Here is a 230,686-nt window from a genome sequence, read left to right on the forward strand (position 1 = left end):
TCGGTGTGACGCCACAACCGGCCGCCAGCATCAGGAACTTATCATCGGCTTTATCTTCGCAGGTGAAATCACCCATCGCATCGGAGAGCCAGAGATAGTCGCCGCGCTTCACGTCGCGGGTTAACCACTGTGAGCCTGCACCGTCATCAATCCGGCGAACGGTCAGCGTAATGTACTCGCTGACGCCCGGCGTTGAAGAGAGGGTGTAAGCGCGCAGCGTGTCCGCTGAATGACGCACGCTCACCAGTGCATACTGCCCGGCGCGATACGGATAATAGTCGTGGCACAGCAACGAAATTGTCCATACATCCGGCGTTTCCTGATGGATGTGGTGAACCTGCATCCGCCATGGGCACTGATTCGTTGGCATTGTCATGTCTTAACTCCTTACGCGCTCAGCAACTGCTTCATGTCTTCTTCAACGGTGGTCACAGAACGCAGACCAAATTTCTCGTTGAGTACCGCCAGCAGATCCGGCGTGAAGAAGCCTGGCGCGGTCGGACCGGTCACGATGTTTTTCACGCCCAGAGAGAGCAGGGTTAGCAGAATGACAATCGCTTTTTGTTCGAACCATGAGAGCACCAGAGACAGCGGCAGGTCATTGACGCCACAGCCCAGTTTCTCTGCCAGCGTCACCGCCAGAATGATGGCGGAGTAAGCATCGTTACATTGACCGGCATCGACCAGACGCGGCAGACCTTCGATATCGCCGAACTCCAGCTTGTTGAAACGGTATTTACCGCAGGCCAGGGTCAGGATCAGGCAGTCGTCCGGTACGCTGGTGGCGAAATCGGTGAAGTAGTTACGTTCACCGCGTGCGCCGTCGCAACCGCCAACCAGGAAGATGTGACGCAGTTTTTCACGGCTCACCAGATCGATGAGCGTATCAGCCGCGCCCAGCAGGGTCTGACGACCGAAACCGACGGTGATCAGATGCGGAATTTCGCTGTACGGGAAGCCCGCCATTTGCTGCGCCTGCGCGATAACCGGGCCGAAGTCGTCGCCTTCCAGGTGGCTCACACCCGGCCAACCGACGATGCTGCGGGTCCAGATACGGTCGTCGTAACTGCCCACGGTCGGATCGATGATGCAGTTTGAGGTCATCACGATAGGCCCCGGGAAGCGGGCAAATTCAACCTGCTGGTTCTGCCAGCCGCTGCCGTAGTTGCCAATCAGATGTTTGAACTTGCGCAGTTCCGGGTAACCGTGCGCGGGCAGCATTTCACCGTGGGTATAGACGTTAACGCCGGTGCCTTCGGTTTGTTCCAGCAGGTTATACAGATCTTTCAGGTCGTGACCGGAGATCAGGATGCATTTGCCTTCAGTCGCTTTGACATTGACCTGTGTTGGCGTCGGATGACCGTATTTGGTGGTTTCACCCGCATCCAGAATGCTCATCACTTTGAAGTTCATCTGACCGATTTCCATTGAGCACTCCAGCAGAGCGTTCATATCGGAAGGCCAGGTGCCCAGCCACGCCATAATTTTATGGTACTGCGCGTAGATATCGTTGTCGTATTGACCGAGAACGTGCGCGTGCTCCATATAGGCCGCTGCGCCTTTCAGGCCGTACAGACACAGCAGACGCAGGCCGAGAATATTCTCGCCAATGGCGGCTTTGTCTTTATTCGGGGTAAATTCGGCAGCCTGACGTTGCAGGTCGCCCAGATCGTCGCTGACCAGTTGCAGGTCAGCCATTGGGTTGTCGCAGTGCGCACTGGCGTCAACGCTCAGGCACTGGGCTTTCAGCGCTTCACGCATCGCGATAGCGTCGCGGGCATAGCCGACGATACGCGGGGAGTCGAAGTTAACGTTGGTCAGCGTGGAGAAGAACGCACGCGGCGCGAAGTTATCAACGTCATGATTAATGATGCCATATTCACGCGCTTTAGCCGCCCATGCGGAAAGACCTTGTAGGGAGGCAATCAGCAGATCTTGCAGGTCAGAGGTTTCAGCCGTTTTACCGCACATACCCTGCGCGTAAGAGCAGCCGTTTCCTGCCGGAGTACGGATGGTTTGTTCACATTGCACACAAAACATGGTCACACCTTTTAAAGTTATATTTGATATACATGTTTAAGATTATGCCTGTACACAGAGGGAGAAAAGGTATTTCTGATACAACTTACAGGGAGATTGATTTAGCGCAATTTTGGCGGCAGAAGCCTACCGCCAAAGGGGGCGTCAAGCGGAGAAAAAGGCCATCAAAATGGGCACCAGCAAACTGAGAATAAAGCCGTGGACAATTGCCGCCGGAACCATCTCCAGCCCACCGGTACGCTGTAACACCGGCAGGGTAAAGTCCATCGATGTGGCGCCACACAGTCCCAGCGCGGTAGAGCGACTGCGGCGTACCAGTCCTGGGATCAACATAATCGCGAGCAGTTCGCGCGCCAGATCGTTAAAGAACGCGGCGCTGCCGATCACCGGACCGTAGGATTCGGTGAGCAAAATTCCAGAAAGGGAGTACCAGCCAAAACCCGACGCCATCGCCAGCGCGGTTTTCATTGGCAGGTCAAGAATTAGCGCGTTGATCAGGCCGCCAATCATGGAGCTGGCGACGACCACGACCGCCACAATCATGCCGCGCCGGTTCAGGACTATCTGCTTTAATGTCATACCGCTATTGCGTAACTGGATCCCGACCAGCAGCAGTAGCAGGATCAGCGTATATTCACTCGCTTCTGTTGCATGCTGCAAAATGGGCAGACCGCTCAATCCCAGCAGAAAGCCGACCACTACCACGCCGCACAACTTCAGCGACTCAAGCGCCATCGCGATACGGGAAGGCAGTTTCTCCTGCTGGTGATGGTGTCGCCACGGTAAAGAGCGTTCCAGCCACAATAATGCGGCAATATTACACAGCAAAATAACGGTAATACTGACGGCGGAATAGTGAAATATCGCCAGCAGGTTGCTCGCCAGATTATCTAAAAATGCCAGGCTTATCCCCATGAAAAAGAGAATCAGATAAACCATCCAGCTTAAGAGACGGTTGATCAGTTTTAATGCCGCGGTGTGCCGAAGCGCAATGAGATAACCTGCTATCAGCGGGAGCAGAATGATGAGAAGTCCTGAAAACATGAACAGCCGGGTCCTTTGAATTAGCGAGACAGCGCCATGACACTACCCAATAACGCGGGTTCAGTAAAGATGCAAAATAAAAGCCGGACAGGGACGATGCCTAATCCGGCTGACGCGCATTTGGCCCGGCGGACGTGTGCCGTCGGGCGTTTTGACATTAATCGCGTTTTTCGAGCAGCGTACGGTAAATAAGGCCACCGAGAATACCGCCAATAATCGGCATCACCCAGAACAACCACAGTTGCTCTACTGCCCAACCGCCCTGGAAAATGGCGACGGCGGTGCTACGTGCCGGGTTAACAGAGGTATTGGTCACCGGAATGCTGATCAGGTGAATCAGGGTCAATGCCAGACCGATAGCGATCGGCGCAAAGCCTGCCGGTGCATGTTTGTCAGTTGCACCGTGAATCACCAGCAGGAAACCGGCGGTCAGCACGATTTCGATAACGATCGCGGACAGCATGGAGTAACCGCCCGGCGAATGCTCGCCATAACCGTTGGAGGCGAAACCGCTGGCCGCCGCATCAAAGCCTGCTTTACCGCTGGCAATCAGATACAGCACCGCTGCGGCAATAATACCGCCCACGACCTGGGCAATAATGTAGCCAATGACGTCTTTTGCCGGGAAACGGCCGCCGGCCCATAAGCCTAATGTCACCGCCGGGTTAAAATGCCCGCCGGAAATATGACCCACGGCAAAGGCCATGGTTAATACGGTCAGGCCGAATGCCAGTGCGACACCCGCGAAACCAATGCCTAATTGCGGAAACGCTGCTGCCAGTACGGCGCTGCCACAGCCACCAAAAACAAGCCAGAATGTACCAAAACATTCGGCTGCTAATTTTCTGAACATATCCACCTCAATGTAAAAAATAACCACAAAAGGGTTGCAGTAATTGATATTTACTGTCTGCCTGAATGACGACAAAATAAATAGCTCGCTATTTTAAAAACGATCGCCATCCGTTCTCTAGTCAAATAAAGCCTGTTAGTTTGATTTAGGGCAATGCGGCGTCATTCCTTCCATAGATTTCTCTTAAGGGAAAGTGTAGCGCATAGTCATATGAAGGAGGATTGACACAATCTGATTTATTTTCGTCCTGCAAAACGTGCCTGCGATGTATTCCGAATGAAAGAGAAAAGAATAAATCGTTCACCCTTCGCACAATTAGCCTGCGCAATAATGTCCATATCACGTCCCGCGCCGGGTTTTGCAGTTATACTGCGAGGAGCTTAAAGGGAAAGTGAAGGTTTTCTGGAGGAAACATGATTCTCGAACGCGTTGAGATAGTGGGATTTCGCGGTATCAATCGACTGTCGTTGATGCTCGAGCAGAACAACGTTCTGATTGGTGAGAACGCCTGGGGTAAATCAAGTTTACTGGACGCGTTAACGCTGCTGCTGTCACCCGAATCAGAGCTGTATCATTTTGACCGTGACGATTTCTGGTTTCCTCCTGGCGATATGAAAGGCCGCGAACATCACCTGCATATCGTGCTGACGTTTCGTGAATCGCAACCTGGGCGCTACCGGGTTCGCCGCTACCGGTCGCTGGAGGCGTGCTGGACGCCGTGCCACGATGGCTTTCAGCGTATCTTCTATCGCCTTGAAGGCGAATGCGGCGAAGACGGCAGCGTGATGACGCTGCGCAGTTTTCTCGACGGCGACGGGCATCCGCTGACGGTGGACGATATCAACGAACAGGCGCGACATCTGGTGCGCCTGATGCCGGTGCTGCGCTTACGCGATGCGCGGTTTATGCGTCGCATCCGTAACGGTACAGTGCCGGAGGTTGACGATGTCGAAGTCACTGCCCGTCAACTGGATTTTCTCGCACGCGAACTGGCGACACGCCCACAGAATCTCACCGACGGACAGATTCGCCAGGGGCTCTCGGCGATGGTGCAACTGCTGGAACACTATTTTACCGAACAGGGCACGTCACAGTCCCGCCACCGTTTAATGCGCCGACGCTCCACCAACGAACAGCGAAGCTGGCGCTATCTCGATATCATCAACCGAATGATTGATAAACCCGGCGGGCGTACTCACCGGGTGATTCTGCTGGGGTTGTTCTCCACGCTGTTGCAGGCGAAGGGGACGGTCAGACTGCATAAAGACGCCAGGCCGTTGCTGCTGGTGGAAGACCCGGAAACGCGCCTGCATCCTATTATGCTGTCAGTGGCGTGGCAGTTGCTGAATCTGCTGCCGCTTCAGCGTATCACCACCACTAATTCGGGCGAATTACTCTCGTTGACCCCCGTGGAGCATGTCTGTCGTCTGGTGCGTGAATCTTCGCGCGTAGCGGCCTGGCGCCTGGGGCCGGGCGGGCTGAGCGCTGAGGATGGCCGACGCATTGCGTTTCACATTCGCTTTAACCGCGCCTCCTCGCTGTTTGCCCGCTGCTGGCTGCTGGTGGAAGGCGAAACAGAAACCTGGGTGATAAACGAACTGGCCCGCCAGTGCGGCCATCATTTTGACGCCGAAGGGATTAAGGTTATCGAATTTGCGCAGTCCGGTCTCAAGCCGCTGGTGAAATTCGCCAGGCGGATGGGCATTGAGTGGCACGTGCTGGTGGATGGCGATGAAGCCGGGAAAAAATATGCCGCCACGGTGCGAGGCCTGCTGAATAACGACCGGGAAGAGGAGCGCGAACACCTGACCACGCTGCCTGCGCTGGATATGGAGCACTTTATGTACCGGCAGGGTTTTGCCGATGTTTTTCACCGGGTGGCGCAAATCCCGGAAAACGTGCCGATGAATATGCGTAAAATCATTTCGAAAGCTATCCATCGCTCATCGAAGCCCGACTTAGCCATCGAAGTGGCGATGGAAGCCGGGCGGCGGGGTGTGGATGCGGTGCCGACACTGCTGAGAAAAATGTTCTCCCGGGTGCTGTGGCTGGCGCGCGGCAGAGCGGATTAATTCTGTAAGCGCTGCGGAACCTGCGTGACAACGCTGTCGAGCAGCGCGTAGCGACGACGGTATTCCGCCCGTTTTTTGCTGGCGATATCCGCCTCGCTTTTCCGTGTAATGGTCAGTGGCAAAGAGAAGTATTCCCCCTCGGTCTTTTCACCGCCCAGGGACGCCCAGAAGGCGTCGTAGTCGGCATGCATTTGCGTTTTTTTATCCATATAGCGCCAACTGCGATAAACGTGTACCGCGTTGCTGACCGCCAGAATCTGCTCAGCCCTGGCGAGGTGCGCGAACTGACACAGCGCCTCCATCACCACTCTTTTCGGGAACAGGCCGTAACAGGCTTTGGTAGCCTGCTGAATCACCTCATGCGGGACATCATTGGCCGCGCCCTGCAAGCCCCCAATAAACAGGGTGCGTTTTCCGTTTAACATGCAGAATGTGAACGTAATTTCTGCCAGTATACGCATCTGGTCGTCGCGGATCACAACGGTACTTTCCCCTTCTTTGTCCAGTGAGACCAGACTGACTAAATCAAGCTGGAAGGGCGTACCGTCTTTAGCCTCAATTTTTGCCAGGTTGAGACCACCCTGGCTCAAATAACAGGCCAACTGTTCGCGGCTGAACAACTGACGAAGCAGGTCGTAATGGCTACAGAGCGCGGTCAGCGCGGTATCGCGCTTAATATTGACGGCCATATACGGGCGGTGCAGACGGATAGGCAACCGGGGCTGTCGTGTCAGTAGCGTATTCAGCTCAGGCCATTGGGTCAGGTTTTCCAGCAGTTGGCGGGTGGCTCTTGGCATCAGCAGCGAGCGAATTAAAAACTTACGGCGAAAGCTGGCCTTCCGCCAGAATTTACCCGGCAGTAATTGACCCCGCGTCAGGCGCATAAATAATTGTAAAGGGGACGCAACGTCTGAAGTGTAAAAGGTATTATCAGTAATCTGTGACATGATCATAATCCGCAATGCGATGATTGCGAAAATTGAAACACGCTGAATCTTAACCAATCGTCAATGCCCTGAGCGCTGTCCTTTCCGCTTGCGGTTTGTTTAGATACTGTTGAATTTCAGCTGAAAACTTACCATCAGGATCGCTATGGGTATTAAGGGAAATAAAATTAAAAAGCGCTATCTGTTGCTTATATTCATTCTTATCCTGGGGGCATTCGCCCTTTGGCGGACGCTGAATGCGCCAGTGCCAAATTATCAGACGCTGATTGTGCGTCCGGGAGATCTGCAGCAAAGCGTACTGGCAACCGGCAAACTTGACGCGCTGCGTAAAGTTGACGTCGGGGCGCAGGTGAGCGGTCAGCTCAAAACGCTGTCGGTGGCGATTGGCGACAAGGTGAAGAAAGACCAGTTGCTGGGCGTTATCGACCCTGAACAGGCACAAAACCAGATCAAAGAGGTGGAAGCGACGCTGATGGAGCTGCGCGCCCAGCGCCAGCAGGCTGAAGCGGAGTGGAAACTGGCGCGGGTGACGCTCTCTCGCCAGCAGCAACTGGCAAAAACCCAGGCCGTGTCGCAACAGGATCTGGACACCGCCGCGACCGAGATGGCGGTGAAACAGGCGCAAATTGGCACCATCGATGCGCAGATCAAGCGTAATCAGGCGTCTCTGGATACCGCGAAAACCAACCTCGACTACACCCGCATCGTCGCGCCGATGGCCGGTGAAGTCACGCAGATTACCACCCTGCAAGGGCAGACGGTGATCGCCGCGCAGCAGGCGCCGAACATTCTGACGCTGGCGGACATGGGCACGATGCTGGTGAAAGCGCAGGTCTCTGAAGCCGATGTGATTCACCTTAAGCCGGGGCAAAAGGCCTGGTTTACCGTGCTGGGCGATCCGCAAACCCGCTACGAAGGAACGCTGAAAGACGTGCTGCCGACGCCAGAAAAGGTCAATGATGCCATTTTCTATTACGCCCGTTTTGAAGTACCCAATCCGAAAGGCATTCTGCGACTGGAGATGACCGCACAGGTCCATATTCAGTTAACCGATGTAAAAAACGTTCTGACGATCCCGCTTTCCGCGCTGGGCGACCCGGTCGGAGACAATCGCTACAAGGTGACCCTGCTGCGTAACGGCGAAACCCGTGAGCGCGAAGTGTCCATTGGCGCGCGCAATGACACCGACGTAGAGATCGTGAAAGGGCTGGAAGCCGGGGATGAAGTGGTGACGGGTGAGGGTAAACCGGGAGCCGCGCAATGACGGCATTGCTTGAGCTGAGCAATATTCGCCGCAGTTATCCTTCCGGAGAGGAACAGGTGGAGGTGCTGAAAGGCATCACGCTACAGATCAATGCCGGCGAGATGGTGGCGATCGTGGGGGCGTCTGGCTCCGGCAAATCCACGCTGATGAATATTCTGGGATGCCTTGATAAACCCACCAGCGGCACCTACCGGGTGGCAGGACGCGATGTATCAACGCTGGACCGCGACGCGCTGGCGCAGCTGCGTCGGGAGCATTTCGGCTTTATTTTCCAGCGCTACCATCTGCTGTCTCACCTGACGGCGGCGCAAAACGTCGAAGTCCCCGCCGTTTATGCCGGAACGGAACGAAAACAGCGTCTGGCGCGCGCGCAGGAACTGCTCCAGCGGCTTGGTCTGGGCGATCGCGTCGATTACCAACCCTCGCAGCTTTCTGGCGGTCAACAGCAGCGCGTCAGTATTGCCCGCGCGCTGATGAACGGCGGACAGGTGATCCTCGCCGACGAACCCACGGGCGCGCTCGACAGCCGTTCCGGTGAAGAAGTGATGGCGATTCTGCACCAGCTGCGCGATCGCGGGCACACGGTGATTATCGTCACCCACGATCCCCTGGTCGCGGCCCAGGCGGAGCGGGTGATTGAGATCCATGACGGCGAAATTGTGCGTAATCCGCCCGCGAAGCGTGCCGCTCAGGGACAGGGGATTCAGGAGCCGACGGTGAAAACGGCGTCCGGCTGGAGTCAGTTTATCAGCGGATTCCGTGAAGCGCTCACGATGGCGTGGCTGGCGATGGCGGCCAACAAAATGCGCACGCTGTTGACGATGCTCGGGATCATTATCGGCATCGCGTCGGTAGTGTCGATTGTGGTGGTCGGTGATGCGGCGAAACAACTGGTGCTGGCGGACATCCGCGCCATCGGGACCAACACCATTGATATCTACCCCGGCAAAGATTTTGGCGACGACGACCCGCAGTATCAGCAGGCGCTGAAATACGACGATCTTGCGGCGATTCAGAAACAACCCTGGGTAACCTCCGCCACGCCCGCCGTGTCGCAGAACCTGCGCTTGCGTTATGGCAACACCGATGTTGCCGCCAGCGCGAATGGGGTGAGCGGCGACTATTTTAACGTCTACGGCATGACCTTCAGCGAAGGAACCACCTTTAACCGCGAACAGCTCAATGGCCGCGCGCAGGTCGTGGTGCTCGACAGCAATACCCGACGTCAGTTGTTCCCGCATAAGGCGAACGTGGTGGGCGAGGTGATCCTCGTGGGCAACATGCCCGCGACGGTGATTGGCGTGGCGCAAGAGAAGCAGTCGATGTTTGGCAGCAGCAAAATCCTGCGCGTCTGGTTGCCCTACAGCACGATGTCCGGGCGCATTATGGGGCAGTCGTGGCTGAACTCGATCACCGTGCGGGTGAAAGAGGGCTTCGACAGCGCGCAGGCCGAACAGCAACTCACCCGACTGCTGACGCTGCGCCATGGCAAAAAAGATTTCTTCACCTGGAATATGGACGGTGTCTTGAAAACCGCCGAAAAGACCACACGTACACTTCAATTGTTCCTGACGCTGGTGGCGGTCATTTCACTGGTGGTCGGCGGGATCGGCGTGATGAACATTATGCTGGTGTCGGTTACGGAGCGTACGCGGGAGATAGGCATTCGGATGGCGGTTGGCGCGCGAGCCAGCGATGTGCTGCAGCAATTTTTGATCGAAGCGGTGCTGGTCTGTCTGGTGGGTGGTGCGCTGGGTATCAGCCTGTCGATGCTGATCGCCTTCACGCTGCAACTGTTCCTGCCCGGTTGGGAGATTGGCTTCTCGCCGGTCGCGCTGCTGACGGCATTTTTGTGCTCTACGTTTACCGGCATTCTGTTTGGCTGGCTACCGGCGCGCAACGCGGCGCGACTGGATCCGGTCGATGCGTTAGCGCGAGAGTAACGTTGCGGGAAATAAAAATGCCAGCCGATCGGGCTGGCATTTTATCTGCGGGATGTACACAATGAGACAGAAGAGCTATGCAACAGCTTCTGCTTCGATAGGCACGATGACACTGGCGTGATTGCCTTTTGGCCCCTGGTGAACATCAAACTGGACAGACTGTCCGGCTTTTAGCGTTCTGTAACCATCCATCTGAATGGTGGAATAGTGAGCGAAAATATCTTCGCCGCCGCCTTCAGGGCAGATGAAACCAAACCCTTTGGCATTATTGAACCACTTAACAGTACCCGTTTCCATGCTTCGACATCCTTCGTAAATCTTATATAAGTAAGATGGAATGAACCGGTGGTGGAGTGGGGGTTGTTCAAAACCTCGCCAACTCTCGAAACTACAATTTAGAGAAATCAGGCGGGGCGTCAAGCATCTGACGGGGGGCAGTGGGTAAAAATGAATCAAAAATTTGAAGCAGTTAACGCTATTGGCGGGAATGTGACAGATGTCGCGGATGCCAGTGATAGATGATAGTTATCTATCAATTGAGGTAGATTGAGTGTGCACATCCGCTCTTGTCAGCGGCAGACTGTTCTGCCGGTAACCGTAACTGAAGATGACGACTGACAATGGGTAAGACGAACGACTGGCTGGATTTTGACCAGCTGGCGGCTGACAAAGTGCGAGACGCGCTAAAACCGCCATCTATGTATAAAGTGATATTAGTCAATGATGATTATACTCCGATGGAGTTTGTTATTGACGTGTTACAAAAATTCTTTTCTTATGATGTAGAACGTGCAACGCAACTGATGCTTGCGGTTCACTATCACGGTAAAGCCATCTGCGGCGTTTTCACCGCAGAGGTCGCGGAGACCAAAGTGGCGATGGTGAACACGTATGCGAGGGAGAACGAGCATCCGTTGCTGTGTACGCTAGAAAAAGCCTGAATGCAGGCATAAAAATTGGGGGAGGTGCCTATGCTCAATCAAGAACTGGAACTCAGTTTAAACATGGCTTTCGCCAGAGCGCGCGAGCACCGTCATGAGTTTATGACCGTCGAGCACTTGTTACTGGCGCTGCTCAGTAACCCATCGGCCCGCGAAGCGCTGGAAGCGTGTTCCGTGGACCTCGTGGCGCTCCGTCAGGAACTCGAAGCCTTCATTGAACAAACCACACCCGTTCTGCCTGCCAGTGAAGAAGAACGCGACACGCAGCCGACGCTGAGCTTTCAGCGCGTTCTGCAACGTGCGGTCTTCCACGTTCAGTCCTCCGGGCGCAGTGAAGTGACTGGCGCAAACGTGCTGGTTGCCATCTTTAGCGAACAGGAGTCTCAGGCGGCCTACCTGTTGCGTAAGCATGAGGTCAGCCGTCTCGATGTGGTCAACTTTATTTCTCACGGTACGCGCAAAGATGAGCCGAGTCAGTCGTCCGATCCCGGCAGTCAGCCCAATACCGAAGAACAAGCTGGCGGGGAGGAACGTATGGAGAACTTCACGACTAACCTTAACCAGCTTGCCCGCGTTGGCGGCATTGACCCGCTGATCGGTCGTGACAAAGAACTGGAACGTGCCATTCAGGTGCTGTGCCGTCGGCGTAAAAATAACCCGCTGTTGGTGGGGGAATCTGGCGTCGGGAAAACGGCGATTGCCGAAGGGCTGGCCTGGCGTATCGTGCAGGGCGACGTGCCGGAAGTGATGGCCGATTGCACCATCTATTCGCTGGATATTGGTTCATTGCTGGCGGGCACCAAATACCGCGGTGACTTTGAAAAACGCTTCAAAGCGCTGCTGAAACAACTGGAGCAGGATACCAACAGCATCCTGTTCATTGACGAGATCCACACCATCATTGGTGCCGGTGCGGCATCGGGCGGTCAGGTGGATGCGGCAAACCTGATTAAACCGCTGCTTTCCGGCGGTAAGATCCGCGTGATTGGCTCCACAACCTATCAGGAGTTCAGCAATATTTTCGAGAAAGACCGTGCGTTAGCGCGTCGCTTCCAGAAAATTGATATTACTGAACCGACGGTGGAAGAGACGGTCCAGATCATTAACGGCCTGAAGCCGAAGTACGAAGCGCACCACGACGTGCGTTATACCGCGAAAGCAGTGCGTGCGGCGGTTGAGCTGGCGGTGAAATACATCAACGATCGTCATCTGCCGGATAAAGCGATCGACGTCATTGACGAAGCTGGTGCGCGTGCGCGTCTGATGCCGGTCAGCAAGCGCAAGAAAACCGTTAACGTGGCGGATATCGAATCTGTGGTCGCGCGTATTGCGCGTATCCCGGAAAAGAGCGTGTCACAAAGCGATCGCGATACGCTGAAAAACCTCGGCGACCGTCTGAAAATGCTGGTCTTTGGGCAGGATAAAGCCATTGAGGCGCTGACCGAAGCCATCAAGATGAGCCGCGCAGGTCTGGGACACGAGCATAAGCCGGTAGGCTCCTTCCTGTTTGCCGGTCCGACCGGGGTCGGGAAAACCGAGGTGACGGTACAGCTTTCTAAAGCGCTGGGAATCGAACTGCTGCGTTTTGACATGTCCGAGTATATGGAACGTCATACCGTCAGCCGCCTGATTGGCGCGCCTCCGGGATACGTCGGTTTCGATCAGGGTGGTCTGTTGACGGATGCGGTCATCAAGCATCCCCATGCGGTACTGCTGCTGGATGAAATCGAAAAAGCGCACCCGGATGTCTTTAACCTGCTGCTGCAGGTGATGGACAACGGCACGCTGACGGACAATAACGGGCGTAAAGCCGATTTCCGCAACGTGGTGCTGGTGATGACGACCAACGCCGGCGTACGTGAAACGGAACGTAAATCGATTGGCCTGATTCATCAGGACAACAGCACTGACGCGATGAGTGAAATCAAGAAAGTGTTTACGCCGGAGTTCCGTAACCGTCTCGACAATATTATCTGGTTCGAACACCTGTCTACTGAGGTGATCCACCAGGTTGTCGATAAGTTCATCGTCGAACTGCAGGTTCAGTTGGATCAGAAAGGTGTCTCTCTGGAAGTTAGTCAGGAAGCGCGTAACTGGTTGGCTGAGAAGGGCTACGATCGGGCAATGGGCGCACGTCCAATGGCGCGTGTGATTCAGGATAACCTGAAAAAACCATTGGCGAACGAACTGCTGTTTGGCTCGCTGGTGGACGGTGGGCAAGTGACCGTAGCACTGGATAAAGAGAAAAATGAACTGACCTATGGCTTCCAGAGTGCGCAGAAGCACAAGCCGGAAGCCGCGCATTAATCTCTGCTCTCTCTTTAGCTGACTGACGAACCGGGCCACGTGCCCGGTTCTCTATTGTCTCAGGCCAGCAAACATCTGCTTCAGACGTCAACACGCGTGCGCAGGATCCTTTGTCTTATTCCTTTCAGATTATTCTTCGCCAGAAAAGGGAATGATGAGATGGGTATTAGTAATTATTTAACAATAAATTCCAGAATCTATTCCATCAAATTACATCTCGTACATAACTAATATTATGATCCTGAAATCATTATCACGCTATTCACAGAAAATTCTTACCTTCAATTCTTTCGCAATAGAATAGTAGCCAGACTAATAAATCAGTATTTACATTTTGAAATAGATAATATATGTTGTTCTTGCAGTCTTCTTCATATTTTATTTATTAAGGATAGCCAAATGAAAGTAATTCTGGGGTTCGATAGTCTTCTGACACCTAAAATCATGGTGTTTTTATACTGGATTTTTATGGTCTTAGTGGTTGTTGGTGGCGTAATTTCTATATTTAACGGTCAAATCATTGCAGGATTACTTGGCACAGTTTTCAGTCTGGTTGGCTGTCGCGTCATGTTTGAACTTATTATGATTGCGTTTAAAAACAATGAGTACCTGCGCCTGATTGCACAGAATGCCAATAAATCAGAATAATGGATATTCTCAGGTATTAATCCTGGTTTTCCGCAATCTGATATTTTCTTTTACACTGAGATAACATCCTGACGCTCTGTTTATACATGCAGAGTGTCAGGATGATTCAGTTTAGCTAATGAACAAACGGTTGCTCTCCAGGGCCTTAAAACGCTGCGGCAGGGCAGGCAACACAGGTAAATGCTGTAGACTTTACTTTTTTGTCGGATCGTAAAAGACAAAAGCAATTTTGTTATTGTCAGGATCGCGGACATAAGCACTATAAAAATCATCACCATAGTGTGGGCGGTAACCAGGAGGACCCTCATCCTCGCCACCGTTTTCTAACGCTAAGGCATAGAGCTTATTAATTATATCAACGGAGGGAGCATTAAGCGCCACCATCACGCCATTGCCAAATGTCGCCGGACACTGATTAAAAGGACGGCCAACACATAGCCCTGTGGAATTATTATTCTTGAACGTGCCCCAGGCTGCGCCGTTCTCACTTCGACCATCCAGGGGATAGCCCAGCACGTCCATTAGCGGCGCATAAAATTGATAAGAAATTTCCGGGTTATTGGTACCCAACATGATATAAGAAAACATGACAACTCCTGTTGTGAATAAACATCCTCACTGGTTACTATGCCTGCTCGGGTATCTGAACGGAAGTATTTATATCGTGCTTTCGTTTTCAATCACAAATCCAGAATGAATGTGGGTGACATAGACAGATGAAACCTATATCCAGTACGCCAGACTGATGAATGACTCGCGGTCGAATCTGAGCACAGCATCCCCCTGAAACGGGTTAATCTCAACAATGACTGTAGTAAAATAAAGCCCGACATTCTCTTGATTCCCCCATCACTCGCAAACAGAGACGCTGAGTTCAAAAGCGTTTTATGTCCGTCTGCATGGCAGCAGGCCAGATCTGAGATATGGCATTAGTGAGCGTAATAATGAGTCGTTCAACGTCACCCTGCGCGGTTTCGTGTAACGCTTCGGTGACAATCAGCACCCCGGACGTACTTTGCTTAACGGCCGACCAACCACTTTGCCGATGTGACCAGCGTCGGGCATGGGCTCGTCCTGCGTCATCGGCAAAGATAACTTCACCGGGCTCAGGGTGTTCAGTCTCCCCGGAAAAAGTCTCATAGAACTCATTCCCAATGGCAGGGCGCACTGTTAACGCACCGCTGATCTGGTCGATATCGAACACGGCAACCGGTATGGCAAAGGCGAGAGATGCCGCATTACACAGATCAATCAGCGGATGCAGCGTCGGTAACTCTCCGCTCTTACGATACCGTCTTAGCAGGGATTCTGACGCGCAGCGATATTGCGTTGGCTTAAGGCCCAACTCGGAAAAAGCACGACGCCAGGCTTTAATTTCCGCAAACTCGCCTTCGCGGGTCGCCGCCAGTCGTTTATCTGCGACCGCGAGTAGCTGAGCAACTTGCGCACCCGAACTGGCATCCGCATTGATACCATTAACGCCGATCGCTGCGGAACGAAGTTGCCTGAATCGCGAATAAATTTCAGCGGCATAACATAACGGCATGACATTCTCTCCTTTGCACCAATGTCGGACAGAATACGGGTCATTGCTTTGTGCTGTATTGAATAAAATTGCAGATAAACTCATTCTCTGGAGAGAAAACTCCGGTGACATACCGTAAGCACTGACAAATCTACTCTGTTGTCAGGAACTGGCTATGTCGACAAAACAGGTTAACATTTTCTTGTCTGCCCATGAGCAGAGCGCCACTCACATCATTCATCGCTCTAATGACATGATAACCAGCGCAATCACTGGTCACCATTATTTTCTGATAGACACTACGCTTATAATAACTGACACGTTTGACATCAATATTCAAGAATGTCTGTATGTATGATTTTCTTGGCCATCTAAAATAATTGAAAACAACATCATTTTCCCTGGTAGATAAGGCAATATTTCCCGGATTTACTCCATGAAAAATGCCGTCAATGGTATCAAGCAGTAACTTAAGTTGCATATTACGACTGATAAAAATTACATCACAAAAAGAAAATAACATGGTTTTTTGTTGGAAATGCCTTAGCGAAAAGACTATCCTGTAGTTCCAGAATCCTGGTATCAAATAAATAATCTTAAAATCATCCACCGCTATAAATATGATGGTCTCTTCAGGATTGTATCGTTTTACCAGAGCAGTGACGAGTTCATCAGAATTCTTCTCACTTATATTAAGGTATTCAACATGTAAAGGATAATTATCATGCAATAAATGGCGCAAGCCCTGAATAAAATAGCTATCATTAGATATAATAATCGCGTGCTTTTTTTTATCCATCTTTCCATTCCCTAATTAGAGTGAAAACTTATCAATTTGTTTTCTGAACGCGGATGCCTTTGCCGTCCCTGGGTATAACTCACCCTGCATCATATCTATACCCATATTAAGAAGCGCTACCTTCTGACTTTCTGTATCTACACCCTCCGCAATCACCATGAGTTCCCATGTTCTGGCCGCACTCACCGCTATTTCAATGAGATCACGATGAATCAGTAGACCCTCTTTTTCTTTTGTCACTGCGCGATCCAGTCTGATGGCTTTGACATGATTAACTCTGCTATCGTCAATCATCAGTCTGATGCCTGAAATGCCCAAATGAGAAAAATAGCCAGATATCTTGTCCTTCTGTACGGTGGTATTTTGTTCCTCAACCTCAAACAGTATTAGTGTGTGGATACCTAGCACCTTTCTGAAATCAATCAGTGCATCCTTAACTAAATCGGATGACAACTGCTGACGAGTTACATAAAGAGAAAAAATGAAATCGTCACTTATGAGCATATTGTGTGCGCTTATACTCTCAGCGGTCTTAAGAAGCAACTGAGTGATATAAAAATCATCGAATTCAGAATTAGCACACTCATTGTTGTGAAGTCGATTGACGACATATTCCTGATCCCCTTTTACCTGATAAAAAATATCCGCACCGGCTATGCTGTGATCCCGGGCATTGATAATAGGTTTCAGAAATGGCGTGACCATCATGATTTCCTGGGGTGTGGCATCTAATGCTGGAACAGCATAAATGCACTCTTTCTTCGCTGACTTATCTGTTATTAGCATTTTTCCAACTCCTGAAACCTGTTTATCCTCTATTCAGTCTATGTGCAGCTAAAGATACGGGTAAAGGACACAGAATCTGCATGAACATATAATAGTTCCCGTAAGCAAGATACGGAATAAAAATGATTTTAAATGGGATCATGAAGATTATTATTCTGGAAAATGACAATAAATAAGATTAATTTTCTAATTCATTGCAAAAAACATTATTGATGAAGATATAACCACTTAATGTTTACTCTATCTCAAAGAAAAGTCATCCTCAAAATCGCAACAGCCATTCCTATTTAAAAAGATATAAGAAATTTAGTATGCCAATTTAAACACAATTCGGTAATCTGCGTATTCGCTTTTCAGACATGTGACAGATCAGAGATAGACAGCAGAAAATAAATATTGAGTAAATGCTAATATCCAATTTAATTAATGTGATTCATCATGCAGAACAATGAAAATTACAAGAAAATGCATACATCCGGAATGATACTCTATGTTATATCTGATTAACCAGACTATACTCTTCGATGAAGGGGAATGCTCCATTGCCAACGAAGCTACGGCTGAGGTTATTTTCTTGCCTTCCACGACAGCAAGACTGCTTTCCTTTTTTTTAACTCACTCAAACACTGTTCTTACGCGCCATGAAATTTTAACCAGCGTCTGGGATAGTTATGGTTACCAGGCAACCAACAATACTCTGACTCAGCACGTCTCCATCTTACGCAAAAATTTCTCACTTATTGGGGAAGTATCTGAGATCATTATTACTGTACCCAAAAAGGGTCTGCAACTCTCATCACATACCGATGTACAATTGATAAATAACGAAACAAAAAGTAGCGATGACGCATCAATATATAATAATTCAGAAAGCAATGATTATGCTGCTATAGGCAACCAAAGCAACGTTCCTGATGAAAATAGAGATCAAGACCTGTTACGTTCACCGGTTGCAGAGATGAAAAGGGAATGTCAAAAAATGACTGTCTTTTCAAATAAAATTTCATTACTGCTGCTTTCAGGCGTTATATGCCTGGTACTACTGATTTCCTTGTATTATTTTACATTAAGGACTATGGGCAGTGCGGGAGAGATTGACGCATATGAAGCAGGCAAGATAGGGTCATGCACTCTTCTTTTCTTCCGTAAGGAGGATCTGAAAACTATTGAGCTCAGCAGCCCGGTGATAGAAAAAGTGGCTCAACAATATCTACCTTGTTTACCCGGCAGTATTTATTATGCGGATGCTGAAGATAGCCTGACCTTTGATGGGGAAGGCCGCCTCTCACTCAGTCGCTGTTACCGCTTTAAAGATGAGCCAGAACATATTTTATATTGCAGGAGCTTATACTTTTATGTATCAAATGCTGGACCTTCTTAAAATTATCTTCATTGTCTCACTGGCTTTAATTGTCATAAAAGCGGCGGATGCAATGAGGCCAACAGAGATAAATTGTAGCAGCGCAATTTCGGTCAACTCTCCGGTCAATGATGATTATCTCTTTGAAGGGACGGTGTATGTCAGAATTTTAACGAATGGTGACGGTATGATCAGTTTATCTGGCGTTTCTTTTTCGAAGGTGAAACCCGAGTCTAACAGGAAGCATATGCTGATAAACTACAGCTTTCAGGTCAGTTCCAGACAAAACAACACGTTTGAAATCGATGACGTGCGGCTTTCCAGGCGTCAGCGGGATAAGATGGATGACAATGAAGCCAGCAGCATAGTGCAGGATTTGTTTGATTTTAAAGCCAATCGAGTGAATGTGGAAAAACTCTCAAATTCATACATCTTTGGCGGAATAGCAGGGGCGACATTTATCTGCGTAGAGAAATAATTCATGGTTTATTTCTCGCTTGCATCAATGATCTCTGAATCGCTACGGATAATCTAAACGCTTCTGATTTGTCGATAATATTGGTTTGTATATTCCGCAGGCGGCATCTGTTCGCTCATCCCCCCACGACGTGTGCAATATGCGAAAAAAAAGCCCGTACTTGCGTACGAGCTCTTTCTTAAATATGGCGGTGAGGGGGGGATTGACTCGCTTCGCTCGCCCTGACGGGCAGCCCGCTCACGGTGTTCGCGGTCTGTCCAACGGGCTTTGCCCGTTGTCGAACCCCGGTCGGGGATTCTCATCCCCCCCCCACGGCGTGTGCAATATGCGAAAAAAAAAGCCCGTACTTGCGTACGAGCTCTTTCTTAAATATGGCGGTGAGGGGGGGATTCGAACCCCCGATACGTTGCCGTATACACACTTTCCAGGCGTGCTCCTTCAGCCACTCGGACACCTCACCATATTGTCTTGCTGCCTGACCGCTTGGGGGGCAACGGGGCGCTACTATAGGGAGTTGCGCTAAAACGGTCAAGCAGTATTTACGCTTTGCTTCTCGTTTGGTTACGCATTGTACATCTTCCCCGAAGGAAGCTGTCGGGGAAGTTTTTTTAGCGTTGTGAATCCTCTGTTTTGCCATTCTTCACAACTTCCTCCCGGTCGGTTCATTCATGGGTTCTCCCGACAGACAACACGCTGGCGTCACTGCTGGCTTAATACCATCAGTTGCGGCGCATTTGCCGTCGTCGACCCATTTACCCTGATTGGACCTTTCAGGGCGAGTCACACACAACAAAAAAGGCCGGATAGACCGACCTTTTATTATTTGTACGCCATTCGGGCGTGAAAACAATCAGCGACTACGGAAGACAATGCGGCCTTTGCTCAGGTCGTACGGGGTCAGCTCAACAGTCACTTTGTCGCCCGTCAGGATGCGGATGTAGTTTTTACGCATTTTACCGGAGATGTGTGCAGTAACCACGTGACCGTTTTCTAACTCTACGCGGAACATGGTATTAGGTAACGTTTCGAGAACGGTACCCTGCATTTCAATATTGTCTTCTTTGGCCATCTAATCCTCTGGGGTATCACTACCGTAATTTGAACCGGCAAGATAATGCCGAAGTTCTTTTAATAAGTAAAGATTTGCACGTTCAAAACGCAGCAAACAAAATTTGGCGCATTACTCCGGATTGCTTAAAAAGCACACGGCAAAGCCGCACGTGAAGCGCAACGTATAAGGGAGCGATGAGATAAACGATGGCGTTACCTGACGCGAACGGATCCTTAACGGCAGCGGGGTAATGGGCTAAACCAACTCTGCGTCGCAATTATAACACCCTGACAAAAAATGTGCCGAAAACATTCACCCCTGGGGCAAAAATAACGTCCGGGGGACCCAAAAATCGCGAGGTAAACGTTGCTGGCGCAACGCATCGAGGTGCTCCAGATACACCCGGCGCGAAATTTCGACCGCCCCCAGCGATTCGGTATGATTATTGAGCACCTGACAATCCATTAACTTGCCGCCATGGCGGACAAACTCTGCGCAAAAAACCAGCAGCGCGGTTTTTGACGAGTTTTCCTGCCGACTGAACATCGATTCGCCGCAAAACAGGGAGCCCTGGGAAACGCCATACATCCCCCCGACCAGCTCATTATCGCGCCACACCTCAATGGAATGGGCGTGTCCCAGTTCGTGCAGTCGATGATAGGCCTCCACCACGCCCTGGGTTATCCATGTTCCCTCATCGCGATCGTTGGCGCAGCCGTCGATGACCTGACCAAACGCATAGTTCAGGGTGACACGATACGGAGAACGCTTATGGAAGCGCTTCATGCTGCGGCTGATATGAAACGTGTCAGGCCACAGAATGGCCCGAGGGTCCGGCGACCACCAGAGAATAGGGTCGCCAGGCGAAAACCACGGGAAGATACCACGCTGATAGGCCATCAGCAGGCGCGCAGGGCTCAGATCGCCTCCAAGCGCCAGCAGGCCGTTTGGCTCGCGTAAAGCGCCCTCCGGCGAAGGGAAGGCGATAGAGTGTCGGGAAAGCTGAACCAGGCGCATGACAGCAGAACTCCAGTACGCGAGTCGGATCGTTCAATAATAGCTTACAGACCTTGCTTAAACTGGTAATAACGCCCCTGCTGCGCTAACAGATCTGCGTGATTACCTTGCTCAATAATTTGGCCATTGTCCATCACTATTATTTGATCAAAACGCGCGAGTCCACGCAGGCGATGCGTCACCATCAGTAACGTTTTTCCGCGCATCACATCCGCCAGCAATTCAAGCATTTGGCTTTCGGTGGTCGCATCCAGTCCTTCCGTCGGTTCATCAAGCAGCATCAGCGGCGCATCGTGCAGCAGCGCACGGGCGATCGCCAGACGACGTAGTTCACCGCCGGACAACTGACGACCGCCTTCTCCCAGCCAGCTATTGAGACCGGTATCGTCAAGCAGTTTCTCCAGCCCGACACGGCGCAGCGTGTCTGCCAGTCGCTCGTCACTGGCGTCGGGTGCGGCAAGCAGCAGGTTGTCGCGCAGGGTGGCGCTGAACAAGTGCACGCGCTGCGGCACGACGCTGATGGTCTTGCGCAACGTCTTTTCATTCAATGCCGCAATCGGACGATCGTTAAGCAGGATCTCGCCCTGCTGCGGATCCCACGCGCGCGTGAGCAGTTGCAGCAATGTCGATTTACCGCACCCCGTGCGACCAAGAATGGCGATGTGTTCGCCAGGATTCACCTGAAGAGAGAGCGAATCCAGCGCCTTTTGCGCCTGCCCGGGATAGCTGAATACAACGTCACGCAGCGTCAGGGTAACCTGTTCCGGAACGCCTGACTCGTCGGTCGGGAAAATGACTTCCGGCTTCTGTTCGGTCAACTCGGTGATCCGCACGGCGGAGGCGATGACCTGTCCCAGATGCTGAAATGCGCCGGTAACCGGCGCCAGGGCTTCAAACGCCGCCAGCGCACAAAAGACAAACAGGGCAATCAGCGCCCCCGGCTGAGCGTTACCATCCACGCCGCCTGCCGCCATCCACAGCATCAGCAATATGGCAACGGCGCCGATCAGCAACATCAGCGCCTGTGACAGCGCCGTCAGTTCAGACTGTCGGCGTTGTGCTTCGTGCCACTGTAACTCTGTGGCTTCCATCTGCGCGCGATAACGGTCGCTGGCACCAAAAATAGTCAGTTCGGCCTGGCCCTGTAACCACGCGGTCAGTTGCTGACGATACTGTCCACGCAGATGCGTCAGGTTTTGCCCGGTGGTTTTCCCGGCGCGATAAAATACCGGCGGCATAATAAACAGCGTCAGCAGCATCACACCGCCGAGGGTGCAGGCGAGGGTGACGTCAAGCACGCTCAGCCCGATCGTCACAACCATAATCACCACAAAGGCACCCACCAGCGGCGAGATGACGCGCAGGTAGAGGTGATCCAGCGTATCCACATCTGCCACAATGCGGTTCAACAATTCACCCTGACGATAACGGGCCAGCCCGGCAGGGGAGAGCGGTAACAATTTGCTGAAGGTGTGAACGCGCAAATGCTGCAGCACGCGGAAGGTCGCATCATGGCTGACCAGTCGCTCGAAATAGCGTCCTGCAGTTCGGGTGATGGCTGCGCCGCGCACGCCCGCAGCAGGGAGCATGTAGTTAAAACTGTAGATACCGGCAAAACCCGCCACGGCTGACGCTGAGAGGAACCAGCCGGACAGCGTCAGCAGGCCAATACTGGCGAGCAGGGTGACGATCGCCAGCACGATGCCCAGCGTTAACATCCATTTGTGACGTTTATAGAGCGTCAGATAAGGTAGCAGCGCGCGCATTTAGATCTCCTCCTGACGATGGGCCAACAGCGTCGCAAATGCGCCATTAGCGGTACTCAACTCGGCCCAGGAGCCCTGTTCGATAATCTGTCCGTCCTGCATCACCCAAATCGTGTCCCAGTCGGCAAGATCTTCAAGCTGGTGCGTGACCATCAGCGTTGTCTGGCGCTTTGAGGCAGCTTTCAGCGCCTGCATGACCCGCTGTTCACTATGAGCGTCCAGGCTGGCCGCGGGTTCATCCAGCAGCAGCAACTTGCAGGGATTGAGGAGTGCACGTGCTACCGCTACGCGTTGTGCCTGGCCTACGGACAGGCGTCCGGCCTGATCGCCAACGGGAGTATCAACGCCCTGTGGCAACAGCGGCAGAAATTCGCTGACCCAGGCGCTGTCGAGCGCTGCGCGCAGTTCTTGCTCGCTGGCATTGGGGCGGGCCAACAGAACGTTTTCCCGTATTGTCGCCGCAGGTAACTGTGGGTTTTGCCCCACCCAGGAGAGATGTCTGCGCCAGGACTCCACCGACAAATCGCGCAGTTCCACGCCGTTAATGCGCAGCGAGCCCTGATAGGAAAGGAAGCCGGAAAGTGCATTCAGCAATGAACTCTTGCCTGAACCGCTACGACCGACCAGCACGGTACGCTGCCCGGCGGGAAGCGAGAAATTCAGCGGTCCCGCCAGCGTTTTACCTTCCGGGGAGGTGATAATGAGGTCTTCAGCGTCAATGGAAACAGGGTCTTGCGTGGATAATTCAACATCGCCGCCTTCCGGATGGGCGAGCGGCGTTTCCATAAAGGTTTTCAGACTGTCAGCCGCGCCCACCGCCTGCGCTTTGGCGTGATAGAACGTACCCAAATCGCGCAGCGGCTGGAAAAACTCAGGAGCCAGAATGAGGGCCAGGAATCCCGCCGCCAGCGTAACACCCGTACCATAATGGCCGAAGTTAAGTTCGCCGAGGTAGGAAAAGCCAAAGTAAACCGCGACCAGCGCGATGGAAAGCGAGGTGAAAAATTCCAGTACGCCCGATGATAAAAAGGCGAGGCGCAGCACTTCCATCGTGCGCTGGCGGAAATCTTGCGACGCGACGCGAATGCTTTCTGTTTCCGCGTCACCACGGCCAAAAATGCGCAGGGTATCCATTCCGCGTAAGCGATCGAGAAAATGCCCGCTCAGGCGGGCCAGCGCGAGGAAGTTACGACGGTTAGCATCGGCAGCGCCCATACCGACCATCGCCATGAACAGCGGGATCAGCGGCGCAGTGCCGAGCAGGATCAGCGCGGCGGCCCAGTTCGATGGGAAAATAGCCGCCACGATCAGGATGGGCACACACACGGCCAGCGCCATCTGCGGCAGATAACGTGCATAGTAATCGTGCATATCGTCAATTTGTTCCAGCACCAGCGTGGCCCAACTTCCCGCCGGTCGCCCCTGAATCCACGCCGGACCGGCCTGTTGCAGGCGATTGAGAACCTGGCGGCGGATCTCAAATCGGATATGTTGCCCCGCATGGAATCCCACGCGTTCGCGTAGCCATACCACCCAGGCACGCAGGATAAAGATCAACACCAGTATGACGAATGGCATCAGCAGCGCCTCGCGCGGGATGTTATCCATGATCATATGTTGCAGAATGCGAGCCATAATCCAGGCCTGAGCGACAATCAGTACACCACTCACGAACCCCAGCAGACGGGAAATCATAAGCCAGCGTTGGGAAATGACACTTTGCTGTTTTAACCAGAGGGTTAGCTCTTTTTGACGAGTTTTATTCATTGCGCGCTTAGCAGGTGAGTTATCAGAATTTTTTGGCAGGGCAATGTTACAACGAGGCAAAAATAAAGGCGACTTATAGTCGCCTTATTTACTTTTGTTACTGATTTGTAAAAACTATTTGCACGCGTCGGCTAAACCGTCGAGGTAACGTTCGGCATCCAGCGCAGCCATACAACCGGTGCCTGCGGAGGTAATAGCCTGACGATAAATGTGGTCCATCACGTCGCCAGCGGCGAAGACGCCCGGGATGCTGGTCTGAGTCGCGTTACCGTGACTGCCGGACTGCACTTTGATGTAGCCGTTTTCGAGCTCAAGCTGCCCTTCGAAAATTGCGGTGTTCGGGCTGTGGCCGATGGCAACAAACAGACCCGCGACTTCCAGCGACTCAATGTTGTCGGCATTCTGCGTATCGCGCAGGCGCAGACCCGTAACGCCCATCTGATCGCCGGTCACTTCTTCCAGCGTGCGGTGAGTGTGCAGCACGATGTTGCCGTTCTCCACTTTGTCCATCAGACGTTTAATCAGAATTTTTTCCGCGCGAAAACCATCACGACGGTGAATCAGGTGAACTTCAGAGGCGATGTTCGCCAGATACAGCGCTTCTTCGACGGCCGTGTTACCGCCACCGATGACCGCCACTTTCTGGTTGCGATAGAAAAAGCCGTCGCAGGTTGCGCAGGCTGAAACGCCACGGCCTTTGAACGCTTCTTCAGACGGCAGACCGAGATAACGGGCGGACGCGCCGGTTGCGATAATCAGCGCATCACAGGTGTACTCTGCACTGTCACCAATCAGACGGAACGGACGGTTTTGCAGGTCCACTTTATTGATGTGATCGAAGATTACCTCGGTTTCAAACTTAGTCGCATGCTCGTGCATACGTTCCATCAGCAGGGGACCGGTCAGATCGTTCGGATCGCCAGGCCAGTTTTCCACTTCCGTCGTGGTGGTCAGTTGACCGCCTTTTTCCATACCGGTAATCAACACCGGCTGCAGGTTTGCGCGCGCAGCATAGACCGCCGCGGTGTATCCCGCCGGGCCGGAACCCAGGATAAGCAGTTTACTGTGTTTGGTCGTGCCCATGAGATCCTCATTGTTGTTGGCAGGCAATGGGCTGGATTGTAGGGAATTTAGTGGCGTAAAAAAAGAGTATAGCGATTTTGTTAACAATTTGTGCAATAGACCAGGCCAATGAGTGAACAAATCTGCAGCCGCGCCATAAAAAATTCTACTTAAAATCGGTCAGTTATAAGGTGATAAAATGACGAAATGTCTTAACGCATAATGAATAACTGGCATGTTGTACTAAAAATCGATGTTTTACTTTGACAATCACCTGCCGTTTTGCGAAAACATTCGAGGAAGAAAAAAACAGTGTTGTGTGTGTGCCGCATAATCATGCATATAAATACCATGTTTACCGGGCTAGCGAAATCTACGCATGGCGTGGACAGACGCCATTCGTGATGTCGATAGCTGCCGTCAGGCAACGGTCTTCTCACTATAGACCCAGGCATTGCGCGCCGTTAATCCTCTGGGTTTCGGTCTATTGTGATGGGCATCGACTCTCGACAATGATGTTTGATGAGTCAGGCAGGAGTAGGGAAGGAATACAGAGAGACAATAATAATGGTAGATAGCAAAAAGCGCCCTGGCAAAGATCTCGACCGTATCGATCGTAACATTCTTAATGAGTTACAAAAGGATGGGCGTATTTCTAACGTCGAGCTTTCTAAACGAGTGGGACTTTCCCCGACGCCCTGCCTTGAGCGTGTGCGTCGTCTGGAAAGACAGGGTTTCATTCAGGGCTATACCGCTCTGTTAAACCCGCATTATCTGGATGCATCACTTCTGGTATTTGTTGAGATTACTCTGAATCGTGGCGCTCCGGATGTGTTTGAACAATTCAATGCTGCCGTACAGAAACTTGAAGAAATTCAAGAGTGTCATTTGGTGTCCGGTGATTTCGACTACCTGTTGAAAACACGTGTGCCGGACATGTCAGCGTACCGTAAGCTGCTAGGGGAAACCCTGCTGCGTCTGCCTGGCGTGAATGACACACGGACTTACGTGGTTATGGAAGAAGTCAAACAGAGTAATCGTCTGGTTATTAAGACGCGCTAATACGGAACAGGTGCAAAATCGGCGTATTTTGATTACACTCCTGTTAATCCATACAGCAACAGTGCCGGGGTAACCCGGTGCTGTTGTCCGTTTTAGCATCGGGCAGGAAAAGCCTGAAACCTGGAGAGCCTTTTTTGAGCCAGGAATACACTGAAGACAAAGAAGTCACATTGACAAAGTTAAGTAGCGGGCGCCGACTTCTGGAGGCGTTGCTGATTCTTATTGCCCTTTTTGCCGTCTGGCTGATGGCAGCCTTACTCAGCTTTAACCCTTCAGATCCCAGTTGGTCGCAAACGGCCTGGCATGAGCCTATCCATAATCTGGGTGGGGCTCCGGGTGCCTGGCTGGCAGATACCCTGTTCTTTATCTTTGGGGTTATGGCGTACACCATTCCCGTCATCATTGTGGGAGGGTGCTGGTTTGCCTGGCGTCATCAGGCGACCGATGACTACATCGACTATTTTGCCGTCTCGCTGCGCATCATTGGCGTGCTGGCGCTCATCCTCACCTCCTGTGGCCTTGCCGCAATCAATGCCGACGATATCTGGTACTTCGCGTCCGGCGGGGTAATTGGCAGTCTGTTGAGTACCACGCTGCAACCGCTGCTGCACAGCAGTGGCGGCACCATTACGCTTTTGTGCGTGTGGGCCGCGGGGCTGACGCTCTTCACCGGTTGGTCATGGGTCAGCATCGCCGAAAAACTTGGCGGCTGGCTGCTCAATATTCTGACCTTTGCCAGCAACCGTACTCGTCGTGATGATACCTGGGTTGAAGACGACGAATACGAAGACGATGACGAGTACGAAGATGAAGCGGCGGGCGGGAAACATGAATCTCGTCGGGCGCGTATTCTTCGCGGTGCGCTGGCGCGCCGTAAACGTCTGGCTGAAAAATTTATCAATCCGCATGGTCGTCAGACGGATGCGGCGCTGTTCTCCGGCAGGCGCATGGATGACGATGATGAGGTCGCATACAGCGCGCGCGGCGTTGAGGCCGATCCTGGCGATGTCCTGTTCTCCGGACATCGTGCGACGCAGCCCGAGTATGATGAATACGATCCACTTTTAAACGGTCATTCGGTGACCGAACCGGTCGCTGCGGCGGCAGCAGCAACGGCGGCGACGCAGGCCTGGGCTGCCCCGGCCGATCCGATTATGCCAACGCCGCCTGTGCAGGGCGCGGAAACGGTTCCTGTACAACCTGCCGTTGAATGGCAACCTGTTCCGGGTCCGCAAACCGGTGAGCCGGTGATAGCCCCTGCGCCGGAAGGCTATCCGCCACACACGCAGTATGCGCAACCGCAACACGCGCAGTATGAGTCGTGGCAACAGCCGGTTCCGACTGAACCGCAATACACAGCACCTGTGGACCCTGAAACCGGTTATTTACAGCCAGGTGTACCGCAGCAACCGTGGCAGCCTGAGCCGGCTTATCAGCCTGAGCCGGCTTATCAGCCTGCGCCGCAGGAACCGGTGGTTCAGCAAATGCCTGTTGCAGAGCCTGAACCCATGGTGGAAGAGACGAAACCTGCGCGTCCGCCTCTGTACTATTTTGAAGAAGTGGAAGAGAAGCGCGCGCGTGAACGCGAGCAGCTGGCGGCATGGTATCAGCCGATTCCAGAGCCTGTTAACGCGCCTGAACCGGTGGCTTCTGCGCCATCAGCCGCGCCTTCCATACCGCCAGTTGACGCCGCAGCGGCTATGGCACCGATCGCCGCAGGCGTGAAGGATGCGACGTTATCAGCGGGTGCGACTGCGGCAGCAGCAGCGCCGATCTTCAGCCTTGCGAACGACGGAGCGCCGCGTCCACAGGTGAAAGAAGGAATTGGCCCGCAGTTGCCTCGTCCGAATCGCGTGCGCGTACCGACGCGCCGTGAACTGGCGTCGTATGGCATTAAATTACCGTCTCAGCGCATGGCTGAGGAGAGAGTACGTGAAGCCGGGCAGCACGATCCGCAATATAGTGGTGATGAAATCGAGGCCATGCAGCAGGATGAACTGGCTCGCCAGTTTGCCCAGTCGCAGCAAAGTCGCTATGGCAATGAGTATCCGGGCGATGTGACGCCAGCCGACGATGAAGATGCCGCTGCAGAAGCCGAACTGGCGCGCCAGTTTGCCTCTTCGCAGCAGCAACGCTACGCCGGTGAGCAACCTGCGGGAGCAAATCCGTTCTCGCTGGATGACTTTGAGTTCTCACCGATGAAAACGCTGGTGGATAATGGTCCGCATGAACCGTTGTTTACGCCGGGCGTGATGCCGGAATCTGCGCCTGTTCAGTCGCCGCAGTATCAGCAACCGCAACAGCCAGTGGTTCCGCAACCGCAGTATCAGCAGCCGCAACAGCCGGTGGTTCCGCAACCGCAGTATCAGCAGCCACAACAGCCGGTAGCGCCGCAAACGCACTATCAACAGCCGCAACACCAGGTGGCCCCGCAACAACCCGCAGCACCGCAGCCGCAGGAAAGTCTGATTCATCCGCTGCTGATGCGTAACGGTGACAGTCGTCCATTGCAAAGACCGACGACGCCGTTGCCTTCACTGGATCTGCTGACGCAGCCACCGAGTGAAGTCGAGCCGGTTGATACTTTTGCGCTGGAGCAAATGGCGCGCCTGGTTGAAGCCCGTCTGGCTGACTTCCGCATCAAAGCTGATGTCGTGAACTACTCGCCAGGTCCGGTGATTACGCGTTTTGAGCTGAATCTGGCACCGGGCGTGAAGGCTGCCCGTATTTCCAACCTCTCTCGTGACCTGGCGCGTTCGCTTTCGACCGTCGCGGTGCGTGTGGTGGAAGTGATTCCGGGTAAACCGTACGTGGGCCTGGAATTGCCGAATAAAAAACGCCAGACCGTGTATCTGCGTGAAGTGCTGGATAACGCGAAGTTCCGTGACAATCCGTCGCCGCTGACCGTGGTGCTGGGTAAAGATATTGCCGGCGATCCGGTGGTGGCTGACCTGGCAAAAATGCCGCACCTGCTGGTGGCGGGTACAACCGGTTCGGGTAAATCGGTTGGGGTGAATGCCATGATCCTCAGCATGCTTTACAAGGCGCAACCGGAAGACGTTCGCTTCATTATGATCGACCCGAAAATGCTGGAACTGTCGGTTTACGAAGGCATTCCGCATCTGCTAACGGAAGTCGTCACCGATATGAAAGACGCCGCCAACGCCCTGCGCTGGAGCGTTAACGAGATGGAGCGCCGTTACAAGCTGATGTCTGCGCTGGGCGTGCGTAATCTGGCGGGTTACAACGAGAAGATTGCCGAAGCCGCGCGGATGGGACGTCCGATTCCGGATCCGTACTGGAAGCCCGGAGACAGTATGGATGCGCAGCATCCGGTACTGGAAAAACTGCCGTATATCGTTGTGCTGGTGGATGAATTTGCCGACCTGATGATGACCGTCGGTAAGAAAGTTGAAGAGTTGATTGCCCGTCTGGCGCAAAAAGCCCGTGCGGCAGGGATCCACCTGGTGCTGGCGACGCAGCGTCCGTCGGTTGACGTGATTACGGGTCTGATCAAAGCCAACATTCCGACCCGTATTGCGTTCACCGTGTCCAGTAAGATTGACTCGCGTACCATCCTCGATCAGAGCGGTGCAGAATCGCTGCTGGGGATGGGCGACATGCTCTACTCCGGGCCGAACTCCACCATGCCGGTGCGTGTTCACGGCGCATTTGTCCGTGACCAGGAAGTGCATGCGGTGGTTCAGGACTGGAAGGCGCGTGGACGTCCGCAATATGTTGACGGCATCACCTCCGACAGCGAAAGCGAAGGCGGCGGCGGTGGTTTTGACGGCGGTGAAGAGCTGGATCCGTTATTTGATCAGGCGGTCAACTTTGTGACGGAGAAACGTAAAGCGTCCATCTCCGGCGTACAGCGCCAGTTCCGCATCGGCTACAACCGCGCGGCGCGCATCATCGAACAGATGGAAGCGCAGGGGATCGTCAGCGAACAGGGCCATAACGGCAATCGCGAAGTGCTGGCTCCACCGCCGTTTGACTAAGTGCAAAGTTACGTAATTCAGTATTGTCTTCTTTCCTCACGCTGATTTTTGGCCTGGAATGGATAGCAGAGGGATCTCCCGGTCGGGAGTGACGTATTTTGAGGAATAACAATGAAAAAAATCGCAATCACCTGTGCATTACTCTCAGGATTCGTGGTAAGCAGCGTTTGGGCGGATGCCGCCAGCGATCTGAAAAGTCGTCTGGATAAAGTGAGTAGCTTCCACGCCAGCTTCACGCAGAAAGTGACCGATGGCAGTGGTGCCGCTGTCCAGGAAGGTCAGGGTGATTTGTGGGTGAAGCGTCCGAACCTGTTCAACTGGCACATGACGCAGCCAGACGAAAGCATTCTGGTTTCTGATGGTAAAACGCTGTGGTTCTTTAACCCGTTTGTTGAGCAAGCCACCGCGACCTGGCTGAAAGACGCCACCGGCAACACGCCGTTTATGCTGATTGCCCGCAACCAGTCCAGCGACTGGCAGCAGTACAATATCAAGCAGAATGGTGACGACTTCGTTCTGACGCCGAAAACCAGCAACGGCAACCTGAAACAGTTCACCATCAACGTGAGCCGTGACGGGACCATTCATCAGTTCAGCGCCGTGGAGCAGGATGACCAGCGCAGCAGCTACCAGCTGAAATCGCAGCAGAATGGCAGCGTTGACGCATCGAAATTCACCTTTACTCCGCCGCAAGGTGTAACGGTAGACGACCAACGTAAGTAGAGGCATGCGTGGGCAACCTGTCGCTCGATTTTTCTGATAATACCTTTCAGCCACTGGCCGCGCGGATGCGGCCAGAAAATTTAGCGCAGTATATTGGTCAGCAGCACCTGTTGGCTGCGGGTAAACCGTTGCCGCGCGCGATTGAAGCCGGACATCTGCACTCCATGATTTTGTGGGGGCCGCCAGGCACCGGAAAAACCACGCTGGCTGAAGTGATTGCTCGTTACGCTGATGCCGACGTTGAGCGGATTTCAGCGGTCACCTCCGGTGTGAAAGAGATCCGTGAAGCCATCGAACGCGCCCGGCAGAATCGTAATGCCGGACGCCGTACCATCCTGTTTGTTGACGAAGTCCATCGCTTCAACAAAAGCCAGCAGGATGCGTTCCTGCCGCACATTGAAGATGGCACCATCACCTTTATTGGGGCAACCACCGAGAATCCCTCGTTTGAGCTAAATTCCGCGTTGTTGTCGCGTGCGCGCGTCTATTTGCTCAAGTCGCTGACGACGGACGATATTGAGCAGGTTCTGAGTCAGGCGATGGAAGACAAGGCACGGGGTTACGGTGGACAGGATATCGTTCTGCCGGATGACACCCGCAAAGCCATCGCGGAACTGGTCAACGGCGATGCGCGTCGGGCACTGAACACGCTGGAAATGATGGCCGATATGGCGGAAGTGGATGACAGCGGCAAGCGGGTACTGCTGCCCGCGCTGTTGACCGAAATCGCCGGCGAGCGCAGCGCGCGTTTCGATAACAAAGGTGACCGCTTCTACGATCTCATTTCCGCATTGCATAAATCGGTTCGCGGCAGTGCGCCGGATGCGGCGCTTTACTGGTATGCGCGCATCATTACGGCGGGGGGCGATCCGCTGTACGTGGCGCGTCGTTGCCTGGCGATTGCTTCCGAAGATGTGGGCAATGCCGATCCGCGCGCGATGCAGGTGGCGATCTCCGCCTGGGACTGCTTTACGCGTGTGGGGCCTGCTGAAGGCGAGCGCGCCATCGCGCAGGCGATTGTCTATCTGGCCTGCGCACCGAAAAGCAATGCAGTGTATACCGCATTCAAAGCGGCGATGTCTGATGCCCGTGAACGTCCAGACTATGACGTACCTGTCCATCTGCGCAATGCGCCGACGAAGCTGATGAAAGAGATGGGCTACGGTCAGGAATATCGTTATGCGCATGATGAACCGAATGCCTATGCCGCCGGTGAGGACTATTTCCCTCCGGAGATGGCACAAACGCGCTATTATCACCCCACAAACAGAGGTCTTGAGGGCAAGATTGGCGAAAAGCTCGCCTGGCTCGCCGGACAGGATCAAAATAGCCCTATAAAACGCTACCGTTAGCGCAGGCGTTGCGGTAATGTTGGCACTGTATCCCTGTGACCGCAGGCTGTGGTCACATTTTCCTCTTTCAATTCGATAAGCACAGGATAAGCATGCTCGATCCCAATCTGCTGCGTAATGAGCCAGACGCAGTCGCTGAAAAACTGGCACGCCGGGGCTTTAAGCTGGATGTAGATAAGCTGCGCGCTCTTGAAGAGCGTCGTAAAGTTTTGCAGGTCAATACCGAAAACCTGCAGGCAGAGCGTAACTCTCGATCGAAATCCATCGGCCAGGCGAAAGCGCGCGGGGAAGATATCGAGCCTTTACGTCTGGAAGTGAACAAACTGGGCGAAGAGCTGGATGCAGCAAAAGCGGAGCTGGATGTTTTACAGGCTGAGATCCGCGATATCGCGTTGACCATTCCGAACCTGCCTGCTGACGATGTTCCGGTCGGTAAAGATGAGAACGATAACGTTGAAGTCAGCCGCTGGGGGACCCCGCGCGAGTTCGATTTTGAGGTTCGCGATCACGTTACGCTGGGCGAAATGCATACCGGGCTGGACTTTGCTGCCGCCGTTAAGCTGACGGGCTCCCGTTTTGTGGTGATGAAAGGGCAGATTGCGCGTATGCATCGTGCGCTCTCGCAGTTCATGCTCGATCTGCACACTGAGCAGCATGGCTACAGCGAAAACTATGTGCCGTATCTGGTCAACCATGACACCCTGTACGGTACCGGTCAGTTACCGAAATTTGCCGGCGATCTGTTCCATACTCGTCCGCTGGAAGAAGAGGCTGACAGCAGTAACTACGCGCTGATCCCGACAGCGGAAGTCCCGCTGACCAACCTGGTGCGTGATGAGATCATCGACGAGGATCAGTTGCCGATCAAAATGACGGCGCATACGCCATGCTTCCGTTCGGAAGCGGGTTCTTACGGTCGCGATACCCGTGGTCTGATCCGTATGCACCAGTTCGACAAAGTTGAAATGGTACAGATCGTTCGCCCGGAAGATTCAATGGCGGCGCTGGAAGAGATGACCGGGCATGCTGAGAAAGTTCTGCAACTGCTTGGCCTGCCGTATCGCAAAATCATTCTTTGCACCGGCGACATGGGCTTTGGCGCATGCAAAACCTACGATCTGGAAGTGTGGGTTCCGGCGCAGAATACCTACCGCGAGATCTCTTCCTGCTCTAACGTCTGGGATTTCCAGGCACGCCGTATGCAGGCACGTTGCCGCAGCAAGTCCGACAAAAAGACCCGTCTGGTTCATACCCTGAATGGTTCAGGTCTGGCTGTGGGTCGTACGCTGGTGGCCGTGATGGAAAACTACCAGCAGGCTGATGGCCGTATTGAAGTGCCGGAAGTGCTGCGTCCGTACATGAACGGACTGGAATATATTGGTTAATCCTCGCTTCATCTCTTTCTTAAAAGCGCCTTTGGGCGCTTTTTTTATGCCTGTTTGACGCCGGACAATAATCCTTACTCCCTTGTAGGTAATATTGTCTGTGAATGGAACTCAGCATTTTACGCTACTATCCTATAAATTCGTTGTATATAACTCTATATAACGTTACTTAACTACTCTAAAAATAACATCAATTTCTGTTTTATTACTGTAAGCAAGCAGAGTGAGCCTTTATGAAAACTAAGATCCCTGATGCCGTGATGGCAGCGGAGGTGAGTCGTCGTGGTTTAGTCAAAACGACGGCGATAGGCGGACTGGCGATGGCCAGCAGCGCGTTTACCCTGCCATTTACCCGAATCGCCAATGCCGCCGAAGCCCTGAGCCCGGCGCAGGCCAGTGAAAAAGTCATCTGGAGCGCGTGTACCGTGAACTGCGGGAGTCGTTGCCCGTTGCGCATGCATGTTGTGGATGGCGAAATCAAATACGTTGAAACCGACAATACGGGTGATGACAACTATGACGGCTTGCATCAGGTGCGTGCCTGTTTGCGTGGGCGCTCCATGCGCCGTCGCGTCTATAACCCGGATCGTCTGAAATACCCGATGAAACGCGTGGGCAAGCGCGGAGAAGGTAAATTCGAGCGCATCAGTTGGGATGAGGCGTACGACCTCATTGCCAGCAATATGCAGCGTCTGATTAAAGACTACGGTAACGAGTCTATCTACCTGAACTACGGTACCGGTACGCTGGGTGGTACGATGACCCGCTCATGGCCGCCGGGAGATACTCTGGTGGCGCGTCTGATGAACTGCTGCGGCGGTTATCTGAACCACTATGGTGACTACTCCTCCGCGCAAATTGCGGCGGGGCTGAACTATACCTACGGCGGCTGGGCAGATGGTAACAGCCCGTCTGACATCGAAAACAGTAAGCTGGTTGTGCTGTTCGGTAACAACCCTGGCGAAACCCGCATGAGCGGCGGTGGGGTCACCTACTATCTGGAGCAGGCGCGACAGAAATCGAATGCCCGGATGATCATTATCGACCCGCGCTATACCGACACCGGGGCGGGTCGTGAAGATGAGTGGATCCCGATTCGTCCGGGTACCGATGCGGCGCTGGTGAATGCGCTGGCTTACGTGCTGATCACTGAGAATATGGTCGACCAGCCATTCCTCGATAAGTACTGTGTGGGCTACGACGAGAAAACCTTACCGGCCAGCGCACCGAAGAATGGTCACTATAAGGCCTATATTCTGGGGCAGGGGAACGACGGTACGCCAAAAACGCCTGAGTGGGCGGCGCAAATTACCGGCATTCCGGCAGACCGCATTATCAAACTGGCGCGTGAAATCGGCAGTGCAAAACCGGCCTACATCAGCCAGGGGTGGGGACCGCAGCGTCACGCGAACGGTGAAATCGCCACCCGGGCTATTTCTATGTTGGCCATTCTGACCGGTAACGTCGGGATTAACGGCGGCAACAGCGGCGCACGTGAAGGCTCTTACGATCTGCCGTTTGTACGGATGCCCACGCTGGAAAACCCGGTAGAAACCAGTATCTCCATGTTTATGTGGACCGATGCAATTGAACGTGGTCCGGAAATGACCGCGCTGCGTGATGGGGTGCGCGGCAAAGACAAGCTCGACGTGCCGATTAAGATGATCTGGAACTACGCCGGTAACTGTCTGATCAACCAGCACTCAGAGATCAACCGCACGCACGACATCCTGCAGGATGACAAGAAGTGCGAAATGATTGTCGTCATCGATTGCCACATGACGTCGTCGGCGAAGTATGCCGACATCCTGCTGCCGGACTGTACGGCTTCTGAGCAGATGGACTTCGCGCTGGACGCCTCCTGCGGGAATATGTCTTACGTGATTTTCGCCGATCAGGCCATCAAGCCGCGTTTCGAATGCAAAACTATCTATGAAATGACCAGCGAGTTGGCGAAGCGCCTGGGCGTCGAATCGCAGTTTACCGAAGGGCGCACTCAGGAAGAGTGGATGCGTCATCTGTACGAGCAGTCGCGTCAAGCCATTCCGGAACTGCCGACCTTTGAGGAATTCCGTAAACAGGGTCTGTTTAAGCAGCGCGATCCGCAAGGGCATCACGTGGCCTATAAGGCGTTCCGCGACGATCCGCAGGCTAATCCGTTGACGACACCGTCGGGTAAAATCGAGATCTACTCGCAGGAGTTGGCGGAGATTGCCGCCACCTGGGAACTGCCAGAAGGCGATGTCATCGATCCATTGCCGATCTACACGCCGGGTTTTGAGAACTACAACGATCCGTTGACCAAAGATTATCCGCTACAGCTAACGGGCTTCCACTATAAATCCCGGGTTCACTCTACCTATGGCAACGTTGATGTCCTGAAAGCGGCGTGCCGCCAGGAGATGTGGATCAATCCACTGGACGCGCAAAAACGGGGTATCCGCAACGGTGATAAGGTCCGTATCTTCAACGGCCGCGGGGAGCTGCATATTGAGGCGAAAGTGACGCCGCGTATGATGCCTGGCGTGGTCGCGTTAGGTGAGGGGGCCTGGTATGACCCGGATACGAAACGCATTGACCAGGGCGGTTGTATCAACGTGTTGACCACGCAGCGCCCGTCTCCTCTGGCGAAGGGGAACCCGTCACATACGAACCTTGTTCAGGTTGAGAAGGTGTAAGGAGTAACCGATGACAACCCAGTATGGATTTTTTATTGATTCCAGCCGTTGCACCGGTTGTAAAACCTGCGAACTGGCCTGTAAAGATTACAAAGACTTAACCCCGGATGTTAGCTTTCGCCGCATTTATGAATACGCGGGCGGAGACTGGCAGGAAGACAACGGCGTCTGGCATCAGAACGTATTTGCTTACTATCTGTCCATTGCCTGCAACCACTGTGAAGATCCGGCCTGTACCAAGGTCTGCCCGAGCGGCGCGATGCACAAACGGGAAGACGGCTTTGTGGTGGTGGATGAAGATATCTGCATCGGCTGTCGCTACTGTCATATGGCCTGCCCGTACGGCGCGCCGCAGTATAATGCTGCCAAAGGTCACATGACCAAGTGCGATGGCTGTCATGACCGCGTGGCCGATGGCAAGAAACCCATCTGCGTGGAATCTTGTCCGCTGCGCGCGCTGGATTTCGGTCCTATCGACGAACTGCGCAAGCAACACGGTGAACTGGCTGCCGTTGCCCCACTGCCGGGCGCGCACTTCACGAAACCGAGTATTGTGATCAAACCGAATGCCAACAGCCGTCCGACCGGGGATACCACCGGTTATCTGGCGAATCCGAAGGAGGTGTAAGATGGGAAGTGGATGGCATGAGTGGCCGCTGATGATCTTCACGGTCTTCGGACAATGTGTGGTTGGCGGCTTCATTGTTCTGGCGCTGGCGCTGATGAAAGACGATCTGCGTGCAGAAACGCAACAGCACGTGATTACCTGCATGTTCGCGCTGTGGGTGCTGATGGGAATAGGTTTTATCGCTTCCATGCTGCACCTCGGCTCGCCAGTGCGGGCCTTTAACTCGCTTAACCGCGTAGGATCGTCGGCACTGAGTAATGAAATTGCCAGCGGTTCGATTTTCTTTGCGGTTGGCGGGATTGGCTGGCTGCTGGCCGTGCTGAAAAAGCTCACTCCGGCTCTGCGTAACTTGTGGCTGCTGCTCACGATGGTACTGGGCGTGCTGTTCGTCTGGATGATGGTGCGCGTCTATAACAGCATCGATACCGTACCGACCTGGTACAGCGTCTGGACGCCGCTGGGCTTCTTCCTGACGCTGCTGATGGGCGGTCCGCTGTTGGGCTATCTGCTGCTGCGCGTCGCGGGTGTTGACGGCTGGGCGATGCGTCTGCTGCCTGCGGTTTCACTGCTGGCGCTGGTGGTCAGTGCCATCATGTCGGTGATGCAGGGAGCGGAACTGGCGACTATTCACAGCTCCGTTCAGCAGGCTTCCGCGCTGGTACCGGACTACGGTTCGCTGATGGCCTGGCGTATTGGGGTACTGGCGGTGGCATTGTGCTGCTGGATTGTCCCACAGTTGAAAGGTTATCAGCCTGCGGTTCCGCTGCTGTCAGTGGCCTTTATTCTGCTGCTGGTGGGAGAACTGATTGGTCGCGGCGTATTCTATGGTCTGCATATGACCGTCGGTATGGCGGTTGCCAGCTAAGTGAAGAACCGGGGCTTTTGCCCCGGTTCTTTTATTTCTGCTTAGTCAACGTATCGTAACTGGTCATCAGGTTGCGGTAATCCGGAATATGGTTGGAGAACAGTGTCGCCAGCCCCTCAATGTCATTGCGCCAGTCGCGGTGCAATTCACACGCCACGCCAAACCACGTCATGAGCTGAGCGCCAGCCTGCGACATCCTGTCCCATGCCGAATGACGGGTAATTTCATTAAACGTCCCGGAAGCATCGGTCACGACAAAGACATCAAAACCTTCTTCAATCGCCGACAGCGCCGGGAAGGCCACACAAACTTCCGTCACTACACCAGCAATAATCAGCTGTTTTTTCCCCGTGGCTTTGACCGCTTTTACGAAGTCTTCATTGTCCCAGGCGTTGATATTCCCTGGCCGCGCAATGTACGGGGCATCAGGGAACTGGGCTTTTAATTCAGGGACCAGCGGGCCGTTTGGTCCGGTTTCGAAACTGGTGGTGAGGATGGTTGGCAGATTGAAGTATTTGGCTAAATCGCCCAGTGCGAGCACGTTATTCTTAAATTTATCAGGGTCAATATCCCTGACCAGTGAGAGTAGTCCGGCCTGGTGATCTACCAGAAGAACCGCAGCGTCGTTTTTATCGAGACGAACATAAGGCTTGGTCATTCTCTTCTCCTTGCTTGGGTCAACTATGCGCCCAGATTCATTCAGGTGCATAAGGTTCACTCAAAGCATAGAACGGAAAAAAAATGCTGCCGGAACTATGAGATTTTTCGACTAAGCGAAACGGAGTTCTCTTGCGTTAAATCAATAAAAACAGCAACCTGAAGCGTGCTGGTCATCAATAATTCATAATCTTAATCAATAAATTCAATCGAAGAGTGAAAAGGGCCGCCACGCCACGGTTTATGCCGATTGACAATGTTTTTGTTGGTGGCATGATGCGCGTGAAATTTGAACTTCCTCACGGTTTATACTCATGTCCACCTATACCCGACCCGTCTTGCTTTTGCTGGCTGGTCTACTTCTGTTGACCCTGGCGATCGCGGTGCTGAACACGCTCGTCCCGCTTTGGCTCGCCCAGGAAAACCTGCCGACGTGGCAGGTGGGTATGGTCAGTTCATCCTACTTTACCGGGAACCTGGTTGGGACGCTGTTGACCGGAGTGTTAATCAAACGCCTCGGGTTTAACCGTAGCTATTACCTTGCTTCGCTGATCTTTGCTGCTGGCTGTGTGGGGCTCGGCGTGATGGTGGGTTTCTGGAGTTGGCTGGCATGGCGTTTTGTCGCGGGTGTTGGCTGCGCCATGATTTGGGTTGTCGTCGAGAGTGCACTGATGTGCAGCGGGACATCACGCAACCGTGGGCGCCTGCTGGCAGCCTACATGATGGTCTACTATGTGGGGACGTTCCTCGGGCAGTTGCTGGTCAGCAAAGTCTCTACGGAGTTGATGAACGTGCTGCCGTGGGCGACAGGACTGATTCTGGCAGGGATTTTACCGCTGCTCTTTACCCGTATCTTTAACCAGCAGTCTGAAGAACACAACGCCACGCCGATCACCGCGATGCTGAAACTGCGCCAGGCACGGCTGGGCGTTAATGGCTGCATCATTTCCGGGATTGTCCTCGGCTCGTTGTACGGCCTGATGCCGCTGTATCTCAATCATCAGGGGATGAGTAACGCCAGTATCGGTTTCTGGATGGCGGTACTGGTCAGCGCGGGGATCCTTGGTCAGTGGCCAATCGGGCGACTGGCGGATAAGTTTGGTCGACTACTGGTGCTGCGCGTACAGGTGTTCGTGGTGATTCTGGGGAGCATGGCGATGTTGACCCAGGCGGCAATGGCACCTGCTCTCTTTATTTTGGGGGCCGCGGGCTTCACGCTCTATCCGGTTGCGATGGCATGGGCTTGTGAGAAAGTGGAACATCATCAACTGGTGGCGATGAACCAGGCGTTATTGCTGAGCTACACTGTCGGCAGCCTGTTAGGCCCTTCCTTCACCGCCATGTTGATGCAGAATTATTCCGATAATCTTCTGTTTATTATGATTGCCAGCGTGTCGTTTATTTATTTACTGATGCTGCTGCGCAATGCCGGGCACACCCCGAATCCGGTTGCCCACGTTTAATTCTGCGTAAACAGTCTGCAATGTTGTATGCATCCTTTCTTCTGTTTTCCCTGACTGATACTAAAAAGGCTACCTGAAAGGCAGCCTTTTTACTCGACTCAATTAGTACATCACTTTATGACCGTACTGCTCGAGAATGCCTTTGACGCGTTCCATCGTCTCTTTCTTCGGTGGGTGCACACCATCCAGTTTGTACTCTTCACCCATCGCCACCCATTTGTGTTTACCCAGCTCGTGATAGGGCAGGAGCTCGATTTTCTCAACGTTGCCCATATCGCGGGTAAATTCACCGAGTCGGTGCGCTGAGTCATCATCGTCAGACCAGCCAGGTACCACGACATAACGGATCCACACGTTGATATCTTTGTTGGCCAGATAGCGGGCGAACTCCAGCGTACGATGGTTGGAAACGCCGACAAGGTTCTGGTGGATCTCATCATTCATCTGCTTAAGATCGAGCATCACCAGATCGGTGACCTCCAGCAGTTCATCAATCACCGGGTCGTAGCGGCGGACAAAACCGTTGGTATCCAGACAGGTATGGATACCTTCTTTCTTACAAGCACGAAACCAGTCACGAACAAATTCCGCTTGCAGGATGGCTTCACCGCCCGATGCCGTTACGCCGCCGCCGGATGCGTTCATAAAGTGGCGATAGGTCACGACCTCTTTCATCAGTTCGTCAACGGTGACTTCTTTACCGCCGTGCGTGTCCCACGTATCGCGATTATGGCAATACAGGCAGCGCATCAGGCAGCCCTGGAAGAAAGTAATAAAGCGGATGCCCGGGCCGTCAACGGTACCACAGGATTCAAAGGAGTGAATGCGACCAATAACTGACATTGCGGTGTTTCTCCAGATGTGGCCCATCCGGGGCCGTGTTGGTGCACAGCTCATTGGCTGTGTCGAGTCTGTTTTGGCGGTTATCCATAGAGTATAGATAGCTGACAAAACAGGCTGCGGTAGGGAAACGACCTGTTAAAAAGGCCCCACTTCCGTGGAGCCTTTATTGTACGCCTTTTAACGCGTGATTTCAGTCAAAACACATTACATGGTCTGAGTGAAGGTACGAGTAATAACGTCCTGCTGCTGTTCTTTCGTCAGGGAGTTAAAACGTACTGCGTAACCAGATACACGGATGGTCAACTGCGGATATTTTTCCGGATGTTCCATCGCGTCCAGCAGCATTTCACGGTTCATCACGTTCACGTTCAGGTGCTGACCACCTTCGATGGACGCTTCATGGTGGAAGTAACCATCCATCAGACCGGCCAGGTTAGTCTTACGAACTTCGTCGTCTTTACCCAGTGCGTTCGGAACGATAGAGAAGGTATAAGAGATACCATCTTTCGCGTAAGCAAACGGCAGTTTAGCGACGGAGGTCAGAGAGGCAACCGCACCTTTCTGGTCACGACCGTGCATCGGGTTAGCACCTGGTCCGAACGGCGCGCCAGCACGACGACCATCTGGGGTGTTACCGGTTTTCTTACCATACACAACGTTAGAAGTGATGGTCAGAACAGACTGAGTCGGGATAGCATCACGGTAGGTTTTCAGTTTCTGAATTTTCTTCATGAAACGTTCAACCAGGTCAACCGCCATGTCATCAACGCGCGCGTCGTTGTTACCAAACTGCGGGTATTCGCCTTCGATTTCGAAGTCGATAGCCAGACCGTCTTCGTCACGAATCGGTTTAACTTTCGCATATTTGATAGCAGACAGGGAGTCAGCCGCAACGGACAGACCTGCGATACCACACGCCATGGTGCGGATAACGTCACGGTCGTGCAGCGCCATCAGAGAGGCTTCGTAGCTGTACTTGTCGTGCATATAGTGGATAACGTTCAGCGCGGTGACATACTGCTTAGCCAGCCAGTCCATGAAGTGATCCATGCGTTCCATCACTTCGTCGAACTTCAGAACGTCGCCTTTGATCGGTTCAGATTTCGGACCCACCTGCATTTTCAGTTTTTCATCAACGCCGCCGTTGATAGCGTACAGCATGGTTTTCGCCAGGTTTGCACGCGCACCGAAGAACTGCATTTGTTTACCAACGATCATCGGGCTTACGCAGCAAGCGATAGCATAGTCGTCGTTGTTGAAGTCCGGACGCATCAGGTCATCGTTCTCATACTGCAGAGAAGAGGTATCGATGGACACTTTAGCGGCGAATTTCTTGAAGTTCAGAGGCAGTTTTTCAGACCACAGAACAGTGATGTTCGGCTCCGGAGACGGCCCCATGGTGTACAGGGTGTTCAGGAAGCGGAAGCTGTTTTTGGTGACCAGAGTACGGCCATCAACACCCATACCACCGATAGATTCTGTTGCCCAAATCGGGTCACCGGAGAACAGTTCATCATATTCAGGTGTACGCAGGAAACGAACCATACGCAGTTTCATGACCAGGTGGTCAATCATTTCCTGAGCGTCTTGTTCTGTGATTTTACCTGCTTTCAGGTCACGTTCGATGTATGCATCCAGGAAAGTGGATACACGACCGAAGGACATTGCCGCGCCGTTCTGAGACTTAACCGCAGCCAGGTAGCCGAAGTAAGTCCACTGGATAGCTTCCTGAGCATTGGTTGCCGGAGCGGAGATATCACAGCCATATTTAGCCGCCATCTCTTTGATCTGGCCCAGTGCACGGTGCTGTTCAGCAATTTCTTCACGCAGACGGATAGTCGCTTCCAGGTTTACGCCGTTTTCCAGATCGGACTGCAGGGAAAGGAACTGAGCGTATTTGTCTTTCATCAGGAAGTCGATACCGTACAGCGCAATGCGACGGTAGTCACCGATGATACGGCCACGGCCATATGCATCCGGCAGACCAGTCAGAACACCGGATTTACGGCAGTTCAGAATGTCTTTGGTGTAAACATCGAAAACACCCTGGTTGTGGGTTTTACGATATTCAGTGAAGATTTTTTTCAGCATCGGATCCAGCTCGCGATTGTACGCTTTGCAGGAACCTTCAACCATTTTGATACCACCGAACGGGATGATCGCACGTTTCAGCGGAGCTTCAGTTTGCAGACCAACGATTTTCTCAAGCGATTTATTGATGTAGCCAGCGTCGTGAGAAGTGATGGTGGAAGCAACAGAGGTGTCAAAGTCAACAGGCGCGTGAGTGCGGTTTTCCTGTTTAACGCCTTCCATTACGCTGTCCCACAGTGCAGTGGTCGCATCAGTTGCGCCCGCCAGGAAGGACTCGTCACCCTCGTACGGAGTGTAGTTTTTCTGAATGAAGTCACGGACGTTTACTTCATTCTGCCAGTCACCTTTGGTAAAACCTTCCCAGGCTGTGGCTAACTTTTCATTAAGCTCGGACATGTAACACCTACCTTCTTAAGTGGATTTTTTATTTACTGCGTATATACACTTCATCCTTCAAGCTGCCTCTTTGTTGGCTACGCTCATTCGCCCCAGTCACGTACTGTGTGTACGCTCCTGGGAACTCATTCACTTGCCGCCTCAATGCAACTTGAATGATTTCGTGTATCGCGACATCAATTAATGATGATCGTTGTCACGCAGATAAATGACCCAGTATGTCAACCCAACCAACAAACCCCCGCCGATAATGTTGCCGATCGTAACCGGAATCAGGTTATCAGTGATGAAGTTCATCGCGGTCAGGTGAGAAAAATTTTCCGGGGCTGAGCCAACTGCGCTCCAGAACTCCGGCGTTGCGAGATCACGGATTACAATACCCATCGGGATCATAAACATGTTTGCGATACTGTGCTCAAAACCGCTGGCAACAAACATCGCAACGGGTAAAACCATGATAAACGCTTTATCCATCAGGCTACGGCCTGAGTAGCTCATCCAGACGGCCAGGCATACCATCAGGTTTGCGAGGATACCGAGACTGACGGCTTCAATAAAAGTATGGTGCATTTTGTGGTCGGCGGTTTGCAGGACGTTAAATCCCCACTGGCCGTTGGCGACCATATATTCGCCAGAAAGCCACATCAACAGCACAAAGAGCAAGCAACCAATCAGGTTACCAAAATAGACGTTGAGCCAGTTTTTCGCCAATTGACCCCAGGTGATACGACCACTGGCTTTGGCGACGACAATCAACACGGTTGATGTAAAGAGGTCTGCACCGCAGATGACGCAAAGAATCAACCCCAGAGAGAAGCAGATACCGCCAATCAGTTTCGCCATACCAAAAGGCATCGTACCTGTACCGGTCGTTGCAGTGATATAGAAAACAAAGGCGATGGAGATGAACACACCGGCAGTAATTGCCAGGAAGAAAGTCTTAAGCGGATGTTTCGTTGCTTTATAGACGCCTGCTTCTTCGGCCACTTTGGCCATTGCTGCAGGGAGTAAAAGATCAAAAGGGTTGTCAGCTTTCACACTAACTCTCTCTTTATTAAGTCGGCGACGAGATACTAACAAAGCATTATAGATGAGAAATTGATATAGATCATATCTCGCCTGGCTTATAGGCCCGTAATACGCATGGTTTTTATGCAATTACGGAGTAATTAATTGATTAATATGATAAAAATAAATTTTAAAATTTAGCAAATGAGTTGAAAATTTTCCTTCCTGGGTCTGTTGGCCAGTTAATTAATATGGAGTAATTGACAGGCAAAGTAACAACTAACCGTTAAGTTGTTTAATATCAACTACCAATATTTAACCTTGTTATTACATTTATTTTTGGGCAGCCAAAAATAAGTAAAACGGGGCGCAAAGTGCGCCCCGTAATATAGCTCAGACGATTATTTAAACCTACTCAGTGTAGGTTAATTGCCTTTATTTTGACCAAAACGAAGATTTTGCACGCTGCAACTTCTCATAGGCCTTCAGCAACGACTGGTGTGACGCGAAAGCATGCAGATCGCTGTCAACCGGCTGCAGACCATAAAAGGCCGCTTCGCCGCTCAATGCTGCGCTGGCGGCTTCCACGGCATTTGCGCCATACATGCGGATAAACGCGTTCAGATATTGCAGTGGTTCACGCTCTTCTTCCTGCGACAGAAGCAGCAGCGTTTGCAGGCAACGGTAATAATTCGCCCGTTCAGCGCTAAAGATTGACGCATTAAATTCCATCGTCCATTCGGTCCAGATCAGAGCCTGTTCCAGATCGCCGCCTGCCAGCGCCAGCATCGCTTTCAGCTCGCCAATGCGCAGAGTGTACCAGCCGTTATCCTGACCGGTTGCCAGACCTAACAGTTCACGAACGCGGGTGAAATCATCAAACCCTTCTTCGTCTAACTGATCAATCAGATTGAGGTAGTCTTCTTTATCCCAGGCGCTGTCCGGCAATGCGAGGAGGGTTTCACGCAGATGGCTACCCATGCTGTTATTGGCGAGCCACAAATCTTCAGCAGGATAAATATCAGACATCCCCGGCACGATGATCCGGCAGGCGTAGACGCCAAGATGCTCGTAATCGGCGATGTACACTTCTTTATCTTCCGCACTGAAGATAGCCATCAGGGTAGTGAACTCTTCTTCGGTCGTACCGGAGAAGCTCCAGTCAACGAACGGGTAGTCGGCATCTTGTTTGAACAGATCCCAGGAGATCAGACCGCTGGAATCAATGAAGTGCGTTTCCAGGTTGGTATGCTCAGCCACTTCTTCATCGTCGAAGGTCGGCGGCGTGAAGACATCGAGATCTTTCAGGCCGCGGCCCTGCAACAGCTCCGTCACCGTACGTTCCAGCGCAACGCCAAAGTCAGGGTGCGCGCCGAAGGAGGCAAAGCAGGTGCCGTTAGCCGGATTGAACAGGACGACGCAGATAACCGGATACTGACCACCCAGAGAACCGTCGTAGGCAAAGATCGGGAAACCTTCAGCTTCCAGCGTCGCAATAGATTCCACCACCGCCGGGTAGCGTGCCAGTACGTCGGCCGGGATTTCCGGCAGGCTGATACTTTCGGCAATAATGCGATTCTTCACGTAACGTTCAAAGACTTCAGAAAGCCCTTGCACGCGCGCTTCATTACGGGTGTTACCGGCAGACATCCCGTTCGAGACGTACAGGTTGCCGATAATGTTCATCGGAATATAGACGGTCTGGTTATCAGACTGGCGGGTGAACGGCAGTCCGCAGATGCCACGCTCTTCGTTGCCAGACTGCAGGTCGATCAACATGCTGCCTGTCAGTTCGTTCTCGGGATCGTAGAAAGCACGCAGGCGCGCATCCAGCAGACCTTCCGGCACGTCGTCATTTTCGGTCAGCGGGAACCATTTCTCGTTCGGATAATGCACGAACGGACCATTGGCGATGGTTTCACCCAGCCAGAAATCAGCAAAGAAATAGTTGGTCGACAGACGCTCAAAATATTCGCCCAACGCCGACGCCAGCGCGGCTTTTTTTGTCGCCCCTTTGCCGTTGGTAAAGCACAGCGCACACTCTTTATCGCGAATGTGTACAGACCAGACGTTCGGCACCGGATTCAGCCACGAGGCCTCTTCAATATGAAAACCGAGGTCGAGGAGTTTCTGCTGGAAGCGAGCGATGGAGTCTTCCAGAGCGGCGTCTTTGCCGGGGATAAATGTTTGCGTCATGAAAATCACTTTTGTCGTACGGAAAGCGCGCAATGATACGGGTTTTATGCGACAGGCGCTATCGCTGCCACGGACGCGGCGCAAATAAAAGTTTTGGCTATGCTTTTATCCAGTACCCGCGTTAAGGGCATAAAAATGAAAGCATTTGATTTACAACGAATGGCGCTCGATAAAGTGCCACTGGAGTTCCTCTGGGAAGTCGCGCTGCGCAGTCTCTACACCTTTATTCTGGTGTTCCTGTTTCTCAAGCTGACGGGCAGGCGCGGCGTAAGACAGATGTCGTTATTCGAAGTGCTGATCATTCTGACGCTGGGGTCGGCGGCAGGAGATGTGGCTTTTTATGACGATGTGCCCCTGCTGCCGGTGCTGGTGGTCTTTATTACGCTGGCGGTGCTGTACCGGCTGGTGATGTGGCTGATGGCGCGTAGCGAAACGCTGGAGGATCTGCTGGAAGGCAAACCCGTCGTTATCATCGAAGACGGCGAGTTAGCCTGGTCGAGGCTGGGCAACGCCAACATGACCGAATTTGAGTTCTTTATGGAACTGCGACTGAACGGTGTTGAGCAACTGGGGCAGGTCAGACTGGCGATCCTCGAAACGAACGGGCAAATCAGCGTCTATTTCTTTGCCGACGAAAAGGTGAAGCCAGGGCTCAGCATTCTGCCTGAATATTGTACACAGCGTTTCAGGGTTATGCCGGACGCAGGGGATTACGCCTGCGTACGTTGCAGTGAAGTTGTCAGCATGAGTGCCGGGGATAGCCAATTTTGTCCACGGTGCAAAAATCCAGAATGGTCGAAGGCCAGCCGGGCAAAACGGGTCGTCTGACAGCAAAAATATCGGTCTTTCATCGTCAATCCCGAAGATTCTGTTGTGTGAGCGACCACTCATTTTTACGCTGCTCGGTTTTAGCCATTGCGGCGCGTGTCACTGAATGATAAAACCGATATCCACAGGAATAACTTATACCCGATGTCTGTTCATGTACGAAAAGAGGTTGGGTTAATAACAACACAACGTGGTGAGGGGAAATGGCTCAGGTCTTCAATTTTAGTTCAGGTCCGGCAATGTTACCGGCAGACGTGCTCAAACTGGCTCAACAGGATCTTTGTGACTGGAACGGTCTTGGTACGTCCGTCATGGAAGTGAGTCACCGCGGAAAAGAATTTATCCAGGTCGCGCAAGAAGCGGAGCAGGATTTTCGCGATCTGTTGAATATCCCCTCTAACTACAAAGTGCTGTTTTGTCACGGCGGCGGTCGCGGTCAGTTTTCCGCTATTCCGCTGAACATTCTGGGCGACAAAACTACGGCTGACTACGTTGATGCCGGTTACTGGGCTGCCAGCGCCGTCAAAGAAGCGAAAAAATACTGCACGCCGAATGTGATTGATGCCAAAGTCTCTGTCGATGGCCTGCGCGGCGTGAAGCCGATGAGCGAGTGGCAGCTTTCTGCTGACGCGGCTTATCTGCATTATTGCCCTAATGAAACCATCGACGGCATCGCGATTAACGAAACGCCCAATTTTGGTTCTGATGTGGTGGTGACCGCCGATTTCTCCTCAACCATTCTTTCCGGGCCGCTGGATGTTTCCCGCTACGGCATTATCTACGCGGGCGCGCAGAAAAACATTGGTCCGGCGGGTCTGACGCTCGTCATCGTACGCGAAGATTTACTGGGTAAAGCGAATGTGGCCTGCCCGTCGATCCTCGATTACGCGGTCCTGAACGACAATGACTCCATGTTCAATACGCCGCCGACCTTCGCCTGGTACCTTTCTGGCCTGGTGTTCAAATGGCTGAAAGCCAATGGCGGCGTGGCCGCGATGGATAAAATCAATCAGCAAAAAGCCGAACTGTTGTATGGCGTGATTGATAACAGCGACTTCTATCGTAACGATGTGGCGAAAGCGAACCGTTCACGTATGAACGTGCCGTTCCAGTTGGCTGACAGCGCGCTGGATAAAATCTTCCTGGAAGAATCGTTTGCCGCAGGTCTGCATGCACTGAAAGGCCATCGCGTCGTCGGCGGTATGCGCGCGTCTATCTATAACGCGATGCCGCTGGAAGGGGTAAAAGCGCTTGCCGATTTCATGACTGATTTCGAGCGTCGCCGCGGCTAATCTGTTGTCTCTTTTCATCCCCACAGCCTTGTCTGTGGGGTTTTTATTTCTGTCTTTTGAGAGTTGAGTTTCATGGAATCCCTGACGTTACAACCCATCGCACGGGTCGATGGCACGATTAATCTGCCAGGCTCGAAGAGTGTATCTAACCGCGCGTTGTTACTGGCGGCGTTAGCACATGGCACCACCGTACTGACCAACCTGTTAGACAGCGATGATGTTCGCCATATGCTCAATGCCCTGAGTGCGTTGGGGATTAATTACACCCTTTCTGCCGATCGTACCCGCTGCGAAATTACTGGTAACGCCGGCCCTCTGCATGCCGATGGCGCGTTAGAACTGTTTCTGGGCAATGCCGGAACGGCGATGCGACCGCTGGCCGCCGCGCTGTGCCTTGGCGCAAACGACATTGTACTGACCGGCGAACCGCGCATGAAAGAGCGTCCGATTGGTCATCTGGTGGATGCACTGCGTCAGGGCGGGGCGAACATCGAATATCTGGAACAGGAAAATTATCCGCCGCTTCGACTGCGTGGCGGGTTTAGCGGTGGACAGGTCGAGGTTGACGGTAGCGTCTCCAGCCAGTTCCTCACCGCGCTGCTGATGACCGCGCCTCTGGCGCCGCAGGATACGGTGATTGGCATTAAAGGTGAGCTGGTGTCGAAACCGTATATTGATATCACGTTGAACCTGATGAAAACCTTTGGCGTTGAGATAGAGAACCAGAGCTATCAGCGCTTTGTGGTCAAAGGCGGTCAGCAGTATCAGTCTCCGGGCCACTATCTGGTTGAAGGTGATGCTTCATCGGCCTCCTATTTCCTTGCGGCAGGCGCGATTAAAGGCGGAACGGTGAAAGTAACCGGGATTGGCCGCAACAGCATGCAGGGCGATATCCGCTTTGCCGATGTGCTGGAGAAAATGGGCGCGACGGTGACGTGGGGTGACGACTTTATCGCCTGTACTCGCGGAGAGCTCAACGCTATCGACATGGACATGAACCACATTCCGGATGCGGCGATGACCATTGCCACCGCGGCGCTGTTTGCCAAAGGCACGACGACGCTTCGCAACATCTATAACTGGCGTGTCAAAGAGACTGACCGTCTGTTTGCGATGGCGACCGAACTGCGCAAGGTTGGTGCGGAAGTGGAAGAGGGGCAGGATTTTATTCGCATCACGCCGCCGGCGCAGCTGAAGTTTGCCGAAATTGGCACCTATAACGATCATCGTATGGCGATGTGTTTCTCGCTGGTGGCGCTATCTGACACACCGGTCACGATCCTTGACCCGAAATGTACGGCCAAAACCTTCCCTGACTACTTCGGACAACTGGCGCGGCTCAGTACGCTTGCGTAATCATGAATGATGAGCGATGAACGCCGACCTTGAGTCGGCGTTTTTTTCCGGACTTTTTGGCCGCCAGTGGTAATGCTAGTCTTTCTGTGATCTCGTAACTTATTGTTATCTGTATTAATTATATATAATCAATGGATGATTCACATGAAGAATGCAAAATTACTGCTGGCACTGGCCGTATCCGCCACGCTGCTGAGCGGTTGTCAGAATACGCACGGCATTGATACCAATTTGGCCGTCAGTTCCGGGCTATCCGCATACAAAGCGGCAACACTGACGGACGCTGATGCCAAAGCGATCGCGAATCAGGGATGTCAGGAACTGGATAGCCAAAATCAAATGGCCAGTTCATCCAGCAAATACAGTAAGCGCTTAGCTAAAATCGCTAAAGCGCTGGGTAATAACATCGACGGCACACCGGTTAACTATAAGGTTTATATGACCAGTGATGTTAACGCATGGGCGATGGCAAACGGCTGCGTACGTGTCTATAGCGGCCTGATGGATATGATGAACGACAACGAAGTGGAAGGCGTTCTGGGTCATGAACTGGGACACGTCGCGCTGGGGCACTCGCTGGCAGAAATGAAAGCCTCTTATGCCGTCGTTGCCGCACGCGACGCTATTTCCGCCACCAGCGGTGTAGCGGCTCAGCTTTCCCAATCTCAGCTTGGTGATATCGCAGAAGGGGCTATCAATGCCAAATACTCGCGTGATAAAGAGTCTGAAGCGGATGATTTCTCCTACGATCTGTTGAAAAAACGGGGTATCAGCACCCAGGGCTTAGTCGGCAGCTTCGATAAGCTGGCAGCCATGGATGCCAGCCATGCCAAATCGATGTTCGACTCTCACCCGCCATCAGCTGAACGTGCTCAGCATATCCGCGAACGCATCACTTCTGACAAAAAGTAAAACATTGTCATCTTTCGGGCTGGTTTCTTTCCAGCCCGCTATAATTGCGCAATTATTCTTCATCTGATTACAGACAAAACTGGTTTTTACACACAACGTTAACGATTGTGGGCGTTGACGCGTATAATGCGCGGCGTTTACGTTAACAGTACGCCTGTTTAAGGAGATAAAGATGACGGCAATTGCCCCGGTAATTACCATTGACGGCCCAAGCGGTGCAGGAAAAGGCACCTTGTGCAAAGCGATGGCGGAAGCATTGCAGTGGCATCTGTTGGATTCGGGTGCAATCTATCGCGTACTGGCGCTGGCGGCATTACATCATCATGTTGATGTCGCCTCAGAAGACGCGCTGGTTCCGTTGGCCACTCATCTCGATGTGCGCTTTGTCTCAACGAACGGAAGTCTGGAAGTAATCCTGGAAGGGGAAGACGTCAGCGGTGAAATCCGTACGCAGGATGTCGCCAGCGCCGCCTCTCAGGTTGCCGCGTTTCCTCGCGTGCGTGAAGCGCTGCTGCGTCGCCAGCGGGCTTTCCGCGAAGCGCCGGGATTGATCGCCGATGGACGCGATATGGGGACGGTGGTTTTCCCGGATGCGCCGGTTAAAATTTTCCTTGACGCCTCCTCGGAAGAACGTGCGCATCGCCGTATGCTACAGTTGCAGGAGAAAGGCTTTAGTGTTAACTTTGAACGCCTTTTGGCCGAGATCAAAGAACGTGACGATCGCGACCGGAACCGTGCTGTAGCGCCGCTGGTACCCGCTGCTGATGCTTTAGTTTTAGATTCCACACGATTAAGCATTGAGCAAGTGATTGAAAAAGCGCTACAATACGCGCGCCAAAAACTGGCACTCGCTTAAGAGCGACCGAATTTGCAGTACCCCCGTTGCAATGGAATGACAGCGGGTATGTTAAACAACCCCATCCGACATGGTGTCAGGTGGACGTTAAATCTAACTTCGAAGATTAAACATGACTGAATCTTTTGCTCAACTATTTGAAGAATCCTTAAAAACAATCGAAACCCGTCCGGGTTCCATCGTTCGTGGCGTTGTTGTTGCTATCGACAAAGACGTCGTTCTGGTTGATGCGGGCCTGAAATCTGAATCTGCAATCCCTGCAGAGCAGTTCAAAAACGCAGCCGGCGAACTGGAAATCCAGGTCGGTGACGAAGTTGACGTTGCGCTGGACGCAGTAGAAGACGGCTTCGGCGAAACCCTGCTGTCCCGTGAGAAAGCTAAGCGTCACGAAGCTTGGATCACGCTGGAAAAAGCATACGAAGACGCTGAAACTGTTGTTGGTGTTATCAACGGCAAAGTTAAGGGCGGCTTCACTGTTGAGCTGAACGGTATTCGTGCGTTCCTGCCAGGTTCACTGGTAGACGTTCGTCCAGTGCGCGATACGCTGCACCTGGAAGGCAAAGAGCTTGAATTCAAAGTTATCAAGCTGGATCAGAAACGCAACAACGTTGTTGTTTCTCGTCGTGCCGTGATCGAATCCGAAAACAGCGCAGAGCGCGATCAACTGCTGGAAAACCTGCAGGAAGGCATGGAAGTTAAAGGTATCGTTAAGAACCTCACTGACTACGGTGCATTCGTTGATCTGGGTGGCGTTGACGGCCTGCTGCACATCACCGATATGGCATGGAAACGCGTTAAGCATCCGAGCGAAATCGTAAACGTTGGCGACGAAATCACTGTTAAAGTGCTGAAGTTCGACCGCGAACGTACCCGTGTATCCCTGGGCCTGAAACAGCTGGGCGAAGATCCGTGGGTTGCTATTGCTAAGCGTTATCCGGAAGGTACCAAACTGACTGGTCGCGTGACCAACCTGACCGACTACGGCTGCTTCGTTGAAATCGAAGAAGGCGTTGAAGGCCTGGTTCACGTTTCCGAAATGGACTGGACCAACAAAAACATCCACCCGTCCAAAGTTGTTAACGTTGGCGACGTAGTGGAAGTGATGGTTCTGGATATCGACGAAGAACGTCGTCGTATCTCCCTGGGCCTGAAGCAGTGCAAATCTAACCCATGGCAGCAGTTCGCGGAAACCCACAACAAGGGTGACCGTGTTGAAGGTAAAATCAAGTCTATCACTGACTTCGGTATCTTCATCGGCCTGGACGGCGGCATCGATGGCTTGGTTCACCTGTCTGACATCTCCTGGAACGTTGCAGGCGAAGAAGCAGTTCGTGAATACAAGAAAGGCGACGAAATCGCAGCAGTTGTTCTGCAGGTTGACGCAGAGCGTGAGCGTATCTCTCTGGGCGTTAAACAGCTGGCAGAAGATCCGTTCAACAACTGGGTTGCACTGAACAAGAAAGGCGCAATCGTAAACGGTAAAGTGACTGCAGTTGACGCGAAAGGCGCAACCGTAGAACTGGCTGACGGCGTTGAAGGTTACCTGCGCGCTTCTGAAGCTTCCCGTGACCGCGTTGAAGATGCTACCCTGGTTCTGAGCGTGGGTGACGACGTTGAAGCTAAATTCACCGGCGTTGACCGTAAGAACCGTGCAATCAGCCTGTCTGTTCGTGCTAAAGACGAAGCTGATGAGAAAGATGCCATCGCAACTGTTAACAAACAGGAAGATGCAAACTTCTCTAACAACGCAATGGCTGAAGCTTTCAAAGCAGCTAAAGGCGAGTAATTCTTTGATACTTCGGGATGTTTCGTCCCGAAGTCAGATGAGAATACTTGACAGATTATAGAATTCGTTCTGTAATCAATGACAAAGGGCGGCTACGGCCGCCCTTAATCAATGCCACACCAGCAGCTTATTGGAACCGGAGGAATCATGACCAAGTCAGAATTGATTGAAAGACTTGCCACTCAGCAATCTCATATTCCCGCGAAAGCGGTTGAAGATGCAGTAAAAGAGATGCTGGAGCATATGGCCTCGACTCTTGCACAGGGCGAGCGTATTGAAATCCGCGGTTTCGGCAGCTTTTCTTTGCACTACCGTGCTCCACGTACCGGGCGTAACCCGAAAACTGGCGATAAAGTGGATCTGGAAGGAAAATATGTTCCACACTTCAAGCCGGGTAAAGAACTGCGCGATCGCGCCAATATTTACGGTTAAGTTTTTCGCAAAACATAGCCTAAGAAAAGCACCTTTACGGTGCTTTTTTCTTGCCTGCTGCCTCGTCCTGGAATACCGCTCGCATTTCACGTTGCACATTGCCGGGCGGCGATGAAAATCGCGGAATCATGGCCGTAAATCCCTCATTCTCCCCCTGACAACCGCTGTTCAGATCTGCACACTTTCGCCAACACGGAGGTGTCTATGAAAATAACGACGGTCAGTCTGTGCGCATTAGGGGGAATTTTTCCCTTATTCTTGCTGCCCGTACTTCCGGGTTCATTGGCTGTTAGCATCCTGTTTGTGCTGGCCTGTCTGCTCGGTCTGTTTCACTGGAAAGTGGCGCAGTGTATCGGGCTTCTCCTGCTGTTTTTTCTTTGGGGCGTCATGGCGGCGAAGCAGTCGCTGTGGGCGGTAAATACATTGCCAGCCGCCACGCAGGAGGCGGTCGTGGAACTTACGGCCACGGACAACATGACAACACACGCCGGGCGGATCACGCATCTTAATGGGCATCGTCTTTTCCCTACTGTAGGTATTGTGCTCTATGACCAGTACTTGCCGATAGCACCGTGTGCGGGGCAGCGTTGGGCGATGACGCTGAAGGTTCGCGCTATTCACGCTGAGCTGAATGACGGTGGATTTGATAGCCAGCGTTATGCCTTAGCACAGCATCAGCCACTCACTGGTCGATTTTTGCAGGCAAAGGCTGTCGACAGCAGATGCAGCTGGCGAGCCCGTTATCTCGCCTCGTTGACCCGTTCTCTGGATAGCTATCCCTGGCAGCAGGTGATATTAGGGTTGGGGATGGGGGAACGCCTGCTGGTTCCGCAAGAGGTTAAAGCGATCATGCTTGATACCGGTACGGCGCACTTGATGGCGATTTCCGGCCTGCATATCGCTTTTGCGGCTTTACTGGCTGCCGCGCTGATTCGCTGCGTGCAGTTCCTGCTGCCGGTCGGAGCGATCCACTGGCAGCACCCACTGATTGGCGGGCTTATTTGCGCCGCGTTTTATGCTTGGTTGACCGGATTACAGCCACCAGCGCTACGCACGGTGGTGGCGCTGGTGGTGTGGGGGGCGCTGAAATTAAGCGGGCGGCAATGGAGCGGTTGGTCGGTCTGGTGCTGTTGTCTGGCGGCCATTCTGATTGTCGATCCTGTCGCCGTGATCTCGCAAAGCCTGTGGCTTTCAGCTTTTGCCGTTGCGGCATTGCTGTTCTGGTACCAATGGTTTCCTTGTCCCGCCTGGCCTTTACCGCGCGTCGGGCGCTTACTGGTTGAACTGGCACATCTGCAACTGGGCATTACTTTGTTGATCCTGCCGCTACAAATTGCGCTGTTTCACGGTATCAGCCTGACCTCTTTTGTCGCAAATTTGTTTGCTGTTCCTCTGGTCACGTTTGTTAGCGTTCCGCTGATCCTCGCTGGAATGGTGGTCCACCTCACTGGCCCACTGTTTCTCGAAGACGGATTCTGGTATCTGGCCGATCGCTCACTGGCCGCGTTATTCTGGGCGCTCAGGCACTTGCCTGCGGGATGGATCAATGTTGATGCCCGCTGGCAGTGGCTGGTCTTTGCGCCCTGGCTGATACTACCCGGCTGGCGATTCGTTGCATGGCGACTCTTTCCCGGTCTCTGTCTGGCGACGCTGGCGATATTGAGCTGGCCGTTCTGGAGTCCGATACGTACCGACACCTGGCAGGTGCACATGCTGGATGTCGGACAAGGGTTGGCGATGGTCATTGCCCGCAATGGCAAAGCGTTACTCTATGATACCGGGCTGGGCTGGCCTGGAGGTGACAGCGCACAGCAGATGATCATTCCGTGGCTACGCTGGCATCACTTGCAGCCAGAGGGCATTATTCTCAGCCATGAGCATCTCGACCATCGAGGTGGACTACACTCTTTGCAGACAACCTGGCCAACGCTTTGGGTGCGCAGCCCGCTAGGCTGGCAGGGCCATTTGCCGTGTTATCGCGGTGAGACGTGGCAATGGCAGGGATTGCGTTTTAGCGCGCACTGGCCGTTGAAGGGGGACCTGACGCAGGGAAATAACCATTCCTGTGTCATAAAGATTGATGATGGCAGGCACAGTATTCTGCTGACGGGTGATATAGAGTCCCCGGCGGAACAGAAGATGTTAAGTCATTACTGGCAGCATCTTTCAGCGACGGTTGTCCAGGTACCGCATCATGGCAGCAACAGTTCTTCTTCACTGTCATTCATTCAACGCGTCAATGGTAGGGCGGCGCTGGCCTCGGCATCACGCTACAACGCCTGGAGACTGCCGTCCCGGAAGGTGAAGCAGCGCTATCAGCAACAGGGTTACCGGTGGTGTGATACCCCTCATCAGGGGCAAATTTCGCTGGATTTTTCAACACAAGGCTGGCAGGTCATCAGCCTGCGGGAGCAAATTTTACCTCGTTGGTATCATCAGTGGTTTGGCGTGTCAGACGATAACGGGTAGAATATGCGGCTATTTCAACAGATGCTGGTTTCTTGAATGCATAACGATAAAGATCTCTCTACGTGGCAGACGTTTCGCCGACTGTGGCCAACCATTGCGCCTTTCAAATCGGGTCTGATCGTGGCGGGTGTTGCGTTAATCCTCAACGCGGCCAGCGATACCTTCATGTTATCGCTCCTCAAACCATTACTGGACGATGGTTTTGGTAAAACAGATCGCTCAGTGTTGCTTTGGATGCCGCTGGTGGTTATTGGGCTGATGATTTTACGTGGTATCACCAGCTATATCTCCAGCTACTGTATTTCCTGGGTATCAGGCAAAGTGGTCATGACCATGCGTCGTCGCCTGTTTGGCCATATGATGGGAATGCCGGTTTCCTTCTTTGACAAGCAGTCCACCGGGACGCTGCTTTCTCGTATTACTTACGATTCTGAACAGGTTGCCTCTTCGTCTTCCGGCGCGCTGATTACTGTTGTGCGTGAAGGCGCATCAATAATCGGCCTGTTCATCATGATGTTCTATTACAGCTGGCAGTTGTCGATCATCCTCGTTGTGCTGGCGCCTATTGTGTCGATTGCAATTCGCGTGGTCTCCAAACGTTTTCGTGCTATCAGTAAGAATATGCAGAATACGATGGGGCAGGTGACGACCAGCGCGGAGCAGATGTTGAAAGGCCACAAAGAGGTACTGATCTTTGGTGGTCAGGGGGTGGAAACGAAGCGCTTTGACAAAGTCAGTAACAAGATGCGTTTGCAGGGGATGAAGATGGTTTCTGCCTCTTCCATTTCCGATCCTATCATCCAGTTGATTGCTTCTCTGGCGCTGGCGTTTGTTCTGTATGCAGCCAGCTTCCCAAGCGTTATGGACAGCCTGACGGCAGGGACGATCACCGTGGTCTTCTCGTCAATGATTGCCCTGATGCGCCCGCTGAAATCGCTGACTAACGTCAACGCCCAGTTCCAGCGTGGTATGGCTGCATGTCAGACTCTGTTTGCTATCCTGGATAGCGAGCAGGAAAAAGACGAAGGTAAACGCGTGATTGAACGTGCGACCGGCGATCTGGAATTCCGTAATGTGACCTTTACCTATCCGGGCCGCGAAGTGCCGGCACTGCGCAATATCAACCTGAAAATCCCGGCAGGTAAAACCGTCGCGTTAGTGGGACGTTCAGGTTCCGGTAAATCAACCATTGCCAGTCTGATCACGCGTTTCTATGACATCAATGAAGGCGAAATCCTGATGGATGGTCACGATCTGCGTGAGTACACCCTGGCCTCGTTGCGTAATCAGGTGGCGCTGGTTTCGCAAAACGTGCATCTGTTCAACGACACGGTGGCGAACAACATCGCCTATGCGCGAACTGAGCAATATAGCCGCGAGCAGATTGAGGAAGCGGCCCGTATGGCCTATGCCATGGACTTTATCAATAAGATGGATGAAGGCCTTGATACGGTGATCGGCGAAAATGGCGTGCTGCTTTCCGGCGGTCAACGTCAGCGTATCGCCATTGCACGTGCTTTGCTGCGTGACAGTCCGATTCTGATCCTCGATGAAGCCACGTCTGCTCTGGATACCGAATCAGAGCGCGCCATTCAGGCGGCGCTGGACGAACTGCAGAAAAACCGCACCTCGCTGGTTATTGCGCACCGTCTCTCAACCATCGAACAGGCTGACGAAATTGTGGTCGTGGAAGATGGTCTGATTGTGGAACGTGGTACGCACAGCGAACTGCTGGAACATCGCGGCGTCTATGCGCAACTGCACAAAATGCAATTTGGTCAATGATCGCACGCATCTGGTCCGGTGAGTCGCCCTTGTGGCGACTGTTACTCCCTCTCTCCTGGCTGTACGGCCTGGTGAGCGGGGGGATTCGTCTGTGCTATACGCTCGGGATCAAGCGCGCCTGGCGCGCACCGGTGCCAGTGGTGGTGGTCGGTAACCTGACGGCGGGTGGTAACGGTAAAACGCCGGTGGTGATTTGGCTGGTGGAACAACTCCAGCAGCGTGGTCTTCGTGTTGGGGTAGTTTCCCGTGGTTACGGTGGCAAAGCGGCATCTTATCCCTTGCTGCTGAATGCCGAAACCACGACAACGGAAGCGGGTGATGAACCGGTGTTGATTTATCAGCGCACCGGCGCGCCGGTCGCCGTGTCACCCAACCGGGCTGATGCGGTCAACGCGATTCTGGCGCATCACGATGTACAGATTATTGTCACCGATGATGGTCTTCAGCACTACCGTCTGGCCCGCGATGTCGAGATTGTGGTGGTCGATGGCGTTCGTCGCTTCGGCAACGGCTGGTGGCTACCGGCAGGTCCGATGCGTGAGCGCGCAGGCCGCCTGAAAACGGTGGATGCAGTCATCGTCAACGGTGGCATCCCGCAGGCGGGGGAGATCCCGATGCGTCTGGCGGCAGGACTGGCCGTGAACCTGCGTACCGGTGAGCGTCGCGATGTCGCGCAACTGCAAAATGTCGTGGCGATGGCCGGTATTGGTCATCCGCCGCGCTTTTTTGCCACGTTAGAGGCCTGTGGCGTACAGCCGCAGAAGTGTGTTCCGCTGGCAGATCATCAGGCGTTGACTTCGCGTGATGTCAACGGCTTACTGAATACATCGCAAACGCTGGTCATGACGGAGAAGGACGCCGTTAAGTGCCGTGCTTTTGCGGAAGATAACTGGTGGTATCTCCCTGTCGACGCACACCTGTCGGGGACAGAACCAGAGACATTACTCGAAAAATTGATCTCGCTGGTACGTTAGCACCACCATGACGGCGGCGAATGAATGAGGGAATCATGAATGTCGTTGCCGTACCTCTCTCTTACGGATGCCCGTAACCTTCATCTCGCCGCCCAGGGGCTGTTAAAAAAACCGCGCCGCCGCGCGCTGGCAAGCGACATCCTGCCGACGATTACCCGTATGTCGCTGCTGCAAATCGATACCATCAATATTGTTGCCCGCAGCCCCTACCTTGTGCTGTTCAGCCGACTGGGGAATTACACAACGCAGTGGCTGGATGATGCCCTGACACAGGGAGAGTTGATGGAGTACTGGGCTCATGAAGCCTGTTTCCTGCCGCGCAGTGATTTCACACTGATACGCCACCGGATGCTGGCACCTGAAAAAATGGGCTGGAAGTATCAGGCGGCGTGGATGAAAGAGCATGCTGGCGAAATTGAACAACTGTTGCAGCATATTCATCAAAACGGACCGGTACGCTCAGCGGACTTTGAGCACCAGCGTAAAGGCAACAGCGGCTGGTGGGACTGGAAGCCGCACAAGCTACATCTGGAAGGGCTGTTCACGGCAGGAAAGGTGATGGTGATCGAGCGGCGTAATTTCCAGCGCGTCTACGATCTCACGCATCGCGTCATGCCACACTGGGATGATGAACGCGATCTGCTCCCCCGGGCGCAAGCGGAGTCTGTCATGCTGGACAACAGCGCGCGCAGCCTGGGGATTTTCCGCGAACAGTGGCTGGCAGATTATTACCGTCTGAAACGTCCCGAATTACAAAACTGGCGCGACGTGCGGGCTGAACAGCAGCAGATCGTTCCGATCGAGGTCGAAAACCTTGGTCGCCTTTGGTTGCACGCGGATTTACTGCCAATGCTGGAACAGGCACAGGCAGGAAAGCTGAGCGCGACGCATAGCGCGGTGCTGTCGCCGTTTGATCCGGTGGTCTGGGATCGCAAACGTGCGGAGCAACTGTTTGATTTCAGCTATCGGCTGGAATGTTACACGCCGGCGCCAAAGCGCCAGTATGGATACTTTGTCCTGCCTTTGCTCCACCGGGGGCAACTGGTGGGGCGGATGGACGCCAAAATGCACCGTAGAACGGGCGTGCTGGAGGTGATTTCTCTCTATCTGCAGGAGGGGGTAAAGCCAGGAGTGACGCTGCAAAACGGCATACAGCAGGCGATAAACGACTTCGCCCGCTGGCAGAATGCCACTCGCGTGACGCTTGGCCACTGTCCGGAAGGGATATTTGCGCAATGTCGGCAGGGGTGGGAAATAGACGCAGTCGCATGAGCGAATATGATAAGATCGCCGCATTCATTACCCGGTCCATCTGGAGGAACTATGGATCATCGTCTGCTTGAAATCGTTGCCTGCCCGGTCTGTAACGGAAAACTCTGGTACAACCAGGAAAAACAAGAACTGATCTGCAAACTGGATAACCTCGCTTTTCCGCTGCGTGATGGCATTCCCGTTTTGCTGGAAACCGAGGCCCGCGTGTTAGCGGCTGATGAGCGTAAATCATGAGTTTTGTCGTCATTATTCCTGCCCGCTACGCCTCCACGCGTCTGCCGGGTAAGCCGTTACAGGATATCAACGGTAAGCCGATGATTGTGCATGTGCTGGAGCGCGCCCGTGAATCCGGCGCTGAGCGCATTATCGTCGCGACCGACCATGAAGACGTCGCACGTGCCGTTGAAGCGGCGGGTGGGGAAGTGTGCATGACCCGCGTCGATCACCAGTCGGGGACAGAACGTCTGGCAGAAGTGGTCGAGAAGTGTGGCTTCAGTGATGACACCGTGATTGTCAACGTGCAGGGCGATGAACCGATGATCCCGGCCGTCATCATTCGTCAGGTGGCGGAAAATCTGGCGCAGCGTCAGGTTGGAATGGCCACGCTCGCGGCACCGATTCACAGCGCAGAAGAAGCGTTCAATCCTAATGCGGTGAAGGTTGTACTGGATGCCGAAGGCTATGCGCTGTATTTCTCGCGTGCAACGATCCCCTGGGATCGCGACCGTTTTGCGAAAAGTCGCGAGACTGTTGGCGACACCTTCCTGCGCCACCTTGGCATTTACGGCTACCGCGCCGGATTTATCCGCCGTTATGTGAGCTGGCAGCCCAGTCCGCTGGAAAATATTGAGATGCTGGAGCAACTCCGTGTGCTGTGGTACGGCGAAAAAATCCACGTAGCCGTGGCAAAAGAGGTGCCTGGCACCGGCGTTGATACCGCAGAAGACCTCGAGCGCGTTCGCGCTGAAATGCGTTAATTCTCTTTACGACACTCCGCTCATTAGTGAGAGGAGTGTCGTACCGTTACGATTTTCCACGTTTTTTCTTTTCAACAATTGATCTCATCCGGGTGACATCCGACGGTGTGGCGCTCATTATAAAAGCAGTAGCTTTTATGAGGGCAATCTGAATGGAACAGCTGCGCGCCGAATTAAGTCATTTACTGGGCGAAAAACTGAGCCGCATTGAATGCGTGAATGAAAAAGTCGACACGGCACTGTGGGCGCTTTATGACAGTCAGGGCAACCCGATGCCGTTGATGGCCCAAAGTTTCACCACGCCGGGTGTCGCACAGCAACTGGCCTGGAAAACCACTATGTTAGCGCGTAGCGGCACCGTGCGAATGCCGGTCATTTACGGGGTGATGACCCACGACGAGCATCCCGGTCCGGATGTCTTACTGTTGGAACGCCTGCGTGGCGTCCCGGTCGAAGCGCCAGCCCGGACGCCGGAGCGCTGGGAACAGCTCAAAGATCAGATTGTCGAAGGGCTACTGGCCTGGCACCGCCAGGATAGCCGGGGCTGCGTCGGTGCGGTGGACAATACGCAGGAGAACATCTGGCCCTCATGGTACCGCCAGCGTGTTGAGGTGCTCTGGAGTACGCTCAACCAGTTCAACAACACCGGGCTGACGATGCAGGACAGACGCATTCTGTTCCGTACCCGTGAATGCCTGCCGGCGCTGTTTGAAGGATTTAATGACAACTGTGTGCTGGTGCATGGCAATTTCAGTCTGCGCAGCATGCTGAAAGATGCCCGGAGCGACCAGCTTCTGGCAATGGTGGGACCTGGTATCATGCTCTGGGCGCCACGGGAGTACGAACTGTTCCGGCTGATGGATAATACGCTGGCGGAAGGGTTACTCTGGCACTACCTGCAACGCGCGCCAGTGGCGGAATCGTTCATCTGGCGGCGTTGGCTATATGTGTTATGGGATGAAGTTGCGCAACTGGTTAATACCGGGCGTTTCAACCGATCTCACTTTGATCTTGCCGCTAAATCACTCCTGCCCTGGCTCGCCTGACGACCTTTTCAGCCACTGCCAGGCTCTCCCCAGCGTCTCGTAGCTTGCCCGATCGCTATGCATCAACCAGACGGGTGAGGGGATCGCTCGTTCCCACGGATTCAATGGCGAATCGATGGCCAGTTGATTCGCCGGAGCCGGCAGCGGGTTCAATCCGGCCTGCTGAAAGAAAATCATCGCTCGCGGCAGATGGGAGGCGGACGTGACCAACAGGAATGGCGCGTCGCCGATGGCCTGCTTCACGGCGGCGGCTTCTTCCTCGGTATCCCTGGGCCTGTCCAGTCTAATAATATCCTCTTCCGGCACACCCAGCGATTGCGCCACCCGCGCGCCGACCTCAGCCGTACTCACTGGATTGGTTATGGCATTCGCGCCGGTAAAGATCAATTTCGAACCCGGGTTGGCCCGCCACAGTCGTATTCCCTCATTAAGACGCGGCAGACTGTTATTGATCAGGTTGGAACTGGGCGCCCACTGTGGGTTCCAGGTATAGCCGCCGCCCAGTACGACGATGTATTTTACTTTCTGCGTATCCTGCCAGGTCGGGTAGCTCGTTTCTATCGGGCGCAGCAGATGATCGGCAACGGGTTGCAGGCTAAGCAGGAACAGCGTCAGCCAACTGAGGCTGATGAACACCTTTCCCGTTTTCTGAAAACGGCTAAACCACAACAACGCCAGGCCGAACCCCATCATCAGGAGCAGAAAAGGGAGGGGTAGCAGCATGCCGCCAATCACTTTCTTCAGTGTAAAAAGCATCCTTTTTGGTTCCTTTTTTGACCATATAGCAGAAGAATAATCAGGATATTACACCAGAGAGGTTCATTCTCCGCGCGGGTGTGACAAAATAGCGGTTTTATCAGAGAACAGCTAAGCCAGCCTGTGGAGAACCCGATGCGGGATCGCAATTTTGATGACATTGCTGAGAAGTTTTCCCGTAATATTTACGGCACCACAAAAGGGCAGCTAAGACAGGCGATCCTGTGGCAGGATCTCGACCGTGTGCTGGCGGACTACGGCTCGCAGAAACTGCGGGTACTGGACGCCGGTGGCGGTGAAGGGCAGACGGCCATTAAACTGGCAGAGCGCGGTCATCACGTGACGCTGTGCGATCTGTCCGGTGAGATGATCGCCCGTGCGCAACGGGCGGCAGAAGATAAAGATGTGAGCCACAACATGCATTTTATACAATGCGCCGCTCAGGACGTTGCTTCGCATTTGGAAAGCCCTGTTGATCTGATATTGTTTCACGCTGTGCTGGAATGGGTCGCCGATCCGGTCAGTGTGTTAGAGACCCTTTGGTCCGTATTGCGTCCCGGTGGCGTACTGTCGTTAATGTTCTACAATGCCAACGGTCTATTGATGCATAACATGGTGGCGGGGAACTTTGACTACGTGCAGATAGGGATGCCAAAGCGTAAGAAGCGTACCCTTTCGCCAGACTATCCGCGTGAACCAGAACAGGTTTACCAGTGGCTGGAACAGATTGGCTGGCAGATCACCGGGAAGACCGGGGTGCGCGTGTTTCATGATTATCTGCGTGAGAAGCATCAGCAGCGTGACTGTTATGAGATATTGCTTGAATTAGAAACGCGTTATTGTCGCCAGGAACCGTATGTCAGCCTGGGTCGTTACATTCACGTCACCGCGCGTAAACCGCAGATGCAAGGATAACTTATGAGTGAATTTTCCCAGACAGTCCCCGAACTGGTTGCCTGGGCCAGAAAAAATGACTTCACTATCTCGCTGCCGGTAGACCGACTCTCGTTCCTGCTGGCGGTAGCCACACTGAACGGCGAGCGCCTGGACGGTGAGATGAGTGAAGGCGAACTGGTGGATGCGTTCCGCCATGTAAGTGATGCGTTTGAGCAAACCAGCGAAACCATTGGCGTGCGCGCGAACAATGCGATCAACGATATGGTGCGTCAACGTCTGCTGAACCGCTTTACCAGTGAGCAGGCAGAAGGGAACGCGATCTATCGCCTGACGCCGCTCGGCATTGGCATTACGGATTACTATATTCGCCAGCGTGAATTTTCCACACTGCGTCTGTCGATGCAGTTGTCGATCGTGGCGGGTGAACTCAAGCGCGCGGCGGATGCCGCCGATGAGGGCGGTGATGAATTTCACTGGCACCGCAACGTCTATGCGCCGCTCAAGTATTCGGTGGCCGAGATTTTCGACAGTATCGATCTGACTCAGCGCATCATGGATGAACAGCAGCAGCAGGTGAAAGATGATATCGCGCAGTTATTGAATAAAGACTGGCGCGCGGCGATTTCAAGCTGTGAACTGTTGTTGTCAGAAACGTCCGGAACCCTGCGCGAGTTGCAGGATACGCTGGAAGCGGCAGGCGATAAATTACAGGCCAATCTGCTGCGTATTCAGGATGCGACGCTGGCCCATGACGATCTGCATTTTGTCGACAGGCTGGTGTTTGACCTGCAAAGCAAGCTGGATCGTATTATCAGTTGGGGCCAGCAGTCGATCGACCTGTGGATAGGCTATGACCGCCACGTGCATAAATTTATCCGTACCGCCATCGACATGGATAAAAACCGCGTCTTTGCCCAGCGCTTACGTCAGTCGGTACAGAGCTACTTTGACGAACCGTGGGCGCTGACCTATGCCAACGCCGATCGTCTGCTGGATATGCGCGACGAAGAGATGGCGCTGCGTGATGAAGAGGTGACCGGGGAACTTCCGCCGGATTTAGAGTACGAAGAGTTTAACGAGATCCGCGAACAGCTGGCGGCGATTATCGAAGGCCAACTGGCTATCTATAAATCGAAAGAGACGCCGCTGGATCTCGGCCTGGTAGTGCGCGAGTATCTTGCGCAATACCCGCGTGCGCGTCATTTCGACGTTGCGCGCATTGTTATCGATCAGGCGGTACGTCTTGGCGTAGCGCAAGCAGACTTCACCGGACTGCCAGCCAAATGGCAGCCGATTAATGATTACGGAGCCAAGGTACAGGCGCATGTCATTGACAAATATTGAACAAGTGATGCCGGTTAAGCTGGCGCAGGCGTTGGCGAATCCGTTATTTCCGGCGCTGGATAGCGCATTACGTTCAGGCCGCCACATTGGTCTGGATGAACTGGATAATCATGCCTTTCTGATGGACTTTCAGGATTACCTGGAAGAGTTTTACAGCCGTTACAACGTGGAATTAATCCGCGCGCCGGAAGGGTTTTTCTACCTGCGTCCGCGTTCAACGACCATTATCCCGCGTTCCGTGTTGTCTGAACTGGACATGATGGTCGGTAAAATTCTCTGCTACCTCTATCTCAGCCCGGAGCGGCTGGCCAATGAGGGGATTTTCACTCAGCAGGAGTTGTACGACGAGCTGTTGACGCTGGCTGACGAAGCCAAACTGTTGAAGCTGGTGAATAACCGTTCAACCGGCTCCGACGTCGACCGCCAGAAATTACAGGAAAAAATGCGATCGTCGTTAAACCGTCTGCGCCGTTTAGGCATGGTCTGGTTTATGGGACATGACAGCAGCAAATTCCGGATTACGGAATCGGTGTTCCGCTTTGGCGCGGATGTGCGCAGTGGCGATGATCCACGGGAAGCGCAGCGCCGCCTGATTCGCGATGGCGAAGCGATGCCGGTTGAAAACCACCTGCTGCTCAATGATGAGACCGAAGAGAATCAGCCGGACAGTGACAGTGGAGAAGAAGAATAATGATTGAACGCGGTAAATTTCGCTCACTAACGCTGATTAACTGGAACGGTTTCTTTGCCCGCACCTTTGACCTGGATGAACTGGTTACTACGCTTTCCGGAGGGAACGGCGCGGGGAAATCCACCACCATGGCGGCGTTCGTCACGGCGCTTATCCCGGATTTAACCTTGCTGCACTTCCGTAACACCACCGAAGCCGGGGCGACCAGCGGCTCACGCGACAAAGGGCTGCACGGTAAGCTGAAAGCGGGCGTCTGCTATTCAATGCTGGATACTGTCAACTCGCGTCATCAGCGCGTGGTGGTTGGCGTACGTTTGCAGCAGGTTGCCGGGCGTGACCGTAAAGTCGACATCAAACCGTTTGCCATTCAGGGTCTGCCGATGTCAGTGCAGCCCACGCAACTGGTGACGGAGACGCTGAATGAACGTCAGGCGCGCGTCCTGCCGTTGACGGAGCTTAAAGAGAAGCTCGACGAGATGGAAGGCGTGCAGTTTAAGCAGTTCAACTCGATAACCGACTACCATTCGCTGATGTTCGATCTGGGCCTCATCGCCCGTCGTCTGCGCTCTGCCTCCGATCGTAGTAAATTCTATCGCCTGATTGAAGCCTCGCTGTACGGCGGGATTTCCAGCGCGATTACCCGCTCTCTGCGCGACTACCTGCTGCCGGAAAACAGTGGGGTGCGTAAGGCGTTCCAGGATATGGAAGCCGCGCTGCGGGAAAACCGTCTGACGCTGGAGGCCATTCGCGTCACCCAGTCCGATCGCGATCTGTTTAAACATCTGATCAGCGAAGCCACCAACTACGTGGCGGCGGACTATATGCGTCATGCCAATGAGCGGCGGATCCACCTTGATAAAGCGCTGGAATTTCGTCGCGAACTGTACACCTCGCGTAAACAGCTGGCGGCGGAGCAATATAAGCACGTCGACATGGCGCGTGAGTTGGGCGAGCACAACGGCGCGGAAGGCGATCTCGAAGCCGATTATCAGGCGGCGAGCGATCACCTGAACCTGGTGCAAACGGCGCTGCGTCAGCAGGAAAAAATTGAACGTTACGAAGCGGATCTTGACGAGTTGCAGATCCGTCTCGAAGAGCAAAACGAAGTGGTAGCGGAAGCGGTCGATCGTCAGGAAGAGAACGAAGCGCGCGCCGAGGCTGCCGAGCTGGAAGTGGATGAGCTGAAAAACCAACTGGCGGATTACCAGCAGGCGTTGGACGTTCAGCAGACCCGCGCCATCCAGTACAATCAGGCGATTTCCGCGCTGGAGCGCGCCAGAGCGGTATGTCATTTGCCGGATCTGACGGCCGATAGCGCCGCCCAGTGGCTGGAGACCTTCCAGGCGAAAGAGCAGGAAGCGACCGAAAAAATGCTCTCGCTGGAGCAGAAAATAAGCATGTCGCAAACCGCGCACAGTCAGTTCGAGCAGGCGTATCAGCTGGTGGTGGCGATCAATGGCCCGCTGGCGCGAAATGAGGCCTGGGATGTGGCGCGTGAATTGTTGCGTGAAGGCGTTGACCAGCGTCACCTGGCGGAACAGGTGCAGCCGTTGCGTATGCGACTGAGCGAACTGGAACAGCGTCTGCGTGAGCAGCAGGAAGCCGAACGTCTGTTGGCGGAATTCTGTAAGCGTCAGGGCAAGAATTTCGATATTGATGAACTGGAAGCCCTGCACCAGGAGCTGGAAGCGCGAATCGCCTCGCTGTCTGACAACGTCTCCAGCGCGCACGAACAGCGCATGGCGCTGCGCCAGGAGCAGGAACAGCTACAGTCCCGCATTCAGCACTTAATGCAGCGCGCGCCTGTCTGGCTTGCGGCACAAAACAGTCTGAGCCAGCTCAGCGAGCAGTGTGGTGAAGAGTTTACCTCCAGCCAGGACGTGACCGAATATTTACAGCAATTGCTTGAGCGTGAACGTGAAGCGATTGTGGAACGCGACGAAGTCGGCGCGCGCAAGAATGCCGTCGATGAAGAGATCGAACGCTTAAGTCAGCCGGGCGGTTCGGAAGATCAGCGCCTGAACGCGCTGGCTGAACGCTTCGGCGGCGTGCTGCTGTCAGAAATTTATGACGACGTCAGCCTTGAAGATGCCCCGTACTTCTCCGCGCTGTATGGCCCATCACGCCATGCCATCGTGGTGCCGGATCTGTCGCTGATCGCCGAGCAACTGGAAGGCCTGACGGATTGTCCGGAAGATTTGTATCTGATCGAAGGGGATCCGCAGTCGTTCGATGACAGCGTCTTCAGCGTCGACGAACTGGAAAAAGCGGTGGTGGTGAAAATCGCCGATCGCCAGTGGCGTTACTCGCGCTTCCCGTCCGTACCGCTGTTTGGCCGCGCGGCGCGGGAAAACCGCATCGAAACTCTGCATGCCGAGCGTGAAGGGTTGTCCGAGCGTTTTGCCACGCTCTCCTTTGACGTGCAGAAAACGCAGCGTCTGCATCAGGCGTTCAGCCGTTTTATCGGCAGCCACTTAAGCGTTGCCTTTGACGCCGACCCGGAAGCGGAAATCCGCCAGCTCAACAGCCGTCGCGTTGAACTGGAACGTGCGCTGACTACCCACGAAAATGACAACCAGCAGCAGCGTTTGCAGTACGAGCAGGCTAAAGAGGGCGTTGCCGCACTGAACCGCCTGCTGCCGCGTCTGAATCTGCTGGCTGACGACAGCCTGGCGGACCGCGTCGAGGAGATTCGCGAGCGTCTGGATGAAGCGCAGGAAGCCGCGCGCTTTGTGCAGCAGCACGGTAACCAACTGGCGAAACTGGAACCGATGGTTTCGGTGTTGCAGAGCGATCCGGAACAGTTTGAACAGCTAAAAGAAGATTACGCGTACTCCCAGCAGACGCAGCGTGATGCGCGTCAGCAGGCGTTTGCGCTGAGCGAAGTGGTTCAGCGCCGTGCGCACTTTGGCTATTCCGACTCCGCGGAAATGCTCAGCGGCAACAGCGATCTGAACGAAAAACTGCGTGAGCGACTGGAACATGCGGAAGCCGAACGTACCCGCGCCCGTGAAGCTCTGCGAGGTCATGCGGCGCAACTGAGCCAGTACAATCAGGTTCTGGCCTCGCTGAGAAGCTCTTACGACACCAAGAAAGAGCTGCTCAACGATCTGCAGCGTGAATTGCAGGATATTGGCGTGCGTGCCGACAGCGGGGCGGAAGAGCGCGCGCGTATTCGTCGCGATGAACTGCACTCGCAGCTCAGCAATAACCGTGCGCGGCGTAACCAGCTCGAAAAAGCGCTCACCTTCTGTGAAGCGGAGATGGATAACCTGACCCGCAAACTGCGCAAACTGGAGCGCGATTACCATGAAATGCGTGAGCAGGTGGTGACCGCGAAAGCCGGCTGGTGTGCGGTGATGCGACTGGTGAAAGACAGCGGCGTCGAGCGTCGTCTGCATCGTCGTGAGCTGGCCTATCTCTCGGGGGACGAACTGCGTTCCATGTCGGATAAGGCGCTGGGTGCGCTGCGTCTGGCGGTCGCTGATAACGAACATCTGCGTGACGTTCTGCGTCTGTCGGAAGATCCGAAGCGTCCGGAACGTAAGATCCAGTTCTTTGTCGCGGTGTATCAGCATCTGCGCGAGCGTATCCGCCAGGATATCATTCGTACCGATGATCCGGTGGAAGCCATCGAACAGATGGAAATTGAGCTGGGCCGTCTGACCGAAGAGCTGACCTCCCGCGAACAGAAACTGGCGATAAGCTCTCGCAGCGTGGCGAACATTATTCGCAAGACCATCCAGCGTGAACAGAACCGTATCCGTCAGCTCAACCAGGGGTTGCAGAGCGTGTCGTTCGGCCAGGTTCACAGCGTGCGCCTGAACGTGAATGTGCGTGAAACCCATGCCACGCTGCTGGAAGTGTTGTCTGAACAGCATGAGCAGCATCAGGATCTGTTCAACAGCAATCGCCTGACCTTCTCGGAAGCGCTGGCGAAGCTCTATCAGCGCCTGAATCCGCAGATCGACATGGGCCAGCGTACGCCGCAAACCATTGGCGAGGAGTTGCTGGACTACCGTAACTATCTCGAAATGGAAGTGGAAGTAAACCGTGGTTCCGACGGCTGGCTGCGTGCGGAGTCCGGGGCGCTGTCGACCGGTGAAGCGATCGGGACCGGGATGTCGATTCTGGTGATGGTGGTTCAGAGCTGGGAAGATGAAGCACGTCGTCTGCGCGGAAAAGACATCTCCCCATGCCGTCTGCTGTTCCTCGATGAAGCCGCCCGTCTGGATGCGCGCTCCATCGCGACCCTGTTCGAACTGTGCGAGCGTCTGCAAATGCAGTTGATCATCGCAGCACCGGAAAACATCAGTCCGGAGAAGGGCACCACCTATAAGCTGGTCCGTAAAGTCTTCCAGAATACGGAACACGTCCATGTGGTTGGGCTGCGCGGGTTTGCGCCGCAGTTGCCTGATCCTCTCCCCGGCGAGGCTGATGCTCCGTCAGAGGCCAGCTAAAATCATAAAGACGGCTGAAAAGCCGTCTTTTTCATTTCTTAATCAGCGGATTTCAGGTGCATTTTCTTTAAACTTCTTTACATTAGGTTAGGTAATCGCGTATCAGCCTTTCTATAATGAAGGAAAGCTCCGGTAGATGTGAGCGTGTCGTAATGTAACCAGAGGGCAAGGGATGTTGCTTAATAAAATTGGTGGTCGTCGGCTCTCGGCAATGAGTTTATGCCTGGTCGTAGCATTCGCTCCACTGTTCAGTGTTCAGGCTGATGAGCCTGAAGTTATACCTGGTGACAGCCCGGTTGTTGCCAGTGAGCAGAGCCTCGCCCAGCCGCAGGCGCAATCTGGCGCAACGGCCGTGATGGCGGGTCTGCAGCCTCTTCCTGAAGGGGCGGCGGAAAAGGCGCGGGCTGAACTGCAGTCGCAACTTCCCTCGGGCTATACGCCTGTCTATATGAATCAGCTTGAACTGCTCTATGCGGCGCGCGATATGAAGCCCATGTGGGAAAATCGTGAAGCCGTTAAAGCGTTCCAGCAGCAACTGGCTGAGGTCGCCATTGCTGGCTTCCAGCCCCAGTTCACCACCTGGGTGGCGTTACTGACCGATCCATCCGTTAACGGCATTACGCGCGATCTGGTGTTGTCTGATGCGATGATGGGGTATCTCCATTTGATCGCCAATATTCCGGTCAAAGGCAACCGCTGGCTTTACAGCAGTAAGCCGTATGCGCTGGCGACGCCGCCGCTGTCGGTGATTAATCAGTGGCAGGTCGCGCTGGATAATGGGCAACTCCCGACGTTTATTGCCGGGCTGGCGCCTCAGCACCCTCAGTATGCGTCGATGCACGCGTCGCTATTGTCGCTGGTGGGCGATTCGCGTCCGTGGCCGCAACTAACCGGCAAAGCCACGCTGCGACCGGGTCAGTGGAGCAACGACGTGCCCGCGTTGCGGGAAATACTGCAACGTACCGGAATGCTGGAAGGGGGACCGAAAATTGCGCTGCCGGGTGATGAGACCCTGTCAGAATCGGTGGTCAGCCCGTCTGCTGTTGCCGTTGAAACCCCGAGCGTTGAGGTGGAGAAACAGACCGCGCCGCGCAGTAAGCCGGCACTGGCTGTTCGTGCCGCGTATGATAAAGAGTTGGTTGAGGCGGTAAAACGCTTTCAGACCTGGCAAGGGCTGGGTGCGGATGGGGCAATTGGCCCTGCTACTCGTGACTGGCTGAACATGACGCCCGCGCAGCGTGCGGGTGTACTGGCGCTCAATATCCAGCGTCTGCGTTTACTCCCGTCCGAGCTTTCGACGGGAATCATGGTGAATATTCCGGCGTATTCGCTGGTTTATTATCAGAACGGCAATCAGGTGCTGGCGTCCCGGGTGATTGTCGGTCGTCCCGATCGTAAAACGCCGATGATGAGCAGCGCGCTGAATAACGTGGTGGTCAATCCACCGTGGAACGTCCCGCCGACGCTGGCTCGTAAAGACATTCTGCCCAAACTGTGGAACGATCCGGGCTACCTTGAACGTCACGGCTATACCGTGATGCGAGGCTGGAACAGCAGAGAGGCGATTGATCCGTGGCAGGTTGACTGGTCAACCATCACACCATCAAATTTACCGTTCCGTTTCCAGCAGGCGCCTGGCGCGCGTAACTCGCTGGGCCGCTATAAGTTTAATATGCCAAGTTCCGATGCTATCTATCTGCACGATACGCCGAATCACAATCTGTTCCAGAAGGATACCCGGGCGCTTAGTTCCGGCTGCGTACGCGTGAACAAGGCGTCAGAACTGGCAAATATGCTGTTGCAGGATGCGGGCTGGAACGATACGCGCATTTCCGATGCGCTGAAGCAGGGCGACACGCGCTATGTGAATATTCGCCAGACGATTCCGGTCAACCTTTACTATCTGACGGCGTTTGTTGGCGCAGACGGGCGCACCCAGTATCGTACAGATATTTACAATTATGATCTGACTGCGCGATCCAGCGCACAAATTGTGGCAAAAGCAGAACAATTAATCAGGTAAATGAAGAGGTTCTGGTTAATCTGTTGTCGTAATATTTGACAGTGACAGGGGTATCGGTCCAGAAGCCCCGTCATTGCTGGGGTTGGGCTAACTTGACGGCGGCTTTGTTGCCAGTTAAGGTGCCTATCGTGCGCTAAAGCATATAAACGATAACATTGACCTGTAGACCTTAAACCATGGACAAATTTGACGCTAATCGCCGCAAACTGCTGGCGTTAGGTGGTGCTGCCCTCGGCGCTGCCATCTTGCCTGTGCCTGCGTTTGCCACACTCTCTACCCCGCGTCCGCGTATTTTGACTCTGAGTAACCTCAACACCGGAGAGTCAATCAAAGCGGAATTTTTTGATGGCAGAGCTTATATTCAGGATGAATTAGCCAAACTTAACCATTTTTTCCGCGACTATCGCGCGAATAAGGTGAAGTCCATCGATCCCGGACTCTTCGATCAGCTTTTCCGCCTGCAAGGGCTGCTGGGAACGCGTAAACCCGTTCAGCTGATTTCCGGTTATCGTTCGCTGGATACCAACAATGAACTGCGTGCGCACAGCCGTGGGGTAGCGAAACAAAGCTATCACACCAAAGGCCAGGCAATGGATTTTCATATTGAAGGGATTTCGTTAAGTAATGTTCGCAAAGCCGCGTTATCTCTGCGCGCAGGTGGTGTAGGATACTACCCACGCAGTAACTTTGTGCACATTGACACCGGGCCGGCGCGGCACTGGTGATTAACGAAACAGGAGCAGTATGAACTATCGTATTATTCCGGTCACCGCGTTTTCCCAGAACTGTTCTTTGATCTGGTGTGAGCAAACGCGTCTGGCAGCGCTTGTTGATCCCGGCGGCGATGCGGAGAAAATCAAACAGGAAGTGGACGCCAGCGGCATTACGCTGACGCAAATCCTGCTCACTCACGGACACCTCGATCATGTGGGTGCCGCGGCGGAACTGGCGCAGCACTTTGGCGTACCGGTTATCGGTCCGGAAAAAGAAGATGAGTTCTGGTTGCAGGGTCTGCCTGCTCAGAGTCGCATGTTTGGCCTCGGCGAATGTCAGCCACTGACACCCGACCGTTGGCTTAACGAAGGAGATCGTGTCAGCGTAGGGAATGTGACTTTACAGGTGTTGCATTGCCCGGGCCATACGCCTGGACACGTTGTTTTCTTTGACGAGCAGTCGCAACTTCTCATCTCAGGCGACGTGATTTTTAAAGGCGGAGTAGGGCGTAGTGATTTCCCGCGCGGCGATCACAGCCAGTTGATTGATTCGATAAAACGTAAGCTGTTGCCGTTAGGTGATGACGTAACGTTTATTCCGGGTCATGGCCCGCTGTCGACGCTGGGTTATGAACGGTTGCACAATCCGTTCCTGCAGGATGAAATGCCTGTCTGGTAATCCCCATTAAAAAGCCCGCTAAAAAGCGGGCTTTGCTTTTATCGCACGTCTTACAGCACGGCGACAATGGCTTCGCACAGCGGCGCCATGTTATCCGGCGTCATCCCGGCGACGTTCACGCGACCCGAAGCTACCGCGTAGACGCCAAACTCTTCACGCAGACGCAGAACCTGCTCTTTGGTCAGGCCGCTGAAAGAGAACATGCCGTTTTGTTTGATGATAAAGCTGAAATCGCGATCCGCCCCTTTCTCTTGCAGGGTATTCACAAACAGCAGACGCATACGCTGAATGCGCTGACGCATGTCGGTCAGTTCCTGTTCCCAGATTGCACGCAGCGCATCGTTGCTGAGAATGGTGGCAACCACGGATGCGCCGTGGGCTGGCGGGTTAGAGTAGTTCGCACGAATTACGGATTTCATCTGGCTGAAGGCGCGGTCAACGGTTTCGGTATCTGCCGCCACCAGCGTACAAGCACCGACGCGTTCGTTGTACAGGCCAAAGTTCTTGGAGTAGGAGCTCGCGACGATCAGTTCTTTGTGCAGCGCGGCGAATGCGCGCAGCCCTTCCGCATCTTCTTCCAGACCGCGGGCGAAGCCCTGATACGCGAAGTCAAACAGCGGTAACCAGCCTTTCTCGACGGAAAGCTTAGCCAGGGTTTGCCACTGCTCAAGCGTTGGGTCGATACCGGTTGGGTTATGACAGCAACCGTGGAACAGAACCACGTCGCCCGCCTGCGCTTCGCTCAGGCTGTTTTGCAGCGCGTCGAAGTCGAGGGAATGGTTTTCTGCGTCGTAATAAGCGTACTCGCGTACTTCCAGCCCGGCAGAGTTAAACACGCTCTTATGGTTTGGCCAGCTCGGGTTACTCACCCATACGCGTTTTACTGCCGTATTTTTTGCCAGGAAGTCGGCTGCAACGCGCAGCGCGCCGGTGCCGCCCGGCGTTTGCGCCGTACGTGCGCGTTTGTCATTGATAAGCGCGCTACCTTTGCCGAACAGCAGTTCCTGCGTGCAACGGCCAAATTCCGGAATACCGTCAATGCCGAGGTAGTTTTTTGTTGTTTCATTTTCGAGTAGATATTGCTCGGCTTTCTTAACGCTGGTCAGCACTGGCGTTTTGCCAGTTTCATCTTTATAGACACCGATCCCAAGGTTAATTTTCGAAGGACGGTCATCAGCACGAAACAGATCGGCCAGACCCAGAATGGGGTCGGCAGGGGCGGCAGTAATGTTCTCAAACATGACGAGGTTCCATTGTGGTTACAGAAGGGAAATCCGTTATCAGGTTAACGGTAGATTTACAAAATGCCAACCGTTAGTGATGAAAACCCTGAAGGTTTTTTGAAGTCGCAAGATTTGGCTGACAGGCATAAAAAAACAGGACCGAAGTCCTGTTTTTTAGGCATTTAGCAAAGGGGTCTGCTATTAGAACTGGTATACGATACCCAGAGCAACGGTGTCGTCAGAGTTCACGCCCAGTTTGTTGTCAGAATCAATCTGGTTGATCTGGTAGTCAACATAAGTGGACATGTTTTTATTGAAGTAGTAGGTTGCGCCCACTTCAATGTAGTTCACCAGATCTTCGCTACCTACGTCTTCAACGTTTTTCGCTTTAGATTTGTTGTAGGAGATAGACGGACGCAGACCGAAGTCGAACTGGTACTGAGCTACAACGAAGAAGTCCTGAGTTTTGTTTGCAAAACCGTCTTCGATGCGGGTAGCGTTACGGGTTTCACCGTAGTTGGCTGCCAGGTAGATGTTGTTCGCATCGTATTTCAGACCCGTCGCCCACTGCTCAGCTTTCTCACCGTGACCACGAATAGAATTGACCTGAGCGTCGGTACGGTCAGCTGCGCCGTATGCACCAACAATGCCGAAGCCATTCATTTCGTAGCTAACAGAACCGCCGACGCCGTCACCGTTAGAGCGACCAACGTTACCGTCACGCTCGTTTTTACCCAGGTACTGAACACCGAAGTTCAGGCCATCAACCAGACCGAAGAAGTTAGCGTTACGGTAGGTTGCTACGCCACCAACACGGCCAACGAAGAAGTTATCGCTGTACGCAGTATCACCGCCGAATTCTGGCAGCATATCGGTGTAACCCAGTGCATCGTAAACGATACCGTAGTTACGACCGTAGTCGAAGGAGCCCGCGTCGCCGAATTTCAGACCAGCGAATGCCAGACGGGTTTTGTTGTTGTTCTGCGCGTCATCACCGCCTTCAGAGTTGTTACCGGCGAAGTTATATTCCCACTGGCCGTAACCGGTCAGTTGGTCATTGATCTGAGTTTCCCCTTTGAAACCAAGACGGGCATAAGTCTGGTCGCCGTCATTGCCTTTGTTATCAGAAAAATAGTGCAGACCTACCGCTTTACCGTACAGGTCCAGTTTGTTGCCGTCTTTGTTGTAGATTTCTGCAGCGTTAGCTGCACCGGCTACCAGCAGAGCAGGGATAACCACTGCCAGAATATTGCGCTTCATCATTATTTATTACCCTCATTGGTTTTTTTATGACACCTGCCACTGCCGTCAATAAATTTCGTCAATAAAAATTTACGGAACTATTGATGAGAGTTTGGTGTCTTTATGTGTCTGACAGGCATCTTTCCATTCAAACTATCGTTTCGCTACCGTGAAAGTGCTACAAAGATAAAGAATTGGTTTCAGAAAGAAAAAATGTGTAACTGGATATTACATTTCTGGAACTTTGTGAACGACATCATATTTCGAAACGATTTCAGCTCCAGATCACACCACTTATATCTATTTATATGATTTTCTTATCTTTAATTCGGCTAAAAGAAAAATAGCGTACAGAAAGTAGACGTTTCCAGTTTGACTTATGCCTGTATCTGGACGTCTGGAATGCTGTGAAATTGTCTATAAAACGTGCTAATAGATGAGGAAAAACTAATCCGCAAGAAAATTGTGGTTTATTTTTTGTGCAGAAATATTACGACGCAATATCCGGTAACAGGATCTGGCGGGGTGGGGAGGTGATCTCAGGATTGCTTACGAATTACTCAAAAACCTGACATTTCAGCCAATAAAAAAGGCCAGCAAGGCTGGCCTTTTACGAACTTTTTTAGAACGTCGCGTTACGCGGTGTGCGCGGGAAGGCGATTACGTCACGAACGTTCTGTACGCCGGTAACGTAAGCGATCAAACGCTCGAAGCCGAGACCGAAGCCGGAGTGCGGCACGGTACCGTAGCGGCGCAGGTCGCGATACCACCAGTAGTCTTCTTTGTTCAGACCCATTTCCAGCATGCGCGCATCCAGCACATCCAGACGCTCTTCACGCTGAGAACCACCGATGATTTCACCGATACCCGGAGCCAGAACGTCCATCGCGGCAACGGTTTTACCGTCTTCGTTCAGGCGCATATAGAACGCTTTAATCTCTTTCGGATAGTTTTTCACCACTACCGGCGCTTTAAAGTGTTCTTCTGCCAGATAACGTTCGTGTTCGGAGGAGAGATCGACACCCCAGTAAACCGGGTTCTCGAACTTTCTGCCTTTCTTAATGCACTCTTCCAGAATGGCGACCGCATCGGTGTAATCCACCTGGGCGAAATCCGCCTCGATGAAGCGTTCCAGACGACTAATCGCCTCTTTATCCACGCGCTCGGCAAAGAACTTCATGTCGTCAGCTCGCTCGGTCAGTACGGTTTTGAAGGCATATTTCAGCATGCCTTCCGCCAGACCGGCAATGTCGCTCAGGTTGGCGAAGGCCACTTCCGGTTCCAGCATCCAGAACTCCGCCAGGTGACGGGTGGTGTTGGAATTTTCCGCACGGAAGGTCGGACCGAAGGTATAGATCTTCGACAACGCGCAGGCGTAAGTTTCGCCGTTCAACTGGCCGGATACGGTCAGGAAGGACTCTTTACCAAAGAAGTCTTTGTCGAAATCCACTTTGCCCTGATCGTTACGCGGCAGGTTTTCCAGGTCCAGCGTCGACACGCGGAACATTTCACCCGCACCTTCGGTATCAGACGCGGTGATAAGCGGAGTGGAAACCCAGAAGAAGCCCTGCTCATCGAAGAAACGGTGCAGCGCCTGCGCCAGCGTGTGGCGAACACGTGCGACGGCACCAATCATGTTGGTACGCGGACGCAGGTGCGCAACTTCACGCAGGTACTCGATGCTGTGACGTTTCGCCGCCATCGGGTAGGTGTCAGGATCTTCAACCCAGCCGCTGACTTCAACCTCAGTCGCCTGGATCTCAAAACTCTGTCCTTGTCCCGGAGAGGCCACGACCTTGCCGGTGACGATAACGGAACAGCCGGTGGTCAGACGCAGCACTTCTTCATTGTAATTGGGCAGAGAATTATTGATGACGGCCTGTACAGGATCAAAGCAGGAACCGTCATAAACGGCGAGGAAGGAGATGCCAGCTTTTGAATCTCGGCGGGTGCGTACCCATCCGCGCACGGTGACTTCGCTGTCAACGGCTACGCGGCCCTGGAGTACGTCGGCTACAGGCACAACGCTCATAATATTCTCTCTGTTAATAGTCCGATATATAAACACATGTCCCCGGAATGGGGATTTCCTATGTTACCTGGCATCTGCAATCAGACAAGCAGAATTCACAGGCAAAGAGAAAGATTTCAGAAATAAGTACAAAAAGGGAGCCGAAGCGGCTCCCTGGAAGGATTAACTGGCTTTTTTGATATGCGGTAAATCAAACGCTTTACGCAATGCGCGAACAAAGGCTTTGTCGTGACAAATGGTTTTGCCCGGACTGTCAGACAGTTTGGCAACCGGTTTACCGTTGCACTCGACCAGTTTGATCACAATGTTCAGCGGTTTAACTTGCGGAATATCGCAGGTCAGACGCGTACCAATGCCAAAACTCAACTGCACGCGGGAGGAGAAGTGACGGTAAAGATCCACTGCTTTATTCAGATCCAGATTGTCGGAAAAGACCAACGTTTTGCTGTGTGGATCGATACCCAACTTTTCATAATGGGCGATGGCCTTTTCGCCCCACTCGACAGGATCGCCAGAGTCATGGCGCAGTCCCTGATAACGGGTCGCAAATTCGCTGCCAAAGTCGCGTAAGAACGCATCCATCGTGATGCAGTCGGTCAGCGCGATGCCAAGTTGATCCGGATATTCAGTTAACCACGCGGCCAGGGCGGCACGCTGGCTGGTCGCCAGTTCAGGACTTATCTGTTGATGCGCCTGGAACCACTCGTGCGCCTGTGTGCCCATTGGCGTCAGCGACAGACGGCGGGCCAGATCGTAGTTACTGGTGCCAACGAACCACGACTCCTGCTGCAAACGCTTCACGATAGCCTGTTGCACTTCGCGAGAAAAACGGCGACGGGTGCCGAAATCCATCAGGTGGAAGCGGGACATATCGAGACTGGACGTTAAAGCAGTGAAATCGACTAATTTCGTCTCCAGCGTATCGAGGGCCTGCGCGACGCCCATTTCTGGTGAGCGATAGCGATGAACCAGTTCGCTGATCACTGCCAGCAGCGGGACTTCCCACATGATGACTTCACGCCACGGACCGCTTAAGCGGATATTCAGCTTTCCGTTGTCGTTGCTGACGGAAACCTGCTGCGGGTCATAGCGAAAATCGCGCAGCCAGTTGAGGTAATCCGCTTTGAAGAAGGGCAGGCCGGAGAGCCACTGATACTCTTCTTCCTCCAGGCGCAGATGCTGCATAGCATTGACCTGCTCGCGAATGGTGTCGGCATAAATACCCAGCAGGTCGTCGCCTCGGCAACGAAATTCAGCCGCTACCTGCACATCATAGTAGTGGTGAAATACGGCTTGCTGCATATGCAACTTATAAGCATCTGTATCCAGCAACGAGTGCAGAACAGGAGAAGCGAATTGTGTCATAGGTGCGCAGTAGCATCCTCTCACGGGAGCGTTTAGTACAATAAACAACTAAGAAAACCGCTGGAGTATACCTTGTTTAGCGATTTATTGAACCCCGATCACACCATAAGCTGACGTCAGGGTCGAGTGCATTTCGTGCCGCGTGTTATAAAAATGTAGCAAAAAGAGTGTTTGTGCCTGAAAAGATAAACATTCTGCGTAGCGTGTTTTGCGCAACAGGAATAGACTGAACTCGAGACTCTTCAAAAGATGCTAAAGGTTTTTTTATGACACAACAGCCACAAGCCAAATACCGTCACGACTACCGTGCGCCGGATTACCAGATTACTGATATTGACTTGACCTTTGACCTGGATGCTGAAAAAACCGTGGTCACGGCAGTGAGCCAGGCTGTTCGTCATGGCGCATCGGATGCCCCGCTGAAACTGGATGGAGAAGATCTGACGCTGGTCTCTCTCCACGTCAACGATGAACCGTGGACAGCTTATAAAGAAGAAGCAGGCACGCTGGTGATTAGCAATCTGCCCGAGCGTTTTACGCTGCGTATTGTTAATGAAATCAGCCCGGCCCGGAACACCGCGCTGGAAGGCCTGTATCAGTCGGGCGAGGCGTTATGTACCCAGTGTGAAGCGGAAGGCTTCCGCCATATCACCTGGTATCTCGACCGTCCGGACGTACTGGCGCGTTTTACCACCAAAATTATTGCCGATAAAAGCAAATATCCGTTCCTGCTCTCCAACGGTAACCGTACCGGCGAGGGGGAACTGGAAAACGGTCGTCACTGGGTTCAGTGGCAGGATCCGTTCCCGAAACCGTGCTACCTGTTTGCGCTGGTCGCCGGTGACTTCGACGTGCTGCGCGATACCTTTACCACCCGTTCCGGGCGCGAAGTGGCGCTGGAGCTGTATGTGGATCGCGGTAATCTCGACCGTGCGCCGTGGGCGATGACGTCGTTACAAAACTCGATGAAGTGGGACGAGGAGCGCTTCGGCCTGGAGTACGATCTCGACATCTATATGATCGTCGCCGTCGACTTCTTTAATATGGGCGCGATGGAGAATAAAGGTCTTAATATCTTTAACTCCAAATACGTGCTGGCGCGAACTGACACCGCCACCGACAAAGATTATCTCGATATTGAACGCGTGATCGGCCATGAATATTTCCACAACTGGACAGGCAACCGCGTCACCTGTCGCGACTGGTTCCAGTTGAGTCTGAAAGAGGGGTTAACCGTTTTCCGCGATCAGGAGTTCAGTTCGGATCTTGGTTCCCGCGCGGTTAACCGGATCAGCAACGTGCGCACCATGCGCGGCCTGCAGTTTGCTGAAGATGCCAGCCCGATGGCACATCCGATCCGCCCGGATAAGGTCATCGAAATGAACAACTTCTACACCCTGACCGTGTATGAAAAGGGCGCAGAAGTCATTCGCATGATCCATACCCTGCTGGGCGAGACGAATTTCCAGAAAGGGATGCAACTGTACTTTGAGCGCCACGACGGCAGCGCGGCGACCTGTGATGACTTCGTCCAGGCAATGGAAGATGCATCCAACGTCGATCTTTCCCATTTCCGCCGTTGGTACAGCCAGTCCGGCACACCAATTGTCACCGTTAAAGATGACTATAACCCGGAAACCGAGCAGTACACGCTGACCCTCAGCCAGCGCACGCCGGCAACGCCGGATCAGGCCGAGAAACAGCCGCTGCATATTCCGTTTGCCATCGAACTGTATGACAACGAAGGCAACGTGATCCCGCTACAGAAAGGCGGTCATCCGGTTAACGCCGTGCTGAATGTGACGCAGGCGGAGCAGACGTTTGTGTTCGACAACGTTTATTTCCAGCCGGTACCGGCGCTGCTGTGCGAGTTCTCTGCCCCGGTGAAACTGGAATATAAGTGGAGCGATCAGCAACTGACGTTCCTGATGCGCCATGCGCGCAACGACTTCTCCCGTTGGGACGCGGCGCAAAGCCTGCTGGCAACGTACATCAAGCTGAACGTGGCGCGTCATCAGCAGGGACAACCACTCTCTCTGCCGGCTCATGTGGCGGATGCTTTCCGCGCCGTGCTGCTGGATGAGAAGATCGACCCGGCGCTGGCGGCGGAAATTCTGACGCTGCCTTCGGCAAACGAAATTGCCGAGCTGTTTGAGATAATCGATCCGCTGGCGATTGCGGACGTTCGCGACGCGTTAACGCGGACGCTGGCCGTTGAACTGGCGGATGAGTTCCTGGCAATCTATAACGCCAACCGCCTGGAAGAGTACCGCGTTGAGCATGCGGACATCGGCAAACGTACGCTGCGTAACGCCTGCCTGCGCTTCCTGGCCTTCGGTGATACGACGCTGGCAGACGCGCTGGTGAGCAAACAGTATCGTGAAGCGAACAACATGACCGATGCCCTGGCGGCGCTGTCTGCGGCGGTGGCTGCACAGTTGCCGTGCCGTGACACGCTGATGCAGGAGTATGACGACAAGTGGCATCAGGACGGTCTGGTGATGGACAAATGGTTTATTCTGCAGTCTACCAGTCCGGCGGATAACGTGCTGGAGACGGTGCGCGGCCTGTTGAAGCACCGTTCGTTCAGCATGAGCAACCCGAACCGTATTCGTTCGCTGATTGGTGCGTTTGCGGGCAGTAACCCGGCGGCTTTCCATGCGGAAGATGGCAGCGGCTATCAGTTCCTGGTCGAGATGTTGACCGAGCTTAACAGCCGTAACCCGCAGGTGGCGTCGCGTCTGATCGAGCCGTTGATCCGTCTGAAGCGGTATGATGCGAAGCGTCAGCAAAAAATGCGTGCCGCGCTGGAGCAGTTGAAAGGGCTGGATAATCTTTCAGGCGATCTGTTCGAGAAGGTCACCAAAGCGTTAGCCTGATACATTGAACTGTCGTTTTATCGGCCGGATAAGGCGGTAATGCCGCCATCCGGCAAAATGCCCGGTGGCGCTCGCCTACCGGGCCTGGAACGTCCTGAATGCTTATCCATGCCGACGGGCTGGCTGTTCTGTTACCCCACGCTGCATAACCCGACTCAACACGTCAGCTTCCAGTTCCGCTAAACGCACCGATCCCAGGCGGCGCGGTCGCGCAATGTCGACCGTCAGATCCAGGCCAATCTTGCCATCCTCAATCAATAACACCCGATCAGCCATCGCCACGGCTTCGCTGACGTCATGCGTTACCAGCAGCACGGTGAAACCATGCTCTTGCCACAGCGAAACAATAAGATCCTGCATCTCCAGCCGCGTTAGCGCATCCAGCGCGCCAAGCGGTTCGTCGAGCAACAGCAGGCCTGGTCGGTGGATCAGCGCTCGCGCAAGGGCGACACGCTGCTTTTGTCCGCCGGAAAGCGCGGCTGGCCATTCCGTCGCCCGATTTTCCAGCCCAACCGCCGCCAGCGCCTGACGCGCAGCGTCCCGCCAGTGGCCCTTCAACCCCAGTCCCACATTGTCGATCACCGACTTCCACGGCAAAAGCCGGGCATCCTGAAACATCATACGGGTATCGTCCTGAATATCGCGAAGCGGCGTAGTACCGGCCAACAGTTCACCCGCATTCGGTGATTCCAGCCCCGCCAGCAGGCGTAGCAGGGTGCTTTTACCCCCACCGCTGCGCCCGACGACGGCAACAAACTGACCTGCCGGAATATGCAGATCCAACTGATTCAATACGGTGTTCGCCGCATACTTTTTCGTCACCGCATTCAGCAGAAGCGGTGTACCCTGGTTCAGACGGGCGGTGTTCATACGGTTGCCTCCTTCACATGATAAGCCGGGTTCCAGCGCAGCCAGACGCGTTCCAGCAGTTGAGCGCTGACGTCGGCGAGTTTACCGAGCAGGGCGTAGAGAATAATGGCGACAACCACGATATCCGTTTGCAGAAACTCCCTTGCGTTCATCGCCAGATAACCGATCCCGGAATTGGCCGAGATGGTTTCGGCGACGATCAGCGTCAGCCACATCAGCCCCAGCGCAAAGCGCACGCCGACCATAATCGAGGGCAGGGCGCCGGGCAGGATCACATGGAGAAACAGCGAAAAGCCGGACAACCCGTAGCTGCGCGCCATTTCCACCAGACCGCTGTCGATATTGCGGATCCCGTGCCAGGTGTTGATGTAGATGGGAAAGAGCGTCCCCAGCGCCACCAGGAAGATCTTCGCGGTTTCATCAATGCCAAACCACAAGATCACTAACGGGATCAGTGCCAGATGCGGAACGTTACGCAGCATCTGAATTGACGTGTCCAGCAGACGTTCGCCCCAGCGCGATAAGCCGCTGATCAGCCCCAGCGTCAGGCCAATCGAGCCGCCGATCGAAAAGCCGATCAGCGCACGCCAGGAGCTGATGGCCAGATGCTGCCAGAGTTCGCCGCTGGCGGAGAGCGTCCAGAAGGCGGTTACCACCCCTTCCGGTGAGGGTAAAATACGCCCGGAGAGCCAGCCCACGGAGGAGGCCAGTTGCCAGACGGCGACGATGCCCACCGGTAAAAACCAGGGGGCAACGCGTAGCAACCACTTTTTCGTTGGCGTTGCCATCACGGTTCTCCTCAGCTCTGCGCGACTTTGCGCGGAATAAAGTCATTCGCCACCGCTTCGCCCTGCTGATGCAGGCGTTGCGGCTGCGGGACTTCCGGGATCGCGACGTCCAGATGCGGGAACAACAGTTCACCGACTCTGTATGCCTCTTCCAGATGCGGATAACCTGAAAGCACAAAGCTGTCGATGCCCAGCGCGGCATATTCATTGATGCGCGCCGCCACCGTCGGACCGTCACCGACCAGCGCGGTTCCGGCGCCACCACGCACCAGGCCCACACCCGCCCACAGATTTGGGCTTACCTCCAGTTGGTCGCGCTTGCCGTTATGCAGCGCCGCCATTCGGTGCTGACCGACGGAATCCGTCCGGGCGAAAGCCGCCTGCGCTTTCGCGATGGTCTCGTCATCAAGGTGGGCAATCAGCCGATCCGCTGCCCGCCATGCTTCCTCGTTGGTTTCACGGACGATGACGTGCAGGCGGATGCCAAAACGAATGTTGCGCCCGCGCGCTGCGGCTTTGGCGCGTACCTGGGCTATTTTCTCTTTCACCAGCTCAGGCGGCTCGCCCCAGGTGAGGTAAAGATCGACCTGCTCAGCGGCCAGATCCTGAGCGACGTCGGAAGAACCGCCAAAGTAGAGTGGGGGATAGGGCTGTTGGATCGGCGGGAAGAACAGCTTCGCCCCGCGAACGTGGATGTGCTTGCCGTTGAAGTCGACGGTTTCGCCCTGTAATAAACGACGCCAGACCTGGGTGAACTCCGAGGAGGCCTCGTAACGTTCGCTGTGATCGAGAAATACACCGTCGCCCGCCAGTTCCTGCGGATCGCTGCCGGTGACCAGGTTAAACAGCGCGCGGCCGTTGGAGAGTCGGTCGAGCGTGGCGGCCTGACGAGCGGCGACGGTCGGTGAGGTGACGCTCGGGCGCAATGCCACCAGGAACTTGAGTCGCTGGGTCACCGGGATCATCGATGCCGCGACCAGCCACGCGTCTTCGCAGGATCGTCCGGTCGGGATCAACACGCCAGTGAACCCCAGACGATCCGCCGCCTGAGCAATCTGCTGTAAGTAGCCTTGATCCACCGGACGAGAGCCTTCTTCGGTTCCCAGATAGTGACCGTCACCGTGCGTCGGTAAAAACCAGAACATATTCAGGCTCATAATTGTTTTCCTTCCTGTTGAGTGGGCTGCCAGATGCGCTGGCGAATATCGATTTTTTTCGGTACCAGTCGGTTTTCGTAAAACAGGTCCGCAGTTTGTTGCTGCAGGGCGGCCACAGAGGCGCTAACCGGAGAAATGGTGGTTGGTGGACGATGATCGAGATACGAGGCAATCACCGCTTCCGGCAAACCCATCGTTTTTGCCAGCAGGGCAATACTCTCCTGACGCTGACTGAGGGTTAACGCATCGGCCTGACTGAAGGTTTCCAGCACGCCCTGAATGAATGCGCCGTTCTTCTCGGCGTATGGTCGTGCGGCGAGATAGAACGATCCCGTCTGTTTCAGATCGCTGCCGTCTTTCAGCACGCGCACACCGCCCTGCAATAATGCCGCGGAATAGTAGGGATCCCAGATGGCCCACGCATCGACGTTACCCTGCTGGAACGCCGCGCGGGCATCGGCAGGGGTCAGGTACGTAGGCTGGATATCGGTAAATTTCAGCCCGGCCTGTTGCAGCGCACGCAGCAGCAGGTTGTGCGAACTGGAGCCTTTCTGGAATGCCACTTTGTGACCTTTCAGTTCCGCCACCGTCTTGATCGGGCTGTTTTCCGGCACCAGAATCACTTCTGCTTTCGGTTTTGCCGGTTCAACGCCGACGTAAACTAAATCCGCCCCGGCGGCCTGGGCAAAAATGGGGGGAATATCACCGGTGCTGCCCAGATCGATACTGCCGACGTTCAGGGCTTCCAGCATCTGCGGCCCGGCGGGAAATTCAATCCAGGATATTTTTGTTCCGGGATAGCGCGTTTCCAGAAACTGGTGGCTTTTCGCCAGAACCATACTGATGCTGCCTTTCTGATAGCCAATACGTAAGGCATCAGGGGAGGGTTCCGCCGCCTGTGTCAGCCCGGAAAAAGCCAGCAGCCCAGCGAATGCCAGCCACGCCGTACGGGGGGTAAGAAGATTACGCATGGGCCGCACCTCGCACGGTTTCAAAAGCGGGAACCCTGACATCACGGCGATGCAGGGCGTGCCAGAACGTTTCCAGCGCCTTATCCAGACGCAGTTGTAAATTGGGCGTGAAATGCGGTTTATGTTGATAGTCGATCACCTGGGAGTCATCGGCAAAAACGCCGTGCAAAATCTCCTGGGCTTTCAGAGCGCTGAGCACCGGTTTCAGTGCGTAATCAACGGCGAGCAGGTGAGCGACGGTGCCGCCCGTTGCCAGCGGCAGGACCACTTTGCCTTCCAGCGCTCGCTCAGGGAGCAGATCGAGCAGCGTTTTTAGCGCGCCGGAGTAGGCGGCTTTATAGACCGGCGTGGCAACGATCAGGCCGTCCGCTTCTTTCAATTGCTCAACGAGTGTTTTCAACGCCGGGCTGTCGAAACGGGCATACAGCAGATCTTCAGGCTCGAAGTTGTGCAGATTCCAGTGGTAAACCTCGACGTCCTGACCGTTCAGTTTTTCCCGGGCATATTCCAGTAACGCACTGGATCGGGAGGGAAAGCGTGGGCTTCCCGCCAGAGTGATGACGCGCATAGATGCATTCTCCCCTTATAACTAATTGTTCGCTTTTATTTAACATTGATAACAATTTTTGCAGTCTGACAGAGGGGGATCGGGAATCGAAATGATTTATGCGGAATAGAAAATCTGAAAATTGCATAAAAAGAACGTCGCAGGGGAAACGTTTGCTTTTTATTGCCACAGGTCAATTCCCTTTTTGACCGACATCGCCCATAATACGCCCCCGGTTTGCACACCGGGAATCCAGGAGAGTTCATGTACTACCCCTTCGTTCGTAAAGCCCTTTTCCAGCTCGATCCTGAGCGCGCTCATGAATTAACATTTCAGCAATTACGTCGTGTGACGGGAACGCCGCTAGAAGCGCTGATCCGCCAGAAAGTGCCGACAAAACCGGTCAGTTGTATGGGATTAACCTTTAAAAATCCGCTCGGTCTGGCTGCCGGTCTGGACAAGGACGGGGAGTGTATTGATGCCCTGGGCGCGATGGGATTTGGCTCGATCGAGATAGGCACCGTGACCCCGCGTCCGCAACCCGGCAACGACAAGCCACGACTGTTTCGCCTGGTCGATGCTGAAGGTTTGATCAACCGCATGGGTTTTAATAACCACGGCGTTGATAACCTGGTGGAGAACGTTAAAAAGGCCCATTATGATGGGGTGCTCGGGATTAATATCGGCAAAAATAAAGATACGCCGGTCGAGCAGGGTAAAGATGACTATCTGATTTGTATGGAAAAAATCTATGCCTATGCCGGTTATATTGCCATTAATATCTCCTCGCCAAATACACCTGGATTACGTTCGCTGCAATACGGCGACGCGCTGGATGATTTGCTGACCGCGATTAAAAATAAACAAAACGATCTGCAAACGATCCACCAGAAATATGTTCCGATCGCCGTAAAGATCGCGCCGGATCTTTCTGAGGAAGAACTGATCCAGGTTGCCGATAGTTTAGTGCGGCATAATATTGATGGCGTTATTGCCACTAATACTACACTCGATCGTTCTCTGGTTCAGGGAATGAAAAATTGCGATCAAATGGGTGGCTTAAGCGGTCGTCCGCTGCAATTAAAAAGCACAGAAATTATCCGCCGTCTGTCTGTGGAATTAAAAGGCCAGTTGCCTGTTATTGGCGTCGGCGGTATCGACTCTGTGATTGCCGCGCGTGAGAAGATGGCGGCCGGGGCATCGCTGGTTCAGATTTATTCTGGTTTTATTTTTAAAGGTCCGCAGCTGATTAAAGAAATCGTTACCCATATTTGATTTTTTCTCTCTCTTTATCAGAATATCAGACAACCAGGGGTTTATTTCCTCCCCTGGTTGTTTTATATTCTTTCACTGTTGCTTATTTAAACATTTTAAGCTTTGCTTATTAAGGTAATAAACGAAGCGGCAAAAAAGGACAATTTTGCAACGGGTGATGGAGAGGGGAGAGAAAACAATGCGAATTAAACCTGACGATAACTGGCGTTGGTATTATGACGAAGAGCATGACCGAATGATGCTCGATTTAGCCAATGGCATGTTATTTCGCTCGCGTTTTGCCCGTAAGATGCTCACCCCGGATGCATTCTCACCGTCCGGTTTTTGCGTCGATGACGCCGCGCTGTATTTCTCCTTTGAAGAAAAGTGCCGCGACCTTGAACTCTCTAAAGACCAGAAAGCAGAGCTGGTGCTTAATGCGCTGGTGGCCATCCGCTACCTGAAACCACAGATGCCGAAAAGCTGGCACTTTGTGGCGCACGGCGAAAACTGGTCGCCCGGAACCGGCGATGCGGCCTGCGTCTGGCTGAGCGATAGTCAGGAACAAATCAATCTGTTAGTGGTGGAGCCTGGCGAGAATGCGGCCCTGTGTTTGCTGGCGCAACCGGGCGTTGTTGTGGCTGGACGCACCATGCAGCTTGGCGATGCGATTAAAATCATGAATGACCGGCTGAAGCCGCAGTTCCGTCCACACAGCTTCAGCCTGGAGCAGGCGGTTTAGAGCGCCAGCTTCAGCGCGGTTTTTGGCACACAGCTACAACTGAGGATGGTGCCATCATCACCAAGTGCTGATTTTTTCAGCGGGTTCACTTCGCCGTCCAGCAGTTTGATACGGCAGCAACCGCAAATCCCCGCCCGACACGAATAGGGAACCCGGATCCCCTGGTTTTCCAGTTGCTCAAGCAGTACCTGCTGATTGTTCCCCTGAAACGCCTGTCCTTGCCAGTCGATGGTGACGCTGGTGTCTGGCAGCTGCACGGCATCAACGGCGTCATCCTGAGCGGCAGCGCCGTACACCCGGGCCGGGCCGGTAGATAAAATTTCAACGTCATCGCCAACGCGCATCACCCCGCTGTTACGGGCTATCAGGTTCAGCCCGAAATCGACATCGCCATTGTCTGGTGCGGTTCGGAAAGTTTGCAGCGTCGCCAGCGGTTCGCCGGAGGGATGCTTTTGCCCTTTTTCCGGACTGACCGTGGTAAAAATACAGCGACTGCACGGCTTCGCCACATCAAAAATGACCTCGCCAATGCGGATCGCTTTCCAGCTGTCTTCTTCCCATGCGGTTGCCCCGGATACTACGATGTTCGGGCGGAACTGTTCAACCTGTACACCCGCCGGACAGCGCTGCTGCAGGTCGCGCAGGGAGGAGTCATTCACCAGCAGGTAGGGAAAACCGTCGGCAAAGGAGAGCGGTACGCCTGCGTGGCGTTTAACCCGGCGGGTCAGTTGCGGCCCGACCCAACGCAGTTGCACGCTGCGGGAAAAGAAGCCGCTTAGCCACTGGTTGATAGCATCGGGGGCGATTCGTGCGGTGAAATGGTTACCCCAGACTTCCGTTGGCGCATCCTGGGTGGCGAAATCGGCAAACCGTACCTGCGCGCTGCTGCCGTCAGGCGCGGTTAAATGCAGGCCGTCATGTACGGGAGAGGGGGTAAAGCGCACCATTTGCGGAAACTGACGAGCGGTAATGAAGGTGCCATCAGCTTCGGTTAGCATAAAGATACGATCGAAAGCCAGACCGCTGACGTCTGCCAGAGCGTGGGTCAACCCAATGCCGCGCATTGATTTGACGGGGTGGATGAAAAGTCTGGATAACGTCAACACGGTACGGTCCCTCAAAAGAAATAAGCCCTCAACTTTATGACATAGCGCCCATATTAGCTATAATGCGCAGCAATTTTCTTCGAGTATAAGTGACGCTATGAATTCTTTGTTTGCCAGTACGGCCCGTGGGCTGGAAGAGCTGTTAAAAACTGAACTGGAAAGCCTCGGCGCCGTGGCGTGCCAGGTGGTTCAGGGTGGGGTCCATTTCCAGGGCGACACCCGGCTTGTCTACCAGAGCCTGATGTGGAGTCGCCTGGCCTCGCGCATTATTTTACCGTTGGGTGAGTGCAAAGTTTACAGTGACTTAGACCTTTACCTTGGCGTGCAGGCGATCGACTGGACGGCGATGTTCAATCCGGGGGCGACCTTTGCCGTCCATTTCAGCGGGCTGAACGACACCATTCGTAACAGCCAGTACGGCGCGATGAAAGTCAAAGATGCGATTGTCGATGCCTTCACGCGTAAAAATCTGCCGCGTCCGAATGTCGATCGCGAATCGCCAGACATTCGCGTGAACGTCTGGCTGAATAAAGACACGGCCAGCATTGCGCTGGATTTAAGCGGTGATGGTCTGCATCTGCGCGGCTATCGCGATCGCACCGGTCTGGCGCCGATCAAAGAAACACTGGCAGCGGCGATTGTGATGCGCTCTGGCTGGCAGCCGGGGACGCCGCTGCTCGACCCGATGTGTGGGTCGGGGACGCTGCTGATTGAAGCGGCCATGTGGGCGACCGATCGCGCACCGGGCTTACACCGTGGTCGCTGGGGTTTTAGCGGCTGGGCGCAGCATGACGACGCTATCTGGCAGGAGGTCAAGGCGCAAGCGCAAACCCGTGCCCGCAAAGGTCTGGCTGAATACACTTCGCATTTTTATGGTTCTGACAGCGATGCCCGCGTGATTGAACGCGCGCGTAGCAACGCCCGCCGTGCGGGTATTGGCGAGCTGATCACCTTCGAAGTGAAAGACGTGGCGAAGCTGAGCAATCCGCTGCCGAAGGGGCCTTACGGGACGGTGATCAGCAACCCGCCTTATGGCGAGCGTCTGGACAGCGAGCCGGCGCTGATTGCGCTGCACAGTCTGCTGGGCCGCACCATGAAGAACCAGTTCGGCGGCTGGAACCTCTCCCTGTTCAGCGCCTCACCGGATCTGCTGAGCAGTCTGCAACTGCGTGCTGATAAGCAATTCAAAGCGAAAAACGGTCCGCTGGACTGCGTGCAGAAAAACTACCATGTGGCGGAAAGCACGCCGGACAGCAAACCGGCGACGGTGGCGGAAGACTACGCTAACCGCCTGCGCAAGAACATCAAGAAGCTGGAAAAATGGGCGCGTCAGGAAGGGATTGAATGCTACCGCCTGTACGATGCCGATCTGCCGGAATACAACGTCGCGGTGGATCGCTACGCTGACTGGGTAGTGATTCAGGAGTACGCCCCGCCGAAAACCATCGATGCGCAGAAAGCGCGCCAGCGTCTGTTTGATATCATTGCGGCCACGCTGTCAGTGCTGGAAATTGCGCCGAACAAACTGGTGCTGAAAACCCGTGAACGGCAGAAAGGGAAAAACCAGTATCAGAAGATGAACGAGAAGGGGGAATTCATTGAGGTGGGCGAATACAACGCGCGCCTGTGGGTGAACCTCACCGATTATCTGGATACCGGTCTGTTCCTCGATCACCGTATCGCACGACGGATGCTGGGACAGATGAGCAACGGGAAAGACTTCCTCAACCTGTTCTCCTACACCGGCAGCGCCAGCGTGCACGCAGGTTTAGGCGGCGCGCGCAGCACCACGACGGTCGATATGTCGCGTACTTATCTGGAGTGGGCGGAGCGTAACCTGCGTCTGAACGGCCTCAGCGGCCGCGCGCATCGGCTGATTCAGGCCGACTGCCTGGCCTGGCTGCGTGAAGCCAATGAACAGTTTGATCTGATTTTTATCGATCCCCCGACGTTCTCCAACTCGAAACGGATGGAGGACGCCTTTGACGTCCAGCGCGATCATCTGGCGCTGATGAAAGATCTGAAACGTCTGCTGCGTAAAGGCGGCACGATCATGTTCTCCAACAATAAACGCGGATTCCGTATGGATCTGGACGGTCTGGCGGCGCTGGGACTGAAAGCACAAGAAATCACCCAAAAAACGCTTTCCCAGGACTTTGCCCGTAACCGTCAAATCCACAACTGCTGGCTGATTACCGCCGCCTGAAAGGATAAATAAATGTCATTAATCAGTATGCATGGCGCATGGCTGTCGTTCAGCGACGCGCCGCTTCTCGATAATGCAGAACTGCATATCGAAGATAACGAACGTGTCTGTCTGGTAGGCCGTAACGGCGCCGGAAAATCCACGCTGATGAAGATCCTCAACCGTGAACAGGGTCTGGACGATGGGCGTATTATTTATGAGCAGGATCTGATCGTTGCCCGTTTGCAGCAGGATCCACCGCGTAACGTGGAAGGCACCGTTTATGATTTTGTGGCGGAAGGGATTGAAGAACAGGCGGAATACCTCAAGCGTTATCACGACATTTCACGTCTGGTGATGACCGACCCGAGCGACAAGAACCTGAATGATCTGGCGAAGGTGCAGGAGCAGCTCGATCACCACAATCTGTGGCAACTGGAAAATCGAATCAACGAAGTGCTGGCGCAGTTAGGATTGGATCCTAATGCGGCGTTGTCGTCGCTGTCCGGCGGTTGGCTGCGTAAAGCGGCGCTGGGTCGCGCGCTGGTCAGTAATCCGCGCGTTCTGCTGCTGGATGAACCGACCAACCACCTCGATATTGAAACCATTGACTGGCTGGAAGGATTCCTGAAATCGTTCAACGGGACGATCATTTTTATCTCCCACGACCGTTCTTTTATTCGCAATATGGCGACCCGCATTGTCGATCTCGATCGTGGCAAGCTGGTGACCTATCCGGGGAATTACGATCAGTACCTGGTCGAGAAAGAAGAAGCGCTGCGTGTGGAAGACCTTCAGAATGCCGAGTTTGATCGCAAGCTGGCGCAAGAAGAAGTGTGGATCCGCCAGGGCATCAAAGCCCGCCGTACCCGTAATGAAGGTCGCGTGCGGGCGCTGAAAGCGATGCGCCGCGAACGCAGCGAACGCCGCGAAGTGATGGGGACGGCGAAGATGCAGGTCGAAGAGGCCTCCCGCTCCGGTAAGATAGTCTTCGAAATGGAGAACGTGGATTATCAGGTCGATGGCAAACAGTTAGTGAAAGACTTCTCTGCTCAGGTACAACGCAGCGATAAAATTGCGCTGATCGGTCCTAACGGCTGCGGTAAAACCACGCTGCTGAAGCTGATGTTAGGCCAGTTGCCGCCGGACAGCGGTCGCATCCACGTCGGTACGAAACTGGAAGTGGCCTATTTCGATCAGCACCGTGCCGAACTGGATCCGGACAAGACGGTAATGGACAACCTCGCGGAAGGCAAGCAGGAGGTGATGGTTAACGGTAAACCGCGCCATGTGCTCGGCTATTTGCAGGACTTTCTGTTCCATCCGAAGCGGGCGATGACCCCGGTGCGCGCACTGTCGGGCGGTGAGCGAAATCGTCTGCTGCTGGCGCGTCTTTTTCTGAAACCCAGCAATCTGTTGATTCTCGATGAACCAACCAACGATCTCGACGTCGAAACGCTGGAGTTGCTGGAAGAGCTGATTGATGGTTATCAGGGCACGGTGTTACTGGTGAGCCACGATCGTCAGTTTGTCGACAATACGGTGACCGAGTGCTGGATTTTTGAAGGCAACGGGAAGATTGGTCGTTATGTCGGCGGTTATCACGATGCGCGTGGCCAACAGGAACAGCATCTGGCGTTTAAACAGCCCGCGGCGAAAAAAACTGAGGAAGTAGTTGCCCCGAAAGCAGAAATTGTAAAACGCGGCAGTAGCAAACTAAGCTATAAACTGCAGCGCGAACTGGAACAGTTACCGCAGTTGCTGGAAACGCTGGAAGCGAAACTGGACGCGTTGCAGGCACAGGTTGCTGACGCCGCCTTTTTCAGCCAGCCGCATGAGAAGACACAGCAGGTTTTGGCCGATCTGGCAAAAGCGGAACAAGAACTTGAGCAGGCCTTTGAGCGCTGGGAGTATCTTGAAGCCTTAAAGAATGGCGCATAATTAAGGAGCACACCATGTGCGAACATCACCATGCCGCAAAGCACATTTTGTGCTCGCAGTGTGACATGCTGGTGGCATTGCCCCACCTTGAGCATGGACAGAAAGCGGCATGTCCGAGATGTGGCACAACATTGACGATTATGTGGGACGCACCGAGACAGCGTCCCACCGCGTATGCGTTAGTCGCGCTGTTCATGTTGCTTTTATCGAATCTGTTCCCCTTTGTGAATATGAATGTCGCAGGGGTGAGCAGTGAAGTGACTCTGATGGAAATCCCCGGCGTTCTCTTTTCGGAAGATTACGCCAGTCTCGGCACCTTCTTTTTACTTTTCGTCCAACTGGTTCCGGCTTTTTGCCTGCTAACCATTCTGCTGTTGGTGAATCGGGTACAAATGCCCGATCGGCTCAAAGCCCAGCTGGCGCGAATTTTATTTCAGTTGAAGAGCTGGGGAATGGCGGAGATTTTCCTCGCTGGCGTGCTGGTGAGTTTCGTCAAACTGATGGCGTACGGCGATATCGGCGTCGGCAGTAGCTTTATTCCCTGGTGCTTCTTCTGCATTCTGCAACTGCGCGCGTTTCAGTGTGTTGACCGCCGCTGGCTGTGGGATGACATTGCTCCCATGCCAGCGATTAAGCAAAGTTTAACGCCCGGCGTTCCCGGCATTCGTCAGGGATTGCGCTCCTGCTCCTGCTGCACGGCTATCCTTGCGGCGGATGAGCACCTTTGCCCGCGCTGTGAGACGAAAGGCTATGTGCGGCGCAGAAACAGCCTGCAATGGACGCTGGCATTACTGTTCACGTCTATCATGCTGTATCTGCCGGCCAATATTCTGCCGATCATGATAACCGACTTACTGGGGTCAAAGCTGCCTTCCACCATTATTGAGGGGGTGGTTTTAATCTGGAGCGAAGGCTCATACCCGGTGGCGGCGGTGATTTTCATCGCCAGTATCATGGTGCCGACGCTAAAAATGATCGCGATTGCCTGGTTATGTTGGGACGCCAAAGGACACGGCAAGCGTGACAGTGAACGGATGCATTTGATTTACGAAGTGGTGGAGTTTGTTGGTCGCTGGTCAATGATTGATGTGTTTGTTATCGCCGTGCTCTCTGCGCTGGTGCGCATGGGAGGTTTGATGAATATTTATCCAGCAATGGGTGCATTGATGTTTGCTTTAGTCGTCATTATGACAATGTTTTCTGCGATGACATTTGATCCGCGTCTGTCGTGGGATCGTGAACCAGAACCAGACCATGAGGAGTCCTGACAACATGGAATCTAAAAGTGGGGAAGCCAAAATCCAGAAGGTAAAAAACTGGTCTCCCGTGTGGATTTTTCCCATCGTCACTGCGCTCATTGGGGCATGGGTTCTGTTCTATCACTACAGCCATCAGGGACCAGAAGTAACCCTGATTACCACCAATGCCGAGGGCATTGAGGGCGGAAAAACCACCATTAAAAGCCGCAGTGTTGACGTGGGCGTGGTCGAAAGCGCCACGTTGACCGACGATCTGACGCACGTTGAAATTAAAGCGCGGCTGAACGCCGGTATGGAAAAACTGCTGCACAAAGACTCCGTATTCTGGGTGGTGAAACCGCAGGTTGGGCGCGAAGGGATCAGCGGCTTAGGCACGCTGCTTTCTGGTGCCTATATCGAATTACAGCCGGGTAATAAAGGCAGCAAACTGGAGAAGTATGATCTGCTGGATTCACCTCCACTGGCACCGCCAGATGCCAAAGGGATCCGCGTGGTGCTTGACAGCAAAAAAGCCGGGCAACTGAGTCCGGGCGATCCGGTTCTGTTTCGTGGCTATCGCGTCGGATCGGTAGAAACCAGCACCTTTGATCCGCAAAAACGCAGCATCAGCTATCAACTGTTCATCAATGCGCCAAACGATCGTCTGGTCACCAGCAACGTCCGTTTCTGGAAAGACAGCGGGATTGCGGTTGATCTGACATCAGCCGGGATGCGGGTGGAAATGGGATCGCTGACGACGTTGTTTGGCGGAGGCGTCAGCTTTGATGTGCCTGAAGGGCTTGAACAGGGACAGCCGGTTGCCGAGAAGGCCGCCTTCAGCCTGTATGACGATCAGAAAAGTATTCAGGATTCGTTGTTCACCGAACACATCGATTACCTGATGTTCTTCAAAGATTCGATTCGGGGTCTGCAACCGGGCGCGCCGCTGGAGTTCCGTGGTATTCGCCTGGGGACCGTGAGTAAAGTGCCGTTCTTCGCGCCGAATATGCGCCAGGCGTTTAACAACGATTACCGCATTCCGGTGCTGGTGCGCATTGAACCCGAGCGGCTGAAAGCACAACTGGGTGAGGAAACGGACGTGGGGGCTCACCTGGCCGACCTGCTGAAACGGGGCTTACGCGGTTCGTTGAAAACGGGGAACCTGGTAACCGGGGCGCTGTATGTCGATCTGGACTTCTACCCGAAAGAGCCGCCGATTACCGGCATCCGCGAGTTTGGCGGCTATCAGATCATTCCGACGGTGAGCGGCGGTCTGGCGCAAATTCAGCAGCGGTTGATGGAAGCGCTGGATAAGATCAACAATCTGCCGTTGAATCCGATGATTGAGCAGGCCACCAATACGCTTACGGAAAGCCAGCGCACGATGAAACATCTGCAAACGACGCTGGATAACATGAACAAGATTACCTCCAGTCAGTCGATGCAGCAGCTGCCGGCGGATATGCAGAACACGTTGCGTGAACTGAACCGTAGCATGCAGGGCTTCCAGCCTGGCTCCGCCGCCTACAACAAGATGGTGGCCGATATGCAACGTCTTGATCAGGTGCTCCGCGAGCTACAGCCGGTGCTGAAAACGCTGAATGATAAGAGCAACGCGCTGGTGTTTGAAGCGAAGGACAAGAAAGATCCAGAGCCGAAGAGGGCGAAACAATGAAAAAGTGGCTAGTGGTGGCGATGGCATTCTGGCTGACGTCGTGCAGTTCCAGTGGCGATAACAAAAGCTATTACCAGCTTCCTGTCGCGCAGGGTGGCGTGCAAAGTACCGCAAGCCAGGGTAACCGTCTGCTGTGGGTCGAGCAGGTTGCGGTGCCAGATTATCTGGCCGGAAATGGCGTGGTCTATCAGACCAGCGATGTGCAGTACGCGATCGCCAATAACAATCTGTGGGCCAGCCCGCTGGATCAGCAATTGCGTAACACGCTGGTTGCCAATCTGAGTTCGCAACTGCCGGGCTGGGTGGTGGCGTCTCAACCGTTGGGCAGCGTGCAGGACACGCTCAATGTAACGGTAACCGGCTTCCACGGTCGCTATGATGGTAAGGTGGTGGTCAGCGGTGAGTGGCTGCTTAACCATCAGGGACGTCTCATTAAGCGTCCGTTCCACATTGAAGCCGTTCAGACGCAGGATGGCTACGATGAGATGGTGAAAGTGCTGGCCACCGTCTGGAGCCAGGAAGCTGCGGCGATCGCCCAGGAGCTGAAGAGCATTCCATAGTTTAAATTTTTGTAAATAAAACCGTCTCAGACAGCGCGTTTGGGGCGGTTTTTTTTTACCGATGGGATGACCCAGGAACTTGTTCCGGCTCACATTTTTTGTACAACTGGGTTTTTCGCTAGCTCACAAATATGACACCCGTGTGAATTTTGTACATTGACGGAACTGGGGATTCGCGGTATTCGTTTAGTGTGATTGCACACTTCGTAATCACTGTTATCTTTTCCACCAGATATAAGTATGAGGGAAACGAGGCATGAAGAGACAAAAACGAGATCGCCTGGAACGGGCACATCAACGTGGTTATCAAGCCGGTATTGCCGGACGTTCGAAAGAAATGTGTCCCTATCAGACGCTGAATCAGAGATCGTATTGGCTGGGAGGCTGGCGAGAAGCCATGGCTGACAGGGTGGTAATGGCCTGATTCTGTCTCTTTAAAAAAGAAACCTCCGCTGTGCGGAGGTTTCGCCTTTTATAACCAGTGATAAACGGCGCAGTCTGGCCATTTACCGGGTCAGTCATCAGAATGCAGAGGTGTCCTGGAACAGACCGACTTTCAGATCGTTCGCAGTATAGATCAGACGGCCATCCACCAGCACTTCACCATCCGCCAGGCCCATGATCAGGCGGCGATTTACGATACGCTTGAAGTGGATACGATAGGTCACTTTCTTCGCGGTAGGCAGTACCTGACCGGTGAACTTCACTTCGCCTACGCCCAGGGCGCGGCCTTTGCCTTCGCCACCAAGCCAGCCGAGATAGAATCCCACCAACTGCCACATTGCGTCCAGTCCCAGACAACCTGGCATGACCGGATCGCCGATGAAGTGGCATCCGAAGAACCAAAGATCTGGATTGATATCCAGCTCTGCCTCAACATAACCTTTGTCGAAGTTACCGCCCGTTTCGGTCATCTTGACGACACGGTCCATCATCAGCATGCTCGGTGCAGGCAACTGCGGGCCCTTCGCACCAAACAGCTCACCGCGACCAGAGGCAAGAAGGTCTTCTTTTGTATAGGATTCGCGTTTATCTACCATGTTCTCTGTAAGCCTTATTTTATTGAAGCACGCAGGATAGCTAACACGTGTACGCTGAACAAGTCCGATCAGTTAGGAAAAATCCCGTTCAGCCAGCGCAGCGGCCACGGAAAACGGTGACGTCCGTCCTGTTGCGTCGCCTGGGCGATACGCTCCTGGATAGTTTGCATCAACGTTGTCTGGCCTTCACCATCCCACACCAGATTTAACAGCAGCGGCAGTGCGTCGGTAACGTCATCCACCGCCCAGATAGTGAATTTTCCTTCTTCAACGGCCTGTAGCAGCGCGGGTTGCAGGCTAAGATGCCTGACGTTGGAAGAGGGGATGATGACCCCTTGCTTACCCGTCAGTTCGCGCTGCTGGCAAATCGTGAAGAAGCCTTCAATTTTTTCATTTAAACCGCCAACTGGCTGGGCGCGACCGAACTGATCGACCGAACCGGTAATGGCGATGCTCTGATTGACGGGCACATCGGACAGTGCGCTAATCAGCGCGCACAGTTCCGCCATAGACGCGCTGTCGCCGTCGACTTCACTGTAGGACTGTTCAAACGTCAGCGAGGCCGAGAAGGGAAGTTGTTGCTCGAGCTGGAGTTCCGACATCAGGAACGCCTGCATGATCATCATTCCCTTAGCATGAATGTTACCGCCAAGTTCAGCTTTCCGCTCAATATCCGTGAATTCACCATCGCCGATGTGCACGACACAGCTGATACGTGAAGGTTCACCGAAGGCGCGCGGGTGGCCTGGAAATTCAACCACCGACAGGGCGTTGATCTGACCAATGCGCTCACCCTCGGTTTCGATCAGAATCTGTTCCTGGAGGATCTCATCCTGCATGCGTTCGGCCAGGAATCCTTCACGCCACTCTCTCTGGGCAAGCATCAGGCTGAGCTGTTCACCAGTGCAGGTTTCGCCTTCGCACAGCGGCGCGACTTCCGTGAACTGCCGGATGATCCACAGCGGGTTGAGCGGCAACGTATCCTGTTCGCCGGTATAACGCACCGCTTCGCGAACCAGGACTTCCCAGGCGTCGGGTGCCGGGTACGGTAACTGGTTACGTTTCGCAGTCCATGTTATCCACTGGCACCACTGCGTCATGGATTCGGCATCCACAATCTGTAGGTTATCTTCGAATTCGCTATAGATAGCCTGCTCGGCCAGTTCAGGTTCCATTTCCTGGAAATCCGCCAGCGACTCGCGCTCACCGACTAACAGCACCTTCAGTTTAAGCGGCATAGACGGGACGGAGACCGGCAGCGGACGGGACTCATCAAAGGCTACCCAGTCAAAGCGTTCGCGGCTGACAATGGCCTTCAGGCGCATCCACAGCAGCGGCTGCGCAAGCAGGGTGCGCAGGGAGATAACCAGCACGCCGCCATTGGCCTGGTGAACCAGTCCAGGCTGCAACGTGATATCGCCATTGAATTGACGCAGGCAGCCAAACAGCTGTTCTGCCTCAACCCAGTCGGCAATCACCACCTGCGATAAGGTGGCAAAATTGTCTTCAGCCCGCTCAGCGTCACGATAGTGAATTGTGTGACCAGAGACCTCGTAGTGGCCTCCTGTCAGGCGACCGGCATCGTGCTGTAAGGCACGTGCGGCATCGGCAAGAAGATTAAGATACTCAAGCTCTTCTGGCGCTTTGGCCAGCATGAAAGGGGATGAGGCTCTGGGCTGTAACAATTGCTCCAGGGCAAATTGTAAGCGTGGTTGAGTATCACTCAGTAATGTGTCGTTTTCTTCAGTGACATGTGGCTGTGCAAAAATCTCCTGAAAACTTTCGGTATCAGGGACAAGGTCACGCCATGCAAGTTTCGTAATGGTCAAAGTTGATGTTTTTTAGTCTGTTGTAAAAGACGCGATTATAGCGTAACCGACCGCGCTTCACACGCGGAAAGCGATAGCAACCGCACAGGAGGGTGCAGAGTGGCTCACAGCCTGAAGATTCTTTTCTTCAGATGTTGAAAAAGCTGATATTCTGATAAGAGTGACACGGTAACATTGAGATCGCCATGAAATATCAACAACTTGAGAATCTTGAAAGCGGTTGGAAGTGGAAGTACCTGGTGAAGAAGCACCGCGAAGGGGAATTAATTACCCGCTACGTGGAGGCCAGTGCTGCCCAGGAAGCCGTGGATTTGTTGCTTACGCTGGAAAATGAGCCGGTGCGAGTCAACCTCTGGATTGATGAACATCTGAATCCTGCGTTGCAAAACCGCATGAAGCAGACGATACGCGCGCGGCGTAAGCGTCATTTCAATGCCGAGCATCAACACACGCGAAAGAAATCGATCGATCTGGAATTTATTGTCTGGCAGCGACTGGCCGGACTGGCGCAGCGGCGCGGCAAGACGTTATCAGAAACCGTGGTGCAGCTCATTGAAGATGCAGAGAATAAAGAGAAGTATGCCAGCAAGATGTCTTCACTGAAGCAGGACCTGCAGGCGTTGTTGGGCAAAGAGTAACCCGCTGCATTAACACCATTTTGTTGATGACAGATGAAAAAAAACCCCGCAGAGCGGGGTTTTTTATAAGACGGAAATTAAGCCTGAGGCTGAGTTACAACGTCTTTGATGCCTTTAACTTCGATCTCAACGCGACGATCCGGGGCCAGGCAGTCGATCAGTGCAGCGCGAGCTTTCACGTTGTCACAGGTGTTGCCAGTAACCGGGTTGGATTCGCCCATACCACGTGCGGAGATTTTGTCAGCCGGGATACCTTTAGAGATCAGGTAATCAACAACAGACTGAGCACGTTTCTCAGACAGACCCTGGTTGTAAGCGTCAGAACCGATGCGGTCAGTGAAGCCCAGAACCACGACGGAACCGTCTTTCGGATCCAGGTTGCTCAGCTGGCTGTACATCTGATCCAGAGCCTGCTGGCCTTCTGGTTTCAGAGTGGCTTTGTTGAAGTTGAACAGAACGTCAGACTTCAGAGTGAAGTGTTTGGTCTGTACTTCTGGAGCCGGAGCCGGTGCCGGTGCAACGATCGGAGCAGCTTGTTCCTGCTGACCGAAACGGTAAGAAACACCTACGCTCAGCAGACCGTTGTCTGGACGAGTACCGATGGTGTTAGCGTCACCGATGTTGTTGGTCCACTGGTATTCCAGACGGGTAGCGATTTCAGGAGTAATTGCGTACTCAACACCACCTGCGAATACTGGGGATACGCCAGTGTCGTGATCTTTGGTCGATGCGCCACCAGGTACGTTAGACTTGGTGTCTGCACGCCATACCATACCACCCAGACGAGTGTAGATGTCCAGATCGTCAGTGATTGGGTAACCCAGTTTAGCGGTCAGTTGAACGCCCTGAGCTTTGTAAGCGCCGTTGATGTTGTCACCTTTGTACGGCATACGACCTAACCAGTCGTAACCCATTTCAAAGCCAACATACGGGTTAACCTGGTAACCACCGAACGCACCAGCACCCAGTTGACTTTCGTGGGTCGGACCGTTGTTGTCGATGAAACCAGTGTCATGGTACTGGGACCAGCCCAGTTTAGCACCAGTGTACCAGGTGTTATCTTTCGGAGCGGCCTGCGCCACGGTAGCGAAACCAGCCAGTGCCACTGCAATCGCGATAGCTGTCTTTTTCATTTTTTGCGCCTCGTTATCATCCAAAATACGCCATGAATATCTCCAACGAGATAACACGGTTAAATCCTTCACCGGGGGACTAGCTCAATAGTTACTCTACCGATATCTGCGGCTTATGCCGAGCACCCCTGGCGATGTAAAGTCTACAACGTAGTTGAAAACTTACAAGTGTGAACTCTGTCAGGCATATGAAAAAAAAAAAGCTTGTATACATAATATTTAACATTTTGCACATCAGAATATTTCCCCCGATTTCGCGGGAACCGCGTCCGCCAAGCGTTCACAGAAAAAAAACGTTAGTCCTCAATACGAAGGTCTCGGGGGAAAAAAAATTCCAGGATAAATCCTAATTTTGCTCAATGATACAGATTTGAGTGAATTTTTAGCCCGGTTTGCTGTCTCGTGGCATGAGTGTGTGCATTCACGGGACGCATGATAAATCCCATCGCATTTCCCTCATCCGCAGCCTTGACCAGTTCAGCATGTTCTTCTTCTGTTAACTCTTCTGTCAGCCAGCCGATCACCACGCTGTAGTTGCCTGTGCGCAATGCACGAATCATCGACTCCAGCGTATGGCAGGGAGACAGCTGGTTAATTTGCATCACTTTGGTGAGCGGAAGGCCAGCAGACTGAACCCATTCACGGCTCAGCTTTTGCTGTGGTGTCAGCCAGAGCTGCCAGCGCGATTGCTGACCTAACTGCTGAAGAAGCGGTAACAGCAGTAACTGCGTCATCATGGGCTGGTCTTCACGATAGACCACTTCGCTGATAAGCCCGGTGGACACTTTCTCCGAAGAGACGCGCGCCATCGTGTTCGATGTGGAAGAGAATGACGGAGAACGATTTGCGTAGCCTGAAGTGTACATAATCAATCCAGCCCTGTGAGTTACTGTATGGATGTACAGTAACCCTGATGTCGTGAAAGATCAACTTTATTTTCGGAAACAGTCTCGCATTTTTTATTCATGGTAGCGGTAAAAGCGAAATACAACTTGCCCCCTGAGAATAAGTTGCCTATTTTCGTCATTAACGGATCCGCGACAACAAATTATTATTTTACTTTATGATTTAAAAGGGAATTTTATGAAAGTACACTCCTATGGCAGGATCTATAAATCACAGGAATATTTATCTTCTCTGGGGACGATTCATTTCCGTTCACTGTTCGGTAGCTACAGTCTGACTATCAAGAATACCGTCTTTGCGATGGTCGCGAATGGTGAGCTTTATCTGCGTGCCTGTGAGCAAAGCGTACAGTATTGCGTGCAACATTCCCCTGTCTGGCTGACTTTTCTCAAACGCGGACGCCCGGTGATGCTCAACTATTATCAGGTCGATGACAGTCTGTGGCGCGACCAGCAGCAGTTGATCCAGTTATCGAAGTTTTCACTGGATGCCGCGTTGCAGGAGAAGTTGACCCGCAGTTCACAGCAGCGGCTTAAGGATCTCCCAAATATGACCTTTCATCTGGAGAGTTTACTGAATGAAGCGGGGATCTACGACGTCGCCACCTTGCGAATGCTGGGGGCCAAAATGTGCTGGCTGCGGCTTCGACAGATTAACAAGTCCATCACCGACAAGGTTTTGTTTAATCTTGAAGGCGCCATTTATGGCATTCATGAAGCCGCGCTCCCGGCGACACGCCGCCAGGAGCTTGCTTTGTGGGTTAAGTCGCTTTCGCCTGCGCCGATGTCAGTGGAGAAGATTGAGTGATTTGTCGCTGCAGTCGACCCATTTCCGGCAGCAGGGCTACCAGCAAACCAACTTGCTGAATCACCAGGGGTTCTTTGCTGTCCGGGCGCGGCTCAAGATGCTGGATGCGCTGTTTCAGTTCAGCCAGCGCTTGCTGCACACGCTCTTCGTCGGTCGGGAGATGATGTAGCGCATCATCAACATAACAGACCGCATCGTCCAGTAATGCCAGCACGTCGGGGTTAGTGAGCTGCTCACGATGCGCCCCTAATGCAGAAATATAACTTGTGAATGTATGGTTGAGACAGAGCAAACGGAACGCCGCTTCACGCGTTTGTGGCGTCACATCGGGTTCACTGGACATGTTCGACACCACAGAGGCCAGTTCCGCATCGCGATTATGGGCATCGCGGCGAGCAATCCGATATGCCAGTCGATTGTCGCGTCCCTGATGGTACTGTTCCAGGATGGCATCCAGATAGCGGCAGTTGGCCTCGGTCGCTCTTTCCATCACCCGCGGGAGGTTACGGAAACGCCAGTCCGGCCAGATGAAGCTGACCGCCGCCCAGGCAATGGCGCAGCCGATGAGCGTATCAATCACACGGGGAAGGGCGACTTCAAACCCTTCGCCGAGCAAGTTGAAACACAGCAGGACCAGCAGCGTAATAAACATGGTCGCGTGCGCATACTGGACGTTGCGAAAGGCAAAGAACAGGACGCCGGTGATCACCAGTAAAATGAGCTGGCCTTCCAGTGACGGAACGAACCATAAAATCGGGATCCCAATCGCCACCCCGACCAGCGTCCCGATGATCCTCAGCGCAAGGCGGTGTCGCGTGGCATTGTAGTTAGGCTGGCAAACAAACAGGCTGGTCAGCAGGATCCAGTAACCGTGATGCATGCCGGTTATCTGAATGATCGCATAGCCGACGCACAGGACCAGAGACATCCTGACCGCATGACGAAACAGCGCGGATTCCGGGGTGAAGTTGCGGCTCAACCGTAGCCAGATATCGCTGAGCCCGTGCGGACTGTCATCGGCAAGCTGGCTTTCTGATTCATTGCGCGGCATGGCCTGCGCCTGCTCAGATTCAATCGTCGCCAGTTGCGCGTCAATAGCGCGCAAATTAGCCAGTAAAAATCCCAGCGTTTTCAGCAGATCGGCACTGGCGCCACTGGCCCGCATCCGCTCAAGCGCTGCATCGAGATGCGTGAAGGCGCGTTCAAAATGCGGATCGTGCTGGTAAGGGACGCGTAGCAAAATAGAGCGCGACAGTTGCTGACAGGCCTGGCCTTGCATCGACATCAGACGTTGAAAGCGGAACATCACGTCGCTGTGACGAAAATGGTCGCGCAGGGTCTGGTATTGAATATGCGAGGAGCTGGCGCGTTCGTGAATATCCTGCGCCACAAAATAATAATGCAGAGTACGCCGCGTGCCGCGTTGGCCCCGGTCGCCACGCAACCGAGTCAGCAAGGACACTTTCGTCTGATTCAGCGTCGCCATCAGCTGGCCGTTGGCCAGCGCTAAGTCATAAAGCGGCGCCTGGCTTTCATCTTCAATATCCGGGTCAAAAAGACGTGATTTTAGCTCCAGATAGTGCGCTAGTTGTTCGTAGCTGCGCGCCAGATTGTCTTGCAGAGGACGAATGGGGAACAGCAGATGACCGGTAAGCGTCAGCCCGTTGTACCAGATAGCACCCGCCAGCAACAGAAGCGGTTGCTGATACCACTGGGCGTACAGAGACGCGCCGAGCATGGTGTATATCGCTATCAGCAGTGCGCCGAAGGCAATCGTCGCGTAGCGCTGCCCTAAACCGCCGAGCAGGATGAAGCCGCTGGTGGAGAGCGTCAGTCCGATGGCGAACAGCCACGGGTAAGGAAACAGCAACTCGACCGAGGCGGAGGCGATAAAAAAGCAGATGAGCGTGATGATAAGGTTTCGCAGGCGGCCCGCGAGCCGATCGTCCAGATCGGTCAACGCTGCCGCTACCATTCCCAGCGTCAGCGGGATGGTTAGTTTGACATCGCCCAGCCACCAGGGCAGCGCGGTGGTTCCGCAGAGGGCGATAAAAATACGCACGTAATACAGCCAGGTGCTGTTCCAGGTATAGCGGCGAAGCAGGGGACTTAACATACTGACTTAGCGTCCTGATGATTCAAAACGGTGGCGGGCGTTCGCTTCACGTGCCGCACGTGCGACTTCCACGGAGACGACGCGACGTCCCACTGGCCACAGTGCAATCGCAGCAATTTTAAAGTTTGCAATGCCAACCGGAATACCAATGATCGTGATGCACAGGGCGATACCCGTGGCAATGTGCATCAGGCACAGCCACCAGCCGAAGAAGATCAGCCAGAATATATTCAGCAACGTCCCGCCGGTATTCATCAGCACGTTTCTTCCGGCCGGATCCAGTTCATCGACATGGACCGCTTCATTTCCGTAAGGCAGCAGCGACAGTTTGGTGATTTCCCAGCACGAACGGGTAAGCGGCAGGGTGAAGATCAGCACAATGCTGACCAGCGTCGCCAGGAACCAGGACAGTGTGGTGGCAAATCCGCCCAGCACAAAATTCAAAATATTCAGAACGGTACGCATAGACCCTCGGTTGATTCTGGTTTTCTATGATTTCTGGCAATTGTAACGTTTTTTTGGGCTGGAGCACCTATTCTCTGGCGGTTACACTGAGAAGAAATACGCTTTGTCTGGATCGGCTGAGTCATGGAACTGAAAGCAACCTCTATTGGAAAACGTCTGGCGCAACACCCTTACGATCGGGCGGTGATCCTGAATGCCGGCATTAAAGTGTCGGGCGATCGCCATGAGTATCTTATTCCCTTCAATCAGTTACTGGCGATTCACTGTAAGCGTGGGCTGGTGTGGGGGGAACTTGAATTTGTACTGCCGGATGAAAAAGTCGTACGACTGCACGGCACCGAGTGGGCTGAAACCCAGCGTTTCCATCACCATCTGAATACCCGCTGGCAGCAGTGGAGTCAGGAAATGAGTGACGTCGCGGCCGGCGTACTGCAGGAACAACTGAATTTAATTGCCGTGCGAACCGGGCAGAATGCCTGGCTGACGCGCGAGCAGACGACGGGGTTACAGCAGCAGATCCTGCGGGCGTTTGCCGCGCTGCCGCTGCCGGTTAATCGGCTGGAAGAGTTTGATAACTGCCGTGATGCGCTGCGGCAGTGTCAGGCGTGGCTGAACGATATTGAAGCGTGTCGCCTGCAGCATAACCAGGCATACACCGAAACGATGTTGACGGAATACGCTGATTTCTTCCAGCAGGTGGAATCGTCGCCGCTCAATCCGGCTCAGGCCAGAGCAGTAGTCAACGGCGAACATGCTTTGCTGGTGCTGGCTGGGGCAGGGAGTGGCAAAACATCGGTGCTGGTGGCGCGTGCGGGCTGGCTGTTGGCGCGGGGCGAAGCGGCGGCTGAACAGATCCTGCTGCTGGCCTTTGGTCGTAAAGCGGCGCAGGAGATGGACGAGCGTATCCGCGAGCGGCTGCATACCGAGGAGATAACGGCGCGGACGTTCCATGCCCTGGCGCTGCATATCATCCAGCAGGGTAGCAAAAAAGTCCCGACCATCAGTAAGCTTGAAAACGACACCGCCGCGCGACATAAACTGTTTATCAGTACCTGGCGTCAGCAATGCAGTGAGAAAAAAGCGCAGGCGAAGGGGTGGCGGCAGTGGCTGGAAGAGGAGATGCAGTGGACGGTGCCGGAAGGCAATTTCTGGGACGATGAAAAACTTCAGCGCCGTCTGGCCTCGCGGCTGGATCGCTGGGTGAGTCTGATGTGCATGCATGGCGGTGCCCAGGCGGAGATGATCGCCAGCGCACCGGAAGAGATTCGGGATCTGTTCAGCAAGCGCGTGAAGCTGATGGCACCTTTGTTGAAAGCCTGGAAAAGCGCGTTGAAAGCGGAAAACGCCGTCGATTTTTCCGGTCTGATCCATCAGGCCATTGTGATTCTGGAAAAAGGGCGTTTTATCAGTCCGTGGAAGCATATTCTGGTGGATGAATTTCAGGATATCTCCCCGCAGCGTGCGGCGCTGCTGGCCGCGCTGCGTAAGCAAAACAGTCATACCACGCTGTTTGCCGTCGGGGACGACTGGCAGGCCATTTATCGTTTTAGCGGCGCACAGCTTTCACTGACGACCGCGTTCCATCAGACCTTCGGGGACGGTGACCGCTGTGACCTCGACACCACCTATCGTTTCAACAATCGAATTGGTGAAATCGCTAACCGCTTTATTCAACAGAACCCGCATCAACTGAAGAAACCGCTCAATAGTCTGACGACGGGAGACAAGAAGGCCGTCACGCTGCTGGACGACACGCAACTGGATGCGCTGCTGGATAAGCTTTCCGGTTACGCGAAAGCTGATGAACGAATTCTGGTACTGGCCCGTTACCACCATCTGAAACCGGCCAGCCTCGAAAAGGCGACAACCCGCTGGCCGAAGTTGCAGCTTGATTTCATGACCATCCACGCCAGCAAGGGACAACAGGCGGATTACGTCATCATTGTCGGGTTACAGGAAGGGAGCGATGGTTTCCCGGCGCCGGCGCGTGAATCCATCATGGAAGAGGCGTTGCTGCCCGTCGTGGAAGATTTCCCGGATGCAGAAGAACGGCGGCTGCTTTATGTCGCCCTGACTCGCGCCCGCCATCGGGTCTGGTTGCTGTATAACAAAGCGAATCCGTCGCGCTTTGTCGAGGATCTCAAAGACCTGGATGTTCCGGTCGCGAGGAAAGCGTAAGCAGCAGGCGACGAATGTCGCCTGCGAGAGATTACTTGAGACGTTCAGCCAGATAACGCGGGTAGTCCGGGATGAGCACGTCGACATCATCGTTGAAGTGTGGCGACTGGATGATGAAATCCGCCGTGGCAACGTTGGTGGCGACGGGGATATTCCAGACGGTTGCCAGACGGAGCAGCGCTTTCACATCCGGGTCGTGCGGAACGGCGTTAAGCGGATCCCAGAAGAAAATCAGCACATCAATTTTGCCTTCAGAAATCAACGCGCCAACCTGCTGATCGCCGCCCATCGGACCGCTCAGCATGGCGTTAACGTCCATATTCGTTGCGCGTTGAATGAGATTTCCGGTTGTCCCGGTCGCGTAGAGCACATGCTTTTCCAGCAACGGCTGGTGGCGTTCAACCCAGCTCATCAACATTTTTTTGCAGTGATCGTGTGCAACCAGCGCAATATGCTTACGCGCCGGCAAAGTGCGAGTCGTCAGTTCCATCATTCAGTTCCATTGTGGGTTTTGCTACAGAGTACTGAATGTGCCTGACGCTGCAAGAGAAAGACGAAAAAAAAGCCGGATGCGTCGAAGACATCATGAAGAGGGTTGTTTCTCCGCCCACTGCAGAAAGCTGTTGCGGGTTTGCGGATCTGCCTGGCGAAACCAGTATTTCAGGCGCTGTTCTGTGAGTGTCTGAGATTGCGGCGGAATGGTATCCAGTTCTGAGACCCCCGAAAGCAGGGTACTGTCGTCGGCCATCATCGTGGCAAACTGGGGTAAGGAGGCGCGTTGTGCCGATTTATTGTAGCGCTCCGTTTCTGCTTCAAAATCAATGATTTTTGTTTTTGAGGTAATGGAGAGGATATCCAGTTGTACCGGGATTGGCATCGCGTTGCCATCCAACAGTTCCAGACGCGGCGCGGCATCGAAATGGCTGGCTTCGCGGTCGCTTTCCAGGCGCGGGAGATGGAAATTGACCTGGCCCACACGTTGAGTGTCAAAACTTACCACCAGCGGTGGGGAAATGTAGAGCTGTTCCTCATGGCTGGAGAGACTGATGGTCTTCTCAACCCGAAAAACGAGTTGATGCGGACCGTTGTCGAGTTCAATGCTGTCCGCGCCGCGCAGGAGTGAGCTGGAAACCTTTTTGCCGTCCAGTACCAGCAGGTCAATATCGGTTGAAAGACGAAGAGTGGTAGCGAAAACCGTGACCGGCAAACAGAGGGCAATCATCAGGGTCACAGTGCCGGTTTTCATAGGGTTCTCCTGTCCAAAGACCGCCGGGTAAGAATGTATCAAAATTTTTCGACAATCATGTTTACTAACATATAGACATATTTTGGCGTTTTGCTCTCATACTTACGGGTGGGACGCATGGTTGGGTTGTCAGGATTGTCGTACACTTTGCAAAACAGCCTGGAGAATGATGATGAAAGAGACCGACATTGCTGGCATTTTGACCTCGACCCGTACCATTGCCCTGGTTGGCGCAAGCGATAAACCCGATCGCCCAAGTTACCGTGTGATGAAGTATTTGCTCGATCAGGGCTATCACGTGATTCCGGTTTCTCCGAAGGTCGCCGGGAAAACGCTGCTGGGCCAGCAGGGATATGCGACGCTGGCGGATGTGCCGGAAAAAGTGGACATGGTCGATGTGTTCCGCAATTCAGAAGCGGCATGGGGTGTTGCTCAGGAGGCGATTGCGATTGGCGCGAAAACGCTGTGGATGCAACTGGGCGTGATCAATGAGCAGGCGGCGGTGCTGGCGCGCGAAGCGGGTCTGATGGTGGTGATGGATCGCTGCCCGGCAATTGAGATCCCACGGCTGGGGTTGACGAAGTAAGTTAACAGGCCCGATAGCAATGCGCCATCGGGCTTTAATCAGAATCAGTTACGTAGGCGAGGCGCCTGCAACTGTTTGCGAATGGTCTGAGCAAGCTCATCCATCGAGGGCTGTTCAGGATGTTCGTCCTGCGTTTCGCTGCTTAGCTGCGCTTCGGCAAGATAGGTATGTACCGGACGACCATCATCATCTTCCATCACCACGTGATACCACGGAGCGGCGCGAAGCTCGTCGTTGACCGCCAACTCATCAGGTGACGGTTCCGCAAGCGAATAGACCGGGTCGATATCCACGACCACTCCGAGATATCCTAACAGGGAATGGCGGACCTGCTGGCCGATACCGAATTTGCTGGCAATCATAGTCACCTCCCGGGAAATCATTACCTTCGATATGAGGGTAAAATTCCACTTTTCAAGTTACATGACGCGACAGGCAAACCCTTTGAGATACAGCCCTTCCGGGTAGGTAGCGATCACAGGATGATCGGCGGCCTGACGGAACTGCTCTATAAATTGTACATCACGACCCGCATCAATTGCGGCATCGGCGATGATTTTCTGAAATAAATCTGTCGTCATCAGACCGGAGCAGGAGAACGTCAGCAGCACGCCGCCCGGATTCAGCAACTGGATAGCCAGCATGTTGATATCCTTGTAACCCCGGCACGCCCCCATCAACTGGCTTTTGTTTTCGACAAACTTCGGCGGATCCATCACGATGACATCAAATTTCTCGCCGTGGTCGCGATAGGTCCGTAACAGTTTGAAGACGTCGTCACGGACAAATTCAGCTTTGCTGAGATCGAGTTTGTTCAGTTCGACGTTCTGTTTCGCAATATCCAGCGCTTCCTGGGAAGTATCGACGCTGATCACCTGGCGGCAACCGCCCATCAGCGCGGAAACGGCAAAACCCCCGGTGTAGGAGAAACAGTTGAGCACCCGTTGATTGTCGACATAGCGGCGCGTTGCCAGACGACTGTCGCGCTGATCGAGGTAATAGCCGGTTTTGTGACCGCCCTGAATATCGACCAGCAGCTTCATACCGTGTTCTTCGATTGGCAGCAGTGCAGGGGGAAGCTCACCGGTAACCGGGCCCTGCGTCAGCGCCATCCCCTCTTTTTTACGCACCGCGACATCGCTACGATCGTAAATCGCACATTCCGGGTAGAGCGTTTGCAGCGCGCTAATCAACGCAGCACGCTGGTATTCCGCCCCGGCGCTGAGCAGTTGCAGCACCAGGAAATGACCAAAGCGATCGATGGTCACGCCCGGCAAGCCGTCGGACTCTCCGGCTATCAGACGGTAGCTGTCCAGCCCATCTTTTTTCGCCAGCCAGTCGCGCCATTGCTGCGCCTGTTGCAGACGACGGGTGAAGAAGGCGATATCGACAGACTCGGATTTGTCGAAGGTCCAGACGCGTGCGCGGATTTGTGACGCCGGGGAAAAGGCGCCACGGGCTATCCATTTACCCTGATGGTCAACGATGTCGATGGTTTCACCGAGGTTGGCTTTACCTTCCATGCGGGCAACGGCACCGGAAAAGACCCACGGATGGCGACGAAGTAACGATTTTTCGCGCCCTTTGGCTAACACAAGGCGGGGATATTGAGGAAATGAAGATTCAGTCATACGAGCAACCTCACACAAACAGTGATGCGAGCCGGGTGTCTATTCCAGCCTGATACCGTTAAAACAAAATGGCGCGTAGGGTAGCACAGATGTGGGATGCAATCATTAGCGCAGACGGTGAGCATTTCGGCACAAACTGAAAGCGGAGAGGCACAATTTCCCGGGGGCGCGCCTGATAGATTGTCATTTTCTAATCTGAATAAGGAAATACAATGAAAATGTCATCTTGTCTGACGGCGACTGTGCTGGCGACGCTCAGTTTTGGTACATCTGCCTCTTCGGCGTTCAGCCTTGGCAGTACAGATATTCCCGAGAATCTCGTGTTAACGCAAAAACAGACCTTTAATGGATTTGGCTGTGAAGGCGGAAATATCTCCCCGCAGCTGCACTGGCAAAATGCGCCTGAGGGAACCAAAAGCTACGCCATCACTGTGTTTGATCCTGATGCGCCTACGGGAAGTGGGTGGTGGCACTGGACGGTCGTGAATATTCCGGCAAGTATTCATGCTCTCCCATCGGGTGTGAAAATGGAAACCGTGGCGGCGGGGATTGTTCAGGGGCGTAATGATTTTGGTTATGCTGGGTTTGGTGGCGCCTGCCCACCCGTCGGGGATAAGCCGCACCGTTATCAGTTCACCCTATGGGCACTCAATACCGATGCCTTACCCATCGACCACAATGCGAGCGGTGCGCTGGTGGGATTTATGCTTAACAGTCATGTCATCGCCAAAGCGGAATTGACTGCCACGTACGGAAGATAAACAGAGGATAACACGGTGCAGGACGTTCATTTTCAACATAATGTTCTAACGACAGCAGAGGTGCGTTCCAGCCAACGTCATCGCTTGCATCGTGTTAAGCTTTTCTCGGCTGCAATCTGCCATATCACACAGGGCAGTAAAGTCATTATGCAAGAGGGGAATCGCCTTGTTGCAAAACCGGGCGAGTTAATCATCATTCCGGCAAACACGTCGCTGGAGATTATTAATCAACCCGGGCAGGGCGGCTTTCGTTCAGATCTCCTGTTGCTTTCGCCAGACATGATTTCCGCATTTAAAAAAACCTATGTTAAGGATTTTCCGCCCGCCACGCTGACCTCTTTATGTACGCCGATGAACTCCAGTCTGGCGTTTATGTGGACGAATTTACTTTCCGCTGTGCGTCAGGAATTGCCGGTTGAGTTGCAGGCACATCAGGCAATGGGACTATTACTTGCACTGTTGCATGAAGGGGCAATCGGTCCACTTCTTATCGAGCGCGGTTACACGCTAACAGAACAGGTGCGCCAACTCATTATGTTGGCACCTGCTAAGCTTTGGAGAGCACAGGATATTGCCCAGCGTTTAGCCGTGGGAACCTCTACGTTGCGCAGACGACTCCAGCAAGAATCGCAGAGCTACCGACAGATTGTTGAAGAGGTCCGTATGTCTTATGCGTTGTCTCAATTGCAGTCGACGACGTTACCAATAGGAGAGGTCGCAGTGCGCTGCGGCTATCTTTCAGGCTCGCGATTTACGGCGAGATTTAGCCAATATTACGGATGCTTGCCGAAACAGGTACGTTAATGTTATTCACATAACCATGTGAGGTTACGCTCATCGTTTTCGATAAGAAGGAGAACAGCCATGGCGAGAGTCTGCATTATCGCGTGGGTTTACGGCCGAGTTCAGGGCGTGGGATTTCGCTATACCACGCAGCATGAGGCGCGGCGACTGAGTTTAACCGGCTATGCGAGGAACAGGGATGATGGCAGCGTAGAGGTTGTCGCCAGCGGCGAAGCGGAGCAGGTCGATACATTACTGAAGTGGCTCAAAGACGGCGGCCCGAGTTCAGCCCGGGTAGACAGAGTGCTGAGTGAGCCGCACCGTCCTCGTGAGGAATTCACCGGTTTTAGTATTCGCTATTAAATACACTTCACCGGTTTTGGCAGGCCAGCAATTTTGGTGGCCTGTTTCGCCGGACCTTTCGGGAACAGGCGATACAGATAACGGCTGTTGCCTTTCTCCTCGCCAAACTTATTCGCCATCGCCTTGACCAGCATGCGAATCGCAGGCGAGGTATTAAACTCCAGATAGAAGTCACGAACAAAACGCACCACTTCCCAATGTTCCGGGGAGAGGGTGATTCCCTCGTTTTCAGCAATGACTACCGCCATCGGTTCGCTCCACTGCGCACTCTCTTTCAGATAACCGTCGGAGTCGGTAGCGATTTCTTTACCTTCAAAGATCAACATAATTCTTCACTGCGTTAGACAACCTGGCGGCAGTTTACCAAAAAACAAAGCCCCGCATAAGCGGGGCCGGGTGTCATGCGTTGTTGCCGTTAATCGCGGCTGGCGAAGCCCAGAATGCTGAGCAGGCTGATAAAGATGTTGTACAGCGAAACGTAGAGGCTAACCGTTGCGCGGATGTAGTTAGTCTCACCGCCACGGATGATGTTGCTGGTTTCAAACAGGATTGCGCCTGAAGAAATAAGGATAAACACCGCGCTGATAGCCAGATGCAGCGCTGGCAGTTGCAGGAAGATGTTCGCTACCATGCCAATCAGTACCACCACGATACCGGCCATCAGCATACCGCCGAGGAAGGACATGTCTTTACGGGTAGTCAGCACGTAGGCAGAGCAGCAGAAGAACACCAGCGCGGTACCGCCCAGCGCCATACCGATCACGTCGCCCATCCCTGCGGACAGGTAAGCGTTCAGAATCGGCCCGAGGATGTAACCGAGGAAGCCGGTGAAGGCAAACGCGGAAATAATACCGGTTGGCTTGTTCGCCGTTTTATAGGTCAGGAACATCAGCCCGTACATCCCCACCAGCGTCAGAATCAGACCCGGAGAAGGCAGCATCAGCACGGTGCTGGCGGTAGCGGTGATCGCCGAAAACGCCAGCGTCAGGCTCAGTAGAAAATAGGTATTGCGCAGCACTTTGTGCGTGCTGAGTAGCGATGTACGGTCATGTGATGAACTAACAATACGATCCATGAGTCACTCTCTTATGACAGATGTAATTAATGATGGAGCATAATGAAAACACAGGCGCGCACACAGCGCTTTTACCCATCTTTACTCATTTGATCTAAATCAGGTTTCATCGTGGATTATGGCGAATGGCTGATAAAGCGTGAGTGTTGTGCTGAATAAATGGTCAATCTGTTGTTATTTCAGGCTATTAACAGCATTTTGACTGTTTTTCAGGCAAACGAACACATTCGGGCTTTACACGGCGCATTGGGATGTTTATAGTGCGCCTCATTCCGGAAGTGTGGCCGAGCGGTTGAAGGCACCGGTCTTGAAAACCGGCGACCCGAAAGGGTTCCAGAGTTCGAATCTCTGCGCTTCCGCCAGATTAAACAAGGGGTTACCGAAAGGTAGCCCCTTTGTTTTTTTGGCTGTTGATATTATGAATATCGCAAGCCCGGGTCTTAACGACCTACACGAGCCTGATGCTCAGGCGAATAACGCTCACCAACGATTTTTATCGTTTCAAGCGCCTGTGTGACCTGAAGCAAATCATCCTGAGAGAGAATAATGTCAGCGGCGCCCAGGTTTTCCTCGAGCCGGTGCAATTTGGTGGTCCCGGGAATAGGAACAATCCACGGCTTTTGCGCCAGCAGCCATGCCAACGCGATTTGCGCAGACGTCACACCTTTCTCTGCCGCCAGTTCACCCAGCAATGAGACCAGCTTTTCATTGGCTTCAATCGCCTGCTCGGCGAAACGCGGCACGGTACTGCGGTAATCATCCTTCCCAAAAGTGGTTCCTGGCTTAATCGATCCCGTCAGGAAGCCTTTGCCTAACGGGCTGAAGGGAACGAAACCAATACCCAGTTCCTCCAGCAGCGGCAGGATCGCCTGCTCAGGCTCGCGCCACCACATCGAGTATTCGCTTTGCAGGGCGCTGACAGGTTGTACCGCATGCGCACGACGAATAGTCTGCACACCCGCTTCGGAAAGACCGAAATGTTTAACTTTGCCTTCAGCTATCAGGTCTTTTACGGTACCCGCAACATCTTCAATGGGCACGTCCGGATCGACACGGTGTTGATAAAGCAGGTCAATGACGTCGGTTTTAAGGCGGCGTAACGATCCTTCAACGGCCACGCGGATATGCTCGGGACGGCTATTTAAAATCTGCTGTTTGTTGTCATCGCCAAAGGTAAAGCCAAATTTTGTGGCGATGACCACGCGGTCGCGAAAGGGTTTTAGCGCTTCGCCGACAACCTCTTCATTCAAAAACGGGCCATACACTTCGGCGGTGTCGAAGAACGTGACGCCACGTTCAACCGCTGCCCGTATGAGTTCAATCGCCTGGCGGGTATCTGTCGCCGGGCCGTAGCCGTGGCTTAAGCCCATACAACCGAGTCCAAGGGCTGACACTTCAAGCCCGGATTTCCCCAGATAACGTTTTTGCATTGTGTGAATACCTCTTTTATTGCGGCTTAAACGTCGAGTTTGCGGCCAGCGAGCCACTCCACTCTCGCCGGATCGCGATGAGAAAAGAATGCGCTGGTGGCAGTATCAAGCGCGGTAATCTGCAGCATGTCTTCAGAACTGAGTTCAAAATCGAGAATGTTGATGTTCTCTTCCATGCGTGCTTTTCGCACTGATTTCGCCAGCGAAATGATGCCTCGCTGGAAGATCCACCGCAGGACAACCTGACCCACACTTTTTCCGTACTTCAGGCCTATCGCAGCTAATTCAGGATGCTGGAACAGCCCATTTTTTCCTTCAGCAAACGGCGCCCACGCTTCCGGTTGGATGCCACGGCTTTGCATCCATGGCACGGCGTGCAGTTGCTGGTTGAAGGGGTTAACTTCAATCTGGTTTACCGCTGGGGCAACGCGGTTGAAGGCAATAAGATCGGCCAGTCTGTCCGGATGGAAGTTGCTCACGCCAATGGCGCGAATTTTGCCTGCCTGCTGCAGTTCTTCCATGGCACGCCAGGCACCGTGGACATCACCGTAAGGCTGGTGAATCAGGTACAGGTCAACATAGTCCAACTGAAGTCGGTTCAGTGAACGTTCAAACTGTGCTTTGGCACCTTCGTAATTCGTATCCTGTAGCCAAAGTTTGGTGGTGATAAAGAGTTCGTTGCGGGCGATACCACTTTGCTTCAGGGCGTTCCCGACCTGGGTTTCATTCTGGTAGGACGCCGCGGTATCGATCAGGCGATATCCCGTTTCAATGGCATCAATAACGGCTTTCTCGCATTCAGCGGCATCCGTCATCTGGAACACACCAAAACCCAGCAGGGGCATTTCAATCCCGTTGTTCAGTTTTACCGTTTGCATGACATAGTCCTTCAACTTTTGGTCAGAAAAAGCATAACGCAAACTGATTTATTCGATTAGATGGGGTAATTAGCTAGGGTTTATTAGATGGGTTCATTAATTGAGTAGGGATGGCAGTCAGCTTTGTGCCAGGAGTGGACGTTTCCAACATGTGCACGCACTTATCCCTGCAGAACAGATCTCACTGCATAGCCATGCAGACGCGTCGAAATCATCAGGGGCGTTTTTCAGGGGCCGGACAGGGAAAGGTGCTGGAACCGCAGGATCGCGCTGAGGGCCCCTGCGGCGGTGCGGCAAAGGAGTACGTTATGGTAAATGCAGCTACTGAGCTGACCTCGTCTTCGCAAAACTGCGAATGGCCACTTCAGCCAAACTTGATGCTGTATCAACAATCGACAGATGCTGCTGAGGATGGCTTTCAAGTAAGGGGCTGATGTCCGTACAGGCAATAATCAGCGCCTGGGCGCCAGCTTCCTGCGCCAGAGAAATCAGGTTTCGCCACTGCGTTATCACTTCAGGATAGGTAAATCCGTTTTGCTTAATCAGCGCTATCAAGCGTGTAGTGATAGCGCGCAATGGGTCAGAAGAGACACAGCGCTTTCCCATTAGATGTAGACGCTGCTGATAAAAACCCGCATCAAGCGTAGCCTCAGTAGCAATCACGGCGATATTCTCCGTTTCGGATGGCAGACGTTCAAGCGCGCAGTCGGCAATGTGCAGGACAGGAATGCCAGCGCTAGCCTCCTGCATTTCATTAAAGTAGCAGTGTGCCACATTGCAGGGAACCACGATCAGATTGACCCCGGCTTTTACCAGATTGCTAATGCCATCGCGCAATGCCGCGGACATTGCAGCATCGTCAACTACCCGGTCAGGGAAAAAAGGAGTCGGCAAGGAAATAATATGCATTTTGGGATAGTCGATATCGAATCTTGCCCCGTATTGCTTTTGGCACTCATCCACCAACATATCGATAAAAGGCGCGGTGGAACGAGGCCCCATACCGGCTAACACCCCAAGACTGTAAGACATTACGCACTCTCTGTGATAACGGAAAAAATACATCATACATACATCAGGCATCGGGTTCACAACAGGGATTTTATGTTTAATGTGGCAGAACTTCCCTGTCGCTCTCATTTTGACGTCCGCTTTTCGCTCATAGCGGACCTTGGGAACTTGCTTTCTGTCCGTTCCGTGTCAGGAGCGGACCTCCGCTACTCTTCTGAAGAGGAAACGCAGAAATATGTAGATCTGTTGGGTAATAATTACGATATATAATAAAAACGTCTCTATCTCAGAGTCCAAGAGTATCTACATACGCAAGGCAGCAATTATGAACCCCAAGAGTGCGTTAGTTTTAGAAGAACTCAGATCCAAATTACGTCCTGCATCTGTGGCGCAAGTCGGTGGTTTTCGCCCCATTGCAGACCCCATTACATCCTGGTTTTTGAAAGGAGTCTCTCTACCAGGTGAAGGGTTGCCAGTTTGGCAGGGGCAGCCCATGTTTCCGCTGCTTCAGATTCGTATAGATGAGCTTCCCGTGATTCCTGAGCAACTGAAGGGGGGCGCGCTCTTAGTGCTTTATTACAATATGGAAAGCCATCCATTTGATAAACCTCATGGTGAGGGGTGGCTAATACGAGAATATGCCACCCTTGATGGGCTTGAGTTATTGCCTGCAATTGACACTCAATATCGCGCATTTCCGGTTCGTTGGGTGAGTGTCAATGATGATGCTCCGGGATGGGAGGATGCCTGGGATATTATTGACCTGTCTGACGTAAACGATGATGAGGATGCAAGTGATAGATTCTATGATGGTTTTAACCGATACAGGGGAACCAAGGTCGGAGGATATCCGATGGAGATACAACATGGTGCGGGGATTCAAGATTTTGTCTTTCAGGTGGGATCAGAAGAAAAAGTAAACTGGATGTGGGCGGATAATGGTATCGGCTACTTTCACAAGTCACCAGAGGGGGGCTGGACGTTTTCATGTCAGTTTTACTAGAGATTCAACGGTCGCTCCTCGCTCACAACTGACCTTCATTCAGCGTTCATGTCAGCTTTCTGCAAAGGGACATTACGATTAATTATTTTCTGCCTCTGGCGATCTTAATCAGCTCATAATGTGAGCCGGTTAAGAGACATGATTACACCGTCGGGATGGTGCCACCATCAATGACATATTCGGTGCCGGTGATGGCGGCTGCATGAGATGACGCAAGGAAGGAAATGAGTCTCGCAACCTCAATGGGCTTTGACGGACGACCAAGAGGAATACCACCGAGAGCATTCATGATTATCTGCTTACCGCCTTCGTAATCCGTTCCCGCCTGCTTCGCCAGTCGCTGCGCCATCGCCACTGACGCTTCGGTTTCGATCCAGCCGGGAGCAACACGCACTACACGAACCCCTTTCGGTGATACCTCTTTCGACAGGCTTTTGCTGTACGCCGACAGCGCCGCTTTGGCCGCTGCATAAGCGGTGGTGGATTCCGGTAACGGCAATTCACGCTGGATAGAGGTAACGTGAATGATAACCCCGCTACCCTGCGCCAGCATCCCAGGCAACAGCGCTCGATCTAAGCGTACCGCGGGTAACAGATTCAGATTGAGTTCCTGCTGCCACTCTGTTTCGCCCAGCGCGGCAAAGCCACCCGCAGGGGAGGTTGAACCGCCAACAACATGGATGATGGCGTCGACACCCCCCAGATGCATCTGAACGGCGTCCACTACGACGGCACATCCGTTGATCGTGGTCAGGTCCGCCGCGACGAAGGCGTCTGCGAGGCATTCTGTGGGCGCATGACGCGCGGTGGTTAACACTCTGGCACCCAGTTGCTTTAATAACTCAACGACCGCTTTGCCGACGCCTTTGGTACCGGCAGTCACCAGTATGCGTTTGCCCTGAAAATCAAGATCTAACGACATCAGAGTATTTCCAGTGTGTTGATCTTGTCGCCGACCAGGCTGAAGGCATGTTTAAGCGTGACCGGGCTGCCAGGAAAATTACCGACGACGTTTGAGGTGACCGTCACCCGGTTACCTTCGGTGATAAACTGAACCGGCTCAACGCTGTAGTCAAACGCGGCCTGTGCGGCACGTTGCCATGCCTCAATAGCTGCGAGTTCCTTGTATGTTTTACCTTCGTCCGTCACGACAGCATCGGCAGTAAAACAGTGCTTAACGTTGGCAATATCGGCACCGTTACTGATCGAGAAATAGTCTGCAATAGCATGTGGTAGGGATGATGACATGGCTCTTGACTCCTGTTATTTACAGTCCGGGCATTTTCAACATAGACTGTGAAATTAACAAGTACGCACTAAAAAGTGAGCCACTGAATTATGAGTAAGTTATATACTCCAGAATCTGCCGCAAGCGGTGTGGAGCATGTGCTGCGACTGTTGGAAGGTCGCTGGAAATTAATCATTATTTTTCATCTGTTCGATGGAAAAGTACAACGCTATTCTGATTTTGAAAAACTGATCCCCGCTATTTCACAGAAGATGCTGGCGCAGCAACTGCGACAACTGGAAGCTGACGGCATCGTATCACGCATGGTGTACCCTCAAGTGCCGCCGAAAGTGGAATATCGCCTGACCGAGTGGGGGCAGGCGCTGTGCCCGGCCCTTGATGCAATGCTGAAATGGGCGGAAAAACGCGAGGCTTAGTTATCGCCGGAGCCTTTTGGCAGTGAGTGAAAATCACTGATGTTTGATTTTGCTCAACGTTAATAATCGCTTTTTGCCTGGATTATCACTTTTGTTTCTCTTGTCTTATGTATTATTGCTGTGGTTCAGTTATTAAGAATAAAAAGAACCAGAAAGAAATTAGGAAATAGTTTATCCATAATGTTAACTATTGATAAAATAAAGTAACATTTCGTAAGGTCGGGATGTTTCTCTTTCTCATAGACGAGAATTTACATATCATGATATAATATGGCAGAAAAATATGCAGGTTATTAACCTGCCAGTAATGTGAATAAATTTTCGAGGAGACCATTCCAGTGGGACGTAAATGGGCCAACATTGTTGCTAAAAAAACGGCTAAAGACGGTGCAACGTCTAAAGTCTATGCAAAATTCGGTGTGGAAATCTACGCTGCGGCTAAACAAGGTGAACCAGATCCAGAATTAAACTCATCTTTAAAATTTGTTATTGAACGCGCGAAGCAAGCACAAGTTCCCAAACACGTTATTGATAAAGCCATTGATAAAGCCAAAGGTGGCGGAGATGAAACGTTCGTTCAAGGGCGTTATGAAGGCTTCGGACCAAGTGGTTCAATGATTATCGCTGAAACGTTGACGTCAAATGTTAACCGTACGATTGCTAATGTTCGCTCAATTTTCAATAAAAAAGGCGGGAATATTGGCGCGGCAGGTGCTGTCAGCTATATGTTTGACAATACTGGCGTGATTGTATTTAAAGGAACGGACCCTGACCATATTTTTGAAATTTTGCTTGATGCAGAAGTTAATGTTCGTGATGTCACCGAAGAAGAAGGAAACATCGTTGTTTATACTGAATCGACAGACCTTCACAAAGGCATTGCCGCGTTAAAAGCCGCTGGGATTACTGAATTCTCAACAACAGAATTAGAAATGATTGCTCAATCAGAAATTGAACTTTCACCAGAGGATTTAGAAATCTTTGAAGGACTGGTTGATGCCCTTGAAGATGACGATGATGTTCAAAAAGTATATCATAACGTTGCCAATCTCTAATTATGAATTAAAAAAATCTGCCATTGCGGCAGATTTTTTAATCTTATAATGCAGTCTCTATGTCCCCTAAAACGACTGTGCCACAAACTATGAATCTCAATCGCTTTTGTTATTTGCTCCTGATCTTCTCGGCGATCGGCAGCATTTTTACCTCACATCCTGTTATCCTCTGGTTCCTGCTTGCCAACGTACTGACGCTGGTGATTTATGGCGTGGATAAAATGGCGGCGCGTAAGGACTGGCGCAGAGTGCCGGAATCCACTCTGCTGGTGTTTGGTGTCGTGGGAGGCTGGCCGAGTGCGATTGTGGGTCAACAACTCTTTCGGCATAAAACACAAAAGCAGCCCTTCAAAACCTACTTCATCCTCAGCGTGATATTGAGTGTCTCAGTGATGGTGGCGGTGTATCAGCTCTATCCTTTTTCTTCTTCCTGAGCGTCTGCTTTTTGCTCCTCGCGTAGGGTGGCCTGATAACCCTTCAATCAGGCCACTGCGACATTACTTAGCTAGAGATTACCCACGCCACCATCGACCAATAGTTCAGTACCAACGACGAATGACGATTCATCAGACGCAAGGAAAACGGCTGCCTTAGCCAGTTCATAGGGAGTTCCTAAACGTCCGATGGGGACCAGAGCGCGAATTTCTTCCCGAAGCCTATCTTCGTCCACGCCGCCCCCAACCTTGTTCAATGCCGGCGTTTCCGTCGGGCCGGGACTTAAGCCATTTACACGAACCCCACGCGGATGAAGCTCTGCGGAAAGTGTTCGTGCCAGAGAGAGTATTGCGGCTTTACTTGCAGCGTAAGCGCTACTTTGCGGAAAACCAATCCGTGCGCTGACTGAGCCACAAACAATGACCGAGGACGGACTGGAAAGCATCGGAAGCAGGGCTTTGATCAGGAAGAATGGGCCCTTAAGATTGGTATTCATCAGCGCATCGTAAGCCTGCTCATCCCAGGCTTCGAGTGGCTTATGCGTCACATCACCTGCATTGATGTATAAAATATCCAGTTTCGGCCATAGCGCCTGTAACGCGGCGGCTAATTGCGCTTGTTGAGGGATGTCGCCTGCCTCAATGCGAAAAATAGCCACATCAGTTAACTCTTTTTTGGCCTCCAGTAGTTTTTCTTCACTACGACCTGTGATGGCAACCTTTGCCCCTTCTGCCAGAAACTGACGTGCCGTCTCTAAACCAATCCCGCTCGTACCACCGGTAATCAGTGCGTATTTACCCTCAAGTCTGCCCATTTTCCCACCCCATGTTTTATTCGTGGCGCCAGTATTTATCCTTTAGTATCCTTTGGGAAGTAGGCACCATATGGATACTAAGGAACCCTATGGGATGCAATGAAGTGAAACGGGGAACCCTATGACACAGAATATTTCGACGGTAGCTGAGAGCGACACAGGATGTCCGATGGTCAGTTTTGTGAATCTGATAGCCGGTAAGTGGGCGATCCCCATCCTTTATCGTTTGATTGTATTAGGCGAACCTGTTCGCTTCAGTGAGTTACAACGGGCGGTCAGGCCTATCACTCAGAAAGAACTGACTCGTCAGTTGCGACAGTTCGAGGCGCGTGGGTTAGTTAACAGAAAAGTGTTTGCTGAAGTTCCACCGAGAGTGGAGTATCAAATAACCGAGCTGGGTAAATCACTGCGCCCGACACTTGATTCTCTTGCCGAGTGGATGACTGCCAACGCGAGCTCAATGAATAAAAACGAACCACGCACGTCTGTGGCTCGCTCTTAAGGGATAGCCATACTCAACGCTCCCGCATGGCAGGGGGGTTGAGTATGAACATGTGACCGTGGAGCACATCAGTCAACATAATGTCGGCCAGTCCACAATGACGCGATGCGTAAAAACTACTTCACTTGCGCCAGTGCGCTTTTGTCTACGTAGGGTTTCATCAGCGTATCGGCTTCCTGTTGGGCTGCCTTAACCGCCGCTTCCGGCGTCACTTTTGGGTCGTTGACTACGGCTGCCAGCTGGTTTTCCATCGCTTTACGTACGGCGACCGTTTCATAGGTGGAGTACCAGGGATGGGCATATTTCAACTGCTCAAGGGCGATGGCCGCACGGGGATCCTGCTGCATGTACGCCTTCATTTCGGGGGTGTCATACGCGGCTTTACGCGGCGAGAAGTAGCCGGTAAAGCGACTCCATTCTCCGTTCACCTGTGGGCTGACCAGCCAGCTCAGAAACTGATACGCCGCTTTTTTCTGCGCGTCTGAAATACCTTTGAAACTCACCAGACTGGCTCCGCCGATCGGCACCGCGCGTTGCTCTTTTGCCGGCAGCATGGCGACGCCAAGCTCAAAGTCTTTGGTATTTTCACGCATAAAGCCCAGTGCACCGGTGCTCAGCATTGCCATCCCGACTTTCCCCGAAAAGAAGGCGGCGCTGATCTGTTTTGAGTTCAGTACGCCCGATGGCATCACCTTGTCCTGATAGATCAAATCCTGCCAGAAACGCAGGGCGCCGATGGTGGAGGGGGCGTTGTAATACACTTCGCCGGGATAATCTTCGTTAAAATATTTGCCGCCATTGGCTCGAACCAGCGCAGAGAAGATCCAGCCGCCGTAATCGTCATTGGTCGATGGCAACATTACCCCCCACTGACCTTTGCTTTCGTCGGTTAATTTTTTTGCGTCAGCCTGCAGTTCAGCCCAGGTTTGCGGCGGTTGCGTGATACCCGCCTGGTCAAACAACGCTTTGTTGTAATACAGAATTGGCGTGGAGTTATGGAACGGAATCGCATAAGTCACACCCATCACCTGAGCGTTCTTATGCATGGCGGGCCAGAACTCGTTAAGCAAAAATGGCCCCGCTTTTTGATTACCAAACCTGAACAACTCGTCCATCGGCAGGATTTCATCTTTTAACGCCAGGTCTGTGGTGAAGTTGGCGGACATGATGACCAGCGCGGGCGGTTGCCCGGCCTTTTGCGCGGATTCGGCTTTGATCTTGGTGGTGTCATAGTTGCCGGTAAAAATGCCCCGCACTTCGACATCCTGCTGTGATTCATTGAATACGTTGATGACCCGGGTCATCTCCATGGTCAGTTTGCCGTCGACGGGCGCGGGAAACATAAAATCGATTTTCTCTTTCGCCAACGCAGAACCGCTAAAGGCCAGTGCGCAGCTAAGGGTGAGCGCCTGCAACCTCGTATTCAGGGGCTTAAACATGATCAATCTCCTGGAGTAAGTTGTGCTGTTTCTCAGCATGAAAAAGATGAAGATCCGACGGTGAAAAACCGAGGGTAAGCGTGTCGCCTTTTTCGGGGACGGTGCCGCGATGGCGACGGCTGTAGCGCAGTGTGCCGACAGGCGTGCTGACGTGGAGCAGGTAATCTGCACCCATCAGTTCTCGTTGCGTTACCGTGGCAGGCAGGGTGTACTGCTCGTGGGTCGGTCGGTCAGTGATGTGTTCAGGGCGTATTCCCAGCCAGACCTGCGTTTCGTCACGCGACAGCGGTGGCAGCGGATGTCTGAGGTCACCGAGTTGGACCTGACCGTTCAGGCAAGGCAGAAGGAGGAGGTTCATGGCGGGTGAACCGATGAAACCGGCGACGAACAGGTTTGCCGGGCTGGCGTAGAGATGTTCGGGGCGACCGACCTGCTGCACGTAACCATCGTTCATCACGACAATACGGTCAGCCATCGACATGGCTTCGGTCTGATCGTGCGTAACGTAGATAGTGCTGGTCTTAAGCTGTTGATGCAGCGCCATAATGCTGTCGCGAACTTCGCTTCGCAGGCGCGCGTCAAGGTTGGAGAGCGGTTCGTCCATGAGAAAGAGTCGCGGGTTGCGCACAATCGCACGCGCCATCGCCACGCGTTGCCGTTGGCCGCCAGAGAGTTTGGCCGGTTTGCGATCGAGCAGCGGCTCCAGTTGCAGCATCCGGGAGACCTGCTCCAGGCGAGGTTGCCAACTGGCTTTATCCTCTTTGCGAATTTTCATCCCGAAGGTAATGTTGTCGCGCACCGACAGATGTGGAAACAGCGCATAGTTCTGGAAAATCATCGCAAAGTTGCGTTCGCGAGGTGAGAGAAACGTGATGTTCTCTTCCTGCAGCCAGATGTCGCCTTCGCTGACGCTTTCCAGTCCGGAAAGCAGACGCAGCAGGGTGCTTTTACCGCAGCCGGAGGGGCCGACCAGCACCACGAATTCCCCTTCGGCGATATCCAGAGACAGCGAATTGAGCGCCGGTTTGCCGTCAAAGGTTTTGCTGACATTATTCAGTCTTAACATGGCGATGAGTACTCGTCCGTTGGGCAACTGGTATTTTCGTCATACAGCCACGGCCCGGCGTAGTGCGCCAGCGAGTGTTGGTAGCTCACCCAGCGTTCTCCCACCTGACGATGCATCAGGCAGGACGGTGGCGACATGTCGTAATAAGGACGCGTGTCTTCGTGGCAGAAGGGCACCTGATGCACCGTCGCGGGGAGCGTGGCGATGGTCGCCTGGCGATACTGCGTCATGGTCAGATTATGGTTATGACCGCAGAAGATGCGGATAAGCGACGGGAAGCGTTCCACCAGCGCCAGCAGACGATGACCATTCTCACAGGCGATCGGATCCATCTGGGCATTTCCCAGCGGCAGCGGCGGGTGGTGCATAAAGACGGCAGTCGGCTTATCGCCAGCGCTGATTAGCTGGGCTTCCAGCCATTCGAGCGTCTCTTCGGTTAACCAGCCTTTTGAATGCCCCGCAAGGCTGGAGTCAATGAACAGCAGGCGAGTCGCGAAATCATCGACGGCATAACGCATATTTTGCGGGTCGGTGCCCAGTTGCGGACACAGCGGGTGCAGATATTCAAGAAAATGCGCCTTATCATCATGGTTTCCCGGGATCAGCAGCAACGGGTAGTGGAGCGCGCCGAGGATCTGGCGGGCAACGCGATACTCCTCCGGGCGACCACAGTTAACGATATCGCCGCTAACGATAACGGCATGCGGACGTTCACGCAGCGCATTCAACTGGGAAACGACGTCGGCATTCCCGGCGTTAACATCGATAAAACCGTAGAGCTTCTGGTCCCGACTGCGGAAATGGGTGTCGCTAATATGGGCTAACAGCATGAAATCACTCCTTATTTAATACCTGAAAAACCGAAACTTCTCAGAAACTGTTTCTGAAAGGCGATAAAGGCCACCATCAGCGGCAGGCAAACCATTAGCGTTCCTGCGCCAATGGTTCCCCACTGGCCACCCGATTCCGCCCCCATCGCAAAGGAGACGAGGCCGACGGTCAGCACCTGCTTGTCAGGGTCGTTAAGCATCATGAGAGGCCATAAATACTCGTTCCAGTGATAGGTAATGCTGACGGTGGCGAACGCCAGCACTGACGGCCATGACATCGGAAGCAACACGCGGTAAAGCACCTGCCACCATCGGCAGCCCTCCATCAACGCCGCTTCCTCCAGTTCTTTTGGAATGGCAAGGAACGCCTGGCGCATCAGGAACACGCCGAATGCCGATGTGAAATAGGGCATCATCACGCCGGTCAGCGTGTTAAGGAGCCCGAAGGCTTTCAACGTCATCATGTTCGGCACCATCATCACGACGGGCATGATCATCAACTGAACAAGAAACAGCAGAAAGAGCGTTTGCTTGCCGCGAAATTCGTGGCAGGCGAAAACGTATCCGGCGGTAGTGATGGTCAGCAACTGTACGGCGAAGGTGCCAAACGCGAAGATCAGCGTATTGGCGTACAGGCTGAACCAGTTTGCACTGGCCCAGGCATCGCGAAAGTTATCCAGCGTTAGCGGGAAACGCGGCAGTACGGAGGCCATTCCCTCCCCGAAGGTCGTGGCGCTAAACGCCGAGGACAGCATCCACAGGAACGGGCTAACCCACAGCAGCGCCAGGCAGGTCATCAGCGCGCCCAGCGTGATTTTCCTGGACTGACGCAGGCGTAGCCACAGGGGGCGCGTAGTCTGTTGGGTGCGGGGAATGGCGGGGGAGATCTCAACGCTCATGATGCGCTCCTCGCTCCAGTAGTTTCAGGTTAAAAAAGGAGAAGACAAACAGCCCTGCCAGCGTCAGAAACGTGGCGGCGGAGGCTTTGCCCAGATCGTGGGTATCCCAGGCTAGATTCTGGATGTAATAAAGCAGCACGCTGGTGGCATTATCCGGCCCACCACGGGTCATGACGGCGACATGGTCTATCTGCGTAATGGCGTAAATCAGCGCCGTTGTGATTACGAAACTCAGCGTCGGTCGTAGCAGAGGGAGCGTCACCTTAAAAAATATCTGTGTCGGGGTGGCGCCTTCCATCATCGCGGCTTCGCGTGCCGACAGCGGGATGCTCTGTAACCCTGCCAGAAAGAACAACATGTAGTAGCCGGCGAATTTCCATACGCCAATCAGCGCCAGGGCGTACAGCGCGCTGTTGCTGCGACCCAGCCAGTTGTTATTCATGGGGCCGAACAGCTTCGCCAGGTAGTAGTCGAACATCCCCATCCCCGGCATAAAAATGAACAGCCAAATCGCCGCCGCGCTGACCATGGGAATAATCATCGGGAAGAAAAAGGCGGTGCGCAGCCAGCGGTTGACGCGGTGGTTTTCCCATAACGCAACGGCCAGCAGCAAAGCCAGTGCCACACCGGGGATGACCGTCAGCGCGATGTAAATCAGGTTGTTCACCAGCGACTGCCAGAAGACGCTGTCTTCAAACAGACGAATGAAATTCTCTGCGCCGACGTAGGGGGCGGCGTCGGTTGCCATGCGTGTATCAAACAGGCTGTCATACACGGAACGAATCAGCGGGAACCAGGTAAACAGCAGTAAAAAAAGCAGTGAAGGCGACAGGATAAGCAAGGGAAGCCAGTTCTTTTTCATCATCATCTGCGGGCTCGTCGAAATGTTTCTGAAGCCAGACAGTGTGAAAGAGGATTACTGCAAAAGAATGGCCGAAAGATGATGGTTTCGTGACCTGCGGGCGTCATTTTGTTTAAAAAAATTCACGCTAAATTTCACTTTAAGATTTTACGCAAGACGGATTAATAAATATGTCATACCGCGTTGTTACTTAATAACCTCCTAATTAACATGGTTATTAAGGATAATTCGTTAATGTTTATGACAACAAGGATCACAGCACTCTCGGTTGCGATTGCGTTATCTCTGGGAAGCGCGCATGCAACAGAAAACAGAATCACTGAAGCCACAAAATTGCTCACGGGTTTCAGCCAACTGAATAACACTCCCGCCGGTCAAACGGTCCTTCGAGAAAACCTCGAGACATCAATAGCCATTAATAATCGCGCCACCGACGCTGAACGTGCCCGAGCGGTATCGGATAACACCATTGCCGCACTGGTCGGTTCCATGACAAACGGCATGTTGATTGCCGATGCGTTGGGCACAAGAATGAGCGCTATTTTCAATGCGCATAACAGTCTGAATGCACAAACGTACAGTGCCACGGTTTTCTCTGACCATTTTGGCGAGTTGCTGTCGCAGGTTAACGCGTTGATTCAGGCGGATTCCAGCTTTGCCAAAAACTTTTATGCTAACGGCAGCGCAAACGGAAATCCGTTGATGCCGGCAACGGGTATTCAGTTGCCTGATGGCGGTGTCTATAACGTTTATGACCTGGCCTATCAACCGTCGGAAGAGGACCGTAATACGGTCGGTAATTCCCGCCCCGTGCAGGTTGCGCTTGACCGAATCGAAACCTTCAGCGCACCCGATTACTTTGGCGTTGATACCGATACCGCCGTGGCGATAATCCCGACGCTGAAAGGCAATGCGGCATTTCCCAGCGGCCATTCTGCGTTCGGTTTTGCCAGCACCTTGTTGATGGCTGAGATGGTGCCAGAACGGTTTCAGGAGTTCATCCTGCGCGGGTCTGAGTACGGTAACAGTCGTATTATCCTCGGCGCGCACTATGCGCTGGACGTGATTGGCGCGCGTATTATGACCACTTATGCGGTTGCGCAAATCCTCAACAATAATCCTGATTATCTGCAGCAGAACATTCAGTCTATGCTGGGCGCGCCAGTGACGACCTCCGGCGATTTTCAGTCTCTGATGCAAAGCGCCAGCACGGATTTACGCAATCTGCTGGAACAGGGATGTGGCAGCAGCATTGCAGAATGTGTGGCTGCAGAGAGAGCGTCTCAGTTACAGCAGAAAAGGCAGAATAAAGCCGACTATCTGTTTCGCATGACCTATGGTTTGTCACCTACGGGGGCGACAGACCTCGCTCCCGTTGTGCCTGAAGGGGCCGAGGTCCTGATCGCCTCCCGCTTCCCTTATCTGAGCGCTGAGCAGCGCAGAGATGTCCTTGCCACAACGGAGATTGAGTCGGGACATGCGCTGGATAATGGCTCCGGCTGGGCGCGTATCAACCTTTATGCGGCTGCGGACGGTTATGGTGCGTTTAACGGGGATGTTTCCGTGACAATGGATGCCGCGCAGGGGGGCGTCAGCGCCTACGATTCCTGGGACAATGATATCGGTGGGCAGGGGACATTCGTGAAGAAGGGAACCGGCACCCTCGAACTGACGGGAAACAACAGTTTCTCCGGCACCACAACGGTTGCCGGAGGTCAGTTGATCGTCAATGGCGATCATCGTCATTCATCGGTGACGGTAGAAACGGGCGCCCTGCTGAGCGGTTCCGGTAAGACCGGGGCACTCACTGTGAAATCCGGTGGCGCCGTTGCGCCTGGCAATTCTGTCGGTACATTAGACGTGGCGGGCGATGTGAACTTCCAGCCGGATGCACAGTATGCAGTGGAAATTACTGCAGACGGGCGCAGTGACCTGATACAAAGCGCAGGCACCGCCACCCTTGATGGCGGTGATGTCACGGTTTCACCGGAAGGGCGAGGAAACCTGCTCACCCAGCGTGAAGTGCACAGTCTCCAGGGAAAACAGTTCACTATTCTGACGGCTGAACAGGGCGTTCATGGGCAATTTAACCGCGTACAGCCTGGATGGTTATTCCTTGGCACCACGCTCAATTATCAACCTGACCGGGTGCTTCTGAATGTGGGGCGCAACGGTACGACATTCGCCGATATTGCCCTGACAGACAATCAGCGGGCCGTCGCGATGGCGGCGGACAGACTGTCTGCTGGCAATCCGGTGTATGAAAGTATTTTGCTTAGTACGTCGGAAGACGAAGCCAGACAGGCTTATCGTCAACTGGCGGGGCAAATCCATGCAGATATGGCGTCCGCACTGCTCAATGACAGCCGCTATCTTCGCGAGTCGATGAACGAACGTTTACGTCAGCGTGAGGGCATCAGTCGTTCAACGGATATCCAGGCGAACGAGGGTGGGGCGTGGGTACAGCTGCTGGGCGGATGGGGACGCGCTTCCGGTGACGATAACGCAACGGGCTGGCAATCTTCGACCCGGGGTGTGTTGCTGGGCGTCGATTCTGCTCTGGTGAATGATATTCAGCTTGGCGGCGTAGTCGGTTACACCCGTACTACGGTTGATGGCGGGGATCATGCCAGTGGGACGAGCGATAACACCCACCTGGGGATTTATGCGAGCAAACAGGAAGGCAGTCTGTCCTTGCGACTCGGCGGCGGCTACACGTGGCACAGTATCGACACCGAGCGTGGTGTCAGTTATAGCGCGCAGTCGGATTACCTGCGTGCCGGATATCATGCCCGTACCGCACAACTGTTTGCTGAGACGGGATACCGTATCAGGACGGAAGTCGTGAACCTCGAGCCCTTTGCGAATCTGGCGTATACCCATTTTCAGCGCGACAGCCTTCGTGAGAAAGGGGGTGCAGCCGCGCTTCATGGTGAAAAACAAAGCACGAATGCCACCATTTCAACGTTAGGGTTGCGTACAGATGTCCAAATTGACGCAGTTAAATTACAGGGAGAACTGGGCTGGCAGCATCAGTATGGCGAACGTAATCGCGATGCCAGACTGATGTTTAGTGACCCTAATGCCGCATTTGTGGTTAACAGTGTTCCGGTATCGCGCGACGGCGCGATTGTAAAAGCCGGTGCTGAGGTCAGTCTGGGCAAACAGGCGACGCTGGCGGTGAGTTACGGTGGTCTGCTTTCTGATAATCATCAGGATCACCGCGTTAATGCCAACCTTTCCTGGCAATTTTAACGGTTTCTGTGACGTTATTTTCTCCCCCCTTTCGAGGGGGGAGAAAACGCGCATTTAACATGGTCTTTTGTTTTGCCTTGCAAACCAGACGGATTCCGGCGCATATACCCCCTTGATTTTTCATGCTTTCAAGTCACTTACGCTGCATGATTCAGTACGCTTATGCTAGTTTTGATAATCCTGCATCCTGTTAAAGAGACTCAAGCATGCTGAATGGGCTGAATCACCTCACCCTCGCCGTCAGTGATGTTTCAAGAAGTTTTGATTTTTATGTCAACACACTTGGGTTTACACCTAAGGCCAAATGGGCCCACGGCGCTTACCTGGGTCTGGGCAATTTGTGGCTGTGTCTTTCGGCGGATACCGTTGTCAGTAAGGACGATTACACCCACTACGCGTTCAGTATTCAAGACGACGATTTCGATGTGTTTGTTGATAACCTCAGAGCGTTGGGGGTCACAGAGTGGAAAATCAATAAGAGCGAAGGACGGTCTTTCTACTTTCTGGATCCCGATGGGCATAAGCTGGAAATCCATGACGGCGATTTAACCAGCCGCCTTAATGCGTGTATGCAACATCCTTATGAAGGAATGGCGTTTTTCTCATAAAGGGGTGGCCAGTGAACCGCCAACACGATCCACTGGCGAAGGCACAATTATATAATCATGCTGGCGAGCAGAATAAATATCAGCCCACAGATGGATAACAGCGTTGACATCAGTGTCCAGGACAACAATGTCTCTTTGGTGGTCAGGCCGAAGAAGTCTTTAATCATCCAGAAACTGGCGTCGTTAACGTGGGAACAGATACAGGATCCCGCCCCGGTTGCCAGCGTGATCAACGCCAGGTTGGTATTGGGATGTACTGCCAGCAGCGGGATGACCAGCCCGGCGGTAGAGATTGCCGCCACGGTGGCGGACCCCAGACAAATACGCAGGAACGCGGCAACGCCCCACGCCATCAGGATGGGATTAATATCCATGCCTGAGACCAGGGTGGAAATGTACTGACCTACGCCAGAATCGATGAGTACCTGCTTGAATGCGCCGCCACCGCCGATAATCAGCAGCAGTCCGGCAATACCCGCAATGGCTTTCCCGCAGGAATCCATCAGTTCAGGGATCGTCTTTCCGCGGCCCAGACCCATGGTATAAATCGCGAACAGCAGTGAAATCAGCATCGCAATGGTCGAGTTACCCAGGAACAGCAGAATGTTGTAGAACAAGCCTGAATCCGCGGCGCTTTTGGCATGAGTCATCTGGATGATGGTGACGACCGCCATCAGGATAACCGGCAGCATTGCGGTGAGGAAACTGATCCCAAAGCCAGGCATTTCGCTTTCGCTAAACCGACGGGTCGCGCCAAGGGAGGCAATATTTCCTTCTTTTTTAAACGCGTCCGGAATAATGCGCTGGCAGAATTTATTCAACACCGGGCCGCAAAGAATAAAGGTCGGGATGCCGACAATAATGCCGTATATCAGAACCAGCCCTACATCCGCGCCATATTCACGGGCGATAACGGTCGGGCCGGGGTGTGGCGGTAAAAAACCGTGTGCAACCAGCAAACCGGAGAGCATGGGGACACACATAAACATCGGCGATATTTTCGCTTCACGGGCAATAGCGAATAAAATAGGGACCAGAAGAATTAATCCGACTTCGAAAAAAAGGGCAATGCCGACAATAAAGGCTGAGCAGACCACCGCCCAGTCAAGTTTACTTTTGCCGAAATAATTCAGCATGGTCAGGGCGATTCGCTGCGCCCCTCCCGCGTCGGCCAGCAAACGACCAAGCATGACACCGAAGCCAAATATCAAACCAATATGGCCCAGCGTCCCGCCAAGTCCGGATTCGACCGAGGTGACGACTTTACTCAAATCCATACCACTGGCAATGGCGACAGCAATCGAAACAATAATTAGTGAAACAAACGTATTGAGCTTAATTTTTATGGTTAAAAGCAGGAGCAGAGCAATCCCTGCCACAACGATAATTAGTGGCATAACGTCCTCTCATCATAGGGTAGCGACCCGTCATTATCCGACTGCGCACAGGATGAATAATGCGTAGCCGGATAATTCAGGGGTCTGAATGTTTTTATTTTTTGCTTTCAGTTCTTATTCATATAATCGCGCAAGGCCGCGCCGATTTTATTTACATCATAAATACAGCCCGTCCATGTCCCGCCGCTTACCGCCTGGAGCATCGCCCAAAGTCGGGTATCATCTGGCAGTTCAGGATCAGGAAGTAAATCCTGATGGCTGGGTCTGGCGTTTAATAGTGCGGTAGCCTCCTCTCGTGAGGGTAATGTTTCATCGTTACGGGTTCCGAGGAAATTGACTTCGCCCTGAAGCTCGCGGCAGTCAATTTTAATTTCAATAATATCCCCGGTGCGTAATTTACCGATCGGCCCTCCGGCCAGTGCTTCCGGTCCGGCATGGCCGATGCACGCGCCAGTGGAAACGCCCGAGAAGCGCGCATCGGTGAGCAGTGAAACATGCTTGCCGTAGGACAGATGTTTCAGGGCGCTGGTGACCTGGTAGGTTTCCTCCATCCCGGTGCCGGAAGGGCCAACGCCGATGATGACCAGAATATCGCCCGCTTTAATCTTGTCGTGCTTGATATCGTAAATTGCGCTTTTCTCGGACAGATAAACCTTCGCCACGCCTTTATGGTAATAGATGCCCTGATCGTCAATCACTGAAGGGTCGATGGCGGTGGATTTGATAACCGACCCTTCCGGGGCAATATTGCCCACAGGGAAGGTGATCGTTGAGGTCAGGCCGCGCGCCTGTGCCCGCTGCGGTGACATGATCACCTCGTCGGCGTCGATCTGCTCCTGGTCGCGCAGAAGCTGTTTGAACCGTTGCCGCCGTTCGGAGTGTTCCCACCAGTCCAGGTTCTCTTTCAGCGTGCTGCCGGTGACGGTCATCACGTCTTCATGCAGCAATCCCAGACTGCGAAGATGCAGCATCACTTCCGGCACACCTCCCGCCATGAAGGCATTCACCGTCGGGTGATAAACCGGGCCATTGGGGAGTACGCTCACCAGTCGGGGTACCCGCTTGTTGATGCGGATCCAGTCGTCAACGGTCGGGATATGGCAGCCGGCCTGATGGGCAATCGCCGGAATGTGCAACAGCAGGTTTGTCGAGCCACCGAACGCGGCATGGACCGTCATCGCATTCTCAATCGCTTTATCGGTGAGTATTTCCCGTGTGGTAATGCCTTGTTTACATAAGTTCAATGCCGCTCTCGCGGAGGCTCTGGCAATCTCCTGCCACACCGGTTCACCGGAAGGGGCCAGTGCTGAGTGCGGGATGGCCAGCCCTAATCCTTCGGCCACAACCTGCGATGTCCCGGCAGTGCCCAGAAATTGACAGCCGCCGCCGGAGGAGGCGCAGGCCTTACAGCCCGCGCGGCGGGCATCCTGAAGCGATAATTCACCATTGGCGAAGCGTGCGCCGATGGTCTGTACCTTGCCGTTATCTTCCCCATCTCTTGCGGGTAGCGTCGCGCCACCGGGCACCAGCACTGTCGCTTTGTCATGCTGCGCGGCGAGCGCCATCATGGTGGCCGGAAGTCCCTTGTCGCAGGTCGCCACGCCAATGACGGCTTTCGCATCGGGCAGAGAGCGGATAAGACGGCGCATCACCATGGCGGCGTCATTACGGTATGGTAGCGAGTCGAACATGCCCGTCGTACCCTGAGTCCGTCCGTCGCACGGATCGGAAACATACACGGCATAGGGCAAGGCACGGTTCGCTTTGATCACCTCCGCGGCGGCTTTCATCTGGATATCCAGCTCATAGTGACCCTGGTGCAGTGCCAGCGCGACAGGCTTACCGTCTTCGCCGCGTAACCCACCCAGCGTGCTGAGCAGTAAAATGCCGTCCCGATCCAGTTCGTCCGCCGACCAGCCCATTCCGGCATTCATGGTCATCCCGAACAGATCCCCGCTCGGGCGGTTGATGAGCATTTCCGCCGTGAGCGGCAGTTCTCCGTCAGGGCCATCGGCGTGCGTTCTGACGGTGTAGATATCGCGACTTTCATCAGCAAAAATAGAGTGAACAGACATGATCTTCTCCTCAGTCCGATAAAATGCCCTGCGCGACCAGCAGTGCATGGACTTTTTCTTTGGCTTCTTCTGAGACGTCAAGAATCGGCGGCAAGCAATATGTTTCCACCGGCAACCCCACGCACTGCATGCTGTATTTGATCAGTGAGACAAACGGCGTTTCAAGGCCATAAATCGCGGGCAGTTGCAGGAGCTTTTTATTCAGGGTGGCAGCTGTCGCCAGATCGCCCTCGCGCCAGGCGCGATAGATACCGACAGAGAGTTCCGGAGCAAAGTTAGCGCTGGCGGATATCGCGCCATCACCGCCTAACAGCAGGGTGTTCAGCAAATGGTCGTCGTAGCCGCAGAAGACCGAAAATGACGGGCGCACAGACTTAACGGTGTTGATCATTGTGCGCAGATGGCCGACGCTGTCGATGGTGTCTTTGATGCCGACGATATTCTCATTTTGCAGCGCCAGACGTTTCACGGTCTCCGGGGTTAAGTCCTGGCCGGTCAGATCCGGAAAGTTATACAGGATCACCGGAAGCGTGACGCTACGGGCGATCTGCTGGTAATAGTCGTCAAGATTTCGTGGCGCAACTTTCCAGTAGTAGGGGTTGATAGCGACCACGCCGTCAGCGCCGCAGACTTGTGCATGTTGCGCCAGTTTGACCGCTTCGTCAGTGGAAGGCGAACCGACGCCAATCAATACCGGGACCCGCCCGTCGACAACAGAGACCGCTTCTTCGGTGAACGCCATTCGCTGGGCGGTATTCATCTGGCTAAATTCTCCACCCGTACCGAGATAAAACAGCCCGTCGACCCCCTTATTAATCAGGAAGTCAGCAACCTGACGCATTGCCGTTTTATCAATGGTTCCGTCACGATGAAACGTGCTGGATACCGGTGGAATAATACCGCTGAATTTTTTCATTACCTCAGTTTCCTTTTCGTAAATACTCATTTTCGTTTCTGTATCCCAGCCCATATGATATTTGCCCGGCGCATTTGCGCAGCAGTTCCAGATAACCGTCGATCTTATTTCCTGAATAAACCACCGGATCGCCCGAAAGCGAGATCGCATAGTTAACCCGGTTATACATATTGAATACCGGCATACTTAAACAGACCGCACCATAGGTTGATTCTTCATTGTCTATGGCCCATCCCCGAAGCCGCGTTTTTTGCAACTCTTCCAGAAATAACTTTTTATCGGTAAATGTATTGCGCGTGTGTGGTGTCAACGTGAGCGCATCTAAAAAATAGTCCAGCTCTTCCCGCGTTTTCCAGGCTAATAACGCCTTACCCAGCGCGGTGATATGTAACTCAAGCTTTTTACCAATCCAGCTTTTGCTCGTTGGCACCGAATTCGGGCTTTCAACCTTGTCGAGATAGAGGGCGGAATAGCTCTCCATCGCCCCCAGGTGGCAGACCAGACCGCTTTTCAGCGACAGCTCCTGCATGGGGCGCTTTGTCACTTCAAAGATATTTTGGCGGTGCAGCGCCTGACAGCCCAATTCATAGTTTTTTATTCCCAGCGAGTAATGGCCGTTTTTGTTTTTAATTAAAAAGCCGCATTCCACCATCACATTCAATAAATTAAGCAGGCTGCTTTTGGGATACTGAAATTCTTTTAATAATTCCATATAACTCGCCACGCCGACCCATGCGATATGGGTTAATATTTTTTCGGCACGGACTAATGAATTACACCCTTTGCGAACCATAATGAAACCCTCTTGCTGGTAGAATAAATAGTATCGGCATTGTTGAGTCGAAAATATACCTTGTTCAACATGCTGAACCGTAATGAGGGGATTAAATGTGATCTTGTACTCAGTTTGAATAGCGGAATTATCGTGCCGCCATTCTCTATATGTGAATGCGTTGGAAATGACAAGACGACAGGCCGTCATGGTATGGTAGAGTGTGTATTGCTCAAGGAACGATTCGAGGTTTTCACTATGCAACAAATTGATTTTTACATGATTGATGCCTTTAGTACGACGACTTTTGGTGGCAATGCCGCAGCGGTATGTCCGCTAACCGACTGGTTGCCTGATGAGACATTATTGAAAATGGCTAAACAGCATAACCAGTCAGAGACGGCCTATTTTGTGCCCAATGAAAACGGCTTCGAGTTGCGCTGGTTTACCACTCAGGGAGAAATAAATCTGTGTGGACATGCCACTCTTGCGGCAGCTCACGTCATCTTTGAGCATCTGGATTATCCGGGCGAGACGCTCAACTTTGCTACCCGGTTTGTTGGCCCTCTGACAGTCACGCGCAGCGGCGAATGGTTGACGCTGGATTTGCCTGCCTGGGAAACCGAACCTGCCACGCCGCCATCCCTGTTGCTGGACGCGTTGGGTATCACGGAATACAAAGAAGTGCGCGTGGCGCGCGACTACATGGTTGTCCTGAATACCCCACAACAGGTCGACGCGCTGCGACCGGATATCAATGCCATGCTTCCCCTGGGAAAAATGGTTTGCGTCACCGCGCCAGGTGAAGGGAAATACGATTTTGTCAGCCGTTTCTTCTGCCCAGGAGAAGCCGTCGCGGAAGACCCTGTTACCGGTTCAGCACACAGTATGCTCATTCCTTACTGGGCTGAAAAACTCAACAAAGCCGAGATGCTGGCGCATCAGGGCGCTGAGCGCGGCGGGGAGTTACGCTGCCAGAGCGTGGGGGATCGTGTTTATATCGGCGGACAGGCAACCACGTATCTGCTGGGTAAGGTGCTGTTACGCTAGACCTTCCTGCACGCGGCCTGACGACGATACTTGCCTGGGGATATAAAGCGGATAATCCCCGAGGCATCACAATGAGGAGGGAGTATGTTTTCATACATCATGCTGGGCACTAACAATCTGCCACGCGCGATCGCTTTCTACGATCCATTAATGGAACAGCTTGGGCACCCGAAGGCTGGCCGGGGCGAAGAGGGCGCATCATGGGGAACGTTCAGTGAAAACCACACCACCGGACTGTGCGTTGGCAAACCCTTTGATGGCCAGGCTGCCAGCGTCGGCAATGGTACGATGGTGGCGCTGAATGCCCGCTCGTTTGAACATATCCAGCAACTTCACGCGCTCGCTCTCAGCCTGGGGGGCACGGATGAAGGCGCACCAGGCCACAGACCGCATTACGGACAAGGTTTTCATAGCGCCTATGTCAGAGATCCTGACGGCAACAAGCTGGCGTTTGTCTATTACGCTAACGCGTTCTGAACGACAGCAGGGGGTATTCCGGGGTGAGTCTGGGCTTTTTCCTCACCCTATCGTTTATAACCACGCAACGCCGTGGATAGCCAGAAGATGAAACCATGACCACAGGCGGGATCGCGATGTCGACATCGATCACATTTTCCCGACCTGCCTATCTCCCTGCTGAAATTACGTGTTAACATTCACGTCGTAAATACCTTTCAACTCAACCCGAGGCTTTGATGCTGGAGAATGTAATCATCTGATAATCAGTTTCCCCGACCTTTTCAGGCCGGACTGATTATCAATGCGCCGAAATTGAATGCGGACACCGCGGTGTGTTTGCACGTTTTGCACATGATGATTAAACAGGTTTTCCAGTATGAATTTATCCCGTCAGGAACAACGTACCTTACACGTTCTCGCCAAAGGTGGACGTATTGCGCACGTCCGCGATACGTCCGGCCGCGTCACCGCCGTTGAATGCTACAGCCGCGAAGGACTGCTGCTCGCCGACTGCACACTCGCCGTCTTCAAAAAACTCAAAACCAAAAAGCTGATCAAATCCGTCAATGGTCAACCCTACCGCATTAACACCACCGGGCTGAATAACGTTCGCGCCCAGCCAGATAACCGCTAAGGAGAGTTCTATGACAACGCACAACTTCACTTTTCATATCACCGATGAACGTGATGCAGGCGACATCCGGGAAGTCGAAACCCGTGCATTTGGCTACGGCAAAGAGGCTGAACTGGTGGCTTCTTTACTGGAGGATGAAAGTGCACGTCCGACGTTATCGTTGCTGGCCAGACATGAAGGTAAAGCCGTCGGGCATATCTTGTTCACCCGGGCGACATTCAAGGGGGAAATGGAATCTCCCCTGATGCATATCCTCGCGCCTCTGGCGGTCATACCGGAATACCAGGGGAGAGGCGTGGGGGGATTGTTGATACGCACCGGCTTAGCGCACTTACGGTTGATGGGATGCCAGCGCGTTTTTGTTCTCGGTCATGCCACTTACTATCCGCGACATGGATTCGAACCTTACGCAGGAGACAACGGCTATCCCGCGCCTTATCCCATCCCGGACGAGCATAAGGCCTGCTGGATGATGCAGTCCCTCTCTGCACAACCCTTTGATCGTGCCGGCGACATCCAGTGTGCGCAGGCCTTAATGAAACCGGAGCACTGGCGTGAATAACAACCAGACTGAACGTTCTCTAATTCGCAACGCAATGAAAGGAATTAACTAATGGATATCCCACGTATTTTTACGATTAGTGAAAGCGAACATCGCATTCATAACCCGTTCACGCCGGAAAAGTACGCCACACTGGGCCGGGTGTTACGCATGAAGCCGGGGGCGCGCATTCTCGATCTCGGCAGTGGTTCAGGTGAGATGCTCTGCACCTGGGCACGCGATCACGGCATTAACGGTACCGGTATCGACATGAGCCCGCTCTTCACCGCGCAGGCAAAACAGCGTGCTGAACAGCTCGGCGTCAGTGAACGCGTGCATTTTATTCATAACGACGCGGCGGGTTACGTCACGGACGAAAAATGCGACGTGGCGGCGTGTGTCGGCGCGACCTGGATTGCCGGTGGCGTTGCCGGAAGTATCGAGCTGCTGGCAAAAAGCATCAGGCCGGGTGGAATGATACTGATCGGTGAACCCTGGTGGCGTCAGGTTCCCGAGACGGAAGAGATTGCCCAGGCTTGTGGCGTCTCGTCCAGGGCTGATTTTCTCACCCTTCCTGCGCTCGTTGGCTCTTTCGACGAACTCGGCTATGACGTGGTGGAAATGGTACTGGCAGACCAGGAGGGTTGGGACCGATACGAAGCGGCGAAATGGCTGACAATGCGTCGTTGGCTAGAAACGAACGCTGAGGATGAGTTTGCCGATGAGGTTCGCGCAGAGTTGACGATAGCGCCCAAACGCCACGTTACGTACGCCCGAGAATACTTCGGTTGGGGCGTGTTTGCGTTAATTGCACGATGAAGTAAGTGATACGGCATAGCCTCCCGGCTATGCCGTTATTTACCTCAGATGAGAACGGTTGCCTTTGAAGAAGTGATGATGATTTTATAAAAGTGAACGGCCGTTTTATTTATTTAAGCAATTAAATGAAATGATGTTGACTTAATGTTTTCATTCATTCCATTTTTTGTTTTGAGATTATTCTTTTACCTAAGAACAATCCTAATTTATATTTTTGAAGATGCATGAAATTTCCGTCTGATTTGTTTATTTTTCTGGGTATAGGATAAATCATCCTATTTATTTGACAGTGTCACGCGCTGTAGATATGAATTTTTTGTTGCGTAATGTTTGCTTTCTGTTGTTCAGTGCGATTTTTGTCAAAAACATAATGAATTGATAATTAAGATTATTTTACCATTGTTGTTAATGGCGTGATCTTGTTTTGTAACGTGAAAAGAAATAGTGATAGCTATTTCCTATCATGATGTATTGGATTGAACAGTTATATCTTTTGGCAGTTTTATTTAAGATAAGTGTATATTTGAAAATAGCGATACAAGGAGGGATAACGTGGTTGTTGATGATGAACTTTCTCCACTTATCGCTCTTGCGCTGAGTGAAATAAAGAATAGAGCAGCGAGACCGTCAGACAGGAAACCATTCTACTTTCTTCCTGCTATGTGGGTACAAACACGATGTTGTTGTGCATTGATTTCTGAATATACCGTAGTGAGCATTTCCGAAAAACACGATAATTTATTCCTGAAACAGCATATCAATTATTGTGATCCTATCCCGCGGATCATTGAAAAACTCAGAGATGCGCAGGATAACAGTGGCGAACAGAAGTGTGAATTTTGCCAGTTTATGACGAAGATGGAGCGGGCTGACAAACACACGCTCAATGCGATTGTCTGTCTGGAGACGTATGCTGACGCTTCGCAATATCTGGGGCTGAGCCAAAAGTCGATATACTCAAGATTGTACAGCATTCTTGAACGTATTGGTGTTAACGATCGGCGGCTATTTTTACGCTGGTATAAGTATATGCTGATTCATTCGACAACATTTCGGCCTCGTGGTCTGAATATTATCTTTTCTGCTGCTGAAGACGTCCTGGCTCAGAACTGAATGAGGCCATCGCTAAAGCCGTAAGTCACAGGAAAGGGGATCCGTAAGGATCCCCTTTTTGCGGGTAATGTCATTTCAGCCGTAAGGCGCAGTCTTGCCGATAGCGGAGAATAAATTCATCTTGTGAGCCACAATGGCTTTCATCCATTCTGTATCCCGTTTTGGCTGCCTTCCTGTCGGATATAAACCCTATGAACCACGGATAGCAGGACAGAACCGTCCTGATACGCCGGTGTTTGCCAGAAAGTTCTTAAGCGAAAAGAAGACGATAAAAGCGTGGCAGAGTATGCGTGCGATAGTCGAATAATGTTCTCTTTGTTAATTTAGCTTGTACAGTTATTTACAAAAAGGGGATAAATATAAATGTTACCTAAATCAAATTAATGATTTTATCCGCTCTGCTTTTTACGATGGCGGATTGTTGGCATGTCATGTCCCCTTTTTAAGGGAGAAAGTTCCGGAGTGACGATATAATATTATCGTTACTTAATCTTGTGAACTGAGTCAAAGAATTAAATCAACCCCTGTCATGATTTCCACTTGTCATCCCATGATGGATTAATTAATCTAAAATGTATCCATTCTTTCGGAGTATGGCATATGAGTTCACTGTCGCAGCGAACGCAGGTCATTGAAAACTGGTATCGGGAATCAGAAGATTTTTCTACGCTGGTCAATTATCGGGTATTGCGCGCCGGTCATATATTAACAGGAGCGAATTTCCATATCCAACGCCAGTCTGTCGTGGGGCATGAACTTATTTTCTGTCTCAAGGGGAAGGGCGTTATTTGCCTGGAGAATAAAAAATACGACGTGAAAGAAGGGAGTCTGGTCTGGCTTCCTGTCAGGTTTCCACATGAACACTTTCCGGACAGCGCCGATCCCTGGGAAATATTGTGGCTAAGAATTGACGGTTCGAAGATGGACAATATTATGAATTTTCTTAATGTTCTTCATCAACCGGTGTTTGAGTTTGAATCACCGGCTGAAATAACCGACATTTACCATCAACTATTTAGTCTGATGAAAAGCCATACTCTGGTCGCGGATGCCCATTGCGACCTGTTGTGTTCGAAATTAATTTACACGCTTCTTGAAAGTCGCAGTCATGAAAATGAAAGTTCACCGGTGATCACCCATCGCGGATTAGGTCGGCTGATTTATCAAATTCACAGTCACTATAACGATGAATGGGATATTGATAAATTTATGCTCTATTGCCAGGTGAGTAAATCACAGCTTTTTCGACTCTTTCAGGAGACGTTTAATCAAAGTCCACTGCGTTGGTTGAAAAACTACCGCTTGTCTCAGGCGCGTCGCCTGTTAGTTGAAACGGATGCCACCATAGGCAGCATCGCAAGCCAGGTGGGGTATCACGATCAACTGCATTTTTCCCGCGAGTTCCATCGGGCGGTCGGCGTTTCGCCAAGTGAATTCCGGCGACGGGAAAAACCACTGTAAGTGGCGTTCAGTCCTTATCAGGAAAGCGAACGGTTTTACCGTGATAAAACCGTTCGCCCGCGATCAGAAGAAGGTTTCCATCTGAACGCCGAATGTCCACTCGCCGCCCGAGGTGAAACCTTTCTGACCAAAGGTGTCATTAGGGCTGTATTTATCCAGATCGTTATCCCAGTTCATCCACGTGGCGAAAACGCGTAACTCAGGGCGCGTAAAGAAGGGCGAAATATCGTCAGGTCGGAACGTTGGCGCAAAGGTCAGTTTGTAAAAATTCCCCTTCACCTTCTGATATTGCTGATAGCCATTAGGATCGAGATCCATATATTGCCAGGTCGCCTCATACCCTAACGCGAAGTTTTGCGTGATGTTCTGCATCAGTCGTCCGTTCAGGGTGACCCAGCGATAATCATCACCTTTCACGTAACGATCGGCACTCTGCTGAGCGAGCAGTGAAGGGGCAAAATCCCAGCCAGGCGAAAGATTGACGATGCCGTAACTGGCTAAACGTAACGTTTTCGCATCGGACAGTAACGCCGGGTCGGTGCCTATATTCTTCACTTCCGCGCCAAGACCTTGTCCCCAGGAGAGCACACTGCGCGTTTCACCTTTTGTCAGGCCATAAAAGCTGTCGCCCTGATACCCTAACAGCGCGGTATAACCTTTGTTTGCCGCGTTGAAGACTTTATATCCGCTTAAGGTTTCACGTTCTTCATTGTCCTTTGCCTGCATCCCGCTGATGAATAATTGCACCGGGCCAAAATAGTTGTTGGCGGTCAGGACATAGTTTTGGACGTCATTGTTGACGACGTCCACATCGCCAAAACTACGGCCAATGAAGGAGAAGTTACTGCGAATGTTATCGGTCCAGCGGATGTCATAGATACCGCCCCCGGTGCCGTTGAGCGCGACGAATTTAGAGTCCAGCCAGGGAATTTCGAAGTTGTCACGATCCACACGCTTACCAGCCCATAGCGTCGTATCCTTAAAGGGGCCAGTAAAACTCGGAAGCGAAGCGATTTCAGCAAAGGCCTGGCTGACGTTCAGCGTGCTGGAATCCGCCGTCCAGTCGTTATAGCTTTTCTGCTGATCGGCAATCATCGTCATAAATCGGGTCGTGGCGCCGTTTTCCAGTCGTTTTTTCTTCTCCAGATACACTTCAACATACGTATCCGGTTCATTACCCAGACGGCCAATTGCCCCGCCGGTTTGTCCTGCCGGGGTCATAAATGGTCCCCCCTGGGTGTGACGGGCATTATGGTTGGTCATCATGCCGGAACGCGCATAACCGTGCAGCTCAAAATAGTCATCTTCATCGGGCGTTATTTTTTCAATTCGCTGGGTGCGGGCTTCCAGGCCTTCCACCGATTTTTTCGCCTGCTGTGATTCTTGTTCTGTCTGTTTTAATTGACTGACCAGTTGGGCATTTTGTTTTTCGGCCAGCGCGGCCCGGCTTTCTGCTTTTTGCAGACGTAATTCCAGTTGCGACAACCGTTCTTCAATATTTAAATTTTGCGAAGAAGATGCATAAGGGATGGCAAAAAGATTCACTAAGCCGAGGCCGATACATGTCATAGAGGTAATTTTCATATTATTCTCGGATGTTTCTATCATTATTAAAAGACAGGGGATTCTGCGCTTTCAAAAAAGCGCAGAGAATTAATATTATTATTTTTGTATTAATCGAGGTGGTATATTTCTTCCATTTCTACCCATAGCGTGCCTTCAGGTTCCCCTTCAAGCGGCATCTGGCAGGGCGACGTTTCCTGCCACCATTCCTGTGTTTTCAGGTGCGCGGCCATTTTCTGCTGGTCGGCTTCATAATCATCACCGGTATATTCCAGATAACTAAACAGCAGACCATTTTTGTAATAAATGGAAAAGTTGCGCAGATTACATTCTTTTATCATGGCATTGACTTCAGGCCAGGGATTCGCATGGAGTTCCTTATAATACGCCAGTTTTTCTGGCCGGACTTTCACCACGCAACCAAATCGACGAATATTGTTCATGTTAATTACCCTCCTTATTAATCACACCCGCGCGTTGAAGGATGTTTTCAATTTCTGTTTTCATTTCTGCGGTCAGTGGCGACGCAGGGGGCAATGAATGGACAGAAATATCCAGGCCAGTAAGCTGTAATGCATATTTCACCGCATTATAAAACGGCAGATCCAACCCGTAGAGAGGAGGGATCCAGGACAGCGACTGTTGCAATTCTACGGCTCGGGAATAGTCCTGCTTATGCCAGGCATCGCGGATCCCACAGGTGAGTTGTGGTGCAAAATTGGCGCTGGCGGGAATACAGCCATCTCCTCCCAGAATTAATGTGCCAAGAAGGTACTCATCGTAACCGGCAAAGACAGCAAAATCGGGGCGCACGGGTTTTACCGCGTGCAGCGTTTCCCTGATATGGGAAAGTGTATCGACCGTGTCTTTCAACCCCACAATGTTCGGGCAGTCGATGGCAAGGGTTTTGATAATCTGTACCGGAATGGATTGCCCGGTCAGCGCGGGGAAATTATACAGGATTACCGGAAGCGACAGCGCCTTCGCCACCCGTTTAAAATGTTGAAGCAGGTTACTTTCACTGAGCGGGTTGTACCAGGGGTTCACGACGACCACGCCATCCGCGCCGAGGCGTTGCGCATGAAGACCGGCGTCAATGGTCTCCTGTGTGCCGCAACTGGCAATGCCAATCAGCACGGGCTTTCGACCTGCAACCTGGCGCATACAAAATGCGGCGACATCCTGGCGCATCTCGCGGGACATATGGGCAAACTCTCCGGCGCTACCCAGGAAAAAAAGCCCGTCCACGGGGGAATTGATCAGGTGCTCAATAAGGATAGCCTGCGCCGTTTCGTTGAATTCACCCTCAGCGGTGAAGAGTGTCGGAACCGGCGGGATCACCCCGCTGAACAGCGGTTGGGTCATCTGCTGTGTCATTGTCTGTTCACTCCGTTGAAAGCCTGCTGATAGAGTGTAGCGATGTCATCCTCCGTGGCCGGGCGTGGGTTTCCTCCGGTACAGACATCGTTAAAGGCGGCCAGTGCCAGTTGCGGAATGTCGTCCTGATTCATGCCAATCTCACGCAGTGATGCGGGAATCCCGACATCGTGATTGAGCTGATAGACCGCATCGACAGCCGCCTGTCGGACTTCTTCCAGCGGCAGCGTGGCGGCGTCGGGAATGGCCATTGCCTGGGCGATGTCGCGGTATTTTTCTCCGGTGCAGGGCGCATTCCATGCCATTACCTGAGGTAACAGGATGGCATTAGCGACACCGTGTGGGGTGTTGTAAAACGCGCCCAGCGGATGTGCCATGCCATGGACGAGGCCGAGACCCACATTGGAAAACCCCATCCCGGCGATGTACTGCGCAAGCGCCATTTTTTCCATCGCGTCAGCATCGCCAGCCACTGCGTTGCGCAGCGATCTGGCGATCATTTCAATGGCTTTGAGATGGAGCGCATCCGGTAATTCCCAGGCGCCACGCGTAATATAACCTTCGATAGCATGCGTAAGAGCATCAATGCCGGTGGCGGCTTTTAGCGAACCTGGCATCGCATCCATGAGATCCGCATCCACAAGCGCGACCTGCGGAATGTCATGTGGGTCGATACAGACAAACTTCCGCTGCTGCGCTTCGTCGGTAATCACATAGTTAATGGTAACTTCTGCTGCGGTCCCTGCCGTGGTAGGAAGGGCAATGATCGGCACGCAGGGACGGGTCGTTTCAGCGAACCCTTCCAGGCTGCGAACATCGGCAAACTCAGGATTATTAATGATGATCCCAATCGCCTTACAGGTATCCTGAGGCGATCCGCCGCCGACCGCGATAAGGACATCAGCGCCGCTGGCGCGAAATGTTTCCACGCCTTCCTGCACCACGGTAATACCGGGATTCGGTACCACGCGGTCGAATAATGTCCAGGCAAAACCCGCCTCATCAAGTTGGGTGGTAATTTTCCCGACAATACCGCATTTGACCAGGCCGCTGTCGGTGACGATGAGTGCTCTGGTAAAACCCCGTCGGGTGAGTTCATTAATTAACTGGCCGCGGCAACCTCGCCCAAACCAGGCGGTTTCATTTAATATCATGCGTTGTGTCATTATAGCGTCCCTCTTGTTGCGGGCAGGCGAGGGCCTACCCACCCGTTGCCGAGTGTGGTCTCGCCTGCAAACCGTTATTTTTTATTTAACTGATTTAATCGGTAATACAAAGAATGATGAAGCAAAGACAAAAATAATGGCGGCAATAAATAATGATGAATAATCATTATTAAATGTCGCGAGCAGCCAGGCCGATAATATGGGACTAAATGACTGCGGTAATACTGTCGCAATAGTCAGGATCCCCATATCTTTACCCGCTTGTTTACCGCCGCCAGGTAATACCTGAGTCATCAACGCCATATCAATGGAGGTATAGGCTCCGTATCCCAGTCCCATAATTGCGGCATAAATATACATACCGGTCAGGGTTGGCATGACCAGAGGAATACAGAGTCCCGCCGCCATCAGAATGCTGGAGAGAAAGACGAAAATTTTACGCCGCTGCAGCTTATCGGAGATGATGCCGGATACCAGACCGGAAAAGAGCAGGGTGGACAGCGTGATGACCGAGATGGTGCCGATGGCGTAGTTGGATTCTTCAACGCTTAAGCCAATGAAATCCTGAAGGATATACAGTTGATAGGTCACCACGCCCTGGTAGCCCAGGTACATAGCAAAGCGACCAAAGAATGCCCAACCGAAATCGGGATACTGGCGTGGACTGACCCAGAAGTTTTTGAAAAATGTTCCCCATTTGAAAGGTTCAACCGGCATATTTCGCGTTGAAGGCTCACGGTTAATCAGCACAAACGCAACACAGCAGGCTGCGATAGCCAGGGCAAATACCAGATAGCCTAACTGCAGATTCCACGCCAGATACCCGGCCAGGATGATGCCGACGGTTCCGCCCGCTGTTGAACCCGCACCGACGAAACCTGAGGCTATCCCTCTGTTTTCAGGTAAGAATCTGTCTGCCACGACGGTCGCGAGCGGTCCGTTCATACAGTTCAGCGAGACGGCGGCCATCAGCCAGAAAACCGCAATACCGGCGATGGTTGTCATCATCGAGATGCCGAAGATCGCCAGCCCACCGATTAACGCGCCACCGACAATGAAAGGAGAGCGGCGGCCCCATGTTGAACGGCATCGGTCGGATAATGCCCCGGCAATAGGTTGCGCAAAAATAGTAAACAACAGTGCCGTGGTCATCACGATGGCAAGGTTGTTAGCCTTATTGGCCGGATCGATTTGCGCGACATGGTTCGGTAACAGAACGGAAATGACGCCACAATATAAAGCCAGCAGAACAAAGAAATTGGCGAACAGGGAAGCCAGTAATATATTTTTCTTTTTCCCGGTGACCATGATATTGCTTTCCGGAGAGTCGGTTTGATGCGTGTCGGCAACCTTCCCGGATGGCAATGTGTTGGTATTATCAGACATGCTTATTTCCTCAAATTTTATTCAGTAGGGTAAAATGAAATAAACGACATCAGTGTAGATACGACGTTATTAACCTTTTTTGGCTTTTCTCAGGTAGATATCCCTGGCGTTATCCGCCATTATTGCGTTTATTTCCTCCGGCGACAGAGACGTAATGGCTTCAGTCACGCAATTCCTCCAGCGGGTGTAGCCTCCGGCCAGTTCAACAACCGGCCAGTCACCGCCAAATAAGCAGCGCTGCGCGCCAAATGTGGTGATAGCCTGTTGAATCCAGGGCTTCAGTTGTTCGGGTTGCCAGTTTTCCCAGTTGGCTTCCGTCGGTAGTCCAGATAGCTTGCAGACGAGATTGGGGAAGGTTGCCAGCGCCTTAATCCCTTCCGCCCATTCCTGCCATTCATTGCGAATGATGGCCGGTTTGCCCATATGGTCGAGGACCACGCGAGCCTCTGGCGCCCGTTCATAGAGCCATGTCATCAGGTCGAACAGGGCCGGAAGTTGCGCCGCTCTGACGCACATATCAATGACAAAGCCTTCTTCTACCGCCGCCAGTAAACCGGCGCGATAGTCTGCGCTGTAGAACCATTCCAGCGCTTCGTTCTGTAGAGAACGTCGGATACCCACCACGCGCGGAAGCTGTCGTAACTGGCGCAGATAAGGAATGACGGCGCTGCCGCACTCCAGAGGAGCCCAGGCGACAATACCTGCCACAGCGATCGGACTGTCATCAGCCAGTTGATTCAGCCAGTTCACTTCCTTAATAGCGTGCTCGGCGGCACAGTCGGCCTGAACCACAATCGCCGCGTCCGGGGCTCCGGCATGACGGGCAAGTTCCTGCGGCAAAAAGGCCCGGTTTAACGTCGGCAGATCGCCAAGCCAGTCATAGCGCAACAAGCACGGATCCCAGAGATGAAGATGACTGTCGAGCGTTCTCATTTCTGCGCTTTCCCTCCGTTACCTGGCAGCACATCCCAGCCGATATTGAGTACCGGTGCCATCAGCGCGTTAATGTTGTCCAGCAGTTCAGGATCGAGCGGTTGCTCAGACCAGCGGACGTTATCGAGCATATTTTCGGCGCTAGCTGTCCCAATGACGGTGGAGGCAATACCGTGCTCCGCGGCGGTCGTCAGGGCAAACTGCAGGGCAATTTGCGCAATGTTGACGCCGTAGCTATCGCACAGTTCAGACACGCTGCGACAGACGCGTTGGACATCGTCGTGGGCCGGATGCCAGTCTGGTGCCCCTGAACGGGTCAGCAGTCCCATTGAGAGAGGGGACGCATTAAGAACGCCAATTCCTGCTTCGTTCAACCGCTGCGCAACGGCGCCCAGTCGTCGATCCTGTAAAGTCCATGTGCAATAGGCCATGACGGTATCGACTTTCTGCTCGCAGGCGACGCGTTCGAGTAGCGGCAGATCGTATCCGGTGATGCCAATGTGGCGAACCACGCCGCTGTCCCGGAGTTCACGAAGCGTCGGCAGCGCCTCATTCAGCAACTGCGTCATATCGCCGTATTCAATGTCGTGACACTGAATAACATCAATGTAATCACAACCCAGACGGGAGAGACTTTCTTCCACGCTGCGTAAGGTGGCCTCGCGTGAGAAATCCCAAAGGCTGTCACCGTAGCGGCCCACCTTGGTGGCGAGGGTGTAACTTTGACGACGAACGCCCTTGAGCGCGGCGCCTAATGCCGTTTCGGCCTTCGTCAGCCCGTAATAGGGGGCAACATCAAAGTAGTTCACGCCATGACTCAGCGCGGTGGCGACCGTTTCATTGGCTTGCAGTTGGGACACCGGGTGATAGATGCTGCCCAGCGATGCCGCTCCCATCGCGAGAACGGGCACCTGAATGCCGGTATGGCCCAGAGGTACGGTTTTCATTTTTGAGTCCTTCATTATTGTTCGCGTTGTGGTGACTGGAGCGTCAGCCTTAGCCCGGCTCGTTCCGGTCTGACATGGGGGCCCTGGGCAATCGTCCAGCTTCCCTTATCGTGTTGTGACTGAATTGCCGTTTCATCAATGGAAATACCGAGTCCGGGCTCATCACCCAGCAGGATGCCGCCATTTTCTATGCGTTGATCTACCTGTAGACCCAACGGAAAGTTCAGATCCTGTACCTCGCAACTCAGATGATTGGCGACGGCGGCAGCGGCATGGGCGACGGGGTTAGCGTTGTAGCCGACGGGGCTGACCGGCAGGTTAAACGCCTGTGCCAGATTCGCCACGCGCAGAAAATGGGTGATCCCCCAGCACATCCCCGCCTGCAGTACATCGACCGCCTGTTCTTTCAGCAACGGCAGGTACTGTTCTATGCCCGTCAGGTTTTCTCCCGTCGCCACCGCGCAGGTGACCTGCTGGCGAATTGCGGCGTGACCGGCGGCATCCCAGCGACGGACAGGTTCCTCAATCCAGCTCAGATCCAGCGTTTCCTGCAAACGGTTGATGTAGCGGACGGCCTGTTTGCTGTTCATTGATTCATTGACATCCAGCATCATGACCGGCGAAGGAGTGTTGCGCAGATAAACCTCTCTGACCGCCGCAAAGCGTTCCCGGTCCTGCTCAACGTCCAGCCCGCCTTTGAGCTTGAACGCGCTGAATCCCCGATCGGCAAAACGTTGATGCAGTGCGACCAGCGCATCCAGCGAGAGTGGGTAATCCAGTCCGGATGCATAGCCGGGAACGAATCCACGTCTTGCGCCAAGCTGCCGCCAGAGCGGTTCTCCCGCGCACTTTGCTTTCAGATCCCATAAGGCCATGTCGACAACGCCAATAGCGCCAAAGGTGTTACCGGCGTGACCACTCTTGAAAACCCAGGCCAGCATGCGATCGTAAAGTGCCGTTACCGCACGGGGATCTTCACCTTCAATGGCCGGAAAGACGCGTTCGATGTCGGCATGTCCGCCCAGACCGATGCCGGTTACCCCTTCGTCTGTTTCCAGCATCAGAATGGGCACTTCGGTCACCCCGGACTCGATGGTGCCGTTGACATCACCAATCGGTCTCTCCCAGTGATGCCAGGTCGTTAGCGTACGCCAGCCTGTAATTTTCATCGTCTCACTCCTCTGTGTGCTGCACGGTACGTAAATCAATCACCATTCTTCCCTGGATTGTGCCGTCGTCCATCTCCTTGAAAATGGTATTGAGCTCCTCCAGTTTTCGGGGCTGTACGATGGGGCGAACGCGGCCGGCAAGCGCATGCTGGAAGGCTTCTGCCAGATCCTGACGGGTTCCTACCAGGCTACCGACAATCTGGATGCCATCAAGAACCGTCTTGACGATATTCAGCGAAAGCTCGCCGGCAGGAACCGCCACGCAAACCACTTTACCGCCAGCCCTGACGCTGTTAACTGCCTGATTAAAGGCCGAGCGCGCCACCGCCACCACAATCGCCGAATGCGCACCACCGCCCGTCAGTTCATGAATACGTGCGGGAACATCCTCTTTACCGGGGTTAAGGGTGATTTCTGCGCCGCTTTCTCTGGCCAGCGCCAGTTTGTCATCCTGAATGTCAATGGCGATCACGCGGGCATTGAACACATTGCGGGCAAACTGGATAGCCATATTGCCTAAACCGCCCGCGCCCCAGATTGCCAGCCATTGACCCGGACGGACTCCCGAAACCTGCGCCGCTTTGTAGGTTGTTACACCCGCGCAGGTAATGCTGCTGGCGACCAGAGGATCAAGACCTTCCGGGACTTTCACCGCGTAGTCCGCTTTGACGATGCATTGCTCGGCCATCGCGCCATCAACGCTGTAACCGGCATTTTTTACGTTGCGACAGAAGGTCTCCCGCCCGCTGACACAGTATTCGCATACGCCACAGCCCTCGTAAAACCAGGCAATACTGACGCGATCGCCTACCTTCAGACTGGTCACGTCGTCGGCAATCGCGCTGACAATCCCGATGCCTTCATGTCCGGGGATGCGCCCCGGTACCGGGCCAAAGTCACCCTGCACAACATGTAAATCGGTGTGGCAGACACCGCAACATTCAACGTTGACCAGCGCTTCGCCGGAGGCTAACGCCCGAACGGTCTGATGGCGAAATTCCACTTTGCCCGGCTGTGCCTGGCTGATTACCGCTGCTTTCATCATCCTGTCCTGTCAGTTAAGTTCCGGTACGATGTTGTCGACAATACGCTGGCGTCGCGCAACATAGGCGGGGAGCGGCTGTACGCCAGACGCATCAGTGAACCAGGCAAACGGATCGGTGCTGGCGACAAGGGCGAAGTTGGCCCAGGGCTCGAACGAGCCGGAGCGAATGATTAGCTTCGCCTGATGGGCAATGTCGTGGCACAGCGTTTCATGGCTCGCGGCGAAAAACGCCGCGCCAGAACCGGTGTAGATCGTTTGCACATCGCGGTACAACTGCGGGTGGCAGTCACGGACTTCGCTGGCAAAATGCACCTCTTCAACAAAGAGTTCCTTACGCAGCACGCGCAGGATCTCCCGGACGTCAATCTGACCAGGCCAGAAACCCAGGTCTACCCGGTTCGCGTGCGCAGGAATCGGGAATCCCGCATCGGTAACCAGAACGATATCGGTGTGGCCTAAGGAGGCTAAGGCTGCGGCAAGCTCGGGGTGTAAAATTCTGTCGGGTCTCATGTCAGGAATTCCTTCGGCTCAGGTTGAATTGCATCCAGGTATCGACATCGCTGCGATATTTATAAGAGGGAACCGTTTCCCAGTCAGAGCAGCACAGCGCCGCCGTGGCGTTGGCGAACAGAACCGCTTCGTTGACGGGTTTACCTTCGTCAAGCGCGACAGCAAGGGCGGCGTTGAAACTGTCACCTGCACCATTGCTATCGACGACCTCAACCAGACAGGGCGGTATCTCCAGCGTGGTGTCAGAAGTGAAAACGGCTGCACCCGCTTCACCCAGCGTCATCACCACATAGCGGCATCCCGTTTCCAGTAGCCTGTCGGCGACCTCGCGGTTACTGAGCGGATCGTCCGGAGCCAGCCCCAGCGCGACACGGGCTTCCGTTTCATTAGGGGTCAGGAAGTCAACCGCGCTCAGATCGCGTCCACGAAGATCCCGGGCAGGTGCCGGGTTGAGAAGGGTTGTCTTACCCAGCGCTTTGGCCTTTCTCAAACCGTAGAGGGCCGTTTCGAGCGGAATTTCTAACTGGGTTAACACCACGTGGCTATTTTTAAGTTGCAGCAGCGCATTATCGACAAGGGCAGGGGTAAAGAGCTTGTTGGCGCCCATGTCCACGACAATGACATTGCGTCCTTCTTTGTCCTTAATGATCAGACCCGCCCCCGTAGGCAGTTCGGTGGTCAGGGTCAACGCATCAATATTGATGCCTTCCTCCTGCATCAGTTCGATGAACTCATTACCGAAGGTGTCATTTCCCACCACGCCGCTATAGGCGACATCGGCCCCTAAGCGCGCGGCCTGAACCGCCATATCGGAACCTTTTCCTCCCCATGTCTGGCGAAAGTTATGTCCGATCAGCGTTTCCCCGGCGAGCGGGATACGTTCAGCGGTCATGACCAGCGCCTTTGCGTAACTACCGAGAATAAATACACTCATCACATACTCCTTAAATTGTGCAGGGCGTCGTGCCGCTGCTACCAGCGGCACTTTTCGGTTAATAAGCGTTAATGTCGCCTACCAGTCCTTTGACCAGTTCAGGACCGGAGCTGGTCCCGACTAATTCAGCACCCGCTACGAACATCTCTTTCATTTTCTCAATCGTATTCACTTTACCGGAGACTTTGACCCGACAAGGTGCCTGGATATGAGCTTTGAGAAGTCGCACATCTTCTACCGTCGCGGCGCAACCGCCTTTGCCCCAGCCGCTTGACTGTTTCACCCAGTCAATACCGGCTTCATAGGCATAACGAGTGGCTTTGATTTTCATCGCCTCCTCGGTGATGAAACCAAATTCCAGCATGGCTTTGACTTTCATTCCCAGGTCATGCGCAACATGGGTGACTTCCTTCAGCTCCCGGAAATACAGTTCATCCTCGCCCCCCAGCAGAAAACCTGGATTGGGTGGGAAATCAAACTCATCGGCACCTTCTTTTGCCAGTTCTCGTACGACGGCTACTTTCATGGCCGTCGTGTCGTTAGCCTGCGGAAAGTTCACGGTTGTGGCGACACGAACCCCTGTACCTTTCAGTACTTCTTTAGCAAGGGAGACCCAGCAGGGGGCAATCATTGCGGCATCAAACTGGTATTCCATGCAGATATTCAGATGCTGGATCAGACCGTCCCGGGTTAAATCAGGATTGACGTTCGTGAATTGAATAGCCTTGGCAACCTGGCGTGGGTCATTAAAATCGATCATTTACTGCGACTCCTGTTAGCTGAAAAAACATACGTTATGGGCTAAGACTTACTTTAGGGAGGAGGCAGAAAATGTGTGATAGGCAAGAATCCCGGCTATATGGACAGAATTTTCAGGGTGATATTTTTGCGACATCAGTCGCAATTTCGCAGCGCTGGAAGCCAGCAGAAAAGAAGGGGGAATGGTACAGAATCCGGTTTTTAGGCGGGAAAGCGCTATTGTTAACCTCGGTATCAACGACTATCCACAGCAGGAAGCATGGAGGAGAATCTGCGCACCTTCTCCTCCTGGGGGCGGTCAGAGCTGTTTTTCGTACAGGCGGTAGCGCTTATAGGCAACCCCGCCGATGCGTTCCAGGATCGTGCGCATTCCGCTGTTGGATTCCAGAATCCAGGACATCTCGAGTGCGTCGATGTGGTGTCTGGCAAACGGTTCGCGTAACGCCTCAATCAACAGCAGAGCCATGACCGGGCCGATACGACTGAACTGATATTCCTGACGTACGCCCATCAGCGGCACCCGCGCGGTACGGACGCCGCTCACTTTCAGCCGCCAGAGCAGTTTGGCCCAGCCGAACGGCAACAGCCGACCGCTGAGATCGGCGATAGCCTCATTAATATTCGGCAGGCCAACGATAAACGCGCAGGGGACGGAATCTATCTCAGCGATGTAAATCATATCGTCCGGGACAAGGAACTTGAGCTGCTCACCCATGGTGGCGAATTCGTGTTCCGTGAAAGGGACAAATCCCCAGTTGTGCTGCCATCCAGAATTAAAAATTTCTCGCAGAACCTGCATCTCTTCACTGAAATGCTGGCGATTGATGCTGCGGATGGTCACCTTTTGACGCACCTGATCCATCAGTCGGCCCAGCGACGGCGAGAAGTATAAATCTGTCCGTTGCATCCAGTAAGCCAGAAGATCAATACCTTTTGTGTACCCCAGTTCTTCGACCCGGGAGCCATAATAGGGTTTACCGTGCGGCATCAGTGCGCAAGGGGGCGTCGCGAAGCCATCAACCAGCAGGCCGCTTTCCTGGTTAATGTTCAGGCTGAAAGGACCCGTTATCTTTCGCGCCCCGGCAGATTTTAGCCATGCTTCGGCAGCGGCAAACAGCGCGCTAAAGACCTCGGGATCGTCGATGGCGTCGATCATGCCAAAATGCCCGGTATCCTCGCCGTACAGCCTGCGATGCAGGGTATCAATCTGCGCGGTTATTCGCCCGACCACTCGTCCCTCTTTTTTTGCTACCCATGCCTGCCAGGTGATATGTTCGGAACCTGGATTTTTTGCAGACAGATGCTCAGTGCGTTCAAATTTCAAGGGGTCGATCCAACAGTCATCAGCACAATAGAGTGAGGAAGGGAAAGAGATAAAGGTGTTGAGGTCATGTTTATTCATGACTTTTTGTATCTGAATCATAAACAGCCCTAAATAAAAAGTGCAGAAATAAACATAATTACATTTATTATCCTGCGATAACGTCGACGTCCGAAAACGGAGAAAATTATTGAATACCTGTTTCTCTCTTTTACCACTTTATGCGGTTGTCGATAAAACAGGAAGATAAAACGTTAAATAATGCCGCTGATGGAATCTGATAATAATTTTTTGTGTTGATAAGTAAGTTATATATATACGTGAAGAATATTATTTCCATCAAGATTGAAATGCTGTTAATGATTTATAATGGTGATGATTTTTTTCCAAAAAAAAGAGGTGCTGTTTAAGGGCTATTTAATTTATATTATCCTCTGCCGATTATTTATTTCGTATATCCAGCAATTCTAAATTCAAACATTTTCATGGTGTATATGTCCAATAGAATATCAACTCATTCTCTTCCTATGCGTTATGCTGATTTTTCAACCCTGGCGGAAGCTCTGGACTATGCCGCTCTGGGAAATGCAGGAATGAATTTTTATGATCGACGCAATCAGCCTGAAGCTGTACTGGAGTACCGTCAGCTAAAACGGCGGGCAGAAGCCGGGGCTCGGCGGTTGCTTTCGCTGAATCTCAATAAGGGCGATCGTGTCGCGCTGATTGCGGAAACCAGCGTGGGTTTTGTCGAAGCCTTTTTTGCCTGCCAGTATGCGGGCTTAGTGGCGGTACCGCTGGCCATTCCGATGGGCGTCGGGCAACGCGATTCTTATGCTGCGAAATTACAGGGCCTGTTAGCCAGTTGTCAGCCTGCGGCCATTATCAGCAGCGACCAATGGCTGTCACTGATAAATGTTGTCAACGATCATGGGGCGGCAATCCATATTCTCAGCAATGCGCAATTTAACGCGTTGCCGGAAAAGGATATCGAACTGCCACTGCCGTCGCCGGACGATATTGCCTACCTCCAGTACACCTCTGGCAGCACGCGCTTTCCTCGCGGTGTCATCATTACCCACCGTGAAGTGATGTCGAATTTGCGTGTGATTAGTCATGATGGGATCAAATTGCGCGACAGCGACCGCTGCGTGTCCTGGCTGCCCTTTTATCATGACATGGGGCTGGTGGGCTTTCTGCTGACGCCTGTGGCGACTCAACTCTCCGTGGACTATCTGCGCACGCAGGATTTCGCCATGCGTCCGCTGCAGTGGTTGAAGTTAATCAGTCAGAACCGCTGTACCGTCTCCGTGGCGCCACCTTTCGGCTACGATTTATGCTTGCGTCGCATCAATGACAACGAACTGGCCGGGTTGGATCTCTCCTGCTGGCGTGTTGCCGGGGTGGGGGCTGAACCCATATCTGCCGGGCAACTTAATCAGTTTGGTGAATGTTTCCAGCGCGCAGGATTTGACAGCAAGGCCTTCATGCCGTGCTACGGACTGGCTGAAAATGCGCTGGCGGTGAGTTTTTCCGACGAAGCGTCGGGTACCCAGGTGAATGACGTTGACCGCGACATCCTCGAGTGCCAGGGCAAAGCGGTTGCGCCAACGAAAAACACCCGGGCGATTTCCACCTTTGTGAATTGCGGCAAAGCACTTCCGGGTCACCGTATTGAAATTCGTAACGAAACCGGGAGCCCGATTCCTGAACGAGAAGTAGGCCATATCTGTATATCCGGTCCGAGTCTGATGAACGGCTATTTTCAGGATCCGGTTTCGCAAACGGAAATCCAGTCAACGGGTTGGATGGATACCGGGGATCTGGGCTATCTACTGGATGGCTACCTGTATGTGACGGGACGTATAAAAGATCTGATCATCATTCGTGGTCGGAATATCTGGCCTCAGGATATTGAGTATATTGCCGAACAGGAACCGGAAATTCACTCTGGCGATGCGATAGCGTTTGTGACGTCCCAGGAGCGGATTATTTTACAAATCCAGTGCCGGGTCAGTTGTGAAGAACGTCGCGCGCAGATAGTCCACAGCCTGACGGCAAGGGTACAAAGCGAGTTTGGCGTTTCTGTCAGTATTGAGCTGTTGCCGCCGCACAGCATTCCGCGAACATCATCCGGGAAACCGGCGCGGGCAGAAGCGAAAAAACGCTATCTGAACCTCTTCGGCGAGACGCTAAATTCACCGATCCCCGTGTCGGGCTATGCGCAATGAATACCACCGTTGCGGTGACCGGCGGGACCGGTTTTATCGGCAAACATATCATTGAGAGTCTGCTTTCCCACGGTTTTACCGTTCGGGCGTTAACCCGAACCATTCGTCGCAATGCGGGCGAAAATCTTGTCTGGATCCGGGGTTCACTGGAAGAAAGCGAGACGCTGGCACAGCTGGTCGCCGGGGCGGATCACGTCGTCCACTGTGCGGGGCAGGTTCGAGGACACACAGAATCAATCTTCACCCGGTGTAATGTTGACGGTAGCGAGCGACTGATGCAGGCCGCAAAAGAGAGCGGCAGGTGTCAGCGCTTTTTGCTTATCTCGTCGCTTGCGGCGCGTCACCCTGAACTCTCCTGGTATGCTAATTCCAAGTATGTCGCTGAACAGCGGCTCACGGCGATGTCCGCCGGGATTGCGCTGGGGATTTTTCGCCCTACGGCGGTGTACGGTCCCGGTGACAAAGAGTTAAACCCGTTGTTTCGCACGATGCTGCGTGGTTTCCTTCCGCGATTTGGCGCCGCCGATACGCGATTGTCATTTTTGCATGTGAGTGATTTGGCTCAGGCTGTCAGTCAATGGCTCATGGCCGAGCGGACGCCGGTTTATCCTTATGAGTTATGCGATGGCGTTGCCGGTGGCTACAGCTGGCAACGTCTTCAGGAAATTGCGGCCGCAGTGCGTAAGAGACCGGTCAGGACCGTGAGCATTCCGCTGCCGTTACTGACATTGGTTGCCGATACGAGCACGTTAATCAGTCGGTTTGCTGGGAAAGAACCGATGTTGACCCGCAGTAAAGTTTGCGAATTAACCCACTCGGACTGGTCAGCAAATAATAAATGTCTCTGCGAAAAAATAAATTGGTTTCCCCGGGTGAGTTTGGAATCTGCGTTACGCCAGGGGCTATTTTGATTATTTAGATTACAGGTATGTTATTTTCTATGTTAAATCATGAAGAAGTAATGGATTACACCCTTCACTGTCTACAGGGTATGGTTGAAAGCGGTGTGGATATCCATCCTGACAGCGATCTGGTCAATGATCTTGGGCTGGAATCAATTAAAGTCATGGATTTATTAATGTTGCTGGAAGATAAATTCGATATTTCTATCCCCATTAATATTTTGCTGGATGTCAGAACACCTGCGCAATTAATGGAAGCGTTAATCCCTTATCTGGAGAGTATTAATGAGTCTTTATGATAAATTCTCGCGCCTTGCCAGCGAGCGGGAACAATTTCGAATGACGGGGGTTAACCCATTTGGCACATGTATAGATGAAGTGTTTTCTGCAACGGAAGGGCGGATTGGCAACCAAAAGATTATTCTGGCGGGTACCAATAACTATCTGGGACTCACTTTTAATGCGCAGGCGATTGCTGAGGGGCAGGCAGCATTAGCTAACCAGGGGACGGGAACGACCGGTTCGCGGATGGCGAACGGCAGTTATGGACCGCACTTAGCGTTAGAACAGGAGATTGCCGCGTTTTTTGGTCGGTCGTCGGCCATTGTCTTCTCCACGGGCTATACCGCAAATTTAGGGATAATCAGCACGCTTGCCAATCATAATGCGGTGGTACTGCTGGATGCTGATAGCCACGCCAGCATTTATGATGCCTGTACGTTGGGCGGCGCAGAAATTATCCGTTTTCGCCATAACGATGCGAAAGATCTGGAACGACGTATGGTGCGCCTTGGTGAGCGCGCCAAAGACGCCATCATCATTGTCGAAGGCATATACAGTATGTTGGGCGACATCGCGCCACTGGTCGACATTGTCGACATCAAAAAACGGCTGGGCGGTTTTTTGATCGTTGATGAAGCACACTCTTTTGGCGTGATGGGCGCGACGGGGCGGGGACTGGCGGAAGCGATGGGGGTAGAGCAGGGTGTCGACATCATTGTGGGAACCTTCAGTAAGAGCCTGGCTTCCATTGGTGGTTTTGCCGTAGGCGATCAGGGCATGGATGTTTTGCGTTATGCCAGTCGCCCCTATATTTTTACCGCATCGCCTTCGCCGTCGAGCATTGCAACCGTTCGTTCGGCGTTAAAAACGATCGCCGCACAACCGGAGTTGCGCCAAAAGTTGTGGGATAACGCAGTGCGATTGTATGAAGGGCTTGAGAAACTGGGTTATGAGTTGAGTTCGCACATCAGTCCCGTGGTTCCGGTTATTATCGGTACCAAAGAAGAGGGGTTGAGTGCCTGGCGCGAACTGATTGCTGCAGGCGTTTACGTGAATCTCATTTTGCCACCGGCAGCACCCGCCGGGATTACGTTGCTACGCTGCAGCGTTAATGCTGCACATACCGACGAGCAGATTGACATGATTATTCAGGCATTTGCGCAGCTAAAAAAATGATGCTCTCTCCCCGCAGCGGATATTTTTCCTGAAAATACCCGCTGCGGTTTCTGAATCTCCAGCCCATCGTACTGCCTGCTAAATGTTGTGATATCAGGGCTGGCGATCGAATCGAAAAACAAGAATTAGCGCCACCACCAGCAGCAATGCCGGGGGTACCAGCGTTGTCATCTGCACGTTAAGAGAATACAGCAATCCCAGGTTGGCGATGATCTGGTCGCAGACGTAAGTCAGCAGTCCAACGACCACGCCAGCGGCTAAGCGACTCCCCAGTCCAGGGGCGCGGGGCGCGCTAAAAGTGAAAGGGATTGCCAGTAAAATCATCGCCAGGATCAACAGCGGATGTCCCAACTTCTGCCACAACGCCAGCGTAAATTCGAGGCTGGGTTGACCCGTGTTCTTCAGGTAGGAAATATAATGACTGAGTTGCTTAACTGAAAAGCTACTGCCAGGTAAGGTGAGTTCCTGCAGGCTCATGCCTGCAAAGAGAGATGGCCATGCTACGTTTTCTTTCGCCTCTGTGGTCTCTTTACCGTTGGCCCACTCTTTTTGATTTACACCTTTAAGCAGCCAGATTCCATTATCTGAAATGGTCGCTGTTTGCGCATAAATATACCGTTGCAGCGTGTGGTCCACCCGGTAGTAAAACAGCTCAATGCCGACTGGCTGGCGCTGTTCGTTCAGTGATTTCACCGTTACAAACTCATTGCCGCGGCGGGCCCACAGAATATTTCCCGCCGTATCCTGGCTGGTATAGCGCGTTTTTATCTGCAATGCCCGCTGTTGCAGTGGCGAGGCAACCCATTCATCAATGGCGCCGAGGGCCACGGTCAGCATCAGTCCTGCGCTAAGCGTTACCATGGCTATTCTGAAAATTGAATAACCCGTGGTGCGTATTGCGATTAATTCCCCGCTTTTCGACAACTGTCCCAGCCCAACGATACCGCCGATCAGCGCGATAAACGGGCCAAGATCGATGAAGGTTCTGGGCAATGTCATCAACACGACCATCACGGCCTGCGTCCAGCGATATCCGTCAGGACTCACATCATCGAGTTCGTTGATCAGATTGAAGGTGGTAAACAGGGGAAGCAGTAACCCCGCGGCAGCCGCAAATCCTAAAGAAAGATTGCGTATTAAATAGCGGCTGAAGAGATTCATCGACGAATTTTCCACAGCAGAGTGCCGTCGCGGATCAGCAGAAGAAACAAGCCAACCAGCATGAGCAGGGGAATCAACCACAGGCCAGGAATCACGGGCAATGCGCCGTTGGCAACCAGCGTGCGGCAAATGTTGCCGCCATAAAAAATGATGACGAATAAGAGCGTGAGCGGGGTAAGCGTAGAAAACCGTCCCTGGCGTGGCCTGACGCGGCTTAGCGGGATCGCCAGCAGCGCCATTAGCAATGTGCTGACGCCACGGCTTTCCCGCCATTGCAGTTCCGCAGTATCAGCAGGTGCAGAGGAACGAAAGAGCGTTGCGACAGATTTCGCCTTGCGTTTGACCTCGTCATTCTGGTCGAACGGCTTCAGGTTCAGTCTGAGATTACGAAAAACTTGCTCGCTATCATCCCGGCCCTGGTGCGCCAGAACATAGGCGGTACCGGTGTGCAACATCACCGTGGGGGTCGACGGCGACGGGTCGACAACCTCAACACCGCTGGCCCTGAAGATACTGGTCTTATTGCCAGAGGAGGTATAAATCAGCGTATCGATGAGATGATTCGTGTCGGGATCAATCTGCCGGGCGAGGATCATCCGCCCGCTGTTGTTGATATTAAACTTTCTTGCCTGCAGATGACGGACATCCAGCTCAGACTGCGACTGTTGTTCTAGCTGATAAATTTGCGAGTAAGCCCAGGGTCTACCGTACAGTGACAGTAGCGTCACCAGAATACTCAAGGGAACGGCGAGGTACATGACGGCGCGATAAAGGCGTGAAGGCGTAGCACCAGAGGCGGATATCGCCGTGATCTCCGAATCGGTATACATTTGACCCAGGGTGACGCCGACGGAAACGTACAGGCCAACCGGGAGCAGCATCTCCAGCGCAATCAGTACCTTGTAGAAGACAACATCCAGCACGACGTCCAGGGCTAATGTACCGTTTGCCGCTTCGGTCAGGTAGCGCTGCGCGCAATAGCTGGCGAAAATAAAGATCAGAAAACCTACCATGGTCACGACCAGTCGTTGAATACCGGTCATGATGTAGCGTTCAATTAATTTCATCGCGAGCCCGGCTATTCATTAACCATCTCTTGTACCATCGCGATAACCTGATGCACCTCTTTCGGCGTCAGATCGCCATCCTTTGCCCACAGAACGCGGCCCTCTTTATCCAGCACCAGAATGGTCGAACTCATCTCATTGAGTTGCCAGGCACTGCGCCCCAGTCCGCTGCTGTCGATGATAAATTGCGCCCACGGGTAGCGGCGTTTGTTTTTTTCTATTTTGCCGAGCACGAAGAAACCGGAGCCAAAGATCACATCGTCTGTATTCACGATGGTGGTGGGCTGAAAACGGTCCTGGGGAAAATTGGCGGCTTTTACGGCCTTAATCAGCATTGAGTTTTTCTTTTTTGCGGATTTTCGTCCGGCAATGTACTGAACAATGCGCACTTTCCCCGCCAGTTCGCCGCTATTCCAGGTTCGATAGCTAAACGCATCGTGATTATCCAGCAGCAATTCGCCGCGATCCGTAATGGCGACCGGCTTGACCGGTTGGCCTTCGACAAAGTTATGCGCGAAGGCCAGCCAGGGCGAGAGCAGGAATGAAGCAATCAGTAATTGACGTAGCAGCATCGCAGATCCTTTATGTCGCTGAGTCAGAATAGGGAATCATGTGCAGCCCGACCTACAGAGGATAACGGGTGAGCAATTGTTCTATACGCTCGCGAATAGCGCTATCCAGTACGCCTGGCGCGTTGTACGGTTTTCTCATTTCCATCGCATCGGTCACCATCTCATCATGCTGGTCTCCCATCAGACCATTAATCGCGGCCAGAAAGCGGGAGACGGCGCGAGCATCGTGATTGTCCGGATAGAGAGAGCGTAACGTGTCGTAATAAGAAACCTGCTGACTGATGATTTTCCGCATGGCATGAAATTCACTGCCCGTCAGTTGCGGTCTGGCAATAAATTCTCGCAGCGTGCGCATTTGCGCCTGACAATAGGCCATAAATTCGCTTGCTGTCTCTGGCTGACTGTGGCGCAGGGAATACTGGACGATTCGCCAGACGGGGAGGCTCAGGTAAATACGCAACTGCCTTCCATAAGTGGCAGTAATCGTTTTATTCCCGTTACGAAATCCGTCCTGGAAGTGACCGAGAAAAACGGTGGTTTTGCTGAATAAAAAACCTGACCGGTGGTTTTTGCGGTAGAGTCGCTGAGCAAAACGTAAATGCTTATAACGCGCGCGAATGTATTTGTATTGCTTCCGTTCGCTGTCTGACAGTTCGCCGCCTTGTAATGGCTTCAGTACCAACTGCAATAAGTCCTTTCGGGTAAAACCATCCTCCCAAAACTGCAGGCACAGATCATAACAGCGGCGGATATTGACGTCGGTGCAGTCGATCGGCACACGCTCCGGCAGTCTAGCGTTGAGATCAACAATGTCATCCTCTTCCACCGCCACAAACAGGCGCTGGAGAACGTCAGGTGAGAATTTTTCGTGCGTCATGAGTGAGTCTCTTTAACCGCTGTATAGGGCAACCCACGGCGATGGCGGTAAGCGTGTAGCGTCGGGATCAAGGAAAGCAGTACATCCAGGCACTGTCCGGCGAAGTAGGCAAACGCAGCGCCGACCACGCCAAAGAGATGCGACAGCCCCGGCAGCAGGACAATGTAGGCAATGGAGGCGATAGTCTGTGCGGTCAGAAAAGCCCGCTGTTTGCCGGACATGAGCAGCAGCGATTCCTGGGGAAAACCCAGCATCGACACAATAATCGCGCCAAGCATAATCTGGATAAGGTCATATGCCTGCAGGTATTTAACGCCAAAAACCAGCGAAATGAGCGGCTTACCGACAATGATCACAGCAAGTGCGACGACGATGCCGATCCCACCGGCCAGCAGCGCCGATTTCATTCCCAGTTGCCACGGCTTTTTGCTGCGCGGATCTAAACGCATCACTTCGGGGTAAAAGCTCTTGGCGAGTAATTGCGCTGGCGTACCTGTTGCATCGAAAAAGGTCATTGCGATTTTAAACAGCCCGGCGGCGGCAGGGCCAAGAACGATACCCACCAACACCGTGCTGCACGAGTTTCGTGCAGACCAGATAGTGTGGGCAAAGTTGGTGGACCAGACAAAACTCCATGCGCCCGGAAGGCGGCGCGCCGATTCGAACAGGCACGGGCGCAGCGCGCCGTGAATGTCCCTGCGGCGCAGTTCGCGCGCGGCAAACCACCAGTACATCGTGCCGCCGATTAAGCTGGAGGCGTACCAGGCGATCACGAAACCAGCAAAGCCAAAATCACCGAAATAGGCGATAACGCTGCCGAGTGCGCGCAGGAAAGGTTTGGTCGCCTGCTGAATGGCGATCAAATCAAAGCGGTTTACCGCCCGTAATATTCCCGTCGGGGTCGATGAGGCCATTGAAGGGATCAGCGTGCAGTACAGCATTGCCAGCCAGAAGTTGTCGGCATCGAGGCCTAATGAATGCGAAAGAAACGGCAGTAATCCCATCCCGCAGAGGATCGCCGCCGCACCGCTGGCGATATCCAGGCTAAAGGAAAAAGAGATCACATCGCGAAACTGCGGCAGGTTATTGCTTTCCAGCGCGGGGGTACCGTACTGAACGACCAGTTGCCATGTCTGGAATTTGGCAAAATCGCTAATGGCTTTGGTATACGACTGAATGATGACCAGTACGCCGAACATTGCCGGCGTCACCCCTTTACCCGCGCAGGAGAGCGCCAGTAAACCCAACAGCGCGCTCACCACATTGCTGGAGCCTAAATAGGCGCTGTTACGAATGATGGTGCGAAACGCGCCATCAGCAAACCACTTTTTCATGGGAGAAAACCCGTCAGATCCGGTTAATCAACACTCAGCAGGAGCAAACCCGCCCAGGATAAAATCTCAGGCTGGCGAATTGTGCAGCGCCTGAGTTCAGTGATTCTTTCTTTATAGGTGCTCCCTGATGTCGGGCTGGACGCTGGCGTGATGTGCGAAAACGCGCTTGCGCTGAGACTCCTGGGCCGCAGCGGATGCGGCTGCCAGCGCTTTTTCCAGCACCTCGCGGTAGGGGGCTCTGGAATCCAGACTGAGAATTGTTGAGCCGTTGTAGGTGATCTTCACCATGACGTCGATTTTGTCGCGCAGCTCGTTGTAGTCGTGGTCAGGCTTACGGGAAAATGCGGTATCAATATCAATATCCAGACGAATGATGAGTTCAGGACGGTATAACGCCATTTCCTGATACAGGCGGGATTCGCGTTTCGCCATGCGGGTTTTCACCCAGCCCGTCGCGCGCTCGACGCCAATACCCGGTCCGTCGTAATGGAATCCGGAAATTTCGGCCTGAGGGTAGCGATCGCTTATCACCAGAACGCCGCTTTGCGCCAGCCGTCGCGCCTTGCGTAGGTTAGCCATCCGACGCACAGAGAACCCGTACATAATTAACGCCGCCCAGAGTGCAGGTGCCCGGGTACTCATGCTCTGCGTTTTTGATGATTTCACCGCCAGTCGCCGTTCAAGCCACGTACCGATCAGCGGCAGGCGCTTGATTTTGTCGCCATCTTCTCCGGAGACGAGCCCCAAATAGCGACGTTCGGTCACCCACTTCTTTTGCAGATTTTTAACCAGATCCGCCGTCAGCGTGGATTTGCCTGAGCCATCGCAGCCAACCACGGCAATAAGTCCTTGAATGTATTCCGGCAACGGCGCGTTCAGGGGGGGGGAGTTCTCTGTTTCCATGTCGTTCCGTCTTAAAAAGGACTCTCAAATCCGATCCGGTGATCGCGAAGAGAAGTTTGAATTGAACGTAATGATTCAATCAGAATTTTTTCCGCCGGTTCCCGACCGTTCAGTTCGAGGATAGGGGCCCCATTGAACGTCAGATGCGGGGTGACCATGATCTTCTCGTGGAGAACGGGTTGCGGATGGTCAGGCTTGCGCGAGAATGCGGTTTCTTCATCGATATCCAGCCTGATCAACAGCAGAGGCCGCCAGGAGGCCATCCACTGGTACAACTGGAGTTCGCGGGCTTTCAGGAGGCGCACCCACCAGTTGCCGTCAGTTGTTTTGGCCAACTGCGGCCCGTCAAAGCGAAACCCAGGTACTTCCGTCTGGGGGTAACGATCGACGATGAATAATGTGCCTTGCCGACTCTGGATTAGCATGTTGCGGAATTTATATGCTCTCCAGCAGGAGAGCAGGAAGATCACCAGCGCCGTTATGTTTCCTGGCGGCGACGAGGGGCGTTGGTGTACACGCGCTGCTTTTGTCCGCAGGTAACGACCTACCGACGCCCCGATGACGGGCAAATGTTCAATCCATTCACCAATACGACCAGAAGACTGCCCGAGATAAAGCTGTTTTGTCGGCAATTGTGATGCCAGGAGAGGAGTCAGACTGGCAGCCAGGGTTGATTTACCTGAACCATCGCAGCCGACTATGGCAATCACCCGTACAAAAGGGGGATTAATAGTGGGAATAGTATATTGACTCACGAAAGATCCAGTTTAAATAAATGGCGGTATATTAGCTGTTGTGCGCTAAGAATATCTGTTCAACAAAGTTGTGACAATATCTAATTGTCGTTTTAGTATTAATAGATATATCCAAAAGGATATCGCGGTAATAAAGTATTCATGATAAGGATTTAAGGTTGAGGGTATATTTATGGTGTCAATAAAACCTCCGTTAATAGCCGTTATTGGCAGCGATGGGTCGGGGAAGTCAACGGTTTGTGAACATCTTATTATCTGTTTGCAGAAATATGGTCCTACAGAAAAAGTGCATTTAGGTAAACAAGCAGGAAATGTGGGGCGTGCTGTGGTTAAATTACCGTTAATGGGAAATTCATTAGGGAAGGTGCGAACAAGTCCCTGATATGAGATCATGTTTGTCATCTGGAGCCATGGAACAGGGTTCATCATGAGTCATCAACTCACCTTCGCCGACAGTGAATTCAGCAGTAAGCGCCGTCAGACCAGAAAAGAGATTTTCTTGTCCCGCATGGAGCAGATTCTGCCATGGCAAAACATGGTGGAAGTCATCGAGCCGTTTTACCCCAAGGCTGGTAATGGCCGGCGACCTTATCCGCTGGAAACCATGCTACGCATTCACTGCATGCAGCATTGGTACAACCTGAGCGATGGCGCGATGGAAGATGCTCTGTACGAAATCGCCTCCATGCGTCTGTTTGCCCGGTTATCCCTGGATAGCGCCCTGCCGGACCGCACCACCATCATGAATTTCCGCCACCTGCTGGAGCAGCATCAACTGGCCCGCCAATTGTTCAAGACCATCAATCGCTGGCTGGCCGAAGCAGGCGTCATGATGACCCAAGGCACCTTGGTCGATGCCACCATCATTGAGGCACCCAGCTCGACCAAGAACAAAGAGCAGCAACGCGATCCGGAGATGCATCAGACCAAGAAAGGCAATCAGTGGCACTTTGGCATGAAGGCCCACATTGGTGTCGATGCCAAGAGTGGCCTGACCCACAGCCTAGTCACCACCGCGGCCAACGAGCATGACCTCAATCAGCTGGGTAATCTGCTGCATGGAGAGGAGCAATTTGTCTCAGCCGATGCCGGCTACCAAGGGGCGCCACAGCGCGAGGAGCTGGCCGAGGTGGATGTGGACTGGCTGATCGCCGAGCGCCCCGGCAAGGTAAGAACCTTGAAACAGCATCCACGCAAGAACAAAACGGCCATCAACATCGAATACATGAAAGCCAGCATCCGGGCCAAGGTGGAGCACCCATTTCGCATCATCAAGCGACAGTTCGGCTTCGTGAAAGCCAGATACAAGGGGTTGCTGAAAAACGATAACCAACTGGCGATGTTATTCACGCTGGCCAACCTGTTTCGGGCGGACCAAATGATACGTCAGTGGGAGAGATCTCACTAAAAACTGGGGATAACGCCTTAAATGGCGAAGAAACGGTCTAAATAGGCTGATTCAAGGCATTTACGGGAGAAAAAATCGGCTCAAACATGAAGAAATGAAATGACTGAGTCAGCCGAGAAGAATTTCCCCGCTTATTCGCACCTTCCTTAGGTAAAGCTATTGAGCGTAATAAAGTTAAAACGGCCAAAAAATTACCGGGTCCCATACCTGCATTAGTGATTATGTCTTTCGTTGCGCGCCGGTTATTGCGTTTTCGTCATATGCTGGCGTGTCGACGTCGTGGGTTAATTGTATTAACCGATCGATACCCCCAGATACAGATCCCCGGCGCTTATGATGGCACGGTGTTTCCTGCCAATGCGGGCGGAAGCCGCTTCGTTTCCTGGCTTGCCGAACAAGAACGCTCGGCGTTTCGTTGGATGGCCAGTCATAAGCCGGATTTAGTGATAAAACTGAATGTTGATCTTGATGTTGCCTGTGCGCGTAAACCCGATCACCGCAGAGAAGCGCTGGCAAAAAAAATAGCGATAACGCCGCAACTCACTTTTGGCGGCGCACCGCTGGTCGATATTGATGCTAATCAACCGCTGGATGCTGTGCTGCAAGATGCGGAAAAAGCGATAGCAGAGTTTATGACAGCCCGTGGCTACCATCAGCGTGCCAGCCATCAGGCCTTACCTGGTTTAACCCCTCAATAAGCATTTATGCCCAGTCTGGCTAACTGGGCATTTTCACACGTATCTCGCTTCAACTGTGCCGTCAGTTGGCTCAAAGAAGTTGCAGGGAAACCCAGTACAGACATCCCGACAGCAGAATCGCCGCAGGCAGCGTAAATACCCATGCCATCGCGATGCTGGTGACGGTTTTTCGCTGTAATCCTCCACCGTCGACAATCATCGTTCCCGCTACGGCAGAAGAGAGGACATGCGTAGTAGAAACCGGCATCCCGATATAGCTGGCAAGACCAATTGAGATTGCCGCTGTGATCTGCGCGGACATCCCCTGAGCATAGGTCATGCCTTTCTTACCAATTTTTTCGCCAATCGTGGTTGCTACGCGACGCCAGCCAATCATGGTTCCTGTGCCCAGCGCCAGCGCGACCGCCATGATTATCCAGACTGGCGCATACTCAATCGTGCTCAGCATATCAGTCTTCAGTTTCTTCAGCAGTTGCACATCGCTACGGTTGATATCCGGCAGTTTCACCACTTTATCCGCCGTATCGGAGATGCACAGCATGATGCGTCGAAGCTGACTGCGCTGTGGCACGCTTAATGTGTCGTAACTTCCCAGGTTGGCAGGCAGCAGTGTTTTGACGCGAGCAATGGCATCCATCGTGTTCGCCGGGTGGCAATGAAATTCCGTGGTCGGTGCGGTCTCTGCCGCCGGTGTGGCAAGCGGTTGAGCGTTGTCGGCAACCTGTTTTAACCCATCGGGATGTTGCAGGAAGTAAACTTCAAGATTGCTGACGGCGTCGCGGGTGCGGCTGATTTCGTAACCGGATGCGCTCATGTTCACCACGAATCCGGCGGGTGCTATCCCCACCAGAACCAGCATCACCAGGCCGATCCCTTTCTGACCATCGTTCGCCCCGTGAGAGAAGGCCACGCCAGCCGCGGAGACGATGAGCGAAATACGCGTCCAGAACGGCGGCTTCTTTTTCCCGCCCTTTTTTTTCCGTTCTTCAGGGAGACGATGGATGCGATCGCGTTTTTTGGTTCCGCTCCAGTAGCGGCGCAGCAGGAAGATAAGGGCGCCTGCAATCACCATTCCGACAACGGGAGAAACGATCAACGATGCAAAGATATTGACCACCGCCGGGATGTTTAGTGCGTCCACTACCGAGGCTCCCGTCATTAGCGCGTTGGTTAACCCGATACCAATAATCGCGCCGATCAGGGTATGGGAACTGGAGGCGGGTAAACCGAAATACCAGGTCCCCAGGTTCCAGATAATCGCCGCCAGTAACATAGAAAAAATCATCGCGAGGCCATGCGACGAGCCCATGTTGAGCAGTAAATCCGTGGGGAGCATATGCACAATGGCATAGGCGACGCTGAGTCCGCCCAACAAGACGCCAAAAAAGTTGAAGACCGCAGCCATTATCACCGCCAGTTGGGGTTGCATGGCACGGGTATAGATGACGGTCGCAACCGCGTTGGCGGTGTCGTGAAATCCGTTAATCGCTTCGTAAAACAGAACAAAGACCAGCGCAAGTAAAAGCATCAAGCTGGTATATAAATCCAGACCAGCAAATAAATGTAGCATAGAGAATATCCCGCCATTTTGAGGAGACGAATGGGCGCATTATCATTGACTTTATTATTTCGGCAAAGTGAAATATCACTTTTTTGGATGCGCGTTCAAGATTGCTTTATGTGTCCAGAATAAATTAAATTGCAGTCGTATAATTTATCTTCAACATAAAAATAATAATGATGAATTGATTTGAGATATTTGTTTTGTGAATGCGTATTCGTGATTGCAGTGTGTTATTGATCAACGCGGCGGTCGCCCATTACGCACAAAGAACGGCTATTATTCTGACGACAGGAATATCCAGTTTGTCCGCCTGAGGGGTTTCTGTCAGGCGAACTGACGGTGACGTTATTCACTCATTTATTCACTCATATAGAGTGACTTGCCTCGATAGCCAATTCGGTGTGAAAGTTCCAGCGCGGCGGCGGCGATCATTTTACCCAGCACCTCAATTTTTTGCCGATCGTCTTTCACTTTGGAAAATAAACTGGCCACGCTGATGGCCGCGCTAACGTGTCCGTGGAGGTTGTACACTGGCGCGGCGAGACAAAAGACTTCGCTGTTATGTTCCCTGTCATCGACCGCATAACCCTGCTGTCTGGCCTGGGCGAGTATCGACATAAACTGTGCTTCATCGGTGATGGTATAGGGGGTAACGGGACGCAGGCCGCCGGTTCTTTTTAGTATCGCGCGCACTTCATCATCGGGCAGGGTGGCGAGAATGGCTTTACCCAGGCCGGTGCAGTAAAGCGGATTACTGGAACCAATACGTGCCGAGGTTCTGACGGAATTGGGGCTTTCAACCTTGTCCAGGTACACCAGTTCATCTTTATTGAGAATCGCAAGGAAGGCCGTTTCGCCTGCGCTTTCAACCAGATTCTCCAGCGTCGCGTGGGCGACATCGCGAAAAGGCGTTCTGTCGAGATAGTGAGCGCCAGTCTGGAACAGCTTCATGCCCAGCCTGAACGTTTTTTGCTTTTCGCTGGTCTGCTCCAGATATCCTTTTTCCAGAAGGGTATACAAAATATCAAACGTCGTACTTTTCGGGATGGCCAGAAATTTGCTGATCTCTGAAATGGTGAGATCTTCTTTGCTCTGCGCAACCAGCTCCATGATTTCCAGTGCCCGCGCGACAGAGCGGTTAATCTTCTCAGACACGTTCTTCCCTCACTGTAGTTTTAATGAGCCGCAGTATAGCCAGGCGGACTTCATGAACACAATGAAGGAAAAACGTGCAGGGCGATATGCCTGTGTCATTTATCGCTGCTTGTTATCGCGAAAAGCCCGGATAAATGCCTCTGCCTGATGGGTGATTTTTTCCCATTCGCCGTCTTTTACCCACTGTTTGTTTGTCAGCGCGCTCCCGACGCCGACAGCAAACGCGCCTGCTTGCGCAAAGCTTGCCGTATTTTCAAGCGTGATGCCGCCCACCGGGATCAGCGCGAGATTATCCAGCGGCCCCTGGATCTCTTTCAGATAATCGATGCCCAGGCTGTTTGCCGGAAAAAGCTTCAACAAATCGACGCCCAGGCGACAGGCCTGGAGGATTTCCGATGGCGTCATCACCGCCGGGATCATCAGTCGCTGCTTCTCATGCACCATAGAGACGACGTCGGGATTGAAATCGGGCGACAACACGAAATCAGCACCGGCATCGATAACCAGTTGTGCCATGACGGGATTGATGACGGTACCCGCACCCACCTTCATCTTGTCTCCCATTTCCGTTTTTAGCGCGGTGATACTTTCCAGATAACGTGTGGAATTGCACGTCACCTCTATCACCTCAACGCCACCGGCATATAACGCTTCAGCCAAAGGCAAAACAGATTCAGGCTCGATACCGCGCACGATTGCAATCAGTCCGGTCTGTTCTATAGCGTGAATAACGCGATGTTTAATCATTGATAACCTCTGTTAAAAGTCAGGGAGATGTCCCCCTGACGGTATTATTCTTCTACTTTTACCGGCTCTTTTACGATGAACCAGTAACAAAGTGCGGCACAGGCCGCGATGATGCCGCCACTGACGAAAGCCAGGGTGTAAGATCCGGTGATATCAGCAATCAAGCCGGTGGCCAGAGGGGAGAGCGATCCGGCAAAATAGCCGCCGAAGTTCTGGATACTGCCGACAGACGCCACCATGGATGACGGAGCGACGTCGCCCGGCAAAGCCCAACCGGTCGCTGAGAGTGCGGAAAGCAGCGCCATGGCAATCACCAGCAATGTTAATGTGGCAAACAAACCATCCACCATCGGTACGGCAATGACCGCAATACCCGCGAGTAACGCAGAGATACTGATGGTGGCACGTTTTGCTTTCAGTGAGTCGGTAAAGATATTTTTATCGATTAACCATTTGGAGATGTATCCACCCATAATGGCGCCGACAATACCGCCGAAATAAGGAATACTGGCATAGATCCCTAACTCTTTAAGCTGAATGTTCTGCGTTTTCATTAAATAGAGCGGCAGGAATGTCGTGAAGATATTCATCATCCATACATAGCAAAACCAGCCTAATATCATTCCCCAGATGCAACGGTATTTGAATAATCCACCCCAGCTAATTTTCTCTGACTCACTGGTCAGCTTTTCTGCGGTGCCACCGCCGCCTTCCTTGATATAATCCAGTTCTTCTTTGGTGATACTGGGGTGTTTTTCTGGCTGGTGGTAAGCAAAAATAAAGAAGACAACGAAGACCAGACCAATCGCACCGGCAATATAAAATAAAGAACGCCAGCCCAAAGGCACGATAATGGCCACCAGAATCGGCGGCGCAATAGCCGGACCCCATTTTGAGGCAGCATCCCAAAAGCCTGTTGCCAGCGCGCGCTCTTTTTTAGGGAACCAGGAGGCCGTAATTTTGGCGGCGCCAGGCCAGCAGGGTGCTTCAGTAATCCCCAAAATTCCGCGTGCGAAAATCAGGGTCATCATACTGCTGCATGCCCCTGTCAGCATGGTGGCGCCGCTCCATAACGCGACAGCCCAACCATAGACTTTCTTAGGACCAAAGCGGTCAACCAGAAAACCCGCAGGGAGTTGGCACAATGCGTAAATCAGCGCGAATACCGAACCCAGAAGGCCAATATCGGTATTGGACAGATTCAATTCCTTCATCATATCGGGCGCTGCAATGGATAAACTCGCGCGATCCAGATAGTTAATAATCCCGCCGATTAATAAGAGGAAAACAACAAACCATCTTTTACCGCCTCTTTTTTTCACTACGGCACTTTCTTTTACGGTCGTGTTCATAAATTAAACCTTTATTTTTGTAGGGTACAAAGGAGTTAAATAATGTTTTTCCGTTTCGCCAGTGCCAGTAACCCTTCTGCGGACAAGGATTTATTTTCCGGCGCGACGGTTATTTTTCCGCTAAACCACGGGTCATGATCGATTAAGGTGGCGAACGCGAATTTTAGAACCTCTTTACCGCATACCACGATGTGTGTATCCGACGGACAATCAAATGCCCGACTGTTTTTGACGGCCTGAAGATCATCTTGCAATACGGCACCAAGCAGTACGTTGGCTTTCTGGTTCAGCGTTAAGGACGCAAACATGTCCAGCACGCGAACCGAGAAACAGGTGCGGGAAAGGCCGGTTTGCAGACACTGGCTGGCCCCTTGTAATAACGAGGGCGTGTCGATGCTGGTCGCGAATTGATGTTGTAAAGAGCTGGCCAGGATCGTATGCCGGGTAATGACTTCCAGAAGCTCGCCACCCATAGTGGTTACACAGCCTTCAATGCGGTTTTGGGCATCAATTTTGACAAATTTGGAATGCGAACCCGGTAAGATGATCAGCGCGGGCCCACGGATATCAAGGCTACTGAGTACGCCAATCGCTTCCGTTTCTTCGCCGCGCATCATGTCCATCTGCTCGACGTTATCCAGTGAGACGGCGTCTTTATGATTACGTATGCCAGGTACAAACCAAATGGGTTCATCGGTAATGTCTGGCAGATGCGCGGACGTCATCCCTTCGGCCAGTTCTTTTAATCCGGCGGGGGCGATGAGATGGGGGATCTCAAATAAGCCCACGTTGGAAGTAATCATCCCGGCAGAAAGGTAAATCACCTTTGCGTCGCACGGGATGCCCGCTTTCTGCTTCACGTCCTGTATGGCGTCGCTGACTCCTTGCATCAACGTGGCCGTGCTGCCGGTAATGGCGGTGTCCCGGACGCCAGCGGCGCGCGCCGCTTCGGCGAGTAATGTTCCGTCCTGCCAGGCGCAGACGCGGGTATTCGTTGTTCCGGTATCGATGGTAATAATGGTCATGTTGTTTTCACCTTACTGCGGGTTATTTTGTATCGCGCGGGCGATGGCGCTCGCTCCGGTTATTGCCAGCATGTCGATACTTTCCGCATCGGAAATAATGTGGAAGCGCGCATTTCGTTCTGCATAATGTGAAAAGATATAGTGGTATAAGGTGCAGCGTGACGCATTCCCAATAAGATAGACGTCACCGTTCAGATTAAATCCCTGGTGTTGGGCATCTGACAGCAGTTTTAAATCGTCGCAGGCCATCGCACTTTCAAGAAATAATTTTCTCTGCGCCGCCGTGGTCGGTAAGGAAAATTGTAAGAAGCGCGTCATTAATACGGTACGCAGAAAACCGCTTTGCGAAATGGAACGGTACGCCGCATCAATGACCGTTTCATCGAAAACAGCGTCTTCGGCATTTTCTACGCTGGACGCAACGAATGTCTGTTTCAGAATAGCGGCATAAATTTGACCGCTGAGTGAGGTAATGCTGCCAGCAATTTCTCCTTTTTCGTTGATGGAGATGAGTTTGGTGGTTGAGCCCAGCTCAATCAGCGTACAGGGCAAAGTGGGTTGCCAGGCTAACAATACGCCCGCAGCCTGCGTTTCTTCGCCGCGCATGAGGTCGATACCACTCAGGTCGTCCCAGCGGGCCGTCGTTTTATTTTTTATCCCCGGAATCAGTATCACCGGGATATTCAGTGGTAGCAGGGCATTACCGGCGAAACGTACGGCATGTTTAGCCAGTTGCTCAATATCTGCTGGCGCTTCCCGGTGCGGTATTTCATAAAGCCCCAGATTAGAGGTAATCATTCCTGAGGCAATAATAAATTCAATTTCCTCCGTCGACAGTGAGTGCCGGTTAAGCAATTCTGTTATTGCGCAAGCCATCTCCGTTTTCAGAAATTCATTGCTGCCTTTGTCAATGGTGGAATTGACACCGACCTGGATAACAGATCTGTCTATGACACGAAGGTCGCCTGAATCCATAAGATACAATCGTGTTGCTGACGAGCCAGAGTCAATAATAATAAACATGGCTATTCCTTTATCGTTTAAAGGCTGCGGGTTAAAAGGTCGCGAAGCATGTTCGCATCAGGCACGCGTGGGTTATTGTTTAAAACCACGTTCATCGTGGTCAGCACGTTATTAATGATCCAGTCGAAATGCGCTTCCTTTACGCCAAGTTCAGTTAGCGTCGGGAGCATATCGATGCCTTTGAGGAAGTCGGTGACGGCGGCGACACTGCTTTGTGCCGCCTGTTCGGTGGTCATTCCCTGCGTATTAACGCCCATGGCCTGCGCGATGGCGGCAAACTTCTCTGGAGAGGCGGACCAGGTGTATTCAAGAAAGACAGGGTAGACCGCGGCAATCCCTTCTGCGTGCACCACATCCAGCAACCCGCCCATCGGATGTTGCAGTGCATGCGGTAATGTTGTTCCCGCACAGTCGATCGCCATTCCCGCGAGTGTGCTGGCCAGTGTCACCTTTTCCCAGGCATCAAGACAGCTTACGTCCTCGTAAACCCGTGGCAGGTTTTTTGCCAGCAGACGAATGGCCTGTAAGGAAAGCATCTCGCTGAATGGATTTGCGTTGCGCGAGATATAGGATTCCAGAGCATGGAAGAGTACGTCTGCGCCCGGTCCGGCGATAACGCGTTTAGGCAGGGTGAGCATCAGTTCGGGATCGATGATGGCGGCAACAGGGTAAATAAGTGGATTGACCAGTCCCTTTTTGTCATGCGTTTGCGGATTGGTGAATACAGCGGTACGGTTCGCTTCACTGCCGGTACCGGCAGTAGTGGGGATTAATATCACCGGCAACGCGTGCTGCGCCTGTTTTTTGCCAAACACATAATCCCAGATACTGCCTTCATTACAGGCGCAGAAGGCGATGCCTTTGGCCATGTCCATTGCGCTACCGCCACCGATGCCGATGACCAGATCGCAGCGTTCGTCTCGGGCCAGCGCCGCGCCTTCTTCAACCAGTGTCGAAAGCGGATTCTGCATAAAGCGATCGTAAATGGCACAGGCAATACCGGCGTCAGAAAGCGCCTGCTGCGCACGTTCGAGTTGACCTGTGTGTTTGGTGCTGTCAGACACCACCAGCAACACGTTACGCCCGTGCTTCGAGGCTATCTCACCTAACTGATTGAACTTCCCCGCGCCAAAATAAAACTTTACCGGATTGCTGAAATCGAATGCGCTCATCATTTCTCCATTTTGTTCGTATATGCGGACTGTGTTCGTGTATATGATTATGATTGATCTGTTTCTGCGCTAAATGCAATTCCTTTTGGTGAAACAATGAGCACTGTCACACTTTGAATGTGAAGCATCGGTAGACGGTTTTCTTTCTGTCGGCTTTGTAAAATCCGCAATCAGTCCTATAGTCCACTGAGTTTCTTTGCTTACAGGATCCTCTAATGCGTTTTAATGGACTGAATAAAGGTTTTTTCCTTTTTCTTCTCGCCATGGTGACATGGGCTTTCTTCGACGTGCTGTCGCCGTACTTTTCCGCCATCCTGTGGGCCGCGATTCTGACGGTTATCTTCTACCCGGTGAAAAATAAACTCCGGTCGGCATTGGGGGAGCGTAACGGAGTCGCGTCTCTGTTGACGCTGGGTATCATCTGCCTGATCGTGTTCATCCCGTTAATGCTGATCCTCTCCTCGCTCGCCGTTGAACTGAATGTGGTTTACAACAAGTTGCAGCATAGCGACGCTCAGTTCCCGGAAGTGGTGGCAAGCTTGTTTGCGCACATGCCGGAGTGGGCGCGTTCGTTTCTTGCCGATCACAACCTCGACAGCGCCGTCAACATTCAGCAGAAACTGTCTGATGTGGCGTTAAAGGGCGGGCAATATCTGGCCGGGAGCGCCTTCCTGATTGGTAAAGGTACCTTTGGTTTCGCAATCAGTTTCGGCATCATGCTCTACTTGCTTTTTTTCCTGCTCAAAGATGGACCGCATCTGGTTCGGCAAATCCTCGATTCGCTGCCGTTGTCGAATTTTGTTAAGCAGCATCTGTTTGCGAAGTTTGCTGCGGTTTCCCGGGCGACGGTGAAAGGCACTGTTGTGGTGGCGATCGTGCAGGGGACGTTAGGCGGGATTGCGTTTTACATTGTCGGTATTGATGGCAGCATCCTGTGGGGGGCATTGATGGCGTTCCTGTCGCTGATCCCCGCTGTGGGTTCCGCGATTATCTGGGTGCCCGCGGCCATCTATCTCTTTTCAACGCAGCAACTGTGGCAGGGCTTTTTCATCGTTGGCTTTTTCGTGGTGGTGGTGGGACTGGTGGATAACATTCTGCGCCCCATTCTGGTCGGCAAAGATACCAAAATGCCAGACTACCTGATTCTGATCACCACGGTGGGCGGAATGGAGATTTATGGCATCAATGGTTTCGTCATTGGTCCGCTCGTTGCCGCGCTGTTTATTGCCTGCTGGAACATTCTGTCCGGTCGGGAACACGAGGGAAATGCCGAAGAACTCGATAAAGATTTTATTGAGGATGGCATCAACGAGGACAAGACACCGGAGTGATCGTTAACAACCGGATGGCGGCGGATGCCCCATCCGGTTCCTGTTAATGTCCTATCATCCTGGCTTCAGGAATCAGACGGAAGTAAAGCTGCTCCGGCACCGGACTGTCCCAGACGCCCATCAGCATCGCGAACGCAATGATGGCAAACATAATGCCGAGTACCAGCAGCGTCATCGCCATTCCTGACAGCGTTCCCCGGCGCGTTTCTGTCTTTCCTGTGGGCGTGTGCAGAGAAAATGTCAGCGTCGAGGCGACCGGGCAGGATTCCACGCAGGTCATACAGCCGGTACATTCCACCGTTCGCACCTGAATAAGCTTATCCACCGGGATCCGCGACGGGCAGTTTTTGGCACATTTTCCGCAGTCGATGCAACTTTGCGCATTGCGGCGGATTTTGAACGGTGAGAGCAGGGAAAGCAGTCCGAGCAGGGCGCCATAAGGACACAGATAGCGACACCACGCGTTGCGAATGAACAGGCTTATCACCACCAGTAAGGCGACGCTCAGCAGCGTTAGCGTACCGATGTTGCGAAAGAAATCGAGCATCTTCACATCGATAATAATGCCGTAGGCCGACATCAGAAAAGATTGAATGCCCTGGGCCGGCATCGACAACGAAATGAAGAGAAAAAAAGCCAGCAGCAGATATTTCAGACCACGCAGAGGGATATCCAGCCAGCGAGGCAGCGTAAAGTTGCGACCAAATAAGGTCTTACCCACATCGGCGATGAGTTCAGACAGCGTACCAATCGGGCACAGCCACGAGCAGAATGATTTCTTGAGCAGCAGACTGACCAGCATAAACGCGACCAGCAGGAGCATGGCGGCGGCGTGAACAGGGGGGAGAATGCCGGTCTCCAGCGTGTAGCGCAGGTTCATCAGGCCCGCAATGGGTAGCCAGCCCTCAATGCCGCCAGGTCGGGGAACGTACAGACTGGACCCACCGGTTTCGTAATAACGCACCCAGTAGTAAAACGTCACGCCAATGTAAATATTGATTGCCAGCAGCAGCCACTGCGTGACTTTGCGCCAGGTGGAGGCATTACGCCAGTCATTCCACGGCAATTTGCCGCCCGTTGTTCCTGGGCGGCGTTGCCAGCGCGTTCTGCTTTTTTCGCTCATTGCCTTCTGACGTCCATAAAGTGGCATTTCTAATACCACTATCGTACGGCTATCCCTTTGAGCCAGCGTTGATTTATATCATCGCCTGATAAATGGGCAGCGTAAGCTGCCCTGAATTTATGGATGAGGTATGAATCGCGCGAGCCGTTGTCGCAGCAGGCGGTTTTCCTGGCGTAAACGGGTGTTATCTTCCAGTAGCGTGAGCGCTACGGCGATCCCCGGCCAGTCGAGCGCCAGTTCTTCACGTAGTCGCAGGGCGCGTTGCACCACGGTGGCCGCATGATCGTCAAACTGCCAGTTGTCCGCGGTTTCGGCATAGGGTTCGATGACGCCCAGACCCACGATCTCATGCAGATCGTCTTCCGTCACGCCGGTATGCAGGCAAAATTCGGTAACCGTAAAGGTGATGGTGACGTTAGCCATTATGCTTTCCCCCAATCTTTGCGCGGATCAAATCCTGACTGTGCCTCTGCCAGTTGCTGCCACAGCGCAGTGGCGCGTTCATCCGGTTTCGGCGGCATCACTATCTTCAACACGACATACAAATCACCGGTCTGTTTTTTGCTGACCAGACCTTTCCCTTTGATACGTAAACGTTGTCCGGCCTGGCTACCCGGGGGGATGGTGACCAGAATGCTCTCTTTCAGCGTAGGGACGGCAATTTTCGCGCCCAGCGCGGCTTCCCACGGGGCGAGCGGGACGACAATTTCCAGATCCTGATTAACGATATCAAACAGGGGATGCGGCGCGATGTGGATAACCAGCCACAAATCGCCGTTCGGTCCGCCGTTTTCACCCGGCGTCCCCTGGCCTTTCAGGCGAATGCGTTGACCGTTGCCGACGCCCGCCGGGATCTTCACGTTCAGGGTTTTCGGGATTTCTCGCTCAATCATGCCAAACGCATTGTAGACCGGCAGGTTATAGCTGATGGTTCGGCTGTGTTCAGTGAGCGTTTCTTCAAGAAAAACCGCCACTTCAATTTCAATATCATGTCCCCGGCTGGCATGACGCTGGCGCGACTGACGCGCGTGCTGACCAAAAATAGAGGAGAAGATGTCGTCGAAGTCTTCGGCGTTGTAGCTCTGGCCTTCGCCCTGTTGGAACTGACGGCTGAACTGTGGGTCATTGCGGTGTTGCCAGAGCTGATCGTATTCGGCGCGTCGCTGTTCATCGCTCAGCACTTCCCAGGCTTCGGCAACCTCTTTAAAGCGGGCTTCGGCATCGGATTCTTTGCTGACATCGGGATGATATTTGCGGGCCAGTCGGCGGTAAGCGGTCTTGATAGTCTTGAGATCGTCCGTCGGCTTCACGCCCATGATGGCGTAATAATCCTTTAATTCCATAGCGTTCTCTCGGGTTAATCAATACAGGCTGAAGGGAGCCCTGAAAAGGTGTCACCAGTAAGTGTAGGGTAATCCTGTCGCGGGCGAATGCCAACCCGCGAGACAACATAACTTTACAGCCCAGAGGTTGCGTAAAACCCGTCAGCCGCTAAGATAACTCGCGTCAATGAATGAGGGTGTAATGGCGAAACGTCAACGGATGGGATGGTGGTTTCTCTGCCTGGCATGTGTCGTGGTGATAGTCTGTACCGCGCAGCGCATGGTGGGCCTGCACGCGTTGCAGATGCAGACAACCACTATCATGGCGACGTCATCGCCGACGCCCGCGACGGATGAGTCATCATCCGCGACGCCCTGCGAGCTCAGTGCGAAATCGCTGTTGACTGCGCCGCCGGTCGTTTTTGAGGGGGCGATTCTCGCACTCTGTTTACTCCTCGCCTTGTTAACTCCGTTCAGGACGGTTCGCGTACCGTTCTTCCCGCAGCGCGTCATTTCCCCTCCCGGACTCCGGGTGCATCTCCGATTCTGCGTTTTCCGCGAATGACAGAGCGGCTGTTTTATACCGTTTGCTAATCATTCATGGAGAAAAATTATGATTTATGCCTCCAGGCAGGGACTGATCTGCCTGTTATTACTCTGGTTGCCTGCGTCATGGGCAGTAGAGAGCGGCTGGCTGCGCTCCCCGGAGAACGACCACGCCAGCGTGCGATTGCGTGCCGATCGGTCAGCGCAGGGGGAAACCCGTCTGCTGATCGACGTTAAACTGGAAAACGGCTGGAAAACGTACTGGCGCTCGCCGGGGGAAGGCGGCGTTGCGCCTGCCATCGCCTGGAAAGGAAAGATGCCGGCCGTGGACTGGTTCTGGCCGACGCCGGCCCGTTTTGATGTCGCCGGTATCACCACTCAGGGCTATCACCAGCAGGTCACGTTTGTGCTGGCCGTCCGGGGTGCTGCTCCCGACCACCTTGCTGGCGTGCTAACGCTCTCCACCTGTAGCAACGTGTGTCTGTTAACCGACTATCCGTTCTCGCTCACGGCGTCTTCGCAGGACGCCGGGTTTGCGCATGACTATGCTCAGGCGATGGGGCGCGTGCCCCTGGCGCAAGGTCTGACGCAAATGCTGAGCGCCAGTGCGCGCGACGGCGAGTTGGTTATCGAGGCGCAGCGCCACGGTGGCTGGATCTCGCCAGCATTATTCCTTGATAGCGTAGAGGATGCGGATTTCGCCAGACCGCATATTCGGGTCGACGGCGACAAACTTCGTGCGACGGTACCGGTTCGCGATAGCTGGGGGGAGGGGGCGCCGAATCTGCGCGGTAAATCGCTCACGCTGGTGCTGGCAGATGACGGCGTGGCACAAGAAAGCCGACTTACCGTTGGCGAGGCGCCGGAGGTCGATCATGCCGGACTACCGCTCTGGCAGGTGGTTCTTATGGCGCTGGCGGGCGGAATGATCCTCAATCTGATGCCCTGCGTATTGCCGGTGCTGGGGATGAAACTGGGGTCAATACTGCTCGTCGAGGAGAAAAACCGCCAGCAGATACGACGCCAGTTCCTCGCCTCGGTGGGCGGTATTCTGCTCTCCTTCATGGCGCTGGCGTTGCTGATGACCATACTACGACTGAGCAATCAGGCGCTGGGCTGGGGGATCCAGTTCCAGAATCCGTGGTTTATCGGCGCGATGGCGCTGGTGATGCTGGTTTTCAGCGCCAGTCTGTTCGGGCTGTTTGAGTTTCGGCTGCCGTCATCAATGACCACCCGACTGGCAACTTACGGCGGCAACGGCCTGGCGGGGCATTTCTGGCAGGGCGCATTTGCCACGCTGCTGGCAACACCGTGTAGCGCGCCGTTTCTCGGCACGGCAGTGGCGGTGGCGTTGACGGCATCGCTGCCCGTGCTCTGGGGGCTTTTCTTCGCGCTCGGCGTCGGGATGAGCCTGCCGTGGTTGCTGGTCGCGCTGCGTCCGGGTCTGGCGCTCCGGCTGCCGAGGCCGGGACGCTGGATGAACGGGCTGCGACGCCTGCTCGGCCTGATGATGCTTGGTTCGGCTCTCTGGTTGGCAACGCTGCTCCTGCCGCATCTGGGTTTTACCTCCCAGAGCGCGGCGAAGGAGAGCGTCCACTGGCAACCGCTCAGCGAGCAGGCGATTACCGATGCGCTCGCGCAGCATAAGCGCGTGTTCATTGACGTGACCGCCGACTGGTGCCTTACCTGCAAGGTCAATAAATACAACGTCCTGAACACCGAAGCGGTGCAGGCGGCGCTACAGCAGCCGGATGTGGTAGCCCTGCGTGGCGACTGGACGCTACCGTCCGATGACATCACGGCGTTTCTGACATCCCGCGGTCAGGTTGCCGTACCGTATAACCAAATTTATGGCCCCGGCTTACCGAAAGGTCAGGCGCTGCCGACGTTATTAACGCGCGACGGTCTGTTAGAAACACTGACTGAAGCGAAAGGAGAAAGGCCATGAATTCCCAGAGCAGCGCGTTCAACGTCGTCAAAGAAAAACGGGTGGTAGAGAATGGTCAGTAAGTTGCGACGCTGGCTGCGTGAAGGTCTGATTTTTCTGATCCTGCTGGCGGGAGGGATGCTGCTGATGGACGCCTGGCGTGCGCCGCAGGCGCCGACTGCTTTCGACAGCATGCCGCTTTATACGCTGGAGGGAGATCGGGTGACGCTGGCGGCATTGAGCGAGGAAGAGCCGCTACTCATCTATTTCTGGGCCACCTGGTGCGGCGTCTGCCGCTATACCACACCGGACGTTGCCCGCTTGCAGGCACAAGGGAAAAACGTGCTGACCATCGCGCTGCGTTCAGGAGATGAGCAGACGCTCAGGCGCTGGCTGGCGCGCAAAGAACTCTCCTTTCCCGTGGTCAACGATGCCAGTGGTGCACTTTCCCGCCGTTGGGATATTAGCGTTACTCCCACGCTGGTCGTGGTGTCGAAAGGGCAGGTCGTTTCAACCACCAGTGGCTGGACCAGCTACTGGGGGATGCTCCTGCGGCTATGGTGGGCGAAAATCAGTTGAATAACGAACCGGGGAAACCCGGTTTTTTTGCCATAAAATAGCAGTAAAAACACGCGCTTCAGATATTTAAGGCGAAAATTAAACCGTCGTGACTTTATATTCTCTCTGTTTTTATCATTGCAAATCGGTATAAGTGATGGCATATCTTGTGGCGATATAACGATGTTAATGCTTACAGGGATTATAAAGAAATGCGAAAGGGTAAAGTTATTGTTGCATCGATGATGGTGCTTTGTGTCCTTATTTTTCTGATTGCGATTGCCTGGTTTGTGTTGTTTCAAGGGGAAATGACGGAACCGACGGCAGAGGAAAAAAATGCGGCTGTTTTACAGGCGGCGGGCTTACTTAAAGCGGATTCGCAGGATAAAAAATCGAGAGAGAACCTGTACCAGCGTTCGATTATCGTGCGGACGGTGAATCTGGATTCCGGCGAATGGGTGACGGACAAAACGGCCGCCCAGGGATGTAAAAAACTCGCGCCGGAGCATGACCCTGCACAGATTCGCCAGCGTTGTACGCGGGCAGAAGTTTACCTCGTAAAAGATAAGTATAATAAGATTCAGCAGGTTATCATTCCTGTTGCGGGTAAAGGGGCGAAATCGATGATGCACGCGTTTCTCTCTTTAGGGCTGGATGGTCGTACGGTGAACAATCTGTATTATTATCAGCAGCGAGAGACGCCATTTCTGGGGGCCAGAGTGAAAGATGAAAACTGGCGTCAACAATGGCCGGGGAAAAAAGTGGCGGATGACAATGGAACACCGGCGCTGAAAATAGTGCAGGAGAAATCAGGCAAGAATGATGAATATACCGTTGATGGTATTTCCGGTGCGACGCTGACGTCAACGGGCGTTGAGAAAAGTATTAACTACTGGATCAGTGAGCAGGGCTATGGCCCATTTTTACAGCGGTTAAAACAGGATCCAGAGATGTTGAATCGCTAAGTGATGTGCGCCTGTAGGTAATTTTATTTAAGTTGGCTGGCGCAGCATTATTAATTTCTTGCGGATTTACGTAACGCAGGGATTCAATTCCTGACGATGGGGCGGTGTATTACCCGCCGTCAGAACCCTTCCTCCATCACATATCAATGAAATAAATTTACATAACTTGTCACCCGTTGACATTTTTATGATCCAGGTCATGTACAACACCAGTAAAAATCGATAATGATAATAATTATCATTTGTGTTATTTGGTGCGTATCGTGCGTAAGTTTTGCCTCTCATTGCTGGTGACTCTCTTCAGTCTGTTCATAAGCGTTGGCGTATGGGCCGCGACAAACTATGCGCCGTTTATTGAGGATATTGAGCAACGCCTTGATAAAACGGCAGAACTTTATTCACAGCAGCAAACCGATGACGCGCGACGCACGGTGCAAATGGCCTACTTCGAGGTGTTCGAAAACCTCGAAGGCCCAATCCGCATCAACATTTCCGCCAGCAAAAGTTACGAGATGGAGAGCGCCTTCGGTGAAATCCGCCGGATGATTGGCGAGAAAAAACCGCTTGCTGAAGTGCAGTCGAAGATCGACTGGCTGAAAGCTTCGCTACGTGAGGTTGAACCGGTGCTGGACGGCGGACACCGACTGGTGGCGGAAGAGCAGCACAGTGCGCTCACCCGAACGGATATCGCCGTTCACTGGCAGGAGAGCTTTCGCATTATCGACGATCTGCTGGCCCAGGCGGTGAACGATTACCAGTCCGGGAACTACGCCACGGCCAGTCAACACGTTCAGCAGGCGCACTATCAGGGATTTAAAAACTCTGAGATGGAAATGTCGGTCAGGCAGAATCGCTCGGCCAAAGATGCCGCCGCCATCAACCAACAGTTTTCCGCGCTGATTGCTCTTGCCGCCCAGCCGGATCGCCTCAACGACGTCTCTTATCAGGTCACCACGTTGTTACAGGATATCGAGGATATTCTGCCGGGCCTGCCGACAACCCGCGACGATCAACAGATTGCCGCCCCGCAAACTGCGGACAACGGTCCGGCGGTGGAGGCGGAGAACTCCCGCACAAACTGGAGTGAAGTGGCGGATGGCATCAATCAGAGCATCCAGGACGCCATTGCACGGTATCAACGCGGCGAGGCGCAGAATGCCATTCTGGATGTTCAGGACAGCTATTTCGACCGCTTCGAAGCCAGCGGCATGGAAAACAAAATCGGCTCCCGTGATTCGGCGTTTAAAACCACGCTGGAGGCCTATTTCACCCGTCTGGTCAGTCTGATGAAGGCCGGTCAACCGGTGGAAAGACTTCAGTCGGAAGCCAGCGCGCTCGGGCAGGATCTGCAAAAAGCGGTGACGATGCTCGGTGAAGGGGAGGAGACACAGTGGAGCCTGCTGCTCTATAGCCTGATGATCATCGTCCGTGAAGGGCTGGAAGCCCTGCTGATCGTGGCGGCAATTGTCGCCTACATGGTGAAAAACAACCATCAGGATAAGCTGCCGCTGATTCGTCAGTCGGTGATCGTCGCACTGGTTGTCAGCGTGATAACCGCCGTGATTTTCCAGTTGCTGTTTACCAACTCAGGTGCCAGTCGGGAACTGCTGGAAGGCATCACAATGCTGATTGCGGTCGTGATGCTCTTCTTCATGAGCTACTGGCTGCTGTCGAAAGTGGAAGCCCGACACTGGAAGGCGTGGCTTGAAGGCAAACTGTCGCACTCGCTGTCGAAAGGGTCGCTGGTGGGATTGTGGCTGACCAGTTTCCTCGCGGTCTATCGCGAAGGTGCCGAAACGGTTCTGTTCTACTACGCCCTGATCGGCGATGCCAACGATGTCGCCGGACACATGGCAATCGGCGCGGGCTTTGTCATTGGCTGCGTTGTGCTACTGGCGGCGTGGCTGATTATGCGTTACTCGGTAGTGCGTCTGCCGCTGAAACCCTTCTTTATGTTTACCGGCAGTTTCATGTACCTGATGGCCTTCGTGTTTGCGGGCAAGGGCGTCCTGGAACTGGTGGAAGGCAAACTGTTCCAGCCAACGTTGATTAACGGCTTCCCGGAAATTAGCTGGCTGGGGATTTATCCCTATGTGGAAACGCTGTTGCCGCAGGCGGTATTACTGCTCGCTGCGCTGGTCGCGCTGTGGGTAATGCGGCGAAAAAGCGCCGTTCCCGGGGAAACAATAAAAAACACTCTGTAGTTGTGATTTTAGACGAGAGGATATGTCTGATGACCATGAAGAAAACCCTGATTGCCAGCGCAGTGATGGCCGGAATTTTCACCGCACCGGCAGCGTTCGCCTTTAAAGAGTACCCGGCGGGCGAGCCTGTCGTGATGAATGAAATGGAACTGGCCGCCGTTTACCTGCAGCCGATCGACATGGAGCCGCGTGGCATGGGCTTACCGGCAGCGAAAGCCGATATTCACCTTGAAGCGGATATTCACGCGGTCGAAGGCAGTAAAAACGGCTTTGGCGCAGGTGAGTGGATCCCGTATCTGACGATCAGCTATACCCTGGTCAACAGCGATACCGGTGAAAAACAGGAAGGGACGTTTATGCCGATGGTCGCCAGCGATGGCCCTCACTACGGCGCGAACGTCAAGATGATGGGCGTGGGCAACTACAAAGTGACTTACCACATTGAGCCGCCGTCAAAAGCGGGTATGCACCGTCACACCGACAGTGACACCGGCGTCGGTCGCTGGTGGAAACCGTTTGATGTGAGCTACGAATTTAAATACGTCGGTCTGAACTAAGAAAACCGATGCGCCGGGATGAATGCTCATCCCGGCTGAGTCAATCCGCTGTTCTGAGTCGATGTCATGAGTTACTTTTTCGTCACCACGCTACAGGTCTTTTTCTGCATCGCGCTGCTCTCCGGTGTTCTCTGGAGTCGAAACGATCCTCCCTCACTGCGCCCGTTAGGCTGGACGTTGCTCATTGGTCTGGTGACCGGTGTGCTGACAGGACTGACGCTCCGCGGTTCACAACCGGTACAGCTGTTACTGGTGGGAACGGAAGTGATGGTCACGCTGCTGTTTGTGCTCAGCTTCTGGTGGGTGGGCAACCGCGTGCGCTATCTCTGGCAGGGCATCCTGGTTTTTGGCGCGGCGCGTCACTGGGCGCTCGACCCGAATCTCGGTGGCTTAACCAGCACACATGTCCTGAATACTGAACTGCTGCTGAATCTGACGGCAGTGGTCCTCGCCTTCGCGATCCTCAGCCTGGCGGGCGTGCTTTGCGCCATGCTGCTGCGCCGTATCCGCGTGTTGTTCTGGCCGTTCACCCTGATTCTGTTAGTGATGCTGTGGCTGCCGTTAAGCGGCAATCTGCTGTTGCTGCTGATGAAACTGCAGGTACTGCCGCTGGCAAAATCGCTGCTGAGCTTTGTGGCGAAAGTCACCAATAACGCCCCGGCCTATAACTGGATGGCGGCGGGATTACTGTTGCTTCTGGCGCTGTGCTGGCTGCCGTCGCTACTGAACGCCCACCGGCGAACGCGTGCAACAGAAGAGCCGATTGCCCATCGCCTGGCGCTGGCGCAGCGGCGTAATGCGTTACGGCTTTGGCTGGTTACCCTCGGCTGTGCCGCCGTGGTGATTGCCGGGCAGTGGTGGTGGGACAACGTCGCGTCTCAGCCGCCGCAGCTTTCGCAAGCGATCCCGGTGACGCTCAACAGCGATGGCAGTGTCCATCTGCCGGTTGAACAGCTCCGTGACGGTAAGCTGCATCGCTTTGTCTGGGTGGCTGACGATGGTAAAGCCGTCCGCTTTTTCATCATCAACCGTTATCCCGACAAACTGCGCTTTGGCGTGGTGTTCGACGCCTGTCTGCTGTGCGGCGACCAGGGCTATGTGATGGAAGGCAATCAGGTGATTTGCGTTGCCTGCGGGGTACACATCTTTATCCCTTCCATTGGCAAACCCGGAGGCTGCAACCCGGTGCCGATTGAAAACTGGCGCAACGATGAAAAAGAGCTGGTGATCCCCGGTAAAGAACTGGCCGCTGGCGTGAACTATTTCTCGACGGTGATGACCATTCAGGTGACCGATCCGGTTGACGGCTCAACGCTGACCAATACGGCGGCGGACTTCAAATACAGCTACGGCGGTAAAACCTGGTTCTTCTCATCCGAAGCGAACTATGACCGCTTTCGCAAGACGCCGGAACAGTTTGTCCCTGCTGAACTGAGGGAGGAGTAACGATGCTGTGGCGAATGTTACGACAATCCTGGGGACGCAACCTGCGACGCAAAGGGCTGGCGATTATCACCGTGTTTCTGGCGGCCAGCCTTATCTCGGCGCTGCTGGCGGTGTCTATCGACATCGGCGACAAAATGTCCAGGGAACTCAAATCCTATGGCGCGAACATCCTGATTGAGCCTGCCGGACAGGCGGCATTACCGGCACTGTTCAGCGAAAGCAGCAATCCGCTCTCGGGGCAGGATTTCCTTGATGAAGCCGAATTGCCGAATATCAAAGATATTTTCTGGCGCAATAACATTGTTGGTTTTGCGCCAATGCTGGGTGGTGAGGTCACCGTTAGCGGTAACGCGGTGCGCATTCTGGGAACCTTCTTCAGTCAACCGGTCGATATTCCGGATGAAGAGGGGTACGAAACCGGGCAGAAAACGGTCAGTCCGTTCTGGCAGGTGACCGGCGACTGGCCGCAGGAAGGCGAGAACCGTACGCCGCAAACGCTGGTGGGGCATGCGCTGGCGCGACAAACCGGATGGAAAGTGGGCGATACGCTGGTATTAAACAATGCGGATACGACCGTCAGCGTGACGGTGAGCGGGATCCTCTCCAGCGGCGGCGAGGAAGACAGCCAACTGGTGATGCCCCTCGCGACCGCGCAGACGCTGCTGGGGTTGCCCGGCAAGGTGCAGGCCATCCGCGTTTCGGCGCTGACGGTACCGGAGAATGAACTTTCGCGCCGCGCACGGGAAAATCTGGATGCACTCAATGCGGAGGAATATGACCTCTGGTACTGCACCGCTTATGTGTCTTCTATTGCCCACCAACTGGAAGAGGCGATCTCCGGGGCAGAGGTTCGTCCGGTCTGGCAGGTTGCCGCGTCTGAAGGGGTGGTTATCGATAAAATTCAGTTGCTGATGGCGGTGGTGACGATTGCCGCGCTGGCGGCGTCGGCAATGGGGATCGCGTCGCTGATGACCAGCACCATTATGGAACGCGCGAAAGAGATTGGCCTGATGAAGGCACTCGGCGCACGCCAGTGGCAGATCATGCTGCTGTTTTACCTCGAAGCCGCCTCCAGCGGACTGGCGGGTGGAGCGCTGGGATGCGTAGCCGGATGGGGGCTGGCGAAAGCGATTGGCGTGATGCTGTTCGACGCCCCGCTCGATTTCGCCTGGATTGTGGTGCCGTGCGTACTTGTCGTTGCGGTGCTGATTGCCCTGATCGGCACCTGGTTCCCGGCGCGGCGCATTGCGCGACTGTATCCCGTGGAGGTGTTGTATGGCCGCTAAACAGACAATGCTCTGGTTGCTGGTATGGCGGGCGCTGCGTCTGCGCTTTCAGCGGGTCAGCGTGGTTTTTGCCGCGCTGATGGTGGGGGCGACCATCGTGACGGCGCTGAGCGCGGTATGGTTCGACATCAATACCAAAATGAGTGAAGAGCTGCGCACCTTTGGCGCCAATTTCTACATCGGGCCGGGGCACGGCGCGAGTATGCCGCAGCAGGCGCTACAGACGATTCTGGATGAGGCGCCGCCGGGGTTGGTTCACGGCGCCAGTCCGTGGCTGTACGGCATGGCGCGTACCGAACTGGAAAAAGTGGTGATTGTTGGCGTCTGGTTCGAATCGCTGCAAAAACTGGTGCCGTACTGGCAGGTGCAGGGCAGCTGGATTGGCGTCAGCTTTGACGATCGCAACGCGATGATTGGCGTTAAGCTTGCGGAGCGCCTCAACGTTCAGCCCGGCGATAACGTCACGCTGGTCGATCATAACCAGCGCAAAAATCTACAGATAAAAGGCATTGTTGAAGCGGGTGATGCCACGGACAACATGCTGATCGTCAGTCTCGACGTGGCGCAGGCCTGGCTGCATCAGCCGGGAAAAATCAGCCACGGCCTGTTGAGCGTGAGTAACGATGTCGGCCAGGTCGATCGCTACGCCAGTCGCCTGCAAAGCCAGTATCCGGAGCTGGAAATTCGCCCAGTGCGTAAGGTATCCGCCTCCGAAGGGCAGGTGCTGGACAAGATAAAAGGGCTGATGGGACTGGTATCGCTGGTGATACTGGCGCTCTCTTCCCTGTGCGTGAATACCACCCTGATGGCGATAGTGGGCGAACGCGCCCGTGAGTTCGCCCTGCAAAAAGCGCTGGGCGCCAGCAATGGCGATATCGTGCGACAAATCTTGCTGGAAACCTGCATTATCGCCCTCGCTGCCGTGGTGTGCGGCTGGCTGCTGGGGTATTTGCTGGCGCAGTTGTTGGGGCTGACGGTATTCAACGCGACGATCTCGCTGCGTCTGCCGGTGCTGCCTGGCACCCTGGCGTTGTCTTTACTGGTCGCCATTCTGGCGGCGATTGTTCCGGTTCGGCGTGCGGTCAGCGTCGAACCCGCTAAAGTGCTGAAAGGAGAGTAGCGCCATGTCCGTGACGCAAATTCCACAGGTGGCGATTGAAACACGTCATCTTTATAAACGGTTCGGCGACGTTACCGCCCTGGATGATATTAACCTGCGGATTATGCAAGGGGAGTTCGTTGCCATTATGGGCGCTTCCGGTTCCGGGAAAACGACGCTAATGAACATTCTCACCTGTCTGGACACCGCAACGGAAGGTCAGGTGTTCCTTGACGGCACGGACGCCGCGGCGCTGGACGAAGAGGGGCGGCGCCGTTTTCGCGCCGAGAAGATTGGTCTGGTATTCCAGCAATTCCACCTCATTCCCTTTTTAACCGCGCTGGAAAATATCATGCTGGCGCAGCATTACCATAGCGTGGTGGACGAGGCGGCGGCCAGAAACGTGCTGGAACAGGTCGGACTCGGGCATCGCGTGACCCATTTGCCAAGCCAGCTTTCCGGTGGGGAACAGCAGCGTGTCTGTATTGCCAGGGCGCTGGTGAATGAACCGCCGGTCATTTTTGCGGATGAACCGACGGGCAACCTCGATGAAGAGAATGAACAGCGGGTGTTGGATTTGCTTACCGATTTACATCGCCAGGGGCGCACGATCGTGATGGTGACGCATAACCCGGCGCTTGGGCAGTTTGCCGATCGTATTTTACGTCTGCAACACGGGAAATATCAGGGAGAGGAGGCGATGCAACATGCGCTGGCTTAACGTTTTCATTCTCTCACTGGCGGTGTTGCTCAGTGGCTGCAAAGAGGAAAAACTGGCGGTGGGCGAAACGGCCCCGGCGCTGGCGGCCTTCGATTTACAGGGCAAGGAATCCGGGCTGGATCGCTGGCAGGGGAAATCAGTCTACCTGAACTTCTGGTCAGCGGGCTGCGGCGGCTGTCTGGCGGAGATGGATTCTCTGGAAACGCTTAGCCAGAAATGGGGCGATAGCGTGGTAGTGGTGGCGGTGAATACCGATCCGGGAACGGTCAGCCTGGATGCGCTACTGGCGAAGCATCAGGTGTCGTATCCGGTCCTTCGCGACCAGATGAAGATAACCCAGGAAAGGTATCAGGTTATCGGTACGCCAACCTCAGTCCTGATTGACCCACAGGGCCGGGTGCTGGAATGGCATCAGGGAATGCGTAAACCGGCAGAGTTAGCCGCCACGTTCGCCCGTCTCGCGGCGCGATAAGTTTTCGCTGGAGGGATTCCGCTGATGGCATTTATCTGGAACGACGAGAGTCTGGCTCTCCTGCGTGACAACGCGGGTGTGCTTTCGACGCAACACATTGCGCAGATGTTGGGTACCAATGTGACCGCAGTGCGCAATATGGCTTACCGGCTGAAGCTCAGCTTGCGCGTGTCGGCGTATAACCAGAAGAGACTTCAACAGGTACAGGCGCTGTATGAATCCGATGAACCGCTGACCATGAAGGCGATTGCCGCGCGGACCGGGCTTACGTTCAGCACGGTGCAGTATATCGTCTATGTCAAACTGAAACATAAGCCCTACGCCACCCGCGAGTTTATCGCTTTCGAAACGCAGGATGCGGTGCATTACCGCGTGCAAAAAGAATTTGTCGATACCGAACGTACGTTGCTCCAACAACCGGCGGATAAGACCCGTTTTCAGGAATTGTATCTCAAAGACGGGACGGCCTACTGCGCGCGTAACATCCGCCATGAGGTGATTATCTCTGAATAGCCTGAAGCCATATTTCGCTGGCTGACGAAGCAAGCGCTATCGCGAGCACTCAATATGGATCATCTTCTCCTGACAGGAATATGAAGCATGACCCTTCTTTTTGCATTCGACCCCGCGCAGATAGTCATGATTGCCTTGACCTTTGTCCTTGCCGGGATGGTGAAAGGCGTCACCGGTATGGGGCTGCCTACCGTGGCGATGGGGATCCTCGGCTCGATTATCTCACCGGTTGCGGCGGCAGCTCTGCTGCTGTTGCCTTCACTGGTCAGTAATCTGTTTCAGTTTGGCGGTGGCGGGAATACCCGGACGTTGCTGAAGCGGCTATGGCCGATGCTGCTGACTGTGGTGATTGCCACGCTGTTGGCCAGCGTCTGGATAACGGGCGGCGATACCTCCCGCACACAGTTTGCGCTGGGGCTGGCATTGATGGTGTATGCGCTCTGGACCCTGGCGGGAAAACGGATCGCGGTTTCAGCTCAGCGGGAAAAGCCAATCTCGCTGGTTGTCGGCTTTGTCACGGGGTTGTTGACCGGCGGGACGGGCGTTTTTGTGATGCCGGCGGTGCCGTGGATCCAGTCGCTGGGTTTTGAGAAAGATGAGCTGGTTCAGGCGCTCGGTATCTCTTTTACCTTTTCCACGCTGGCGTTAGCACTGGGGCTGTGGTGGCACGGCGCGCTACCCGTGCAGTCTCTGACCTTATCGGCATTCGCCATCGTTCCGGCGCTGATCGGCCAGTGGGCAGGTAGCCGTATCCGGCGGACGATCTCGCCCGTGGTCTTTAAACGCTGCTTTTTGTTTTGTCTGATGGGACTGAGTGTGGAAATGATGCTTCGTGCAACCTCATCCACGCTGTGACTTAATAACACATTCGTGCCATCGTTAAATCATCCCTGAGACAAAGAGGTCGACATGACATCAGTCGTGGTGAACGAAGAAGAGGAAGGCGAACTGGAATCGCGAATGGCGCTGACGGCGGCGGCAATGGCGGACAAATCGCGATCCCGGATGCTGTGTGCGCTGATGGACGGTCGGGCATGGACGGCGACGGAACTGAGTGCGGTGGCGGATATCTCGGCCTCTACCGCCAGTGCGCATCTGGCTCGTCTCTGCGAGCAGCGGTTTGTGGTTTCCCTCGCCCAGGGTCGGCATCGCTATTTTCGCCTGGCAAGCGCAGACATTGCTGAACTGCTGGAGCGACTGATGGGAGTCGCCTCGGCATCCACGGTGTCGCGAAAAATCAGCACGCCGCTCAGTTTACGCCAGGCCCGAACCTGTTATGACCATCTGGCAGGGGAAGTGGCAGTGAGGCTGTTCGATACGCTGGTTTCCCGTCAATGGCTGACGGCGGATGGCGAAACGCTGACGCCTCTGGGGGAGGAAAAACTGGCAGAGCTGGGCGTCGTGGTACAGGCCGGTGCGTCACGACGCAAATTTAGCTGCGGCTGTCTGGACTGGAGTGAGCGACGTTATCACCTGGGCGGCGTGCTCGGCGCGGCGCTGCTGAGCTGGTTTACCGGCCAGCAATGGATCAAAACAACACCGGGAAGCCGTCAGGTGACCTTCACGCCTTCCGGGATCCGCAAGCTGCAAATGATATTTGGCATCCATATGATGCGCTGAATCCCCGTTTTGCGGTCTCGTTCCCGGAAAAGTGTAATATATCTGTCACAATTATGGATGATGAATAACAACACGAGGTCGTAGGGATGAACAAATCGTTAATTGCCGCCGCTGTGGCAGGGGTTGTGATGTTGTCTTCTGCCGCACAGGCGCAAACTGCGCCGGAAGGCTATCAGCTACAGCAAGTATTGATGATGAGTCGACACAACTTACGAGCGCCGCTGGCGAATAATGGCAGCGTGCTGGAGCAGTCCACGCCGAATAAGTGGCCTGAATGGGATGTGCCGGGCGGACAGCTCACCACCAAAGGTGGCGTACTGGAAGTGTATATGGGTCATTACATGCGTGAATGGCTGGCAGAGCAGGGGATGGTGAAATCCGGCGAGTGCCCGGCACCGGATACGGTCTATACCTATGCCAACAGTCTGCAACGTACGGTTGCAACCGCCCAGTTCTTTATCACCGGCGCGTTCCCCGGCTGTGATATTCCGGTACACCACCAGGAAAAAATGGGCACCATGGACCCAACCTTCAACCCGGTGATCACCGATGACTCGGCAGCCTTCCGTGAGAAAGCCGTGCAGGCGATGGAAAAAGAGCGCAGCCAGATGCAACTTGATGACAGCTACAAGTTGCTGGAGCAGATGATCAACTACAAAGACTCACCGTCGTGCAAAGAGAAACAGCAGTGTTCTCTGACTGAGGCCAAAGACACCTTCAGCGCGAACGTTGAGCAGGAACCGGGCGTATCCGGACCACTAAAAGTGGGTAACTCGCTGGTGGACGCCTTTACGCTGCAGTACTACGAAGGATTCCCGATGGATCAGGTAGCCTGGGGCGAAATTAAATCCGATCAGCAGTGGAAGGTGTTGTCGAAACTGAAAAACGGCTACCAGGACAGCCTGTTTACCTCTGCGGAAGTCGCGCGTAATGTGGCGAAACCGCTGGTGAAATACATCGACAAAACGCTGGTGACCGAACAGGCGAAAGCGCCGAAAATCACCGTGCTGGTGGGGCATGACTCAAACATCGCCTCGCTGCTCTCCGCACTGGAGTTCAAACCCTATCAGCTACACGATCAGAACGAACGTACGCCGATCGGCGGCAAAATTGTGTTCCAGCGCTGGCATGACACGAAAGCCAACCGCGATCTGATGAAAATTGAGTATGTGTATCAGAGTTCAGATCAACTGCGTAATGCGGATGTGCTGACGCTGAAAGCACCGGCGCAACGCGTGACGCTGGAGCTGAAAGGATGTCCGATTGATGCGAATGGTTTCTGTCCCATCGACAAGTTTGACACGCTGCTGAATGAGGCCGCGAAGTAAGTGAGATTCCCCCGCGTGAGCGGGGGAATTGATTGATTAAACGTTTTTGCGTTCGATGGTCTGTTCGCCCCAGAAGAGCGCGTCTTTATCTGTCTTATCAAAGGCTTTAATGAGTACTTCATCGCTGCCTTCTTCCCAAATTTTTTCTGCCAGCTTCTCGTCATATCCGGCGACTTCAAATATGGCTTCGGCTATTTCTGGCGATGTATTGCGCAGACTTGCCCACTCACCGACGTGATGAGCCTTCGCTTCTTGAGTTGGCATTCTTATCCTCCCGTTGAAGATTAGCCGTTGAGCTTCACTGCCAGACCAGCAACGTATTCGCCCTGATAACGTGCAATAGAGAGTTCTTCCTGACTTGGCTGGCGTGAACCGTCACCACCGGCAATGGTCGTTGCGCCATAAGGCGTACCGCCGCGAACCTGCGAAACATCAAACAGTTCCTGGGCGGCGTAGCCGATAGGGACAATCACCATCCCATGATGGGCAAGTGTAGTCCATGTGGAGGTAATCGTTTGTTCCTGGCCGCCGCCTGTCCCGGTAGAACTGAAAACGCTGGCGAGTTTGCCATACAGCGCGCCGGACGCCCACAATCCGCCTGTTTGATCCAGGAAGGTACGCATCTGGCCCGACATATTGCCAAAGCGCGTTGGCGTACCAAAAATAATGGCGTCGTAATCAGCCAGTTCCTGCGGGGTTGCGACGGGGGCATTTTGTGTTTTACCGCCGGCTTTAGCGAAAATTTCCGCCTGCATCGTTTCTGGTACGCGTTTGATGGTGACCTCCGCGCCATTCACTTTGCTTGCTCCTTCTGCCACCGCATGTGCCATCGTTTCGATGTGTCCGTACATGGAATAATAAAGCACCAGAACTTTTGCCATTTGCACTACTCCTCGGTTTATCGAAAGCAGCTCATTGCTGCACTTATTTAAAGATAAGTCGTGTCGACAAGAGTGCAAGCCTTAGAAACATTTCTTTGATTTATAATAAATTTAAGCAAGAAATTTCGCGATTCCATGCCGACGGCGCGTTCTGAATTATCATGATACATTTTTTCCGCGCGGGCTTTCTTTTGCCATAAGAAACAATTATGCGGTTTGTTTACCGCGATGACGTCCTGCGCGGGCAAAGATATTACAGAATATTACGAATCGCCTCATAAACGGCCAGTGTTCACTATGCTTAGTTCCACGCGGCGAATGCTATGGCATGGGCCATACGCCGCGAGGGGAGACTCCCCGACACCTGGGCACGACGATGTCTAATCAATGACGGAGGTCAGTAATGGCAAACCATCGAGGCGGCTCCGGCAATTTTGCCGAAGACCGTGAAAGAGCATCAGAAGCAGGTCGTAAAGGTGGTCAGCACAGTGGGGGGAATTTCAAGAATGACCCGCAGCGTGCATCAGAAGCCGGTAAGAAAGGGGGCAAAAGTAGCCACGGCAATCGTAATTCGTAACGGCCTGGTCTGCTACCCCGGAAACGCATCACGATAGCCTCCCGTCTCTGCGTGATGATGCCACCGCCGCCGGATCCTCCGGCGGTTTTTTTTGTCTGTCAGGTTGAACTGAGATGAAACGCCCCGCAGACTATGCGCCACTGCCAGATTCACGGTACAAGGAGAGGGGCATGGTTCAACCTGCACAGAAAAAAACAGGTAAGCGCTCGCTGGCGGTCAGCGCAAAACGCGAGGCGATTCTGACGGCCGCATTAAATGCGTTTTCACAATATGGTTTTCATGGCACACGCATTGAGCAAATTGCTGAACAGGCCGGGGTCTCCAAAACAAATCTCCTTTATTACTACCCGTCAAAAGAGGCGCTGTATGTGGCCGTGCTGCGACAGATTCTGGATATCTGGCTGGCACCCTTAAAAGCCTTTCGGGAAGATTTTGCGCCGTTGGCCGCCATTGAAGAGTACATCCGGCTGAAGCTGGAAGTGTCTCGCGACTACCCGCAGGCCTCACGTCTTTTTTGTATGGAGATGCTGGCCGGTGCGCCGCTGTTGATGGATGAATTGACCGGCGATCTGAAAGCGCTGATTGATGAGAAGTCCGCGCTGATTGCGGGGTGGGTGAGGAGTGGCAAACTGGCGCCTCTCGACCCGCACCATCTGATCTTCATGATTTGGGCCTCAACACAGCATTACGCCGATTTCGCGCCTCAGGTTGAGGCGGTGACGGGCGCAACGCTGCGTGACGAAACCTTTTTTAATCAGACGGTTGAGAACGTTCAGCGCATGATTATTGAGGGAATCCGCGTCCGTTAACTGGCTGGCGGCAGCGGGCAGCTCATATCGCCTTCTTCGCACTGTAGCAGCGAAGCAAGAAACGCTTCCCGTTCGGCGGTTTTATCCGCCAGACACTGATTGGCAATCATCACCTGTGCGCTACCACCTTCGGTGCCGGAGCTGATAAGCGCGCAGTCGGCATCGCGCATGGCTATCCACGCGGTCTGCGCCTTTTTCAGCAGATCCCGCTGGGGCGGGGCCGCGCGTTTCAGCGCATTCTGATACGTTTCATTCAATGCTTTGTCCGCCGTCTGGTACTGGGTGACGGCGCAGGCATTCATTTCCGCTTGCGTGCTGGCATTCGCGCAATCATCGGCCAGCGCCTGACCGCTGAGCAGCAGTGCAGCGCAGGTGAGTAGTATTCGTTTCATTATTCCCTCTTAATCCATAAAAAAAGGCCCCGTTTCCGGAGCCTTAATTAACCACAGCCTTAGCCAATTGTCATCAGGCTTGCGTTCCCTCCGGCGGCGGCCGTGTTCACGCTCAACGAGCGCTCGACGTACAGTCGTTCCAGCAGAATATTGCTTTCGCCACGGGCAAAACCTTGTACCGACACAATCGCGCCTTCACGGGCTGCAACCGCTTCACACAAGGCGCGAAGCTGATCGGAATCCCCGTGAAAGATAACGGCATCGAACGGTTGCGACATCAGACCCTCGGTTTTCGCAAACGTAATACGCGCGGAAACTGCGGCCGGCAGACGTTTCGCCAGCTCACGGTGGAAGGTATCGTCAGGCCACAAAATCAGACTACCGACCGAGGCGACGGCGGCAAGTTGCACCAGCGCATCCTGCTCATCATCGGCGATACACAGCACGCGCTCACGCGGTAACAGCGTCCAGGTGTTACGTTCCCCGGTGGGACCCGGCAGCAGACGCTGCGTACCGGCCTGTGCCAGTTCGCCAAACTGCTGGCAGAGTTGGCGCAGAGTTGGATTGTCGGCTGCCCATTCGCTGAGCGCTTCCAGCGGCTGGCTCAGCACGGCTTTGAGTTGGGCGTCCACCGGGTAGTCTGCATCCTGACGCGCCAGGGTAATAGACAGCGCATTCTCCGGACGGTTTGCCAGCAGACGGTAGAGATAGAGCGGCCCACCGGCTTTCGGACCGGTACCCGACAACCCTTCGCCGCCGAACGGTTGTACGCCGACGACTGCCCCTACCATATTACGGTTGACGTACAGGTTGCCAACATGCGCCGAGCCGGTGACCTGGGCGATGGTTTCATCAATACGGGTGTGAACGCCCAGCGTCAGACCGTAGCCGGAGGCGTTGATCTGCGCGATCAGCGCGTCCAGGTTGTTGCGGTTGTAGCGCACGACGTGCAGAACCGGACCGAAGACCTCTTTTTGCAGCTCATCAACGCTTTCCAGTTCGATAAGCGTCGGCGCAACGAATGTGCCGCTTTGCCATTCGCGGACATCTTCACTGTTTTCACGCGCCGCCTGGAACACGGGACGACCCTTCGCCCGCATGGCCTGAATATGCTGCTCAATATTGGATTTGGCCTCACTGTCGATCACCGGACCAATATCGGTCGTCAGACGCCCTGGGTTGCCCATCCGACATTCGGCCATTGCGCCGCGCAGCATTTTCAACGTGTGGTCGGCGATATCATCCTGCAGACAGAGCACGCGCAGGGCGGAACAGCGCTGACCGGCGCTATCAAACGCCGAAGACAGCACGTCGACCACCACCTGTTCGGTGAGGGCGGATGAGTCAACGATCATCGCGTTCATGCCGCCCGTTTCAGCGATCAGCGGAATCGGACGCCCCTGTGCATCCAGACGCGTTGCGATGTTACGTTGCAGCAGCGTCGCCACCTCGGTCGAGCCAGTAAACATCACGCCGCGCACGCGGCTGTCAGAGGTCAGCTTCGCACCTACCGTTTCACCCCGGCCAGGCAACAGTTGCACCACGCCCGGCGGTACGCCCGCTTCCAGCAAGATAGCGATGCCCTGGGCCGCGATAAGCGGCGTCTGTTCCGCCGGTTTTGCCAGTACGCTGTTGCCTGCGGCCAGCGCCGCGGCAATCTGTCCGCTGAAGATAGCCAGCGGGAAGTTCCACGGGCTGATACAAACAACCGGGCCGAGCGGGCGGTGCGTTTCATTATCAAAATCGTCACGGACCTGACCGGCGTAATAGTGCAGGAAATCGACCGCTTCACGCACTTCGGCAATAGCGTTGGCGAAGCTTTTACCGGCTTCGCGTACCAGAATGCCGATCAATTGTTGCATCTGACCTTCCATCAACACGGCTGCGCGATGGAGGATAGCGGCACGTTCTTGTGGCGGCGTCGCAAACCAGATGGGGGCGTTGTTCACTGCACTTTGCAGCGCCTGTTCCACTTCGGCTTCAGTAGCTTCACGGACATAGCCAACGATGTCTTTCGGCTCTGCCGGGTTGACCACCGGGCTCATCTCACCTTCGGCAACCGCGACGTCGAGCATCGGCAGCGCCCGCCATTTTTGCAGCGCGCTGTTGAGCAGGGCAGAGGAGAGCGAGGCCAGACGATGTTCGTTGGAAAGATCCAGACCGGCCGAGTTATCACGGCCTTTGCCGTACAGATCGCGCGGCAGAGGGATTTTCGGATGCGGCAGACCGGTCTGACCTTCCTGCTGCGCCAGTTTCTCGACGGCGTCGACCGGATCGGCTACCAGTTCGTCCAGCGGCAGCGTGGTATCCGCGATACGGTTAACAAAGGAGGTGTTCGCCCCGTTTTCCAGCAGACGACGCACCAGATACGCCAGCAGCGTTTCATGGGTGCCGACCGGCGCATAAATGCGGCACGGACGGTTCAGTTTGCCATCCGCCACTTTACCGGTGACCTGTTCGTACAGCGGTTCACCCATTCCGTGCAGACACTGGAATTCATACTGACCCGGATAGTAGTTCTGTCCGGCCAGTTGATAAATCGCCGCCAGCGTATGGGCGTTGTGGGTCGCAAATTGCGGGTAGATAAGATTCGGTACGGCGAGCAGTTTCTTCGCGCAGGCGAGATAAGAGACGTCGGTGTAGACCTTGCGCGTGTAAACCGGATAGCCTTCCAGTCCGTCCATCTGCGCGCGTTTGATCTCGCTATCCCAGTAGGCGCCTTTGACCAGACGGATCATCAGACGGCGGCGGCTACGGGTGGCCAGGTCTGTCAGGTAATCGATGACGAACGGGCAGCGTTTCTGGTAGGCCTGAATCACGAAGCCAATACCGTTCCAGCCGGCCAGTTCAGGTTCGAAGCACAGTTTTTCCAGCAGATCGAGGGAGATCTCCAGACGGTCGGCCTCTTCGGCATCGATATTGATGCCGATATCATACTGGCGCGCCAGCAGCGTTAGCGACTTCAGGCGCGGATAGAGCTCTTCCATTACCCGATCGTACTGGGCGCGACTGTAGCGCGGGTGCAGGGCAGAGAGCTTGATAGAGATCCCCGGCCCTTCATAGATTCCGCGTCCGTTCGATGCTTTACCAATCGCGTGAATCGCCTGCTGATAAGAGACCATATAGGCCTGCGCATCGGCAGCAGTCAGCGCGGCTTCGCCCAGCATATCGTAGGAGTAACGGAACCCTTTTTCTTCCAGCTTGCGGGCATTCGCCAGCGCTTCGGCAATGGTTTCCCCGGTGACGAACTGTTCGCCCATCAGGCGCATCGCCATGTCGACGCCTTTACGGATCAGCGGCTCACCGCTCTTACCGATAATGCGGTTCAGGGAGCGCGAAAGGCTGGCTTCGTTATGGGTGGAGACCAGACGACCGGTAAACAGCAGACCCCAGGTCGCCGCATTGACGAACAGCGACGGGCTACGACCGATGTGTGACTGCCAGTTGCCGTTACTGATTTTGTCGCGGATTAAAGCATCGCGCGTGGCTTTATCCGGAATACGCAGCAGCGCTTCCGCCAGGCACATCAGCGCCACCCCTTCCTGCGACGAGAGGGAGAACTCCTGTAACAGTCCCTGCACCATACCGGCACGACCGCTGGCCGATTTCTGATTACGCAGTTTATCCGCCAGTTGATAAGCCAGTTTGTGGGCCTGTTCGGCCACCGGCTGCGGCAGACGCGCCTGCTCCATCAGCATCGAAACGGCGTCCGTTTCTGAGCGGCGGTACGCGGCGGTGATGGCGGAACGTGAGACCGACTGGGGGAGGATCTGTTCGGCAAATTCCAGGAAAGGCTGATGGATCTCTTCCTGCGGCGCCGTGGACTCATCGCTTTCGTTGGCGGCTCCGGCTAACAGCGCAGGAAGTTCTGGCAGCGCGTCATCGTTTTCCAGTTTTTCCAGGTAATTAAAGATTGCCTGCTTAATCAACCAGTGCGGGGTGCGATCAATACGCGTTGCCGCTGACTTAATACGCTCGCGCGTTGCGTCATCCAGTTTAACCCCCATCGTGGTGGTTCCCATGCCATCTGCTCCTGTTGTTCGATGATGTACTGCTTACGGTTATCGAGAAATATCTACTATGTTGCAACTTTGTGCAACCACGTTAAATGTGACCTGTGCGACAAGCTTAAAAATGAATGAAATGTTAATAAAAGAAAGAGGTATGACGTTGGGAAAAGTAATAACGCTATCTTTTTCTCTGCGGCACTTAACACTTTTAAAAGGTGCAACCGGAAAAAGTGTGAGGGAGTGCAACCTGGCGGAAATTAGTATTCATCGACAGCAAAAATTGATGTAAATGGTGTGTTAAATCGATTGTGAAGAACTCACGCTTCCGGCAGGATACGGTCGCCTGGGAAATACAACATGCTTTGCCACGTTCCGGCAGGGCAATAAAACAGAAGAGTCTGGAGAGTTTATGGCAATGAGTACACCGATGCTGGTGACGTTCTGTGTCTACATTTTGGGTATGATACTGATTGGTTTTATCGCCTGGCGTTCAACCAAGAACTTTGATGATTATATTCTGGGAGGCCGCAGTCTTGGGCCGTTCGTGACGGCGTTATCCGCAGGCGCATCGGATATGAGCGGCTGGTTGTTGATGGGTTTACCGGGCGCGATTTTCATTTCGGGGATTTCAGAAAGCTGGATTGCCATTGGCCTGACCGTAGGGGCGTGGATCAACTGGAAGCTGGTAGCAGGGCGCCTTCGCGTGCATACCGAGCATAATAATAACGCCCTGACGTTGCCGGACTACTTCACCGGGCGCTTTGAAGATAAGAGCCGGGTTCTGCGCATTATCTCCGCGCTGGTGATTTTACTGTTCTTCACTATCTACTGTGCGTCCGGCATTGTGGCTGGAGCGCGTCTGTTTGAAAGCACCTTTGGTATGAGCTACGAAACCGCACTGTGGGCGGGGGCGGCTGCCACCATCATCTATACCTTTATCGGCGGATTCCTCGCGGTAAGCTGGACGGATACCGTGCAGGCCAGCCTGATGATTTTTGCGCTGATCCTGACACCGGTGATTGTCATCATCAGCGTCGGGGGCTTTGGCGATTCGCTGGAAGTCATCAAGCAGAAGAGCATTGAGAACGTCGATATGCTCAAGGGGCTGAACTTTGTCGCCATCATATCCCTGATGGGCTGGGGACTCGGCTACTTCGGCCAGCCGCACATTCTGGCGCGTTTTATGGCGGCGGATTCCCACCACAGTATCGTTCATGCCCGCCGTATCAGCATGACCTGGATGATCCTCTGTCTTGCTGGCGCGGTTGCGGTCGGTTTCTTCGGCATTGCTTATTTCAACAACAATCCGGCGCTGGCGGGTTCAGTGAATCAGAACGCCGAGCGCGTGTTCATTGAGCTGGCGCAAATCCTGTTTAACCCGTGGATTGCCGGTATCCTGCTGTCTGCGATTCTTGCGGCGGTGATGTCAACGCTGAGCTGTCAGCTGCTGGTGTGTTCCAGCGCGATTACTGAGGATCTGTACAAAGCGTTCCTGCGTAAAAATGCCAGCCAGCAGGAGCTGGTCTGGGTAGGGCGCATTATGGTGCTGGTGGTCGCACTAGTCGCTATCGCCCTGGCGGCGAATCCGGAGAACCGGGTGCTGGGTCTGGTGAGCTACGCCTGGGCCGGTTTCGGCGCCGCGTTTGGTCCGGTGGTGCTGTTCTCCGTGATGTGGTCGCGTATGACCCGTAACGGCGCGCTGGCCGGGATGATTATCGGTGCGCTGACGGTGATCGTCTGGAAACATTTTGGCTGGCTGGATCTGTACGAAATCATTCCGGGCTTTATCTTCGGCAGCATCGGTATCGTCGTCTTCAGCCTGTTGGGTAAAGCGCCATCCTCGGCAATGCTCAAACGCTTTGCGGAGGCGGACGCGCACTACCACTCCGCACCGCCATCGCGTTTGCAGGAAAGCTAACGCCGGCGTCCAGTGAATATCAGGCCCGCTTCATGCGGGCTTTTTTGTTGCTGCCAGCAATAACCATTAATCCGCTAAGTATTTACATTCTGACATCATTATCATTACATTCTGCTTGAGTTTTCTGTTTTCGTAATGATAATCACTATCACTGTAATTTACCTTTCTTTGCATCAGTTGACTAAGAATAACGTTTAAGGGTGTCAGGCATGTTTGTTCCGTTTCTAATTATGTTGCGTGAAGGGCTGGAAGCTGCGCTGATTGTCAGCCTGATCGCCAGTTATCTGAAGCGCACCCAACGAGGTCGTTGGATTGGCGTGATGTGGATTGGTGTATTTCTGGCGGCGGCGCTTTGCCTCGGGTTAGGTGTCTTCATCAACGAGACCACCGGTGAGTTTCCGCAGCGGGAGCAGGAACTGTTCGAAGGTATCGTCGCGGTAATTGCCGTGGTGATCCTCACCTGGATGGTGTTCTGGATGCGTAAGGTTTCGCGTAACGTCAAAGTTCAACTGGAGCAGGCGGTCGACAGCGCTTTACAGCGTGGCAACCATCACGGCTGGGCGCTGATCATGATGGTCTTTTTCGCCGTGGCGCGCGAAGGACTGGAATCGGTTTTCTTCCTGCTGGCCGCCTTTCAACAGGACGTCGGGATCTGGCCGCCAGTTGGCGCAATGCTGGGGCTGGCGACTGCTGTCGTGCTCGGTTTCTTACTCTACTGGGGCGGCATTCGCCTGAATCTGGGCGCGTTCTTTAAGTGGACCAGTCTGTTCATTTTGCTGGTGGCGGCAGGTCTTGCCGCGGGGGCGATTCGCGCCTTCCATGAGGCCGGATTGTGGAACCACTTCCAGGACGTGGCGTTTGATATGAGCGCCATCCTTTCGACGCACTCTCTGTTTGGCACCCTGATGGAAGGCATTTTTGGCTACCAGGAAGCTCCGAGCGTCAGTGAGGTCGCGGTCTGGTTTATCTATTTGATACCGGCGCTGGTGGTATTTGCATTGCCGCCGCGCACAGGCACAACCGCGTCCCGCACAGCGCCTTAACGCTTTGCGACGCAGATTCTTTCTTAGTTACAACATACTTATTTAAAGGGATGGTCATGACGAATCACTTTCGCCGTAGTGCGCTGCAGCTTGGCATGGCTGCGCTGTTTGCTTCTGCTTTTACTGCCTATGCTGCGGATATTCCGCAGGTTAACGTCACGGTAACCGATAAACAATGCGAGCCGATGAGCATTACGGTTAATGCTGGCAAAACTCAGTTCATCATTCAAAACCACAGTCAGAAAGCGCTGGAATGGGAGATCCTGAAGGGCGTCATGGTGGTTGAAGAGCGCGAAAACATCGCGCCGGGATTCAGCCAGAAGATGACGGCCAATCTGCAACCGGGCGAATATGACATGACCTGCGGCCTGCTGACCAATCCGAAAGGGAAGCTGATTGTCAAAGGCAGCGCGACGGCAGATGCTGCCCAGAGCGATGCCCTGCTAAGTCTGGGCGGTGCCATCACCGACTATAAAGCTTATGTGACCGAAGAGACCGCGCAGTTGGTTGCGGGAACCAAAGCCTTCACCGATGCCATTAAAGCCGGCGATCTGGAGAAAGCGAAGTCACTGTATGCGCCAACCCGTCAGCACTACGAGCGTATCGAGCCGATTGCTGAACTGTTTTCCGATCTCGACGGCAGTATCGATGCCCGTGAAGACGACTACGAACAAAAAGCCGCCGACCCGAAATTTACCGGCTTCCACCGTCTGGAAAAAGCGCTGTTTGGCGATAACTCGACCAAAGGAATGGAGAAATATGCCGATCAGCTGAATACCGATGTGCTGGATCTGCAGAAACGCATCAGTGAACTGGCATTCCCGCCGTCAAAAGTGGTTGGCGGCGCGGCAGGACTGATTGAAGAAGTGGCGGCCAGTAAAATCAGCGGCGAAGAAGATCGTTACAGCCACACTGACCTGTGGGATTTTCAGGCTAACGTTGATGGCGCGCAGAAGATTGTCAACCTGCTGCGTCCACAGTTGCAGAAATCCAACGCGGAGTTGCTGGCGAAAGTGGATGCGAACTTCAAAAAAGTGGACACCATTCTCGCGAAATATCGCACCAAAGACGGTTTTGAGACTTACGATAAACTGACCGATGCGGACCGTAACGCGCTGAAAGGCCCGATTACGACGCTGGCGGAAGATCTCGCGCAATTACGCGGTGTACTGGGTCTGGATTAAGCACCATGCAGCATGATGATAAAAACGGCGTGAGCGAACCGTCACGCCGACGTTTGTTGAAAGGAATGGGCGCGCTCGGCGGCGCGCTGGCACTGGCTGGCGGTTGTCCTGTCGCCCATGCGCAAAAGCCGCAAAGCGCGCCGGGAACCTTGTCACCGGATGCCCGCAGCGAAACACAGCCTTTTTATGGTCCTCACCAGGCGGGTATTCTGACGCCGCAGCAGGCTTCAATGATGCTGGTGGCATTTGACGTACTGGCTTCCGATAAAGGTGAGCTAGAACGACTGTTTCGCCTGCTGACGAAACGTATCGCCTTCCTGACCACCGGCGGACCGGCACCGGAAACGCTGAATCCGCGTTTGCCGCCAATGGATTCCGGGATCCTCGGCGCCTTCATCGCGCCGGATAACCTGACTATGACGCTGTCGGTAGGGCATTCGCTGTTTGATGAGCGCTTTGGGCTACAGGCGCAGATGCCAAAGACGCTGCAAAAAATGACTCGTTTCCCGAATGACTCGCTGGATGCCGCGTTATGTCATGGGGATGTGTTGCTGCAGATTTGTGCCAACACTCAGGACACGGTGATCCATGCTCTGCGAGATATCATCAAGCATACGCCGGATTTGTTGAGCGTTCGCTGGAAACGGGAAGGGTTCATATCCGACCACGCGGCGCGTAGTAAAGGTAAAGAGACCCCGGTCAATTTACTGGGCTTCAAAGACGGCACAGCGAACCCGGACAGCAGCGATGCAAAGCTGATGCAGGACGTGGTGTGGGTAACGGCGGAGCAGGGGGAACCGGCGTGGGCAATCGGCGGATCTTATCAGGCCGTGCGTCTGATTCAGTTTCGCGTCGAATTCTGGGACCGCACGCCGCTCAAGGAGCAGCAAACCATTTTTGGCCGGGATAAACATACCGGCGCGCCGCTGGGCATGCAGCGCGAGCATGACGTGCCGGATTACGCCAGCGACCTGGAGGGCAACGTCATTGCACTGGACAGCCACATTCGTCTGGCGAACCCGCGTACGGCACAGACGCAGTCAAGCCTGATGATGCGCCGCGGCTACAGCTACTCCCTCGGCGTGACGCCATCCGGGCAGCTCGATATGGGATTGCTGTTTGTCTGCTATCAACATGACCTGGAAAAAGGCTTTCTGACCGTGCAGAAGCGGTTGAACGGCGAAGCGCTGGAAGAGTACGTGAAGCCGATTGGCGGTGGCTATTTCTTCGCGCTGCCGGGGATTAAGCAGGCCGATCGCTATCTGGGCCAGTCTCTGCTCGAAACCTGACAGCATACCCCGTCTGCGGGCGGGGTATGCTGCATCTCACGCTTATGAAAATATTCTTTTTTTATATGATCCGTTTTTTGAAATAATTTTGTAATATCTCCGTAAGAGACTGTTGCCAACAGAAAATGAGAATTTAGTTAACGTTAAGTAAAATTATTGTTGCGTTATTGCTAAGTTCTGATGTAATTATACGTAATAGCGGTAGTTCCCGGCTGTGATGCTTATTCACTATGGAGATCGCGAATGGTAAAGTCCTCTCGTGGACACGTTTCTGACAGTTATGGCAGTCCCTTACGCGGAAGTCTCTCCTCCGGTAGCAACCTCGTCACCGCTAAATTTCTCTTACTTTCCTCTCTTACTCGTGTTACTGACGCCATATTCGGTGCGCGTAGCCGTGTGTGGCGTCTTTTCCAAAGGCAAGCTATGGCTTACAAGGAAGCCAACCCTCAGATGTTCGTGCGCATAATCGCGCTGCCAGCGGCGCGTGTGATGAATACCAACAACTCAAGGTGCTATCCATGGGAAGACAAAAAGCAGTGATCAAAGCTCGTCGTGAAGCAAAACGTGTGCTGAGACGGGACTCACGTAGTCATAAACAGCGTGAAGAAGAATCGGTCACCTCGCTTGTGCAGATGGGCGGCGTAGAAGCGATAGGCATGGCGCGCGACAGTCGCGATACCACGCCTGTCATGGCGCGCAATGAGGCTCAATCGCACTACCTGAATGCTATCGAGAGTAAACAACTGATTTTCGCTACGGGCGAAGCCGGGTGTGGCAAAACCTGGATCAGTGCGGCAAAAGCAGCAGAGGCCCTGATACATAAAGATGTAGACAGGATCATTGTCACCCGTCCAGTTCTGCAGGCTGATGAAGATCTCGGCTTCTTACCTGGAGATGTATCGGAGAAGTTTGCCCCGTATTTCCGGCCGGTTTACGACGTACTGGTAAAACGACTGGGGGCATCCTTTATGCAATATTGCCTACGACCTGAAATCGGTAAGGTGGAAATCGCGCCGTTCGCCTATATGCGCGGACGTACATTTGAAAATGCAGTGGTCATTCTCGACGAGGCTCAGAACGTCACTGCTGCGCAAATGAAGATGTTCTTAACGCGCCTCGGGGAGAATGTGACGGTTATCGTGAATGGGGATATTACCCAGTGCGATTTACCCTCTCATGTTCAGTCAGGACTCAGTGACGCGCTGGCCCGCTTTAAAGAAGATGAGATGATAGGGATTGTCCGCTTCAACAAAGATGATTGCGTTCGCTCGGCGCTCTGCCAACGAACGCTGAATGCGTACAGCTAATCGAGCATCATTTGCGTGCAGAGCCCGGGAGACCGGGCTTTGTTTTTATTGTTACGCAAAGAACGAACACTGTGTTTTTTAATAATACCCCAGAATGAAAAGAAAAATATTTGAGTCAAAGGGTAATTTATATTTCACCTTTACTAATTGCGATGGAGAATATTAATTTGCAAGCTAATTGTCATTCATTCTCTTCTATACTTCACTTATTCTTCGGAAATTCCGATCTTATTAAAAAATAATAAAGAATGTTTTTAGGTTGAAAAAGTGATTTTCACCAGTATCATGATTTTCGCGTATTTTAGCTATAAATCACGCGGAGATGGTAAAATTTGTTATTTAAGATGGATCTTTATGTTTAAGGACATGTGAAGAGATATTTTTGATGAAAATAAAATCATTGACATTTCTTTCTGCGATTGCGTGTTATATTCCTGCTGCATTAGCTGCTACCACGAAAGGAAATGAAATCAAAGAGCTAATAGTGGTGGGTAAAGGAGAATTTATTGAAAATGCGACCATTATAAGCCCCGGAAGACTCTATCTTGAAGACGGTGCTACGAGCAATAATATTACGGTTGAATCTGGCGGAGGCTTTTTTATCTGGAGGAGTGAGGATTATTTCAGCACTATCGAGGCTGGCGGTTTTCAATATGTCGAAAATGGCTTAGCAACAAAAACGACAGTTCGTGGAATACAAGTTGTTTACGGCGCAACAGAGGGCGTAAATATTGACGGCGGGACTCAGGAAATTAGACTCTCTGGATGGGCGTTTAATACTTATATAAACAATGGTGGTACACAACATGTTGAAGGCCATGCAAGACTGACGAAAATTGCGGACGGCATACAGGATGTAAAAAGAGGAGGAGTCGCTGATAGAACGACTGTTAAGGGAAAAGGTTATCAATACGTGGCAGGGACTGCAATAAACTCTGAACTTTACGATTCGAGCGAGCTGCATGTCGATGCTGGTGGTCTGGCTTTAGATGCCAGACTCTATAATTCGAGTAAGGGCTTCATAAATGAAGACGGAACCGCAGAGAAAACCACTCTTAACGATGAAAGTTCACTTTATTTAAACGGTGGAACCGTCGAGAGCGCAGATATTTTTGGCGGTTCCTTCTATGCCGAAACAGGTAAGGCCAAAGGTGATTTCAACATCCATGGTGGTCAGATGGTTCTTTATAAAGAGGCCATGACTGAAACCGCAAATGTTAAGGTTGGCGGTCAGGGCACACTCCGACTGAATGCGGGTGCCGAAGATGTTGCATATTCACTGAAAGCCCTGCAACTGGACGGCGGTAAAGTTTATTTGCATGACATGCCAGTTAGCAAAAGCAGTGGCTGGAATACCCTGACTCTGGATACGCTGGAAGGAAACGGTGACTTTTACATGCAAACCAATGTGTCTGCGAGGAAAAGTGATCTTCTTGATGTGACTGGAAATGCCTCTGGCGCTTTTAATATTTTTGTCGAAGATACGGGTTCTAGCCCGGATAAAGATCAAAGTCTGTTGCTGGTAAAAACAGCAAGCGGTGATGCAACATTTGCGCTGGGTAATAAAGATGGCGTAGTCGATTTGGGTACATACCAATACACGCTGAAAGAAAAAGAAGAGGGCAAGTGGTCGCTTATTGCGGATCTGACCCAAAAGCCAGAACCTGAACAACCGGGACAATCTAAACCTGAACCGAATCCAGATATTCCATCTGATTCTGTACCGGTGGTGAAGCCACAGCCTGAGATCGTTAAAAAACGCATCACACCCTCAACGGCTGCTGTACTGAATATGGCCGCAGTGGAGCCGCTCGTATTCGATGCAGAACTAGATAGTGTACGTGAACGTATGGATGGTCGCGATTCATTCAGTCGGGATGGAGCCGTCTGGAGCACGGTTTACAATACGCGTGATGACGTATCCACTTCGGCGGGGGCGGGTTTCGATCACACGCTGAGTGGGGTGACGATTGGTGCGGATCGTCATTTCCAACACGAAAACAGTAGAATAACGACAGGCGGATTTTTCAGTTACTCACATTCGAACGTAGGCTTTGACCGTGGCGGTAAAGGCAATGTAGACAGCTACGCGCTGGGCGCCTATGCAAGCTGGCAGCATAACAATGGTCTTTATGTCGACGGCATTGTGAAAGTGAACCGTTTTGAAAATGATGTCAAAGGCCGCATGACCGGTGGCGGCGCGGCAAATGGCAGCTACAGTGCATACGGCGCGGGTGCGCATCTTGAAAGCGGGGTGCGTTTGTCCGCAGGCGACCTGGGCGTAACGCCTTATGCGGCCTTTACCGGGTTTACCACCGACAGCAACAAGTACACCCTCTCAAACGGGATGCGTGCCGAAGTGGATAATACGCGTATCACTCGAGCTGAAGCTGGCCTGAAAACCGATTACCACGTGACGCTGAATAATGGTGTTGAGATTCAGCCATGGCTGAAAGCGGCAGTGAGACAAGAATACGTTGATGACAACAAGGTTAATGCGAATGATGACGGACATTTCGTTAACGATCTGTCCGGAACCCGAGGGGTATACCAGGCGGGGATTCGTGCGAAATTCACTGAGGATTTGAGCGGACACCTTAGCGCCAGTTACGGCAACGGGGCGAATGTGGAGTCTCCGTGGCGTGCGACTGCAGGGATAAGCTGGTCGTTCTAATTAATGTTGCGTGCAGAGCCCGGGAGACCGGGCTTTGTTTTTTTTAAGCATTATGCATTATATAGGGGGCTGAACTCTCGGGGGGATTGACTCGCTTCGCTCGCCCTGACGGGCAGCCCGCTCACGGCGTTCGCGGTCTGTCCAACGGGCTGCGCCCGTTGTCGAACCCCGGTCGGGGATTCTCATCCCCCCACGGCGTGTGCAATATACGAAAAAAAAAGCCCGTACTTGCGTACGAACTCTTTCTTAAATATGGCGGTGAGGGGGGGATTCGAACCCCCGATACGTTGCCGTATACACACTTTCCAGGCGTGCTCCTTCAGCCACTCGGACACCTCACCATATTGTTGTTCCCGAACAACTGGAACGGGCGCTAATTTAGGGAAATACACCGCCTGCGTCAATCAACTTTTCCAAAAAATCGTGCGTTTACACAAACTTCAAACAACCTGTAGCTTAATTAAGCGGAAACTGCTTTTTTTGCCAGCGCCAGCGAATTTGCTATGCTGATGATCCCGTTGAAAACGATGAGAATAAGTGCGCAAAAATTCCGCACAACAACCCGCAGGAGTCAATATGGATATCATTTTCTATCACCCTACGTTTGATACCCCCTGGTGGATCGCTGCACTGGAAAACGCCATTCCTGGTGCCAGAGTCCGGGAGTGGAAGTCGGGCGATAACGATCCGGCAGATTATGCGCTGGTCTGGCATCCACCGGTAGAGATGCTGGAAGGGCGCAAACTTAAGGCCGTGTTTGCACTCGGCGCCGGGGTGGATTCGATCCTGAGCAAACTGAAAGCCCATCCCACGATGCTGGATCCCGCTATTCCTCTCTTTCGTCTCGAAGATACCGGTATGGGTTTGCAAATGCAGGAGTACGCGGTCAGTCAGGTGTTGCACTGGTTCCGCCGCTTTGATGATTACCAGGCGCTTAAAAATGAGAGCCAGTGGCGACCGCTACCGGAATATACGCGCGAGGAGTTTACCGTGGGGATCATGGGGGCTGGCGTGCTGGGGGCAAAAGTAGCTGAAAGCCTGCAGGCCTGGGGCTTCCCGCTGCGCTGCTGGAGTCGCAGCCGCAAAGCCTGGCCGGGTGTCGAGAGTTTTGCAGGTAGCGAAGAGCTGGGTGCGTTCCTCAGCAAGACCCGAGTGTTGATTAATCTGCTGCCTAATACAGCGGAAACGGTCGGCATCATCAATGGAAAACTGTTTGATCAATTGCAGGATGGCGCTTATCTGCTCAATCTCGCGCGCGGAGTCCACGTTATTGAAGAGGATTTGTTGACCGCGCTGAACGGCAAAAAACTCAAAGGGGCGATGCTGGATGTCTTCAGTCGTGAACCGCTGCCAGTGGACAGCCCACTGTGGAAACATCCGCGCGTGGCGATGACGCCGCATATTGCGGCAGTCACGCGTCCTGCAGAAGCCGTTGCCTATATTTCCCGCACGATCACACATCTGGAAAACGGTGAAGCGGTGACCGGACAGGTCGACCGCCAGCGTGGCTACTGAGGTATACCCGGTGGATGCCGGGTTTCGACTAATAAACGCGGGCGATTCCTGCTATCCTTGTCGAAAAATGACCACAGGAGAGAGACATGTATCCCGTTGACCTGCATATGCATACCGTCGCCAGCACCCATGCTTATAGCACCCTGAGCGATTACATCGTTCAGGCTAAACGCCAGGGACTGAAACTGTTCGCAATTACCGATCACGGCCCGGACATGGCGGATGCTCCGCATCACTGGCATTTTATCAATATGCGCATCTGGCCACGTGTGGTGGATGGGGTAGGGATCCTGCGCGGCATTGAAGCAAACATCAAAAACATCGAAGGTGAAATTGACTGTACTGGTCCGATGCTCACCTCACTGGATCTGATCATCGCAGGCTTCCATGAACCGGTTTTCGCTCCTCACGATGAAGCCACCAATACGCAGGCGATGATCGCCACCATGGCAAGCGGCGTCGTGCATATCATTAGTCATCCCGGCAACCCGAAATATCCTGTTGATATCACGGCGATTGCCCAGGCGGCAGCGAAATATGACGTTGCGCTGGAGATAAACAACTCCTCATTCCTCCATTCACGCAAAGGCAGTGAAGCGAACTGTCGCGCGGTGGCGGCAGCGGTGCGTGATGCTGGCGGTTGGGTGGCATTGGGCTCAGATTCGCATACCGCCTTTACGATGGGGGATTTCAGCGAGTGCCTGAAAATCCTCGAAGACGTGAACTTCCCGGAAGATCGTATTTTAAACGTGACGCCGAAACGATTACTCAATTTCCTGGAATCGCGCGGAATGCCGCCGATTCCTGAATTTGCTGAACTTTAACCACCACGAGCTGGAATATTTTGATGAACGAGTTTTCTATCCTGTGCCGCGTACTGGGATCGCTGTATTACCGTCAACCGCAGGATCCTTTACTGGTTCCGCTTTTTACCCTGATTCGCGAAGGCAAACTCTCGGCAAGCTGGCCGCTCGAGCAGGATGAACTGTTGGCGCGTTTGCAGAAAAGCTGTGATATGGCCCAACTGGCGGCGGATTACAATGCGTTGTTCGTCGGGGCGGAGTGCGCAGTGCCTCCGTATCGCAGCGCGTGGGTGGACGGGGCGACAGAATCTGAGGTGCGGACGTTCCTCTCCTCACGCGGTATGCCGCTTGCCGAAACGCCAGCCGATCATATTGGTACGTTGCTGCTGGCAGCCTCGTGGCTGGAAGATCAGTCTGCGGAAGATGAAAGTGAGGCGCTGGAAACGCTCTTTGCGGATTATATCCTTCCGTGGTGCGACACCTTCCTCGGGAAAGTTGAAGCGCACGCCACCACCCCTTTCTGGCGGACAATGGCACCCATAACACGCGATGCGATTGGCGCAATGTGGGAAGAACTGGACGAAGAGGGTGATGCATAAATGTGATTTAAGTCACCTTTTAGTGCAACGATAAATTATCATTGCATAAATTGTGTGCACGATCTCATTCATGTTATCTCTTTCTGCTATCATGCGCGGCATGAATATACTTCTTTCCATAGCAATCACAACGGGCATCCTCTCCGGTATCTGGGGATGGGTGGCCGTCTCTCTTGGCTTACTGAGTTGGGCAGGATTTCTGGGCTGTACGGCCTATTTCGCCTGTCCGCAGGGTGGGTTAAAGGGGCTGGCCATTTCGGCCTCCACGTTGTTGAGCGGTGTGGTGTGGGCGTTGGTCATTATTTACGGTAGCGCGTTGACGCCGCATCTGGAACTGGTGGGTTATGCGATCACCGGCGTTGTGGCCTTCCTGATGTGTATCCAGGCAAAGCAAGTCTTGCTGTCATTTGTGCCGGGTACATTTATCGGTGCCTGCGCCACGTTTGCCGGGCAGGGTGACTGGAAACTGGTTCTGCCGTCGCTGGCAGTCGGTTTGCTCTTTGGTTATGCCATGAAAAACAGCGGGCTGTGGCTGGCGGCGCGGCGAGAAAGACAAAGTACGCGCACAATAGCGGAAAATAAAAAAGCGTGAGGAAATCCTCACGCTTTTTTTTATCTCAGTCATCAGGATTCCGGCGGTACCGACATATGGCGGTATTTCACCAGAATGTCGTTCTGGCGATCGGTTTTATTCTGCAAATCCCACAGCCCGCGATCGATACCATCGTTGATGAGGAAGATGACGCCGGTTTCAATGGCGGACATCAGGCATAACATCACCGGCTCGTTGGAGGTGTAGCCAATTTCACCTTCCAGCAGTCTCTGGTAATCGATAAAGCGGAACACCCCTGCCTGCACTTCATAAGACAGAATGGTTTTACTGGTATTGACCGAGGAGAGGATCTCACCGGTACTGACGTTGACCACGCGCAGGTTCACCGCGATCTGGTCAAGCTGGTATTGCGTGTCTGCACCAATACCGAAATAACGTGCGCCCACACCGCCGGATTTCACGTTACTTTCGTAACCAATAATCGATCCTTCCACCATGATGTTTGCCGCCGTCAGAGACTGTAGCGGGATCCGGTTGTTGATGGCGACAGTCCCGTTTTCCTGGGCGGCACGAATGATCTTACGTTCATTCAGCAAGTTTTGCAGTCCCTGACGCTCCAGCGGTACAAACCAGCGGGAGTCTTTCAGCGCCGTAACCAGCATTGCAGTGGCGCTTTGCGGGACGGCAGTCGAGAAGTTACTGGCCGGATAGGGTTTAAACTGTCCGGTTTCATCCTGAATGTTATACACCGAGACAAAAATTTTGCCCGTTGGCATCGGTAAATGCGTTAAATCCTTATAACTTTGCGCACGGGGCATTAATGTCGGCTTAGCGGCTTCTTTTGGCGGGGCGGTCAAGCATCCGCTCAGTAAAATGACGGCGACGAGTACAAGTAAGCGCTGCATGATAATTGTCCTTACGAAGCGGTGCTTAGAAACCGGTGGAATCTGACTGTAAACCCGACACTTCTATCGTCGATGTTTTTCCCGTTTTCCGGTCCGTGACATTTAGCTGCAACTGACCATCCCGGTTGGCAATATCAACAATGAAATCATTCGTCACCATCCTGCCGGGTTTACCCGTATTTATATTGGTCAACAGTCCGCCTAAGATTTGCGACTGAATGGCCTGAGTGAAGTTATCCAACGCGGAGGGAGTTTCAATTCCGTAATCGTCGTTATAACTGGGATCTTTATAAGAGTTCTGCGCCTGGGCGCTATTCAGTAAAAAAGAACCGTTATTGGGGTTTCCACCAAAGTTGGGATTACGGAACTGGAAGGTCATATTTCCGGCCCAACTTAATGGCGAAATAAGCATGAGTACTACTACTGCATGTTTGACACGCATTACAGCCTCCGGACAAAAATCACTTTTTAGAATTCGTCATGCGTTAAATCGCCGGTGCTCAATAGTGTTTGATCTATTTGCCGACGGTTTAAAGCGTCCTCGGTTTGTGCCAGCGCGAAGACAACAGTTTTTTCGAAGTCTCTTTTCGTTGGAAATAAAAAAGTCTGGAATATAACGTCCTGATTAACCGTTATTGTGATCCAACTTCCCCAACGTGCACTGGGTCGCTCATTGATGGTTAAATTACCTGGATAATCACTTTCCCATTTGTCGCTAAAAGCACGATAAAAATCGTGGCCAATAGACGAAACCGTGTGGTCAGTTAAGAGCCCAGGAACTTCAACTTCTACAGCCTGCGAAGCGCTGGCAGCGAGCAGAAACTGTGCCGCTACAAGCCAGGTCAAATAGCGTTTCATGGCTTTATCGCCTGAGGTTATCATTTGCCCACGAAACCGCCTGGGTACGATTTTTGACAGCTATCTTTTTGAAAAGATTATAAAGATGCGTCTTAACCGTGTTTTCACTGATAAACAGTGAACGCGCGATTTCGATGTTTGAGGCGCCGATGCGTAGCTTATTCAGGATCTCTTTTTCACGATGAGTCAGGAGAGCTGACTCTGTGCTGTTGTAACGGTAATTACCAGAATGCGTGATCAGATAGCTGGCCAGTTTCTGTGAGAAGTAGCATTCTCCCCGCAGGATCCCCTGCAAACCGTTTACGACACGCTCTTCGTCATCCGCTACGTAAAACACGCCATTGATATGTGGCCAGTTTTCAATATCCCGGTAGGGATAATCATCGGGGGTGTTCAACAATAATGTCTTTAAATTGTTGTTCTTCCGACTTAAGTTGTCTTGCCAGTAATGGATTAGCTTTTTATCCGCTTCCATCATATCGACTAAAACAATACAACTGGTGGATATATCATCCAGAGAACGTTGAATATTATGCAGTTTTCCGGTGAGGGCCAGAGATTGTTTTAAATGCTGCAATAAGGCTGTGGCTTGCAGGGATGGTTTGGTGATCAACAATAATGTATGACCATGAATACTATGGACTTCATTAAACATGATGAAACCCCACTTTTTTAGTCGCACACCTGACAGCTGCCTTTAAAAATCAGGCACCAGAAGTACTGACAGATGTTGCACTGCTGTGTGTAATAAAATAAGAATCAGCCCGAACGGGTCAAAATATTAATACAAATGAACTACAACTGATTTCAATCTAGCCATTACAAATCTTAAAGCAAGTGTTAAACATGTAACAGAATGTAAAAGTATATATTAATTTGTTAATCTTAAGCTTTTTTTAAGTTTAGATTTGATAGAAAAGTTGTACATCCAGCCGTTATTGCACAGATTTAAAAAATCATACAAATTATATTAACGTTATGAATTTAAAGTAATAAAACAAAATCGTGCTAGCACTTAATCCGCCAAAAAATTGTCTTATCATTACATCCTCTGGCGTCGCGCATTTTGGTGACGAAAAAAACGATGCTTGTCACGACTTGCTCATCTCTCTCTTCTTCAACGGCACAACAGGGCCTGGAAAGTCCACTGTACAGCCCATTGGCCAATGTCGTGAAAATGCATCAACGGTAAGTCTGAAGAAAATAAAATAAGCGTAAATAACAGGGGATTCGTACCCTGATTAGCACTTTAAGGTGAGCGAATATATAAAAATACCACTGGCGGGTGAGTTATTTAAAATGTTTCCGCAGACATACTCTTCATCGTAACGCGGCGTTAACAAATTACGTTTAGCGTTAACAACAAAACTGATGAGAATGTTATTTTCTCGATGTACGACCAGGTCCAGGGTGACAACATGAAAAACAAATTGTTATTTATGATGTTAACAGTACTGGGTGCGCCTGGGATTGCTTCCGCAACGAGTTATGATTTAGCGCATTCAGAATATAACTTTGCGGTAAATGAATTAAGCAAGTCTTCATTTAATCAGGCAGCCATTATTGGTCAAGTCGGCACTGATAATAGTGCAAAGATACGCCAGGACGGCTCTAAGCTTTTGTCGGTAGTTTCACAAGAAGGTGGAAGCAACCGCGCCAAAGTTGACCAATCAGGAGCTTATAATTTTGCGTATATTGCTCAGTCGGGTAATTCCAATGATGCCAGTATTTCGCAAAGTAATTACGGTAATACTGCGATGATTATCCAGAAAGGTTCTGGAAATAAAGCAAATATTACTCAGTATGGTACGCAGAAAACAGCAGTTGTAGTGCAGAGACAGTCGCAAATGGCAATTCGCGTAACTCAACGCTAATACATTGACGACTCTTAAATCAATCCGATGGGGGTTTACCATGAAACTTTTACAAGTGGCAGCATTTGCAGCAATCGTGGTTTCTGGCAGTGCTCTGGCTGGTTCCGTTTCACAATGGGGCGGCGGCAGCGATCACGGCAGCAGCTCTGGCCCGGATTCAAACCTGAGCATTTATCAGTTCGGGACCAATAACGCCGCACTTGCGCTGCAAAGCGACGCTCGTAAATCAGACACAACAATCACCCAGCACGGCTATGGTAACGGCGCCGATGTTGGTCAGGGTGCAGATAACAGCACCATTGATCTGACTCAGAAAGGCTTCAAAAACAACGCCACCATCGATCAGTGGAACGGCAAAAACTCGGATATTACTGTGAGCCAATACGGTGGACGTAACGCCGCGCTGGTTAACCAGACAGCTTCTGACTCCAGCGTTCTGGTTAAACAAGTTGGTTTTGGTAACAACGCCACGGCTAACCAGTACTAATTCAGTTTCTGTGCTGAATATAAACAGGGCGAAAGCCCTGTTTTTTTTCGGGAGGACATCATGAACACCATATTACTCCTTGCGGCGCTCTCTAATCAGATAACCTTCGCGACAACCCAGCAAGGTGACATTTACACGATTACGCCCCAGGTCACTCTGACGCAGCCCTGCGTGTGTCAGGTGCAGATCTTAGCCCTTCGCGAAGGCGTGGCGGGACAAAGCCAGTCACGACAGAAAAAGACCCTTTCTCTGCCTGCTAATCAAGCCATTGATTTGACCAGACTCAGTTTAAATATTTCGGCACAGGACACCGTCAAAATCGTGGTCACGGTTTCTGACGGGCAGTCGCTGCATTTATCACAACAGTGGCCGCCCTCTGCGAAACCGTCATAACTGGCGTTAATTTATGCGGTTACGGTGGCGGAGGTGAGGTGACTGAACTATGAATAGAGTGACGCGGAATGCGTGACTCCTGGGCGTAATCGCCGTCAGGGAAACATCACCCCTCAAGGATGAATGTTCATTGAGGAAACCATCATGCCGTTATCTGTCACGCGTAATAAAAGCGTTCTGCTTTTCAGTCTTCTTGCCCTGTATTCAGTCGCCGTAATGGCAGATACGGGAGGGCAGGGCGGGGTTATACATTTCACCGGTCAAATTGTGGAACCGCCCTGCGAAGTGAGTCAGATGCAACAGCGCCTTGCGATGTCGTGCGATAACGAGGGGCGCATGCAGACCCGCTATTATTCCCCGCAGGAAATGCTCAAAGCGCCGCAGCACTTTAGACAAATTGCCGCGGTCGATCTGCACTACCTCGACGAACAGAAAAAGCTGGCAGTGATGAGTATCGACTATCGCTGAATGGGCGGGTCAGACAAACTCACGAAAAAAGCGATTTCAGGGGGACCCCTGCTGTACACTTACGAAATAGAGTGAAGCAAGGAGGTACTATGGAATCGCGTATTCATGTTATCCAGGGGGATATCACTACCGTCGCGGTCGATGTCATCGTCAATGCCGCAAACTCGTCACTGATGGGCGGCGGAGGCGTTGATGGGGCGATCCACCGCGCCGCGGGTCCCGCATTACTGGAAGCTTGCATGAAGGTCAGGCAGCAGCAGGGTGAATGCCCAACGGGTCATGCGGTGATAACGCTTGCGGGTAACCTCCCTGCCAAAGCGGTCATTCACACTGTCGGCCCTGTCTGGCGCGGCGGCGAGCATAACGAAGCGCAACTGTTACAGGATGCATACTTCAATAGCCTGAATCTGGCGCTGGCCAATGGCTACACCTCTATTGCGTTTCCGGCAATCAGTACCGGGGTTTACGGGTATCCGCGAGCGGCGGCTGCGGAAATAGCGCTCAAGACCGTTTCGGAATTTATAACCCGTCGCGCCTTACCTGAGCAGATATACTTTGTCTGTTATGACGACGAAACAGCCCGACTCTACCAACGTTTACTTACCCAACAAGGCGATGAATGAGCTGACCCGGCTCGCCCGCGGCACGCGTCCTCTGTGTGAAAATCATCCCGGAGAGTGCGGCATCCTTGTGCTGGATGACAGTCTGGACGCCTTTGCCGCCCGCTACCGTCTGGCAGAAATGGCGGAGCGTACGCTGGATGTTCAGTACTATATCTGGGAAGACGACATGTCCGGGCGACTGCTGTTCGCCGTTCTGCTGGCGGCGGCAAAACGGGGCGTCCATGTGCGCCTGTTGCTTGATGACAACAACACGCCGGGGCTGGATGATACCCTGCAACTGCTCGATGCCCATCCCAACATTGACGTTCGCCTGTTTAATCCATTCTCTTTTCGCATCCTGCGAATGCTGGGCTATCTGACCGATTTTGCCCGGCTCAATCGGCGGATGCATAACAAAAGCTATACCGCAGATGGCGTCGTCACTCTGGTGGGCGGGCGAAACATAGGCGACGCCTATTTCGGCGCGGGCGAGGAACCGCTATTTTCCGACCTGGACGTGATGGCGATCGGACCCGTCGTCAGGGAGGTCGCGGACGATTTTGAACGCTACTGGCGCTGTGCGTCGGTCTCGACGTTGAAATCGGTGCTGGCGCTTTCGGAGCAAGAAATCACCGAGCGCATCGAGTTACCCGACGCCTGGTACAAGAATGAAATCGCCCGTCGATACCAGCATAAACTGGAAACCAGCGCCTTTATGACTCATCTCGATCGCGGGGCGCTGCCGCTTATCTGGGCGAAGACCCGGCTATTAAGTGACGACCCTTTAAAAGGCGAGGGGAAAGCGCAGCGTCACTCTTTGCTGCCACAACGCCTGTTTGACGTGATGGGTTCACCAGTAGAACGGATTGACATCATCTCTGCCTATTTTGTCCCGACCCGGGCAGGCGTCGCGCAGTTGCTGAAACTGGTGCGTAAAGGCGTCAAAATTGCGATCCTCACCAACTCATTAGCCGCCAATGATGTGGCGGTGGTGCATGCCGGTTACGCGCGCTGGCGGAAAAAGCTGTTGCGTTATGGCGTAGAACTGTACGAGTTAAAGCCGACACGCGATCGCGACGTCGTCCTCCACGATCGCGGATTGACCGGTAATTCCGGCTCCAGCCTGCACGCCAAGACGTTCAGCATTGATGGACGCAAAGTGTTTATTGGCTCGCTCAATTTTGATCCGCGCTCCACGCTGTTGAACACCGAGATGGGCTTTGTGATTGAAAGTGAGACGCTGGCGACGCTTATTCACCGACGATTCACTGAGAGTCAGCGCGATGCGGCCTGGAAACTGCGACTCGATCGCTGGGGACGAATTAACTGGGTAGACAGGCAGCAGGACGAAGAGCAGGTGCTAAAAAAAGAACCCGCCACAGGATTCTGGAAGCGGGTTCTGGTACGACTGGCGACGCTATTGCCGGTCGAGTGGCTGCTTTAATGTCGCAGTAAGCATCAACTGGTCACTTTTTTGCTTTGTTCCTGTCTGACCGGCGGTTTGCCGGAGAAGAGGAATTTGAGCAGCGGAATGCGCAAATGAATTTCGTACAATACCAGCGCGATGCCAACGACAAAGATCAGTCCGCAGAGAAAGCCCAACAGATTCGACGAAATATGCGGCGTGATCCACGCACCGTAAAACAGCGTTAACGGATGATGCACCAGGTAGATAAACAGCGACGCATTGACAAAATAGGTGACGCGGGCTGACTGGAAATTGAGCAAACGGTGGCCGAGGGAAAACACCACATTGACCATCCATAATCCGAGTACCATGGTGATGACATATTCCGTTTCGTACATCCAGGCGTCGCCACTGCCGTAACGCTGATTCAGCAAATAGGCGATGAAGGCGCAAGCCGCTGCCAGCGTGCATCCCCGGGAAGGCGTGGTGAAAAGCGCCTTCAGTTCAGGTGAGATAAAGGCCAGCGCGCCCAGCATAAAGAAAGGCACATAAAAGAGCGTTTGCATCACGACGAAATTAAACAAGCCATCGCTGAGAATCGGTGGATAAATAATGAACAGCGTCCGTCGCACCACCGCGTAGCCAATCCCCAGACAGAAAAAGATTAGCGTCAGCTTGCCCATTGACATGGCGGCCAGTCGCTTTTTATCCGCTTTTTCCAGGCTTTTTCGCATCCGGCTAAATACCCACAAGCTGACGGTTGTTAATACCACCAGTACCAGTAAGAACCAGAGATGAGAAATTAACTCCCAGATCAGCGTATTATATTTTTCATACAGTGAGAGCGTATGCCAGCTGTCGGCTTTTCCCTTGACATATTGCAGCATAATAAATTGCGGCAACGTTAACAGTGGAATAGCGGTAAGCATCGGAATGCCCACGCGCTCGACGCGTACTTTCCACCAGCGTTTCAGCGGATAACGCAGGAATAACATGTACGAAAAATAACCGGAAATAACGAAAAAGACCTGCATCCGGAATGAATGGATAAAATCGTTAAACAGGGTCAGCCACCAGGAAGGCTCAGCGCTGTTCACATGCCAGCTATGGCCGGAATAAATCAATGAAATATGGAAGGGAATACCCAACAACATCAGCCAGGCGCGGATGGAGTCAAGAAAGTATTCACGCTGTGCGGGTACGGGATTCATAGAGGTTTTCGTATTCTCAGATTCTCAGACTAATCGTCTTATCCCTAAGCCGATTAATCGTTACAGTCGGTGGCAACCCTACACGAAGAACAACGACCTGTCTCCAGGATAAGCACGCAAAGTGAAAAAGGGCCCGGCAAGGTGCCTAAACCATGAGCCAGCGTGCTGAACAATGCAGGGATTCAGTTGTCCTAATGCCTGATTATCCATTAAAATAGATCGGATCGATATAAGCACACAAAGGGGGAAGTGCTTACTAATTATGAAACATAAATCACAAATGATGAAAATGCGTTGGTTGGGTGCGGCAGTCATGTTAACGCTGTACACGTCGTCGGCCTGGGCCTTCTCCATCGATGACGTTGCAAAGCAAGCTCAATCCTTAGCCGGTAAAGGCTATGAGGCGCCAAAAAGTAACTTGCCCTCCGTTTTCCGCGACATGAAATATGCGGACTATCAGCAGATCCAGTTTAATCGCGATAAAGCTTACTGGAGCAATCTCAAAACCCCATTCAAGCTCGAATTTTACCACCAGGGTATGTACTTCGACACACCGGTCAAAATCAATGAAGTCACGGCAACCGCTGTCAAAAGAATCAAATACAGCCCGGACTACTTTAATTTTGGCGATGTGCAGCATGATAAAGACACGGTAAAAGATCTCGGCTTTGCGGGTTTCAAAGTGTTGTACCCGATCAACAGCAAAGACAAAAATGATGAAATCGTCAGTATGCTTGGCGCGAGCTACTTCCGCGTTCTGGGTGCCGGTCAGGTTTATGGTCTCTCTGCGCGCGGTCTGGCCATCGATACCGCGCTGCCCTCAGGTGAAGAATTTCCCCGCTTCCGTGAGTTCTGGATCGAACGTCCAAAACCGACTGACAAACGCCTGACGATTTATGCGTTACTGGACTCTCCGCGTGCGGCCGGGGCCTATCGTTTTGTGATAATCCCTGGGCGTGACACCGTTGTCGACGTGCAATCGAAAGTCTACCTGCGCGATAAGGTCGGCAAACTGGGCGTGGCGCCGTTAACCAGTATGTTCCTGTACGGACCGAATCAGCCTTCTCCGGCGACCAACTACCGTCCGGAACTGCATGACTCCAACGGCTTGTCGATTCATGCCGGCAACGGCGAATGGATCTGGCGTCCGCTGAATAACCCGAAACATCTCGCGGTGAGCAGTTTTGCGATGGAAAACCCGCAGGGGTTTGGCCTGTTGCAGCGTGGTCGTCAGTTCTCTCGCTTTGAAGATCTCGAAGACCGTTACGATCTGCGCCCAAGCGCCTGGATCACGCCGAAAGGCGAGTGGGGCAAAGGTAAGATTGAACTGGTTGAAATTCCAACCAATGATGAAACCAACGATAACATCGTGGCTTACTGGACGCCGGATCAACTGCCTGAACCTGGCAAAGAGATGAACTTCAAATACACCCTGACGTTTAGCCGTGATGAAGACAAACTTCATGCGCCGGATAACGCTTGGGTGCAGCAGACGCGTCGCTCCACTGGCGATGTCAAACAGTCGAATCTCATTCGCCAGCCTGATGGCACGATCGCCTTCGTGGTGGACTTCACCGGCACGGACATGAAAAAACTGCCGCAGGATACTCCGGTCACCGCGCAAACCAGCATCGGCGACAACGGCGAGATTGTGGAAACAACGGTGCGTTACAACCCGGTCACTAAAGGTTGGCGTATGACGATGCGCGTGAAAGTGAAAGATGCGAAGAAAACCACTGAAATGCGTGCTGCATTGGTCAATGCCGATCAGACGTTGAGTGAAACCTGGAGCTACCAGTTACCTGCCAATGAATAAGACAACTGAGTACATTGACGCCTTGCCGCTCTCGGACATCGAGAAAGCGGCATTGCCGAAAACTGACATTCGCGCGGTGCATGAAGCGCTGGATGCCGAGCATCGCCGTTACTCGCGAGAAGACGATTCACCGCAGGGTTCTGTCAAAGCCCGTCTGCAACAAGCCTGGCCAGACTCGCTGGGCGAAGGGCAACTGATCAAAGATGACGAAGGGCGCGACCAGCTTCAGGCGATGCCGAAAGCCAAACGATCATCGATGTTCCCCGATCCCTGGCGTACCAACCCGGTTGGGCGTTTCTGGGATCGCCTGCGCGGACGTGACGTTACGCCGCGCTATCTTGCGCGTCTGACCAAAGAAGAGCAGGAAAACGAGCAGAAGTGGCGTACCGTCGGCACGATTCGTCGTTACACGCTGCTGTTGCTGACGCTGGCGCAGACGGTCGTTGCGACCTGGTACATGAAGACGATTCTGCCGTATCAGGGCTGGGCGCTGATCAATCCGGCGGATATGGTCGGGCAGGATCTGTGGGTCTCTTTCATGCAGTTGCTGCCGTATATGCTGCAAACCGGCATTTTGATCCTCTTTGCGGTGTTGTTCTGCTGGGTTTCAGCCGGGTTCTGGACCGCGCTGATGGGCTTCCTGCAATTGCTGATTGGTCGCGATAAGTACAGTATTTCGGCGTCAACGGTCGGTGACGAACCGCTGAATCCGCAGCACCGTACCGCGCTGATTATGCCTATCTGTAACGAAGACGTTGATCGCGTTTTTGCTGGTCTGCGCGCCACATGGGAATCGGTAAAAGCGACCGGCAACGGCGAGCATTTCGATGTCTATATTCTTAGCGACAGCTACAACCCTGATATTTGCGTCGCAGAGCAAAAGGCGTGGATGGAGCTGATTGCTGAAGTGCAGGGCGAAGGGCAGATTTTCTATCGCCGTCGTCGCCGTCGCGTGAAGCGTAAAAGCGGTAACATTGATGACTTCTGCCGTCGCTGGGGCAGCCAGTACAGCTACATGGTGGTACTCGACGCTGACTCCGTGATGACCGGTGAGTGCCTGAGCGGTCTGGTGCGTTTGATGGAAGCGAACCCGAACGCCGGGATCATCCAGTCATCGCCGAAGGCGTCCGGCATGGACACCCTGTATGCACGCTGTCAGCAGTTTGCGACGCGCGTATACGGACCCTTGTTCACCGCCGGTTTGCACTTCTGGCAGTTGGGTGAATCCCACTACTGGGGCCACAACGCCATCATCCGCGTGAAGCCGTTCATCGAACACTGTGCGCTGGCACCGCTGCCGGGCGAAGGCTCTTTCGCCGGTTCTATCCTGTCGCATGACTTCGTGGAAGCGGCGCTGATGCGTCGTGCCGGGTGGGGCGTGTGGATTGCTTACGATCTGCCTGGCTCCTATGAAGAGCTGCCGCCGAACCTGCTGGATGAACTGAAGCGTGACCGCCGCTGGTGTCACGGCAACCTGATGAACTTCCGTCTGTTCCTTGTGAAAGGGATGCACCCGGTTCACCGCGCCGTGTTCCTGACCGGGGTGATGTCTTATCTCTCCGCGCCGCTGTGGTTTATGTTCCTCGCGCTGTCGACCGCGCTGCAGGTGGTACACGCGCTCACCGAGCCGCAATACTTCCTGCAACCGCGCCAGCTATTCCCGGTCTGGCCGCAGTGGCGTCCTGAACTGGCGATTGCGCTGTTTGCTTCAACGATGGTGCTGCTGTTCCTGCCAAAACTGCTGAGTATTCTGCTTATCTGGTGTAAAGGCACCAAAGAGTTCGGTGGATTTATTCGCGTGACGCTGTCGCTGCTGCTGGAGGTGTTGTTCTCCGTACTGCTGGCGCCGGTGCGCATGCTGTTCCACACCGTTTTCGTGGTGAGCGCCTTCCTCGGTTGGGAAGTGGTCTGGAATTCGCCGCAGCGAGATGATGACTCTACGCCGTGGGGCGAAGCGTTTATGCGCCACGGTTCGCAACTGCTGCTGGGTCTGGTGTGGGCGGTCGGGATGGCGTGGCTGGATCTGCGCTTCCTGTTCTGGTTGGCGCCGATTGTCGTCTCGCTGATCCTGTCGCCGTTTGTCTCGGTTATCTCCAGCCGTTCAACGGTCGGTTTGCGCACCAAACGCTGGAAGCTGTTCCTGATCCCGGAAGAGTATTCGCCGCCGCAGGTACTGGTGGATACCGATAAGTATCTGGTGATGAACCGTAAACGCGCGCTCGACGATGGCTTTATGCATGCGGTATTTAACCCGTCGTTTAACGCGCTGGCGACGGCGATGGCGACGGCACGTCACCGTGCAAGCCATGTGCTGGAAATTGCCCGCGATCGTCACGTCGAACAAGCGCTGAACGAAACGCCGGAAAAACTGAATCGCGACCGCCGCCTGGTGCTGCTGAGCGATCCGGTGACGATGGCGCGTTTGCACTATCGTGTCTGGAATTCGCCAGAGAAGTATTCGTCGTGGGTGAGTTACTATCAGGACATTACCCTGAACCCGCAGACGCTGAAAACGCTGTAAGCGCGATCCGGCTGAATCATCTGAAAAATACCGGCCTGCGCCGGTATTTTTTTATACTGAAGAAAACGAATGATGAGGTATTACGTGCGACTCGTAGCGGTGGGCATCATGGTCATGCTGTTAAGCGGGTGCGGCAGCATTATCAGCCGGACAATCCCCGGACAGGGGCATGG

208 protein-coding genes, 3 tRNA genes and 2 pseudogenes (2 of these 213 running past the window's edge) are annotated in these 230,686 nt (G+C 53.3%); 114 read left to right on the forward strand and 99 right to left on the reverse strand.

Features of this window, described 5'->3' with window-relative positions; genetic code table 11:
- From hcr to aqpZ, 4 genes are all read right to left on the reverse strand, one after another.
- Window positions 1-376, reverse strand: the 5' portion of a protein-coding gene (gene hcr, locus F384_RS04160) for an NADH oxidoreductase (RefSeq protein ID WP_046477862.1). The gene continues 593 nt to the left of window position 1, outside the view; 376 of the gene's 969 nt are visible here — the first part of the coding sequence; its start codon is at window positions 374-376; the stop codon falls past the left edge of the window.
- 11 nt (window positions 377-387) lie between these two features.
- Entirely contained in the window at window positions 388-2,040 is a 1,653-nt protein-coding gene (gene hcp, locus F384_RS04165) for a hydroxylamine reductase (RefSeq protein WP_046477864.1), read from the reverse strand.
- 144 nt (window positions 2,041-2,184) lie between these two features.
- Window positions 2,185-3,084 carry a lysine exporter LysO family protein gene (locus tag F384_RS04170; protein WP_046477865.1) on the reverse strand — a complete coding sequence of 300 codons (900 nt, stop codon included), beginning with the start codon at window positions 3,082-3,084 and terminating at the stop codon, window positions 2,185-2,187.
- Window positions 3,085-3,241: 157 nt separating this feature from the next.
- Window positions 3,242-3,937 carry an aquaporin Z gene (gene aqpZ, locus F384_RS04175; protein ID WP_046497714.1) on the reverse strand — a complete coding sequence of 232 codons (696 nt, stop codon included), beginning with the start codon at window positions 3,935-3,937 and terminating at the stop codon, window positions 3,242-3,244.
- Window positions 3,938-4,350: 413 nt separating this feature from the next.
- Here aqpZ and F384_RS04180 point away from each other — a divergent pair, with 413 nt between their 5' ends.
- Window positions 4,351-6,009, forward strand: a complete 1,659-nt coding sequence (locus F384_RS04180) for an ATP-dependent endonuclease (RefSeq protein WP_046477868.1) — start codon at window positions 4,351-4,353, stop codon at window positions 6,007-6,009.
- Here F384_RS04180 and F384_RS04185 read toward each other — a convergent pair.
- On the reverse strand, window positions 6,006-6,956 hold the full coding sequence (locus F384_RS04185; protein ID WP_046497717.1) for a VirK/YbjX family protein: 951 nt from the start codon (window positions 6,954-6,956) through the stop codon (window positions 6,006-6,008). The genes F384_RS04180 and F384_RS04185 overlap by 4 nt on opposite strands.
- Window positions 6,957-7,101: 145 nt before the next feature.
- Here F384_RS04185 and macA point away from each other — a divergent pair, with 145 nt between their 5' ends.
- Window positions 7,102-8,220, forward strand: coding sequence for a macrolide transporter subunit MacA (gene macA, locus F384_RS04190; RefSeq protein WP_046477869.1), 1,119 nt, complete (start codon window positions 7,102-7,104; stop codon window positions 8,218-8,220).
- Window positions 8,217-10,163 (forward strand): macrolide ABC transporter ATP-binding protein/permease MacB, encoded by a 1,947-nt coding sequence (macB, locus tag F384_RS04195; protein WP_046477871.1) that lies wholly within the window; start codon window positions 8,217-8,219, stop codon window positions 10,161-10,163. The genes macA and macB overlap by 4 nt, the downstream gene beginning before the upstream one ends.
- A gap of 75 nt (window positions 10,164-10,238) precedes the next feature.
- On the opposite strand, the gene cspD is transcribed toward macB, so the two are convergent.
- On the reverse strand, window positions 10,239-10,460 hold the full coding sequence (cspD, locus tag F384_RS04200) for a cold shock-like protein CspD (protein WP_042284847.1): 222 nt from the start codon (window positions 10,458-10,460) through the stop codon (window positions 10,239-10,241).
- 150 nt (window positions 10,461-10,610) lie between these two features.
- Between cspD and F384_RS30280 the strand changes: the two genes are divergently transcribed.
- From F384_RS30280 to F384_RS04215, 4 genes are all read left to right on the forward strand, one after another.
- A complete protein-coding gene (locus F384_RS30280; protein WP_212807582.1) occupies window positions 10,611-10,685 on the forward strand; it encodes a hypothetical protein in 75 nt (24 codons plus the stop codon).
- Between the two features lie 98 nt (window positions 10,686-10,783).
- Window positions 10,784-11,104 (forward strand): ATP-dependent Clp protease adapter ClpS, encoded by a 321-nt coding sequence (clpS, locus tag F384_RS04205; protein ID WP_042320277.1) that lies wholly within the window; start codon window positions 10,784-10,786, stop codon window positions 11,102-11,104.
- Window positions 11,105-11,134: 30 nt separating this feature from the next.
- A complete protein-coding gene (gene clpA / locus F384_RS04210; protein WP_046477874.1) occupies window positions 11,135-13,411 on the forward strand; it encodes an ATP-dependent Clp protease ATP-binding subunit ClpA in 2,277 nt (758 codons plus the stop codon).
- 399 nt (window positions 13,412-13,810) lie between these two features.
- Window positions 13,811-14,059, forward strand: a complete 249-nt coding sequence (locus tag F384_RS04215) for a DUF4282 domain-containing protein (RefSeq protein WP_046477876.1) — start codon at window positions 13,811-13,813, stop codon at window positions 14,057-14,059.
- Window positions 14,060-14,251: 192 nt separating this feature from the next.
- On the opposite strand, the gene F384_RS04220 is transcribed toward F384_RS04215, so the two are convergent.
- From F384_RS04220 to F384_RS04235, 4 genes are all read right to left on the reverse strand, one after another.
- Complete coding sequence (locus tag F384_RS04220; RefSeq protein ID WP_046477877.1) at window positions 14,252-14,647, reverse strand: VOC family protein; 396 nt, start codon at window positions 14,645-14,647, stop codon at window positions 14,252-14,254.
- Between the two features lie 286 nt (window positions 14,648-14,933).
- Window positions 14,934-15,605 (reverse strand): B3/4 domain-containing protein, encoded by a 672-nt coding sequence (locus F384_RS04225; protein ID WP_046477879.1) that lies wholly within the window; start codon window positions 15,603-15,605, stop codon window positions 14,934-14,936.
- A 130-nt stretch (window positions 15,606-15,735) separates the two neighbouring features.
- On the reverse strand, window positions 15,736-16,383 hold the full coding sequence (locus F384_RS04230) for a hypothetical protein (RefSeq protein ID WP_046477880.1): 648 nt from the start codon (window positions 16,381-16,383) through the stop codon (window positions 15,736-15,738).
- Window positions 16,384-16,398: 15 nt separating this feature from the next.
- Window positions 16,399-17,169 carry an EAL domain-containing protein gene (locus tag F384_RS04235; protein WP_046477882.1) on the reverse strand — a complete coding sequence of 257 codons (771 nt, stop codon included), beginning with the start codon at window positions 17,167-17,169 and terminating at the stop codon, window positions 16,399-16,401.
- Window positions 17,170-17,659: 490 nt separating this feature from the next.
- On the opposite strand from F384_RS04235, the gene F384_RS27805 reads away from it, so the two are divergent.
- On the forward strand, window positions 17,660-18,550 hold the full coding sequence (locus tag F384_RS27805; protein ID WP_052746879.1) for a transcriptional regulator: 891 nt from the start codon (window positions 17,660-17,662) through the stop codon (window positions 18,548-18,550).
- The gene (locus tag F384_RS04245; protein ID WP_046477883.1) at window positions 18,525-19,007 is read left to right on the forward strand and encodes a hypothetical protein; all 483 of its coding nucleotides are present in this window, start codon (window positions 18,525-18,527) and stop codon (window positions 19,005-19,007) included. Before F384_RS27805 ends, F384_RS04245 begins: the two co-directional genes overlap by 26 nt.
- A gap of 372 nt (window positions 19,008-19,379) precedes the next feature.
- Here the strand turns inward: F384_RS04245 and F384_RS04250 are convergent.
- The 6 genes from F384_RS04250 to trxB all read right to left on the reverse strand — a co-directional run bounded on the left by F384_RS04250 (window position 19,380) and on the right by trxB (window position 25,691).
- Window positions 19,380-19,467: transfer RNA gene (locus tag F384_RS04250), tRNA-Ser, on the reverse strand.
- A 390-nt stretch (window positions 19,468-19,857) separates the two neighbouring features.
- Window positions 19,858-20,076 (reverse strand): translation initiation factor IF-1, encoded by a 219-nt coding sequence (gene infA / locus F384_RS04255; protein ID WP_001040187.1) that lies wholly within the window; start codon window positions 20,074-20,076, stop codon window positions 19,858-19,860.
- A gap of 294 nt (window positions 20,077-20,370) precedes the next feature.
- Window positions 20,371-21,075: a leucyl/phenylalanyl-tRNA--protein transferase gene (gene aat / locus F384_RS04260; RefSeq protein WP_046478590.1), complete on the reverse strand. Its 705-nt coding sequence runs from the start codon at window positions 21,073-21,075 to the stop codon at window positions 20,371-20,373.
- A 44-nt stretch (window positions 21,076-21,119) separates the two neighbouring features.
- Complete coding sequence (cydC, locus tag F384_RS04265; RefSeq protein WP_046478592.1) at window positions 21,120-22,841, reverse strand: heme ABC transporter ATP-binding protein/permease CydC; 1,722 nt, start codon at window positions 22,839-22,841, stop codon at window positions 21,120-21,122.
- Window positions 22,842-24,608 carry a heme ABC transporter permease/ATP-binding protein CydD gene (cydD, locus tag F384_RS04270; protein ID WP_046478593.1) on the reverse strand — a complete coding sequence of 589 codons (1,767 nt, stop codon included), beginning with the start codon at window positions 24,606-24,608 and terminating at the stop codon, window positions 22,842-22,844.
- A gap of 114 nt (window positions 24,609-24,722) precedes the next feature.
- A complete protein-coding gene (gene trxB / locus F384_RS04275; RefSeq protein WP_046478595.1) occupies window positions 24,723-25,691 on the reverse strand; it encodes a thioredoxin-disulfide reductase in 969 nt (322 codons plus the stop codon).
- Between the two features lie 546 nt (window positions 25,692-26,237).
- Here trxB and lrp point away from each other — a divergent pair.
- From lrp to F384_RS04315, 8 genes are all read left to right on the forward strand, one after another.
- Window positions 26,238-26,732 carry a leucine-responsive transcriptional regulator Lrp gene (gene lrp / locus F384_RS04280; RefSeq protein ID WP_000228469.1) on the forward strand — a complete coding sequence of 165 codons (495 nt, stop codon included), beginning with the start codon at window positions 26,238-26,240 and terminating at the stop codon, window positions 26,730-26,732.
- 134 nt (window positions 26,733-26,866) lie between these two features.
- On the forward strand, window positions 26,867-30,733 hold the full coding sequence (gene ftsK, locus F384_RS04285; protein WP_046478659.1) for a DNA translocase FtsK: 3,867 nt from the start codon (window positions 26,867-26,869) through the stop codon (window positions 30,731-30,733).
- Window positions 30,734-30,844: 111 nt separating this feature from the next.
- A complete protein-coding gene (lolA, locus tag F384_RS04290) occupies window positions 30,845-31,456 on the forward strand; it encodes an outer membrane lipoprotein chaperone LolA (RefSeq protein WP_046478661.1) in 612 nt (203 codons plus the stop codon).
- An 8-nt stretch (window positions 31,457-31,464) separates the two neighbouring features.
- Window positions 31,465-32,808, forward strand: coding sequence for a replication-associated recombination protein RarA (gene rarA, locus F384_RS04295; RefSeq protein ID WP_046478662.1), 1,344 nt, complete (start codon window positions 31,465-31,467; stop codon window positions 32,806-32,808).
- 92 nt (window positions 32,809-32,900) lie between these two features.
- Window positions 32,901-34,193 (forward strand): serine--tRNA ligase, encoded by a 1,293-nt coding sequence (gene serS / locus F384_RS04300; RefSeq protein ID WP_046478664.1) that lies wholly within the window; start codon window positions 32,901-32,903, stop codon window positions 34,191-34,193.
- Between the two features lie 233 nt (window positions 34,194-34,426).
- Window positions 34,427-36,871: a dimethylsulfoxide reductase subunit A gene (dmsA, locus tag F384_RS04305; RefSeq protein WP_046478665.1), complete on the forward strand. Its 2,445-nt coding sequence runs from the start codon at window positions 34,427-34,429 to the stop codon at window positions 36,869-36,871.
- A 10-nt stretch (window positions 36,872-36,881) separates the two neighbouring features.
- The gene (locus F384_RS04310) at window positions 36,882-37,499 is read left to right on the forward strand and encodes a DMSO/selenate family reductase complex B subunit (protein ID WP_046478668.1); all 618 of its coding nucleotides are present in this window, start codon (window positions 36,882-36,884) and stop codon (window positions 37,497-37,499) included.
- Between the two features lies 1 nt (window position 37,500).
- A complete protein-coding gene (locus F384_RS04315; RefSeq protein ID WP_046478669.1) occupies window positions 37,501-38,364 on the forward strand; it encodes a dimethyl sulfoxide reductase anchor subunit family protein in 864 nt (287 codons plus the stop codon).
- A gap of 31 nt (window positions 38,365-38,395) precedes the next feature.
- On the opposite strand, the gene ycaC is transcribed toward F384_RS04315, so the two are convergent.
- Window positions 38,396-39,022, reverse strand: coding sequence for an isochorismate family cysteine hydrolase YcaC (gene ycaC, locus F384_RS04320; RefSeq protein WP_012133028.1), 627 nt, complete (start codon window positions 39,020-39,022; stop codon window positions 38,396-38,398).
- Window positions 39,023-39,335: 313 nt separating this feature from the next.
- On the opposite strand from ycaC, the gene F384_RS04325 reads away from it, so the two are divergent.
- Entirely contained in the window at window positions 39,336-40,484 is a 1,149-nt protein-coding gene (locus F384_RS04325) for an MFS transporter (protein WP_046478672.1), read from the forward strand.
- Window positions 40,485-40,586: 102 nt separating this feature from the next.
- Here F384_RS04325 and pflA read toward each other — a convergent pair whose 3' ends face one another.
- The 4 genes from pflA to ycaO all read right to left on the reverse strand — a co-directional run bounded on the left by pflA (window position 40,587) and on the right by ycaO (window position 47,018).
- The gene (gene pflA, locus F384_RS04330) at window positions 40,587-41,327 is read right to left on the reverse strand and encodes a pyruvate formate lyase 1-activating protein (RefSeq protein ID WP_042320222.1); all 741 of its coding nucleotides are present in this window, start codon (window positions 41,325-41,327) and stop codon (window positions 40,587-40,589) included.
- Between the two features lie 204 nt (window positions 41,328-41,531).
- Window positions 41,532-43,814, reverse strand: coding sequence for a formate C-acetyltransferase (pflB, locus tag F384_RS04335; RefSeq protein ID WP_046478673.1), 2,283 nt, complete (start codon window positions 43,812-43,814; stop codon window positions 41,532-41,534).
- A 180-nt stretch (window positions 43,815-43,994) separates the two neighbouring features.
- The gene (gene focA / locus F384_RS04340; RefSeq protein WP_046478675.1) at window positions 43,995-44,852 is read right to left on the reverse strand and encodes a formate transporter FocA; all 858 of its coding nucleotides are present in this window, start codon (window positions 44,850-44,852) and stop codon (window positions 43,995-43,997) included.
- Window positions 44,853-45,257: 405 nt separating this feature from the next.
- Window positions 45,258-47,018, reverse strand: a complete 1,761-nt coding sequence (ycaO, locus tag F384_RS04345) for a 30S ribosomal protein S12 methylthiotransferase accessory factor YcaO (protein ID WP_052746996.1) — start codon at window positions 47,016-47,018, stop codon at window positions 45,258-45,260.
- Between the two features lie 135 nt (window positions 47,019-47,153).
- Between ycaO and F384_RS04350 the strand changes: the two genes are divergently transcribed.
- The 14 genes from F384_RS04350 to F384_RS04415 all read left to right on the forward strand — a co-directional run bounded on the left by F384_RS04350 (window position 47,154) and on the right by F384_RS04415 (window position 63,003).
- Window positions 47,154-47,846 carry a DUF421 domain-containing protein gene (locus F384_RS04350; RefSeq protein WP_046478677.1) on the forward strand — a complete coding sequence of 231 codons (693 nt, stop codon included), beginning with the start codon at window positions 47,154-47,156 and terminating at the stop codon, window positions 47,844-47,846.
- 203 nt (window positions 47,847-48,049) lie between these two features.
- Window positions 48,050-49,138 carry a 3-phosphoserine/phosphohydroxythreonine transaminase gene (gene serC, locus F384_RS04355; protein ID WP_046478678.1) on the forward strand — a complete coding sequence of 363 codons (1,089 nt, stop codon included), beginning with the start codon at window positions 48,050-48,052 and terminating at the stop codon, window positions 49,136-49,138.
- A 72-nt stretch (window positions 49,139-49,210) separates the two neighbouring features.
- A complete protein-coding gene (gene aroA / locus F384_RS04360) occupies window positions 49,211-50,494 on the forward strand; it encodes a 3-phosphoshikimate 1-carboxyvinyltransferase (protein WP_046478680.1) in 1,284 nt (427 codons plus the stop codon).
- A 144-nt stretch (window positions 50,495-50,638) separates the two neighbouring features.
- Window positions 50,639-51,406 carry a M48 family metallopeptidase gene (locus tag F384_RS04365; RefSeq protein WP_046478681.1) on the forward strand — a complete coding sequence of 256 codons (768 nt, stop codon included), beginning with the start codon at window positions 50,639-50,641 and terminating at the stop codon, window positions 51,404-51,406.
- A gap of 172 nt (window positions 51,407-51,578) precedes the next feature.
- A complete protein-coding gene (cmk, locus tag F384_RS04370) occupies window positions 51,579-52,262 on the forward strand; it encodes a (d)CMP kinase (protein ID WP_046478683.1) in 684 nt (227 codons plus the stop codon).
- 112 nt (window positions 52,263-52,374) lie between these two features.
- The gene (gene rpsA, locus F384_RS04375) at window positions 52,375-54,048 is read left to right on the forward strand and encodes a 30S ribosomal protein S1 (protein ID WP_046478685.1); all 1,674 of its coding nucleotides are present in this window, start codon (window positions 52,375-52,377) and stop codon (window positions 54,046-54,048) included.
- Window positions 54,049-54,195: 147 nt separating this feature from the next.
- On the forward strand, window positions 54,196-54,480 hold the full coding sequence (ihfB, locus tag F384_RS04380) for an integration host factor subunit beta (RefSeq protein ID WP_002463068.1): 285 nt from the start codon (window positions 54,196-54,198) through the stop codon (window positions 54,478-54,480).
- Between the two features lie 204 nt (window positions 54,481-54,684).
- Entirely contained in the window at window positions 54,685-56,949 is a 2,265-nt protein-coding gene (locus tag F384_RS04385) for a ComEC family protein (RefSeq protein ID WP_046478688.1), read from the forward strand.
- 36 nt (window positions 56,950-56,985) lie between these two features.
- Complete coding sequence (gene msbA / locus F384_RS04390) at window positions 56,986-58,734, forward strand: lipid A ABC transporter ATP-binding protein/permease MsbA (protein WP_046478689.1); 1,749 nt, start codon at window positions 56,986-56,988, stop codon at window positions 58,732-58,734.
- Window positions 58,731-59,708 (forward strand): tetraacyldisaccharide 4'-kinase, encoded by a 978-nt coding sequence (gene lpxK, locus F384_RS04395; RefSeq protein ID WP_046478692.1) that lies wholly within the window; start codon window positions 58,731-58,733, stop codon window positions 59,706-59,708. The genes msbA and lpxK overlap by 4 nt, the downstream gene beginning before the upstream one ends.
- Window positions 59,709-59,747: 39 nt before the next feature.
- Window positions 59,748-60,980 carry a winged helix-turn-helix domain-containing protein gene (locus tag F384_RS04400; RefSeq protein WP_046478693.1) on the forward strand — a complete coding sequence of 411 codons (1,233 nt, stop codon included), beginning with the start codon at window positions 59,748-59,750 and terminating at the stop codon, window positions 60,978-60,980.
- Between the two features lie 51 nt (window positions 60,981-61,031).
- Window positions 61,032-61,214: a protein YcaR gene (gene ycaR, locus F384_RS04405; protein WP_042320194.1), complete on the forward strand. Its 183-nt coding sequence runs from the start codon at window positions 61,032-61,034 to the stop codon at window positions 61,212-61,214.
- The gene (gene kdsB / locus F384_RS04410) at window positions 61,211-61,957 is read left to right on the forward strand and encodes a 3-deoxy-manno-octulosonate cytidylyltransferase (protein ID WP_046478695.1); all 747 of its coding nucleotides are present in this window, start codon (window positions 61,211-61,213) and stop codon (window positions 61,955-61,957) included. The genes ycaR and kdsB overlap by 4 nt, the downstream gene beginning before the upstream one ends.
- Window positions 61,958-62,109: 152 nt before the next feature.
- On the forward strand, window positions 62,110-63,003 hold the full coding sequence (locus F384_RS04415; protein WP_046478697.1) for a YcbJ family phosphotransferase: 894 nt from the start codon (window positions 62,110-62,112) through the stop codon (window positions 63,001-63,003).
- Here F384_RS04415 and elyC read toward each other — a convergent pair.
- Window positions 62,980-63,759 (reverse strand): envelope biogenesis factor ElyC, encoded by a 780-nt coding sequence (gene elyC / locus F384_RS04420; RefSeq protein ID WP_046478699.1) that lies wholly within the window; start codon window positions 63,757-63,759, stop codon window positions 62,980-62,982. The genes F384_RS04415 and elyC overlap by 24 nt on opposite strands.
- Before the next feature lie 135 nt (window positions 63,760-63,894).
- On the opposite strand from elyC, the gene cmoM reads away from it, so the two are divergent.
- The 7 genes from cmoM (at window position 63,895) to F384_RS04455 (ending at window position 74,566) form a co-directional block, all read left to right on the forward strand.
- The gene (cmoM, locus tag F384_RS04425) at window positions 63,895-64,674 is read left to right on the forward strand and encodes a tRNA uridine 5-oxyacetic acid(34) methyltransferase CmoM (protein ID WP_046478701.1); all 780 of its coding nucleotides are present in this window, start codon (window positions 63,895-63,897) and stop codon (window positions 64,672-64,674) included.
- A 3-nt stretch (window positions 64,675-64,677) separates the two neighbouring features.
- Window positions 64,678-66,000: a chromosome partition protein MukF gene (gene mukF / locus F384_RS04430; protein WP_046478703.1), complete on the forward strand. Its 1,323-nt coding sequence runs from the start codon at window positions 64,678-64,680 to the stop codon at window positions 65,998-66,000.
- On the forward strand, window positions 65,981-66,691 hold the full coding sequence (gene mukE, locus F384_RS04435) for a chromosome partition protein MukE (protein ID WP_046478705.1): 711 nt from the start codon (window positions 65,981-65,983) through the stop codon (window positions 66,689-66,691). The genes mukF and mukE overlap by 20 nt, the downstream gene beginning before the upstream one ends.
- Window positions 66,691-71,151, forward strand: coding sequence for a chromosome partition protein MukB (gene mukB, locus F384_RS04440; RefSeq protein ID WP_046478706.1), 4,461 nt, complete (start codon window positions 66,691-66,693; stop codon window positions 71,149-71,151). Before mukE ends, mukB begins: the two co-directional genes overlap by 1 nt.
- Before the next feature lie 172 nt (window positions 71,152-71,323).
- Window positions 71,324-73,174: a L,D-transpeptidase gene (ldtD, locus tag F384_RS04445; RefSeq protein ID WP_046478708.1), complete on the forward strand. Its 1,851-nt coding sequence runs from the start codon at window positions 71,324-71,326 to the stop codon at window positions 73,172-73,174.
- Between the two features lie 176 nt (window positions 73,175-73,350).
- Entirely contained in the window at window positions 73,351-73,899 is a 549-nt protein-coding gene (locus tag F384_RS04450; protein WP_046478709.1) for a YcbK family protein, read from the forward strand.
- Window positions 73,900-73,918: 19 nt separating this feature from the next.
- On the forward strand, window positions 73,919-74,566 hold the full coding sequence (locus tag F384_RS04455; RefSeq protein WP_046478711.1) for an MBL fold metallo-hydrolase: 648 nt from the start codon (window positions 73,919-73,921) through the stop codon (window positions 74,564-74,566).
- A 50-nt stretch (window positions 74,567-74,616) separates the two neighbouring features.
- Here F384_RS04455 and aspC read toward each other — a convergent pair whose 3' ends face one another.
- The 4 genes from aspC to pncB all read right to left on the reverse strand — a co-directional run bounded on the left by aspC (window position 74,617) and on the right by pncB (window position 80,428).
- Window positions 74,617-75,807 carry an aspartate transaminase gene (aspC, locus tag F384_RS04460; RefSeq protein ID WP_046478712.1) on the reverse strand — a complete coding sequence of 397 codons (1,191 nt, stop codon included), beginning with the start codon at window positions 75,805-75,807 and terminating at the stop codon, window positions 74,617-74,619.
- A 183-nt stretch (window positions 75,808-75,990) separates the two neighbouring features.
- Complete coding sequence (gene ompF, locus F384_RS04465; RefSeq protein ID WP_046478714.1) at window positions 75,991-77,052, reverse strand: porin OmpF; 1,062 nt, start codon at window positions 77,050-77,052, stop codon at window positions 75,991-75,993.
- 601 nt (window positions 77,053-77,653) lie between these two features.
- Complete coding sequence (asnS, locus tag F384_RS04470; RefSeq protein WP_046478715.1) at window positions 77,654-79,063, reverse strand: asparagine--tRNA ligase; 1,410 nt, start codon at window positions 79,061-79,063, stop codon at window positions 77,654-77,656.
- 162 nt (window positions 79,064-79,225) lie between these two features.
- Entirely contained in the window at window positions 79,226-80,428 is a 1,203-nt protein-coding gene (gene pncB, locus F384_RS04475) for a nicotinate phosphoribosyltransferase (RefSeq protein WP_046478716.1), read from the reverse strand.
- Between the two features lie 266 nt (window positions 80,429-80,694).
- Between pncB and pepN the strand changes: the two genes are divergently transcribed.
- Window positions 80,695-83,307 (forward strand): aminopeptidase N, encoded by a 2,613-nt coding sequence (pepN, locus tag F384_RS04480; RefSeq protein WP_046478718.1) that lies wholly within the window; start codon window positions 80,695-80,697, stop codon window positions 83,305-83,307.
- Between the two features lie 102 nt (window positions 83,308-83,409).
- Here pepN and ssuB read toward each other — a convergent pair whose 3' ends face one another.
- The 5 genes from ssuB to ssuE are packed head-to-tail and all read right to left on the reverse strand — an operon-like array spanning window position 83,410 to window position 87,661.
- Complete coding sequence (gene ssuB, locus F384_RS04485) at window positions 83,410-84,177, reverse strand: aliphatic sulfonates ABC transporter ATP-binding protein (RefSeq protein WP_046478719.1); 768 nt, start codon at window positions 84,175-84,177, stop codon at window positions 83,410-83,412.
- A complete protein-coding gene (gene ssuC, locus F384_RS04490; protein WP_046478721.1) occupies window positions 84,174-84,965 on the reverse strand; it encodes an aliphatic sulfonate ABC transporter permease SsuC in 792 nt (263 codons plus the stop codon). Before ssuC ends, ssuB begins: the two co-directional genes overlap by 4 nt.
- Window positions 84,966-84,976: 11 nt before the next feature.
- Window positions 84,977-86,122: an FMNH2-dependent alkanesulfonate monooxygenase gene (ssuD, locus tag F384_RS04495; RefSeq protein WP_046478722.1), complete on the reverse strand. Its 1,146-nt coding sequence runs from the start codon at window positions 86,120-86,122 to the stop codon at window positions 84,977-84,979.
- The gene (locus tag F384_RS04500; RefSeq protein ID WP_046478723.1) at window positions 86,119-87,093 is read right to left on the reverse strand and encodes a sulfonate ABC transporter substrate-binding protein; all 975 of its coding nucleotides are present in this window, start codon (window positions 87,091-87,093) and stop codon (window positions 86,119-86,121) included. The genes ssuD and F384_RS04500 overlap by 4 nt, the downstream gene beginning before the upstream one ends.
- Complete coding sequence (gene ssuE, locus F384_RS04505) at window positions 87,086-87,661, reverse strand: NADPH-dependent FMN reductase (protein WP_046478725.1); 576 nt, start codon at window positions 87,659-87,661, stop codon at window positions 87,086-87,088. The genes F384_RS04500 and ssuE overlap by 8 nt, the downstream gene beginning before the upstream one ends.
- A gap of 243 nt (window positions 87,662-87,904) precedes the next feature.
- On the opposite strand from ssuE, the gene pyrD reads away from it, so the two are divergent.
- Window positions 87,905-88,915 carry a quinone-dependent dihydroorotate dehydrogenase gene (gene pyrD / locus F384_RS04510; protein WP_046478726.1) on the forward strand — a complete coding sequence of 337 codons (1,011 nt, stop codon included), beginning with the start codon at window positions 87,905-87,907 and terminating at the stop codon, window positions 88,913-88,915.
- A gap of 178 nt (window positions 88,916-89,093) precedes the next feature.
- Window positions 89,094-89,636 carry a cell division protein ZapC gene (zapC, locus tag F384_RS04515; protein ID WP_046478727.1) on the forward strand — a complete coding sequence of 181 codons (543 nt, stop codon included), beginning with the start codon at window positions 89,094-89,096 and terminating at the stop codon, window positions 89,634-89,636.
- Here the strand turns inward: zapC and F384_RS04520 are convergent.
- The gene (locus tag F384_RS04520; protein WP_046478729.1) at window positions 89,633-90,742 is read right to left on the reverse strand and encodes a YcbX family protein; all 1,110 of its coding nucleotides are present in this window, start codon (window positions 90,740-90,742) and stop codon (window positions 89,633-89,635) included. The genes zapC and F384_RS04520 overlap by 4 nt on opposite strands.
- A 97-nt stretch (window positions 90,743-90,839) precedes the next feature.
- Between F384_RS04520 and rlmKL the strand changes: the two genes are divergently transcribed.
- The 6 genes from rlmKL (at window position 90,840) to rmf (ending at window position 98,765) form a co-directional block, all read left to right on the forward strand.
- Complete coding sequence (gene rlmKL / locus F384_RS04525; protein WP_046478730.1) at window positions 90,840-92,948, forward strand: bifunctional 23S rRNA (guanine(2069)-N(7))-methyltransferase RlmK/23S rRNA (guanine(2445)-N(2))-methyltransferase RlmL; 2,109 nt, start codon at window positions 90,840-90,842, stop codon at window positions 92,946-92,948.
- A gap of 12 nt (window positions 92,949-92,960) precedes the next feature.
- Window positions 92,961-94,868: an ABC transporter ATP-binding protein gene (locus F384_RS04530; protein ID WP_046478732.1), complete on the forward strand. Its 1,908-nt coding sequence runs from the start codon at window positions 92,961-92,963 to the stop codon at window positions 94,866-94,868.
- 14 nt (window positions 94,869-94,882) lie between these two features.
- The gene (gene pqiA / locus F384_RS04535; RefSeq protein ID WP_046478734.1) at window positions 94,883-96,136 is read left to right on the forward strand and encodes a membrane integrity-associated transporter subunit PqiA; all 1,254 of its coding nucleotides are present in this window, start codon (window positions 94,883-94,885) and stop codon (window positions 96,134-96,136) included.
- A gap of 4 nt (window positions 96,137-96,140) precedes the next feature.
- Window positions 96,141-97,781 carry an intermembrane transport protein PqiB gene (gene pqiB / locus F384_RS04540; protein ID WP_046478735.1) on the forward strand — a complete coding sequence of 547 codons (1,641 nt, stop codon included), beginning with the start codon at window positions 96,141-96,143 and terminating at the stop codon, window positions 97,779-97,781.
- On the forward strand, window positions 97,778-98,341 hold the full coding sequence (gene pqiC, locus F384_RS04545) for a membrane integrity-associated transporter subunit PqiC (RefSeq protein ID WP_046478737.1): 564 nt from the start codon (window positions 97,778-97,780) through the stop codon (window positions 98,339-98,341). The genes pqiB and pqiC overlap by 4 nt, the downstream gene beginning before the upstream one ends.
- A 256-nt stretch (window positions 98,342-98,597) precedes the next feature.
- Entirely contained in the window at window positions 98,598-98,765 is a 168-nt protein-coding gene (gene rmf, locus F384_RS28485) for a ribosome modulation factor (protein WP_042320000.1), read from the forward strand.
- Between the two features lie 97 nt (window positions 98,766-98,862).
- Here rmf and fabA read toward each other — a convergent pair whose 3' ends face one another.
- A complete protein-coding gene (gene fabA / locus F384_RS04550; RefSeq protein ID WP_010429339.1) occupies window positions 98,863-99,381 on the reverse strand; it encodes a bifunctional 3-hydroxydecanoyl-ACP dehydratase/trans-2-decenoyl-ACP isomerase in 519 nt (172 codons plus the stop codon).
- 68 nt (window positions 99,382-99,449) lie between these two features.
- The gene (locus F384_RS04555; protein WP_046478740.1) at window positions 99,450-101,210 is read right to left on the reverse strand and encodes an AAA family ATPase; all 1,761 of its coding nucleotides are present in this window, start codon (window positions 101,208-101,210) and stop codon (window positions 99,450-99,452) included.
- Between the two features lie 185 nt (window positions 101,211-101,395).
- Here F384_RS04555 and matP point away from each other — a divergent pair, with 185 nt between their 5' ends.
- Window positions 101,396-101,848 (forward strand): macrodomain Ter protein MatP, encoded by a 453-nt coding sequence (gene matP, locus F384_RS04560; RefSeq protein ID WP_046478741.1) that lies wholly within the window; start codon window positions 101,396-101,398, stop codon window positions 101,846-101,848.
- A 77-nt stretch (window positions 101,849-101,925) separates the two neighbouring features.
- Here the strand turns inward: matP and ompA are convergent, their stop codons facing one another.
- On the reverse strand, window positions 101,926-102,981 hold the full coding sequence (ompA, locus tag F384_RS04565; RefSeq protein WP_052746997.1) for a porin OmpA: 1,056 nt from the start codon (window positions 102,979-102,981) through the stop codon (window positions 101,926-101,928).
- A gap of 356 nt (window positions 102,982-103,337) precedes the next feature.
- Window positions 103,338-103,847 carry an SOS-induced cell division inhibitor SulA gene (gene sulA / locus F384_RS04570; protein ID WP_046478744.1) on the reverse strand — a complete coding sequence of 170 codons (510 nt, stop codon included), beginning with the start codon at window positions 103,845-103,847 and terminating at the stop codon, window positions 103,338-103,340.
- 217 nt (window positions 103,848-104,064) lie between these two features.
- Here sulA and F384_RS04575 point away from each other — a divergent pair, with 217 nt between their 5' ends.
- Complete coding sequence (locus F384_RS04575; protein ID WP_046478746.1) at window positions 104,065-104,694, forward strand: TfoX/Sxy family DNA transformation protein; 630 nt, start codon at window positions 104,065-104,067, stop codon at window positions 104,692-104,694.
- On the opposite strand, the gene yccS is transcribed toward F384_RS04575, so the two are convergent.
- On the reverse strand, window positions 104,648-106,810 hold the full coding sequence (gene yccS, locus F384_RS04580) for a YccS family putative transporter (RefSeq protein WP_046478748.1): 2,163 nt from the start codon (window positions 106,808-106,810) through the stop codon (window positions 104,648-104,650). The genes F384_RS04575 and yccS overlap by 47 nt on opposite strands.
- A gap of 6 nt (window positions 106,811-106,816) precedes the next feature.
- Window positions 106,817-107,275: a YccF domain-containing protein gene (locus F384_RS04585; protein ID WP_046478749.1), complete on the reverse strand. Its 459-nt coding sequence runs from the start codon at window positions 107,273-107,275 to the stop codon at window positions 106,817-106,819.
- Between the two features lie 123 nt (window positions 107,276-107,398).
- On the opposite strand from F384_RS04585, the gene helD reads away from it, so the two are divergent.
- The gene (gene helD, locus F384_RS04590) at window positions 107,399-109,453 is read left to right on the forward strand and encodes a DNA helicase IV (RefSeq protein WP_046478751.1); all 2,055 of its coding nucleotides are present in this window, start codon (window positions 107,399-107,401) and stop codon (window positions 109,451-109,453) included.
- A 31-nt stretch (window positions 109,454-109,484) separates the two neighbouring features.
- Here the strand turns inward: helD and mgsA are convergent, their stop codons facing one another.
- Together mgsA and F384_RS04600 are read right to left on the reverse strand one after the other, a co-directional pair.
- Window positions 109,485-109,943 (reverse strand): methylglyoxal synthase, encoded by a 459-nt coding sequence (mgsA, locus tag F384_RS04595; RefSeq protein WP_046478753.1) that lies wholly within the window; start codon window positions 109,941-109,943, stop codon window positions 109,485-109,487.
- A gap of 93 nt (window positions 109,944-110,036) precedes the next feature.
- Entirely contained in the window at window positions 110,037-110,699 is a 663-nt protein-coding gene (locus F384_RS04600; RefSeq protein WP_046478755.1) for a DUF2057 family protein, read from the reverse strand.
- Between the two features lie 172 nt (window positions 110,700-110,871).
- Between F384_RS04600 and F384_RS04605 the strand changes: the two genes are divergently transcribed.
- Window positions 110,872-111,285: a CoA-binding protein gene (locus F384_RS04605; RefSeq protein ID WP_043001151.1), complete on the forward strand. Its 414-nt coding sequence runs from the start codon at window positions 110,872-110,874 to the stop codon at window positions 111,283-111,285.
- Window positions 111,286-111,329: 44 nt separating this feature from the next.
- Here the strand turns inward: F384_RS04605 and hspQ are convergent, their stop codons facing one another.
- Window positions 111,330-111,647 carry a heat shock protein HspQ gene (hspQ, locus tag F384_RS04610; RefSeq protein WP_042319966.1) on the reverse strand — a complete coding sequence of 106 codons (318 nt, stop codon included), beginning with the start codon at window positions 111,645-111,647 and terminating at the stop codon, window positions 111,330-111,332.
- A gap of 57 nt (window positions 111,648-111,704) precedes the next feature.
- On the reverse strand, window positions 111,705-112,916 hold the full coding sequence (gene rlmI, locus F384_RS04615; RefSeq protein ID WP_046478757.1) for a 23S rRNA (cytosine(1962)-C(5))-methyltransferase RlmI: 1,212 nt from the start codon (window positions 112,914-112,916) through the stop codon (window positions 111,705-111,707).
- Between the two features lie 212 nt (window positions 112,917-113,128).
- On the opposite strand from rlmI, the gene F384_RS04620 reads away from it, so the two are divergent.
- Genes F384_RS04620 through yccX form a run of 3 tightly spaced genes read left to right on the forward strand, consistent with a single transcriptional unit; the run spans window position 113,129 to window position 114,823 of the window.
- Entirely contained in the window at window positions 113,129-113,677 is a 549-nt protein-coding gene (locus tag F384_RS04620) for a YbhB/YbcL family Raf kinase inhibitor-like protein (protein ID WP_046478759.1), read from the forward strand.
- A gap of 15 nt (window positions 113,678-113,692) precedes the next feature.
- Window positions 113,693-114,481, forward strand: a complete 789-nt coding sequence (locus F384_RS04625; RefSeq protein ID WP_046478761.1) for a helix-turn-helix transcriptional regulator — start codon at window positions 113,693-113,695, stop codon at window positions 114,479-114,481.
- Between the two features lie 60 nt (window positions 114,482-114,541).
- Window positions 114,542-114,823, forward strand: a complete 282-nt coding sequence (yccX, locus tag F384_RS04630) for an acylphosphatase (RefSeq protein ID WP_046478763.1) — start codon at window positions 114,542-114,544, stop codon at window positions 114,821-114,823.
- On the opposite strand, the gene tusE is transcribed toward yccX, so the two are convergent.
- Both tusE and yccA read right to left on the reverse strand, forming a co-directional pair.
- Entirely contained in the window at window positions 114,820-115,149 is a 330-nt protein-coding gene (gene tusE / locus F384_RS04635; RefSeq protein WP_046478766.1) for a sulfurtransferase TusE, read from the reverse strand. The two genes, yccX and tusE, sit on opposite strands and share 4 nt — an antisense overlap.
- 89 nt (window positions 115,150-115,238) lie before the next feature.
- Window positions 115,239-115,898: an FtsH protease modulator YccA gene (gene yccA / locus F384_RS04640; RefSeq protein ID WP_046478767.1), complete on the reverse strand. Its 660-nt coding sequence runs from the start codon at window positions 115,896-115,898 to the stop codon at window positions 115,239-115,241.
- A gap of 274 nt (window positions 115,899-116,172) precedes the next feature.
- Here yccA and F384_RS04645 point away from each other — a divergent pair.
- Window positions 116,173-116,260 (forward strand) — tRNA-Ser (locus tag F384_RS04645).
- Between the two features lie 78 nt (window positions 116,261-116,338).
- Here F384_RS04645 and F384_RS04650 read toward each other — a convergent pair.
- The 3 genes from F384_RS04650 to F384_RS04660 all read right to left on the reverse strand — a co-directional run bounded on the left by F384_RS04650 (window position 116,339) and on the right by F384_RS04660 (window position 119,238).
- On the reverse strand, window positions 116,339-117,328 hold the full coding sequence (locus F384_RS04650) for an aldo/keto reductase (RefSeq protein WP_046478769.1): 990 nt from the start codon (window positions 117,326-117,328) through the stop codon (window positions 116,339-116,341).
- A 26-nt stretch (window positions 117,329-117,354) separates the two neighbouring features.
- Entirely contained in the window at window positions 117,355-118,206 is an 852-nt protein-coding gene (locus F384_RS04655) for an aldo/keto reductase (RefSeq protein WP_046478770.1), read from the reverse strand.
- A gap of 321 nt (window positions 118,207-118,527) precedes the next feature.
- Entirely contained in the window at window positions 118,528-119,238 is a 711-nt protein-coding gene (locus F384_RS04660) for an aspartate/glutamate racemase family protein (protein WP_046478772.1), read from the reverse strand.
- Window positions 119,239-119,542: 304 nt separating this feature from the next.
- On the opposite strand from F384_RS04660, the gene F384_RS04665 reads away from it, so the two are divergent.
- Window positions 119,543-120,220: a DUF1963 domain-containing protein gene (locus F384_RS04665; RefSeq protein WP_046478773.1), complete on the forward strand. Its 678-nt coding sequence runs from the start codon at window positions 119,543-119,545 to the stop codon at window positions 120,218-120,220.
- 142 nt (window positions 120,221-120,362) lie between these two features.
- On the opposite strand, the gene F384_RS04670 is transcribed toward F384_RS04665, so the two are convergent.
- Entirely contained in the window at window positions 120,363-121,142 is a 780-nt protein-coding gene (locus F384_RS04670; protein WP_046478776.1) for an SDR family oxidoreductase, read from the reverse strand.
- A complete protein-coding gene (locus F384_RS04675; protein WP_046478777.1) occupies window positions 121,142-121,468 on the reverse strand; it encodes a nuclear transport factor 2 family protein in 327 nt (108 codons plus the stop codon). The genes F384_RS04670 and F384_RS04675 overlap by 1 nt, the downstream gene beginning before the upstream one ends.
- A gap of 90 nt (window positions 121,469-121,558) precedes the next feature.
- On the opposite strand from F384_RS04675, the gene F384_RS04680 reads away from it, so the two are divergent.
- The 3 genes from F384_RS04680 (at window position 121,559) to F384_RS04690 (ending at window position 123,374) form a co-directional block, all read left to right on the forward strand.
- Entirely contained in the window at window positions 121,559-121,885 is a 327-nt protein-coding gene (locus tag F384_RS04680; protein ID WP_046478779.1) for a winged helix-turn-helix transcriptional regulator, read from the forward strand.
- 338 nt (window positions 121,886-122,223) lie between these two features.
- The gene (locus F384_RS04685; protein ID WP_046478781.1) at window positions 122,224-122,940 is read left to right on the forward strand and encodes a YebC/PmpR family DNA-binding transcriptional regulator; all 717 of its coding nucleotides are present in this window, start codon (window positions 122,224-122,226) and stop codon (window positions 122,938-122,940) included.
- An 89-nt stretch (window positions 122,941-123,029) separates the two neighbouring features.
- A complete protein-coding gene (locus F384_RS04690; protein WP_046478785.1) occupies window positions 123,030-123,374 on the forward strand; it encodes a DUF1294 domain-containing protein in 345 nt (114 codons plus the stop codon).
- 71 nt (window positions 123,375-123,445) lie between these two features.
- Here the strand turns inward: F384_RS04690 and F384_RS04695 are convergent, their stop codons facing one another.
- Window positions 123,446-124,189 (reverse strand): SDR family oxidoreductase, encoded by a 744-nt coding sequence (locus F384_RS04695; protein WP_046478786.1) that lies wholly within the window; start codon window positions 124,187-124,189, stop codon window positions 123,446-123,448.
- Window positions 124,190-124,310: 121 nt separating this feature from the next.
- Between F384_RS04695 and F384_RS04700 the strand changes: the two genes are divergently transcribed.
- A complete protein-coding gene (locus F384_RS04700; RefSeq protein ID WP_080949871.1) occupies window positions 124,311-124,691 on the forward strand; it encodes a winged helix-turn-helix transcriptional regulator in 381 nt (126 codons plus the stop codon).
- Window positions 124,692-124,807: 116 nt separating this feature from the next.
- Here the strand turns inward: F384_RS04700 and F384_RS04705 are convergent, their stop codons facing one another.
- From F384_RS04705 to F384_RS04725, 5 genes are read right to left on the reverse strand one after another with little or no spacing between them, the layout of a single operon-like run.
- Window positions 124,808-126,130, reverse strand: coding sequence for an ABC transporter substrate-binding protein (locus F384_RS04705; protein ID WP_046478789.1), 1,323 nt, complete (start codon window positions 126,128-126,130; stop codon window positions 124,808-124,810).
- The gene (locus F384_RS04710) at window positions 126,123-127,196 is read right to left on the reverse strand and encodes an ABC transporter ATP-binding protein (protein ID WP_046478790.1); all 1,074 of its coding nucleotides are present in this window, start codon (window positions 127,194-127,196) and stop codon (window positions 126,123-126,125) included. The genes F384_RS04705 and F384_RS04710 overlap by 8 nt, the downstream gene beginning before the upstream one ends.
- The gene (locus F384_RS04715) at window positions 127,190-128,026 is read right to left on the reverse strand and encodes a phosphodiesterase (RefSeq protein WP_046478792.1); all 837 of its coding nucleotides are present in this window, start codon (window positions 128,024-128,026) and stop codon (window positions 127,190-127,192) included. Before F384_RS04715 ends, F384_RS04710 begins: the two co-directional genes overlap by 7 nt.
- Before the next feature lie 11 nt (window positions 128,027-128,037).
- Complete coding sequence (locus tag F384_RS04720) at window positions 128,038-128,925, reverse strand: carbohydrate ABC transporter permease (protein ID WP_046478793.1); 888 nt, start codon at window positions 128,923-128,925, stop codon at window positions 128,038-128,040.
- Window positions 128,915-129,787: a carbohydrate ABC transporter permease gene (locus F384_RS04725; protein ID WP_046497730.1), complete on the reverse strand. Its 873-nt coding sequence runs from the start codon at window positions 129,785-129,787 to the stop codon at window positions 128,915-128,917. Before F384_RS04725 ends, F384_RS04720 begins: the two co-directional genes overlap by 11 nt.
- A 234-nt stretch (window positions 129,788-130,021) precedes the next feature.
- On the opposite strand from F384_RS04725, the gene F384_RS27825 reads away from it, so the two are divergent.
- Both F384_RS27825 and fos read left to right on the forward strand, forming a co-directional pair.
- Window positions 130,022-133,042 (forward strand): autotransporter outer membrane beta-barrel domain-containing protein, encoded by a 3,021-nt coding sequence (locus F384_RS27825; protein WP_052746880.1) that lies wholly within the window; start codon window positions 130,022-130,024, stop codon window positions 133,040-133,042.
- Between the two features lie 206 nt (window positions 133,043-133,248).
- On the forward strand, window positions 133,249-133,650 hold the full coding sequence (gene fos / locus F384_RS04735) for a fosfomycin resistance glutathione transferase (RefSeq protein ID WP_046478795.1): 402 nt from the start codon (window positions 133,249-133,251) through the stop codon (window positions 133,648-133,650).
- Between the two features lie 47 nt (window positions 133,651-133,697).
- On the opposite strand, the gene F384_RS04740 is transcribed toward fos, so the two are convergent.
- The 4 genes from F384_RS04740 to F384_RS04755 all read right to left on the reverse strand — a co-directional run bounded on the left by F384_RS04740 (window position 133,698) and on the right by F384_RS04755 (window position 138,831).
- Window positions 133,698-135,047, reverse strand: coding sequence for a GntP family permease (locus tag F384_RS04740; RefSeq protein WP_046478797.1), 1,350 nt, complete (start codon window positions 135,045-135,047; stop codon window positions 133,698-133,700).
- A 107-nt stretch (window positions 135,048-135,154) separates the two neighbouring features.
- Window positions 135,155-137,122, reverse strand: a complete 1,968-nt coding sequence (gene yjhG / locus F384_RS04745) for a xylonate dehydratase YjhG (RefSeq protein WP_046478799.1) — start codon at window positions 137,120-137,122, stop codon at window positions 135,155-135,157.
- A 10-nt stretch (window positions 137,123-137,132) separates the two neighbouring features.
- On the reverse strand, window positions 137,133-138,038 hold the full coding sequence (locus F384_RS04750) for a dihydrodipicolinate synthase family protein (protein WP_155403975.1): 906 nt from the start codon (window positions 138,036-138,038) through the stop codon (window positions 137,133-137,135).
- 4 nt (window positions 138,039-138,042) lie between these two features.
- Window positions 138,043-138,831: an IclR family transcriptional regulator gene (locus F384_RS04755; protein ID WP_046478802.1), complete on the reverse strand. Its 789-nt coding sequence runs from the start codon at window positions 138,829-138,831 to the stop codon at window positions 138,043-138,045.
- A gap of 237 nt (window positions 138,832-139,068) precedes the next feature.
- On the opposite strand from F384_RS04755, the gene F384_RS04760 reads away from it, so the two are divergent.
- The 7 genes and pseudogenes from F384_RS04760 to F384_RS04790 all read left to right on the forward strand — a co-directional run bounded on the left by F384_RS04760 (window position 139,069) and on the right by F384_RS04790 (window position 144,887).
- A complete protein-coding gene (locus F384_RS04760; RefSeq protein ID WP_046478804.1) occupies window positions 139,069-139,860 on the forward strand; it encodes a PhzF family phenazine biosynthesis protein in 792 nt (263 codons plus the stop codon).
- 84 nt (window positions 139,861-139,944) lie between these two features.
- Window positions 139,945-140,337 carry a VOC family protein gene (locus F384_RS04765; protein WP_046478805.1) on the forward strand — a complete coding sequence of 131 codons (393 nt, stop codon included), beginning with the start codon at window positions 139,945-139,947 and terminating at the stop codon, window positions 140,335-140,337.
- A 358-nt stretch (window positions 140,338-140,695) separates the two neighbouring features.
- On the forward strand, window positions 140,696-140,953 hold the full coding sequence (locus F384_RS04770) for a YjhX family toxin (RefSeq protein WP_006174186.1): 258 nt from the start codon (window positions 140,696-140,698) through the stop codon (window positions 140,951-140,953).
- 10 nt (window positions 140,954-140,963) lie between these two features.
- Window positions 140,964-141,511, forward strand: a pseudogene (locus tag F384_RS04775) (GNAT family N-acetyltransferase).
- Window positions 141,512-141,566: 55 nt separating this feature from the next.
- Entirely contained in the window at window positions 141,567-142,313 is a 747-nt protein-coding gene (locus tag F384_RS04780; protein WP_046478811.1) for an SAM-dependent methyltransferase, read from the forward strand.
- A 552-nt stretch (window positions 142,314-142,865) separates the two neighbouring features.
- Window positions 142,866-143,426 carry a hypothetical protein gene (locus F384_RS04785; RefSeq protein ID WP_046478813.1) on the forward strand — a complete coding sequence of 187 codons (561 nt, stop codon included), beginning with the start codon at window positions 142,866-142,868 and terminating at the stop codon, window positions 143,424-143,426.
- A 600-nt stretch (window positions 143,427-144,026) separates the two neighbouring features.
- Entirely contained in the window at window positions 144,027-144,887 is an 861-nt protein-coding gene (locus tag F384_RS04790) for an AraC family transcriptional regulator (protein ID WP_046478814.1), read from the forward strand.
- A gap of 63 nt (window positions 144,888-144,950) precedes the next feature.
- Here the strand turns inward: F384_RS04790 and F384_RS04795 are convergent, their stop codons facing one another.
- The 13 genes from F384_RS04795 to F384_RS04855 all read right to left on the reverse strand — a co-directional run bounded on the left by F384_RS04795 (window position 144,951) and on the right by F384_RS04855 (window position 158,099).
- Window positions 144,951-146,456: a carbohydrate porin gene (locus F384_RS04795; protein WP_226991626.1), complete on the reverse strand. Its 1,506-nt coding sequence runs from the start codon at window positions 146,454-146,456 to the stop codon at window positions 144,951-144,953.
- A 104-nt stretch (window positions 146,457-146,560) separates the two neighbouring features.
- Window positions 146,561-146,893 carry an L-rhamnose mutarotase gene (locus F384_RS04800; protein WP_152754393.1) on the reverse strand — a complete coding sequence of 111 codons (333 nt, stop codon included), beginning with the start codon at window positions 146,891-146,893 and terminating at the stop codon, window positions 146,561-146,563.
- 1 nt (window position 146,894) lies between these two features.
- Entirely contained in the window at window positions 146,895-147,815 is a 921-nt protein-coding gene (locus F384_RS04805) for a dihydrodipicolinate synthase family protein (protein WP_046497745.1), read from the reverse strand.
- 8 nt (window positions 147,816-147,823) lie between these two features.
- Window positions 147,824-148,993, reverse strand: coding sequence for a lactaldehyde reductase (gene fucO, locus F384_RS04810; RefSeq protein WP_046478816.1), 1,170 nt, complete (start codon window positions 148,991-148,993; stop codon window positions 147,824-147,826).
- An 81-nt stretch (window positions 148,994-149,074) separates the two neighbouring features.
- Window positions 149,075-150,379 carry an MFS transporter gene (locus tag F384_RS04815; RefSeq protein WP_226991627.1) on the reverse strand — a complete coding sequence of 435 codons (1,305 nt, stop codon included), beginning with the start codon at window positions 150,377-150,379 and terminating at the stop codon, window positions 149,075-149,077.
- Between the two features lie 69 nt (window positions 150,380-150,448).
- Complete coding sequence (locus F384_RS04820; protein WP_046478818.1) at window positions 150,449-151,312, reverse strand: amidohydrolase family protein; 864 nt, start codon at window positions 151,310-151,312, stop codon at window positions 150,449-150,451.
- Window positions 151,309-152,259, reverse strand: coding sequence for an aldo/keto reductase (locus F384_RS04825; protein ID WP_046478819.1), 951 nt, complete (start codon window positions 152,257-152,259; stop codon window positions 151,309-151,311). Before F384_RS04825 ends, F384_RS04820 begins: the two co-directional genes overlap by 4 nt.
- A 14-nt stretch (window positions 152,260-152,273) precedes the next feature.
- Window positions 152,274-153,428 carry a mandelate racemase/muconate lactonizing enzyme family protein gene (locus tag F384_RS04830; protein ID WP_046478821.1) on the reverse strand — a complete coding sequence of 385 codons (1,155 nt, stop codon included), beginning with the start codon at window positions 153,426-153,428 and terminating at the stop codon, window positions 152,274-152,276.
- Between the two features lie 4 nt (window positions 153,429-153,432).
- A complete protein-coding gene (gene adhP, locus F384_RS04835) occupies window positions 153,433-154,470 on the reverse strand; it encodes an alcohol dehydrogenase AdhP (protein ID WP_046478822.1) in 1,038 nt (345 codons plus the stop codon).
- A gap of 12 nt (window positions 154,471-154,482) precedes the next feature.
- Window positions 154,483-154,983: an RbsD/FucU domain-containing protein gene (locus tag F384_RS04840; protein WP_046478824.1), complete on the reverse strand. Its 501-nt coding sequence runs from the start codon at window positions 154,981-154,983 to the stop codon at window positions 154,483-154,485.
- A 1-nt stretch (window position 154,984) separates the two neighbouring features.
- Window positions 154,985-155,917 (reverse strand): ribokinase, encoded by a 933-nt coding sequence (locus tag F384_RS04845; protein WP_046478825.1) that lies wholly within the window; start codon window positions 155,915-155,917, stop codon window positions 154,985-154,987.
- A gap of 58 nt (window positions 155,918-155,975) precedes the next feature.
- Window positions 155,976-156,677, reverse strand: a complete 702-nt coding sequence (gene deoC, locus F384_RS04850; protein WP_046478827.1) for a deoxyribose-phosphate aldolase — start codon at window positions 156,675-156,677, stop codon at window positions 155,976-155,978.
- Between the two features lie 297 nt (window positions 156,678-156,974).
- A complete protein-coding gene (locus tag F384_RS04855; protein WP_046478829.1) occupies window positions 156,975-158,099 on the reverse strand; it encodes a hypothetical protein in 1,125 nt (374 codons plus the stop codon).
- A 392-nt stretch (window positions 158,100-158,491) separates the two neighbouring features.
- Here F384_RS04855 and F384_RS04860 point away from each other — a divergent pair, with 392 nt between their 5' ends.
- The 4 genes from F384_RS04860 to spt are packed head-to-tail and all read left to right on the forward strand — an operon-like array spanning window position 158,492 to window position 162,585.
- Complete coding sequence (locus F384_RS04860; RefSeq protein ID WP_226991628.1) at window positions 158,492-160,225, forward strand: fatty acyl-AMP ligase; 1,734 nt, start codon at window positions 158,492-158,494, stop codon at window positions 160,223-160,225.
- On the forward strand, window positions 160,222-161,136 hold the full coding sequence (locus tag F384_RS04865; RefSeq protein ID WP_046478834.1) for an NAD-dependent epimerase/dehydratase family protein: 915 nt from the start codon (window positions 160,222-160,224) through the stop codon (window positions 161,134-161,136). Before F384_RS04860 ends, F384_RS04865 begins: the two co-directional genes overlap by 4 nt.
- A 29-nt stretch (window positions 161,137-161,165) precedes the next feature.
- Window positions 161,166-161,426 carry an acyl carrier protein gene (locus F384_RS04870; RefSeq protein ID WP_046497751.1) on the forward strand — a complete coding sequence of 87 codons (261 nt, stop codon included), beginning with the start codon at window positions 161,166-161,168 and terminating at the stop codon, window positions 161,424-161,426.
- Window positions 161,413-162,585: a serine palmitoyltransferase gene (gene spt, locus F384_RS04875; RefSeq protein ID WP_046478835.1), complete on the forward strand. Its 1,173-nt coding sequence runs from the start codon at window positions 161,413-161,415 to the stop codon at window positions 162,583-162,585. Before F384_RS04870 ends, spt begins: the two co-directional genes overlap by 14 nt.
- Before the next feature lie 93 nt (window positions 162,586-162,678).
- Here the strand turns inward: spt and lptG are convergent, their stop codons facing one another.
- The 7 genes from lptG to F384_RS04910 form a co-directional block, all read right to left on the reverse strand.
- A complete protein-coding gene (lptG, locus tag F384_RS04880) occupies window positions 162,679-163,746 on the reverse strand; it encodes an LPS export ABC transporter permease LptG (protein WP_046478837.1) in 1,068 nt (355 codons plus the stop codon).
- Complete coding sequence (gene lptF / locus F384_RS04885) at window positions 163,743-164,813, reverse strand: LPS export ABC transporter permease LptF (protein WP_046478839.1); 1,071 nt, start codon at window positions 164,811-164,813, stop codon at window positions 163,743-163,745. Before lptF ends, lptG begins: the two co-directional genes overlap by 4 nt.
- A gap of 11 nt (window positions 164,814-164,824) precedes the next feature.
- Window positions 164,825-165,385 carry a YtfJ family protein gene (locus F384_RS04890; protein WP_046478840.1) on the reverse strand — a complete coding sequence of 187 codons (561 nt, stop codon included), beginning with the start codon at window positions 165,383-165,385 and terminating at the stop codon, window positions 164,825-164,827.
- Window positions 165,386-165,437: 52 nt separating this feature from the next.
- On the reverse strand, window positions 165,438-166,262 hold the full coding sequence (locus F384_RS04895; protein WP_046478842.1) for a hypothetical protein: 825 nt from the start codon (window positions 166,260-166,262) through the stop codon (window positions 165,438-165,440).
- A complete protein-coding gene (locus tag F384_RS04900) occupies window positions 166,259-167,596 on the reverse strand; it encodes a lipopolysaccharide biosynthesis protein (protein ID WP_046478844.1) in 1,338 nt (445 codons plus the stop codon). The genes F384_RS04895 and F384_RS04900 overlap by 4 nt, the downstream gene beginning before the upstream one ends.
- A 111-nt stretch (window positions 167,597-167,707) precedes the next feature.
- Window positions 167,708-168,499, reverse strand: coding sequence for a hypothetical protein (locus F384_RS04905; RefSeq protein WP_046478845.1), 792 nt, complete (start codon window positions 168,497-168,499; stop codon window positions 167,708-167,710).
- Between the two features lie 11 nt (window positions 168,500-168,510).
- Window positions 168,511-169,254: a hypothetical protein gene (locus F384_RS04910; RefSeq protein ID WP_046478847.1), complete on the reverse strand. Its 744-nt coding sequence runs from the start codon at window positions 169,252-169,254 to the stop codon at window positions 168,511-168,513.
- Between the two features lie 172 nt (window positions 169,255-169,426).
- Between F384_RS04910 and F384_RS28490 the strand changes: the two are divergent.
- The 3 genes and pseudogenes from F384_RS28490 to F384_RS04920 form a co-directional block, all read left to right on the forward strand.
- Window positions 169,427-169,618 (forward strand): annotated as a pseudogene (locus F384_RS28490) (thymidylate kinase); the annotation flags it as partial.
- A gap of 63 nt (window positions 169,619-169,681) precedes the next feature.
- The gene (locus F384_RS04915; RefSeq protein ID WP_000019402.1) at window positions 169,682-170,662 is read left to right on the forward strand and encodes an IS5-like element IS5 family transposase; all 981 of its coding nucleotides are present in this window, start codon (window positions 169,682-169,684) and stop codon (window positions 170,660-170,662) included.
- Window positions 170,663-170,820: 158 nt separating this feature from the next.
- Window positions 170,821-171,360: an ATP-binding protein gene (locus tag F384_RS04920; protein WP_080949875.1), complete on the forward strand. Its 540-nt coding sequence runs from the start codon at window positions 170,821-170,823 to the stop codon at window positions 171,358-171,360.
- Window positions 171,361-171,430: 70 nt separating this feature from the next.
- On the opposite strand, the gene pitA is transcribed toward F384_RS04920, so the two are convergent.
- From pitA to F384_RS04955, 7 genes are all read right to left on the reverse strand, one after another.
- Entirely contained in the window at window positions 171,431-172,930 is a 1,500-nt protein-coding gene (pitA, locus tag F384_RS04925; RefSeq protein WP_046478874.1) for an inorganic phosphate transporter PitA, read from the reverse strand.
- Window positions 172,931-173,281: 351 nt separating this feature from the next.
- Entirely contained in the window at window positions 173,282-174,079 is a 798-nt protein-coding gene (locus F384_RS04930) for an IclR family transcriptional regulator (protein ID WP_046478876.1), read from the reverse strand.
- 99 nt (window positions 174,080-174,178) lie between these two features.
- Window positions 174,179-174,826, reverse strand: coding sequence for a bifunctional 4-hydroxy-2-oxoglutarate aldolase/2-dehydro-3-deoxy-phosphogluconate aldolase (locus tag F384_RS04935; RefSeq protein ID WP_046478877.1), 648 nt, complete (start codon window positions 174,824-174,826; stop codon window positions 174,179-174,181).
- A gap of 44 nt (window positions 174,827-174,870) precedes the next feature.
- Window positions 174,871-176,178, reverse strand: a complete 1,308-nt coding sequence (locus F384_RS04940) for an MFS transporter (RefSeq protein WP_046478879.1) — start codon at window positions 176,176-176,178, stop codon at window positions 174,871-174,873.
- Between the two features lie 35 nt (window positions 176,179-176,213).
- Window positions 176,214-177,203: a 2-dehydro-3-deoxygalactonokinase gene (locus F384_RS04945; RefSeq protein WP_046478880.1), complete on the reverse strand. Its 990-nt coding sequence runs from the start codon at window positions 177,201-177,203 to the stop codon at window positions 176,214-176,216.
- 12 nt (window positions 177,204-177,215) lie between these two features.
- Window positions 177,216-178,226, reverse strand: coding sequence for a 2-dehydro-3-deoxygalactonokinase (locus tag F384_RS04950; RefSeq protein ID WP_046478881.1), 1,011 nt, complete (start codon window positions 178,224-178,226; stop codon window positions 177,216-177,218).
- Between the two features lie 17 nt (window positions 178,227-178,243).
- On the reverse strand, window positions 178,244-179,401 hold the full coding sequence (locus F384_RS04955; protein ID WP_080949876.1) for an iron-containing alcohol dehydrogenase: 1,158 nt from the start codon (window positions 179,399-179,401) through the stop codon (window positions 178,244-178,246).
- Window positions 179,402-179,613: 212 nt separating this feature from the next.
- Between F384_RS04955 and F384_RS04960 the strand changes: the two genes are divergently transcribed.
- On the forward strand, window positions 179,614-180,729 hold the full coding sequence (locus tag F384_RS04960) for an AI-2E family transporter (RefSeq protein WP_046478884.1): 1,116 nt from the start codon (window positions 179,614-179,616) through the stop codon (window positions 180,727-180,729).
- A gap of 43 nt (window positions 180,730-180,772) precedes the next feature.
- Here F384_RS04960 and F384_RS04965 read toward each other — a convergent pair whose 3' ends face one another.
- The 3 genes from F384_RS04965 to cbpA form a co-directional block, all read right to left on the reverse strand.
- Window positions 180,773-181,852, reverse strand: a complete 1,080-nt coding sequence (locus F384_RS04965) for a 4Fe-4S binding protein (RefSeq protein WP_046478886.1) — start codon at window positions 181,850-181,852, stop codon at window positions 180,773-180,775.
- A 117-nt stretch (window positions 181,853-181,969) separates the two neighbouring features.
- A complete protein-coding gene (gene cbpM / locus F384_RS04970) occupies window positions 181,970-182,275 on the reverse strand; it encodes a chaperone modulator CbpM (protein ID WP_046478887.1) in 306 nt (101 codons plus the stop codon).
- Window positions 182,275-183,195: a curved DNA-binding protein gene (gene cbpA, locus F384_RS04975; RefSeq protein WP_046478888.1), complete on the reverse strand. Its 921-nt coding sequence runs from the start codon at window positions 183,193-183,195 to the stop codon at window positions 182,275-182,277. The genes cbpM and cbpA overlap by 1 nt, the downstream gene beginning before the upstream one ends.
- 181 nt (window positions 183,196-183,376) lie before the next feature.
- Between cbpA and F384_RS28500 the strand changes: the two genes are divergently transcribed.
- The 15 genes from F384_RS28500 (at window position 183,377) to agp (ending at window position 198,416) form a co-directional block, all read left to right on the forward strand.
- Window positions 183,377-183,739 (forward strand): hypothetical protein, encoded by a 363-nt coding sequence (locus F384_RS28500; RefSeq protein WP_052746881.1) that lies wholly within the window; start codon window positions 183,377-183,379, stop codon window positions 183,737-183,739.
- Window positions 183,740-183,787: 48 nt separating this feature from the next.
- Window positions 183,788-185,668, forward strand: a complete 1,881-nt coding sequence (locus F384_RS04985; RefSeq protein WP_046478890.1) for a protein-disulfide reductase DsbD domain-containing protein — start codon at window positions 183,788-183,790, stop codon at window positions 185,666-185,668.
- A gap of 51 nt (window positions 185,669-185,719) precedes the next feature.
- Window positions 185,720-186,226 carry a protein disulfide oxidoreductase gene (locus F384_RS04990; protein ID WP_046478892.1) on the forward strand — a complete coding sequence of 169 codons (507 nt, stop codon included), beginning with the start codon at window positions 185,720-185,722 and terminating at the stop codon, window positions 186,224-186,226.
- A gap of 191 nt (window positions 186,227-186,417) precedes the next feature.
- Entirely contained in the window at window positions 186,418-187,170 is a 753-nt protein-coding gene (nqrC, locus tag F384_RS04995; RefSeq protein ID WP_046478893.1) for an NADH:ubiquinone reductase (Na(+)-transporting) subunit C, read from the forward strand.
- 263 nt (window positions 187,171-187,433) lie between these two features.
- Window positions 187,434-189,374 carry an FTR1 family iron permease gene (locus F384_RS05000; RefSeq protein ID WP_046497758.1) on the forward strand — a complete coding sequence of 647 codons (1,941 nt, stop codon included), beginning with the start codon at window positions 187,434-187,436 and terminating at the stop codon, window positions 189,372-189,374.
- Window positions 189,375-189,403: 29 nt separating this feature from the next.
- Window positions 189,404-189,931 carry an iron transporter gene (locus tag F384_RS05005; RefSeq protein WP_042319779.1) on the forward strand — a complete coding sequence of 176 codons (528 nt, stop codon included), beginning with the start codon at window positions 189,404-189,406 and terminating at the stop codon, window positions 189,929-189,931.
- Between the two features lie 66 nt (window positions 189,932-189,997).
- Window positions 189,998-191,377: a Fe-S-containing protein gene (locus F384_RS05010; protein ID WP_046478896.1), complete on the forward strand. Its 1,380-nt coding sequence runs from the start codon at window positions 189,998-190,000 to the stop codon at window positions 191,375-191,377.
- A 2-nt stretch (window positions 191,378-191,379) separates the two neighbouring features.
- Window positions 191,380-192,663: an ABC transporter permease gene (locus F384_RS05015; protein WP_046478898.1), complete on the forward strand. Its 1,284-nt coding sequence runs from the start codon at window positions 191,380-191,382 to the stop codon at window positions 192,661-192,663.
- Entirely contained in the window at window positions 192,653-193,783 is a 1,131-nt protein-coding gene (locus F384_RS05020) for an ABC transporter permease (RefSeq protein WP_046478900.1), read from the forward strand. Before F384_RS05015 ends, F384_RS05020 begins: the two co-directional genes overlap by 11 nt.
- A gap of 4 nt (window positions 193,784-193,787) precedes the next feature.
- Window positions 193,788-194,483, forward strand: coding sequence for an ABC transporter ATP-binding protein (locus F384_RS05025; protein ID WP_046478901.1), 696 nt, complete (start codon window positions 193,788-193,790; stop codon window positions 194,481-194,483).
- Window positions 194,470-194,955 (forward strand): TlpA family protein disulfide reductase, encoded by a 486-nt coding sequence (locus tag F384_RS05030; RefSeq protein WP_046478903.1) that lies wholly within the window; start codon window positions 194,470-194,472, stop codon window positions 194,953-194,955. Before F384_RS05025 ends, F384_RS05030 begins: the two co-directional genes overlap by 14 nt.
- A gap of 24 nt (window positions 194,956-194,979) precedes the next feature.
- Complete coding sequence (locus F384_RS05035) at window positions 194,980-195,468, forward strand: hypothetical protein (RefSeq protein WP_046478904.1); 489 nt, start codon at window positions 194,980-194,982, stop codon at window positions 195,466-195,468.
- A gap of 87 nt (window positions 195,469-195,555) precedes the next feature.
- The gene (locus F384_RS05040) at window positions 195,556-196,323 is read left to right on the forward strand and encodes a sulfite exporter TauE/SafE family protein (protein WP_046478906.1); all 768 of its coding nucleotides are present in this window, start codon (window positions 195,556-195,558) and stop codon (window positions 196,321-196,323) included.
- Between the two features lie 54 nt (window positions 196,324-196,377).
- Window positions 196,378-197,088: an ArsR/SmtB family transcription factor gene (locus tag F384_RS05045; RefSeq protein ID WP_046478908.1), complete on the forward strand. Its 711-nt coding sequence runs from the start codon at window positions 196,378-196,380 to the stop codon at window positions 197,086-197,088.
- An 86-nt stretch (window positions 197,089-197,174) separates the two neighbouring features.
- Complete coding sequence (agp, locus tag F384_RS05050; RefSeq protein ID WP_046478909.1) at window positions 197,175-198,416, forward strand: bifunctional glucose-1-phosphatase/inositol phosphatase; 1,242 nt, start codon at window positions 197,175-197,177, stop codon at window positions 198,414-198,416.
- Between the two features lie 36 nt (window positions 198,417-198,452).
- Here agp and F384_RS05055 read toward each other — a convergent pair whose 3' ends face one another.
- Both F384_RS05055 and wrbA read right to left on the reverse strand, forming a co-directional pair.
- Window positions 198,453-198,680, reverse strand: coding sequence for a YccJ family protein (locus F384_RS05055; protein WP_042319758.1), 228 nt, complete (start codon window positions 198,678-198,680; stop codon window positions 198,453-198,455).
- 20 nt (window positions 198,681-198,700) lie between these two features.
- Complete coding sequence (wrbA, locus tag F384_RS05060; RefSeq protein ID WP_042319755.1) at window positions 198,701-199,297, reverse strand: NAD(P)H:quinone oxidoreductase; 597 nt, start codon at window positions 199,295-199,297, stop codon at window positions 198,701-198,703.
- Window positions 199,298-199,700: 403 nt separating this feature from the next.
- Here wrbA and F384_RS05065 point away from each other — a divergent pair, with 403 nt between their 5' ends.
- Complete coding sequence (locus tag F384_RS05065) at window positions 199,701-199,874, forward strand: general stress protein (protein ID WP_012132907.1); 174 nt, start codon at window positions 199,701-199,703, stop codon at window positions 199,872-199,874.
- A 170-nt stretch (window positions 199,875-200,044) separates the two neighbouring features.
- Window positions 200,045-200,683 carry an HTH-type transcriptional regulator RutR gene (rutR, locus tag F384_RS05070; RefSeq protein ID WP_046478912.1) on the forward strand — a complete coding sequence of 213 codons (639 nt, stop codon included), beginning with the start codon at window positions 200,045-200,047 and terminating at the stop codon, window positions 200,681-200,683.
- Here rutR and F384_RS05075 read toward each other — a convergent pair.
- Window positions 200,680-201,075, reverse strand: coding sequence for a lysozyme inhibitor LprI family protein (locus tag F384_RS05075; RefSeq protein ID WP_046478913.1), 396 nt, complete (start codon window positions 201,073-201,075; stop codon window positions 200,680-200,682). The genes rutR and F384_RS05075 overlap by 4 nt on opposite strands.
- A gap of 59 nt (window positions 201,076-201,134) precedes the next feature.
- Entirely contained in the window at window positions 201,135-205,097 is a 3,963-nt protein-coding gene (putA, locus tag F384_RS05080; RefSeq protein WP_046478915.1) for a trifunctional transcriptional regulator/proline dehydrogenase/L-glutamate gamma-semialdehyde dehydrogenase, read from the reverse strand.
- A gap of 397 nt (window positions 205,098-205,494) precedes the next feature.
- Between putA and putP the strand changes: the two genes are divergently transcribed.
- From putP to F384_RS30285, 6 genes are all read left to right on the forward strand, one after another.
- A complete protein-coding gene (gene putP / locus F384_RS05085; protein ID WP_046478916.1) occupies window positions 205,495-207,003 on the forward strand; it encodes a sodium/proline symporter PutP in 1,509 nt (502 codons plus the stop codon).
- A gap of 209 nt (window positions 207,004-207,212) precedes the next feature.
- Window positions 207,213-208,046 (forward strand): iron uptake transporter permease EfeU, encoded by an 834-nt coding sequence (gene efeU, locus F384_RS05090; RefSeq protein ID WP_046478918.1) that lies wholly within the window; start codon window positions 207,213-207,215, stop codon window positions 208,044-208,046.
- Between the two features lie 56 nt (window positions 208,047-208,102).
- Entirely contained in the window at window positions 208,103-209,230 is a 1,128-nt protein-coding gene (efeO, locus tag F384_RS05095; RefSeq protein ID WP_046478919.1) for an iron uptake system protein EfeO, read from the forward strand.
- Window positions 209,231-209,235: 5 nt separating this feature from the next.
- Window positions 209,236-210,519: an iron uptake transporter deferrochelatase/peroxidase subunit gene (gene efeB / locus F384_RS05100; protein WP_046478921.1), complete on the forward strand. Its 1,284-nt coding sequence runs from the start codon at window positions 209,236-209,238 to the stop codon at window positions 210,517-210,519.
- Between the two features lie 518 nt (window positions 210,520-211,037).
- The gene (gene phoH / locus F384_RS05110) at window positions 211,038-211,826 is read left to right on the forward strand and encodes a phosphate starvation-inducible protein PhoH (protein ID WP_046478925.1); all 789 of its coding nucleotides are present in this window, start codon (window positions 211,038-211,040) and stop codon (window positions 211,824-211,826) included.
- 385 nt (window positions 211,827-212,211) lie between these two features.
- Complete coding sequence (locus F384_RS30285; RefSeq protein ID WP_080949879.1) at window positions 212,212-214,500, forward strand: autotransporter outer membrane beta-barrel domain-containing protein; 2,289 nt, start codon at window positions 212,212-212,214, stop codon at window positions 214,498-214,500.
- Between the two features lie 253 nt (window positions 214,501-214,753).
- Here F384_RS30285 and F384_RS05120 read toward each other — a convergent pair.
- Window positions 214,754-214,841 (reverse strand) — tRNA-Ser (locus tag F384_RS05120).
- Window positions 214,842-215,076: 235 nt separating this feature from the next.
- Between F384_RS05120 and ghrA the strand changes: the two genes are divergently transcribed.
- From ghrA to F384_RS05140, 4 genes are all read left to right on the forward strand, one after another.
- Window positions 215,077-216,015: a glyoxylate/hydroxypyruvate reductase GhrA gene (ghrA, locus tag F384_RS05125; RefSeq protein WP_046478928.1), complete on the forward strand. Its 939-nt coding sequence runs from the start codon at window positions 215,077-215,079 to the stop codon at window positions 216,013-216,015.
- An 86-nt stretch (window positions 216,016-216,101) separates the two neighbouring features.
- The gene (locus F384_RS05130; protein ID WP_046478929.1) at window positions 216,102-216,839 is read left to right on the forward strand and encodes a phosphatase; all 738 of its coding nucleotides are present in this window, start codon (window positions 216,102-216,104) and stop codon (window positions 216,837-216,839) included.
- Window positions 216,840-216,862: 23 nt separating this feature from the next.
- Window positions 216,863-217,417, forward strand: a complete 555-nt coding sequence (locus F384_RS05135) for a molecular chaperone (RefSeq protein ID WP_046478931.1) — start codon at window positions 216,863-216,865, stop codon at window positions 217,415-217,417.
- A 100-nt stretch (window positions 217,418-217,517) separates the two neighbouring features.
- A complete protein-coding gene (locus F384_RS05140; protein ID WP_046497763.1) occupies window positions 217,518-218,009 on the forward strand; it encodes a DUF1097 domain-containing protein in 492 nt (163 codons plus the stop codon).
- Between the two features lie 32 nt (window positions 218,010-218,041).
- Here the strand turns inward: F384_RS05140 and csgG are convergent, their stop codons facing one another.
- From csgG to csgD, 4 genes are read right to left on the reverse strand one after another with little or no spacing between them, the layout of a single operon-like run.
- A complete protein-coding gene (gene csgG / locus F384_RS05145; protein ID WP_046478932.1) occupies window positions 218,042-218,875 on the reverse strand; it encodes a curli production assembly/transport protein CsgG in 834 nt (277 codons plus the stop codon).
- Between the two features lie 25 nt (window positions 218,876-218,900).
- Complete coding sequence (csgF, locus tag F384_RS05150; RefSeq protein ID WP_042319724.1) at window positions 218,901-219,317, reverse strand: curli production assembly/transport protein CsgF; 417 nt, start codon at window positions 219,315-219,317, stop codon at window positions 218,901-218,903.
- Window positions 219,318-219,343: 26 nt separating this feature from the next.
- Entirely contained in the window at window positions 219,344-219,733 is a 390-nt protein-coding gene (csgE, locus tag F384_RS05155; RefSeq protein WP_046478934.1) for a curli production assembly/transport protein CsgE, read from the reverse strand.
- A gap of 4 nt (window positions 219,734-219,737) precedes the next feature.
- Window positions 219,738-220,388, reverse strand: coding sequence for a biofilm master transcriptional regulator CsgD (csgD, locus tag F384_RS05160; RefSeq protein WP_042319721.1), 651 nt, complete (start codon window positions 220,386-220,388; stop codon window positions 219,738-219,740).
- 763 nt (window positions 220,389-221,151) lie between these two features.
- Here csgD and csgB point away from each other — a divergent pair.
- From csgB to F384_RS05190, 6 genes are all read left to right on the forward strand, one after another.
- Window positions 221,152-221,607 carry a curli minor subunit CsgB gene (gene csgB / locus F384_RS05165; RefSeq protein WP_046478936.1) on the forward strand — a complete coding sequence of 152 codons (456 nt, stop codon included), beginning with the start codon at window positions 221,152-221,154 and terminating at the stop codon, window positions 221,605-221,607.
- 40 nt (window positions 221,608-221,647) lie between these two features.
- The gene (gene csgA / locus F384_RS05170) at window positions 221,648-222,094 is read left to right on the forward strand and encodes a curli major subunit CsgA (RefSeq protein WP_046478937.1); all 447 of its coding nucleotides are present in this window, start codon (window positions 221,648-221,650) and stop codon (window positions 222,092-222,094) included.
- Between the two features lie 60 nt (window positions 222,095-222,154).
- On the forward strand, window positions 222,155-222,487 hold the full coding sequence (gene csgC, locus F384_RS05175) for a curli assembly chaperone CsgC (protein ID WP_046478939.1): 333 nt from the start codon (window positions 222,155-222,157) through the stop codon (window positions 222,485-222,487).
- Between the two features lie 144 nt (window positions 222,488-222,631).
- Window positions 222,632-222,955, forward strand: coding sequence for a type 1 fimbrial protein (locus F384_RS05180; RefSeq protein ID WP_046497767.1), 324 nt, complete (start codon window positions 222,632-222,634; stop codon window positions 222,953-222,955).
- A gap of 89 nt (window positions 222,956-223,044) precedes the next feature.
- Window positions 223,045-223,578 (forward strand): O-acetyl-ADP-ribose deacetylase, encoded by a 534-nt coding sequence (gene ymdB, locus F384_RS05185; protein ID WP_046478940.1) that lies wholly within the window; start codon window positions 223,045-223,047, stop codon window positions 223,576-223,578.
- Complete coding sequence (locus F384_RS05190) at window positions 223,520-225,001, forward strand: phospholipase D family protein (protein WP_071162389.1); 1,482 nt, start codon at window positions 223,520-223,522, stop codon at window positions 224,999-225,001. The genes ymdB and F384_RS05190 overlap by 59 nt, the downstream gene beginning before the upstream one ends.
- A gap of 14 nt (window positions 225,002-225,015) precedes the next feature.
- Here the strand turns inward: F384_RS05190 and mdoC are convergent, their stop codons facing one another.
- A complete protein-coding gene (mdoC, locus tag F384_RS05195) occupies window positions 225,016-226,176 on the reverse strand; it encodes a glucans biosynthesis protein MdoC (protein WP_046478942.1) in 1,161 nt (386 codons plus the stop codon).
- 280 nt (window positions 226,177-226,456) lie between these two features.
- Between mdoC and mdoG the strand changes: the two genes are divergently transcribed.
- From mdoG to F384_RS05210, 3 genes are all read left to right on the forward strand, one after another.
- Entirely contained in the window at window positions 226,457-227,992 is a 1,536-nt protein-coding gene (mdoG, locus tag F384_RS05200; protein ID WP_080949882.1) for a glucans biosynthesis protein MdoG, read from the forward strand.
- Window positions 227,985-230,513, forward strand: coding sequence for a glucans biosynthesis glucosyltransferase MdoH (gene mdoH / locus F384_RS05205; RefSeq protein WP_046478945.1), 2,529 nt, complete (start codon window positions 227,985-227,987; stop codon window positions 230,511-230,513). The genes mdoG and mdoH overlap by 8 nt, the downstream gene beginning before the upstream one ends.
- An 84-nt stretch (window positions 230,514-230,597) precedes the next feature.
- Window positions 230,598-230,686 carry the beginning of a YceK/YidQ family lipoprotein gene (locus F384_RS05210; RefSeq protein ID WP_046497771.1) on the forward strand. It continues 139 nt past the right edge of the window, so 89 of the gene's 228 nt are visible here — the first part of the coding sequence; the start codon lies at window positions 230,598-230,600; its stop codon lies beyond the right edge, outside the window.

Origin of the sequence: Citrobacter amalonaticus Y19 (assembly GCF_000981805.1) — a bacterium.
GTDB lineage: Bacteria > Pseudomonadota > Gammaproteobacteria > Enterobacterales > Enterobacteriaceae > Citrobacter_A > Citrobacter_A amalonaticus_C.

What these genes read in the sequence shown, in the direction of transcription:
- F384_RS04965 (WP_046478886.1), bottom strand. Translation starts at nt 181,852, where the DNA reads ATGAGCGAAAAAAGCAGAACGCGCTGGCAACGCCGCCCAGGAACAACG.
- F384_RS05140 (WP_046497763.1), top strand. Translation starts at nt 217,518, where the DNA reads ATGAATATACTTCTTTCCATAGCAATCACAACGGGCATCCTCTCCGGT.
- F384_RS04845 (WP_046478825.1), bottom strand. Translation starts at nt 155,917, where the DNA reads ATGAGTGTATTTATTCTCGGTAGTTACGCAAAGGCGCTGGTCATGACC.
- F384_RS04650 (WP_046478769.1), bottom strand. Translation starts at nt 117,328, where the DNA reads ATGCAAAAACGTTATCTGGGGAAATCCGGGCTTGAAGTGTCAGCCCTT.
- F384_RS04500 (WP_046478723.1), bottom strand. Translation starts at nt 87,093, where the DNA reads ATGCGTAATCTTCTTACCCCCCGTACGGCGTGGCTGGCATTCGCTGGG.
- F384_RS04985 (WP_046478890.1), top strand. Translation starts at nt 183,788, where the DNA reads ATGATTTATGCCTCCAGGCAGGGACTGATCTGCCTGTTATTACTCTGG.
- pitA (WP_046478874.1), bottom strand. Translation starts at nt 172,930, where the DNA reads ATGCTACATTTATTTGCTGGTCTGGATTTATATACCAGCTTGATGCTT.
- lptG (WP_046478837.1), bottom strand. Translation starts at nt 163,746, where the DNA reads ATGAATCTCTTCAGCCGCTATTTAATACGCAATCTTTCTTTAGGATTT.
- lpxK (WP_046478692.1), top strand. Translation starts at nt 58,731, where the DNA reads ATGATCGCACGCATCTGGTCCGGTGAGTCGCCCTTGTGGCGACTGTTA.
- elyC (WP_046478699.1), bottom strand. Translation starts at nt 63,759, where the DNA reads ATGCTTTTTACACTGAAGAAAGTGATTGGCGGCATGCTGCTACCCCTC.
- csgG (WP_046478932.1), bottom strand. Translation starts at nt 218,875, where the DNA reads ATGCAGCGCTTACTTGTACTCGTCGCCGTCATTTTACTGAGCGGATGC.
- ssuC (WP_046478721.1), bottom strand. Translation starts at nt 84,965, where the DNA reads ATGGCAACGCCAACGAAAAAGTGGTTGCTACGCGTTGCCCCCTGGTTT.
- F384_RS04935 (WP_046478877.1), bottom strand. Translation starts at nt 174,826, where the DNA reads ATGATTAAACATCGCGTTATTCACGCTATAGAACAGACCGGACTGATT.
- F384_RS04170 (WP_046477865.1), bottom strand. Translation starts at nt 3,084, where the DNA reads ATGTTTTCAGGACTTCTCATCATTCTGCTCCCGCTGATAGCAGGTTAT.
- F384_RS04700 (WP_080949871.1), top strand. Translation starts at nt 124,311, where the DNA reads ATGACACAGAATATTTCGACGGTAGCTGAGAGCGACACAGGATGTCCG.
- pflB (WP_046478673.1), bottom strand. Translation starts at nt 43,814, where the DNA reads ATGTCCGAGCTTAATGAAAAGTTAGCCACAGCCTGGGAAGGTTTTACC.
- pflA (WP_042320222.1), bottom strand. Translation starts at nt 41,327, where the DNA reads ATGTCAGTTATTGGTCGCATTCACTCCTTTGAATCCTGTGGTACCGTT.
- wrbA (WP_042319755.1), bottom strand. Translation starts at nt 199,297, where the DNA reads ATGGCAAAAGTTCTGGTGCTTTATTATTCCATGTACGGACACATCGAA.
- F384_RS05040 (WP_046478906.1), top strand. Translation starts at nt 195,556, where the DNA reads ATGACCCTTCTTTTTGCATTCGACCCCGCGCAGATAGTCATGATTGCC.
- aat (WP_046478590.1), bottom strand. Translation starts at nt 21,075, where the DNA reads ATGCGCCTGGTTCAGCTTTCCCGACACTCTATCGCCTTCCCTTCGCCG.
- mdoC (WP_046478942.1), bottom strand. Translation starts at nt 226,176, where the DNA reads ATGAATCCCGTACCCGCACAGCGTGAATACTTTCTTGACTCCATCCGC.
- efeU (WP_046478918.1), top strand. Translation starts at nt 207,213, where the DNA reads ATGTTTGTTCCGTTTCTAATTATGTTGCGTGAAGGGCTGGAAGCTGCG.
- F384_RS05190 (WP_071162389.1), top strand. Translation starts at nt 223,520, where the DNA reads ATGACGACGAAACAGCCCGACTCTACCAACGTTTACTTACCCAACAAG.
- fucO (WP_046478816.1), bottom strand. Translation starts at nt 148,993, where the DNA reads ATGACACAACGCATGATATTAAATGAAACCGCCTGGTTTGGGCGAGGT.
- F384_RS04860 (WP_226991628.1), top strand. Translation starts at nt 158,492, where the DNA reads ATGTCCAATAGAATATCAACTCATTCTCTTCCTATGCGTTATGCTGAT.
- cspD (WP_042284847.1), bottom strand. Translation starts at nt 10,460, where the DNA reads ATGGAAACGGGTACTGTTAAGTGGTTCAATAATGCCAAAGGGTTTGGT.
- F384_RS04945 (WP_046478880.1), bottom strand. Translation starts at nt 177,203, where the DNA reads ATGACCATTATTACCATCGATACCGGAACAACGAATACCCGCGTCTGC.
- csgA (WP_046478937.1), top strand. Translation starts at nt 221,648, where the DNA reads ATGAAACTTTTACAAGTGGCAGCATTTGCAGCAATCGTGGTTTCTGGC.
- mukF (WP_046478703.1), top strand. Translation starts at nt 64,678, where the DNA reads ATGAGTGAATTTTCCCAGACAGTCCCCGAACTGGTTGCCTGGGCCAGA.
- phoH (WP_046478925.1), top strand. Translation starts at nt 211,038, where the DNA reads ATGGGAAGACAAAAAGCAGTGATCAAAGCTCGTCGTGAAGCAAAACGT.
- F384_RS04800 (WP_152754393.1), bottom strand. Translation starts at nt 146,893, where the DNA reads ATGAACAATATTCGTCGATTTGGTTGCGTGGTGAAAGTCCGGCCAGAA.
- mdoH (WP_046478945.1), top strand. Translation starts at nt 227,985, where the DNA reads ATGAATAAGACAACTGAGTACATTGACGCCTTGCCGCTCTCGGACATC.
- F384_RS04820 (WP_046478818.1), bottom strand. Translation starts at nt 151,312, where the DNA reads ATGAGAACGCTCGACAGTCATCTTCATCTCTGGGATCCGTGCTTGTTG.
- agp (WP_046478909.1), top strand. Translation starts at nt 197,175, where the DNA reads ATGAACAAATCGTTAATTGCCGCCGCTGTGGCAGGGGTTGTGATGTTG.
- ihfB (WP_002463068.1), top strand. Translation starts at nt 54,196, where the DNA reads ATGACCAAGTCAGAATTGATTGAAAGACTTGCCACTCAGCAATCTCAT.
- aroA (WP_046478680.1), top strand. Translation starts at nt 49,211, where the DNA reads ATGGAATCCCTGACGTTACAACCCATCGCACGGGTCGATGGCACGATT.
- F384_RS04660 (WP_046478772.1), bottom strand. Translation starts at nt 119,238, where the DNA reads ATGTCTTACAGTCTTGGGGTGTTAGCCGGTATGGGGCCTCGTTCCACC.
- F384_RS04715 (WP_046478792.1), bottom strand. Translation starts at nt 128,026, where the DNA reads ATGCTGTTAGCCCATATTAGCGACACCCATTTCCGCAGTCGGGACCAG.
- rlmI (WP_046478757.1), bottom strand. Translation starts at nt 112,916, where the DNA reads ATGACTGAATCTTCATTTCCTCAATATCCCCGCCTTGTGTTAGCCAAA.
- pqiA (WP_046478734.1), top strand. Translation starts at nt 94,883, where the DNA reads ATGTGCGAACATCACCATGCCGCAAAGCACATTTTGTGCTCGCAGTGT.
- F384_RS04725 (WP_046497730.1), bottom strand. Translation starts at nt 129,787, where the DNA reads ATGAAAAAGAACTGGCTTCCCTTGCTTATCCTGTCGCCTTCACTGCTT.
- F384_RS04215 (WP_046477876.1), top strand. Translation starts at nt 13,811, where the DNA reads ATGAAAGTAATTCTGGGGTTCGATAGTCTTCTGACACCTAAAATCATG.
- fos (WP_046478795.1), top strand. Translation starts at nt 133,249, where the DNA reads ATGCTGAATGGGCTGAATCACCTCACCCTCGCCGTCAGTGATGTTTCA.
- macA (WP_046477869.1), top strand. Translation starts at nt 7,102, where the DNA reads ATGGGTATTAAGGGAAATAAAATTAAAAAGCGCTATCTGTTGCTTATA.
- rlmKL (WP_046478730.1), top strand. Translation starts at nt 90,840, where the DNA reads ATGAATTCTTTGTTTGCCAGTACGGCCCGTGGGCTGGAAGAGCTGTTA.
- ghrA (WP_046478928.1), top strand. Translation starts at nt 215,077, where the DNA reads ATGGATATCATTTTCTATCACCCTACGTTTGATACCCCCTGGTGGATC.
- F384_RS04225 (WP_046477879.1), bottom strand. Translation starts at nt 15,605, where the DNA reads ATGCCGTTATGTTATGCCGCTGAAATTTATTCGCGATTCAGGCAACTT.
- F384_RS04900 (WP_046478844.1), bottom strand. Translation starts at nt 167,596, where the DNA reads ATGAAAAAGTGGTTTGCTGATGGCGCGTTTCGCACCATCATTCGTAAC.
- F384_RS05020 (WP_046478900.1), top strand. Translation starts at nt 192,653, where the DNA reads ATGGCCGCTAAACAGACAATGCTCTGGTTGCTGGTATGGCGGGCGCTG.
- pncB (WP_046478716.1), bottom strand. Translation starts at nt 80,428, where the DNA reads ATGACACAATTCGCTTCTCCTGTTCTGCACTCGTTGCTGGATACAGAT.
- F384_RS05135 (WP_046478931.1), top strand. Translation starts at nt 216,863, where the DNA reads ATGAACGAGTTTTCTATCCTGTGCCGCGTACTGGGATCGCTGTATTAC.
- F384_RS04915 (WP_000019402.1), top strand. Translation starts at nt 169,682, where the DNA reads ATGAGTCATCAACTCACCTTCGCCGACAGTGAATTCAGCAGTAAGCGC.
- F384_RS04870 (WP_046497751.1), top strand. Translation starts at nt 161,166, where the DNA reads ATGTTAAATCATGAAGAAGTAATGGATTACACCCTTCACTGTCTACAG.
- F384_RS04960 (WP_046478884.1), top strand. Translation starts at nt 179,614, where the DNA reads ATGCGTTTTAATGGACTGAATAAAGGTTTTTTCCTTTTTCTTCTCGCC.
- serC (WP_046478678.1), top strand. Translation starts at nt 48,050, where the DNA reads ATGGCTCAGGTCTTCAATTTTAGTTCAGGTCCGGCAATGTTACCGGCA.
- aqpZ (WP_046497714.1), bottom strand. Translation starts at nt 3,937, where the DNA reads ATGTTCAGAAAATTAGCAGCCGAATGTTTTGGTACATTCTGGCTTGTT.
- F384_RS04740 (WP_046478797.1), bottom strand. Translation starts at nt 135,047, where the DNA reads ATGCCACTAATTATCGTTGTGGCAGGGATTGCTCTGCTCCTGCTTTTA.
- serS (WP_046478664.1), top strand. Translation starts at nt 32,901, where the DNA reads ATGCTCGATCCCAATCTGCTGCGTAATGAGCCAGACGCAGTCGCTGAA.
- F384_RS04705 (WP_046478789.1), bottom strand. Translation starts at nt 126,130, where the DNA reads ATGTTTAAGCCCCTGAATACGAGGTTGCAGGCGCTCACCCTTAGCTGC.
- ssuE (WP_046478725.1), bottom strand. Translation starts at nt 87,661, where the DNA reads ATGCGCGTCATCACTCTGGCGGGAAGCCCACGCTTTCCCTCCCGATCC.
- F384_RS05035 (WP_046478904.1), top strand. Translation starts at nt 194,980, where the DNA reads ATGGCATTTATCTGGAACGACGAGAGTCTGGCTCTCCTGCGTGACAAC.
- F384_RS04840 (WP_046478824.1), bottom strand. Translation starts at nt 154,983, where the DNA reads ATGAGACCCGACAGAATTTTACACCCCGAGCTTGCCGCAGCCTTAGCC.
- F384_RS04245 (WP_046477883.1), top strand. Translation starts at nt 18,525, where the DNA reads ATGTATCAAATGCTGGACCTTCTTAAAATTATCTTCATTGTCTCACTG.
- F384_RS04855 (WP_046478829.1), bottom strand. Translation starts at nt 158,099, where the DNA reads ATGATTCAGATACAAAAAGTCATGAATAAACATGACCTCAACACCTTT.
- ymdB (WP_046478940.1), top strand. Translation starts at nt 223,045, where the DNA reads ATGGAATCGCGTATTCATGTTATCCAGGGGGATATCACTACCGTCGCG.
- mukE (WP_046478705.1), top strand. Translation starts at nt 65,981, where the DNA reads ATGTCATTGACAAATATTGAACAAGTGATGCCGGTTAAGCTGGCGCAG.
- adhP (WP_046478822.1), bottom strand. Translation starts at nt 154,470, where the DNA reads ATGAAAGCAGCGGTAATCAGCCAGGCACAGCCGGGCAAAGTGGAATTT.
- yjhG (WP_046478799.1), bottom strand. Translation starts at nt 137,122, where the DNA reads ATGTCTGTTCACTCTATTTTTGCTGATGAAAGTCGCGATATCTACACC.
- F384_RS04760 (WP_046478804.1), top strand. Translation starts at nt 139,069, where the DNA reads ATGCAACAAATTGATTTTTACATGATTGATGCCTTTAGTACGACGACT.
- F384_RS04830 (WP_046478821.1), bottom strand. Translation starts at nt 153,428, where the DNA reads ATGAAAATTACAGGCTGGCGTACGCTAACGACCTGGCATCACTGGGAG.
- F384_RS04680 (WP_046478779.1), top strand. Translation starts at nt 121,559, where the DNA reads ATGAGTAAGTTATATACTCCAGAATCTGCCGCAAGCGGTGTGGAGCAT.
- ycaO (WP_052746996.1), bottom strand. Translation starts at nt 47,018, where the DNA reads ATGACGCAAACATTTATCCCCGGCAAAGACGCCGCTCTGGAAGACTCC.
- rpsA (WP_046478685.1), top strand. Translation starts at nt 52,375, where the DNA reads ATGACTGAATCTTTTGCTCAACTATTTGAAGAATCCTTAAAAACAATC.
- sulA (WP_046478744.1), bottom strand. Translation starts at nt 103,847, where the DNA reads ATGTACACTTCAGGCTACGCAAATCGTTCTCCGTCATTCTCTTCCACA.
- F384_RS04230 (WP_046477880.1), bottom strand. Translation starts at nt 16,383, where the DNA reads ATGGATAAAAAAAAGCACGCGATTATTATATCTAATGATAGCTATTTT.
- lptF (WP_046478839.1), bottom strand. Translation starts at nt 164,813, where the DNA reads ATGAAATTAATTGAACGCTACATCATGACCGGTATTCAACGACTGGTC.
- mukB (WP_046478706.1), top strand. Translation starts at nt 66,691, where the DNA reads ATGATTGAACGCGGTAAATTTCGCTCACTAACGCTGATTAACTGGAAC.
- mdoG (WP_080949882.1), top strand. Translation starts at nt 226,457, where the DNA reads ATGATGAAAATGCGTTGGTTGGGTGCGGCAGTCATGTTAACGCTGTAC.
- F384_RS04895 (WP_046478842.1), bottom strand. Translation starts at nt 166,262, where the DNA reads ATGACGCACGAAAAATTCTCACCTGACGTTCTCCAGCGCCTGTTTGTG.
- F384_RS05045 (WP_046478908.1), top strand. Translation starts at nt 196,378, where the DNA reads ATGACATCAGTCGTGGTGAACGAAGAAGAGGAAGGCGAACTGGAATCG.
- cydD (WP_046478593.1), bottom strand. Translation starts at nt 24,608, where the DNA reads ATGAATAAAACTCGTCAAAAAGAGCTAACCCTCTGGTTAAAACAGCAA.
- F384_RS04665 (WP_046478773.1), top strand. Translation starts at nt 119,543, where the DNA reads ATGAACCCCAAGAGTGCGTTAGTTTTAGAAGAACTCAGATCCAAATTA.
- yccX (WP_046478763.1), top strand. Translation starts at nt 114,542, where the DNA reads ATGGCGAGAGTCTGCATTATCGCGTGGGTTTACGGCCGAGTTCAGGGC.
- ssuB (WP_046478719.1), bottom strand. Translation starts at nt 84,177, where the DNA reads ATGAACACCGCCCGTCTGAACCAGGGTACACCGCTTCTGCTGAATGCG.
- matP (WP_046478741.1), top strand. Translation starts at nt 101,396, where the DNA reads ATGAAATATCAACAACTTGAGAATCTTGAAAGCGGTTGGAAGTGGAAG.
- csgE (WP_046478934.1), bottom strand. Translation starts at nt 219,733, where the DNA reads ATGAAACGCTATTTGACCTGGCTTGTAGCGGCACAGTTTCTGCTCGCT.
- rmf (WP_042320000.1), top strand. Translation starts at nt 98,598, where the DNA reads ATGAAGAGACAAAAACGAGATCGCCTGGAACGGGCACATCAACGTGGT.
- cmoM (WP_046478701.1), top strand. Translation starts at nt 63,895, where the DNA reads ATGCGGGATCGCAATTTTGATGACATTGCTGAGAAGTTTTCCCGTAAT.
- F384_RS04710 (WP_046478790.1), bottom strand. Translation starts at nt 127,196, where the DNA reads ATGTTAAGACTGAATAATGTCAGCAAAACCTTTGACGGCAAACCGGCG.
- F384_RS30285 (WP_080949879.1), top strand. Translation starts at nt 212,212, where the DNA reads ATGAAAATAAAATCATTGACATTTCTTTCTGCGATTGCGTGTTATATT.
- yccA (WP_046478767.1), bottom strand. Translation starts at nt 115,898, where the DNA reads ATGGATCGTATTGTTAGTTCATCACATGACCGTACATCGCTACTCAGC.
- F384_RS04655 (WP_046478770.1), bottom strand. Translation starts at nt 118,206, where the DNA reads ATGCAAACGGTAAAACTGAACAACGGGATTGAAATGCCCCTGCTGGGT.
- csgD (WP_042319721.1), bottom strand. Translation starts at nt 220,388, where the DNA reads ATGTTTAATGAAGTCCATAGTATTCATGGTCATACATTATTGTTGATC.
- F384_RS04990 (WP_046478892.1), top strand. Translation starts at nt 185,720, where the DNA reads ATGGTCAGTAAGTTGCGACGCTGGCTGCGTGAAGGTCTGATTTTTCTG.
- infA (WP_001040187.1), bottom strand. Translation starts at nt 20,076, where the DNA reads ATGGCCAAAGAAGACAATATTGAAATGCAGGGTACCGTTCTCGAAACG.
- F384_RS04530 (WP_046478732.1), top strand. Translation starts at nt 92,961, where the DNA reads ATGTCATTAATCAGTATGCATGGCGCATGGCTGTCGTTCAGCGACGCG.
- fabA (WP_010429339.1), bottom strand. Translation starts at nt 99,381, where the DNA reads ATGGTAGATAAACGCGAATCCTATACAAAAGAAGACCTTCTTGCCTCT.
- F384_RS04675 (WP_046478777.1), bottom strand. Translation starts at nt 121,468, where the DNA reads ATGTCATCATCCCTACCACATGCTATTGCAGACTATTTCTCGATCAGT.
- pqiC (WP_046478737.1), top strand. Translation starts at nt 97,778, where the DNA reads ATGAAAAAGTGGCTAGTGGTGGCGATGGCATTCTGGCTGACGTCGTGC.
- rutR (WP_046478912.1), top strand. Translation starts at nt 200,045, where the DNA reads ATGGTTCAACCTGCACAGAAAAAAACAGGTAAGCGCTCGCTGGCGGTC.
- F384_RS04795 (WP_226991626.1), bottom strand. Translation starts at nt 146,456, where the DNA reads ATGACATGTATCGGCCTCGGCTTAGTGAATCTTTTTGCCATCCCTTAT.
- csgC (WP_046478939.1), top strand. Translation starts at nt 222,155, where the DNA reads ATGAACACCATATTACTCCTTGCGGCGCTCTCTAATCAGATAACCTTC.
- F384_RS04940 (WP_046478879.1), bottom strand. Translation starts at nt 176,178, where the DNA reads ATGAACACGACCGTAAAAGAAAGTGCCGTAGTGAAAAAAAGAGGCGGT.
- ompA (WP_052746997.1), bottom strand. Translation starts at nt 102,981, where the DNA reads ATGAAAAAGACAGCTATCGCGATTGCAGTGGCACTGGCTGGTTTCGCT.
- tusE (WP_046478766.1), bottom strand. Translation starts at nt 115,149, where the DNA reads ATGTTGATCTTTGAAGGTAAAGAAATCGCTACCGACTCCGACGGTTAT.
- kdsB (WP_046478695.1), top strand. Translation starts at nt 61,211, where the DNA reads ATGAGTTTTGTCGTCATTATTCCTGCCCGCTACGCCTCCACGCGTCTG.
- cydC (WP_046478592.1), bottom strand. Translation starts at nt 22,841, where the DNA reads ATGCGCGCGCTGCTACCTTATCTGACGCTCTATAAACGTCACAAATGG.
- F384_RS04575 (WP_046478746.1), top strand. Translation starts at nt 104,065, where the DNA reads ATGAAAGTACACTCCTATGGCAGGATCTATAAATCACAGGAATATTTA.
- pepN (WP_046478718.1), top strand. Translation starts at nt 80,695, where the DNA reads ATGACACAACAGCCACAAGCCAAATACCGTCACGACTACCGTGCGCCG.
- F384_RS04185 (WP_046497717.1), bottom strand. Translation starts at nt 6,956, where the DNA reads ATGTCACAGATTACTGATAATACCTTTTACACTTCAGACGTTGCGTCC.
- F384_RS04585 (WP_046478749.1), bottom strand. Translation starts at nt 107,275, where the DNA reads ATGCGTACCGTTCTGAATATTTTGAATTTTGTGCTGGGCGGATTTGCC.
- ycaC (WP_012133028.1), bottom strand. Translation starts at nt 39,022, where the DNA reads ATGACCAAGCCTTATGTTCGTCTCGATAAAAACGACGCTGCGGTTCTT.
- ssuD (WP_046478722.1), bottom strand. Translation starts at nt 86,122, where the DNA reads ATGAGCCTGAATATGTTCTGGTTTTTACCGACGCACGGTGACGGTCAC.
- F384_RS04415 (WP_046478697.1), top strand. Translation starts at nt 62,110, where the DNA reads ATGGAACAGCTGCGCGCCGAATTAAGTCATTTACTGGGCGAAAAACTG.
- F384_RS04220 (WP_046477877.1), bottom strand. Translation starts at nt 14,647, where the DNA reads ATGTTTTCTTATATCATGTTGGGTACCAATAACCCGGAAATTTCTTAT.
- F384_RS04770 (WP_006174186.1), top strand. Translation starts at nt 140,696, where the DNA reads ATGAATTTATCCCGTCAGGAACAACGTACCTTACACGTTCTCGCCAAA.
- hspQ (WP_042319966.1), bottom strand. Translation starts at nt 111,647, where the DNA reads ATGATTGCCAGCAAATTCGGTATCGGCCAGCAGGTCCGCCATTCCCTG.
- aspC (WP_046478712.1), bottom strand. Translation starts at nt 75,807, where the DNA reads ATGTTTGAGAACATTACTGCCGCCCCTGCCGACCCCATTCTGGGTCTG.
- F384_RS05180 (WP_046497767.1), top strand. Translation starts at nt 222,632, where the DNA reads ATGCCGTTATCTGTCACGCGTAATAAAAGCGTTCTGCTTTTCAGTCTT.
- trxB (WP_046478595.1), bottom strand. Translation starts at nt 25,691, where the DNA reads ATGGGCACGACCAAACACAGTAAACTGCTTATCCTGGGTTCCGGCCCG.
- F384_RS04310 (WP_046478668.1), top strand. Translation starts at nt 36,882, where the DNA reads ATGACAACCCAGTATGGATTTTTTATTGATTCCAGCCGTTGCACCGGT.
- nqrC (WP_046478893.1), top strand. Translation starts at nt 186,418, where the DNA reads ATGCGAAAGGGTAAAGTTATTGTTGCATCGATGATGGTGCTTTGTGTC.
- F384_RS27825 (WP_052746880.1), top strand. Translation starts at nt 130,022, where the DNA reads ATGTTTATGACAACAAGGATCACAGCACTCTCGGTTGCGATTGCGTTA.
- F384_RS04905 (WP_046478845.1), bottom strand. Translation starts at nt 168,499, where the DNA reads ATGGAAACAGAGAACTCCCCCCCCCTGAACGCGCCGTTGCCGGAATAC.
- zapC (WP_046478727.1), top strand. Translation starts at nt 89,094, where the DNA reads ATGCGAATTAAACCTGACGATAACTGGCGTTGGTATTATGACGAAGAG.
- F384_RS04955 (WP_080949876.1), bottom strand. Translation starts at nt 179,401, where the DNA reads ATGATGAGCGCATTCGATTTCAGCAATCCGGTAAAGTTTTATTTTGGC.
- F384_RS04805 (WP_046497745.1), bottom strand. Translation starts at nt 147,815, where the DNA reads ATGACCCAACCGCTGTTCAGCGGGGTGATCCCGCCGGTTCCGACACTC.
- F384_RS04695 (WP_046478786.1), bottom strand. Translation starts at nt 124,189, where the DNA reads ATGGGCAGACTTGAGGGTAAATACGCACTGATTACCGGTGGTACGAGC.
- F384_RS04400 (WP_046478693.1), top strand. Translation starts at nt 59,748, where the DNA reads ATGTCGTTGCCGTACCTCTCTCTTACGGATGCCCGTAACCTTCATCTC.
- F384_RS04720 (WP_046478793.1), bottom strand. Translation starts at nt 128,925, where the DNA reads ATGAGCGTTGAGATCTCCCCCGCCATTCCCCGCACCCAACAGACTACG.
- F384_RS04690 (WP_046478785.1), top strand. Translation starts at nt 123,030, where the DNA reads ATGAATCTCAATCGCTTTTGTTATTTGCTCCTGATCTTCTCGGCGATC.
- ycaR (WP_042320194.1), top strand. Translation starts at nt 61,032, where the DNA reads ATGGATCATCGTCTGCTTGAAATCGTTGCCTGCCCGGTCTGTAACGGA.
- F384_RS04825 (WP_046478819.1), bottom strand. Translation starts at nt 152,259, where the DNA reads ATGAAAACCGTACCTCTGGGCCATACCGGCATTCAGGTGCCCGTTCTC.
- F384_RS05055 (WP_042319758.1), bottom strand. Translation starts at nt 198,680, where the DNA reads ATGCCAACTCAAGAAGCGAAGGCTCATCACGTCGGTGAGTGGGCAAGT.
- F384_RS04325 (WP_046478672.1), top strand. Translation starts at nt 39,336, where the DNA reads ATGTCCACCTATACCCGACCCGTCTTGCTTTTGCTGGCTGGTCTACTT.
- yccS (WP_046478748.1), bottom strand. Translation starts at nt 106,810, where the DNA reads ATGTTAAGTCCCCTGCTTCGCCGCTATACCTGGAACAGCACCTGGCTG.
- F384_RS05010 (WP_046478896.1), top strand. Translation starts at nt 189,998, where the DNA reads ATGAGTTACTTTTTCGTCACCACGCTACAGGTCTTTTTCTGCATCGCG.
- clpS (WP_042320277.1), top strand. Translation starts at nt 10,784, where the DNA reads ATGGGTAAGACGAACGACTGGCTGGATTTTGACCAGCTGGCGGCTGAC.
- cmk (WP_046478683.1), top strand. Translation starts at nt 51,579, where the DNA reads ATGACGGCAATTGCCCCGGTAATTACCATTGACGGCCCAAGCGGTGCA.
- F384_RS05030 (WP_046478903.1), top strand. Translation starts at nt 194,470, where the DNA reads ATGCGCTGGCTTAACGTTTTCATTCTCTCACTGGCGGTGTTGCTCAGT.
- F384_RS05025 (WP_046478901.1), top strand. Translation starts at nt 193,788, where the DNA reads ATGTCCGTGACGCAAATTCCACAGGTGGCGATTGAAACACGTCATCTT.
- csgF (WP_042319724.1), bottom strand. Translation starts at nt 219,317, where the DNA reads ATGCGTGTCAAACATGCAGTAGTAGTACTCATGCTTATTTCGCCATTA.
- F384_RS04235 (WP_046477882.1), bottom strand. Translation starts at nt 17,169, where the DNA reads ATGCTAATAACAGATAAGTCAGCGAAGAAAGAGTGCATTTATGCTGTT.
- F384_RS04790 (WP_046478814.1), top strand. Translation starts at nt 144,027, where the DNA reads ATGAGTTCACTGTCGCAGCGAACGCAGGTCATTGAAAACTGGTATCGG.
- F384_RS04755 (WP_046478802.1), bottom strand. Translation starts at nt 138,831, where the DNA reads ATGGTTCGCAAAGGGTGTAATTCATTAGTCCGTGCCGAAAAAATATTA.
- F384_RS28500 (WP_052746881.1), top strand. Translation starts at nt 183,377, where the DNA reads ATGGCGAAACGTCAACGGATGGGATGGTGGTTTCTCTGCCTGGCATGT.
- F384_RS04950 (WP_046478881.1), bottom strand. Translation starts at nt 178,226, where the DNA reads ATGTTTATTATTATTGACTCTGGCTCGTCAGCAACACGATTGTATCTT.
- F384_RS05015 (WP_046478898.1), top strand. Translation starts at nt 191,380, where the DNA reads ATGCTGTGGCGAATGTTACGACAATCCTGGGGACGCAACCTGCGACGC.
- cbpM (WP_046478887.1), bottom strand. Translation starts at nt 182,275, where the DNA reads ATGGCTAACGTCACCATCACCTTTACGGTTACCGAATTTTGCCTGCAT.
- clpA (WP_046477874.1), top strand. Translation starts at nt 11,135, where the DNA reads ATGCTCAATCAAGAACTGGAACTCAGTTTAAACATGGCTTTCGCCAGA.
- efeO (WP_046478919.1), top strand. Translation starts at nt 208,103, where the DNA reads ATGACGAATCACTTTCGCCGTAGTGCGCTGCAGCTTGGCATGGCTGCG.
- helD (WP_046478751.1), top strand. Translation starts at nt 107,399, where the DNA reads ATGGAACTGAAAGCAACCTCTATTGGAAAACGTCTGGCGCAACACCCT.
- spt (WP_046478835.1), top strand. Translation starts at nt 161,413, where the DNA reads ATGAGTCTTTATGATAAATTCTCGCGCCTTGCCAGCGAGCGGGAACAA.
- F384_RS04350 (WP_046478677.1), top strand. Translation starts at nt 47,154, where the DNA reads ATGAAAGCATTTGATTTACAACGAATGGCGCTCGATAAAGTGCCACTG.
- F384_RS04890 (WP_046478840.1), bottom strand. Translation starts at nt 165,385, where the DNA reads ATGCTGCTACGTCAATTACTGATTGCTTCATTCCTGCTCTCGCCCTGG.
- deoC (WP_046478827.1), bottom strand. Translation starts at nt 156,677, where the DNA reads ATGATCGATTTTAATGACCCACGCCAGGTTGCCAAGGCTATTCAATTC.
- F384_RS04385 (WP_046478688.1), top strand. Translation starts at nt 54,685, where the DNA reads ATGAAAATAACGACGGTCAGTCTGTGCGCATTAGGGGGAATTTTTCCC.
- csgB (WP_046478936.1), top strand. Translation starts at nt 221,152, where the DNA reads ATGAAAAACAAATTGTTATTTATGATGTTAACAGTACTGGGTGCGCCT.
- F384_RS04600 (WP_046478755.1), bottom strand. Translation starts at nt 110,699, where the DNA reads ATGAAAACCGGCACTGTGACCCTGATGATTGCCCTCTGTTTGCCGGTC.
- F384_RS05065 (WP_012132907.1), top strand. Translation starts at nt 199,701, where the DNA reads ATGGCAAACCATCGAGGCGGCTCCGGCAATTTTGCCGAAGACCGTGAA.
- F384_RS04605 (WP_043001151.1), top strand. Translation starts at nt 110,872, where the DNA reads ATGAAAGAGACCGACATTGCTGGCATTTTGACCTCGACCCGTACCATT.
- pqiB (WP_046478735.1), top strand. Translation starts at nt 96,141, where the DNA reads ATGGAATCTAAAAGTGGGGAAGCCAAAATCCAGAAGGTAAAAAACTGG.
- dmsA (WP_046478665.1), top strand. Translation starts at nt 34,427, where the DNA reads ATGAAAACTAAGATCCCTGATGCCGTGATGGCAGCGGAGGTGAGTCGT.
- F384_RS04765 (WP_046478805.1), top strand. Translation starts at nt 139,945, where the DNA reads ATGTTTTCATACATCATGCTGGGCACTAACAATCTGCCACGCGCGATC.
- mgsA (WP_046478753.1), bottom strand. Translation starts at nt 109,943, where the DNA reads ATGGAACTGACGACTCGCACTTTGCCGGCGCGTAAGCATATTGCGCTG.
- F384_RS05130 (WP_046478929.1), top strand. Translation starts at nt 216,102, where the DNA reads ATGTATCCCGTTGACCTGCATATGCATACCGTCGCCAGCACCCATGCT.
- F384_RS04865 (WP_046478834.1), top strand. Translation starts at nt 160,222, where the DNA reads ATGAATACCACCGTTGCGGTGACCGGCGGGACCGGTTTTATCGGCAAA.
- asnS (WP_046478715.1), bottom strand. Translation starts at nt 79,063, where the DNA reads ATGAGCGTTGTGCCTGTAGCCGACGTACTCCAGGGCCGCGTAGCCGTT.
- ompF (WP_046478714.1), bottom strand. Translation starts at nt 77,052, where the DNA reads ATGATGAAGCGCAATATTCTGGCAGTGGTTATCCCTGCTCTGCTGGTA.
- putA (WP_046478915.1), bottom strand. Translation starts at nt 205,097, where the DNA reads ATGGGAACCACCACGATGGGGGTTAAACTGGATGACGCAACGCGCGAG.
- F384_RS04780 (WP_046478811.1), top strand. Translation starts at nt 141,567, where the DNA reads ATGGATATCCCACGTATTTTTACGATTAGTGAAAGCGAACATCGCATT.
- F384_RS27805 (WP_052746879.1), top strand. Translation starts at nt 17,660, where the DNA reads ATGTTATATCTGATTAACCAGACTATACTCTTCGATGAAGGGGAATGC.
- F384_RS04815 (WP_226991627.1), bottom strand. Translation starts at nt 150,379, where the DNA reads ATGTCTGATAATACCAACACATTGCCATCCGGGAAGGTTGCCGACACG.
- lrp (WP_000228469.1), top strand. Translation starts at nt 26,238, where the DNA reads ATGGTAGATAGCAAAAAGCGCCCTGGCAAAGATCTCGACCGTATCGAT.
- lolA (WP_046478661.1), top strand. Translation starts at nt 30,845, where the DNA reads ATGAAAAAAATCGCAATCACCTGTGCATTACTCTCAGGATTCGTGGTA.
- F384_RS05075 (WP_046478913.1), bottom strand. Translation starts at nt 201,075, where the DNA reads ATGAAACGAATACTACTCACCTGCGCTGCACTGCTGCTCAGCGGTCAG.
- efeB (WP_046478921.1), top strand. Translation starts at nt 209,236, where the DNA reads ATGCAGCATGATGATAAAAACGGCGTGAGCGAACCGTCACGCCGACGT.
- macB (WP_046477871.1), top strand. Translation starts at nt 8,217, where the DNA reads ATGACGGCATTGCTTGAGCTGAGCAATATTCGCCGCAGTTATCCTTCC.
- msbA (WP_046478689.1), top strand. Translation starts at nt 56,986, where the DNA reads ATGCATAACGATAAAGATCTCTCTACGTGGCAGACGTTTCGCCGACTG.
- putP (WP_046478916.1), top strand. Translation starts at nt 205,495, where the DNA reads ATGGCAATGAGTACACCGATGCTGGTGACGTTCTGTGTCTACATTTTG.
- pyrD (WP_046478726.1), top strand. Translation starts at nt 87,905, where the DNA reads ATGTACTACCCCTTCGTTCGTAAAGCCCTTTTCCAGCTCGATCCTGAG.
- F384_RS04180 (WP_046477868.1), top strand. Translation starts at nt 4,351, where the DNA reads ATGATTCTCGAACGCGTTGAGATAGTGGGATTTCGCGGTATCAATCGA.
- F384_RS05005 (WP_042319779.1), top strand. Translation starts at nt 189,404, where the DNA reads ATGACCATGAAGAAAACCCTGATTGCCAGCGCAGTGATGGCCGGAATT.
- F384_RS04455 (WP_046478711.1), top strand. Translation starts at nt 73,919, where the DNA reads ATGAACTATCGTATTATTCCGGTCACCGCGTTTTCCCAGAACTGTTCT.
- F384_RS04620 (WP_046478759.1), top strand. Translation starts at nt 113,129, where the DNA reads ATGAAAATGTCATCTTGTCTGACGGCGACTGTGCTGGCGACGCTCAGT.
- F384_RS04670 (WP_046478776.1), bottom strand. Translation starts at nt 121,142, where the DNA reads ATGTCGTTAGATCTTGATTTTCAGGGCAAACGCATACTGGTGACTGCC.
- F384_RS04365 (WP_046478681.1), top strand. Translation starts at nt 50,639, where the DNA reads ATGAAGAATGCAAAATTACTGCTGGCACTGGCCGTATCCGCCACGCTG.
- cbpA (WP_046478888.1), bottom strand. Translation starts at nt 183,195, where the DNA reads ATGGAATTAAAGGATTATTACGCCATCATGGGCGTGAAGCCGACGGAC.
- hcp (WP_046477864.1), bottom strand. Translation starts at nt 2,040, where the DNA reads ATGTTTTGTGTGCAATGTGAACAAACCATCCGTACTCCGGCAGGAAAC.
- F384_RS04315 (WP_046478669.1), top strand. Translation starts at nt 37,501, where the DNA reads ATGGGAAGTGGATGGCATGAGTGGCCGCTGATGATCTTCACGGTCTTC.
- F384_RS04750 (WP_155403975.1), bottom strand. Translation starts at nt 138,038, where the DNA reads ATGAAAAAATTCAGCGGTATTATTCCACCGGTATCCAGCACGTTTCAT.
- ldtD (WP_046478708.1), top strand. Translation starts at nt 71,324, where the DNA reads ATGTTGCTTAATAAAATTGGTGGTCGTCGGCTCTCGGCAATGAGTTTA.
- F384_RS04450 (WP_046478709.1), top strand. Translation starts at nt 73,351, where the DNA reads ATGGACAAATTTGACGCTAATCGCCGCAAACTGCTGGCGTTAGGTGGT.